Here is a 225,253-nt window from a genome sequence, read left to right as displayed (position 1 = left end):
TTGGGGTTGGCGAATCCGGCATAGAAGCGCAGGGTGTTGAGCCAGTACCCGCGCCGGACCATGTTGCGCAGAACGTCGCCGGCATCGAAGCCCGCTGGTCGGCGCCGCGCGCGTACTCGTAAGGTAGCGGGCTGCGAAGTACTCGCGCAGCGGCTGCACGTCGAACTCGAAGGTTCCCTGCACCTTGCTGGTGAGGGCCCAGACCCGGTCGGTGACGGCGGTGAACAAGTCGGTGAACATCGACTGGTCCTTCTCGACGTCGAACAGGTAGTTCATGATGGCTCTGAGCAGCTCGGGGTGGGCATCTGGCCGTTGCGGTTCTCCGCCTCGGCGCGTGCCTGCAGGTGCCATCCCAAGAACGCCGTGACTTCCTCCAGGTCAGCCCGGTGTTCGTGGACTGTCGGCGTCTTTTCTGCCTCCCTGTCCAGGAAGGTTCCATGTAGGAGGTGTAGAGCGCGGTGCGGTTGGTGGGCACGGAGTTGGCGCGCGTCGTTGCATCAAAAACAGCAGGATCGTCAGCTGCATGGGGTTGTCGGCCAGTTGGGCGATGTGCGGCTCGGCTGAGCGCTGCTTGAACGTAAGTTCCAGCTCCACCAGGCCGGGGCCTGATATGCCCCGGGCGGGCCCATTTGTGCAGGTAGGTGGTGCGCAGTTCGGGGCTGAGGCGGGTGAGTGTGATGGTTTCGAACAGGGTCTCGGACGGTTCGGCCAGCTCTGCCGCGTTGGGCCGGGGTGGTGACGATCAGCTGGGCGTTGAGGGCGGTGCGCAGCCGGGCGGTGAAGCTGTCGATCTCGCTGACGACGCGTTTGCGGGTGGCGGGGCTGGCGACTTCGTCGAGTCCGTCAAGGACCAGCAGGACGGGCAGTCGGGCAAGCAGGTCGTGCCGTCGTGGCGTCGGCGGGCAGGCCTCCGCCGTGGGCGGTGAGGAACGCGGCCAGGAAGTGTTCGAGCTGTCCGTCGCGGCGCAGGCGCTTCTTGGCCGTTGTCATCTCGTCGGCGAAAGGGTCTGGCCTGCCAGCCAGCGCGGTCGTGCAGGTCGATACGCAGTGCGATACGGGGGTCGGCGGTTGCTCCTGCGCGGCCGGGTCGGCAGCGGGCTCTTCGGCTTCGTTGAGGTAGGCCTCGCGGTGGCGCTGGCACAGGTACTGGTCAGGGTGGACTTGCCTTGGCCGGGTTCGCCGCGCACCAGGGTGTACGGGCGGTCGGCTCGCAGTAGGTAGTGTGCGGCACCGGCCAGTTCGGGCGGGGCCCTGGCGAACTCCAGCGCATGGGCAGGGAGCGCCGCAGGTTGCTCGGCTCGGAGACACGGGAGGCTCCGACGTCGATGAACAGGTCGTCGAGGTTGTGGGTGGTCAGTTCGACCTGCTTGAACTTGACCTTGGAGTCTTTTCCCACTGCGTGGCGATCACGTTCATCAGCAGGGCCCGCAGTCCCTGGTCCTGGGCCGTGCCTGGGCGCCGTGGAATGAAGTAGCGGCACCAGGTCGTGGCCGGCCAGCATGTCGGAGTAGGCCCACTTAGCTCGGTGGGCGCGGCGTCGACGCGCGCGGCGTCGACGTCGGAGCGCCACCACACCTGCACGGGTATGTTGAAGTCACGCTGGAGCCGAGCGAGTTCGGGTCCAGACGGTCCATTACTGCCCGGCCCGGGACGGCTGTGCCGGCGACGGAGGTGATGAGCACGTACCGGGTCGCGCCGCCGCTCACCAGCCGGCGGATGTTGTCCGCTTCGCCCGCACCGCTGCGCGTGAGCCAGGACACGGGTTCTGGATCGACTTGCTGGTCCATTTCACTTGATAGACGACGGTTTCGGTGCCGTCGGTACGGGTCATGTCCCGGCCGCCGTCGGAGTGCCCGACCGGGTGCAGCGGGCGTCGGGGTGAGGTGGGCGAGGAGGGCTGCGCACAGACGCTGGAGTTTTTTTCCGTCAACCGCTCGTAGAGGTAGTTGGCCTGTGCCGCGTGAAGTCCGTCACGCTGCTCCCCTGCTCGAATTTCCCGTGCCCGTACCGAAATGACAAGCCTAGACGGGCCTGTGACACCGCCCAGGCCCTACGACCCTGCGAAGCGCTCAGGCGGGCCGCAGCACAAAGCCTCCTGGTGCACCCGCGGGTGTGGAACCCCCTTCTCCGGTATCGAGATCCCGCCGGGCCTCTGCAGGCGGGTCAGGAGCTGCGGTCACACTGCAAGGGAGTCAGCGGTTTTCCTGCGGTGCGTGAAGAGGCGGGCGTCGGGGGGCCCTTGCGCTCTGTGGCCCTGGTACCGGCTGGTCAAGTACCTCAATTTGCTGGGGTGTTCACCCATGAGTGCGGCGGCTTCCTTGATGGGGTGGCCGAGGACGCAGTGGAGGAGGACAGCATCGTATTGGCGTGGGCGACGGCTGTGAGAACGGGGCGGCTGACAATACGGATGCGGGTCGTGAACCAGGACCAAGCGCAGGATGTCGGATTGAGGCGGCTGACGATGTAGGGCCAGTGGGTGGCGAGGTAGCCGAATGCCTCCCGGACCGCTCGCGTCGCTGTCGACTCCGGCAGGTGCGCCTGGGCGTACTCAAGGTAGCGCTCGTAGTGCAGGTGGTGGAATGCCTGAAAGGCGGGAGGCAAAGTCACAGCCGGCGGTTGCGCGCCACTGGGGTCGCGGTGAGTCCCAGGACACGGTCTGCGCGGGGTGTGGCGGCGTTGCGCTATCGGCAGGCATGGTTCCCCCTTGAACAGACAGACGAAGGCGTGGCGGATCACAGGGTTTCGGACGCCGACCCGACGCTCGCCGACGCTGTGGACTCGGTTGGCTGGACGGCCAGTGCGGCGTGACGTGCGGCTTTCCACAGTGGGCGGACGGTCTCGGGCCGGCCTCGCAGGGCACCGACGAAATGGCGGACAACTTGCCAATCCGGTACTTGCTGGCCGTGGAGGAGCATGGTGATCTCGTCTACGGTCAGGGCGTTGTGGCTGAGTCGCCGGATCGTGTCGGGTTCCGGGCACGAAGCGGCTAGGTGCAGCCCCCGCAAGGCAGGGTGGAGGTGTCGGCCTGGACAATAGGGTGGCCGCGGGCGGCATCCCACAGTGGTTTTAATTCGGCAGGGTCTGCACGACAGGAGAGCGCGATCTGCTGGGTGATCTTCCAGGACGGGCAACGGCCCCCGGACAGAATGCGGGAGACGTAGGAGGCAGATACTCCGGATTCCCCGGCCAGTGCGCGCAGGGTTTTATCGCTGGTGCGTTGCAGATGTGTCAGCGCGCGGGCGAGGGTGTCGGCGGGCTTGGCCTCCTCGGCCGGAGTGCTCGCTTCATTGGAGACTGGTGAGGTGGGTGCGGGTGTCGGTGGGAAGCTGCGTCCGGAGGGGAAGCGCGGTGCCGTTGCTTGGGACGGTGCCGGCGGCGGCGTAGTGCGGCTGGGCAGCGGAAGCGCGGTTTCACTGTTGCGGGCTTTGTACCGGTTCTCGATGCGGCGTGTGACAGAAGGGGTCGACATGCCACGGGAGAGCTTGTAAGGGCTGATGCTCATCGCCTCCGCGATTACAAGCGGATTTCATGCCCTGTGCCGGGCCTGCTGGACGAGGGCGTCCTTGAGGTCACGAAGTTCTTCTCCGCTTGGACCACCTGGCGCAGCGCCGTCAGTGGGTCGCACGTGCGTGCGGCACCCAGACAGACCGCGACCTGTCGGGCAACCTCATCGGCGACCTCCCTGGTGTAGGCAGCCTGGTCGCGGCTCACCTGAGCGTTCGTACGTCCCGGTTCTTGCGGTAAGCTTGCCGCATGCCTCGCTGCAGTATGGCGAGGGCGGCCGGACTTCTTCACCTGGGTAACGTGTTCGGACAACTGGGGTTGAAGCAGCGGATGGAGAGCGGATCCTTCGGGGGCATGGTGTGTAGTCCCTTTCGGGGATGAGTGACCGTGGACTTTGACCTCAGAACTTGGCGGTTTGCCAACGAGGAGGGCGGAATCCCCTTCACCGTGCGCTGACACCAGTGGAGTGGGGTCCCGCCCTTCCGGTCCGGCTTGTGGAGGCCAGATGTGCGTCTGACTTCCACAGGCCGTCGGCGTCAGGTGACGCGAAGGTGCCGGTGACGGAAGTACGAACGCCGCAAGGCGGCCGTCAGGGTCACCATGGCAGCCAGTGCCACGTCTTGGCCTCTGGGCGGCAGACCAGCACAATGCCCAGCACGGGAGCGGCGATGAACGCTCCCATCTGCATGTTGACCGTTCTGTCATGCACCTCGTTGGTTTCACCAGGCGCAACTGAGGGATGTTACGGTCGACTCGCTCCGCACGGGCCATTCGCGGCAGTCGGCGGAGCAGGAAACGGTCGGGAGGCATAGCTCTCCTTGATCGAAAGTACAGAAGCGAGTGAGCCCCGGCTACGGCATGCCAACCAGGTCCGGGGCTCCCTCGTGTTCTGGGACGCTACATGGTCACGCGGACAGCGCACCAACATTACGGTCCGTTAATCGAGCCACTCGCCGTTCCCGCCCTATTCCCTTCTCGCAGGGCCTCAGGTTCCGAACGGTGATCGGCCAATTCTGGTCGTGAAACAGAGAAAAAACGTCACACCCCGGCGCGCGGGAGCGCACTCGCGCATTGCATGGAGAGCGCGCTCTCCCATCACCACCGCATATGGCTCACTGACGGCGCGATCGGTTTCATCACGGCCGGGCATATGCGAAATCAGACTCATGTGCCCGTTCATGCGTTGGTGCCACGCTGTCACCCATGTCATCGGCATATGGCTGATGGTCGAGGCGAGGGTCTGAGAGACAGGGCCAGCGTTCAGCTCGGGATGAGCTCCTCCCCTTAGTTTCGAGTCGACCGTCGTATCGGGGGAGGTCCGGGTGGGCGGCCGGCCGTGCGGTGACGTGTCGGTGCGCTTCCTCGGTGCCGTAGGCGTCGTCGGGCAGGCGCAGGTGATGGCGTGCCTGGGCTCGGGGCCGCATGACGACAGGGTCATCAGCCCGACAGGCCGCTCGGGCTGTGGGCTGTGATGAACCGCTTCCTCTTCGGAGAAGCTGGTGTCGGGATTCCGGAGCCTGCGTGCCGGGTGAAGATCGCTTGCCTGGTCTCGGTCAGCGCGGGCACCAGGTACGAATCTCAAGGTCAATGATCTCGGCGTCGGGGCGGATACGGCTGGTCTCCACCAGCCATTGGTGTACGGCCGCGGTGACACCGCCGCTGGCAGCGTCGACGCGGCGGGCGAAGTCGGTTTGCGTCGAAACCGCCGCTGGTGGCGGAGCCATAGGAGCGTTCTTCGGTGTGGTCGGCCCCGAGGATGAGCAAAATCACTCACGTAAGATGCTGACCCTGCAGGCCAGCAAGCGTGCTCCCTACGCATGTGGGGGTCTGTCGGAGGCGTAAACTGCGGCCCCATCATGGGCCGAGTGCTCCCCACGCATGTGGGGGGCTGTCGATGGCCTCGCCGAGCGAGTGCGGCAACTACGCCCTTCCCTATGTTCATGGGAGTCTGCCGCACAGACGCGTGCGGGCAGATGTCCGGAGCCGGGTCCTCCATCGCCGCTGTAGAGGAGTACGGCGGAGCGGGAGCCGGTCAGGGTTCGATGTACGTCAAGATCTGTGCGCCGAGGTCGAGTTCGAGATGGCCGCCGCCGTGTTTACGTAGCTGCCGTCAGGCGGCGTAGCGGGTCATGATGGCCTTCCCCCCAGTCGGCAGCGCGCAGGACACTGACTCGGGCACTTGCTGCCCGTGGCGCCGGTTGGGGTCACGGCCGGTCGGGACGTGTCTGGTCCTCGGTGGGGGTAGCGCGGGTATGAGGGTCAGGTGCGCCGTGCCCGTACAGCAGGTACGGGGCTTCGTCGGGTGGCGTTGTACCCGGGCGCGGCGCCAGGCGGCGTCAAAGGTGGGTAGTGCGGTGTGTTTCGCGGCGGGCTCGGCGCATCAGCCTCAGGGCGTACCAGCTGGTGAGGGGGACAGCAGGCAGCGCAGCAGGGTGGGGGTCATGGCCGGGACAGTGCCGGCGGGGTTCGTTGTGTTCTCGAGAGTTCTTGGATCTTGTCCGCGTGTGCGGGTTGGCGGGCTCCGCGCATGGCGTCGGCGAGGAGTTGCATGAGCATGCGCTTTGCTCTTGGCGGGGGAACTGGTCGAAGAAGTCCCGTACGAGGGCGAGGACTTGGACTTCGAAGGGCTCGCCTTCGGAGCGGGGTAGCGGGCGAGGCGCTCTGCGGTGTCGGCCAGGGCCTTGTCGTCCGGCAGGCCGGCCAGGTCGGTGGTGGAGTTGGAAAGCAGCCAGGCCAGGAGGGCTGCGGGGTGGGCGAGTCGTTCGCGAGCGCCTGGGTGCGCTGGCTTTCCAGGGTGTCTTTGATGCCCTGGGTGCGGGCCGCGGTGAGGAGTTCGTTTACTGCGGCCTGGTCGTCCGGGGCCAGAGTGAGGCGGGCGGCGGCCGTCACCTTGATGCCGTGGCGGTGGTGCGGGGGTGCTCAGGTGACGGTTGCAGGCGTCGCGGGCGGCAGGGAGGTCGGTGGGGTCCTGCTCGCGCAGGGCCTCGGCTGCGGCGGATCGCAGGGCCTGCCGGATGTGGTTGGCGATGAGGTCCGTGTCGTTGGCGCTATCGGGGTCGGTGAGGACCGTGGCGGTGATGAGGGCGTGAAGTGGATGCCGGGCGGAACTGCGCAGGAGAGCGGGGAAGTCGGTGACGCCTCGCCGCAGCGCGCGGTGGCGAGCTCGCCGGGTGGTGTGGGTCATGCGCTCTCCCGTCCGAGCCCGTTGAGCGAGGGGGCAGCATCGGCGAGTGCATGTGGGTGCGTGGCGAGGGGTCCGGCTGGCGGAGAGTCGGCGCCCGCGGCGCCGGTTCGGCGCGGTCGGGGTTTCGGGTGGATCGGCTCGTGCGGCTCCGGGCCGGGTGGTGCCGGCGCGCGGTAGCTGATCATGAGGTGTTTGCGCAGTCGATGACGGCGGCGGGGGTGTGGGCGTGGCCTTCGCGGCCCATGAGGAAGGCTGCCATGGGGCCGGTCATGAGGTGCTGGTCGATGACGCGGTCGAGGATGCGGATGACGGCTTGCCTGTCGAGGGCGGCGTCGGCGACGGCCTGGGCCCAGTCGGTCAGCAGTGTTTCGGCTGGCTCGTCGAAGGCGGGTTCTTCCAGCACGGCGCACCAGCCGGCGGCGAGGTCGTCGGCGGTTGCTGGGTCGGTGAGCGCGTTGGCGAGCAGGAGGGGGGCCGGCGATGGGTCGGCCTGGGGGGTGAGCAGGGCGATGAAGGCCCTGCGTCCGGCCCGGTGGCCTCGCTCGCCTTGTGCGGGGCCGCTTCTCCAGGCGGTGACGGCGTCCCAGACCTTCGGCAGGAGGTGGAGGTTGGAGGCCATGGTGCGCAGGGCTTGGGCTGCTTCGGTGACGGCCTGGTCGTGACGCGGCCGGTCCAGGACCCATCGCAGGCAGGTCAGGGCCTGGCGTGGGTAGAGGGAGGCGAACTCGCCCTGGCAGGCGACGGCTGTGACCGTGGCGGTGCCTTCCGGGGGTTCGATGCCCAGGTCCGCAGCCGGGCGCGGACCTCCGAGCCCAGGGTGGGTGTTGGGCAGCGGTGGCGAGCATGGTGGCGGCGGCCCGTTGCCCTGGTGAGCCGGCTTGGGCCAGGCCTGGGTGATGTCGAGGGGTTTGAGGTCGTGCTCGGCGACGGCGAGGTCGGCCAGCAGCCCAGCGAGGGCGTCGATGCGGGGTGCGGCAGGGCCCTTGGGGGTGGTGAGCTTCTGGATCCAGTTCCAGCAGCGGCTGCTGGCGTCGCTGAGCGACGCCAGACGTAGCGCAGCACTGCGTCGGGGTAGCCGGGCAGGTGGTCGAAGCTGACGCGCTGGCCTCGACTTTGGCCTGCACCTTCTCGAGGCGGGTGGCGAGGGCGGGCGCAGTAAGAATGTCGGTGATGGCGCGGTGCTCATCTTGCTGAAGTAGCGTTCGGGCGGCCTTGAGGACATCGGTTGAGCTGTTCCCGTCCAGGACGATGGCCGCGAGCAGCAGGGCCCGATCGTCGGCGCTGCCCTCGGTGTCGGCGAAGGTTGCCGCGACGAGGTGCTGCCATCCGGTCATCGCATCCCGTGCCCTGCTCAGGGCATCGGGTCGTGTGGCGTCGATGCGGCTGAGTGCGACAGCGCGGCCGGCAGCCTCTCCCGGCGGCATGTCGGGCCGCAGCAGGTCCGTCAGTCCGCCACTGTCCTTGCCGTCATGGCTGGCGAGCCAGCCGATCTTGTCCGGATCCGGGTAGAGGACGTTGAGGTGGCGTTCCAGTACTAGGTCTCCGCGGGGGGCTTCGGCTGTGATGGCGATGCGGCCCATCTGCGGGTCGTGTCCGCTCGGCCAGTTGGCTGCACCGGTGATGACGATGAGGCATGAGCCCCTGTGCCGCAGCGTGTCGGCGTGTCCAAGGATTTGTCGGGCGGCTGCGGGCGGGTCGCTCCAGGTTTCTCCCGCCACGTCGAGGATGTAGCCGCGGCCTGGTTCGCGGGCAGCAGGTCGGAGTCGGGACCGTCCCAGTCGGGCAGGACGTGCCTGAGGTGGAGCCGTCCTCGCGCTGAGTCCGGTGCGGAGCGCTGGAGGCGAAGTCGGTCAGGGCCCGCAGTGCGGCGGCGGTCTTTCCGGTACCGGGCGGGCCGCTGATGACGACGATCGGCTCATCTTCGCGCAGCAGCTTCAGGATCTGGTCGGCCGTTGTCAGCGGGGTGTTGGCGGGCGTGATTTTGACCCAGGCGCGGCGTACGGCCTTGATCTCGCTGTCCGTCACGGGGAATGTCGGCAGTGTCGGGCGTTGGTGCAGGTTGATGTCGCCTGCTGCCTGGTAGATGGTGGAGTAGGAGTTGTCGCTGGCGCTGATCGTGGGCTGGGCGGGTGGGAGGCCGGTGGAGTGTGCGGTGGGAGACGTCACGGCCCGGTCACGCGTCCGCCGCGCGTGGCGAGACGCCGTAGTTGATGCCACCGCTGCCGGCGTCCACGTTGCCGAGTGCTTGCACGACCTGGCTGTGGGTGTTGTGCTGCGCGCTCAGCGGCGGGCCTTGTGCTCCTGACGCGGGCGTGTCATCGGGCAGCAGAGCGCGCAGTTCGTCCGCCATGTCGGGAAAGCGGTCGAGATAGGCAGCCAGTTGAAGGACCAGGCGGTTCTCCAGGCGTCGCCTCTCCTCGCTGTCGGGCGTGTCCGCCCGCTGGCCAGGGTCTGTGCCGCCTCGTCGAACAGGGCCAGCTGCCGGTCGGCTGCTTGTCCGTCGCGGTGCAGGAAGCGGGCGAACGCGCCCCGGACCGCATCCCATCCTCCGCGGACCATCTCTGTCACCAGTGCGGCGACACTCTGAGTTGCCACGGCCATGACATCAATTTCGGCGTCCAACGCGTCCCCCTGCACGTGCTCACGGTTGTGATGACATCTGCTCATCAGCGTGCAAAGAGGTCATCGCGCCCACAACCCCAAAAGCCGCATGTGACGGAAAACCATGCAAGAGAATCAATGAGAGGTCAGTTCGTGACGACATATAAATTAGGCCGCATGGGGAGAGTCGCGTACGCGAAGCGGGCAGCGCAGCCTCGCCTCAGGTCACCCGTTCGAACGGTTCCGGTCCCGGCCTTTCACTGCGATGTCAAGCATGCCTTGACCACCGGGCGTGTCGGGAATGACGCAAAGCCGACGGCGGGGCGGCCGCGCCGTACGCGACGACCTCCCGCCGGGACGCGCCGGCGGCATTCCCCCCGGACTGCCCGGACTCAGCGTCGCCCCAGCGCGCTCCTGCCACGCCGAGCAGCAACGGTCGCCGTCGCGGCGGCGGCCCGGCCGGAGGTCAGGATCAGAGATAGCCTGCCGGGGCGCCCCACCCAGCAACGCCCTCACCGAAACATCCGGCTCCGGTAAAGTGAGCAAAACACGGCCCGCCGAGCCTCGAACCCACAGGTCACTAGGGACTGTCTCCAGTTGTGATCATTGGGCTTTTAGGATGTTGCTGATCCAGATGGTCGCTGCGCGGAGATGAAGTCCGGCGAGGTAGCTCTCGGGCGTCTTGTCGTAGCGGGTCGCGATGCCTCGCCAGTCCTTCATCCTGTTGATGGCCCGCTCGACCGTGTTGCGGTCGCGGTAGAGATCGGTTGTGGGTGACGGGCCTGCCGCCGGCCACCGGCTCGCCTACATACCCACGCCCTACCGCATGGACCCAGACCTCGTCCGTGTCGAACCACTACTGGACGTCGTGAACATCTACGCCGCAGACACCCCCACCAGTATGGTGCTGCACTCGGCCATACGCTTCGACTACGACCCGGCATCCGCCGCTCCGGGACACCCTGCCTCACATCTGACCCTCAACTCCATACAGTGCCGAATCGCCTGTGCCGCACCTATGCACGTGGGACGGTTCATGGACTTCATCTTCCGGCACTTCTACGCCGGCCTGTGGGCAGCCCACCGCAGCTATTTCACCGAGGGCGCCACCCGTCACATAGGCGAGCGCACGCTCACCGACGACGACCGTACAAGCCCCCACCTGATGTGGCGCTAGGTTCTGGTGGCTGACCTGCACGAACTCGGAGCGCCGGTGGTCAAGGGGAGGCGTTCGAGATCCTGGCCGCAGGGTTCAAGGGAGCGCCAGAAGAGTGCTCGCTGGGCAGGCTTAGGGTCCTGTCCGACACATCCGGACAGCAAGCCGGTCTGGGCACCCGCGTCCCTGACAAGATGGGCAGGCCCGTGGCGGCGCATAGCGGCGCGTGGCCGGTCACCCGCTGGCGGCGGTGACCGAAGACGAACAAGCAGAGTCGACGGCGCTCCCTAGCACCCGTCGGCCCCGGTATTCACCGCGGGCCGTCCTCCGCAGTGAGCGGTCCGAGCTTCAGTTTCGGTGACGGCCCCGTTGATGAGGCCGTGGACCAAGCCCACGGCCGTGGCCCCGCGTTCCAGGACGTCGAGTTTGTCGTCAGTCAGCAGCCTCTGGTCGTCCGCGAGGACCTGGGGCTTGCCGCCGTAGCGTATCGACGCGTGGAGAATGACCGTGGGCACCGCGGTGACGAGGAGGTCCGTAGTGTCGTCCAGGAGGCCGTGCTCTCCGGTCGGTGTGGCCTCGGCCGGACGCTCACGGGCGAACTCATCGGCTTCTGGGCGGGTCTTGCGCAGCATGTCCAGGACCTCTGCCGCCTTCTTCGCCTGGGGGGCCTTGCGGCGGCGAGCGTAGGCGTATCCTCCAGCACGAGGTCTACGAGCTTGGCCGCGACAAAGTAGTGCTTGTCGATCACGTACACCGAAGCACGGTCGTGCAAGGGCGCGCCGGGTGCCAGCAGTTCGCCCAAGAGCCGACGGCGCTGACCGGCTTCCCCGCCGGTGAACATCTTCTGGAGCTTCACCTCTGTCGCGGACTTCTGGATTCCCGCCTCTCGTCGCAGCGTGTCCACGATCCGGCTGCTTCCGCGTCGTCGATGGCCACCGAGGCTATGATCACGTAACGGTCGCCGCCGTGGAGTTGATCGCCGTGGTAACCGGACTCGTCGATGGCGATCCACCGGCCTGTGCCAGCGCGGTCGTCGGTGGGAGCCTGGTGGTTGCAGCGACTGAAGTTCGCTCCGACAAGGACTGCTCACCTCCCCTGTCTGCGGGCCCGCTCCGGCGGGTTCAGGAGTGACGGGTGGTGGTGTCGAGCCGACCGAGGATCCAGCGGATGAGTTCTTTGCTCATCGTGAGTTCGGGGTTCTTCTTCAGGGCTTCCTGGGCATGGAAGGTGATCTTGGCCCAGTTACGGAAGTAGCCGTGTGCGCCTGCGTCGTCGGTGAAGGCCAGGAGGTCCTGGTCGGCGTCGTTCCACACGGCGTGGTAGGGAGGGATGTTGTTGAAGACCTCGGCAAGGCTCAGTGGTCTGAACTGCTGGGCCTGGTAGAGGCGGGAGTGCAGGGGTGCGTGGCGCAGGACTCGTTGGCGGGTGTTGCCGCTGCCGACGAGGATGACGGTGAGGGGGTTTGTCTCTTCGTCCCACAGGATCCGGGCGCTCTCCATGAGCGAGGTGTTGATGTTCTGGACTTCGTCGATGAGCAGGACGTGGGGCTGGCTGGCGAGGGCCTGTCGGATGTCGCCTTTGCAGGCGGCGAGGTTGTCGAGGGGCTTGCCCGGCAGGGCGAGGGCGCGCCAGAAGGCGTGGTAGACCTCGGTCTTGGTGGCGCTGGCGTCGAAGCGGAGGCGGACGGTGTTGTGGGGGCGAATTTACGCAGGGCGCGGTGGACGGCGAAGGTCTTGCCGAGGCCGACTTGTCCGTGGATGCAGATGATGGAGTGGTGCTCGATGGCCTCCTTGATGAGTTGTTCCGTTTCGCGGGCTGCCTTGGTGCCTACCGTGTGGGCTCCGGCGAGGCGCTGGTAGTGGTCGTGGATGGGGTCGGGAAGCCGGCAGGCGGGGGCGGGTGGCTGGGTCATGTTCGGAGTCCGGTCTGGTCGTCGGGGTGTTCGTCCTCGGGCTGGTTGGGGCGGTGGTCCAGGGGCATGGTCAGGTCGTCGGAGGGTTCGGGAAGCGGAATGAAGTCCGGGAGCGGTTCGAATGCCTGGCTGGTGGCGTTGAGTTCGCGTAGTTGTTCGGTCGCTTCGTCCTGGGTGAGGGCGTCCAGCCGTCGGGGTGGGCGTGCTTCGGTGACGGCTTCGTAGCGTGCGTTGCGGTTCCTCTCGGCCTTTTTGAGTGCGTTGCGCAGTCGGTCGGCCTCGCTGCGGCGGGCTCGGTCGAGTGCTCTGCGCTGGGCGGGGGTCACCTGATCGGTGAGGAAGGCGGGGCCGAGGTGGCGGAGGGTGCCGGGCTCGTAGAGCTCGACGCGGTGGTCGTGGTGCAGGAGGTGGCGCAGGTGGACCTTTTCGCCGGCGTGGCCGTGCATCCATTCGGCGATGTAGTCGCGTTTGCGCCAGCGGACGCCGCTGTTGTTGATGGTCAGGGGTTTACCGGCGCGCTCAAGGGTGAGGGTGTGCAGGTCTTCGGCAGGGACATCGAAGATGGGGGTGAGGTCGTCCGTCCATGCCTGCTCGGGGGTTTTTCCGTCGAGTTTGTCCATGGTGTGGACGGTGTTGCGTTTGCGGATCCAGTCGAGGACGAGGGCGACGAAGCCTTCGAAGTGCAGGAGGGGCTGGTCGGGTCGACGGGTTTGCCGCCTGACAGGGTGGGGGCTTCGGTGTAGCCGGGGAAGTCGGCGAAGAGGGTTTTTTTGATGGCGCCGTTGGCTGCTTCGACGGTGGCTTTCAGGTCGGGGCGGCGGGGCGGCAGCACGATGTGTTTCAGTGCCGAGCGAGCCGAGTGCCTGGCCGACGGTGCGGGAGAGGAAGTCGCGGCCGCCGTCGACGCGGATGCGGTCGGGGATCCCGCCATAGGGGTTGTGCGGCGCTTCGGTGAGGATGGCGTCGCGCAGGGCGACGAGGATGCTTTCCCTGCTGGGTGTCTGGGGGGTGATGGCGACGCCGCAGATACATTTGGTGGCGCAGTCGATGAACCAGGTGATCCATGGTTTGCGGACGTGGCCGTCGAGGATGACGGGGACGCTGGCTTCGACGTGGTCGGTTTCCCAGGCATAGTTGCGGTGGTGGTGTTCGCGTTCTCCGTGGATGTCGTAGCGGCGGCGGGCGCTTTCTCCTCCGCTCAGGCCGGCGCGCTGTCCTTTGTTCCAGTGGCGTTGGGCTGCCCGGTGGAACGTGGCCGGGGAAGGGAGTTTCTCGTCCTTGAAGGGTTCTTCTTTGAGTTCCTTGTAGGCGGCGGTGACGTTGCCCCGCAATCGTGCGATGACTTCGATGGCGTGGTCGGTGAGCTGGTAGGCGGGGCGGCCCTGTGGGGTGTAGGTGCCGTTGTTGGCCGCGGCGTTTTTCATCCAGCGGCGGACGGTACGGGAGGTGACGCCGAAGGCGTCGCATACGGCGCGGGTGTGCCCGGGGGCGAGGGTGCCGAGTTCGCTGTGGTGTAGCAGGCGGCTGACTGCCAGGGCTCGCAGCCGGGTGTCGTCGGGAGCGGGCAGGGGCGGTTGCATGGCGGGGGGTGCCTTTCGTGCTTCGTGGAGGGCGGGATGGTTCAGCCGGGGGTGAGGGTGAGCAGGCCGGCTCCGTAGGCCTTGCCGCGGCCGATGCCTTCGCGGATCGCGGTGTCGAGGAGGGCCGGTTCGCTGATGGTGGCCGTGCCGTCGAACTGGGTCAGGCGCTCGTAGGGTCCTGGGCGGGGAGAGGGGAAGGGGCAGGGTGTGGCTGCGGGGAGGCTGGTGAGGTGCAGGCCGGCGGCCGGGGCGCGGCGTTGCCACCAGGCGATGGCGTCCGGTCCGGTCAGGGGGGTGAGTTTGCCGCGGAGGCGTCCGGTGACGGGGTGGGGTACGGCGTCGGCGCTGCGGCTGACGACGGGGGCGGCGGTGATGCGGTAGCGCACGGGGAGGTGGGGAGTGAGGCCGGTCAGGATGGGGGTGAGGTCGCGGGTGGTGATGTCTCCGTAGCCGTCGGGGAGGCCGGCGAGGTGTGGGGTGTCGGCGGTTTGGACGAGGAGGACGGGGTCGAGGCCGGGGTCGAGGCGGAAAAGGAGGCCGCCGGCTTTGCGGGGGTGGGGGCCGTCGGGGTGGGGCAGGAGGCGCATCATGGTTTTGTGGAGGCCGGGTCGGTAGGCGAGGTCGTTGCAGGCTCTGCGGTGGTGGCGGTTGAGGATGATGCGGGTCAGGGTTGCCGGCATGGGGTGTCCTTGAGGATGTAGTCGGTGAGGGTGTCGATGGGCCGGGGTCCGGCGTAGAGGGTGGTGGGGAGTGGTTCGGTGGTTCTCCACAGGGGGCGGAGCAGGTGGTGGCGGCGGGTGTGGGTGAAGTCGGCTGGTTCGCTCGGGGTTTCGCGGTCGGGTGGGGTGCCGGGGTGTGGGGGGTGTTCGGCCCAGAAGTCGATGGGCACGTGGGTCTGGCCGGGGCGGGGTGGGTGGGCGAGGCTGAGGGGGACGCGGTCGCGCAGGGCGGTTTCGGGGTCGGGGATGTCGGTGTGGATGAGGAGGGTTCGTCGGGCAGGCAGACGCGTCGGCCGAGGTAGGGGGAGAAGCGCGGGGTGGTGAGTGTGGTGGCGATGTGCGCCAGGAGCGGGCGGGGCCTTGGACGGCGATGGTGAAGACGGCGCCGGTCAGATAGTCCCGTTGGGAGATGTGCGTGGATCTGTTTTGGGTGCGGTATTTCCCGTCGCTGGTGTGCAGGCCTTGGCGGTGGGGGCGTCCGCCGCCGGTGGTGTGCCAGTCGCGGTAGGGGTGCCGGGGCAGTCGACGCGGATGGTGAGGGCAAGGTCGCGGTGGCTGGGGGTGCCCGGCAGTTCGGGGTAAGGGTCCAGGGCGTGTTCGGCGGTGCGTCCCTGGGCGGCGGCGAACATGCCGATCAGTGCGGACCGGGTGGGGAAGGTTGTGGTGTCGCGGTGGTGAAAGGTGCCTGCCTCGCCGTAGGACTGCAGGAGGCCGGCTGCGCGCAGGACCAGTCCGCGGCTCATGCGGCGGCCTGGCTGGGGGTGTCGGGCAGGGCCGTGCGGGCGCAGGTGGCGGCGAGGTCATCGAAACCGGTGTGGTGGGTGCCCAGTTCTCCGATGGGGGTGCCGGCGGTGGTGGCGTGGCCGTGGGTGATGCGGTGGCGGGTGCCGATGAGGCGGTCGATGGTGGTGGCGTACGTGGTGAGGGCCTGGCGGGCGGGCAGGACGTAGCCCTGGCCGTGGGAGCGGACGGGTTGTTCGAAGGCGGCGCCGTAGGAGACGGGTCGGCGGTCACGTACGACGTAGTGGACGAGGTCGGGCACGGTGTGCGCGGCTGCGGAGGTCTGTCCGCCGCGGGGCATGGTCATGATGAATGCCTGGGTGAACAGGTCGATGAGGGTGCGGGCGGTGGTGGTGTCGCCGTTCAGGTTGGCCAGGAGTGTGGTGGTGTTGACGGTCGCGAAGCGGTAGAAGTGTCCGGTGGAGCGGTAGGCGGTGTTGAGGTGGGCGCTGCCTGCTTCGCCAGGGCGGGGCCAGTCATCGACGGCGGTGAAGAAGTCCGGCTGGGGCTCGCTGCGGTGGACGGTGAAGGCCGGGGCCATCTGTACGGCGGCTTGGATGTGGCCGTCGTGGATTTCGGTGAGCATGCGCCCGAAGAGGCTGATGCTGGCGGTGCGGCGGGTGAGCTGGGCGGTGATCTCGTCGGTGGGCAGGAGTGCGGGGGCCGGCTTCTTGGTGGCGGTCTGTTTGGCCAGGCCTTCTTCGAGGGTGGTGCGGTGGGTGCGGCACAGTTGTGTCAGGTGGCGGGCGGTGTCGGCGGGCAGGAAGAACATGGCCTGGGTGCGGTGGTCTTCTTGGGGATTGGTCTTGAGTCCCCCGGTCTTCGCGCTGGCGGCGATCTGGGCCGCGGCGAACGATGCCAGGTCCTCGGTCCAGCCCTCGGCGCGCAGCGCGTCGGTGACGGTCGGAGGGACCATGCGGGTGCGGGCGGCGTGCTCGTCGAGTTCTTCTTCGACGGCCAGTCGGATCGGGCGTTTCCATGCCTGGGAGGAGATCATCGTGCGGATGGCGCCGCCCAGTTCGAGGGTTTTGGGTTCCCCGCTCTCGTCGCTGTTCAGATTGGCGGCCGTGCTCGGGTGGAGGGCGTGGATGTCGAGGAAGCGGGCAGCAGTCACGGGGTTTCCTTGGAGGTCAGGTACAGGGTGCGGTAGAAGGCGTCCTGCCAGCGGGTGGCGACCCGGCCCCGGTCGTGGTCGCGCTGGGCGAGGTCGTCGAGAAGAACCGGCCAGTCGGGGGTGAGGTCTGCGTCGATGAGACGGCCGGTCAGGGAGGGCAGGCGGCGGTGCAGCTGGTTCTCGCTGAGACGGACCAGGACGGCGAGGAGTTCGTCGGTACGGGTCTCGTTGAAGTCGGCGGTGCGCACCGCGTGGGCGAGGGTCGCGCCGAGGTTGGGCCGTTTCCGCCAGGTGGCCGGACTGTAGGGGTCGAGGTCGGGGGCAGGGTCGGGGTTCGTGGCTGCGGGGGTGGTGGGTTGTTCGGTGCTGGTGGCGTGTGCTGCCCGTACGGCATCGAGGGGGTCGACGTGGGCGATCAGGGAGGCGACGGTGTAGTGGACGCGGCGTTGCCCGTAGCCGTGGGTGAGCACGGACAGGAAGCGGTGCATGCCGTTGCAGTCGTCGACCGGGCGGCCGCGGCCCTGGCGCAGGGTCCGCCGCGCTTTGGGGTCGGTGCAGGCTTTCTCGACCTTTGCGGTGAAGCCGGTGTAGTGGCGGCGGTACTCAATCGCAGTGGGCATCAGGGTCCTGGCGTGCGCGGGCGGCGGGGGGCGGGTGTAGAGGGCGTCGACTGCTGTGGCGATGGCGCGGGCGGCGGCGCGGTGGCGGAAGCGGGCGCTGGCAGTCGCGGTGCGCAGGGCGCGGGCTGCGGTGTCGGCGAACGTGATCCGTGCGGGGGTGTCGGTGTCCAGGAGGTGCCAGAACGCTGCTTCGGCTTGCTGCCAGTACAGGCTGCGGGCTGTGGCGGTCCACGAGGGATCTTTTGAGGAGGGGGCTGCGTGGCAGGTGTCCTTCCACGCCTGGTTGGTCAGGAACGTCAGGCGGGAGGCGGTGCTCTCGGCTGCGGTGCAGCATTCGGAGATGCGGTTGGCGCGTGCGGGGTCGTGTTCCTGACTCCAGGCGAGCAGGGGCGGGGTGATGGCCGTGTACCAGCGGCGCTGGATGGTTTTGGTGTCCTGGTCGAAGCCGTGGACCCGTACGCGCAGGCTCTTGCGTACTGGGGGTGGGAGGTCGTTGAGGGTGTCGAAGACTTCCGGGCGGCGTGTCGCATGCTGTTCGTCGGGAGCCAGGACCAGGGAGTCCAGCTCGCGCCACCAGGCGCGGTCGGCGTCCGCGCGGCGGGGACGGGCTTGGGGCGGGCGGCCGGTGCCGGTGCGGACGACGAGGTAGGGGTCGGTCACCGCGAGCCGGGGCTGCTGGGTGGACCAGGTCAGGTAGGCGTTGGTGACGGTGCTCGCGTCGTCGCCGGGCACGAGGAGCACGGAGTGCCGGTTCATGCCTGTCAGGCGCCGTCCCGGCCAGGTGGCGGGCGGTAAGGGGGCTTGCGGGTCGGGGAGTTGGGGCTCTTCCCATGGGCAGTGGTCTGGTTCGCTCTGTTCGTCGGCGGTGAATTTCGGGATGCCTGCCAGGAGCGTTTCGTACAGGGTGCGGCCCAGGGGGTGGAAGGAGACGGTGCCGCGCAGGGGGCCGGCGGCGGCGCGGGGGCATGTGAGTGTGCCGGCTGTGCGGGAGGTGCAGCCGCCGGATGCTCCGTAGTAGTGGTGGATGAGGAGGTGCTGGAGTGCCTCGCCGGTGGGCAGGGGCATCGCTGCTTGGTCGTGGTGGGGGCTGAGCCAGGCCAGGTTGTTGCCTGCGGGGCGTCCGAAGACGAGCGTGTTGATGCCGGAGGGTATCGCGCACTGCTCGCGCAGCCGGGGGTCCTGCATCCAGGGCCGTAACGGGTCGAACACGTCGAAGGAGTACTTCGCGAAGTAGGTGTTGACGGCGTCGGTGTCGAACCCGTCGGTACGGCCGAGGAGTTCACTGCGGTGCCGGTTCCAGGTGTCGGCGTTCAGTTCGGGGTCGTCGAGGCCGGTGATGCGGGCGGCCAGGACGGTCGCGATGCGCAGGATGGCCGATGCGGCCGGGGCGGCGGCCACGGCGAGGTCTTCGATGGTGTGGGCGTCAAGGATCAGGCCGCGCAGGCCGGTGCGGTGGTAGCCGTGCTGGTCACGGACGTCGATCCAGGGGTCGTCGGCCGCGCTGAAGCGGTCGGGCGGTGTCAACGGTGGTGCTCCACAGAGGCAGCAGGAGAAGAAGGGCGAGGGGGATGAGAGTGCGGGGCTTCCCTGTCCCGGGACGGCGGGGAGGGCGGCGGGGCCGCGGCCTGGGCGTCACTCGGCCGGGAACGGGCGGGACATGGTGCATGCGGCCCGTCAGAGTGCTTGTGGCACAGGGGCGTTTGCCTCGGTGGAATCTTCGACCGGGCACACATTCAGATAATCACAGAGTGACCCCGCGTGTACAAACGGCGAGATAAGTCATACGAATACCCGGCGGCGGGGAGGTGTTCTCCTGCCGGTCAGCGGGCTGTGGTGTGGACAAGGCCGAGTTCGTCGTCCATGCGCAGCAGGTAGCGGCCGTACTGTTCGGTGTGTCCGGTGTGGTGGGCCGGTGCGGGCAGCAGGACCAGGTCCGCGAGCAGGGGGTGGGTGCTCCAGGCCTCGGGGGACGGTGCTGGGGGCCGCGGCGGGCGACCCAGGCGGCGGGGACGGGCAGGGTGTGCTGCAGGACGCGGCGGATGCCGGCGGTCTCCAGACGCGGCCCGGTGGGAAGGGGGTGGCGGCCGGCCCGGTCGAGGGCGAGGCCGCCGGAGGCGGTGCGGTAGCAGGGCAGCAGCCGCACGGGCAGCGTGCCCAGCCGGGTGGCGGCCTGCGCGGTGGTCAGGCGCTGGCGGTGGAGGTCGGCCAGGGAGGAGACACGGCCCGGCGGCGGGAGGAGATGCTGGGCGCTGAGGTGCCGTTCGATGGTGTCCTTTGTCCGCAGGCGGGCCGCGTCGTATCTGAGGGCTTCGGTGGCCCCGGCGAAGGGCGAGTGCGGGCCGTGGATCTGCTCGACCAGGTCCTGCACATCGCCGGGCAGGCTGATCAGTGAGCGGGTGCGCAGCAGGTCGGCAGTGGCGCGCAGGACGAAGGGGGATTCCAGGGTGCGCCAGCCGGCCGGGATCGAAGTGGCGCCGGCGGCCGAGACGGGTTCGAGGACGTGGAAGTCCGGGATGTGGCCGTCGCCCCACCACACCGGGCGGCGGGAGGCATCATCGTTCTGCCAGCGTAGGGCGAAGCGTGCGAGGCGTCCCAGACGCTGCAGCAGGCGGGCGACGGAGGCCAGGTCGCTGACCATCAGGTCGACGTCGATGTCCAGGCTCGTGTCGAGCAGGCTCGTGGTGACAACGACGAGCCGCTCCGGGCGCTCGCCGGTGGGTCCCAGCCGGCGGCTCAGGGTGCGCAGGAGACGTTCACGGTGGTGGCCGGGGAAGCGGGCGTGCAGCAGGACGAGGTCGGCCGGGTCGCCGGGCCAGGTGTGCTTCAGGTGCCGGTAGGTGTCCTGGGCGTCCGGGACAGTCGCGCAGGTCACCGCGGCGCATCCGCCGTGGCTGATGACGGGCGTGAGCACGTCACCGATCACCGCGAGGCGCTCTGTGCTCCCGACGGTGCGCGGCTGCGGGCCGAGCCGTGTGCGCCGCACGTCGTGGACGCGGATACGGGCCTGACGGTGCTGGCCTGCGGCGTGACGAAGGCGTGCGGTCTCGTCCATGACGGTGGCGGTCGCGGTCGCGGCATCGGCGAACAGCCAGCCCGGATACGACGGGCTGAAGGCACCCTGCGGCAGAGCGGAGGCCCTGTGGCCGGCACCTGTCAGGTAGGCGCGCACGAATGCGTCGGCAGTGGAGGCGGGCAGAGTCGCCGACAGCAGCACCACGGGGGTGCGCAGGGACCCGAACCAGCCCAGCAGGCGCAGCAGTTGCAGGTGGCTGAAGGCAGACAGGGCGTGCGCCTCGTCGACGACGACCGTCTTGCCGGACAGGCCCAGCAGCCGTACCGCGTTGGAGTGGACGGGCAGGACAGCCATCTGCGCCTGATCGACCGTCGCGGCGCAGAACGGGGCCAGCAAGGCCGCGTCGTGCCCCCGCAGCAGCCTGGGGGGCTCCGTCACCGGATCGTCATCACCCGCGCCAGCGGCGTCCCCCGTCGGCGGCACCCTCTCCCCTGCGGCCACCGGGACCGGGGCGAGTTCCACCGCGGCGAGCCGGCGGTCGCTGTAGGCGGCGTTGAGCCAGCTGTGGCTGTGCGCGAGAGCGACCGGTGCCCGGTAGGGATCGTGCCGGCGCACGTAGTCCTCGAGCAGTTCCCAGGAGGCATCCGCGGTGGCGGTGCTGGGCGACAGCCACGCCACTCCCCTACTCCCGCAGGCCGCGTTGAAGATCCGCGACGCCTGCAGCGCGCCGACACTCTTGCCCGTCCCGGTCGCATCCGCCGCCACCAGGATACCGCTGCCCGACTTCCCGACCAGGGAGGGCAGTTGGGTCATCAGCGACTCCTGGAACCTGTTGGGGCGCCTGGCGCGCGGATGCGCCACCGCGAACGGCACGTCCTGCCACTCCAGCTTCTCCAGCCATGCCGCATCCAGAACGTCCCGCGCCTCCCCGCTTGCCAGAGTGAAGTGTTCGGCCGCCCCGAAGGCCGGCATGTGCGCCTTCGGCAGCCAGTAGGACCGCTGCCTCGCCAGCTGGCCGGCCACCGTCCCCACACCGGCCGCGAGTACCGCCGCGGGGACGGACAGCCGTTCGGGAACGTGTACGGCTCCCGTCAGATGCCGCACCACGGCCGCGTAACGGTGACGCAGCCTGTCCCATGCCTCTCCCCCGGCCGCAACAGACACCCGGCGCGCGGACGCCGCACCCTCGATATCAGCCTGGAGGAAGAATCCCCTGCAGCCACCGACCACCTGGGCCGCCCGCACCGCGGGACTGGCGTTGCCGGCGCACGCGTAGCCGCTCATGGTCAGCACCCCCAGCGCCACATGCATCGAACTGCGCGCGGTCGGTGTCCACCCGGTATCGCCGCCCGCCTGCTCCACCAGCGTGTCATCGAGCCGCGCCCAGGCGGCATGGTGCGCGCGCTGGAATCGGGGAACCATGCGTCCCAGATCCTGAAGCCCGGCCAGGAACGCCACCACCGACCGCGCCTGCGCCGCAGGCAGCCCCATACCCTCGCTCAGCATATCCCGCTGGGAAACGGTCACCACACGTTCCCACACCTCGAACGCCATCACCGCACTGTCGAGCATCCCGAACAACAGCGGATACACCGTATTCGAAGCCGCATCGAACTCCGTCCACGGCCCCAGATCGATACCCCCCAGCCGGGCGTCCTCAACAGCCCCCATCACCGCCACCCCCACCACCGGTCCGCCGAGAAACCACAACCCTCCCACGCACCAGCCCCCCTTACAGCCCACACCACGTCACCCACCCCGGCCGGAAGCAACCGTCCGCCACACGACCACCGATGACACACAAACGCTGCTAAACTCACCCGAGAACATCAGGCCACGAAGAGACAAGCCCCGCGCAAGCAGGAATGAATCGCCCTTACCGCGGTCCACGCGCACCTTCTCGGGACAAGCTCCGCGTCAGCAGGGATGGATCGAGCCGTGGGGTCGCGGTCATGTAGAGGCGACGACAGGTCCTGCGGAAGCGGGACTGGATCGATGCGTGGAGTCGCGGTCATGTAGAGGCGACAGCCAGCCCCGCGCAAGCAGGGATGGCTCGGCATCAGGTCTCGAGCCCAGCAGGCCGCCGACGTGAGCCCCGCGCAAGCAGGGATGGCTCGAAGTACCCGCGCGTCATGGAGGGTGCTCTCGCGTAAGTCCCGCGCAAGCAGGGATGGGCACGAGCTAAGGAACCTCCGCGCCGTAAGCGCCGCGCAAGCAAGATGGATTGCCTGTGTTGATACTGGTCAAGCGGTTGGAGCCATTCGCGGTAGGCGGGGGCGCGGCCGTCGATCCTGCAGGCATGACAGCATCGACCACCGAGAAACCACAGGTCAGACGGGACTCGCTATAGCAATTCTCACGAAAATGTCCTGGCAATTCTCACAACGTGACAGCCATTTTTCTCACCCGCTGTCGTCTCACAAAAGGGATGTACTTGCGGTGACACCAGGTCAGCTACCTGCCTAAGCTCCCGTACCAGTGACATCACAACGAGAAATATGAATGGACATTGAAATGAGACTCAGCAGACGTCGAAACCCGCCGTCCGGTCGACTTGCTCCCGGACCGGGAGGCATCCAGCCTGGCTGCATGGCTCGCCGAGCGGCCCGGCGTCGAGGTCGTCTGCCGGGACCGCGCGCCGTTCTTCGCTGAAGGCGCTGCGGCCGGAGCGCCGCAAGCGGTCCAGGTCGCGGACAGGTGGCATCTCTGGCACAACCTGAGCGAGGCCGCCGAGCGGAGCGTCGCTCAGCACCGCCGATGTCTGCAGGTTCTGACGCCCGCAGCACCTCAGCCCGAACCCGAGGCAGTCCCGGCCGCGGACCCGTCGGCTTCGCCTTGGCCACGAGGACACCGCTTCGCCGACCGGACACGGGCCCGGCACACTGCCGTCCACGCCCTGCTGAACGCAGGGCACAGTCGACGCTCGGTCCAGCGCCAGCTCGGGATGAGCTGGCGAACCGTCAAGCAGTTCGCCGACGTCGCGACGCCGGAGGAGCTGTTCACCGGTCAATGGCAGAACCGGCCTTCGGTCCTCGATGACTACAAGCCCTACCTGGACGACCGCTGGAACGAGGGCTGCACAAACGCGTGGAAGCTGTGGGAGGAATCGTCCCCCTCGGCTACAAGGGCAGCTACCAGCGCGTTCGCGCCTACCTGCACGACAAGCGCACTTCACCAGGTCCGGTGACTGCTCGGCCGCCGTCGCCCCGAGCCGTCGCCGGATGGATCCTCCGGAATCCGGAAACCCTCACCGAATCCGAGCATCTCCAGCTCAAGGTCGTCCGGGCTCACTGCCCCGAACTCGACGCTCTGACCCGGCACGTCCGTGCCTTCGCGGCCATGGTCACCGGCCGCAAGGGCGAGCGTCTGCCGGACTGGCTCGATGCCGTCCGTCAGGACGACCTGCCCAGCCTCCACACGCTCGCCGCCGGCATCGACCGCGACCGCGACGCCGTCATCGCCGGACTCACGCTGCCCTGGAATTCGGGCGTCGTCGAAGGTCATGTCAATCGGATCATTCTATGGAATCTGATTTGTCAACATCATGCCTATTTGCGCAGTTCCATCGTCCACTCTCGCTGCTCGGCGGTGTCTGGGACGGCGAGCCCGCGAGCTCGTTCGATCTGGTTCCAGGCAGTGTCGGGATCGACATTGTTGAGGATGAGGAGTGCGGCCGCGAGGAGGGATGAGCGTCCGATGCCGGCTCGGCAGTGGGCGACTACGTGTGCGCCTTCGTGTAGCTGTTCGGCGAGTCTGTGCAGGGTAGGCCGGATCGTGGTGAGGTCGGGGACGGTGCGGTCGGGGATGGGTATGGCGACGAACTGCAGCCCAGCCGTGACGGCTGTCCGGGGTTCGTCTGCGAGGCCGAGTTCGTCGAGTTCGGGGCCGGGGAGCGCGCAGACCAGGACGTCGACGCCGCAGGTCTTCAGTGCGGCCATCTCGTCTTCGAGCCAGTCATTGCCACGGGGTCTGGCCATGGTGCTCAGTCGTCCCGGGCCGGGGAAGTCGATGGTGAAGAGGTCGCGTCGCATGTCAGCAGCACTTTCGGTCGATGGGGTCAGGTGGTGATCGGACGGTCAGTGGCAGGGGCCGGCCGGGTTCGGCGCGGAGCTCGCTCGGGGTCGGGCCGGCTGGGGTGGCCACCTCTGCGAGGCGCTGGAGAAGGCGGTCGAGGGCGCTCTGGCCGTCGTCGACGGCGGCGCGTTCCTCTTCGGTGAGCGGAATGCTCACGAGCATGCGCTGCAAGTTCGCCTTGGCTTCGACGAGTTGGGATTTCGTCGATTCCTTGGGCGTGTAGAAGTCGCAGCGAGCGCAGGCCATCCGGTGCTGGCACTGTTCGAAGAACGAGTAGGAGCACAACCCGTGACCGAGATCGTAGTACTGCCAGGGTTCACCGGTGGCCGCGGCCCCGGAGGTGATGGCGTCGCGATCGAGCAGGACCTCGACCGTGCGGACGTTGCGCTCGAAGTACCCGGCCTCGGTGTATGCCTTCGTGAGGGTGTTGGGCGTGATCTTCGCGTAGTACTGGGTGGATTGCGGTGAGCGGTGTCCGAGCCATGCTTGCAGCTCGAACAGCGTCATCGGCTCCTTGGCGTTGTAGAGCTGGCTGGCGATGGTGGACCGGGCCCGGTGGCTGGTGATGTTGCCGCGGACGTCGGCGGCCGGGACTCCGGCCTTGCGGCAGAGCATCGGGATGATCGTGTTGTTGATGTAGCTGGTGGAGACGCGGCGGGCCCGGACGGCGAACAGCGGGTCGACCACCTCGCTGGTGCGGCGGTCGGTGAACTTCGGCTGATCCGGGCGGATGCTCTGCCAAGCGTCGATGGCCTGGCCCAGGATCGGATCGACCGGTTTGGTGAACGAGGAGCTGGTTTTATGGGTCGGGACGTCGAGCAGGCAGACGGCGTCGCGGGCCAGGACCTGCTGCGAGTCGCCGACAATCGGTGCCCCGTCGTGCTGCCAGCGGATGCAGCCCACCCTCAACCGGGCGATCTCGTCACTGCGTTGGCCGGAGAACAGCCAGGTCAGCGTGACGGCGCGGACCAGTTCGAAGGGGTAGAAATGCCCGGATCGGGTCTGCGGCAGATCCGCGAGCTCCAGGTTCAGGCCCGCCCACAACAGCTTCGCCCAGATCTCGTCGGCGATCACTCTGGGATCGGGCCCGAGGAGGGCCGTGATGCTGCGGGGGATGGCCAGCGCGCGCAGTTGATCGAAGCGACGGGGCAGCCACTCCCATTCCTGGCAGTCCCGGAAGAACGTCCGCAGCGCGGTGATCTGCCCAGCCTTGCTGGGCGCTTCCAGTGGCTTGCCGAGACGGTCGCCCAGCCCGATCGTGCGCTGGACGTAGTCGCCGACCTTCATCCGGTCCAGCGCGGCGATCCACGAAGCGCAGGTCTGACGCGTCCAGTCGGCCGGATCGGCGGCGTCGGGCTGTTCGGCGGCGATCCACCGGCCGACCTTGAGCAGGTTCGAGCGGACGCTGCCGCGGACACGCGGCGTCAGTGTCGAGGTGGTGTGCCAGCGGTCGGCCCACTGTTCCCAGATCTGCGCGCCACCGGTCGCCCGAGCCGAGTGGCGGCCGGTGCCGGGACGCGGAGGATCACAGAATCCGAGCTCGGCGACCGCCCGCTGCATCGCGTGCAGGGTGTTCAGACGACTGCCCTCCAGCAGCCCGTCGCGGCGAACCCGGTCGAACAGCGCAGTGTCCAGATCCTCAAGATGCGGGCTGCGGTTGAGCAGGAACAGCTGGCAGACCACCATCGGCAGCAGCGTGTCCTCGTCCCGGCCGAGCCGGTAGCCCCAAGCGCCCAGGACCGTACGAAGTCGTGCGATCTCGCCGTTGACGCGGTCGCGTCCGAAGATCCGCCAGGCCAGGGTGAGTCGTTGGAAACTACCGAGTCGGTGGAACTCGTTGAAGCCACCGAGCAGGTAAGCGTGCGCCGCGAGATAAGGGCGGACCTCGTCGCCTGCCCAGCTCGGCGCGTGCTGGCGGAACTCGGCCTGAGTGCGGCCGAGCAGGTGGAACCATTCCTCCTCGCTCCAGCCCCAGAAGGTCCTGCCGGTCTCCGCGCACCGCGTCAGCAGCACAGCGACCACGTCGAGCATGGCCCGCCGACGGTGCGGGGTGAGTGGGGAGTCCAGTGCGGCGTTGACCGCCTCGAGCGGACCCAGCAGCCGACCGATCACCCGCCAGCCCTGCGCGGACGGGTCGTGGTACTGCAGTCGCCGCAGATTACGCACGCCCAGGTCGGCCACGGCCCTGGCTTCAGCAGATCGCACTGCCACCGCGGCGTTGTCGCGGGGCGGGGAGATCGGCCAGGACCAGCGTCCGGCCCCGTCCTCGGCGGCGATGGCCGGTGGTGGTGCGGTCACCTCGACACCTCCGCCGTTGTGCCGTCCGCAGACGTGAGCATCTGTATTCGCCAGGCATGGATGTGCTCCATGCCGCGGGCCAGCTTGTCGGCCAGGTCCCGGCCGGACAGGTGGATGTACTGGAGCGTGGAAATCGGTGTTGCGGTGGCCGGCGAAGGTCGCGATCGCGTGCAACTCCCAGCCCGTCCGGGCCAGATCGGTCAGACACAGGTGCCGGGTGGTGTGGGTCGAGAACCGCGGGACACCGGCCTCCAGGGCGATCCGGCGGACCACCTTCGACCAGGTCCACAGGGTCAGCGGCTGCCCGTGGTTGCGCCGGGACTCCGAAAGGAACAGCGGCCCCCTGGCCCGGCTGACCGTGGCCCGGTGGGCGAGGTAGGCCGACATCAGCACGCCGGTCGACGGCGAGTACGGCACCACCCGCTCCAATCGGTTCTTCGTCGTCTCCGCCCGCACCCTCAGCGTCCGGTGGGCCGGATCGAGGTCATCGGTCCGAAGTGAGCACAGTTCCTCTCGTCGCAGCGCGGCATCGTAGGCCAGGGCCAGCATCACTCGGTTGCGGACCGGCTCCTCCCGCGCGACCTGCAGGATCCCGAGCCACTGCTGTTCACTGGGGATCCACGGCAGCTTCGTCAGCCGCGGCACCAGCCCGCGCTGCTGCCCGCCCCTCTGGCGCCCTGGGGTGAAGCGGCCCCGGCCGACCGGGTTCGACTCCCGCATGCCTTCCTCCATGAGGAAGTCGTAGAACAGGCGGACCGGCACCAGCCGCTGTTGGATCGTGGCATTCGCTAGCCCCGACCCCGAGTCGATCGTGACCACATTGGCTCCTCGACGGTGAGGCCGTGAGGTCAACTCCCTTACGTAGACGGCTGTATGTGCGCGGTTCGCGGTGACCGGGTCGACGTTCTCCCGTTCGCACATCAGCAAGTACTCGGCCAGCCCGCGGGCGTAGGTATCGATCGTGCGGGGCGCACGTCCGAGATCCGTCCAGATCGTCAGCCAGGTCGCCGCCTGCTCATGCCGGCCGAGCACCGGCCACTTCTCCATCAGCACCGTCGTGCCGCTCAACACATTCCCCAAGTCCGTGGTTGCACCGGAGAGACATGATCACCCCGGCAGATTCCACGTAACTTTTAAGATGCTCAAACGGCAGATGTTCGGCCGCGCGGGCTTTCCTCTTCTGCGGAAACGGGTTCTCCTCGCCTGACTTCCGGCGAACTCACTCAGTACGTTTCCTACAGGGTGCGCCGGTAACGAACTTCGGTACGGATACTCCGTCGTAGTCGTAAGCCTGGACAGCGCCGTCAGCGATATAGCCCGCTCGCTCATAGAAGTGACGTGCCCGAGTGTTGTCGGTGAGGACCCACAACAGCATCAGGCTGAAGCCGTCCGCCTGAGCGTGAGCGTGCACGGCGTCGAGGAGCATGCGACCGATTCCGGACCCAATGAGTGAGGGCTGAACGTATAGGGCGTAGAGCTCACCCATAGCCGTACTCGTGCTATTGCCGCGAAAGCGTCCGAGGCACGCCCACCCCACGACTCGTCCAAGTGCGTCGACCGCTACCAGGTTGGTCGTGCCCTCGTTCGACCTTTCGAAGTGCCGGCGGCGCTGCTGGACATCGACCTCAACCGTCATTTCATCGAGGTAGGGCTGGGGCACGATTCCGGCATACGCGGTCTGCCAGCCGGTCACACGTATCGCTGATACAGCCGGGACATCAGCTTCCGTCATAGCTCGTACAGTCAACATCTCGGCACCGCACGAGACCCGCCACCATGACCGCCCGGGAATTACGGCCGAGTAGCCGCAGCAACTACGCAGAGTAGCCGCTGCACGGAAGCTGTGCCAGAACCGGTTCTCGTGGACACGGCGGACCAGGGTGTGCAGGCGCATGTTCCAGTCCTGTGCACCGGTGATGGACAGGCACATGTCCCGTCGCCCGGCGGTGGGCCGGGCGACCAGGAAGAGGTGGGACTGGGCTCCGACGTCGCGCAGCGGGTCTTCGTCCATCTCCTTGCGCAGTAGGGCGAGGGTATCGGCCTCGGTGTTGCGCCGCCGCGCGTGCAGGCTGACGACTTCGGCATCGCCCATCTGGTACTTCGTCTTGTCGCCGCGGCCGAAGTAGCGGTTGTCGACCATGTGCGGTGCGACGGGGCTGGCAGGGATGTGCACGATGAGATAGCCGGTCCCGTCGTCGGCCGCAGCGCTGATCTCCTCGGTGAGGATGGCCAGCGGCGGGTCGGGGATCGTTCGTGCCACCTGCTCGATTTTCTCCGGCAGCCCGTTTAGGGGCTGGGGGGCGAGTTCGAAGGTGAGGCTCTCCTTGTTCTCCTGCACACCGATGATCAGGGTGCCGCCGTCGACGGCGAACGAGGACAGATCTCGCGCCAGTTCCTTGTTGTCGCCCTTGCTGTTCGGGGCCTTCTTCAGGTCCAGGTGATGGCTCTCCTCGAACAGGCCGCCGTCGACAGCGGCCTGGAGGTCGGCCTCGGTCTTCGGTATCCACCTGGGGTTGTCGGAAGAGAGGTAGATCGATGTCACTGTGCGGTCCCGCTTCCCTTGATCCAAGGCCCAGCACGGGCCGTAGCCCAAGCGGCTGAGCGCCAAGAGTACGGAGAGGGACCGACAGTCGAGCGCTCGTCTACTCCGGGCCAGGATCGCGCAGCGGGTTACGGGGCCCGCAGTCCCAGCACCTCACAGTCTTCGGGAGGTTCTCGAATCGCGTGCCGGAGACGGGCCGAGCGCTGCCACACCAGCGCCGCCTCCATATGCACAGCCTGACCAAGCACGACCCCGTGGAGGGAGGGGAATGGTGAACGGTTGCTGAAGCTGTCTATGTGACGGCCGTCACCTTCGCAGACCGTTTTGAGTAGGCAGTTCACGCTGCGGACCATTTACGCCACTTCCCTGATGAAGGCCGCGTTCAACGGCCGCGATCGAGGGGGTGGCGATGGATACGGCGATCAGTTCAAGGGTGGTTTTCACCACCCGCCCAGGTGTACGGCGTCTGGCCTTGGTGGGCCAGTATCTGCGTTTGTTGTGGCGGAAACACCAGGAGTACGCGCAGACGACCAAGCCGCTCGGAGAACGGGGGCTTCGTTGAGCGAGCATAGCAAGCGAGTTCAGTGCGTTCTACCGCAGTTTCATCGCTCGTCTCGTCGGCTTCCTGGCGTGGCAGGGCGCCGGGTGGCGGACGCCTACCGCCGCAAAGGCGTCGGCGCCACGCTCGTAGAGGCACTCGCCGACGACTTCGGGTGCCAGATCGCCGATGTGTCCTGGTCGACCCCGATCAGTGAGGCCGGCCGACGCCTCGCACACCGGATCTCACCCGAGGGCATCTGGATCAGCTGACACACCAGCATGTCCCGTGCCGCCAACCAACCCCCGTCCGCTTCGTCCCCAGCTGTGGCTCTTCGACAGGTCAGTTCAACGGCCACGATCAGACCGTTCCCATCCGCGAGCCCGCCGCGCAGTTGCCGGCCGTGCGCCTGCAGGTAGGCCGCCACGCCGAGGCCGCGCCCCGCGGGCCGCGCGCCGTCGCCAGGACAGCCCGTTCCCGGTTCTCTCTCCACTCCCCCCGCATCCCCATCATCCATCCGCCCAGGGCAATGCGGGGCGACCTGCGGCCGACGCCCAGGTGAACACGGAACCCGGACAAACCCGCCTCCTGCCACAGCCGCGTAACAGCGGCCGCGCAGGGGACAACTCCCGCCCCACCCCACCGGTCGAACCTGGTGCGTCGCACACCCGCGCCGCGGCGGAACCGGTGCCGCCCGGCGCGACTCCTCCAGTCCCGACCGAAGTTGGAGTTGCCCCGTGCCCAGAAAGTCCCTGCCGACGCGGCTCGCCGCCACCGCCGCGCTCCTGCTCGCCGCAGGCGCCCTGTCCGCGCCGGCCGCCTCGGCGAAGCCCTCGGACGCCTCCCCAGGCGACGCCTACGTGCTGACGGTGAGCACCAATCCGCCCAGGACCGACTACGACAACCGCCACGTCGACGTCACCGGCACCGTCACCAAGGCCGACGGCACCCCGGCCCCCAACATCCCCGTCACCGTCCAGGAGGTCGTCCTCTTCACCACCTGGAATCCGTGGGGCGACCCCATCGACCCCACCTACTACGAGCCGCGCGAGCTGGGCACGCCGGTCACCGATACCAACGGGAAGTTCACCATCCCCGACGTCGACATCGACCACGTGACCGGCAGCAGCCTGCTCAACGCCCAGCACGAAGTGCAGATCACGGCCCTCTACGACGAGGACGGCGACCCCAACACCCCACAGGACGGCTACTACGCGGACACCACCGTGGCCGCCAACGCCAAACCCAGCTCCGTCAGTTACCAGGTCAACAAGAAGAAGGTGAAGGCAGGCGACATCCTCACCGTCCAGGGCAAGGTCACCCTCCCCGAAGGGGTCGAGCCCGCGGGCACCGAAGTCTTCCTGCAGACCTACTGGGAGAGCGAGTACCACGTGAAGACCACCGCCGAGGACGACGGTTTCTTCGTGCTGTCCGTACGCGTCTCGCGCGAGGACGACACGTTCCGGCTGCGCACGGCCCCAACCGACCTCTACGTGGCGGGCGCCGACCAGCCGCTCCCGATCACCAACACCTCGCTCCCCCGCACATAGCCCTCCGGACGGCGGGTCGGGACTTCGGGCCCAAAGGGGGCCGTAGCCCCCGGGTGAAGAGGGCCCGCAGGTCCCGGCGACGGGTCACCCACTCGCTCGCACAGCCGCTGCGGCGCACGGTGGCCAGCCCACCGCGTACGGGCTACGCCCCCCGCGGCGACCTGTGGTGTGGCCGTCCGCGACTCTGTCGCGAGACCCTCGCAAGCCGAAGCCGTTCGGGGCTGTAAGTCCGGACTCGCACGGGGGTGCTCGTCCGGTTGGTGTGCATACCGCCGGTGAACCGGCCTGGTGCCGACGCCGTCGCGTAAGGCATGGACAGTATCGACGAGGTGGACGTGTCCGAGCCGGGTCTGGGGTCCTGGTCATCACGGCCCGGGATGAACCAGTGCGGTGGTCGAGCATGGTGCCACGCGGCATCGACCCGTCGCCGTGCGTGGTCCACGGTGCCGGGCCGGCCTCCGTCCAGGGGGACGGTAGGCGCGGGCACCGCAACGCGAACCCCGCCACGCCCGGCCCGGACTGAGGAAATATCACCTGAGCCTGCGCGGATTCCGGCGCAGGCCGGGTGAACACCTTCCGCTCCGTCCGCGAGGGTGCGGCGCAGCGGGATGTGAAAGACGGATTGCGGGCGCGGGTCCGGCTGTCCGCCGACACCAGCCGCCGCATGGGTGCGTGGCATCGCGGCCCGAAGGGTCTCCGGCCCGGACAGGTCATCGCTCAGCTCGCCGACCACGTCGAGACGGGCGAGGACGGGCGCCGTGCTGGGTCGCCCCGGTCACCCCGCGCGACCGCCACGCGTCCGGTCCGTGGCTCCGCAGCCGTCTGCGCGCTCATTCGGGCCGGGCCGCACCGCCGACCGTGTGCATGTGCCGCAGCCCTTGCCGGTAGGAGTCGAGCAGTCCGGTCTCGGCATACGGGAGGCCGAGGCTGCGGCAATGTTCCCGGACCAGAGGCTGCACGAGCTCCAGGTGACACCTGGGCATATTCAGGAACAGGTGGTGCTCGATCTGGTAGTTCAGCCCGCCCAGAAGCCAGTCCGTGACCGGCCCGCCCCGCACGTTACGCGAGGTCAGGACTTGGCGGCGCAGATGGCCCCACCGCTCCCCCGCCGGGCCGGGCATCTCCATGCCCTTGTGGTTGGGCGCGAAGGCACCGCCGGCCCGGGCGCAGGCCTCCGACCAGAGCGGATGAAATTTTCGGCAAGCGCAGGGCTGCCGAGCGGGGTGTGCTGGTCCCTCAGGCGTCGGGCCACAGGTCCGTGGACAGGTACTTGAGGCCGCTATCACAGATCATGATGGCCAAGGTCTTGCCTCGCATCTCGCCGTCCAGCAGGTTCAGGGCCGCGGCGAGGTTGGCGCCGGAGGAGAAGCCGCCGAAGATGCCTTCCGTGGTCGCTAGCCGGCGGGCGGCCTGCTTCGCCTCGTCGCCAGTGACCTGGACGAAGCCGTCGACCGGCACGCCCTTGAGATAGGTCAAGTCGTCCATGGCGTAGCCGCCTCCCTGGATCGGATGATCAGGGTTGGTGAGCGGCTGGCCGGCCACGACCGCGGCGCCCGCGGGTTCGACGGCGAAGCAGCGCACAGCGGGGTTGTGTTCCTTGAGGGCCCTGGTCACGCCTGCGTACGTTCCGCCTGAGCCGATGAAGTCTGCGAATCCGTCGACCGCACCGCCCGTCTGCTGCCACAGCTCCTGGCCTGTGCCGCGATAGTGGGCGAGCCAGTTGCCGTCATGATGAAACTGGTTGGGCCGAAACGCACCGCGGGCTTGGGTGATCTCCTTCGTTCTGGCTTCGACCAGCTCCAGGTCTCCACCGGAAACCTGCCCGGGTACGGAGCCGGGCAGCTGGTCGACCAGCACCACCTCGGCGCCGAGCGCTGCCATCATCCGGGCTCGCTCCAGCGAGTTCCCCTTGGACATGACCGCGATGAACGGATAGCCCTTGACGCCGCATACGATCGCCAGCCCGGTTCCCGTGTTGCCGCTCGTAAGCTCGACTACCGGTTGTCCGGGCTTGAGGTGCCCGGAGCCCTCAGCTTCCTCAATGATCCCTTTTGCCACGCGGTCCTTCTTGGATCCGCCTGGATTCAGGTAGTCCAGCTTGGCCAGGATGGTCCCGTCCAGCCCCCTCGTGATCCGATCGAGCCGAACCAACGGTGTCGCGCCGATGGCTTCCACGGCAGACGGCAAAACAGTGTTCATCTTCAATCCTTCGCTGATCGCCGTGAATCGGGACGGATGTGTTCTCGCTGAGGCCGCGGTTCCCAGCCTCAATCCGGGCACGTGAGCCTCACCTGGAGCCCACATCGTTCGACAGACCGAACGTGACACCTGCAATAATGAACACACCGATTTGTGTTCGTCAATCCGAACGATCAGACTCCTCTACCGAACGGGCTGTGCGTCAGCCACACTGCGCGGCGACCACTCCACCGGACCATCCAGGAGCGACCACATGGCCATGGCCGAACCCTCACGATCCGCCCCGCTGGACATCATCGCCCGAGCCCTGCGCCGGGAGCGGGGCGCCACCGGGCTGTCCCTGACGGACCTGGCCAAACGCGCCGGGATCGCCAAGTCCACGCTGTCCCAGCTGGAATCCGGCAGCGGAAACCCCAGCGTGGAAACCCTCTGGGCGCTCGCCGTCGCCCTCGGCGTCCCGCTGAGCCGCCTGGTCGACCCGCCGAAGCCGAGCGTCACCGTGATCCGGGCCGGCGAGGGCCCGGTGGTCCACTCCGAACGGGCCAACTACAGCGCCACCCTGCTCGCTGCCTGCCCGCCGAACGCCCGCCGGGACATGTACGTAATCCGCGCCGAGCCCGGCTCCGCACGCAACTCCGACCCCCACATGCCCGGCACCATGGAACACGTCTGGCTCGGCACCGGCCGCGCCCTGGTCGGCCACCCCGACGCCCCCGTCACACTCTGCCCTGGCGACTACATCGCCTACCCGGGCGACCACCCGCACACCTTCCAGGCGCTTTCCCCCGGTACCACCGCCGTCTCCCTCATCGAACACGTGTGACCGCCTCCGACGCCCAGCAGCAGCTCTCGTGAGCGGAAGGAAGAAGTTCTATCCAGAAGCCGTGGGTAGGAGGCGGGTTTCTCCAAGTCCGATACACGCCCTGGCCTAAGACCGTGTCCTACATGGTCAGTTGACAGCCCATTCATCTAGCCCGCGGCCAGTGCCACCGGCTGATCGCCGCACCAGGGCGAGTGCCGGGGAAGCTCCGCGCCGGGGTCGGCCCCGGCGCGGAGCAGACGCTCACGCCGCCACTGGCGCGGTTGTGACCGTCAGAGTGCTTCTGGCGGTTCTCCGCGGCCTCGCGGCGCCCGGAACGCGCTCTTGCCACCTCTGTCTCGGTTTCGCGGGGCTCGGGAGGTCACCATTGGACGGCGATGTACTTGGTTTCGCTGAACTCCAGCAGCCCTTCCCTGCTGCCTTCGCGGCCGAGACCGCTCTGCTTGACACCGCCGAACGGCGCGGCCGGGTCGGAGACGAGACCGCGGTTGACGCCGACCATGCCGGCTTCGATCCGTTCGGCCACCTGCATGGCACGGCGCAGGTCGCCGCCGTAGACGTAGGCGGCGAGGCCGTACTGGGTATCGTTGGCCAGCTCGATCGCTTCGGCGTCATTGTCGAACGGGATCAGCGACGCGACGGGGCCGAAGATTTCCTCGGCCACGATGGCCGCGTCCAGGGGGACGTCGACGAGCACGGTCGGCGGGTAGTAGTAGCCGGGGCCTGCGGGGCGGTCCCCCACCGTGCTCGCCTTCGCGCCCTGATGCACCGCGTCGTCGACGAGTTCGGTCACCTTGGCCACAGCCTGCGGGCTGATGAGCGGGCCGAGTTCGATGTCCTCACGGCAGGCGGGGCCGACCCGGAGAGCACTCATCCGGGCGCCGAGTGCGTCGGCGAGCGGCTGCATGAGGTTCCGGTGCACCAGGATGCGGTTGGCCGCGGTGCAAGCCTGGCCGCCGTTGCGCATCTTGGCGATCATCAGCGCGTCCACCGTGCTCTCGATCTCGGCGTCCTCGAGCACGATGAACGGTGCGTTGCCGCCCAGCTCCATCGAGCACTTGAGCACCTGGTCGGCCGATTCGCGCAGCAGTGTCCGGCCGACCTCGGTGGACCCGGTGAACGACATCGCGCGCACGGCCGGATGGTGCAGCATCGCGGAGACGACGGGCCCGGTGCTACGGGTGGTGACGACATTGACGACGCCGTCCGGGACACCGGCGGCACGCAAGATGTCCGCGACCGCGTAGGCGGTCAGCGGGGTGAGGGTGGCGGGCTTGAGCACTACGGTGCAGCCGGCGGCGAGCGCGGGGGCTATCTTGCGGGTCGCCATCGCCGCGGGGAAGTTCCACGGTGTGATGAGTACCGAGACGCCGATCGGCTCGTGCTGGACGACGATGCGGTTGTTACCCGCGGGCGAACGGGAGATCTCTCCGATCACCCGGACCGCTTCCTCCGAATACCAGCGGAAGAACTCGGCGGCATAGGCCACCTCACCCCGCGCGTCGTCCAGGGACTTTCCGTTCTCCAAGGAGATGAGCAGGGCGATATCCTCCGCACGCTCGGTCATCAGCTCCCAGCATCGGCGCAGGATTTCCGCGCGGTCCCGGGGCGAACGAGCGCGCCAGTCCGCAGCCGCGGCCTTCGCCGCCTCCACGGCGGCGAGGGCTTCCTCGACCGAGGCATCGGCGACGGTGGCGAGTGCCTGCTCGGTCGACGGGTCGAGCACCACGATCCGCTCACCGCTACCGGGCAGGCGTGCGGGGCCGACGATCAGATCGGTGGTGAGGTTCGGGAAGGGCAGGACGATTTCGGGTTTCACGGTCATGGAGGTGCTCCGAATCTTCTGGGGCGTGGATGGCGTGGGTGGTCAGAGCAGACGGCCGGTGAAGGCGTTCTCGACGAGCTCGCGGGCTTCCTCCGGACCGAGGTGGACCGGGTTGTTCTCGACCAGCCGCTTCGCGCGCAGGCCCTGTTCGGCCACGGTGTCGAGGTCGTCCCGGCGGACGCCGAGATCCTTCAGGGTCGCCGGAATCTTCACTGCGGCGAGCAGGTCCGCGACCGCGCGCACGGCCGCAGCTGTGGGGTTCGCGCCCGCGTCCACACCCAGCAGCTCCGCGATTCGGGCCATCTCCTGGGGACGTCGAGACCCGTTGAAGGCCATGACGTAGGGCAGCAGGACGCCGACCCCCACACCATGCGGGGTGTGGGTCATCGCACCGACGGGGTACTGAAAGGCGTGAGCGGCCGCGGTTCCCGCCGTGCCGAGGGCGAAACCGCCGCACAGCGCCGCCATCATCATCTCGCTGCGCGCGGTGTCCGCACCGGGGCCGCCGTCGACTGCGGCCCGCAGGCTGCGTCCGATCAGCTCGATCCCGTGAAGGGCGTACTGATCGGTCAGTTCGCCCTTGCCGACGAACACCCGCTCACGGCTGAGCCCTGGAGTGGCGGGGTGCCGAATCGCGGTGAAGGACTCCACGACGTGGGCCAGGGCGTCGGCGCCGACGCTAGCGGTCAGCCCAGGCGGGCAGCTGTGGGTCAGTGCCGGGTCAACGACCGCGGCGTAGGGGATCAGGTGCGGTGACGAAATCCCGACCTTCATGGTGAGGTCCGGGTCGCTCAACACGGCGACGGGCGTCACCTCGGATCCGGTGCCGGCAGTAGTCGGTATCGCGACGACCGGCAGTGTGGGGCCGGGCACCGCGAATTCACCGTAGTAGTCGCGCGTACTGCCTCCGTGGGTCAGCAGTACGGCCACGACCTTCGCGAGATCCATACAGCTTCCGCCGCCCAGCCCGATCAGGACGTCCGGTCGTTGGGCGCGGATCCGACCCACCGCGGCGTCGATCGTACGGAGCGGCAGATCGGGCTCGGTGCGGTCGAAGACGGACACATCGGTGACCCCGGCAGCGACGAGCCCTTCGCGCAGCTCGTGGTAGAACGCGTCCTGCGTCATGCGTTCGTCGGTCACGATCGAGACCCGCTTGCCGAGGGAGGCGACAATCGAGGGGACGGCGGCGCGCTGCCCGGTGCCGAAGAGGACTTCCCGGGGCTGGCGTAGCAGACCGAAGGGCTCTGCCGCCGCCGCTCGACGTGGGCTCTGGCCGGCTGCGCTCGTGGTCATGGGGTCGCCTTTCGGTTCGGGTCAAGTTCGTCGAGCTGGTCGAGCAGCGCCTGTGGAAGCTCGATGCCTTCCCGCAGGGCGGCGTTGCGCCGTGCCCGGGCCCGGTCGCCGGGGACCAGTACGGGCTGGTCGTACCCGCTGGCACGGATTTGGTCGAGGTAGCCCGTCAGCTGATCCGGGGCGGCAACGGGGTCGAGCAGGAGGAAGACGTCGCCCTTGGTCGCGGGCTTCGTCTCGTCGAGCGTGCCGTGGACATCCGTGCCGGTGGCGCTGGCGGTGAGTGCGGCGACGAGCAGCTCGATACCGAGACCGAGCCCGTAGCCCTTCGCTCCTCCGAACGGCGCGATGGCACCGGCCTTCGCCGCTTCGGCGTCGGTGGTGGGATTGCCTGCGGCGTCGAGTGCCCAGCCCGGCTCCAGCGGGGTTCCGGCGAGGGCGTGCGCATGGATCTTGCCCATGGAGATCTCGCTGGTGGCCATGTCGAGTACGAAGGGTTCGGGGACGGCCGGGACACCGATCGCGATCGGGTTCGTGCCCAGCAGCGCGCCGCGCCCGCCATACGGGTGCACGAGCGCCTCGCTGGTGGTCAACGCGACGCAGATCAGGCCCCGTCCGGCGAGGTACTCGGCGTACCAGGCGAGCATGCCCAGATGGTTGGCCGCCGATACGGTCACGCAGACCACGCCGGTGTCCGCGACCCGTGGGATCGCGGCGTCGAGCGCGGTCCGCGCGATGACCGGGCCGAGGCCCTGTCCGCCGTCGACGGCGAGGAAAGCCGACGTGCGCCAGGTGTGGACCCCGGTCGCCGTGGGGTCCGCGACGCCGTTGCGGATCCGGTTGACCAGGCGCGGCAGACGGAGGAGGCCGTGCGAGCGTTGCCCTTTCAGCTCAGCGTCTACGAGCAGTCCGGCCTGCCACATGGCGGCAGCGGGCGGTACTCCCTGTGCGGTCAGGATGCGGCAGGCGAGTGCGGTGAGCTGCGCGGAATCGCGCCGATCGGGCCCGGCGATCATCGAACCCGGGGGGATGTGAATGTCATGGGGTCTCCGTTGACATGCGATAACGGTGGGTGACTCGGATCGTATCCGATCGAATCCCGAATCGGATCCGATCGGATTCCTTGCCACTTACCGTCGCCTGTGCAACAGTTCCGCGTCAAGGGCACCGTCCGGGTGCCCCGCACGGGAGGTATCGATGAGGTCGTCCGAGGCAGGCGCCACCGCAGCCGCCGCCGACGCGTACCAGCTGATCTACGGCCTGCTGCTGTCGGGCGAGATCGAGCCGGGCGGGCGGATCGCCGTCGACCAGTTGGTGCGCAGACTGGGGGTCTCGCAGACGCCCGTCCGGCAGGCGCTGGTCACGCTGGAGGCAGAGGGGCTGGTCAGCAAGACCCACCTCGTCGGGTACCGCGCCAGCGAGTTGTTGAGCCGTAAGGAATTCGACGACCTCTTCGCGGTACGCATCCTGCTGGAGCCGCAGGCCGCGGCATTGGCCGCCGAGCAACGTTCGGACGAGGAGGTCGTCGCGCTGAAGGCGCTGCAGGACGAGATGACCGGCCAGGCGGTCCGGGACGGCGCACTGCCGTACGCGCTCTTCGCCCAGGGCGACGGCCAGCTGCACCATCGCATCGCCGGCGCGACAGGGAATGCGTGGCTGGAGGACTCGATCACCCGCCTGCACCCGCACCTGCACTTGTTCCGGTTGCAGTACCGCACGACCGTGACCACGGACGCTCTCGAAGAACACGCGGAGATCGTCGAGGCGATCGCGGCCGGCGACGCGCGTGCGGCTCGTGCCGCCATGAAGAACCACCTCAGGCGCGGTCAGCGCCGGATCGAGCGATCGTTCCGCTGAATTGCTCCGGACGCCGGGACGCAGCGCAGTCGATCGCCAAAGGCGCGACACATACGGCTACGTCGCGGGAGCCCCGTCCCATGACCGCGTCCCGACGGGCGCGCAAGCACTCGGCGAGTGTCTTCGCCCTGCGGAACACCGTCGGAGACAGTGCCGGACCGCCGGCTGAACCGGCGCCCGACTTCATCGACCATGCGGTTCGCGGCACCGACACCGGACAGCCGGCACGGCCGGCCGAACACCCGCCCCTCCAGACCAGTGACGCCTGCCCCAAGCCCGAGAGGAACGCCTGCATGGACCTCGACACCGACCTGCAAAAGCGCACCACGGCCAAGGTGAGCCGCCGCCTGGTGCCGTTGCTGGTCGCGATCTACTTCGTCAGCTACCTGGACCGGTCCAACATCAGTTTTGCGAAGCTGCAGATGTCCGACGACCTGTCCATGACGGCGACGACCTTCGGTCTGACCTCCGGCATCTTCTTCATCGGCTATGTCGTGGTCGAAGTGCCGAGCAATCTGGCCCTGCACAGATTCGGCGCGCGAAAGTGGATCGCCCGCATCATGATCACTTGGGGCGTGATCTCCTCCCTGATGGGCTTCGTACCCAATGTGACGATATTCTCCATCGGCCGTTTCCTCCTCGGCATCGCCGAGGCGGGCCTCTACCCGGGCATACTCCTCTACCTGACGTATTGGATCCCCCGTGAACAACGCGCACGCGTGACCGCACTGTTCCTGCTGGCCATTCCGCTCGCCTCCGTGCTCGGCTCGCCGCTGTCCACCTGGCTCATGTCGGCCTTCGACGGGCACGGGATCCTTGCGGGCTGGCGGTGGATGTTCGTCATCGAGGGTCTGCCGGCCGTCGTCCTCGCCTTCGTCGTGTGGTTCGCCCTCACCGACCGCCCCGGTCAGGCGAAGTGGCTCTCGGCCGAGGAACGCGAGTGGCTGACGGCCAAGCTTGCCGAGGAGGAGCGGGACACCGCCGACGCCCACGGCCTCAGTTCCCTCAGGACTTCCCTGTTCAACTCCCGGGTGCTGGTGCTGTGCGTGATCTACTTCTGTCTCGTCTTCGGCCAGTACGCCCTCACCTTCTTTCTCCCCACGATCGTCGACTCCCTCGGAGAGCGGGCCGGCACGCACTTCTCCCTCGTCGAGGTCGGGCTGATCTCAGCAGTCCCCTACCTCTTCGCCGCCGCGGCCCTCCTCGTCGTCGGCCGGCACTCGGACCGCACCGGCGAACGCCCGCTGCACGTCGCCATACCCGTGCTCGTCTCAGCGGTCGCCTTCGCGGGCGCCCTGTTCTTCGGATCGCCGATCGCCGCGCTCCTCGCCCTCAGTGTCGGTGCCGCCGGTCTCTTCGGCGCCTATCCGAGCCTGTGGCAGCTGCCCACCGAGTTCCTGACCGGCACCGCGGCAGCGGGTGGCCTCGCCCTGATCAACTCGCTGGGCAACATCGCGGGATTCGCCGCGCCGTACGCGACCGGTGCGATCGCCGACGCCTCGGGCGGCTCCTACCGCCCACCCATGATCGTCATGAGCATTGTGCTGCTGGCGGCCGCCGTGCTCGTGATCGCCATCCGCAACCGGCTGGGCACCTCGTCCAGGCCGGCCTCGGCCGCCCTGACCCCGACCACCACGTCCCATGGAGACATCGCCGCATGAAGATCACCGAACTGCACGTCGACCTGCTCCGGGTCCCCCCGACCATCCAGCTCCAGGACGCGATCCAATCGATCACGACCTGGGAATTCGTCCTCGTCACCCTCAGGACGGACACCGGTGTGACAGCGCGGGGATGGTCCTACTCACTGGGGATGGGAGGGGCCGCCGTGCGCGAGTTGATCGACGTCTACCTCCGACCGCTACTCATCGGAGCGGACCCCCGGAACGCCGAGCGCATCTGGCAACGCTGCGCAGCTGAGTTGCACGCCGTCGGGAACGCGGGGGTCAGTTCGTTGGCGATCGCCGCGGTGGACATCGCGGTCTGGGACGCCGTCGGCAAGTCCCTGGAACTACCGCTCTACCGCCTGTGGGGTGCGTACCAAGAGAGCACGCCGGCGTACGCTTCCGGGCTCAACCTGCACCTGCAGGGGGATGAGCTGGCAGAGCAGCTGACGGGATACCTGGACAAGGGCAACACCGCCGTCAAGGTGAAGATAGGCCGCGACGACCTCGAAGAGGACGTCGAGCGGCTCGCCACCGCGCGGGCCACCGTCGGCAACAAGGTCGCCGTCTTCGTCGACGCCAATCAGAAATGGCGCGCGGGCGAGGCGATCCGCCGGGTGAGCGCCCTTGAGCGCTTCGCACCCGCCTGGATCGAGGAGCCCGTGCTGGCGGAGGACCTGCGCGGCAACGTGCACGTGCGGTCAGCGCTGTCGACCCCCGTCGCGCTCGGCGAAAGCCTCTTCACACGCATGCAGTTCGCCGACTACATCCACGCCGGAGCCGTCGACATCGTGCAAGCGGACGTGGCGCGAGTCGGAGGATTCACCGAATGGCTCAAGATCGCCCACCTCGCGAGCTCGTTCAACCTCCAGATGGCCCCGCACTACATGAGCGAACTCTCCGTGCACCTCCTCTGCGCGATCGAGAACGCGTACATCCTCGAGGACATCGAGGGCGGAACCCTCTTCGAACTCGGCCTGGCAACCGAGCCGGTCCAGATCGTCGACGGCCGCGCAACGCCATCGGGACGGCCCGGTCACGGTGTCGTCTTCGACGAATCGGCGATCGAACGGCACAAGGCCGCAGAGGCGTTCGAGGTCATCCCAACCCGGCACTGACTGCCCCTCCCGGCAGCCGCCGCGCCACGAAGGCCGACCAAGCCTGACAGGTCGCCATGCGCACGGTGAACCGGCCCCAGCGCACCCTTGTTGCCGCCAGGCCGCAAAGTGAGCACCGCACGCATGGCCTCTTCCTGGCGGGTCTGCCACCACCACAGGATGACCAGGACGATGCCGCCGCCGAGCTTTGCGCCGTCCGGGCCCGGTCGCCGCGCGCCGACCGACGTTGAGCGCGACCATCGCCCGCAGGCCGACGGGGAGTTCGACGTCCGCGGCGAGCGCGGTGACGCCGCGGCGTGCCCTCCAAGTCGTCCTGCACCGCCAGGCCCTTGAGGGCGTCGGGCGGCGTGAGAGCCGGCACTCCCCAGGCCCCGGCGATCACCACGCCCAGGAACTCCGCCGAGCGCTCCTACGGGTCGCCCATCACTTCGGCCCGCGGTCACGGACGGCGGTGTGCGCGCGATCACATGACGCCTTTCCGGACACGACCATCCGCTCTGATGGTGGCATCCCAGCAGCTCAGAGCACTGGCAAGCGGACCGGTAAGCCTCGCCATGGCAATGCAGTTCCAATTTGAACATCAGTAAGTCGCCCCAGTAGCTTCGTGGTCCGTTCGCCCACCCCCCTCGCACCCAAGGAGACGGACGCCATGGCGCCCTCCCGTCGTACATCTTCGATCGGCTGCTCGCTGGCCGCCGCCGGACTCACTCTGGTCACCGCGTGCGGCGGCGGCTCGGGCGACGACTCGAAGGGGAAGTCGACGAAGAACGCCGCGGCCGCCTCGGTCCGCGAGGAGACCAGGAGCCTGGACCAGCTCTACAAGGACGCGCGCGCCGAGGGCGGCACGCTGACCGTCTACGCGGGCGGCGACGTGGCGACCCAGCAGGACGAGAACAAGGCCGCGTTCGAGAAGGCGTTCCCCCGCATCAAGGTCAACATGATCGTGGACTACAGCAAGTTCCATGACGCGCGGATCGACCACCAGCTCGCGACGAATACGCTGGTGCCCGACGTCGTCCAGCTGCAGACCGTCCAGGACTTCCCGCGCTGGAAGAAGGCCGGCGCCCTGATGCCGTACAAGCCCGCCGGGTTCGGCAAGGTGCACGACGGGTTCAAGGACCCCGACGGCGCCTGGACCTCGATCTTCGCCGACAGCTTCGGGCTCATCTACAACAAGGACCGCACTGGCTCGGCGGCGCCTGCCTCCGCCAAGGACCTCCTCGACCCTAAGTGGAAGGGGAAGATCATCTCGACGTATCCGAACGACGACGACGCGGTGCTCTTCCTCTACAAGAAGATGGTCGACACCTACGGCTGGGACTGGCTGAAGCGGTTCGCGGCGCAGGACGTGAAGTGGGTACGCGGTGCCCAGGCGCCGTACGACGAGGTCGAGTCGGGCAAGAAGCAGGTCGCGCTCGGCGCGGAGACGCCGATCGCCCTCTTCCCCGGCCAGAAGTCGCGCTTCGTCGTGCCGGAGAAGGAACCGTTCATGTCCTGGGCGCAGCGAGCGGCGATCCTCAAGGACGCGAAGCACCCGGCCACCGCGAAGCTCTACCTGAACTGGTGGTTGTCGAAGAAGACTCAGCAGAACCACTACATGTGGACGGTGCGCGAGGACGTACAGCCGCACAAGGGCTTCAAGCATGTGTGGGAGTACCCGAACACCAGCCTCGACGGCTATGTGCGGTTCATGACCGACCGGGCCGCCGCCGAGCGGTTCCGGACCCAGCTGACTCAGTACGTGGGCGAGCCGAAGGGCAAGCCGTCGCCGGGCTGGCTCGGCGTGCGCCCGACGCACCGCGTGGCGAAGGACGCATAGCGGTGGTTGCGTGGATCCCGGTCGCGGCGTCCCGACCCGACCGGGATCTCGCGTCCGCGGATGGGCGCGCGATCGGCTCCCGGTGACGACCCGCACAGAAAAGCCGATCACGGCCACTGTCAACCATCAGCTGGGACCGAACTGTCAAGCATCACCCGGGACCGGACAGCGCTCGGGTCAGAGGAAGCGTTCACAGTTTCTCTCTTCCGTTGAAAGTCGCACGGTCGCCGTGGGACGGCCCCGATCAGCCGGGAGTTATGCGGCCGGGCGGCCGCACGCCTGGCCGGCGTCCTCGCCGTGCCCGTGTCCCGCAGCACCAGCGTTGCGCCATCTACGGCGCCGCTGCCCCAGCAAACGGTCCCACGGGTGATCGGGGTGGACGATTTCGCTCTGCGCCGCCGCCACCGCTACGCCACGATCATCACGGATGCCGAGACCGGCCGACGCGTCGCGGTCCTGCCCGACCGCGACGCGGCCACCCTGGAGTCCTGGCTGCGCGAACACCCTGGTGTCGAGGTCGTGTGCCGGGACGGCTCGGCCACCTACGCCGAGGCTGTCCGCCGTGTCCTGCCCGACGCGGTGCAGGTCAGCGATCGATGGCACCTCTGGCGAAATCTCTGCGACAAAGTCCTGCTCGAAGTCCGCGCGCACGCCGGATGCTGGGCCACCATCAACCCGCCCCGCCCCGGCGGAGTACGCGAGCAGACCACCCGCGGACGCTGGAACAAGGTCCACGATCTCCTCGGCCAGGGCGTCGGCCTGCTCGACTGTTCCCGCCGCCTCGACGTGGCCCTGAACACGGTCAAACGCTATGCCCGCATGCCCGAACCCAGGCCCTGCGCATCGCCCCCCTCTACCGCCCGACCCTCGTCGACCCCTACCGCGACCATCTGCGCGCCCGTCGCGCGGCTGACCCCCGCAGCCTCTGTCACCCACCTGCTCAGGGAATCCGGGAGTTGGGCTACACCGGCAGCGCGCCAACCTGCTGGTCCGGTACCTCAACCAGGGCCGCGCTGAAGGCGACCGCCCCGTCACAACCCCCCGTCACGCCGGCCGCCTCCTGCTCACCAAGCCCGAAAACCTGCGCCCGAAGGAAACGACCCTGCTGGAAAAGATCGCCGCAGCCTGCCCGGAGATGACCGCATTCGCCGATCTGGTACGCGGCTTCGCCGTCCTGCTGAAACCGGCTGCGGGCAACGACGTGAAACTCACCGAGTGGATCGCAGCGGCCCGCGCAGTCGACCTGCCCCACCTGCGCAGTCTCACCAACGGCCTCGAAATTGACCGGCCCGCCGCGGACGCCGGCCTCACCCTGCCCTACCAGAACGGCCGCACCGAAGGCGTCAACACCCGCCCCAAGAGGATCATGAGACAGATGCACGGGCGCGCCGCATTCGACCTTCTCCGCCACCGCATCCTCCTGCCCTGACAGGTACCCAGCGTCACCAACGACTACGGATCAGAGCCAAGTTCCGTACACGCCCCAGCGAGGTGATCAAGTAGGTGCAGGTGTAGAACCAGATGTGCAGGGTCTCCAGGCAGCTCTTGATGAGCCCATAGGTGTGGTCGCCGCGACGCGTTCTTCTGGCGACTGCTGTCGGCGGCTGGGCGGCTGCTGCGAGGGCTTTCGCGTTGCTCAGGTCGAAGTGGCTATCGACAACACCGATGAGCAGCACGGCGAGGCTGATACTCGCGACGATCGCGGCATAGTCGTCGCTCATGCGTAGCTGGTCGGCGACCGGGTCGCGCTGGTGATCGGCGACGTGATGGGCCACGGCATCGCCGAGGCGGCCACCATGGGCCGGTTGCGCACCGCCGTGCGCACCCTCGGCGATCTGGAGATGCCCCCCGCAGAACTGTTCGGCCGCCTCAACGACCTGGTCAACGACCTCGGCGAAGACTTATACGCCACCTGCCTGTACGCCGTGTTCGACCCGGTCGCCCGAAGCTGCACGTTCTCCCTGGCCGGTCATCCCCCGCCGGTCGTCGTCCATCCCGACGGCGCCGTCCACATGCCCGACCTGGTCGCCGACCCGCCGCTGGGCGCCGCCGAACCACCGTTCAAAACACACGAGCTGCACCTACCCGACGAGAGCCTTCTCGTCCTGTGTACCGACGGGCTGGTCGAATCCGCCACGCAGGACATTGAACAGGGACTGGCCCAGCTCCAGCGGCTCCTGACCGAGGCCGCGACCCGGGCACCGTACTTCCGGGCAGAACACCAGGACGATGACGTCCGGCACCTCGATGACCTGTGTGACGGGATCGTCTCGGCATGGCAACCCGACCGTGGGCAGACCAACGACGACGCGGCCCTGTTGATCGCTCATACCCGGTGCACTGCAGCCGGTGATGTCGTTTCCTGTCCTCTTCCGGAGAATCCCCAGGCCGCCGGACAGGCCCGCCGGCATGTCCGCGAACAACTGGCCGCTTGGGGACTGGACGAGCTCATCACGACCACCGAGCTCCTGGTCAGCGAACTCGTCGGCAACGCCATCCGGCACGCCAGAGGCCCGCTGTGCCTACTCCTGCTGCGGAGCCGCTCTCTGATCTGCGCGGTCTTCGACGGCAGTCTCAGTACCCCGCGCATCCGCCACCCCAGCTACACCGACGAAGGTGGCCGCGGCTTGCTACTGGTCTCCGCCCTTTCCCGGCGCTGGCGTGCGCGCTACCTCGACGATGGCAAATGCATCTGGTCCGAACAGGACCTCCCCCAACGGGATGCGTGCGGGAAATCCCGGGGTGCTCTTGATGCCGCACGGGCAGCGCATGCCACGCTCGACGCATGACCGGTCTGCCCGGCCGCGGCCCGCGTGACGGCGTGCACGGCCAGGACGTCGTTTCCGGCGACCATGTGCGCGTCCAGGCCGACGCCCAGGGCGCGCCGGCGCAGCGGGGCGGTGCTTGAGTCCTCGGACCGAACAAGCGAAGTCCGCGTCCGTAAGAGGGCTGGGGGATCAGCGGTCCGCCAGCGACTCCGAGATCGCCGCCGCCGTCTTCACCGCGCACTCGCCGTAGGCCGCGATCTTGTCGCGTTCGAAACGGCTGGACGGCACCGATACGGCGAGCGCGGCCACCGGACGCCCGGCCGAGTTCATGATGGCGGCGCCGATGGCGCTGACCCCCGGCCGCCACCAGGACTCGTCGTTGGTCGAGAACCCCCGGGTGCGGGTCCGCTCGATCTCCTCCCGGACCCGCTCCAGCGAGGTAGGTGTGGTGTCGGTGTAGCGGTTGAGACCGCAGGCCAGCAGGCCGTTGATCTCGTCGTCGCCGAGCTTCGCGAGCACGGCCAGGCCACACGAGGTGGCGTGCAGCGGGGCCCGGGTCCCGATCTCGACAAACGTCCGCACGGCCTGCCGGCTGTCCTCCCGCATGATGATCGTAAGTGAGTTGCCGTCTCGGATGACGAGGTGGACGGTCTCGTTGATGGAGTCGCGCAGGGCCTCAAGATGGGGGTGCGCGACGTCGCGCAGGCTTTGCTCCCCGGAGCTGCTGAGTCCGATGTCGAGGGGTTTGCTGGTCACTCCCCAGAGCACCCGGTTCGGGTCCACGATCTTCAGCCACCCCGCCTCTCGGAGGGTGACCAGGCACCGGTGGACGCTGCTTTTCGGCATGCCGGTGGCGCGCGCCAATTCGGACACCCCGATCGGCTGGCGCTGCGCGACGACCTCCAGCACCTGCAGGGTGCTCAGGACGCTGCTGATGCCCTTGCTCGTTTCCAGCTGTCCCATCGCCGACTCCCGCTCTCCAACGCAAAGGAACGCCACCATGCATGAACGGGCGTTCCGCACCGTGGGACAGGCTAGCAGGATCTGGGCTCTTCGGTCCTGGCATCAGCCCGCCCCGCGCCGCCCCGCGGTCATTCCCGGTGGTAGGGACGCGGGCCTCAGCCGATCGAGAGCACGACCTTGCCGAAGCGGTCGGGTGCGTCGAGCCGGGCCTGGGCCTCGGGCGCGGCGCCCAGCGGGAAGACCGAGTCGACGACGGGGCTGAGCGAGCCGTCGGCCAGCAGCGGCAGGAACTCGGCGATCTCGGCGCGGTTCGAGGTGTGGCAGCCGATGAAGGTGATCTCGCGCCGGTAGAGGCTCCAGAGGTCCAGTTCGGCGGTCTTGCCGGTGTGCGAGCCCATGCCGACCAGCCGGCCACCGTGTCGCGCGGACAGGACGGACTTCTGCACCGTCGCGCGCCCAACGGTCTCGTGCACCACGTCGACGCCCAGTCCGCCGGTCAGCTTGCGCACCGATTCGTGGAAGTTCGACTCCGCATGGTAGTTGACCACCTCGTCGGCGCCGAGCGCGCGGACCTGCTCCTCCTTGCGCTCGGTGCTGGTCGTGGCGATCACCGTGGCGCCCAGCGCCTTCGCGACCTGCACCGCGGCGCTCGCGACACCGCTGCCCGCGCCGACGACGAGCACGGTCTCGCCGGGCTGGAGCTGACCGCGGGTCTTCAGCATGTGCCAGGCCGTCATGTAGGCGACGATGCCGGCGGCGAGCTGGTCGTACCCCAGCCCGGCGGGGGCCGGGACGACGTTGCGGGCGGGCAGCGCGATGTACTCCGCGTAGGCGCCGTCGAAGTGCTCCCCGACGATCTGCAGGCGGGGGCACTCGCTGTCCCGGCCGCTCCGGCACTTTTCGCACTTGTCGCAGACCTTCATCGGGTTGATCGCGACCCGGTCGCCTGGGGCGAACCCGGTGACCCCGTCGCCGACGACGGCGATCTCTCCGGCCCCCTCGACCCCGAGGATCATCGGTGGTTTCGGTGCCTCTGGAAACCTGCCCTCTCTGACGATGATGTCGGCCCGGTTCAGCCCGGCGGCGTGTAGCCGCACCAGCACTTCGCCCGCGGCCGGCTCGGGGGCGGGTACGTCGGTGACCTCGAAGACCTCCGGTCCGCCGAACGCGGTGATTCGCGCTGCCCTCATCGTTCTCCTTCTTCTTCCGTCGAGCCGGCCCAGCTGAAGGGGCCGGTGTGGGTGAGCCGGTGTCGGAGGCGCTCGTCCTGCGCGGCGTCGGCGGTCGTCCAGGCCAGAGCGAGCCCGCCGTCGTGGATCGCGCGGTCGCCCTCCGGCCCGCGGGCGGCGCGGGCGAACGCGGCGGTGTGGTTGCCCTCCTCGGCCGGGCGGTCGAATGAGAGCACCGGATGGATCGCCGGCATGTGCACCGACACCTCGGACATGTCGGTCGAGCCGAGGGAGCGGTCGGGGTAGTCCGGGAAGGTCCGGCCCAGCGCCTCGGCGTTGTTCTGGAAGAGCTCCGCCAAGTCCGTGTCGTGGCGGAAGCCGTTAAGCCACATCAGCGGCTCCCCGACCGTCAACCGCACCCCGGCGGCGAGCGCGCCGGCCTCGAAGCAGTTCCGCACCCGCGCCCACAGGGCCTCAACCTCGGTGAGTGTGTCGGAGCGGATCATGACCTCGACGACGGCGTGTCCGGGGATGACGTTGACCGCGGTCCCGGCTTCCTTGATCACCGTGTGGACGCGGTCGGAGTCCTTGAGCTGCTGGCGCAGCAGCCCGATCGCGACCTGGGCGACGGTGACCGCGTCGGCCGCGTTGAGCGCGTCGAACGGACGCGAGGCGTGGCCGGTGCGGCCGTGGTACTCCAGCGACCAGTGCCCGAGGGCCCGGATGTGTGGGGTGGCCATGTCCTTGAGCGTCGGGTGCACCATCAAGGCGGCGTGCAGCCCGTCGAAGGCCCCCTTCCGCAGCAGGATCGCCTTGCCGGCCCCGCGCTCCTCGGCGGGTGTGCCGAGGAGCCGCACTGTCAGGCCGAGCTCGTCGGCCACCGGGGCCAGTGCGAGGGCGGCCCCGATCGCGCTCGCCGCGATCACGTTGTGCCCGCAGCCGTGTCCGATGCCGGGGAGCGCGTCGAGTTCGGCGCACAGGCCCACTGCGAGGGAGCCGCTGCCCACCGTGGCGGTGAACGCCGTGTCCAGCCCGGCGACGCCCTCCTCGATCGCGAACCCGCCGTGGGCGCGCAGCAGGTCGATGATCTCCGCGGTGGTCTTGTGCTCCTCGAAGGCGAGCTCTGGATGCTCGCCGATGCGATGCGACAGCGCGACAACCTCGGGCTCGTGGCGCCCAAACTCGGCGGCGATCCGCTCCTTCACCGTGGTCGGCACGGGTTCCTCCTCAAGGTACGGGGTCATGTGCTCGAGAGCACGTCGGAGACGGGCTCGGCGTCGGCGTCGCGGGGCCGGGTCACGGTCACCGCGCGGTTGCGGGTCTCGGGCAGCGCGACGATCACCACGACGAGGGCGAGCGCGGCCAGAACGGTGATGTAGGCACCGGGTGCGAGCCTGCCGAACCGGGCTGTGAACAGCGTGCCGACCAGTGGCGCCGTTCCCCCGAGCACGGCGTAGGCGATGTTGTAGGTCAGTGCGGTGCTGGTCGCGCGGATCTGCGGCGGAACCAGCTCCACCGCCACGACCGTCGCCGTCATGCCGACCAGCGCGGCCGGGATGACCAGCAGGATCTCCGCGACGACTGTAGTGAACAGTGATCCGCCTGCCGCGATCACGTAGGCCGGAACCGAACCCAGCACCGCGACGACGATGCCGGCGATCAGTAGCGGCTTGCGGCCGATCCGGTCGGCGAGCGCGCCCGTCAGGATGGACAGCCCGGCGCACAGCACGAGGGCGATGCCGCTGGCGACGAGCGTCGTCACCGCGGGGAGGCCGCCGGTGGTCGTGAGGTAGGTGGGCAGGTAGCCGAGAAAGTTTTGGGCGACCACGGCGAGCAGCGAGAAGATCGTGAGCAGCAGGAGGAAGACCCGCCAGTCGCGGAAGGAGTCCCGGACCGGGGTCGACGTCGTCTCGCCGCGGTCCTCGATGGCTCGGAAGGTCTTCGTCTCCTCCAGACGCAGGCGCATGTAGAGGCCGATCAGCGCCATCACGCCACCGAGCAGGAAGGGCAGCCGCCAGGTCCAGTCCGCGTACGCCGAGGCGGAGGACAGCCGCAGGGCGAGCAACGTGAACGCCGCGAGGGCCGCGCCGATGAAGGTCGCGCTGCCGACGGCGCTGGTGCAGAGGGCGCGCCGGTCCGGGGGCGCCTGTTCCATCACATAGGAGGCCGCGCTGGTGTACTCGGCGCCCATGGAGAGCCCCTGGGCGAGCCGGCAGAGCAGCAGAAGCAACGGCGCGGCAATGCCCACGACCTCATAAGTGGGCAGCACGCCGATGGCGGCGGTCGAGACCGCCATGATCAGCACGACGGTGGACAGCGCGGTGCGGAGGCCGAGACGGTCGCCCATGCTGCCGAACACGGCCCCGCCGAGTGGCCGCACCACGAACGCGATGCTGTAGACGGCCAGTGTGGACAGGATGGCCAGCGTGGAGTCTCCGGCGGGGAAGAAGTGCTTGGCGATGATCGTCGCCGAGTAGCCGTAGATGACGAAGTCGAAGGACTCGACGATGTGTCCGACCATGGCCGCGCCGAGGATTTTCTTCTGCATGAGAACTCCGATGTGGGCAGGAGTGAGCGCCCCGGGTTTCGCCGCCCCGGATTTCGGTGCCACGGGTTTCGGTGCGGTGCGGGCATGCGGTATTACCAGATCTTCTCGAGCACCCGCAGGGCGTTCCCGCCGATCACGGCAGCGATCTCCGCGTCGGAGTAGCCGTGCTTGACCAGCCAGCGGGTGATGTTGCGGAAGCACTCGCCGGGGTTCTCCAGCCCCGCCACGTGCTCGACCGGCTCGAACCGCGGGCCGGAGGTGATGGCGTCGGCGACGCCGAGCTTCTCGCTCATCGCGTGGTGCAGCCCCATGTGGTCGCCGAAGAAGGTGTCCGGACCGAACCCGACGTGCTCGATTCCGACCAGGTCGACGCAGTACCGGAAGTGGTCCATGACCGACTCGATGGTGTGCCGGCGGTGGTCCGGGCTGACCGTCGTGTGCGGGGCCGCCTCGATCCCGATCATGCCGCCGGACTCGGTACAGGCCCGGATGACCTCGTCGGGCTTCATCCGCGGGGTGTCCCAGAGCCCCCGGGCACCGGCGTGGGTGATCAGGACGGGCTTTTCGCTCGCCTCGATCACGTCGAGCGCGGTGCGGTCCCCGGCGTGCGACAGATCGATCGCGATGCCGAGCTGGTTCATCCGCCGCACCGCGCGCCTGCCAAAGGCGGTCAGGCCGCCGTCGCTCTTCTCGCGCAGGCCGCTGCCGAGGGAGTTCGCGTCGCTGTAGGCGACGCCCATCTGTCGGATGCCAAGGCCGTAGAGCACGTCGAGCCGGTCGACCTCGTTCTCGATCAGGGCCGCCCCCTCCAGCCCCGCGACGACGGCGAGCCTGTCCTCGGCGTGTGCGCGCCGGATGTCGTCGACCGACTCCGCGCGAATCACGTAGTCCTGGTGGGCGAAGTCGCACAGGCGCATGCCGAGGTCGGTGATGACGTCGTCCCACTTCCACCCGTTCCGGGACTCGCAGGCGCCCCAGCCGAGGTTGTCGAACACCGCGTCCAGCCCGGAGCGGCTCAGCCCTTCGTAGCCGTAGGCGAGGCGGGCCTCGCGGGTCCAGGCGAACAGCTCCGCTTCCGCCCTCTCCGGCAGGCGCACCGGGTGGTCGTGCAGCGAGACGGCGATGTTCTCGGCCAGGAGGCGTTCCGCACGGGCCTCCTCGTCCATGGTCAGCCCGAGATCGTGCGGGGGCAGCCGGTCCACCTCCGCCGCCAGTGTGAACTCGGCGTAGTCCCGTCCCGGCTCCAGGTACGAGAAGGACCGGTACCCGGCGTAGCGTGATGTTGCCACCTGTACTCCTCCTTGAGGCGACGTCACTCTGTGCCTCATTTCGGAACGGCGTTCCGCAATGTGGAACGATGCTGTCAATGCTTTATGTCCGTCCGCGCCAAGACCTCCGGGCCGGATCGTTCAGGCTCGGGCGAAGTTGTAGTCGCCCGAGATCAGCGGATGGGTCGCCAGTGCCCGCACCTCGAACCTGGCGTACGGGAAGATCGGCAACGACTGCAGGACGTCGTGCAGCTCGTCGGCGTCCCGGGCGGACCAGATGCCGACGTTGCCCTTCTCACCGGGCAGCCGCCAGATTCCCTTCAACGTGCCGGCCTCGATCAGCGCGAGGCCGGCGGCACGTTCCCGCTCGATCACGTCAACGCGGGTGTCGACCGGCAGCGCCATGACGCCGGTGGTGTCGATGGTGACCAGGAAGTCGGCCATGGGGAGCTCACTTTCTCGGTTCGGGGACTGTGGTGTCGGGTGGAAACGCCCCGGCCAGGATCCGGGCGGCCTCGGCCCAGCCGGCGGTGGCGACCTGCCGGCTGCGCTCCGGGCCCACACAGCCGGTGATCTTCGCAACCAGTTCGTCGGGGGCGAGGGGTGCCGCGGGATGCCCCGGCGGCAAATGCAAAGCGCGGCGGGTGGTGGAACCGTCCGTGAGGCCGATTTCAATCGTGGTGTCCCCCGCGAGCACACCGGACCCTCCCGGCCGCGTGCGTACGGCGGTGCGATCGAGGAGGACGACGATCTCCGGCCGGGCGACGGCCGCGTCAGTGAAGCTCGCTGCCGTGGGGAACCCGTCGACCAGGGTCGCGGCGACGGCGTAGGGCAGCGAGAATTTGCCCTCCGCACCGGCGCGCGGGCGGTGGTGGACCAGCGGCTGCAGGGTGGACTCCTCGACCAGCATCTCGACCGAAGCGACCTGGTCGAGCGGGACCGGGCCGAACAGTCGCGTGGCCCCGATCGGGCGCTGCAGGGCGTAGCAGCACGGGAACGGCTTGACCGCGAGCCCGTCCGGCACCGCGGGCCCGGAGAGGTCGAGCCCGTGCTCGCCTCCGACCAGATCGAACCAGTGGTCGAGGGCGGCGGGATCGGCGCTCGCCCCGCCGGCGGCGAGCCGCGCCGCCCGGACCCCCGCGTCGGTCGCGAAGCCGACCTGCAGCGGTTTGGCCTCAGTGCCGAACGCGCGCTGCAGTCCACCGGCGGCGGGGACGGCCAAGGCCATCGCCCGCAGCACGCCCTCCGCGCCGAGCCCCAGACCCAGCGCGGCCGCGACCGCCGCGGTCGGCGCCCCGGCCGTGCAGGTCGCGTGCCAGCCCCGCTGGTAGTGGCCCCATCCCAGCGCGGTCCCGAGCCGCGCCATCACGCCGGCCGCGGCCAGGAACTCCCGGTCGCCACCACCGACGGTGAGGGTGGCGCTCGCGCAGACCACGCTGATGTGGGAGGTCGAGGGGAGATGGACGTCGTCGAAGTCGAGGGTGTGCCCGATCGCCGTCCAGCGCAGCGCGGCCGGCAGGCCCGCGGTGTGCTCCACGATCGGCTCGTGCTCCGCGGCGAGGGCGACGGCGAGGGTGTCGGTCAGGGCCGTCCGCGCCAGCCGCAGATCCGATTCGGTGGGCGCGAAGGCCACGGCCCAGTCCGCGAGCTCGCGGAACGTGCTGGCCATGCTGCTCCTTTCAGAAGGACCGGGGCATGCCGAGGACGTGCTCCCCGATGTAGGAGAGGATCAGGTTCGACGAGATCGGCGCGATCCGGTACAGCCGGGTCTCCCGGAACTTCCGCTCGATGTCGTACTCCGCCGTCATGCCATAGCCGCCGTGGGTCTGCAGTGCGACGTCGGCGGCCTCCCAGGAGGCGTTCGACGCCAGCAGCTTCGCCATGTTCGCCTCGGCCGCACAGGGCAGCCCGGCGTCGAACAGGTCCGCGGCCTTCCAGCGCATGAGATCGGCTGCCTCGATGTGCACGTGGGCCTGCGCGATCGGGAACTGCACGCCCTGGTTACGGCCGATGGGCCGCTCGAACACCTCGCGTTCGGTCGCGTACCGGGAGGCGCGCTGCACGAACCAGCGCCCGTCGCCGACGCACTCGGAGGCGATGAGGATGCGCTCTGCGTTCATCCCGTCCAGGACGTAGCGAAAGCCCTCGCCCTCCTCGCCGATCAGGGCGTCGGCGGGGATACGCACGCTGTTGAAGAAGACCTCGTTGGTCTCGTGGTTGACCATGGTCCGGATCGGCCGCAGCTCGACGCCTTCAACCTCGCGCAGGTCGATCAGGAACAGCGACATGCCGTCGGACTTGCGCGCCACGTCCTCGCGGCGGGCGGTGCGGGCGAGCAGCAGCATCAGGTCGGAGTGCTGGACGCGGGAGATGAAGACCTTCTGGCCGTCGATCACGTACCCGTCGTCCGTGCGCGTCGCCGTGGTCCGGATCCGGGTGGTGTCGGTCCCCGCAGTCGGCTCTGTCACGCCGAATGCCTGCAGCCGAACCTTCCCCGCCGCGATGTCGGGAAGGTAGCGCCGCTTCTGCTCCTCGCTGCCATGTCGCAGCACCGAGCCCATCGTGTAGAGCTGAGCGTGGACCGGCCCGGCGTTGCCGCCGTTGGCGTTGATCCCCTCCAGCAGTACCGACGCGTCACCGACGCCAAGGCCCAGGCCGCCGTACTCCTCGGGCACCAGGGCGCCGAGGCATCCGGTTCCGGTCAGGGCGTTGACGAACTCCTCCGGGTAGTGGCGCGCTTCGTCGACCTCCCGCCAGTAGGCGTCCGGGTAGTCCGCGCAGATGGTGTCGATGAGCTGCCGCAGGTCACGGCGCAGCTCGGTGCGGTCGCTGCGGGCAGCTGTCGCGGCGGTTGTCATACCACGTCCTCCGATCGCGGGCCGTGCCCGCGCTTGTAAACCAGCAAGGTCCTGCTGAACTCGATCACCGTCTCGCCGGTCTGCTTGACCCCGGCAGTCCGCACAGTGATGACGCCGAGGGTCGGCCGCGATCGCGACTCCCTGACCTCCACCACGGTGGAGCGGGAACGGATCGTGTCGCCCTCGAAGACCGGGGCGGGCAGCACGATGTCGGTCCAGCCGAGGTTGGCGAACACGTTTTGGGACACGTCGGTGACGCTCTGCCCCGCAACGAGGGCAAGCGTGAACGTCGAGTTGACCAGTGGCTCGCCGAACTCGGTGCGCCGGGCGTACTCATGGTCGAAGTGCAGCGGCGCAGTGTTCTGGGTCAGCAGGGTGAACCAGATGTTGTCGGTGGTGGTGATCGTGCGGCCCAAGGGGTGCCGGTAGACGTCGCCGGGCACGAAGTCCTCGAAGAACCGGCCCTGCCAGCCGTCGTGTGTGGTCATGCCGTCTCCTTCCGTCGGGCTGCCAGCTCGGCGAGCACCGACGCGGTGTGCTGGCCCAGCGCCGGGACCGCGCCGCCGCGGGCGACCCGCCCGCCCGGGGCCGCGACCGGGGTCAGCGTGCGGATCGGGCCGGCTGGAGTGCGTGTGTCGAGCCAGCGAGCAGGAACGGCCAGCTCAGGGTGGTGCTCCAGGTCGGCGACATGGTTCAGCCGGGCCCACGCGATCCGGGCCGCCTCCAGCCGCTCGACCAGCACCGCCTCCGGCAGCGTCCGGAACGCCCGCTCGAGCAGCTCATCGAGCTTCGCGCGGTGCGCCACCCGCAGCGCGTTGCTGGACAGCCGAGCGTCGTCGAGCAGCTCCGGGATGTCCAGCACCTCGGTGCAGAGCCGACGCCACTCGCCCTCGTTCTGTACCGCGATCATCACGTGTCGGCCCTCCGCGGTCGGCACCGCGCCGTACGGGGCGATGGTGGGGTGTGCCGTCCCCATCGGCGCCGGGGTCCGCCCGCTGTGCGCCGTGTAGTAAAGCGGGTAGGCCATCCACTCGGTCAGCGCACCGAACAGTGGCACGTGCACCGGGAGCGCCTCGCCGGTCCGGTCGCGGTGCCGAAGCGCGGCCAGCACGCCGCTGTAGGCGAACGAGCCGGCGGCGATGTCGGCGACCGAAATCCCGGTCTTGGCCGGCGAGTCCGGCCATCCCGTCAGCGCCATCAGGCCGACCTCGGCCTGAATCAGCGCGTCATAGGCCTTCTTGCCGGGCTGCGGGCCGTCCGGCGCGTATCCCGAGATCGTGCAGACGATCAGCCCCGGATGCCGGGCGCATAGTGCCTCGGAGTCCAGGCCCAGGTCGACGAGGGCGCGCGGCGACAGGTTCGCGACGAAGACGTCCGCGGCCGCCAGGACCTCCTCGAAGGCCGCCCGGTCGGCGTCGTTCTTCAGATCGAGCTGGACGGACTCCTTGCCCCGGTTGAGCCAGACGAAGACGCTGGACTGCCCGCCCACGACGTCGTCGTACGCACGCGCGAAATCTCCACCATCGGGATGTTCGACCTTGATGATCCGCGCGCCCAGGTCGGCGAGCCGGCGGGTGGCCAACGGCGCGGCCACGGCCTGCTCCAGGCCGACCACTGTGATGTCCTCAAGCGGGAGCGTGCTCACGCGTCACCTCCCCGGTCTCGGCGAGCACCGCACGTGCCCAGGCAATGACCGGCTCGTCGACGAAGGTCCCGTCCGGCAGACGGAGGCTGCCCGCCCCCGCCGCGGCCGCCTCAACGACACGGCGCGCCCGTAGGACCTCGTCCGCAGTCGGGGCATAGGCCCGCTCCACCGCTTCGAGCTGGCGGGGATGCAGCACGACCCGGCCACCGAATCCGAGCGCCCGGGAGGCCAGGCTGCTCCGCCTGAGTCCCTCGTCGTCTTCAAGATCGGGGTGCGGGCCGTCGGCCGGCGCCGGGAGCCGGGCCGCCCGAGCGGCCACCGCGAGGTGCACCCGGACGTGGTCCAGGCCGCCACTGCCGGCCACTGGCGACACACCGAGCTCGGCGGCCAGGTCGAGGACGCCGAGAATCAGCGCGGCGACCCGTGGCGCGGCCGCGATACCTGGCGCGGCGAGCAAGCCCGCGCAGGTCTCGACCACCGGCACGACAAGGAGCGAGCCGGGCTCGATCCCCAGGTCACGCTCGATCTCGTGCAACCGCTCCCCGAGCTGGGCCACCTCTTTACCGGACTCGACCTTGGGGACGACGATCCCGGTGACGTGGCCGAGGACCGGAGCGAGCACGGCGAGGTCGGCGGCCTGCTCAGGACTGCCCGTCCCGTTGACTCGCACGAATAGCCCGGTACGGCGCGTGCTCGACAGTGCGCGGGCGATCGTGGCACGGGCGGCCTCCTTGGCCGCGCCCTCGGCGACGCCGTCCTCCAGATCGAGGACGACGGTGGCCGCCGGCGACGCCAGGGCACGTTCCACCCGCCGTGCGTGGTCGCCAGGCGAGAACAACAGCGTCCGGCCCAAATTCATGAAGTACGCTCCCGTTCGTTCACGTAGTCGGAACGACTGTTCATAAGGATGGGACAGATCCTGAATGGGGTGAGCGGGTTCTGTCAACCGCCGCGGCGCAACGGTGCCGCCCGTCCAAACACGAGCGAAGGAGACGCGATGAAGATCGTGCTCGTAGGCGACACCGCTCTGACCAGGAAGCCCAGACAACGCTCCGGGTACCCACCGACACCGGGCAGCACCTGCGAAAATCGGCATCGACGTCGTCTCGCCGGCGACGGACCATGCACTCGACCACGGCATCGAGGGACTGCTCAGCACGATCTCCGCCCTCGACCAGGCCGGGGGGCGCGACGCCGGGGCGGGCACACGCTCGACGCGGCCGACGCCGGGGCGGGCACACGCTCACCGGGGCCGACGCCGGGGTGTCGTCATCGAGACCGCGGAAGGAACCAGGCCGGCCGTCCAGAGCTTCTGCTCGACCCTCCCGCCCGGGGCCAACGCCACCTCGACGAGACCAGGCATCGCCCCGATCCGGATCGCCCAGAGCCTCGTGCTCGACGGCACGACGCCTGCCCCCATAGGGGCCGGCCGAGCTGCGGCTCGTGCCGATCACCCTCGGCGAGGCCGGCGAGCCGCGGATCGCCGAGCCGAAGGCCGCGGCCCTGGCCCTGGCCCTGGCCTGGCCCTGGCCGAGCGGTACTCCCGGGAAATCGGCCCGTCCTTCCGCATCCAGCCGAACGGCATGACACTTTTCGGCGACGCGTGTCGCGACCGTGGCAGAACTGGGCCACTCCACCTCGTCCTCGTCCTCGGGGCACTGCTGTAGCCCGCCGACTGGCTAGGAGTGCTGTCCGGAGAGGGACCAACTGATCGTGGAAGGCGCCCCTGTCCGCCCGCAGAGCCTCAGCCGACGCGGCCCAGAAGGGGTGGTCCACCCCACGCGGGTCCACGCTCGAAGTGCGCGCCGGAAAAAATGAGATCACTCCTTGAGCGTCGTCGGGTGAAGTACTCGACCAGCAGGCACACGGCCTTCTCGTCGTCCCAGTAGTTCTCCGGGGTCTCCAGTTCGTACGCCAGCTGAGACCATGCGGTGGCTCGGGTGGAAGCCGCCGCCGACACATACGCCTTTGCTACGCCACTTTGAGGCGTGGGGTGTCGGTGCCGTTGCCGACCGAGTCGTGGAAGACCGGGCCGTACCGGTGCCGAACTGACCGGGCAAGGGCCAAAGCGGTGTCAAACGCATGTACTCGCGGTTCGTCGCCCTGCGTATTCGTCCCGCCGGACGCGGCCAGGTCGTCGCCGTAGCGGCGGGTGAGTTCGGCGAACGAGGCCACCCTGACCACGCACTCGCCACCGAGCGTCGTGATCCGCGCAGCGTTGTGGTCGCTGATTACGTGCAGGGCATCGGCCAGCTGCTGGAGGACGACCGTCTTGGCTTCGATGCCGTCGCGTTCCTCCAGGCCGTCGTCGGTCATGGTGACCGGGACGGTTGCGGTAGGGCCGTCGTGCGGCGGCAGCACCGCTTCCAGGACGGCGGTGCCGATCGTGTAGCCACGGCGGGCGACGTCGAGCGGGAACTCGGGAGCGAACTCCTTGACGACGGCCGCGCCGGCCCCCTGCCACTGAGGCCAGACGAGACGCAGGTGGTCGCCTGTGCTGCGGAAGGCGTCGGAGGAAGTGGCGTGACTCATGGATAACTTTTCACGGGTGGCCCGCCGCACGGCCCGTCTGTCACTCCGGGCGGGCTGTGCTGTCGGGCCAGGCGGCGGGTGAGGTGTTGTTGTTGTCCCGCTGGGCGTCGGGGCGCTCCAGCTGGCGAGGAGGGCGAGGGCCTCGGCGGAGGCGGAGCCGGGTTCGGCGGTGTACACGCACACCGCCTGGTCCGGGTCGGCCGGGAACGCCAGGGTCTCGTGGCGCAGGGTGAGCTCGCCGACCACGGGGTGGTGGAGGTGCTGCGTGTCGTGGGCGCACTGGGCCACGCGGTGGCTGTCCCACCAGGCGCTGAACTCCGGCACCTTCACGACGGCCTCGCCGATGAGTTCGTTGAGCAGGGCGTCGTCGGGGTGGCGTCCGGCCTCCAGGCGCAGATTGGCCACGACGATCTCCGCGACCTCGTCCCAGTTCGTGTACAGCTCGCGGGCGGCGGGTGGGACGGGAGCGCCGCCCGGGTCAGGGTGGCCCAGCGCTGACCACGTCGTTGCTTCGCGCTACCACGCACACAGAGAAACCCGATGAACAAGCGCCACACCACCGCCCCGCCCGATCCCGCAGCCGAGGGCAGCCTGGGACGCCAACGGAAGGCCATCGCCGCCCTGGGCCACGAACTGCGCCTGCTCGTCGACGCCACCGTCCGCACCGCGGCCTCCCCGGAGACACTGCACCACCTGGCAGACGGCGTCTGCACCCTCACCCGAGAGCTCACCGGCCGCCGCCACGCGCCGACGGAGATCCCCGAGGTGGACGAGTTCCCGGGCGGCGTACGGATGTACAGCCCAGTCACCGGCGCGGGCAGCGCGCTCGCGCCGCCGATGCGGGTGACTCCTGTCGACGGCGGCGTCGTGGGACGGTGCCTCCTCGGCAGCGCCCATGAAGGACCACCCGGCTACGGCCATGGCGGCGTCAGCGGCACGCTCCTGGACGAACTGATGGGATGGGCATGCGCCGCCGCCGGCAAACCGGGCATGACCATCGCTCTTCAGATGCGCTACCAAGGCCCGGTCCCCCTGGAACCCCCTGCGAGTGACTGCCCGCGTCGCAGGAGCCGACGAGCGCAAGATCTTCGTGCAAGGCGTGATCACCACAGAAGGGGACCCCGCCACCATCCTGGTGGAGGCGGACGGAGTCTTTGTCGCGCCCGATGCCGGGCTCTGCTCTTACCTTCAGATCATGACCGTCACCGCACGGCGGGCGCTGGTGAACCCCCCAACCCGCAACGCCTTCCGTGCCCTGGCCACGGACCTGACCGTCCGGATCGTGGCCGTGGTGCGGCCAGCCCTACATCGGTCAGCACGGCCTTCTTCGACGTGCCGTTGCGGGAGTTGCCCGGCCATGTTCAGCGCCTCGGCGCGAGCCCGGGAGGCCAACCACTCAACCATCTCCCGGTCCAGCTCGGCTTGGCTTGCCGACTGCGTCACTTGCCGCTGTAGACGGGGAACATGCCGTGCTCGCCGTAGTCCACGTCGCGCAGGCCCCGCAGGGCGTCCATGTCCTCGCCGGAGATCTCGAAGTCGACCTCGGCGTTGGAGCGCATGTGTTCCGGGTTCGCCGTCTTGGGCAGCGACACGGTGCCCAGCTGCAGGGTGTAGCGGATGCACAGCTGCGGGACGGACACGCCGTACTTCTCCGCCATCGCCTGGACCTCGGCGTTCTGCAGGATCGCGCCGTGGGCGATCGGCGAGTACGCCTCGACGAGGATCTGCTTGCTCTCGCAATAGGCCAGCAGCTCGGAGGGGGTGTTGCCGGCGTGGACGAGCAGCTGGTTCACATGCGGCACGACGGTCGCGCCCTGCAGGATGTTCTCCACGTCCTGCTGCTGGAAGTTGGACACCCCGATGGAGCGGATCTTGCCGGCCTGATGCGCTTCTTCGAGCGCGCGCCACGCTGCGCGGTTACCCTCGGCGTAGTCGCCACCGCGGAAGTCGTCCCACGGCTGCGGGCTGTGGATGAGCATCAGGTCGATGTACTCGATGCCGAGCTTCCGCATGGAACCGTCGATCGCGTCGACCGCCTGGTCGTAGTCCTTGATCTCCGCAGCGAGTTTGGTCGAGACGAACAGCTCGCCGCGGGGCACACCGGATGTGCGCACCCCCTCGCCGACCCCTCGCTCGTTGCCGTAGGCCTGGGCGGTGTCGATGTTGCGGTAGCCGATCTCCACGGCTGCGCGGACCGCGTCGGCCGCCTTGTCGTCGTCGATGAACCAGGTGCCGAGCCCCAGCTTGGGGATCTCGACGCCGTGGGACAGCGTGTAGGTCTCGTCCAGGATGGTCATGCGGTTGCTCCGTTCTTCGGCAGCTCGCCGTACACCTCGTCGGTGACGGGCTCGAGCCATTCGTTGCTGACGCCTTCGCCCGGGGTGATGAACGCGACGTGGGAGAACCACGAGTCGGCCTTCGCGCCGTGCCAGTGCTTCGTGCCCGCCGGGACGCGGACCACCGTTCCCGGCACCATGCTGACAGGCTCCTCGCCCTCGGCCTGGTACCAGCCACTGCCCGCCGTGCACAGCAGGATCTGGTCACCGCCGCCGCCCGTGCCGTGGTGGATGTGCCAGTAATTGCGGCAGCCCGGCTCGAAGGAGACATTGCTGACGGGAACGCTCCCCGAGGCGAGCGGAGCCAGGTAGCTCTGGCCGATGAAGTACTGCGCGAAGGCGTCGTTCTTCTCCCCGAGCGGGAAGATCTGGTCAAATCCGTTGACAGTCATTTCGTTCTTTCCGTCTGATTCAGTGCGTCCCGCCGGAGAGGCTGCTCAGCGTCCCTAGGGATTGACGTAGGCCATGTGCTCGGCGTTGTAGCGATCGCCGCTGACGCCGACCCGCTGGGCAAGGCCGTCGAGATCGGCCACCTCGTCCGCGGACAGCGCGACAGCCGTCGCGGCGTTGTTCTCCTGGATACGTGCCGTGCGGCGGGTGCCCGGGATCGGCACGATCCACGGCTGCTGCGCGAGCAGCCAGGCCAGGGCGACCTGGCCCGGCGTCGCACCCTTCGCCTCGGCGAGCTGCCGGACATGGGCGACGAGCGCCTGGTTCGCGGCCAGGTTCTCCGCCGTGAAGCGCGGGACCCGGTGGCGGATGTCCCCGTCGCTGAAGGTCGTGGACGTGTCGACGGTGCCGGTGAGGAAGCCCTTGCCGAGGGGGCTGAACGGCACGAAGCCGATGCCGAGCTCGGCGAGCGTGGGCAGCACCTCGGCCTCGGGGTCCCGTGTCCAGAGCGAGTACTCGCTCTGGACCGCGGTCACGGGGTGGACGGCGTGTGCGGCGCGGATGGTGGCGGCCGACGCCTCGGAGAGCCCGAAGTGCCTGACCTTCCCCTCGGCGATCAGCTCACCGACCGTGCCCGCGACGTCCTCGATCGGCACGTCGGGGTCGACGCGGTGCTGGTAGAAGAGGTCGATCGCATCGGTGCGGAGCCGCGTCAGGGACTCCTCCGCGACGCGGCGGATCTGCGCGGGGCGGCTGTCGAGGCCGACGCTTTGGCCGTCTCGGATGTCCCATCCGAACTTGGTGGCGATCACGACCTGGTCGCGGACCGGCTCCAGCGCCTCGCCGACCAGCTCCTCGTTCACGTACGGCCCGTAGACCTCGGCGGTGTCGAAGAAGGTCACGCCCTCGTCAACCGCGGAGCGCAGCACCGCGATCATGTCATCGCGGCTGCCGGGGTTGGGGCCGTAGCTCTGGGACATGCCCATCGCGCCGAGCCCGATCGCGGACACGTCCAGCCCGTGTCCGAGCGTTCTGGTGTGCATGGTCAACTTTCTTGGATCGTGGTCGGGTGCCCGCCGCGAGGCGTTCCCGCGGTGGACGTCGCGGCAAGGCTCGCGAGCAGCTGCAGGCGCTCCTGGCTGGGCGATCCGGGCTCCGCGGTGTAGATGAGGAAGGAAAGGCCGGGCTCGGCGGTCAGCTCCATCCCCTCGTAGGTCAACGTGAGGTCACCGACCTCGTGGTGATGGAACTCCTTGGTGCCCGAGCCGTGGCGGCGCACATTGTGTGCTCCCCACCGGGTGCGGAATGCGTCGCTGCACGTGGACAGCTCGCCGATCAGGTCGTGCAGCTGCTTGTCCCGGGGCTCCCTGCCGGCTTCGGTGCGCAGGATCGACACGGTGATGTCCGCGGCCGCCTCCCAGTGGGGGTAGAACGCCTGGGCCCGTTCGTCGAGGAAGCAGTGGCGCGCCAGGTTTCCCTGCCCGGGGCCGTCGAACACCTCGTCGTAGAAGGCGCGCCCGAGGGCGTTGGTGGCGAGGACGTCCATCCGTCCGTTGCGCACGAACGCGGGCCCGAAGGCGATGGCGTCCAGCGCACGGGTCAGGCTGTCCCTGGGCACCCACGTCTTCGGCCTGCGCCTGCGCACGGGCCGGGCCGCGCCATTGGCCGCCCGGGCGAGGTCGAAGAGGTGCTCGCGCTCGGCGTCGTCCAGCTGCAGCGCCCGGGCGAGCGACTCCAGGACGGCGTCGGAGACACCGGTCAGGTGGCCGCGCTCGATCTTGGCGTAGTACTCCGGGCTCACGTCCGCGAGCATCGCCACCTCGCCGCGGCGCAGGCCCGCCACTCTCCGGTGTCCGGAGACCGGCAGGCCGGCCTGCTCGGGAGTGAGATTCGCTCGACGGGACATGAGGAACTCCCGTGCTTCGTTCCTGGCGTCCATGCGTTCCACGCTACGGCGCGAAGCGCCATTGAGGGATGCCCTACCAGTACGTCCCTCACCGGGGACTCCCTCGCTCGACACGTGCGGCGATGTCATTGGCATTGCACCTTTGGAGATCGATCGACGCACGTCGGCACAGAGATCGACGCACGTCGGCACAGAGAAGGAAAGTTCATGGCTGAGAACGCGAGCACCGGCTGGAGCGGCGGGAAGAATGCCTTCGGCGACTTCGCCCCGGGGATGGTCCATTACACCGACCGGGTCCTCTTCGACGAGGTCTGGGAGCGTGCGGGCCTGTCCAAGCGTGACCGCAGCCTTGTCACCGTTGCCGCGCTGACCGCGCTCGGGAAGATGGACCAGCTGCAGTTCCACCTCGGCTTCGCCCGCCAGAACGGTGTCACCGACGAGGAGCTGCAGGAGGCCCTGCTGCACTTGGCGTTCTACTCCGGCTGGCCCAACGGCATGGGAGCGACGAGCGTGCTGAAGAGCATCGTCGAGCCGCAGGACTGAGCATGCCCCAGGCGCGTGGCCGTCGCGTCGGCCGGTTGGTCGGCGGCGGCGTCCCCCCCGTCACAGCTCGCGGCCTCGGGCGGCGCCCAGCCTTCTGGTGATCAAGGCCGCCAGGAGCGCGATGGCAGCGGCCAGAGCGAGGCTGATACGCAGCCCGTGCTGGAATCCGGACCTGCTTGTGATCAGGGCGCCGAAGACGGCGACGGCGAGCGCGCCGCCGATCTGGCGGCTGGCGTTGAAGACGCCGCCGGCGGTCCCAGTCTGCTCGGTAGGTACGTGGTCCAGCAGCAGGGCGGTGGTCGTGGGCATCACCAGCGGGCCGGCCATGCCCACGGGGATCAGCAGCAGGGCGCTCGCCCACACCGGCGCCGAGGCCGGTACCAGCGCCAGGGCGATCGAGCCGGCCGCGATCAGGACCAGGCCCGCGATCACTGGGACGCGTGGGCCGGTGCGCTCGGCGATTCGCGCGGAGAACGGCGTCAGCAGTGCACTGAGCAGCATCATGGGAAGGAACGCGATCCCGGCGCCCAGGGCGGACAGGCCGTGCTGCTGCTGGAAGTACAGGGAGAAGAGGAACGGCAGCCCGTAGAAGCCGACCATGAACGCGAAGCCGATGCCTGTGGCGACGACCACGGTCGGTGACCTGAACAGGGTGAGCGGCACCATCGGGTGGGCCACTTTGGCCTGCGCCGCGACGAACGCGGCCAGCGCCACCATAGCGAGCGCGAGCGCGGCCAGGACCTGGGGTGCGCTGAATCCGGCGTCCCCGGCCTCGATCGCCCCGAACGTCAGGCCGCCCATCGCGAGGATGGCGGTGATCTGACCGGTCCAGTCGAACGGGGCCGGGCGGGTCGGCGACGGCCGGGTGCGGGACAGCAGGAGCAGGGTCAGGACGCCGACCGGCACATTGATCCAGAAGATCATCCGCCAGTTGACCAGGCTCAGCACACCCCCGAGCACCGGGCCCGCGGCAGCGGCTGCGGCGCCGCCCATCGCCCATACGCCGACCGCGCGTGCCCGGCGGCCCGGGTCGGGGAACGCTTGACGCACCAGTGCCATCGACGTCGGCATGGTGACGGCCGCACCGATGCCCTGCACGACGCGCGCGGCGATGAGCATCGGCAGCGTCGGAGCCAGACCGCAGGCCACCGAGGCGATGACGAACAGGCTCAGACCCCCGGCGAACGCGCGGCGCGCCCCGATCCGGTCCGAGAGAGATCCTGCCGACAGCAGCAGCGCCGCGAACATCAGCGTGTAGGCGTCGACGACCCACTGCAGGCCGGTGATCTGGCCGCCCAGCGCGTCACGGATCGAGGGCAGCGTGACGTTCACGATCGTCGCGTCCAAGGTGATCACGAAGAAGCCGAGGACGGCAGCGGCCAGCGTCGCGGTGGCCTGCCGGTTCGTCTCGGGCACGCCCGCCTTCGGCGACCGGGGTGGCGAAGCGGTGAGAGGCATGACGGTAGGGGGCCCTTCCGAAGAAACGGGGAGGCGCCGGTCCAGAAGGCCCGGCCACACGTCCACGGAACCACTCACCGCCTCTGACCTGGGAGGCCTTGCCCGGAGGGGTCCTGCCGGTACCCCTCCCGACCCCGGCCTGGCCTACGCTGAACGCGTGCCAGCCGACACCGTCCGAGAAGACATCCGCCGCTTCCTCACCAGCCGCCGAGCCCGCATCACACCCCAGCAGGCCGGCCTGCCCGACTTCGGCGGACGACGCCAGGTCAGCGGCCTGCGCCGCGCGGAGGTCGCCCAGCTCGCGTCGATCAGCGTCGAGTACTACACCCGTCTGGAACGCGGCAACGTCGGCGGCGTCTCCGAGGAGATCCTCGACAGCATCGCCCGAGCCCTCCAGCTCGACGACGTCGAACGCGCCCACCTGGCCGCACTCGTCCGCGCGGCCGGCACCCCGCATCACACCGCCGACCGCGACGGCGGCACCTCACACGTGCGCGACAGCCTCCAGCAGATCCTCGACGCCATGACCGGCGCCGCCGCCTTCGTCCGCAACGCCCACCTCGACGTCCTCGCCACCAACCAGCTCGCCCGCGCGCTGTACGCGGACGCTCTCGACACCAGCGAGCGGCCGCCCAACCTGGCACGCTTCGTCTTCCTCGACCCCCGCGCCCGGCACTTCTACCGCGACTGGGACGGCATCGCCCACGATGCCGTCGGCAGCCTGCGCACCGAAGCCGGCCGCACCCCCGGCAACGCCGGCCTCGCCGACCTCGTTGATGAACTCACCGCTCACAGCGACGAGTTCGCTCGGCGCTGGGTCGCACACGACGTCGAGTACTACCGCAGCGGCAGGCAGCTCTTCCACCACTCTGCCGTCGGCGACCTCGACCTCGACTACGACGCTCTGGAAATCCCCGCCGACCCCGGCCTGACCATCGTCACCTACACCCTCGCCGCCGACTCCCCCTATGCCGACGCGTTCCTGCGGCTGCAGAAACACGGAGACGGGGGAACTCAGGACAACACACCTGGAACATGAGCTCGATGCGGCCCTTGAGGCCTCCTGCCTCCAGGAGCCGGTGCAGGGCCTGCCCGGCGGCGTCGGTGTGCACGGCCTTGCGGCACACCTGGAGCAGGGCGGCTGCCCGCGATCGGCCGGGGTCGAGGTTTGAGTGTCAGTGCGGACGTCGCGGCCGCCATCGAGAACCTCCGGCAGCGCCTGGAAGCGTGGTTGAGCGAGCTGGACCACACCACCGAGGCCCCGGCGTGCGGCCTTCCTGAGCGCCGTCGCGCTTGGGCTGCGTGGAAGGCCCCGGAGCCTGCCGCGCGTGCACCTAGATGTCGGGATGCTCGGATTCGTTTGCCGCGCCGAGCAGTTGGGTCAGGTGCCGGTACAGGACGGCCTGAATGGTGTCCGGAGTCAGGCGGTCGGGGTGGAGCGTCGCGCCGAGGGTGAGTCCATCGAGTACTGCGGCGAGATGCTCCGCCGCCACCGGATCGTCCACGCCCAGACGGTGCAGCAGACGCCCGGCGACGGCCCGCAGCCCGTCGTGAAGTTCGGCGGCGATCTCGCCCAGGGCGGGGTCGGTGCGGGCAGCCGCGACGAAGTCCAGCCAGACCGCGGTCTCGTCGGCGCGCGCCGCGTCGAGCGGCAGGAACTGACCCGCCACCTCCTGCGCCACCAGGTACGGGTCGTCCCCGGGGTGCCGCCGCTCCCGCTGGGCCGCCACTCGGACGTCCACCCGGCGCACCATCTCGCGGGCCGCGGCCATCAGGAGCTCACGGTGGCTGGCGAAGTAGTGCCGTACGGACCCGACGGCGAGGCCGGCCTCGGCGGCGACGTTCCGGAGTGTGGCCTGCTGGATGCCGCCGCGGGCCACGACCCGGAAGACGGCGTCCACGACGTCGCGGCGGCGCTGCTCAGGATCCACTATCTTCGGCATCCGACTTTTATAGCACGACCGTGCTACCATTTTTTTAGCACGGAGATGCTAAAAAAGCTGACGCTCAGCCCGCCGTCCCGGTGACCAGGATCAGGAGAAACCATGGACCCGTCGGAGCCGACCTCTTCGCCTTCAGTACCGCGGCCGGCCCGGCCGTCGGCACCCGCGCGCCCGCGCCGCCTCGGCCGCCTGGCCCGATTGGCCCTCGACCTGGGCGTCTCACCCCTTGCGTACTACGGCTGCCTCCTCGCGGGCCTGGCCACACTCCCCGCGCTCCTGACCGCGACCGCAGTGGCGGCCCTCTATCTCGCCGCCACCGTCCTGCACGACCGGCGTGCCGACGGCCTGGCCCTTGCCATGCTCCTGATGTACGGATTTTCGGCCGCCTTCGCCACCGTGACCTCCGAACCCCAGCCGCTGCTCCTGCGTGACCCACTGATCAGCGCCCTCGCCGGATTCGTGTTCCTCACAAGCTGCCTCACCGCCACGCCCGCCACCGTCTATCTGGCCGGCAGGCTGCACGGTCAACCGTTGCACGACCCGATCCTGCTCCGTGCGCACCGCACGGAGACGCTGGTATGCGGTGCCGGACTCATGGCAGAGGCCGTGGCGCGTGTTCTGCTCGTGCTGACGCTGCCGGTGTCCACGGCCGCCTCGCTCACGCCACCGCTGGAATTCGCCGTCCTCATCCCGCTCGTCGTGTGGATGGTGCGCCACCGCAGGAACGCGCGCACCCGTATCACCGCCCACGTGCCTTCGCGGACGCGGGAGGCCGAGCCTGCGCCGCCGTCGGTCGCCTCCGTCCTCGAACGCCACCGAGGGGGTGCGCGATGAGGACCGTGGACAGCACGCCCGCCGCGGACGGCTTCCGCATGCCGGCGGAATGGGAGCCGCACGACGGATGCTGGATGGCGTGGCCGCAGAACGGTTACCTCTGGCGCGAAGGAGCCCGCCCCGCGCAGCGCGCCCTCGCGGCCCTCGCCAACGCCGTCGCGGACACCGGGGAGGAAGTCACCGTCACGGTCACCGGCGACCAGTACGCACACGCCCGCTCCCGCCTCGACTCCCGCGTCCGCGTGGTGGAGATGACCAGTTGGCTGGGCTGGGCCCGGGACATCGCCCCCACCTTCGTGGTCGACGGCACTGGGCGGCGTCGCGGCGTGGACTTCGCCTTCAACGGCTACGGCAACCGCTACCCGTACTGGGCCACCGACGACCAGTACGCCCGAAGGGTGCTCGACCTCACCGCCACCGACCGCTACCCCGCCCCGCTCGTGCTGGAGGGCGGCTCCTTCCACGTCGACGGAGAGGGAACCGCCCTCGTCACGGCCGAGACCCTGCTCGACCCCGCCCGCAACGACGCCCCCTCACGCACCGCCATGCATCACCTCATGGAGGCCTACCTCGGAGTGACCCGCACCGTGTGGATCGAGTGGGGCCTCGCCTACGATGGGACGCGCGGCCACGTGGACAACATGGCGTGCTTCGCCGCCCCCGGGGTGGTCTGTCTGACCTGGACTGACGACACGAGCGACCCCCAGTACGAGCGCAGCGCACGCGCCCTGGAAGAGCTCAGAAACGTCCAGGACGCCAGAGGCCGTACCCTCCAGGTGGAGAAACTGCCGCTGCCCGGCCCGCTGCACGCCACCGAGGCCGAGCTTCGAGGCATCGACCGTCACCAAGTCCCGGCCACCGGCACCGCGCCACGCCCCCGGCTCGCCGCCTCCTACACCAACTTCTACGCCACGGAGGACCACCTCTTCGTCCCCCTGCTCGACCCCGAACACGACGACGAAGCCCTCGCCCGCCTCGCCAGGATCCACCCGCACCACACGGTCGTCGGCCTCCCCACCCGCGAACTCCTCCTCGGCGGCGGCAACATCCACTGCGCCACCCAGCAGATACCGAGCAGCGGTGCGGTGGCGACGGGTCCTGGCAGGGGCAGAGCGGTCCGAGATCAGTGAGGCGACCGCCAAATGGGTTTCGGCGTAGTCCTCGCCGGCCGGTGTAGCGCTGGAGCGGGCGCCACTGCCTCAGTTCGGCATTCGTGTGCTCGACGCAGATCCGGTCCGAGGACTGTCGGCGGCGCATCTCCCGCCATACGTACTGCTCGCCGAGCGGCGCGTCGTCCTTCGGCTTCATCGGCGGGGCGCTGACCTGGTCGGGGAACTCGTTGGCCAGGCCCCGGTAGCCCTCGTCGACCTCGGCTCCCACCTTGGCCTTGGGCCTGCGGACCTGGGTCTCTGCTCCGTCGATCCGCCGTGTGATCGCCTCGGCTTCCGCGTAGGCGAACACATCCGTCAGGGTGCGCAGCGGCAGGATGGACAAGACCGCACGGGCCCACTTCTTGGTCACACTGGACGAACCCGTGCGGCCGCTGTCACGTCACGGCCCGTAGCGGACGGCCTCGCGGACGGAGTCGAGGCCCTCGTGCTGTCGCAGGTCAGGCATTCGCAGCGGTGCTCGCCCCCGGCGGGCGCACCATGAAGACGTCGATCGGGTCCTGGGCTTCCACGACGAATCCGTGGCGCTCGTAGAGTCGACGGGCAGCACTGCCCCGCAAGACGTTCAAACCCACGGTCACGCCCTTCGCGTCCGTCCGCTCCAGCACGGTGCGCAAGACAGCGGATCCGAGCCCTCGGCCCTGACAGTGCTGAGCAAGGTAGAAGTGCTCCAGCCACTGCCTGCCTTCGGTGGGCCGGACAGTGACACATCCTACGAGTTCGCGGTCGATCATGATGATCGACGTGTGCTGCGTGGAGAAGGAATCCCGCAGCCGTTGCCGCACCCGGTGCTCGTCGTAGCGCCCAAGGCGTTCCAAATCCGCACGCATGACCGTGGCCCGCAACTCCGCGATCACCTCGATGTCCGCTACCGCCGCAGAACGCAGCACCCAACCCGCGGCATGCGCCGACGTGGCCCGTGCAGGCACTGCCACGTCCGATTGCGCCCCGGTCCCCGTCACCCCAGCATCCATAGCCGGAGTATCTCAGTCCGCCTGCTCTGAACAGGCACATGGGCATCTCAACTCGTACTAACCAATCCCGCCACGACCTCAATCGCGAGCCATCTCGTTATCTAGATCTCATGCGGATCTGTGATCTGGTCAAGCTGGTGTCCGAGCTGCTGCCGCATGGCGGTCCGGAACTGATCGCGTTCGGCGCGGAGTGTCTTGATCTCCTCGCGGGCCATGGCTAGGTCGGTGTGCAGGCTGACGGTGCTTGCTTTGCGGCCTTCGGCGGCTGCGGTGGCAGGAGCCTGCCCTCTCGCGGTCAGGTCAGCAGAAGATCCGCCCTTCCAGGTGGACCTGGACGCCGGCACGGTGCACATTCGCCGCACTCGTCACGACGGGCAAGAACAGGAGCCTCCGCTTCGATCCCCTTCCGGCCTGTGGATGACTCGGATCCGGGGGCCAGGCGGCGACGACGGGTACATGTACCGCATGGTGCCTGAGCGGGTACGGTGGCCGGCCGTGGTGGACCGGGCACGGGAGATCGTGGAGAGCTACGAGGGCGGCGTCACGCTGCGCCAGGTGATGTACCCGCTGGTCTCCGAGGGCGTGCAGCCGCACACCCCGTCAAATCTCTACACCCGCGTACAGCTGAACTCTGTGCGGGACCCACCATCAGCGACGTCAGCGATATGCACGATGTGCAACGTGCCCTGGGCGTACTTGACCCTCAGCTCATCGTGGGTGTCTGAAGAGCCGCCATCCAAGACCTGCCACTCGAGCCGCAACGACCCAGTGTCGCCGATCTTGCCAGGAACGCCGAATGCGGCCACCCGCCTCACCAGGTCGGGGTCATAGGGTGACGTAGGGCCCTGGAGAGTCAACTTGCTCCCCACGAGTGCCCATTGGCCGCTCCACGAGGCGCCATCCTCCCATGCGCCCCGGTTGTACGGTTCGATGGTCCAGCTGCTCGCCGTGACCATGACGACGAGGTCGATCGACTCGTCCCTCGAAGGGTTGACCTCGACCCGCCACTTACCCCTGACGAAAGCGCTGACCGCCTGACCGACAGGACCGGTACTCGTCCCGGGCGTGGAACCGGAGTCCTTGCTGTTGTCTCGATTCTTGCCACACGCGGCAAGAATCGAGGCTCCCATGCCGACGGCTAAGTATCGCAGCGCGGTGCGTCGGCCCACCATCTGTGCCACGGCCCGCACCTGACGAATACCCGGCATGCTGTTCACCCCTCCCCCAACCTGTCGAGCACGACCGATTTTCAGCGTACGTGTCAATCGAGCCGCGGTCCCGGCCTCAGCACAACCTTCCGCATCTGCGTCGCGCCCGATGGCCTCGAGCCACCGGCGCCATCTGCGACGTATCGGCTTCGTGTCAGTCAGAGCGTGTCAGCCACGGTCGGGCGGGAGGACCGTGTTCTTGCTGATCGTCGGCCCGTGGACGACGGTGGTAGTTCGCGACCTCGCGGCTGTCATGGAGCGGTACATCCCCTACTGCTTCGACCCTCAGCATCCGGTGCAGTAGGAGGTAGAGGCGCTGGAGCCGGACGAACTGCAGCAGGCTGTCCTCGCCGGCGTTGTGAATCAGGTCCAGGGCGGCAGTGTGACTGCTGTTCTTCGCGCCTCATGATCGGCACGCTGGGCCCGAGGGTTGGTCTGCCAGGGAGCAGGTATGGGCGACTTCGGTGAGTTGGCGATGGAGGCGCAGACGTTCGCGGGCGTCGTCGATCCATTCCCGGAGCCGGGGCCAGGCGGCGATGAGGGCTTCGTGGGCGAGGTTCACCGTGCTGCCGTCGAGGGTGACCAATCTGAAGGGTGGCTGTGCCGTACGGGGTGACAGGTGAGACGGAATGCAGCTTGCGCCTGTCTCATCCCAAGACGCCCGTCCTGTTGTGCTGCTTCCGTTGTTTGCTTTCCACGCCTGGACGCACGCGCCCCAACCGGCGGTACGTCCAGGTCATGGCCGAACGTCGTCCGCATCCTAGTGATCTGTCCGATGCCCGCTGGGTCGCATTGGATGCGGAAGATCTTGCGCGACGGGAGATCGGTGAGATCGCACCTGGTGGTGAAGTCGCCCACCTCCGCCGGCAGGCGGATCGCCTCGAGGGCGTCGTGGGGGCCACCCTTGATGAGTCGGGCGATCCGGTCCAGGCTCGTCACCGCTTCCTCGCGGCGCTGCCCGTCCGGTTCGAAGACCTCGATGATGCGGTAGGAGTCCCCTTCGTAGGCGCTGTCTATCCTCAGCTGCCGCTGGATGGCGGCTTCCTCCTCATCGAGGGGGAACACGTCTCCGGGCGGGGGCGCGGGGACCTTGGGGTAGAAGCGCTGCTCACCGGAACCGTCGGTCCCCTCGTAGATGACGCCCGCGGCCACGAGAAGTTCCAGGACATCGCCGTGGGTGCGTGGCGGCGGCCGGCCATAGCGCGCCGCGTAGCGCTCGGCGTCCTCGATCTGCTCCGGCTGCCGGGCCCGTTCGTCCTCGTCGAGTCCTGCAGGGTCCTCCCAGCAGAGGCATCCAGGTCGCCTTCCGGGTTTTCGGCGTTCCGAACCCCCTGCTTCAGGTCCTCCCGGGTGGCTCCGTGTTCCGTGATCCCCACGCCCAGGAGCAGGAACAGGAGGGAGTGCGGGCGCATGCGTGTCCCCCCGCTCCGCACGACCTGTTGGAGGTAGTGGTGCTCGCGATCCTGCTCGGTCCAGCTCGTCGGTGGCTCCGATGCGACCAATGCGATCTCCTTGCCGACGCCCTCGGCGCGCAGCCACCTCTCGTCGCCAAGGCGGTTGTTGTTGTCACCGGCTGTTCACGGATGTCGCGTTCGAGGTGGTGACCGCATCTGGACCGGTGGAACGTTGCGGCGCCGCGGAGCCTTCCGCGGGCTTGGACCTCGCCAGCCATAGGCCGGTGAACACGGCGGTGGCCAAAGTGATGGTGCCGGCAGCGAGGAAGGCGCTGTCGAGGCCGGCCTCGAAGGAGGCGCCGCCGGATTGCCGGGTGCGGACGATGGCTCCGAGTACCGCCACGCCGAGCACCGCGCCGATCTGCCGGGTGGTGCTGCTGATGCCCGATGCGAGGCCGCCTTCCTGCGGGCTGACTGCTTGGATGGCGGCTCCCGTCAGTGGGGACATGGTCAGGGCGAAGCCGATGCCGACGACTCCAAGCCGCCACCACACGTTCCCGTAGCCGGTGTCGGCGTGCACCATCCCGAGCGCCAGCAGTCCCAGGCCGGCCAGGGCCAGACCGGTGGTGACCACGATTCGGAAGCCGTACCGGGCGGCGAGCCGGCCCGCGTACGGGCTGACGATCACCATGGCAAGGGATACCGGCAGGGTCTGCAGGCCGGCGCGCAGGATTGAGCTGCCCTGGACGTACACGAAGAACTGGGAGAAGAAGAACGACGAACCCATGAGCGCGAACCCCACCACGACCATGGCGGTGTTGGACACGGTGAACAGGCGCTGCCGGAACAGCCGCAGCGGCAGCATCGGAGCGGAACGACGCGCTTCGACGGCGACGAAGGCGGCGAGGAGAATCACCGCGGCGGCGAAGCTGCCCAGGATCACCGGCGATGTCCAGCCGCGGGCACCGCCTTCGATCAGCCCGTAGGTCAGCACCCCCACCGCCAGAACGGACAGCACCGTGCCCGGGATGTCGATCGCGGGGGCGCCCGGATTGCGGGTCTCGTCAAGGCTGCGCAGACCGACCAGCAGAAGGACCACGCCGATGGGCAGATTGACCAGGAAGATGGCGGGCCAGCCGAAGGCTTCGGTCAGCACGCCGCCGGCCACGGGGCCTGCGGCCAGACCGAGTCCGCTGAATCCGGCCCACAGCCCGATCGCCTTGATTCGTTCTTGGGGCACGGGATAGGCGGCGGCGAGCAGGGCGAGCGAGGCAGGGCTCAGCGCCGCGGCCCCGATGCCCTGCAGCACCCGGCCGGTGACCAGCCAGCCGACCGAGGGCGCGAGGCTGCACAGCAGCGACGCGGCGGTGAACACCGCCACGCCGGTCAGGTACACCCGCTTGCGGCCGAACCGGTCGGCGAAGACACCGCCGGACAGCAGCAGCATGGCGACCAGCAGTACGTACGCGTCGACGATCCACTGCAGACCGGTCAGCTGAGTGTGCAGCCGGTGCTGCATATCGGGCAGCGCCGCTCCAACGATCGTGTTGTCGAGCAGGACCATGAATTGGCCTAGGCAGGTCACCGTGAGCAGCACGGCCCGGTTTGATCGACTGCCTACGGTCGCATGCGATGCAGCCATGGGATCCCCCTCCATCGTCAGTTGCGCCCGGTCGCGGTCGACGCGCGTTGCGATACACCTGAGCGCCCTAAAGCAGTCAGCGACTGCGTTAGGTGACTATAAAGAGGATCGCCACGCAAACGCAAGAATCGGCTGCGTTAAGGTGGGGGCATGAACGAGCGGCAGCGAGCCCGGCGGCCCGGCGGACGGAGCGCCCGCGTCAGCGCGCAGGTGCACCAGGCCGTCACCGACCTGATCAGTGAGCGCGGCTACGGCAACTTCACCGTCGGCGAGGTCGCAGCCCGCGCAGGCGTAGCCGACAGCAGCATCTACCGCCGGTGGGGCAACCTGGAAACCCTGCTCACCGACGTGGCGCTCACCCGCCTCAACGCGCAGTCGCCGATGCCCGACACCGGGAGCCTCGCCGGCGACCTGCGCACTTACGCGGCCCAAGTGGCCCGCGAGATCACCGGACCCGACGGCCCGGCGGTGCTGCACCTGGCCTTCGCCCTGTCGAGCAGCGGTCAGCAGGGCCTGCAGGCTGGTGCCGACCTCCGCGCCGAACGCACCCGGCAACTGCAGTCCATGCTCGATCGCGCCCGCGACCGCGGCGAGCCCGCACCCGACGCGTTCGACGTGCTGGACCACATCCTGGCCCCGATGTATATCCGCGTCTTGTTCGGCATGGTCCCGCTCACCCCGGACTACATCGACGGGCTGGTCGACCGATTGCTGTGACCTCAACCCGGTTCCCGCCATCAGCTCTCGGACGCGGCGCCAGGGCTCCGCGAGGCGGCACACTCCCAGATACCTCGGTCGACTGGCTCAGGACCAACTTCTTCAAGACCGGGCTCGAACTCGGCCGCTGCCTCCGGCTGCCCGCCGAAGGCCCCTGTGAGTGCGACCTCTACCTGACGTGCGCGAAGTTCGTCACCACACTCGAATACGCACCACGACTGCGAGCACGACGCGAGGTTGAACTCACCCTCGCCCGCGACGCGGCCGAACGCGGCTGGGCCGCGAGGTCGAACAACACCGCTGCACCAGCGAACGCATCGACAAACTCCTGGCTGGCCTCGGCAACCCACCCACGCCGAAGCGGAGGGCGACGAGTCCAGTGCTTGATCACACCGCAGTTGGACTACCTGAGCGGCCCTCGCTCGTCGATGAACACAGTGGGCGTCGACAAGAACACGTCGTCGCTCATTGGACCATAGGCGATGTTGAAAGTGTCCAGCCAGTACGACCAGTCCCGCACCCCTGCCGCACTGCTGAAACGGTAGTTGAGCTGCCATCGAACCCATTGACCGGGGGCAAGGCGCACGGCCGGAGGCCGTCGCGGCCGAGGGGGTATGGCGAACAGGGGCTGCACTCGGGGAAGGACTCGCAACCGGCCATCGGCTTCGCGGAGCTGGACATCGACCTTGCGCACGTCTTCCTGGCTGTCATAGGGGTCGAAGCCGTCAAGATCAACTTGAACTGTCCACCTAAAGCCGCTGCCTGTCTTCACCCTGGCCCACCTGCTGGGCTTCGATCTGATGCCCAGGATCAGGAACTGGAAGGGTCTGGCGCCGACGGGTGACGGCGGCGACGAGCACGGTGGAGTCGTTCACCCGGTTCTCCCAGTGGGTCGGCTTCGGCAACCACGGCGTCAATTGCCCGACCGATGCCCAGTGGTTCGACGAGAGTGCGTGGGAGACGGGGGTCGAGGACGAGCCCGGCTTCAAGCAGACCTGGCACACCTGCCCGAACAGGCACGGCTTCCCCGGCCGTACCCCGTATGCCTTCCGAGACTCCGAGACCAAGGCCCGCACAGCTGATCAGCGTGCGTGCCCGGCCTCGATGCCCGCGATGATGAGGTCGATGCCGACAAGGAATTGCGCGCGGTCGTCGTGATCGAGCCCGTGGTCCGCGACCGCCCGGGTGAAGGGGAACTCCTGCGGGCTGAGCTGCTTCCATATCGCCGCCACGGCGTCCATGTAGGCGTCGCGGTCGGCTTCCGGGCCAAGGCTGCGTGCGAGGGCGAGGTTCGCGGCGTTCTGGCCGGCGGCACCGAGGATGTAGTGCATCAGGGCGGAGGTCGCGGTGAACCAGCTGCTCGCGGGAACGCCCAGCGCATACACCTGTCGGCCGACGGCCTCGAAGGTGCGGGTCGTCACCGGGCCTGCTGGGTTGTGGGAGATCTGGTCTGTGAGCTGGAGGGCCAGCCAAGGGTGACGCCTACGAGAACAGCCCTCTCGCCGATGAACTGCGCGACGAGATCATCGGCCTCCTCGCCGAGCCGCCCATGCGGATCGAGGTCCACCCCTACTCCGCCCTGCCCGCCGACACGGCCTGAGCACGGCGCGAGGTGCCCGGCAGTCCGGCGGACGCCCCGCCGATTCCGCCGCACGCGGCTGCCTGTCGGCAAAGGATGGCGACCCTCAAGTGATCAACGCACCACCCGCGGATGATCATGTGATCGTGGAGGCACAGGTGCGTGACTACGGTTTTTCAGCGGCTCAACAGGACCAGATCTGAAGACGCTCGCGCGAGGGGCAGTCGTTCAGCTTGATCGGGCGGGCACTCGGGGCACCGATGCAGCACGCCCGCCGTTTCCTGTACCAGAGCGGCGGCGTCCGCCTCACCCCGCACAAGCGGTCTGAGCGGCAGCGAGCACGAGAAGATATCCCGCGGTATCGCCGCCGGGGAATCGGCCCGGCAGCTGGCCAAGCGGCTGGGCAGATCCCCTTCGACCGTCTCCCGCGAGGTCGCCCGCAACGGCGGCCGGGACCGCTACCTAGCCGCCTCGGCCGATGCGGACGCCTACACGCGCGGGCGCCGACCCAAGCAGGTCAAGCTCACCCAACGGCCCCTCTGCGCGCCCTGGTGGAAACCAAGCTGGCTCTGTGCTGGTCACCCGAGCAGATCGCAGGATGGCTGCGACGGCAGTTTCCTGGTGACGTCTCCATGCAGATCTCGCATGAAGCGATCTACCTGTCTTGACCCGCAGGGTTGTTGACGCGACTGATAGGCGGCTGACCATCGAGTGCGGTATGGCATCGGTGGTAGTTGTAGGTGTGGAGGAAGTCCGCCAGGGCTTCGGTGCGTTCGGCGTTGCTGGAGTACGGGCGCACATACGCCCACTCGTCGAGCAGGGTGCGGTCAGGCGCTCGACCTTGCCGTTCGTCTGCGGGCGACAGGGGCGCGTGCGCTTATGGATGATGCTGGCGGCGCTGAGAGTCTGGGCAAACAGCCGGGATCGGTAGCAGGAACCGTTGTCGGTGAGGACACGCTCGACGGTGATGCCGTGCTGCGAGAAGAAGGCGTTCGCTCGCCCCCAGAAGGAGGCCGCAGTCTCCTTGCGCTCGTCCGACAGGACCTCGCTGTAGGCGAGCAGGGAGTGATCGTCGACGGCTGTGTGGACGAAGCTGTAGCCGATCACGGGACTGCCGTTCTTGCGCGCGTCGGTTGTGGCCAGCGGATGCCGGCGGCCTGCTGGCGGGGCATGAGCCGATGTCCGCCGCCGTCGGGGATTTGCCGAGCTTCTTGATGTCGACGTGGACCAGTTCGCCAGGACGCTCTCGCTCGTAGCGCCGAATGACTTGCCCGGTAGGCCGGTTTATCCAGCTCAGCCGGTTCAGCTGGTGGCGGGTCAGGACGCGATGGACCGTGGAGGCGGGCATGTCCAAGATCGGTCCGATGCGTGCGGGACCGAGCTTGCGCTCGCGCCGCAACTTGCAGATGTGGCTCTCGATGTCGACCGAGGTGCGGTGCGGTGTCATCAGGGGCCGGCTGGAGCGGTCGTACAACCCTCCGTCGCCTTCAGCTCGCCAGCGCCGGACCCACTTGTGGGCGGTTGTTCGGGAGATGCCCATCTCGTCGGCCACGTGGGCGACGGGCCTTCCGGCTCGGACGCGTTCAACCAGGAGCCGTCTGCCGTGGATAGTCAGTCGCGCGCTGGAGTGGGGCACAGGGACCTCATGGACGTCGTGGGTCGTGGGCGTTCGGTAGCAGACGCCCCAGCCCACCCGGGTGAGGTGGGGCCGGGGCGGTAGTCACGGTCACCGAGGGCGCTTTACTGGCCCGCTGGGCGGCGAGCAGTTCGGCGGTGGGAGCGTCGGCGGACTTCACCATCTGCCCGTCGGGCAGCGTCAGGTGCTGCGGATCGGCGTCGAGGCGTGCGGTGACCGTTCGGCTGCCGCCGGAACGGGGCCTCTGGTGTCCGACGCGCTTATGCCGTGGGGGCGAGGCCCAGGAGGGCGGCTGTCTTGTCGTAGACGATGCGCGCGAGGGCGTCGTCCTGGGCGAGGGGGGAAGGGGTGTCCGGCTGGGACCGGCTGAAGAAGCCGCCGCTGGGCTGCGGGGCCGGGGAGGTGGTGGCGAGCCAGACGGGGGTTTGCACGCCTTCGTCGGGGGTGATGGCGAAGGGGCGGAAGAGCGGGGCTGTCAGCCGCATCAGACCGCCGGCGTTGCTGTTGATCGCGGTGCCCTTCACCATGCCGGGATTGGCGTTGTAGATGCTCATGCCGTCGGGCAGGCGTCGGGCGAGCTCGCGGGTGGCCAGGAGGCTGAGGAGTTTGCTGGTCGCGTAGACATTGATCTGGTTGTAGAAGCGGCTGTTCCACGACGTCCCCGCAACATCGGGGTCCGTGGCGTCGAGCCTGCCGCGCTTCTCCACGAAGGTGGACAGGTTGATGACCCGCGCCTCCGAGGCGAGAGCGCCCTCCGCGAGCAGAGCGTGGGTGAGCAGGAAGGGTGCGTGGTGGTTGATCGCGTAGGTGCGCTCGACCCCGTCAACGGTCTGTTCATAACGGGGAAAGGCCGCGCCCGCGTTGTTGATGAGCACGTTCACCGAGACGGCATCGGCCGCCAGTTTCATCGCGAGGTCGCGCGCCTGCGACCACTGCCCCAGATCGGCCGCGTACGTCCGCAGCGCAGGCGCGTCATCTCCTGCGGGGGCGAGGGTGCGCAAGTGGTTGGCGGCGGCCTGGGTGCGGGCCGCGTCCCGGCCGACGAGGATGACGCTCTGCCCGGCTTTGACCAGGTGACGTGCGGTCACCAGCCCCAGGCCGGACGCACCGCCAGTGACGACTGTGGTCGCGCTGCTCATTGCTGTTGTTCCTTGTCGTGGTTGTTCTTGCCGGGAGTGGGCTCGCCTGCTGGCCGGGCATCGTCGTTCACCTCGCGGAGCAGCGAATGTAGGCGCAGTCTGCTCTCGTGGTCGAGGCGGGCGAAGGGCGAGTGCCGGGTGGTGTGCTCGATGACGCGGTCGCGCAGTGCACATCCCTCTGGGGTGAGCTGGATGACTTTCGCGCGGCGGTCGGTGGGGTGGGGCACTCGGCGGACCAGCCCGCGCTTCTCAAGCCGGTCGATCATCGACGTGGCGGTTGAGGCATCGCACTGCAGGAGGTCGGACAGGCGGCGCGCGGTCATCTCGTCCCCGCGACTCAGCCTCCACAGCACGTCGGTCTGGGTGTCGGTGAGCCCCGCTTCGCGGGCCAGCTCCTTCAGCTCGCTATGGACCTTAGTGCGGATCGCAAACAGGCAGTCGATCAGTTCTTCGTTCAGCTGTGCGTCATCCATGCGCTCAACAATACATGGAACTTCCAATCATTGGAGATTCCATGTAACTGTCGTGGCCTCACTACGACGCCCGAGCCACCACCACTCGTGCCTCCGCGCCCGCGTGGGCCCTGGCCAGCACACTTCGTCGGTGCCCTACGTACCGTCCTCACTGTCAACAAGGCTCGTGGACAATACATCTACCTCCCGCTCTACGACCCTCGCCGACGTCAGGCGATCGACGGCAGCCTCACCCAGCGGCTGCGGCAAGGCAGGCCCATGCGCTATCCGAAGATCGCCCGCCGGCCCACCGGGCGGGGCATCATCCGCGGCATGGTGTCCATCACCGCCCGCCCCACGAGGTCGAGGACCGGAACGTTCCCGGGCCACTGGGAGGGCGACCTCGTGATGGGCACCCGGCCCTCTGCGGTCGCCACGCTCGTCGAGCGCACCAGCCGCTACACGGCCATCGTCGCGCTGCCGGACGGCATCAAGGCTGAGCAGGTCACTCCGCACCTCACCAGGAGTCTCCTCGGCATCCCGCCCCAGCTACGACGAACGCTCACCTGGGACCGGGGCCAGGAGATGGCCGAGCACCAGGCCATCACCGCCGGGACCGGGATGCCGATCTACCTCTGCAAGCCGCGCAGCCCGTGGCAGCGCGGCACCAACGAGAACACCAACCGACTGCTTCGGCAGTACCTGCCCAAGAGCGCGGACCTCCGCACGTACAGCCAGGCCGACCTGGACGCCGCCGCCCACGAGCTCAACCATCGCCCGCGCAAGACCCACGGGTACCGCACTCCGGCAGAGGTCTACGCTGACCTCCTGAACAGCGGTGATGCGCTGACCGCTTGAGCTCGCCATCGTCTGCCGACAGTGGCAGAGTGCGGCAGGGCTGCGCTCGAAGTGCTGTGCGTGCCGGGTGTCCGAGGTGTCGGTTCGCCAGTCGTCGACCGAGGGCAACGGTGCCGGAGGTCCGGTGGAAATCCCCGGACCGCACTCGGCTGCGGTGCGGCCGAGGAGCTACTGCCGCCGCTGATCTACCGGACCTTCGCATGGGTGCGCATCTGTTCGGCCAGCCGTCTGGCTGTGTCGCTTTCGCCGTTTGGGCGGCCGTTCTTCGACGCGGAGCCGCCATCCTGGTGGTATACCGAGGAGCCAGAGCCCAACTCGGGGTGCCGGTGAGAACCGTGACACCAGCCGCAAACGGCGTTGATCAGTCCTCTGGCCTGGCGGGTCGGGGCAGTTCTGCCGTGTTGGTCGACTCGGCGAGCGCGAGACGGCCGCCCTTCAGTTCGGGCAGGTAGTCGTAGATGGTGTTCCTGGAGACGCCGAGGAGCTTCGCGATCGAGCTGACGGTGTTCCCTGGGCGGGCGAGTAGGTCGCGGGCGTGACGTACCTGTTCGGGGTGCCGTTAACGAGCAGCCGACCAACCGACAAGTAACCCGTCAGTAGTTTCGGACGCTCGGAGGGCGGCGCGTGACGGTGTCCTTCGCTGCCTCGTCGAGCTGATATGACGATCCCGGATCTCGGTGTGACCCCGTACGGGGCGGACGGCCGCGCGGAGATCGAGTTGGAGACGTACGAGCGTACGTTGCCGGACGGCACGGTGCGAACGATCCAGCTGAACCCGCGCGACCCGGATGAGTGCTGGTTCACGGCATTATCTGACAACCTGCGATCAGGTCGCCGTAGGCGTCGACATACCTGGTGGGGTGTTCGGGGGGTGCACAGCCGTGTTGAGGTAGGGGCACCGCGTCGGCGCGAACCCCGTCGGGGCACCGGCCGGGACGCGCCGCTGGAGTTGAGCGCGCGGGATCTCCACCGGCTCGGCGGCTGGTGAACGTCATCGGAGCCGCCCTTGAGAGGGCCATGTTCCGACGCTCAGCTGTTGCTGTGCCGACTGCGGTAGGCCGCGACGCTGGCACGGTGCGCGCAGGTTCGGGTGCAGTACTGCTTTGAGCCGTTGCGTGAGAGGTCCACGTAGGTGGCCCGGCACTTGGGCCCGGCACATACGCCGAGACGAGTCGGACCGAGCGTGGCGATCACGCAAGCCAGCGCGCTGAGCGTGGTCGCGGCCAGGTGCGCCGCGCAGCGGTCGGTGTCGGCGGTGACCTCGGTCCACCAGCGGTCGTGATCGTGGCGCAGCACCGGAGTGGCGCGACTGCGGCGCAGACCGTCGTTGATCAGGGCCGCGGCTGCGACCGCGTCGGTGCGGGACCGTTCGAGCACGCCGCGCACCGTCTCGCGCAGTGCGCGGACCTCCGTCAGGTCGGCGCGGGTGAGACGCCGCCAGGGACCGGGCCCCCGGTCCGTGGCCGAGCTCGACGGCTCGCCCGGTCCGGCAGGCGGATGGTCGGCGAAGAAGTCCTGGAGCTGTTCCACAGTCTCCAGCGCGTCCTCGCCCTTGACCGGCCTCCAGGTATTGGCGAGATCGACGGCCGCCTCCACCGCCGATGAGATGTAACACGCATCTAGCATTTGACGTGTCTCCTCACCGTTCGTAGCGTGACACCCGTATTAGCTTTCACGTGTCACAACATACCTGGGTGGAGACGACGATGCCGCAGACGATCCGGTCGGGAGGGCGTCTGGGCGGGGGACCCACCCACGCCCCGGACGGGCGCCGGCTGGGACTGACCCTGGGGATGCTGGTGCTGCCGATGTACGTCGCATTGGGCGCCCCGTCGGTGGCGCTGCCGGCGATCGGCCGCGCGCTCGGAGTGCCGTTCGGGACCACGGCATGGATCCTCGCCGCATGGTCGCTGACCTCGGCACTGGCGATGCCGGTCGCCGGTCGGCTGATGGCCCGGTGGAGCCCCGTGCGGGTCCTCGTCGCCGGGGTTCTAGCACTCACCGCGGGCTCCGCGCTCGCGGCGGCCGGCCCGACGTTGCCGGTCGTGATCATCGGCCGACTGATCGGTGGCGCCGGGGCGGGTGCGACCGTGATCGCCGTCTTCGCTGAGGCCACCGCCCTTCCCGGGCAGCAACGGCTGCGCGCGTTGGGAACGGTCGCAGCCGCCAGCGCGACGGCGTCGGCGTGCGGGACCCTGGTGGGCGGGGCGGTTACCGCGTGGCTGGGGTGGCGTGCCGTGCTCGCGATCCCGGTCCTCGCACTGCCCCTCCTGCTGGCCGCGTTGGCGGACAGGCGTACGTTCACGCGGATCGGCGGCGGTGAGCGGGACGGCTCGGCCGGGCGACTCGACGTCGGCGGCGCGGCCGTGCTCTCGGTACTCGCCGGGTCGCTGATCACGGTGTTGCAGGCGCATTCGGTCGGACTGCCCGCTGCGGTCACGCTCGTCGTGGCCGCCGCCGGGGTACTCGCCGGGGTGGGACTGTGGTGGCGCGTGCGGCGCAGGCCCGACGGGTTCGTGCCTCGGCGGGTGATCGCGGCCCGCGGCGTCCCGGCTGCCGGGCTCGTCGGTGGGGCGGTCTTCGCCGGCTACTACGGGGTGCTGTTCCTCGCCCCGTCCCTGATCGAGCAGGCTACGGGCGGTGGCGCCCTCGAAGCCGGCGCGCTGCTGGTCCCGGCCGCCGCCTGCTCGGTGCTGGCAGGGCGGCTGGCCGGCACCGTGACCGCACGGTTCACCGCGTGGCAGGTGTCGGCCGGGCTTGCGGCACTCACCGTCATCGGCGTGCTCGTGGTCGGGGTGTTCACCGGGCCGACCGCGGTCATCGTCGGTGTGGCGCTGACCGTGAGCGGGTTCGCCGGCGTCCAGACCGTGCTCGTGGGCCTTGCACCGGAACTGGTCACCGCACACGACCGCGACACCGCACAGGGCCTGCTCACCTTCATGATCAACCTGGGTGGCGGGATCGGTCCGGCCGCTGTCGCGGGCCTGTCCGGCATCGTGTCGGTGCCGGTAGCCCTCGCCGTGCTCGCGGTCCTCCCTCTGGCCGGACTCGTCCTCAGCGTGACCCGACGCCCCGGCGCCCGGCATCCACCGGAACCTCACGACACCGTCAACTCTCGACCCGTCACCTTTCACCCCGGCAAACCTGACAGAACAGGAGCCAGCTGTGACCGCCGAGCCATTTGAGGTCAGCATCACCGAAGCCGAGATCGCGGATCTGCGTGAACGGTTGCGACGAACGCGGTGGCCCGAGCTCGAGCCGGTGGACGACTGGTCACAAGGGTTGCCGCTGGCCTATGCACAGGAGCTGTGCCGCAGCTGGGCCGAGGACTACGACTTCGGGTTCGCCGAGCGGCTGAACGTTTTCCCGCAGTACCGCGACACCATCGACGGGCTGGGCATCCACTTCCTGCACGTCCGCTCCCCGGAACCGGACGCGTTCCCGCTGGTGCTCACGCACGGCTGGCCGGGTTCGGTGCTCGAGTTCCTGGGTGTCCTCGGACCACTGACCGACCCACGCGCACACGGCGGGGACCCGGCGGACGCATTCCACGTGGTCGCGCCGTCGTTGCCCGGGTACGGCTGGAGCGACAAGCCGACGAGGACCGGGTGGGGTGTCACGCGCATCGCGCGCGCCTGGGACACGTTGATGGTGTCGCTGGGTTACGAGCGTTACGGCGCGCAGGGCGGTGACTGGGGTTCGGCGGTGTCCGGCGCGCTCGGCGAGGTGGCGCCCGAGCGGGTCGTCGGCGTGCACCTGAACATGGGCTCCGTGGCGCTGGGCACGTTCGACGACCCGACGCCAACTGAACGAGCGAACCTCGAGGCTGAGAAGGAGTTCCAGCGCACCGGCCGGGGGTACTCGGGGCAGCAGGCGACCCGGCCGCAGACGCTCGGCTACGGCCTCACCGACTCCCCGGCCGGCCAGGCTGCCTGGATCGCCGAGAAGTTTCAGGCCTGGACGGACCACGACGGCAACCACGAGGACGCGGTCTCGCGGCAGAAGATCCTCGACGAAATCTCGGTCTACTGGTTCACCGCCTCGGCCACCTCGTCCGCGCGCCTGTACTGGGAAAGCTTCGCCCACTTCCGGGACAAGGTCACCGCGCCGTCCGGGCTGTCGATCTACCCCCGCGACATCACCCGCCCGTCCCGGCGGGAGGCCGAACTGCGGTTCACCGACCTGCGCTGGTTCGAGGAACTACCGCGAGGCGGCCATTTCGCCGCGCTGGAGCAGCCGGAGTCGCTGGTCGAACAGGTGCGTGGGTTCTTCCGCCTTGTCCGCTGGCCAGGCATCGACCAGGAGCCACAGACAGGGGCCGGTCACGACGCACCGTGACTGTACACCTAACCAGCAGTGATCAGCTCGTGGCACGGTTCGGCACGCCTGAACGGTCATCCTGACCGGCCGACAGACGCCTCATCGAGAGTCGGCTCAGAACAGGGTGTCGTGCACCCGCAGGGCCCGTCGGCAGGTCTGGGACTTTGCACCATGAGGTCAAAGACAGGACACCGGAGGCCGGCCAAGGCGAGGGCCCGCAAGCTCTTCACCGCCCCGCTCGGCCACGACTGGTCCGGCCCGTCCCCGCCGTCATCCTCGTCCAGCTCCGGCGCGTCCGGGTCGCGCAGCGGGCGCGGGGCGCCGGCGGCCAGCCGGGAAACTGGCGGTGAAGCTGTAGCGGCCGGGCAGGTTCAGGTTGCGGTGCTTGAGCGGGGAGAGCCGGGCGATGTCCGCTTCCCGGATCTCATGGCCCTCGGCTTGCGGCTGGGCGACGGTGGCATCGATGTACCGCGTCGTCCAGGGCACTATGGCGTTGAGGACCAGGCCGAGCGCGCCGGGCGTCGAGAGCGACGGCCTGGACGTGTTCGGGCACGACCGTGGCCGCGAACTGGGACCACCAGTCGAGCACCGAGACGCCGGCGGCCGGGCGCTCCCAGGGAGCGACGACACGACAGGCAACGGCTCCCACGCAATCACCGGCCCTCTGCCCGGCCAGCGAAAACACGCCCCCCTCAGGTGCGGAAAGACAACCGCTGTCGCGCTGTCGTAGCTTGGGATGGCAGGCGGCGGAACGGCCGCGCGAAGTGTCATGGGGCGGCTCGGTTCAGGAGGTTTTGGCTCCCACCTTCGCCGCCGCCTCCAGATAGGCCAGCACCAAGGGCCGCTCGTCCACCCGGCGCGCGGCTACCGCCAGACGGGAGGGGGAGATGCCCCGCACCGGCACGGCGATCACCCCGTCCCGGACGACCAGCGGGGCGTTGCCGGTGGCCAGCAGTGCCACGCCCTGGCCGTTGGCGACCGCCTCGTGGGTCTCCTCGGCACTGCCCACCACCCCGCCTATCCGCGGCGCGCGATCGCCCCGGGCGTCCAGGGCCAGCCAGTAGTCCCGCAGCGGACCAGCCTCGGAAGGCAGGGCGAGTATCGGCTCGTCCAGGAGATCGGTGAAGTCCACCGCCCCCTCGCCATCGGCCGCGGCCCGCGCCGCCAGGGGGTGCCCCAGCGGCAGTGCCACAAGGCGTGGCTCCCGGGCCACCACCGCATACCGGTAGCGGTCGCCGTCCGGCAGCGGCAGCCAGACGAAAGCGACATCGCTGGACCCGTCCGCCAACCCGGCACTGGGATCAGCCCAGTTGACCTGCCGCAGGACGGGCCGTGCATGCGGAAACCGGGAGACCAGCCGGGTCCGCAAGGCGGGCAGAAGCCCGCGGCCCGGACTAGTGGACATGCCGATCACCAGAGTGTGCAGCTCGGCGGCCTTCGCCTCCCCCACCGCAGCCTCGGCGGCCTCCCAAGCGGCCAGCATCCCGCGGGCGTGCGGCAGCAGGGCTTCCCCCACCACCGTCAGTCGCACCGCCCGCGGGTCCCGGTGGAACAATCGCGCGCCGACCTGCTTCTCCAGCATCCGTATCTGCTTGCTGAGCGCGGGCTGGGAGACGAAGAGCCGCTCGGCGGCCCGTGTGAAGTTCAACTCCTCTGCGACCGCGGCGAAGTAGCGCAGATCGCGCCCATGGACGTCCATAACCCATAGCTATCACGACAGGACTTGGACACGGCCCCGGATCCCGGCGAAGGATGGGAGCTGCCGGCGGGCAGGTCCCGAAGGGCAGTTGACCAAGGAGACGAAGAGATGACCGAGAACGGCAAGGTCTGGCTGATCACCGGCGCGAGCAGCGGTTTCGGGCGGGCCATCGCCGAGGCCGCGGTCGCCGCCGGTGACACGGTGGTCGGCACGGCCCGACGCACCGAAGCGCTGGCCGACCTGGTCGCCGCGCACCCCGACCGGGTGGAGGCGATCGGCCTGGACATGACCGACGGCGGGCGGATCGACGTGGTGGCCGCTGACGTCCTGGCCCGCTATGGCCGGGTGGACGTGCTGGTGAACAACGCCGGGCGCACGCAGGTCGGGGCGTTCGAGGAGACCACCGACCGGGAGCTGCGCGACCTGTTCGAGCTGCACGTGTTCGGCCCGGCGCGGCTGACCCGGGCGCTGCTTTCGCAGATGCGGGAGCGGGGCAGCGGATCGATCGTGAACATCAGCAGTTTCGGCGGACAGCTGTCCTTCGCCGGGTTCTCCGCGTACAGCGCGACCAAGGCGGCGCTGGAGCAGCTGTCGGAGGGCCTGGCCGACGAAGTGGCGCCGTTCGGCATCAAGGTGCTGATCGTGGAGCCCGGCGCGTTCCGCACCAACCTGTTCGGCAAGGGCGCGGCCTATCTCTCCCAGGAGCACCCGGCGTACGCGGAGAAGGTCGGCGCCACCCGGAGGCTGTTGCAGGACGGCGACGGCGCCCAGCCCGGAGATCCGGCGAAAGCAGCGGCCGCGATCCGGCTGGCCCTGGACGCCGAGAACACCCCGCTGCGGCTCGCCCTCGGCAGCGACGCGGTCGACGCCCTCGTCGGACACCTGGACTCGGTACGGGCCGAACTCGCCACCTGGGAGAACATCTCCCGAGGAACGGACTTCGACACGCAGTGAGGTCCTGGGCAACGCGGTGACGAGAATCCCCGGAGACCACCAGGAACACTCCTCACCTCACTCGATCAACCCCTCAAACCAGCCAGGAGGCTCAGCGAACCCCACGCCGGTGAAGGACCGCGGCCACCCGCCCGATCAGTGTCCACGCCGCGCCGGGCACGCTCCTGTCGCTCGACGCCAGGCGCGGTACCGGCCAGGCAGCGCAGTGAGCAGCTGCCGCTCCTCGTAGCGGAAGTGGTTCTCCATGATCGCGGCGATGCCTTCGAGGTGGTGGTCAAGCTCCTCAGGCGGCGCGGCCCGGTCGACCGCGGCACGAAGACTGGAGAGCAGGTGGGCGATCATCGAGTGACCCTGCTCAAGCGAGCGCAGCCGGGCAGCTCGGGGTGCGCAGCCGCGATGGCCGGGAACAAGGTTCGGTCTTCGCCCTGGTGGTGGCCGTCGAGAGTCGTGCGGAAGCCGTGGCAATACAGCAGCAGTTCGCCGGGCACCGCACCCCCGACGGCCTCCAGTGGTTGCTGAGAGGTGATTCCTCGGGTGACGGCGGGGGTGGGGTGGCCGGGGAGGCGCGCTACGAGGACTCGGCGGATCTCGGGAGGGGCGCGGTGAGGCGGGTGAGCGTGGCGGGCAGGAGGGCGGCGCCCCGGGGAGAACACAGGGGGCTGTGGTGTCCGCCGGTGTCATGTCTCGGCAGGGCCCAGCTTCCGTGCCCCTTCGGTCGTACGACGCCATGGCCGTATGGCGGAGCCGGGTCACCCCACGGCCCGATGCGCAGTGACCGTCCCCGCTGCGACCTTCGAGGACGAACGGGCCAGACGGGCCCAACAAGACACGGGACCGCACATGCACCTGCCCCCGCGCACCGGCGAACCCCCCGCCCGCCCCCGACGACTCCGCAACGCCTGGCGAGCCGGCCACACTCCCGTCGCCGGAGTCTCCCGGCGTCTGCACCTCACCGCCTACGCCATAGTGCTGGCCGTCCTGCCATCCAGCCTGTGGAGACTCCCGATCGCCTTCGACCACGGCATCGGAATCGGCGAGCGGCTCTACGTCGTCTCCCTGTCGGTCCTCTCCGAAGCCCTGGCATTCACCGCATTCGGCCTGATCGCCCGGTGGGGCGAGGAATTCCCCCGCTGGGTCCCGCTGGTGCGAGGCCGCACAGTCCCCACGATGGCGGCAGTCATCCCCGCCACGATCGGGGCCGCTCTCCTCACCTTCCTGTGGACCGTCCTCACCCTCATCACCCAGATCATGGGCACGACGATCCGGGGCGACGCCCTTCCCCACGACTTCCCCGGCCAGGCCGGCGGCCGGGAGGAAATCTGGTTCCGCATCTGCTACACACCCCTGGTCTTGTGGGGGCCCCTCCTCGCCATACTCACCATCGCCTATGGAAAACGCCGACGCGCGGCCCAGCACAGACCCCTACAGCCCGGAACCCAGCCCTGCTCCGCGGCACCCAAGCCCCGGAACCACACCGGCACAGACTAAAGCCCTACCGCGCCACACCACGTGCTTACCGGCGGCCAGACAACTCCCCGCCAACCGGCCACCCATATCGGACCCCGGGCTCGTTGGATGCCCACACGCCGGTCGATTCACGTGCGAGCGCGTCGTGGACGTGCGGCGGGCGAGTCCGCTCAGGTGAGGAGTTTCGCGAGCTGGGCCATCTCGGTGGGCGCGTCGATCACCGGCTGGATGAGGAGTTCGTCGACGCCGGCCTGTTCCAGGGCGGTGATGCGGGTGAGGAGGTCGTCGCGGGTGCCGACCAGGGCCAGGGTGTCCATCAACGAGGGCAGGACCAGGTCGCGGTCCTGCGGTGCAATGCGTCCGAGGTAGTTGGGGTAGAGCCTGGTGTACCGGTCCGGTGCGGTGGAGGTGGTGCCGCGCCGGTCAAGGAGCCGCCGTACCGCCTCCCCTTCCTCAGGGCCGAGTTGCTCGGCGAAGGCGGGTGTGTCGGCGGCGAAGGCCAGCAGCGACATGACCAGGTGGCCCGTGGCGTCCCGGGCCGGGTCGCCGTGGGGGTCCTCGTCCTCGTCGAGGAGGTGGAGCGAGGTGACCACGTAGGAGTCCGCCCGGGAGTCCGTGTGGGAGTCGGGGCCATGGAGCGTGGCCCGGGCGGCGTGGCGGTGGGCGTCGTGCAGCGCGTGCCAGGCGGTGGGGTCCAGCAGGCCGAAGGAGATCAGGCCGGTGCCGCGGCGGCCCGCCACGGCGGCGGCCTTCGGTCCGAGCAGCGCGGCCACGACGAACTCGATCGGGTCGGCGGTGTCCACGTGCGCCCCGGTGTGCAGGAACCGGATGTCGCGAACCCGGTCACCTTCCCGATACTCCGTCGACCGTCCGGCGCACAGATCCTGCAGCGCGGCGGTGAAGTCCTCCAGCCCGGCTGCCGTGACCGGCCGCATGCCCAGGGTGCGCCGGGCGGTGTTCCCGGTGCCGACCCCGCAGATGATCCGGCCCGGCGCCAGGGCATTGAGGCTGGCCAGCCCGCTCGCGGCGGCCGGAGCCGAGCGCAGCGCCGGTGAGGTCACGCCGATACCGAGCCTGATACGGCTGGTGGCCCTCGCACACAGGCTCAAGGCGACGAAAGGGTCACCATGGACCATCGGGGAGTCGTAGACCCAGAAGCTGTGCAAGCCCATCTCCTCGGCCCGCACGGCGAGATCCTCCACACCAGGGTGCGCGGCGACAATGACGCCCCTACGCATCAAGACCTCCACAGTGTGCAGATGGAACCGAACGCGCTCAGCATGACAGTTCCCGGCGCAGAGCCGTTGCGAAGTCGCATGATCTCGAACCATCCCAAGCCGGACGGCCGCGCCTGGCGCAACGAAACACGGCTGATGCAGATGACCTTCCCAAAACGCATGACTGCAACGGAGCTTCAATATGCCGTCAGTCCACCACGCCGAGCCCCGTCAAAACCCCTGCCGCCGCACCGGTGGCGAGCATGTCGCTCTGACCGTACGGCAGTGCGGTGCTCAGCAAAGGTCGGATGCGGTCCCACTGCCGGTCGGCCAGTTGGGCGTGACGAGGCATCAGGATCAGACCGCAGAGGTGCTGCGCACCCGGGCCGACAGCCCGGCCGGGCTCAGTCGATCGTCTTGATCACCCGGGCGGGCACTCCCGCGACCACGGTGCCGGCAGGAACATCACGAGTGACTACCGCACCGGCAGCGACCACCGCACCGGCACCGATGGTCACCCCCTGCGTGATCACCGCAGCCGTCCCGATCCAGACGTCGTCCTCGATGAGGATCGGGGCGAAGGAGAGGTACTCGCGACGCTCGGCCAGGGGCAGTGGATGGCCTCCGGTGATGAGGCTGACCTTTGGGGCGATCATGACGCCGTCGCCGATACGGATGCCGCCCTTGTCCATGAAGGTGCATCCCTGGTTGACGAAGACGTTCTCCCCGAACGTCGTGTTCAGCCCGTACTCGGTAAAGAACGGCGGGTAGATCATCACCGACTCCGGCAGCGGGCCACCGAACACAACAGAAAGGAGTTCCGCGCGACCTTCGCTGTCGCTGAACGGAAGCACGTTCAGCCGAGACGTCGCATCGGTCACCTCCACGATCCGCTCCGCATGACGGGCGAACTCAGGCGTCTGGACATACATGACATGGTCTGTGCGGGTAGACATGCGCTGATCCCACCACCGCGCAGAACACTCGATCAAACAACCCTGCACCACACCAGCCACAACCAGCGGTTGTGAAAGTAGGATGGAAGCGTGGATGTTGAAGCGCTGCGGACGTTCGTGGCCGTCGCCGGGACCGGCCAGTTCCAGGCTGCGGCCGACGAGCTGGGGATCAGCCAGCAGGCGGTCTCCAAGCGGATCGCGGCCCTGGAGAGGCACATCGAGGTCAGGCTCCTGGTGCGGACCTCCCGAGGCTCCCGGCTGAGCCTGGACGGGCAGGTCTTCCTGCCGCACGCCAAGAAGGTCCTGGCGGCCATCGAGCACGCCGAGCAGGCCGTGCGCCCCGGCAGCCGTCCCTTGCGCGTCGATGTCCTCAACCGGCGCATCGCCCCGGCCCAGGCCGTCTACCGGTTCTACCGCTCCCACCCCGAGACGGACCTGGACGCGGTCACGCTGAGCGAGGAGAACGCCGCCCAGGCCGCCCAGGCGGTACTCGAAGGGACCGTCGACGCGTCCTTCCGTGCCCTGCCGGCAGACCAGGTCCCAGCCGGGGTCAGCGCCGAACGACTCCTGGACGCACCCCTGGAGCTCCTGGTCGGACCTGGCCACCCGCTGGCTGACGCGCCCTGGGTCAGTCCTGCGGACCTGACCGGCCACCGCATCTGGATCCCCGGGATCAGGCCGGACACGGAGTGGGCGGCGTTCTACCAGGCGCTGTCCGAGGCCTTCGGTCTGAGCATCGACGCGCTCGGCCCCAACTTCGGTGATGAGGCCCTGATGGACGCGCTGGCCGACTCGGCCTCGCTGGCCACCCTCGTCGGCAGCGGGGACCGGTACCTGTGGCCCCAGACCCACGACCTACGGCGGATCCCGGTGCACGACCCGACCCCGGTCTACCCGCACGTGCTGCTGTTCCGCAGCGGAGACCAGCACCCCGTGCTGACCGCGCTACGCGACCATCTGCGCACCGCAGGCCCGCGAACCCCGCATGACGTGTGGGCGCCGGACTGGGCAGACCGGTGACCCCACGACCGAATTGACAGACACGGCCCAGGACACAGCGCAGCTGATACATGGCATCGGACATGGCCGGGGCACGTTGATCCACATGAAGGTAGACCACCTGCCCGGCGGGGGCGACCCGCTCCCGGTCTGGCTGTGGTCGTCCGCCACCGGCCTGACCGGCGAGGACGTCGATGTGCGCCGGCAGGCGTCCCTGAGGGAGCGGGTGAAGCAGCGAAAGGCGTCTCTATCTGCTCGGCTGTGCGCTGGGCGAGGATCTGGGCGCGGAACCCGCGCCCGGCGACGGCGTGTTCGCGTAGCGGCTGATGAACTCGCGGATCTCCCGGGCGACGAGCTCGGGAGACTCGTAAGGGGCGAGATGTCCCGCGTCCGACAGGAAGACCAGCCGGCCTCCGGGCATCGCACGGACATCGGCGATCAACTTGTCCTGCGGGGCGATGGTGTCTCTGCCGCCGATGACGTAGCACGCCGGCACGGCGATCCCGGACAGCTCCTCGAACATGCTCGTGTAAGCACCGCCACCGGTTCCGAGCCAGCTGCGCCAGAACTGCTCTGTGACGGCACTCGTCATCGTGCGCACGACATCGGTCGTCTTGCTCGGCTCCAGCGAGATGGCCCCAATGGCCCGCGTTATGGCTTCGGCGTCACGGAAGGACTTGTGGAACCCTTCGATGACGGGATCGCCCGCCTCGGTACCGCCCGCGTTCCACGGCATGAGCGCCATGACCGCGAACACCTGGCCGGGCCGGTTCAGAGCGATCCGCACACTGAGCGCGCCACCGAAGGAGAGACCGACGAGGGCGAAGCGTTCGAGGCCGAGCTGATCACAAGCATCGATCACCGTTTCGGCGATCCGGGCGAGGCTCGATCCGTCGGCAGGCGCATGGATGGAGCCCGCGTGGCCCGGCAGGTCCATGAGAACGAGACGATAGCCGTCGAGTAGGGGTGCCACCTCGGACCAGCACTTGAGTGAGCACCCGAGTCCGGGCAGCAGAACGATCGTGTCCGGCCCGCTTCCCCGCTCCTCGTAATGGATACCGTTGTTCGTTTTCGGCATGAGATTCCTCCGTGTGTCACATGATCCGGGCTGTCGTCGGTCGCCGCGCGAGCGGGTGTCACGCCGCTACACCAGCGACAGGCTCGCGCGAAGTGAGGCGAGCAGACCCACCACCTCACAGAGCCCGGTAGCAGTGCCGAAGACGTAGAAGTCCGGGCGAACCAGCACGGCCACGACACCGGACTCCTTGAGCCAGTCACTCAGCGCCTCGCCCTCTTCCTGGACCCCCTCGGCGCCGACCACCACGGACCGCAGCCCCATCGCACGCTCGAGTTCCGAGACGGCCGCGGTCGTCGCCGCGTCCGGTTCGACCAAGCTGAACAGGGTGAACCCGCGGCCGAGCACGTCGTCGGACCGCTCGGTCTTCCCGCCGCTCGTACGCAGAAAGGGCTGTACGGCCAAGTGGCCGGCCAGCGGTTGTCCGTCTCGGAAGCCCGCGCCGACAGGCGGCTCGAACGGTGGCGGAAGCTCGGTCGCCGACCGCAGCTCCTCACGACGTTGCGCCGCACGAACGGGGTCGGTCTCGCAGACGACGGTCCCTACCCGCACCGACTCTTCGATGTAGTCGATGACCTGTGGCCTTCTCGAGAGCGTGTACAGGTCCAGCAGTTTCGGGTCCGCGGCGCCGGTCAGCACGAGGTCGAGCATCCAGCCGAGGGTCGCGGCGTCCCGGATGCCAGAGCTCATGCCCTGTCCGAGGAATGGCGGCATGACGTGAGCGGCGTCGCCGGCAAGCAGAACCGACCGGTGGCGGAACGTATCGGCCACGATGGATCGGAACTGGTAGACGGTCTGCCGGATCGCCTCCCCCTCCTGTGGGCCGATCCAGGGCCTGAGCAACTCCCAGACCCGTTCCGGCTTCACCATCTCGGTGGGATCGTCGCCCTCGACGAGCATGAACTCCCAGCGGAAGTACCGCTGGGCCACTCGGCCCATGTGGTTCGGCCTCGCGGGGTCGAGTACCTGGCCGGTGTCCGGGATGTCCAGGGCCGGGGCGCCGGGCCGAGGCCGGACGTCAACGACCAGCCAGTCGCCCCGGAAACCGAGATCTTTCGTCGGAATGCCGCAGAGCGTGCGTACCGCGCTGTTGGCGCCGTCCGCCCCGACCACATAGCGTGCGGTGACGACGCCGCCGTCTGCCAATGTCACCACCACGTGGTCGGCCCCCTGGCGCAGGTCGACCAGCTCCGCACCGAAACGAACGTCCACAGTGGATGCTCCGCGGACTGCCGCGTCCAGGGCATCCTCGAGTTCCGGCTGGTAGAAGTGGTACGACGCATCCCAGCCGGAGGGAGCACTCCATTCCCTTGGCAGACGAGAAATCACGCCTCCGTCGGGATCGAGGAATTCATACACACGAGCTGGTTCGGCAATGCGCCTTACCTCGTCGGCAATGCCCAAAGACTGGAAGACGCGCATGATTTCGTGATCGAAGTGTCCGGCTCGTGGCGTCTCGTAGCGCCCGACCCGCCGTTCGCACACCAGCACGCGGTGCCCCGACGCCCCCAGGAGAGCAGCCAGGGTCTGACCGACCGGGCCGTACCCGATGATGAGGACATCCGCATCCAAGGCATCCGGGGGGATCGTGGATGTGCGGGGTTCATCGGCAAGCTTCATGTGTCCCAACCCTTCGCTTACACCGGAGCGTGTACGTGCCGGAAGACGACCTCAGGCGGCGTCGATGTCCAGTACGATCCGGCCGTGGGCGCGGCTGTCCGCGTGGAGCATCCGCCAGGCGTCGGCGGCCTGCTCCAGCGGGAAGGAGCGATTCACGGGGACGGACAACTTCCCTGACTCGGCGAGCGCAGCCACCTCCGTCAGCTCGTCGGCGTTCGCGCGTGCCCACACCAATTGGCCACCCTGTTCGGGAGCGGTGATGTCGGCCACGGAGGCGACCCGCGCGGGATCCTTCAAGACCTTCCGCGAGACGGCCACCGCGTCCCCGCCGTAGAAGTCGAGCGCCGCGTCGACGCCCTCTGGCGCGAGCTCGCGCACCCGCTCGGCCAGTCCTTCTCCGTAGGTGATCGGTGTGGCGCCGAGTTCACGCAGGTAGTCGTGGTTGCGCTCGCCGGCGGTGCCGATGACGTGCGCGCCCCGGGTGACTGCGATCTGCACGCCGAGCGTGCCGACCCCACCTGCGGCCCCGTGGATCAGGACGGTGTCGCCCTCGCGGATATCGATGCGTTTGATGGCCTGGTAAGCCGTCAGTCCGTTCAGCGGCAGACACGCCGCATGCAGCCAGTCCCAGGACGCCGGCTTGCGTGCCAGCGTGCGGACCGGGGCTGAAACCAGTTCGGCGTAGGCGCCGAACTGCGCCCAGTCCTTGAGGACGAAGCCGATCACTTCGTCGCCGATCTCGAACTCGGTGGCGCCGAAACCGCGAGCCTCGACGACGCCGGCCATCTCGAAGCCCGGGATGAGGGGAAAGTGAGTCACCATGATGCCGTCGAGATTGCCCACGGCGATCTTTTCGTCGGCCGGGTTCACTCCGGCCGCCTTGACCCGGACCAGGAATTCCCCGGGCGCGACCGCCGGTGTCGGCTGGTCCGTGAGCTCGAGGTCGTCCGCGCCGCCGTAACGCGGGAGTGCAATAGCTTTCATGGTCACCTCAATGGTCTTGTCAGTTGTGGGAGTCGGATGTCTGGTCGCCTGGGTCACGCGCGGCCGAGCTGGGCACGGAACCAGTCACAGACAAACTCCGTGCGCTCGGCCGAGTGGTTGTACATGGTGTGGTCGCCGTCGTCCCAAACCCGCAGGGTGGGATGGGCCGACACGTCGAGGAACACCTTCTGCTGATCGAGGCTGACCAGCGGGTCGTTGCCGCCGTGCAGCACGAGCATCGCGGCGCTCGTGCGCTCGACCGCCGGGTCGAGCCACAAAGTGCGGAAGACGGCCGCGGCTTCGTCGTCGGTGTCGACGCCCAGGAGCGCCCGCGATTGTTCGCGTGAGGTCCGGAACGGCAGTGGCTCCGGCTTCGCGTTGGCCCCGTTGACGCAGCACGCGCCGAAACGGCTGTCGTGCACGGCGGCACGGGCGGCGAGCAGTCCACCAAAGCTGTTTCCCCACACCCCGTACCGGCCGTGGTAGCCGGTACGGGCATGCACGGCGTCGAGGACAGCGCTGAAGGCTTGGTCGACGTTCCCGTCGAGGTGGAGTCCGCCGGCCATGCGCGTATCGCCCTGGCCCGGTGCCTCGAGCAGGACAGCGGACAGTCCCCGCCGGGCCAGGGCTTCGGCCTGCTGATGAAAGGCCGGGCCCCAACCGCTCTGCCCGCCGACAATGACCACCGTGGGGCCGGGGCGATCGCCGGAGCGACTGACGAACCAGGCGGTGCAGTGGCTCTGCCGGAACGGGATCGACAGCCGTTCCACACGCAACTCGGTGTCGAGCTCGGCCGCGGCCTGGTAGGCCCGGGTGAGCCGGACGTAGAGCGCGCGTTTGGCCGGGTGGTCGGTGTTGAAGGCCATCTGCGCGAAGACCAGGGAGGCCGTTGCCCGGCGATAGCACGCGACCGCGGTCTCGGCATCACCGCGGTCGGCGGCCGCCTCCGCGCGGGTCAACTGCGCCTCGGCCAGGCGAGTCGCGACGTCGTGCCACGGTTCCGAGACGGCCGCATTGGCCAGGTGGACGGCGTCCCCGTGGTCCATGCCGTAATCGAGCATTCGGGACATCGGCATGGCACGCAGCAACGCGGCCCGATGCTTGGCCCGGTCCTCCGCCGATACGGGAGCGTCCATCAGCGCGCGGCTCCGTCGGTGAATCGCGGTCGTGTTACGTCCTCCTGTCCGGTCGCGCCCCGGGTTCGCAACGGAATGACCGGCGCCGCCTCGGTGACGGTATTGCGCAACTCGCCGAGACCTTCGATCGCCGCGACGACCTCGTCGCCCGGCTGCAACCAGGGGTAGGTCGCCGAGTCGTGAGTGCGGGAGAGCTCCAGGATGCAGCCGGTGCCGCAGGTGCCGGAGCCGATCACATCGCCCGGCCTCACTTCTGCGCCGCGGGAGGCGTAGGCGATCATCTCGCCGAACGACCAGTGGATGTCCGACCACACGGCGCGGGAGTAGGAGGCACCGTTGACCGTGCAGGTCATTTCGAGACGGTATCCGTTGCCCTCGCGGAAGTCGGCGATCTCGTCCGGGGTCACGAAGTACGGGCCGAGGCTCGTCGCGGTGTCCTTGCCCTTCACCGGCCCCATCGACAGCTTCATCTCGCGCTGCTGCACGTCCCGGCCGCTCCAGTCATTGAGCACGCAGTAACCGGCGATGGCGTGTTCGGCGTCCTTGGCGGTCAGGTCGCGGCCGCCGCGCCCCACCACCGCGGCGACCTCCAGCTCGAAGTCGAAACACTCCGTACCCGGCGTCATCGGCACCGGCCCGCAGCCCATCACGGCGTAGGGGCTGGAGAAGTAGAAGACGGGCAGCTCATACCAGTCCGGTTCCATCTCCAGGCCCCGCCAGGCGCGCCCTGCCCGGACATGCTGTTCGAAGGCGTAGAAGTCGCGGACGGTCGGAGGCGTCGCGATCGGCGCCACGGGAACGATGTCCGGCAGCGGCACGGTCGCGCCGCGCCGCAGCGCGGTCCGTCCAGCCGCGAGCAACTCGGCCTCACCGGCCTCGATGAGAGGCAGCAGGTCTGCCAGACCGTCGACGACCCGGACCAGGTCCCCGTTGACCACGCCGACGCGTGAGGACGGCCCGTCCGCGTAGCGAACGAACTTCACTGCCTTACCTCCTTGGCTGTGGCGCCATCGGCCGGCATCGCTTGTTCGCGCGTCCAGGCGCGATAACTCTCCTCGGTGAAACCCGTCGCGCCGTGGCGCTCGACCGAAACCCGGATGGCGTCCAGAAGCTCCTCAGGGTCGGTCTCGATGTCGATGTGCTCGACGAAGGGCTGTCGTGCCACGAACCCGGTCTGCCAGTAGACCTCACACCGGTTGTCCTCCGGATCGTAGAAGTAGACGCCGACCGCGTTGCCATGCGAGACGATCATGTCGAGCCGGACGCCGTGCTCCCGGAAACGCCGATGGAAGCCGAGGACGTCCTCGAAGCGCGCGCACCGGAACGACACCTGCTGGATGAGTTTGATGCCGACCGGCGCGTCCCGCCCCTCGGCCAGGAGCAGTTCGTGATGTTCGGTGTCCGGCCGGGCGGACAGGAACCAGATGCCCAGCCGCTCGTCGTGGTCGGTGACCGTCAGTCCGAGGACTTCGGTGTAGAACGCGAGTTGCCTGCTCACGTCGTGACAGCGCAGGCCGACATGGCCGAGTTCCGCGACCGACGGCATTGGAGTCGTCACGGCGCTCCTCCGAGGCAGTGTTCCGCAGGGCAGATCATGTTCTGCAGAGTAACTCGACGCCAGTACCTGGTCAACGATGATGTTCTTCTGAACGGCAGGCATTCTGTCCAGCAGAACAAGAACAAGGCGGTGCATCGGCGGGATGGCGGCCACGGCGGTGACTCCGACCGGCGGGAAGGACCCGCTCCAACCCGCTCGCGGAAGGTGCTCGAAGGCGGCTCCGGCGCCTCGGCCGGCGCCGTGACGCACCACCAACGCGGCTGCGGACTGACTCGCGAGATCCGCCGGGACGTCGAGGGGGGACGGCGGTTATTCTGGCAGGCGAAATACAATTCCGATCACCAGAACAGCCGCGCCGCAGTGACGACGGCGAGATGGAGGGGTTGTGGCAGTGCCGGCCGCCTACCCGGTGGAATCGATCGACAACGCCGCGCGGATCCTGCTGATGCTGGTGGACAACCCGTCGTTGCGAGTGGCCGACGTGTCCGCCGAGCTCGGAGTGGCCAGGTCGACCGCTCATCGGATGCTGACCACCCTGCAGGCCCGCGACCTGCTCCGCCAGGACGCCCGGACCAAGGGCTATGGACCTGGGCCCGCCCTGGCCAGGCTCGGCATCGCCGTGATGGGGGCAGTCGCCCTCCGCGACGAAGCGCGTCCCCTGCTGGAAAAGCTCGTCGAGGACACCTCCGAAACCGCGCATCTGCTCGTGCTGGAAAGCACAGAGACCGTCTTCGTCGAAGGTGTGGAGAGCCAGCAGGTAATCCGTGCCGGGGTGCGTACCGGGCAGCGAGGCCCGGCGCACGCGTCTGCCGCGGGGAAAGTGCTGCTCGCCGAGCTTTCCCGCGAAGAGTTGCGGCGCCGCTATTCGGGCGCGCGGCTGCGAGGCGGAACCGAGCGCGCGGTGAGCACCCGCCGGGCGCTCGAGGCCGAGCTCGAGAAGGTAAGGGAGACGGGCTACGCCACCAACATGGAGGAAAGCGAATGGGACCTCTGCGCGGTGGCCGCCCCGGTACGGAACCGCCAGGGCGTGGCCTGCGGTGCGCTGTCCGTATCCGGCCCGGCGAGGCGGGCGGAGGCCAAACTCGCCCTCCTCAGCGGCGCTGTCGTCGCCGCCGCCACCGAACTCGGCGCGCGGCTCGGTTAGGGCGCAGACTGAGCTCTCCGTCCTGGCGGTGGGTGAGGCTCGAGGCCTGCGGCATTGGGTGTCGGATCGGCCACCGGCCCTGGCCCTCATGATGGCCAGGCCGGCCCTGGACCCGTCCCGATGACCTGGACGGCCACCGGGCCTGGCCTGATCTTCATCCTTTGGCCTCCGGGTGCAGAGAGCACCACCGGCTCGCCGGGAAGCGCGTCGGCGAACCAGCCGAGCGCCGCCACGCACGCCTCGGCGGCGTACCCGCGTCTCCACGCCTCCACCCGGCGGGCCGTCCAGAAGCCGCCATGGCGCTGAACCTGGATCGTCGGGTCACGCTATGAGCAGGCGGAGGCCGAGATCTGCCGCGTCCAGGTCGGCGAGGTCGCTGTTGCGCCCGGCCCACCGGCCGGAGTCGAGGTCCTCCCTGAGGCTTCGCACCGCCCGCTCCTCGGCCTTGGGCCCGACCCTCGTCCACACCGATACCGCACGGCGCACCCGATCCTCCAGATACGCCCCCGGCCGGCGCCAGTACGCCTCGAACAGGCCGTCGGCGCAGTCCCACGGGATGGGCACCGGCTCAGCGCGGGCCCCGATCGCGTCCGCCATCCCGGCAAGCGCGGGAAACTCCGCGAGGACGGCGGCGAACTCGGGCAGGTAGTCGCGGGTGAGCCAGAACCGGTCCTGCCATCCGGGCTCGTCGGTGTCGAACGTGAGCACCACCACACGCCGGGCCACACGCCGCATCTCGCGCAGCCCCGCAAGCGGATCCCCCCAGTGGTGAACGGTGGAGACGGCCATCGCCACGTCGAAGGACCGGTCCTCGAACGGCAGACTCTCCGCGGCGGCGGCCACACACGGCGCCGAGCCGGCAGGCCGCTGCCCCCGCATGACCGCCGATGGCTCCACCGCGGTCACCTCGCGATCAGCAGGCTCGTAGGAGCCGGTGCCCGCCCCGACATTCAGCACCGTCCGCGCGTCGCCGAGCGCGTCCCAGATCTGCGCGGCGATCCGCGGCTCGGTACACCGCGTCGCGGTGTAAGCGCCGCCGATCGCGTCGTACAACCGCGCACCGAACATCCCCAGTTGCTCCTCCGGTGTCACCGTCAATCCCGCCGCCCGCGCCTCCAGTTCCCTGTCGATGGCCGCCACCATCGCGTCAGCGCGATCACGCCGCTCCAGCAGCAGACCGCGCAGCCGCCGCAGGTGCGCGACCGCGTCGGTGGACGGGTCGCCGACCAGCTCCGCAATCTCCCGCAGCCCGAAGCCCAGCCGCCGATAGGCCAGCACCTCCCGCAGTCGCTCCACGTCGCCCGCCGAATAGGCCCGGTACCCGGCCGCGGTCCGCGCCGACGGCCGAACGAGCCCGATCTGGTCATAGTGATGCAGCGTGCGGACACTCACCCCGGCCAAGTCGGCCACGCGTCCCACAGTCCAGTGATCCTCCACCGCACCGACTATGCAGCCTCACGCCACGTGAGGGTCAACAGCCCCACCCACGGCAGCGAGTGGTGAACGCGAAGCAGCGGTCCGAGGCGCCTCCTCCAAGCCGGTGCGATGTCACTGGAGCCGGCACCACTACCCCTGCCGGCTGCTCATCCACCAGATCCGCGTCGTTGAGGAGACCGACGCCTGGCAGGCCCCCGGAACCGGCGGCGGGGAGGACCTGGACGTCATCGAGCACGAAATCCGATGAGCGGTTCACGCTACCGGTTGCGCTGACGCGGGGAGCCGACAGCATGACATTGGGCGGGAGGGTCGGCACCAGGCCTCGGCCTGCTCTCCATGGCGCTCGCCATCGTGAGGGGTGATGCGGAGGCGGCCGGCTCGATCTCCGTAACATCTCTCCCGGCGTTCATCGGCGCAATCTGCGCCCTGCGCTTTCCCAAGCGGAAGCCCAACTCACGGGGTACGGCGATCTTCCTGGCTTCGCTGATGCTCTTCATCGGGTTCGGCACCATGGGGCAGGGGCGACCCGTCGGGCTGGTCCTGTGCGCGGCTGGTGTCACCATCGTGATCCTGCTGTCCCAGCGGCGGTCCGGTCACTGGTTCCGCCGTCCGGTACGCCCCTGACAGACCGGAACCCGCGGCTGCTCCGGCACGCTTCAGGAGGCTTCGTCGTGGCGTCGGCGGGCGGCCCGGATCTCTTCGCGGTGGGTGTTGGCCCAGGTGTCCAGCGCCCTGAGGGGGCCCAGCAGGGTCCGGCCGAGGTCGGTCAGCTCGTAGTCGACCCGGGGCGGGACGGTCGCGTGCGGGGTGCGGGTGATGAGGCCGTCGCGGGCCAGCGCGCGCAGCGTCAGGGTGAGCATGCGCTGGCTGATCCCTTCGATGGCGCGATGCAGCTCGGAGAAGCGGTGTGTGCGCCGGCCGAGGAGGACGACGATCAGCACGCTCCACTTGTCGCCGACCAGGTCGAGCACCTCACGGACGGCGCAGTCGTCGGTCGGCTCGATGGCCTCGGGCACATTCATGTTCGTGGCTGACATCAAAGTGCCTCCTTCCCGTTCCTCCCATGCTGTCGCAGACTGGGGTTACGCACAATAAGTAACCCAAGGAGGATCCCGTGAGCACCTCACTGGATGAAGCCCCCGAGCCCGGGGCGCAGCCGGGTCCCGCGCCGTCCGGCGAGGAACCGGCCCCTGCCCCTGCCCTGGTCGTCGTCGGGGCCGACGACGCTCCCCTCTGCTCGGACGGGGTGTGCCCGCTGTGAGCGGGCAGCAGCGGTTGCGGATCGAGGTGTGGTCGGACGTCGTGTGCCCGTGGTGCTACATCGGCAAGCGCCGACTGGACAAGGCACTCGACCAGTTCGGGCACGCAGACGAGGTCGAGGTGGTGTGGCGCAGCTTCCAGCTCGACCCCGCTCACCGTGAAGGCGTGCGGGAGCCCGTGTACGACGCCCTTGCCAGGAAGACGGGCGGCTCGCCGGCGCAGGTCCGTGCGATGACCGGGCAGCTTGTGGAGCTGGGAGCGGCGGAAGGGCTCGCCTACGACTTCGACCGGGCCGTCCTCGTCAACACCTTCGCTGCCCACCGCCTGAATCAGCTCGGCCGTGCCCACGGCCTCGGCTCCCAGATGCACGAGCGGCTGATGCGCGCCTACCTGATCGAGGGCGAGGTCGTCGACGACGTCGAGACCCTCGTCCGGCTCGGGAACGAGGTCGGCATCCCGGCCGACGAGGCACGCGAGGTTCTCGCCGGTGACGCCTACGCGGCCGACGTCCTGGAGGACACCCGCGAGGCTCAGGCGCTCGGCGCGAGCGGAGTGCCGTTCTTCGTCCTGAACCGCGCATACGGCCTCTCCGGCGCGCAGCCGGTCGATACGTTCCTGTCCGCGCTGCGCAAGGCCGCTGCCGCGCCCGGCACGGCAGCTCGCTGAGCGTCCACCTGCCCCGGCGGACAGGAATCAGCCGCCCCGGTCCCGCCGGGGCGGCCCCGGTCGCCGCTCATCACTTCCGGCACTCCGTGGCCCAGCACCTCCGGCACCCCGTGTCCGGCCGCTTCCCGGCCGGGCAGCCGGCACCCCGCTCGATCTCCTGAGGCAGTCCCTGGCGCCCCGCACCGACCTCGGGCCCGAGAGCCGCGCGGTCCGCATGCGCGTCGCACCGGGCGCCGACGCGCCCGCCCGTCCGTCCTGCCACCCACCGAAACCGAAAGAGACCACACAGATATGTCGTATCTGCTCCACATCGATTCCTCGGCCACTCCCGGCGACGGATCCTTCTCCCGCAAGGTCGCCCGGTCCTTCCGTGCCTCCTTCACCGGCCCCGTCATCCACCGCGACCTCGGCCTGGCACCCGTCCCGCACCTCACCGCCGAGAGCATCACCGCCCGCAGCACCGACCCCGCCCAGCACACCCCGGCGCAGGCCAAGGAGCAGGCCCTCCAGGACGAACTCATCGAGGAGTTCCTCGGCGCGAGCGCCTACCTGTTCACCATCCCGCTGTACAACCTGACGATGCCCTCGGTGTTCAAGGCATGGCTGGACCAGATCCTGATCTTCGGCCGAACGCTGACCATCGGAGCCACTCCGCCCACCGCCGGCCGCCCCGCCACCGTCATCACCGCCCGGGGCGGCAGCTTCGGACCCGGCACCCCCAACCACGGCATGGACCACCTCGTACCGTCACTCGAAGCCATCCTCAACCGGATGCTCGGCCTCGATCTGCGCATCATCCTCCCCGAACTCACCCACGCCCCCCACGTCCCCGCGATGGCCGACCTCATCCCCCTCCACGAGACCGCCCTGGCCACCGCACACGAACAGGCCGCCCAGCAAGGCGAACTCCTCGCGAAGCGCTTCGCCGCCTGACGCGCGCCCGCCCGCGCGAGGACGCGGGGTCCGCCGCTCCCGTACCCCGGCCCCGGTGGCAGAGGGGGGCCGGGGTGTCGCTCGGTCAGGACGGGTTGTCCGCGTGGGTGAGGGTCGTCCAGGCGTTGAAGTAGTTGTCCGTGCCGGACGGGCGGTGGCCCTCGGTGTACTTCTGAGTGTTGGACATGCTGATGCCGAGGCGGTTGTGAAGGGCGTTGAAGCCGACCTCGGTGACCTGGTCCAGGCCCTTCTTGACGGTGCCTCCGCACAGCCAGGAGGGCACGGTGGTGCCGTTCTCGTAGGCGGTGTGGAAGCCCAGTGCGTAGCGCAGCCGGTCCTGGATCTTCGGGTAGAGGTCCTGGCCCTGGATGCGGCTGGTCTCCGCGATGTCCGCGATGGAGGCGATGCCCCAGCCGGTGTGCCCGAAGTCGCGGCAGGTCTCCTGGGCGAGGCCGTCGGCGAAGGTCTTCTGGCCCTGCCAGTACTTGATGATCTCGGCCTCGGTGTCGATGCTGCTGTCCGCGGGCGGTTTGGGCAGGTCGCCGTCGCTGGTCAGGTATACGTACGCCGGGACGCGGTCGAGGTAGGTGCTGACCGCCTTGTCGTAGGCGGAGCGGTCATCGAGGAAGACCGCGATGCCGATGGCCGCCTCGGTCATCACCAGCTCCCAGTTGCCGTTCTTGGTGGCGGCGCCGTTGATCACCTCGGGGAGGTACACGTTCCGCAGCATGGTGGCGAAGCGTCCGGCGCCCGGCCAGCCGCCGTCGTAGGTGTACTTGATGATCTCGGCGGCGCGCGGCCAGGTGGCGCCGGACCAGCCGGACTGCAGCGGGGCGTTGCTGTTGGTGTGGTCAGTGATCGTGGCGGACCAGGCGTCCATGATCTCGATGGACTTCTTGGCGTACTTGCTGTCCCGGGTGAAGTACCAGGCGAGCGCGTCGGTGTAGGCCGCGATGGCGTCCTGGCGCTCCTCGGTGCACCCGTGGTTGGGGTTGGACGACGAGCCGCACTCCACGACGGCGCGTGGTTTCGGGGTGCGCGACAGCGAGGCGTAGGAGCTGCCCATCATGTCGTCGTAGGCGGCCTTCCAGGGCTGCTGGCCGGCCTGCACCTTCGCACGGGCGTAGTCGAGTTGGGCCCGGCTCACCAGTACCCCGGGGTGGGTGAAGGCGGTCGGCGCGGCCGTGGCCCGCGGGGCCGGTCCGCTGAGCTGAAGGCTCAGCAGACCGGCCAGCAGGGCGAGAACACTGAATAACGCGGTTCTGGTTCGTGCCATCCGATGACCTCTTCCGTTCATGTATAAGAACATAGTTCCCACATACGGACAGGATGGCCTGGACCATAAGGACCGCCCGTAAACATGTCAATGCCTGCGGGCGATGGCCGGGAAGTCCTCTGAGACCGCCTACTTGGATTCGACCCGCCCGAGCGGGTCGGGGCCGGAGGCCAGCGCGTCACGCGCGGTCTGCCAGGCGGAGTCCTCGGGGTAGAGCTCGCTGCGCAGATAGGCCCAGGTGAGGCGCGCGACCGCGGCGACCCGCTCGGGGTTCTCGTCCGTGGTCTCGGCGACGTCGTATCCGGGGATCCCGCCGAGCGCGTGCCCCGCGCCGAACAGGGTGAGCAGGGACTTGGGGCCGGGGCCCAGGGTGTAGGGGTCGGTGTGCCAATCCGGTCCCATGTCGGTGAAGTGCCGGGAGTCGTCCTCGTCTCCGGCGACGACCAGCGCGGGGGTGGCCATCGTGGAGAAGTCGATGGTCGCGAAGACCGGCAGCATGTCGCCCATGGGCCCGTTGAGGACGTCACCCCTGCCGGGCGCGGCGAGCAGCACGCCCGCCTTGATCCGGGGTTCGAGGAGGTTCACTTCCTCGCCGGTGTCGGGGTCGGTGAGCTTGGCTCCGAGCAGGGTGCTGGCGGTGAAGCCACCGAAGGAGTGTCCGGCTACGGCAATCTTGGTGTGGTCGATCCGCCCGGCCAGCAGCGGCACGGCCTTCTCGATCTCGTCGAGCCGGTCAAGGATGTGGGTCATGTCCTCGGAGCGCGAGCGCCAGAAGAAGGGCGCTCCGGGGGCGTCGGCGACCAGGTGGCTCAGGGTCCTGGAGGTGAGGTGGGTGGGCTGGATGACGACGAATCCGTGGGCGGCCCAGAAGTTGACCAGCGGCGCGTAGCCGTTCAGCGAGGAGAGGTTGTTCGAGGGGCCGTGACCGTGGGAGAGCAGGATGACGGGCAGGCCGGTTCCGGTCTCGGGCGCGGAGACGCGTACCTGGAGGTCCACGGGACGTCCGGGTACGGACAGAACCACCGGGCTGTAGGACAGGACCGGGGCGGGCGAGCCCGAGGGGTCGGCGGTGGTGGTGGATGTGCTCATGATGCGTTGGTTGCCCTTCTGTGGACCCTGCCGCCGTGCGGTCTGGTTCGGCCGGCGCATGACGAGGCGGTCAGGAGCGGTCTGCTTCGACCGACCTGAGATGGAACCTTGCTCCATTTAGTATTCGGAACGTCGCTCCGCTTTGTCAAGCTGTGCGGGGAGGACAGGGAAGGCGGCATGCGAGTACGAGAGTGATCTCGTCGTCTCGGTACGGGCCGAAGCCGCCGACGGCGTCGCCTTGCTGACACTCCGTCACCCTGACGACGAGTCGCTTCCGCAGCGGCAGCCCAGTGCCCACATTGACCTGCCGCTCGCCGACGGCCTGGCGCGAAACTGCTCATCGTGCGGCGCGCCCGGCGACCGGACGGCGTGGCGCATCGGTGTGCTGCGCCTACCGGACGGCCGTGGCGGCTCGGCGTACGTCCACGACAAGCTGCACGTCGGCACCCAGGTGCGACTCCGATCAGCAGCGCCGTGCACACCAGCGCGGTGACCGGGACGACGGTCCGGTTCACGACGCCGAGACGGCGTGCCGCGCACCACCTCTCCTCCCCCGCACCGCGCGTCACCAAGGACAGGCGGCACCCGGGGCGGAAAGGTTCACACGATCCTGGGCGGTCCGGGCTGCGCCGCGCCCCTCGGCCCGCAGACGTTTGAGCATGAGAGTGGCCGACCGATCCGCTCCGCCACATCCGGGCTCGCGGACTATCCGCGGAGCTTCCGGTCATGTGGCCAGGTCCAGCCATTCCCCGACGGCCATCACGTGTGCGCGCGGTCCGGCGTGGGTGCGGAACTCGTTCTCCGGGTCGGAGACCTCGACATAGCCCGCCATCTTGTCCGGCTGCTCCGTCTCGTAGTGCATGGGCACTGCGTACCGGGCGTCGAGGATCTCCGCGGCCGCGGCGGCCTGCCTCGGGTCCATCGCGGCGGGCAGCGGGCTCGGCGGCTGCAGGTGCGGCGCGTCGACCACCGCACCGTTGGCGGGCAGGAACACCGCGTCGAGGGGGCTGAACCGACGCGCGATGAGCCACCAGTAGCCGTGGAACATCGTGTCGCCGCCGTGGAAGACTCGCTGCCCGTCGGCCTGCACCACCCAGTTCAGCTGCGGATCGCCCAGCCCGTCGACGGAGGGGACCGCGGTGACGCGGAACGGCCCGACGTCGCGGGTGGACCAGGCATCCACGACCTCGGCGGCCAGCCGGTGCAGGACCAGCTCGCGCTCGGCCGGCAGCGTCGTCACGTTGTCCACGTCGTCGCCGTGACCGGGCGCCGGTCGCAGCACCGGCGCCCGGGGCGTCAGCGCGTTCGCGAGCGCGGACGCGTCGGTGTGGTCCCGGTGCAGGTGGGTGACGAGTGCGGCGGTGACCTTCCCGCTCGGCACCGCCAGCCCCTCGCCGGGCTTCCACCCCGTGAACAGCGGTGAGAGGTCCCGCACATAGTCGATCACCAGTCGCTCGCCACCCGCCTCGATCTCCACTCCGGCCCAGCCCAGTCGTCGCACCCGCATCCCGCACTCCTTCGTCCCGGTGGTTGCCACGGAATTTAGCGTACGGTCGTTCGCCAAAGCAATAGCGAACGGCCGTACGCTATCCTTGTCGCATGTCACCACGACGCTCAGCGGCGGAAGCGCAGGCCACCAGGGGCCGGATCCTCGGCCGTGCCGCCGAGATCGCCTCCGAGGAAGGACTGGACGGCATCACCATCGGCCGGCTCGCCGAGGAGCTGGAGATGAGCAAGTCCGGGGTGCACAAGCACTTCGGCACCAAGGAGACGCTGCAGATCTCCACGCTGGACAAGGCGTTCGTGGACTTCTGGCACCGGGTGGTCGAGCCCGCACTGGCCGAGCCACCGGGTCTGCGGCGGCTGCGCGCGGTGTGCGCCAACTCCGTGGACTACCTGGAAGCGCCGCTGCTGCCCGGCGGCTGCCTGATGACCGCGGCGCTCACCGAGTACGACGGCCGCCCCGGCCCGGTCCGCGACGCGGTGGCCGAGGTGTGGTCGCGCTGGCGGGAACAGCTGCGGGCGGACCTGGCCGCGGCGGTGGACAACGGCGAGCTGCCCGCCGGGTTCGACATCGACCAGGCACTGTTCGAGATCGTCGCCGCCGGACTGGCACTCAACGCCGCCATGCAGCTCCACCACGACCGGGCGGCCGCGGGCCGGGCCCGCCGTGCGATCGAACGGGCCCTGGACCAGTCCTGACCCCACGCCAGACCGGGCACCGGGCACCGGGCACCGGCTGAGCACGCCAGGATCAAGATCCCCGACAGCGGCGGCTTCTCAGCGAACCGGCGCCAGGGCCAGGATCGCCATGTCGTCATGCCGCCGGCCCCCGGTCCAGTGGGTGACATCGGCAACGAGTGTGTCCACCACCTCCGACGCTGTGCGCACATCCCGGCCGGCCAGCCTCGTACAGGGTTCGTAATAGGCACCGTGCCGGTCGCGCGCCTCGGTGACGCCGTCGGTGACCAGCAGCAGGCAGTCCCCCTGGTGGAAGGGGAAGGTGTCAGAGCCGGACACGCCGGCATCCTCCGGCAATCCCAGCCCCAGGGGGAGCCCCGGAACCGCGGGCTCCAGCGACATCACCCGGCCCCCGCGAATCAGGTACGGCGGCGGATGGCCGCGGTGGTGCAACCGCACCCGCCCCTCCTCCTCGCTGACCTCGACCAATACGGCGGTGGCGAACCGCTCCAGTGCGTCCGGCTGGTCGCCGACGTCCGCCACGAACCGGACCAGGGCCCGGTCCATGTGCTCGGCGAGCTCCCGCAACGTCGCCGCCTGCTCCGCCGCCTCACGGAAAGCACTGGTCGCCACGGCCATGGTCGACACGGCCGTCAATCCCTTGCCCCGTACGTCCCCGATCAGCGCCCGCACCCCGAACGGCGTACTGCGCACCGCATAGAAATCCCCACCGACCAACGCCTCCGCGTCCGCACACTCATACCGCGTGGCCACCGACACCGCCCCCACCCGCGCGGGCGGCAGCGGCAGCACCGCCCGCTGCGCCACCTCGGCCACAGCGCGCACCGCCGCGAAACGCTGCCCCTGACGCTGGACCACCCACTTCAGCCACAACGCGATCACACTGATCACCGCCACGTCCAGCAGGTTCACCACCACCGCCGTCAGCGGGCGGTTCACCAGCACGTCCACACACACCGCCAGCACACACGCGACGGCCGCGGTGATCACCGCACCCCGGAACGCCAGCACCATGCAGGCCGCCAGCGGGCTCGCGGACAGCAGAGGCAACCCGGCATACGGCACCGGCCCGAAAACATCCAGCACCACACCCCCGACCAGCAGCAGCACCGGCACTGCGGCGAGCAGCCCGGCCCAACCGCCACGCACCTTCGCCGCCCCGCCCACCACATCCCGGCGCGCACCGGCCCCCCGGCCACCGGCCCTCACCTCATCCGCCATCCATCCTCTCCCGCTCCATGTCCGGCCTACGGCGGCGAGAGAGTGTTCTCCCGCCCATACCGCCATACCCGACGGCACGGACGGAGCGCGGCCTGACGCCATATCACCCCCGATCGATGGCGAGCGGAGGCGACCGGCCCCCAAGGGCCGGCCATGCTCGCAGGCAGCGGCCGGTTGGCCTCGCGGTCGGCGAGGCTGGAGGTGCCCATATCGGCCGCGTAGGACTGGAAGCTGTCAACGATCTCTCGCGGCACCTCGTCACCAAGTGCCGCGCCCTCGGCTCGGGCAACCAGGGGCTGGGGCTGGTGCCGGGCGGCGGGGTCAGGCGGGGTTGGTGCGGCGGGCGTAGGCGCGGGCGGCACGGGCACGGTCGCCGCAACGGGTGGAGCACCAGTGGCGGCGGCCGTGGCGGAGGAGGTAGCGGTTGCAGGGGGTGGAGCCGCAGGCGGTGAGGCGTTGTGTGTCGGGGGAGGTGAGGAGGTCGGCGGCGTCGGCGGCGAGGGTGGCCAGTGCGTGGTCGATGATGGCGGTGGTGGGGTGGGGGGTGGTGCGGTAGGGGCCGGTTGTGGCGTCCCACTGCAGCAGCGGTGCGGTCGGGACGCGGGTCATCGCGTCGTTGATGGCCATGATGGCTGCGGGGAGGGCGGGAAGCCCCGCGGCCTGGGAGGCGAACAGCGACCGGATCTGTTCGCGCAGCGAGCGCAGTTGCGTCGCGCACATCTCGCGCATGCCGGCGTCGGCCGGGGCGAGGCCGCGTTGTGTCAGCCAGTGGTTGGCCTGCGCGGGAGTGCCCAGGAGATCGAGGGTGTGCCCGCCGGGCAGCGCGATCGCGCTGTTGGCGAGGGCGAGGGAGGGGTGCTCCTCCTCGCCTTGCGCGGGTGGCAGACCGGGCGGTTCGATCACGGGCTCTTCCATGTTCCTCATGTTACGGCTCACCCGCATCCGTGAGAAGCGTGCTACGTTCCTCTCACGGTTCGACTGCATCCATCCGTGAGGTGTCTGGTGTCTTCTCTCCCCGCAACGACCAGCCGGTTCCCCGTCCGCGCCTTCGGCGGCCCGACCGCCCTCCTCGAGTACGGCGGTCTGCGGTTCCTGACCGACCCGACCTTCGACGGCCCCGGCGACTACGGCCGGCCCGGCCGCCCGCTCCTGACCAAGACCGCCCCCTCCGCCACCACCCCAGCCGACCTCGGCCGCGTCGACGTGGTGCTGCTCTCCCACGACGAGCACCCCGACAACCTCGACACCTCCGGCCGGGACCTGCTCGCCGACGTTCCCCTCACCCTGACCACGCCCGGCGGCGGTGAACGCCTGGGCGGGCAACTCGGGGAGAAGGTCAGGGGATTGGCCGACTGGGAGTCCATCGAACTGGACCGCCCCGGCGGCGGCACGATCACCGTGACCGGCGTCCCCGCCCTCCACGGCCCCGGCTCCCGCGAGGAGGTCGAGCCGGTCGCCGGCCAGGTCGTCGGCTTCGTCCTGACCGGCGAGGGCCTGCCCACCGTCTACGTCAGCGGCGACAACGCCTCACTCGATGCGGTCCGCGAGATCGCCGGCCGCTTCCCCACCGTCGACACCGCTCTCCTCTTCGCCGGCGCTCCCCGCTTCCCCGTCCTCTTCGACAACCAGCTGATCGTCCTGGACAGCGCCCAGGCCGCCGAGGCGGCCGCGATCCTCGGCGCCCGCCGCGTGGTCCCCGTCCACTACGACAGCTGGGCCCACTTCACCGAGGGCCGCGACGACCTGACGGCCGCCTTCACCGCCGCCGGGCTGGACGACCGCCTGGACTGGGGCCGGCACAACTGACCCGGGGCGGCTGGAACACCGACGCAAACGGCGAGCTCTCTCCCGCGCCGGTCGCCTCACCGAGGCCCGGCGGGCGGGCCCCGACCCGGAGACCGCGTGGCGGTTTGTACGGCCGGGGCCGGTGGCCACGGCCGGTTCCGGCCGACCGGCTGCCGACGTACTCCACCGTCGAGCAACCGCCTGCCGGGCCCTGCGACCGCGCGGGACAGGCATCAGATGACTATGACGCGGCGCCCGCGCGTGTGACCGGCCTGGCTGTCGATGTGCGCCGCAGCGGCCTCCGCGAGCGTGTACGACTTCTCGACCGGGATGTGGAGCCTCCCCCGCGAGATGAGACCGGCCGCCTCGGCCAGCGCCTCCGGCACGCTCCCGGCCACGCCGGAGAACCGGACACCGAACTCCGGCGCACCCAGATCCGCGATGGAGATCACCCGCTGCGGATCCCCGGTCAGCTCGACGAGTTCACGTATCACGCCCGAACCGGCCAGATCGAGCGCCGCGTCGACATGGCCGAGCTCTCGCACCCGCTCGACCCAGCCCTCGCCGTACGTCGTGGCCACGGCACCCAGGCTCCGCAGATAGTCCTGGTTCGCCTCCCCCGCCGTACCGATCACCGCGATGCCACGCTCGCGGGCGATCTGCAGCACCGCCGACCCCACTCCCCCGGAGGCGCCGCTGACCAGCAGCGTCTGCCCGGGCTGCACACCGACCTCGCGGATGATGCGCAGCGCGGTCTCCACCACGGAGGGGTACCCGGCCGCCTCCTCGAATGTCAGCCCCTCGGGCATCCGGGCCCAGGCCGACAGCACGGCGAACTCGGCATAGGTGCTCGCCCCTTCGCCGAACACGTGGTCGCCGACCTCGATCCCTTCGACCCCCTCACCGACCTCGTCCACCACCCCGGCGGCGTCCAGTCCGACCCCGGAGGGCAACTCGACCGGATGGGCCCCCAGGACCTGGCCCTCCCGAATCCTCCAGTCGACGGGGTTCACGCCCGCCGCGCGCACAGCGACACGTACCTGGCCGGGGCCCGCATGGGGCTCCTCGGCATCGATGAGTTGCAGAACATCCGGACCGCCGAACTCGGCGAAGCTCACTCTCTTCATGCCGCCGACCGTAGCACTAACGGTTAGCGTTTAAAAACGGTTACGGGTTCGTATCTGATAGTGTCAGGGCATGACCGTGCCGACCGGACGTCGTGAGCGCAAGAAGGCCGCGACCCGCCAGAAGATCGCCGACACCGCCCTGCGGCTCTTCCTGGAACACGGATACGACGCGGTGGGCATCCGCGACGTGGCCACCGAGGCCGACGTCGCCGTCACCACGCTCTTCTCCCACTTCGCCTCGAAAGAGGCCCTGGTGTTCGAGCAGGACGAAAACTTCGAGCAACGCCTCACGCAGGCGGTCACCGGCCGGGCGCCGCATGAGCCCCTCATCCCCGCACTGCGCCGCGAGATCCAGGCTCTGGTGCGCCATTGCACGGCGGACGGCGCCGCCCCCATCTGGCAGATGATCGACGCATCGCCCGCCCTGCGGGAGTACGAGGAATCGATGAGGCTGCGCCACGCGGAGGCGCTGGCAACGGCCATCGCCGCCGACCCCGACCTCGCACAGACCACAACGGCCTGCCGCGCGATCGCGAGGTTCGCGATCGACGCCTTCTCACTGGCCCGCGAAGCCGCCGACCCACAGGCCGCAGTCGACGAGATCTTCCACATGATCGAAGCCGCCTGGAAGGCCACCAGTCCTGCCCCGGGTGCGCCAGGAGCCGCTTCCTCCACGTAGCACGACGGCCCGTCAGGCGGGCTGGACGGTCATCGTGCAGAGCCGCTTGGTGGCCCGGGTCAGGGCCACATACAGGTCCCTCTCCCCACTGGGACGGGCCGCGACGATCTCCTCAGGACTCACCACGACGACGCCGTCGAACTCCAGTCCGCGGGCTTCGGATGCCGGCACAACCCGTGCGTGCTGGGCGATCCCCGCAGCCATCAGATCGTCCAGCCTGGTGTCCGCGCAGATCACCCCGAGGAGCTCGCCGGGGTACGCGGCGGTCTGCGCCTCGAGCTCCCGGGTGACAGTGGCGGCCAGCGCATGCGGCGGCGTGGCCACGGTGCGCGGAGTCTCGCCACGGCGGAGTGACCGTGTCGGTGTCTGCTCCGGAGCGATCCGCGCGAGAAGGTCTCGGGTGGCGTCCAGGATCTCCTGGGTCGTGCGGTAACTGACGCTCAGGGTATGGAGGTTGAACCGCGGGCCGAGATGTGGGCGCAGCGCCTCCTTCCAGTCGCCTGCCGTCGCGACCGGGCCCGCCTGGGCGAAGTCGCCCACCAGTGTCATCGCCCGTGCTGGGCAGCGGCGTACGATCATCCGCCACTGCATGGCGGTGAGTTCCTGTGCCTCATCGACGACGACGTGCCCGTATGTCCGCTCGGGCGGGCCGTCGATCAGGCTCGCCGCCTCGTCCAGCACTGGTACATCGGCATCGGTCCACGGGTCGCCCGGATCGCGCAGCAGGCGGGACCGCTCGTCATCGGTCAGCCGGGGCAGATGCTCCGTGAGGGCGTCGGCGTCGGTCAGGAGCGCCCGCACGAGATCGCCCGGCACCAGGCGCGGCCACAACATCTCCACGGCGCGGTCGACGTGGTCGTCGTCCAGGAGACCGGCCCGGACGGCGTCCGCGTCGAACTCGTCGGCCGGTCCCGTGGCGGGGGCGTCATCGTAGCCGAGCTGGTGCAAGTCGGCCGCCACCATCTGGTCGAGGTTCTCGCTCGTCAGCTCGGTGACCTCGGCGTCGAACCGCTCCAGGATGTCGCCCGTGGTGCGTTGCAGCGCATCGGTGACGGCGTCGGCCAGGAGCTCCTTGAACACCTGGCGCGCGCGGTTGTGTCCCAGCCCGGTCGCCACGGCGGCGTCGCGTGCCGTGGCCACCACGTCATCCGGGAGGCGCACCCATTCCCGTCCGACCCGCACGGCGAAGCCGCCGTGCGGGGCCTGCCGGAAGCGCATCAGGCCGGCCAGCGCACCGGCCAGCGCGGAACCGCCCTTGAGCCGCGCCACGTCGAAGGGCTCCAGGGTGTCCGGCAACACTCCGGCCAGTTCCTGGCAGGTCGCCAGAACGACCTGGCTCTCGCCGAGCGAGGGCAGGACCTGGGAGATGTAGTCGAGGAACCGCGCGTTCGGCCCGACCACGAGGACACCGTGCTCAGCGGCGCGCGGGAACGCGTACAGGACATAGGCCGCCCGGTGCAGGGCGACCACCGTCTTGCCGGTGCCGGGGCCGCCCTGGACCACCGTCACTCCACGGTGCGCGGAGCGGATGATCTCGTCCTGCTCGGCCTGCAGCGTCGCGACGGCCGCCTGCATCCGGCCCGTCCGCCGCATCGAAAGGGCCTCCGCCAACGGGCCGTCGCCCACGACGTCTTCGGCACTCGGGGCGGAGCCGTCCAGCAGTTCGTCGCTCACCGCGACCACCGTGCGCTCCTCCAGGCGAAGGTGCCCGCGGCGCCGCAGACCCATCGGATGGACCGGTGTCGCCTCGTAGAAGGGCCGCGCCGCGTTCGCGCGCCAGTCCACCAGCAGGGGCAGGTCGTCGTCCTCCGTCTGCAGCCCGATCCGTCCGATGTGCAGGGTGGTGCCGTCCGCCCCGTCGACACGGCCGAAGGCCAGCCCGTCCTCCGCCCCCCGCAGTCGGCCGATCTCCCTGGCCAGACGTTCCGCGGCGACCTCTCGCTCGTACGCCTCACCGGCGCTCTCGGCCGGGGCCCTGAGCACATCCGCCCGGTGTGCCCGCGCCTGTGAGAGCCGCTCGGTGAGGAGCTCGTACAGCGTGGACACATGGGCTCGTTCCAGATCGACCTGACGCACAGCGGGGTCGTTCACCTGCGACAACAAGGGGCTCCTCCCGGTTCGGGCCACCACTATGCGGCCGGAGTCCCTGGAAGGTAAGTCTTGACTTACCTGAGTTGATCATCGCGCGAGGAGTGAGAGTGGGCCTGCCTCGGGTAACGCGGATCCGCGCTTTTCTGCTGGGCGGGGATCAGGCATAGATCCGGTGGTAGAGGTCCTGGATGCCGCCGGTGGTGGGTACCACGGGGTTGTTGGCGGGCAGAGGCCGCTGAGGCAGTCGACCAGCTTGTCGGCGGCGGCGATGTCGCTGTCCGCGGTGGTCGCGGCTCCCAGGGCGCGGGCGCAGTCGGCGCATCGGCTGGGCACCGCGTGCGCGGAGAAGGCGGTCACCGCGGGGAAGAGGCCGCGCTCGCCCGGGTCGCCGACGCGGTCTCCGGCCAAGGCGTACGGTCCTCCGCGGCACCGTGAATCCGCCCCGTGATGCCCGGCGCGTCCTGGCGGGCCGAATCGAGCGAGCGGGCCGGACCGGCGCTTGACCTTACCCCTGAGGGCAAGGTCTAGCGTTGATTGAGGTGAACGGCATGAAGATCAGTGAACTCGCACGTCGGGCCGGCGTGACGACCAAGGCAGTGCGCTACTACGAATCGCTGGAGTTGATCACACCCGAGCGCCTTTCCAACGGCTACCGGAACTACACCGAGGACGATGTGCGCCTTGTGCGTGAGATCAGGACTCTCCAGCGGCTGGGGATCCCCGTCGAGCGCACCCGGCCGTTCCTGGAGTGCCTGGCCGCCGGACGCCCGTACGCCGACGACTGCCCGGCCTCGCTGGCGAGCTATCGGGAGGCCATCGATGAGCTCACCGAGCGCATCGAGGCGCTGACCGCCCGCCGCGCGACACTGATCGGCAACCTCAACGCTGCCGCCCACCGGGGCAGCGGCGTCGGCTCACCCGAGGAGACCGGGAGGGGAAGCGGGGAGTATCTGACCCTGCCCGCGGACCTGCCCGTCCCCGAGGACGACGGCGCCGCGGATCAGCTGCCCGGCGCCAAGGTGCCGCCGATCGTCCTGCGGAACACGGCGGACAAGGCGATCCGGCTGGACGCGCTCGGCCCCCGCCGTGCGGTGATCTACATCTATCCGCTCACCGGCCGCCCCGGCACCGACCTGCCCGAGGGCTGGAACTCCATTCCCGGGGCCCGCGGCTGCACCCCCGAGACCTGCGGTTTCCGCGACCACTTCCAGGACCTGCTCGAAGCCGGCGCCGGCCGGGTATTCGGGTTGTCCAGCCAGGACACCGACTACCAGAACGAGGTCGTGGAACGGCTGAGGCTGCCGTTCGACATGCTCTCCGACCCGGCTCTCAGCCTGGCCGACGGCCTCGGTCTGCCCACGTTCGAGGCCGACGGGAGACGGCTGTTCAAGCGGCTCACCCTCATCGTCCGCGACGGGGCGGTCGAGCACGCCTTCTATCCGATCTTCCCGCCGAACGAACACGCCCAACAGGTACTGACCTGGCTGCGCGAGCATCCCCTGTAGGACCGGGCACCAGCGCCCGAGCCGTATCCGATACCCGCGTTCGATCCCCGCATCACCACACCCACGACCACCCCATGTATCACCATGCGCACGAAAGGCCGACCATGTACGTCCCCCAACACTTCGCTCCCGACGAGGACGCGGTCCGTGACCTGCTGACCAACCACGGCGCGTCCGACCTGATCACCCTGACCCCGCAGGGCCTGATGGCCACACTGCTGCCCTTCGAGTACGACCCGGACGCCGGGGAGAAGGGGGCTCTCATCGGGCACATGGCGCGCGCCAACGGCCAGTGGCGGGAGCCGGTCCAGGGCGAGGCCATGGTGATCGTCCGCGGGCCGGAGGCGTACGTGACGCCGTCGTGGTATCCGACCAAGGCCGAGCACCACCGTGTGGTGCCGACCTGGAACTACATGATCGCCCACGTGTACGGGAAGTTCGTCGTGCACGACGACCCGGTCTGGATCGAGGCGCAGATCCGCCGTCTGACCGACCGGCATGAAGCCGACTTGGCCGAGCCCTGGTCCGTCGATCAGGCCCCGGCGAAGTTCGTCGAGCGGCAGTTGCGCGCCGTCGTCGGTGTCGAGGTGGTCATCAGCCGTATCGAGGCCAAGTTCAAGCTCAGCCAGAACCAGCCGCGGGAGAACGTCGAGGGCGTCATCTCGGGCCTCGAAGCTCGCGGCCGGGCCGACGACGGCGCGGTCGCGGCGGCGGTGCGTGCCCACAACCCGCACTCCCCCACCGCCACCTCCTGACCACCGCCGCACGGCGGCTGCCGCCGCGCCGGCATCGTGTGCCGGCGTGGACCCCGGGTCCGGTCAGCGTCCCCGGCCCTGGGGGAACTGCCCGAGGTGAACCGCACGATGGACGACCACCGCCAGGGCCCGGAGGTCCTCGGTGAAGGAATCGACGCGGATCCGGCGTCCGCTGTGCAGCCGGATCTCGCACGTAGAGCCCATGCCCCGGGCGTCGGCGAGCGGCCGGCCGTCACCACCGCTGGTACTTACCTGTGCGACGTCCTCCCAGGGGATCACGGTGGCGGTGCCCGCCACCCGGTGGGTGAACCCCCGCTCATGGATGTCGAAGCTCTGCTCCCGGGTACGGAACGCCTGCACCAGGCGCCAGATGCCCAGACCCCACCCCACCAGGCCGACCCCGAGCAGCAACCCCGCCAGCCCCGGGGCCCCATCGGTGGTGCCCACCGACGCGATCGCCACCGGCACCCCGAAGGCGGTGCCCACAGCTCCGACCACCAGCCAGATACCAACCTGCCGCAGGCGCCGCGCGCCGTGGGTGCGGTGCTCCCGCACGAATCTCCCCAACTGCTTGGCCGCATCCGTACGCCTCATCGGGCCCCCTCCCAGGTCGTGGACACCTCAAACTATCCCTCCCCACGACGCCTCGGGCAGGGCGGCGACCGTCTGGATGAACTCGTCGGCCGGCGCATCGGCCGGGCGGCCAACGGACGCGAGGAGTGTTTCCGGCGCCGACCGACCGGCTCACCCGCCCTCGCTGCCCGACCGGGGCCCGGCGCAGGAGCCGATGAGCTTCCCGGGCCCCGGTCGGACGGGCGGATCAGCGCAGTCCGGCGAAGAGATCGTTCTCCGGCAGGGCCGCGCCGGTGGAGTCCTGGACACGTACGAAGGTCTCCATGCCCATCAACTCGCCGAATCTCTCCTTGCCCATCTTGAGGAAGACGATGTTCTCGCCCTGGCTGGCGTGTGCGGCCAGCGCGTCGAACTTCTGACCGCTGAATGCGGTGGTGTCCACCCACGTGGCGATCTCATCGTCGGGGAGGCCGATCTCGGCCATCGCGGCGGCCTCGGCAGGATCCGGCTCCGGCATGTCCTCATGGAACTCGCGCATGATCTCCCCGAACCGCCGCATCATCGAGTGGGGCATCGTCGTCCAGTACACCTTCGGTGTCAGGTCGGTCATCTCCAGCGCCGCCATCGTGATGCGGTGGGCCTGGATGTGGTCGGGGTGGCCGTAGAAGCCGTTCTCGTCATAGGTGACGACCACATCGGGGCGGTAGTGCCGCATGAGTTCCGCGAGTCGGGCGGCGCCTTCCTCCACGGGAGTCTGCCAGAAGGATCCGGGGGCGTCGTTGCTCGGCCAGCCGATCATTCCGGAGTCGGCGTAGTCCAGCATCTCCAGATCGCTGATCTTCAGGACCTCACAACTCGCCTCGAGTTCTTGACGGCGCATCGAGGCAACGGTGGCTGGATCGTGGCCGGGATCGCCCGGCTTGACACCTCCCGGTCCATCACCGCACCCGCCGTCGGTACACGTCACCAGAACCGTGCGGATGCCTTCCGCCGCGTACCGCGCGAGGATCCCTCCGGTCCCGGTGGCCTCGTCATCGGGGTGGGCATGCACTGCCATGAGCGTCAAGGGCCGGTCAGTCATCACAACAGTCCTCCTGCGGAAATACGTCTTGGTCCGAGTGCGCGGCGGGTGTTCCGCGATCCCCGGGGCCGGGGTCCAGTCGGGGCGGATGACCTTGTTCCCACCCGTGTGAGGCCGGTCCCCCGGTCGATGCAACGGTGCCGGCCGTGCCGGCTGTTCCCGGCACGGCCGCTTGACCTTCCCGGACGTCGGCGTCCCGCTGCGGGGATGCCACCGGGCATCGGGTCCTGCCCACGCGTCCGCGTCGAGGGTGGGGACCACCTGGCCGATGTGGGCAGGCTGCGGGCCGAGGCAGAAAGGGCCCGTCAGCAAGCTGACGGGCCTTCATGCGAGATCGAGGCCAACGGAACGATCTCCGAGGTGGTTGGATCACCGTTGGATCACTCCGGGCCGGCGATCCGGAGGTGCGGGCTTCCCGCGGCCGACGCCGCGGGAAGCCCCGAACGGTGGGACAAGCTCAGACGCGGACCACGATCTTCCCCCGCGTGTGTCCGCGCTCGGCGTATGCGTGCGCTTCCGCGATCCGTTCGAGCGCGTAGGTCCGCTCGATGCGCGGTGTGTAGCGGCCTTGCCGACCGAGTTCGCCCGCTGCGGCGAGGAGCGTGGGGTCGTTCTCGGCGTTGGCCAGGTGCACACCCAGCCGATGGGCGTTGGCGTAGTCGGCGACCGTCGACACACGAGCGGGGTCGCCCACGATCGCGACGAGATCGGCCAGGGACCCGGAGCCCGCGGTGTCGAGCGCGATGTCGACACCGTTCGGAGCCAGGACGGCAAGGCGCTCCGCGAGGCCGGTGCCGTAGGTGGTGGGAACGGCTCCGAGCGAGGTGAGGAACGCGTGGTTGCGCTCTCCGGCCGTCCCGATCACGGTGGCGCCCTGAGCCACCGCGATCTCGACCGCGGCACTGCCCACGCCTCCGGCGGCCCCCTCGACGAGCAGGGTGCGCCCCCGCAGGGGGCCGAGCGCCTTCAGCCCGCCCATCGCGGTCACGGATGCCAGACCGGCGCCGGCGGCCTCCTCGTCGGTCCATGTGGTGGGCGCGGGGGCCCAGGCCGAGAACACGGCCAGCTCCGCCGTCGCGCCGGTGACGCCGCCCAGCCCGAAGACACGGTCGCCGATGCGCACCCCCTGCACGCCCTCACCGATCTCGTCGACCGTGCCGACGGCATCACGCCCGGGCATCGCGGGCAGGTCCACGGGGAGCACCTCGCGCACCGCACCGGAACGCACCTTCCAGTCGACGGGATTGACACCGGCCGCCGCGACACGGACGCGGATCTCGCCGGGCCCGGGATGCGGGTCCGGCACCTGCTCGACCACAAGGGTCTCCACACCGCCGTACTCGTGATAGCGGACTGCGCGCATGACGTTCTGCCCTTCCACACGGCCTGAACCGGCCGTTCGTGAGGTCAGTGGGGTGAATGCTCGGCGGGCGCCGACATCCACCACGCTAAAAGCTCACGTTGGCGTCAGGGGCAAGTCGGGCGGCCCGCCCGGACAGAGTGGTCCGCCAGGTGCCGGCGAGGCTATTCCGGGGCGCTCCGGGCGGGGACGGGGAGGCGGCCGCCGAGGAGGCTGCCGGCGCCCGGCACCTGCGGGGGCAGGCCGAGTTCGGCGAGGATGCGGTACGCCGTGGCGGTGGCCGCGGACAGGACGGGCAGGCCGATCGCGTCCTCGGCCGGCTGGATCGACGGCAGTGACGGCATCTGGACGCATGCCGACAGTACGAGCGCGTCGGCACGTGACAGGTCCAGGCGCCGCCAGTGGTCGAGGAGATCCGCCGGGTCCAGCCGGGCGACGGCGAGATTGTCCGGTACCTCCAGGCTCAGCGCGTCCACGACCTCGATGTCCGCGTCCTCGATGTAGTTCGCGACCAACCCGGTGAGCGGCTTCATATACGGCGTGATGATCGCGACCCGCTTGGCCCCGAGTGCCTTGATGCCGTCGAGAAGGGCACCGGCGCTGGACACCACGGGTGCCTGGGCGCCCTGGGCTCGCAGCACGGTGGTGATCTCGTCCTCCGCCGTGCAGTGGTACCCCGCGCCCTGGGCCATGATCGCGACGAGACAGGCCGTGGCGACGACGTCCGGGCGTGCGTCGGCGAGTTCCAGCGCGGCTCGCTCGGTCTGCGCGTTCATGGCGCGCAGCTGCTCGGGGGTCACCTGCCGCATGCGCATCCGGCTGCTGTGGAACACGAACCGGTCCTCGGGGACCGCCGACTCGCGCAGCCGCAGGATCCGGGGCAACTCCGTTTCCATGGTGAGGTTCGAGCTGGGCACGATCAGGCCGACGTGGTGATCGGTCACGGAATCCTCCGGTTGTCCGGTGTACGGGACTCGCCGACGACCCGCGGGCCCGTTCCCGTGGCCTGCCGTGCCACGGCGGTTCACCCGTCCTCGGTCAGTTGCTCCCAGTGGTCGGCGAGGGATGCGAGCAGATGTGTGATGTCGTCGCGCTGCTGTGGTCCGTACGGCTCCAGGAGTTGTTCGTCGAGCAGTCGGGCGCGGCGGTTCGCGTCGTCGAGGGTGTGTTTGCCTTCCTCGGTCAGATAGAGCAGTTTGCGCCGGCCGTCGTCGGCGGCCGTTCTGCGGACGATCAGGCCGCGCTTCTCCAGCCGGCGGGCGACGTCCGTCATGGTCGACGTATCGAGGGCGACCGCTGACGCCAGCGATCGCTGGTCGTGCCCCGGGCTCGCGTCCACAACCTGGAGTACCGCGAACTGCGGCCCGGTCAGGAGCGGGTCGACCGCCCTGATCCAGACGGCGAGGTATGCCTGGTACAGGCGCCGGACCTGGTATCCGGGCGCGGTCGTCAGCGCGGCGGGTGGCCGGGGCGTCGCGGACGTCGAGGGTGCGGTTTCGTCAGCCATGGCGCCTACTTAAGCACGCCACGTCATCGCCCCCGCGCGGGGATGGAACGGCCGGGGAATCGGGGAGAGCCACCGGTCAGGCGAGCATCGGGCGCAGTTCTTCCCGCAGGCTCGCGAGGGCGGCGGGAGGGTTGTCCCAGAACAGCATGTGGCCGGCGTCCGGTATCCGGCTCAGTGAGGCCGTGGGGTTGTTCCGGGCCGCCTCCGCCGCGCCCATCTCGGTGACCACGGGGCTGTCCGCGCCGTACAGCAACGCCGTGGGGCCGGGGACGGAGGGCCACCAGTCGAAGAAGTCCTCGCTCTCGAAGCCGCGGTGGGTGGCCTTGATGGCCTCCTCGCCGCAACTGGCCAGCCAGCGGGCCCTCAACTCCAGCTCCCGGTGCGGCCACCGAGGCCACGCCCCGGCCACTTCCGCGGCGGTGGTGCCGCGTACGGCCTGTGCCAGCTGGTCCAGGAAGGCGTCCACGGGTGTCGGATAGGGACCGCGCCCCGGGCCGCTCATCGGCGGGTCGCCCAGGACCGTGCCCCGGAGCGGGACCTTGTTCCGCGCCGCGGTGGCCGCGGCGATGCGCGCGCCCATGGAATGCCCGAACAGCACCGGCCGGTCGAGCCCGAGCCGCATGACGACGGCCTCCGTGTCCTCGGCGTACTCCTCCAGGCTGTAGCCGCCGCCGTCGTCGGACAGCCCGCGCCCCCGGACGTCGACGACCACCGGACGTACGAGGTCGGTCAGCTCACGCACGACGAAGTCCATCGTGATCGCGGGACTGGTGATGCCGGGCAGGACGAGGAGCGGGACACCGGGGCCGCCGTAGTCGAGGACATGCAGGCGAGTGGCGCCCGAGCGCACCCAGCGGCTCGTGGCGGGCACCTCGGCGAGATCGGCGAGCGCGCTCTGCGACAGGCTACGGGCAGCCGGGTACGGGTGCGGGGTCATGCGGCCTCCAACGGCGGGTGGTGCGGATGGGGCAAGTGGCGGGTGGTGCGGAGGGGGCAAGGTCATGGCGCTGCGGCCGGGAGCGCCGAGAGGTAGGCGATGGCCTCCTCGAGGCCGATCACGTCGCCGTACTTGGCCTGGATGTCGAACAGGTTGGCCTCATGAGGACCCGGCGCGCGGTCGCCGACGCATTCACGCGGCACCAGCACCGAGAATCCGGACTGCACGGCGTCGACCGCGGTGGCCCGCACGCAGCCGCTGGTCGTCGCACCGCAGACGAGCACGGTGTCGCGGCCGAGCCCGGTCAGCAAGGAGGCCAGCGCCGTGCCGAAGAACGCGGAGGCGCCCTTCTTGGCGATCATGTGGTCCCGTGCCGCGCGCGGCAGCCGTGGATCGATCGTGACTTCCTCACTGTTCTCGACCAGGGCTCGCATGCCGCGCGCCTTGTGCAGCCAGGTCACCGCGTCTCCGGTCGCCTCGGCCGAGGTGTAGGCAATGGTCGTGAAGACGACCGGCACTGAGGCGGGACGGCCTGCCTCGATGAGCGCGGACGTCGCACCGACCACCTCGGTCAGATCGGCCCCCGACGGGAACCGGTCCTCGGTGAATCCGCGCGTCAGATCGACCACGACGATCGCCGGCCGGTCGCCGCGCCGGACCGGCGCGCCGAAGCCCGCCCGTTCGTAGGTGTGTTCCGTGTCCGGTCCGTACGGCGCCTGGCTCACAACGCCCCCCGCAGGGTGCGCAGTTCGCGTGACTGGGCGCGCATCCGGCCGACGAGCCAGCCCTGGACGAGACCGAGCGCGAACGCCCCGGCGAGCATCCCGTACTTGGCGGCGGCGGGGCCGAACACCATGGACACGCCGTCGAGTTCGGATTGCGCAGCGGGAGCGGCCGGCGTGCGGGCGGGGTGTGCGGCGGCGGGTGCGGCGGCTGACGGGGCGGCGGGCACCGCGGACAGCGGTCCGGGGTGCCCGGCGGCATGGTCCTGGTCGAGCAGACCGGCCAGGTTCTGCGCGAACTGCCGCAGGATTCGCTCCGACACGGCGCCGATCGCCCCCTTGCCGAACTGAGCGATCTTGCCCCGGATCACCAGATCCGTGGCGAGCTGGAGCAGCGCGCCCTCGGGTGCGCCCAGCACATCGAGGACGACTTCGGCCTCCGCGTCGCCGCTTCCGTGCGTGTCGGCGCCGCGGGCGTGGACGCGCAGCCGCCGGTGCTCGGAGTCGACTTCAAGGAAGCGGACCGTGCCGGCGTACGAGGCCGTGATCGGCCCGACTTTGACCTTTACGCTGCCCTTCCAGGTGTCCCCGTCCTGTCCTTCGAGCGCGGCGCCCGGCATGCACGAGGCGACCCGTTCGACGTCGTTCATCAAGGTGAAGACGGCATCGGGTGAGGCTTTGACCGGAATGGAGTTGGTGAGCTGCACGGGTCAGTCCTCCTTGCTGGGGCACGCCCGTGCGCAGGCCCGGCGGCGGGCCGTCGCACAGGCGTCGATCGCCTCGACGATGGTCTGGTAGCCGGTGCACCGGCACATGTTGGCGGCGACGACCTCCCGGATCTCCTCCTTGGTCGCCTCGGGCCGCTCGGCGAGGAAGCCCTCGGCGAGCATGAGGAACCCCGGTGTGCAGAATCCGCACTGCAGGGCGTGGTGCTCGCCGAACGCCCGCTGGAGGTCGCTCAGCCGGTTGCCGTCGGCGAGGGATTCCACCGTACGGATGCGGGCACCTTCGGCCTGTGCCGCGAACATCAGGCAGGCACGCACCGGCCGGTCGTCGACGAGTACGGTGCAGGCGCCGCAGATGCCGTGCTCGCACCCGACGTGGGTTCCGGTCAGGCGCAGCTCGTGGCGGAGCACATCGACGAGGGTGCGGCGGGCTTCGGTGATCACCTCGTGCTGCTCGCCGTTGACGTTCAACGCGATGAGCTGTGGCTCCCGCGGCGTCATCAGGGTGTCATCGGTCATGGAACGGGCTCCGGGTTCAGGGCGCGGTGCACGGTCTGTGGCGTGATGGGCGTGTGGTCGAGTTCGGTGCCGGTGGGGCGCAGGGCGTCGTTGACGGCGTTGAGGACGGCGGCGGGCGCCCCGATGGTGCCGCCCTCTCCGGCGCCCTTCGCTCCCGTGGCGGTGAACGCGCACGGGGTTTCGAGGTGGTGGACCGACACCTCGGGGATCTCCTGGGCCGTGGGCACCTTGTAGTCCATGAAGCTCGTCGCCGACGGCTCGCCGGCCGCGTCGTAGGTCACCTCCTCGTACAGGGCACCGGCGATGCCCTGCGCGATCCCGCCCCGGCACTGTCCCTCCACGACCTGCGGGTGGATCGCGACGCCGCAGTCCTCGACGCACACGTATCGCAGGATCTCCACCTGCCCCGTGTCCTGGTGGAGCTCGACGACCACACCGTGGGTGGCGTTGGAGAACGTGCCGTCGTTGAACACGTCGAAGGTGGCGGTCGCGGTCAGCCCCGGTTCGATGTCCTTGGGCAGCAGGTCCGCCCGCAGGTAGGCGACCTCGGCGATCTCCTGGTGGGTGAGCACGTCACGGGCACCGTCGCCGCCTCGGCGGCACACCTGGCCGCCCGCCAGCTCCACCTGTTCCGGCTCGGTGTCCCACAGGGCGGCGGCGATGGCGCGCAGCTTGTCGCCGAGTCGCTCGGCGGCCAGGCGCACCGCACTGCCGCCGACGGTGATGGACCGGCTCGCGAAGGTGCCCCAGCCGTAGGTGACCCGGTCGGTGTCGCCCTGGTGGAGCCTGACCCGGGCGATGTCGAGGCCGAGTGCGTCGGCGACGATCTGCGCCATGGTCGTCTCGTGGCTCTGCCCATGGCTCATCGTGCCGGTGGTGACCGTCACCGCGCCGCTGGTGTCCATCCGTACCTCGGAGATGTCGAAGCCCGGCACCACCTGCATCTTGCGCTGCGCGAAGGCCGAGGAACCGTATCCGGTGCGCTCGCTGAAGCAGGCGTAGCCGATGCCGATGTGCCGTCCTTCGGCCGCCGCCGCGGTCCGCGTGTCGTACCAGCCCTCGTCCCTGACGACCCGCTCGCACAGGTTCAGGGACTCCAGGTACGAGCCGGGGTCGTAGGTGATGTCGTTGACGCCCGTGTAGGGGAAGTCGGTGATGACATTGCGGCGGCGGATCTCCACCGGGTCCAGGCCGAGTTCGCGGGCGGCGCGCTCGAAGAGCCGCTCCACGACCATCACGTACTGCGGGCGGCTCACACCCCGGTACGGTGCGGTCGGCGCCTTGTTGGTGGTGATGGCCCGGCCGCGGACCCGGTAGGCGGGCACCTTGTACACCCCGGGCATCTCGGCGGACGCCATCAGCGGCTCGATGCCCGCGGTGAACGGGTAGCAGGAGTAGGCGCCCATGTCGCACACCACGTCCGCGTCGAGAGCGAGGATCCGGCCGTCGGTGTCGAAGGCGGCGCGCGCCCGGTAGTGCTGCTCGCGGGCGAGAAAGGACGCGGACAGGGCGTCCTTGCGGTCCTCGATCCACTTCACCGGCCGCCCGAGTCTCAGCGCGGCCGCGGCGGCCGCGATCTCCTCGCGTCCGACCACGCACTTCTGGCCGAAGCCGCCGCCCATGTCGGGGACCACGACCCGCACGGCTCGCTCGTCGAGGCGCAGGCAGCGCGAGGCGACCGTTCTCACCTGGTGCGGGACCTGGGTGCAGGTCTGGAGGAGGAGTTGCTCCTCGCGGTCGTCCCAGTGCGCCACGGCGCCGCGGGTCTCCAGCGGCAGCGCGTTCTGCCGGCCGGTCGTGACGTCCACCTCGACGACGCGATGCGCCGCGTCGAAGATGTCGTCGATCCCGTCGGTCGCGAAGAGCGAGACGTCCACGAGGGTGTTGCGGGCGGCCTCGTCGTGGACGAGCACCGCGTCGTCGGCGAGCGCCGTCTCCTCGCCGAGGACAGGTGGCAGCGGGGCGTACTCCACCCGCGCCGCCTCCAGGCCGTCCTCCGCGGCGTAGGCGTCGAGGCCCACGACGATCGCGAGCGGCTCCCCGACGTAGCGGACCTTGTCACGGGCCAGGACCGGCATGGCGGTCGGCACGAACTGCGACCGGGGACGTGCCAGCTGAGCGGTGATGTCTCCGATGGCCAGGTCGTCCGCGCTGAACGCCGCCACGACGCCCGGGACGCGGCGTACCGCCGACAGGTCCAGGGACATGATCTCGCCGTGCGCGACCGTGCTGCGCACGAACTGCGCGTGCAGCATGCCGGGCAGGGCGATGTCGTCCACGAACCGGCCGCGCCCGGACACCAGCCGCCGGTCCTCCCGGCGCGGGACCGACCGGCCCACCAGCGGCCGCCCGCTTTCCTGAGGTGTCATCGGGACATCGCCTCCTCACAGGCGCGCCGGACCAGGGTCCGGACGAGTTCCTTGCGGTAGTGCGAGTCGCGGGGCGCGTCGCCCGCGGAATCGGCGGCCGCCGCCGCGGCGGCGGCGCAGGCGTCGAAGGAGCCGCCGCCGGCCAGCACCGCCTCCGCCTCCGGGACGCGGATCGCCGCCGCCGCCACACCGCCGAGCGCCACCCGGCCGCCGCGTACGGCGCCGTCCACGACGTCGAGGTCCACGGCCGCCGCCACGATCGCGAAGTCGCCACGTCGCTCGGCGAACTCGGTGAGCGCCGCGTGCGGCGCCGTCCGTGGAAAGACGATCTCCACCAGGAGTTCGTCCGGGGCGAGGGCGGTCGTGTAGTAGCCGAGGAAGAAGTCCCCGGCCGCGATCGAGCGCTCGCCCAGGGGGCCGCGTACGACGAACTCGGCGTCCAGCAGCACCGCGAGCAGACACCATTCTGCGGTGGCGTCCGCGTGTGCCATGCTGCCCCCGACCGTGCCGCGGGTACGGATCGGCAGATGCCCGATCCAGCCCATGGCCCGGCGCAGCACCTCGAAGCCCTGCGCGAGGGTGCCCGCCGGGTCCCTCTCCACGGTGTGGTGGGTGGTGAGTGCCCCGATCCGCAGCGCCCCGGCGGTATCCCGGTGCATGCGGTCGAGCTCCCGGAGGCCGCCGATGTCGACGAGGTGGTGCGGACGGGCCAGCCGGAAGTTCATCATTCCGACCAGGCTCTGTCCGCCCGCGATGGGCTTGGCGTCGTCACCCAGCTCGGCCAGCAGCCGGACGGCGCCGGCCACGTCACGGGCTCGGTGATACTGAAAGGGCGCGGGCTTCATGGGTTTCCTGTCCTCCCTTGCGTGGGTCGCCCCGTGTGCGGTGCCGTGCGGGTCCCGGCGGCCTAGACCACCGTCTGTTCGCGGACCGCGCGAGGGTCCTGAGCCCGGACGTCCGCGGTGTCCCCGTCCAGGGCCCGGCCCTTCGTCTCCGGCGCCGCGATGGCCATCCACACGACGGCGACCAGCACCGCGAGTCCGAGCACGGCGAACGTCACGGCGAGCCCGAGCACCGGCCACATCACCGACCCGAACAGCAGCGGCGCGAACCCGGTGAGTGCCCGGCTGACCGAGGAGGCCCAGCCGAACCCGCTGGCCCGCAGCGGGGTGGGGTACAGCTCGGAGACGTAGGCGTACATGGCGGGGATGGCGAGCTGCATCACGAAGCCGAACACCGCGATCGCCACGACGGACCCGGTCGGCGCCCTCATCACCAGCGCGAACACCACCAGCGCGAGGGCGGCGACCGGAGCCGAGACCCCGATGAGCCACTTGCGGCCGACCACGTCGACCAGGGCGGTGGAGACGAGGACGCCGAGGATGCCGACGCCGCTCATCACGGTGGTGTTCATGAAGCTGGCGGTGTCCCCCAGGCCCTCCTCCTTGAGGATGGAGGGCATCCAGCTGAGGGCCGCGTAGTACACGAGCATCACGGTGGCGAACAGCGCCCAGGCCACGGAGGTGACGCGCGGGCTGTGCGCCCAGATGTCGCGCAACTGCTCCACGGCGGCGGTCACCCCGCGCCGGCCGGTCCCGGCGACGGGCTCCGGGATGACGTACGGCTCGGCCGGCGCGCCGGTACGGGCGACGAGATCGTCGATGACGGCCCTGGCCTCGGCCTCGCGTCCCTTCTTCGTCAGGTAGACCGGTGACTCGGGGATGCCCCGGCGCACCCAGAACAGCAGGAGCGCGGGCAGCACCATGGTCGCCAGCATCCAGCGCCAGTTGCCGTCGAGGGGGACCATCACCGTCGAGACGAGACCGCACAGCGTCACACCCACCGGCCACCACAGGTCGAGCGCGGTGAGCACCCGGCCGCGGTACGCCCGCGGCGAGAACTCGCCCACCAGGGCGTAGTCGACGGGGATGCAGCCGCCGAGCCCCACACCCGCGAGGAAGCGCAGGGCCAGGAAGAGCGGGTAGGTGGGTGCGAGGGCGCCCAGCACCGAGAACAGGGCGAAGATCAGCAGGGTGACGCTGAACGCCTTCGTGCGTCCGATGCGGTCCGCGACCGCGCCCCAGGCGATGGCCCCCACGGCCATGCCGACGAGGTTGGCGGTCGCCACGAGCCCGCGCCCGCCGAGCGAGAGGCCGAAGTGCGAACCCAGGAGCGGCATGAGGAAACCGTTCAGGGCGATGTCGTAGGCGTCGAAGAGGTAGCCGAGACCTCCGATGATGAAAATGCGTCCCTGGACGCCCCATCTCCACGGAAGTTCCTGAACGATCTGATCACCGGTTTTCATGTTCGCTCCACGGTGGTCGCGTATCGGGTGCATGCCGCGCCATTGCCGGTGTGGTACGCACAGCTCGGGCGTGCGGGTCGTCAGTGCGCGGTGCTCCCGCCACTGGCGGTGGGCTCAGCGGGCGAACTGGTAGGAGAACGCCCCCAGATCCGGGTCGTTGAGCGGGGTTCCGCTCCACAGCCAGTCGTAGGACACGTCCGACTCGCCGTCGAAGTGGGTGAGCTTCTCGTCCCTGGCCCGCTGCTCCGGGCCGTCGGCCAGGTGGTAGAAGGTCTTGTTCGCGAGCGACGCGTCCTGGACCATCCCGGCGTGCTTGGCACGCCGGTCGACGTAGCGGCGCAGCGCCCCCTCTATGCCGGAGGTGGTGACAGCGCCCAGTTCCTCGGCGAGTACGGCCGCGTCCTCCATGGCCTGCGAGGCGCCCTGCGCCTGGTACGGGAGCATCGCGTGGCAGGCGTCGCCCAGGAGGGCGACGCGGCCGTCGAGCCATACGGGGTCGCGGCGCCGGTAGTAGAGGGCGAAGGCCAGGACGTCCTCCTTCGCCTTGGACAGCATCGCCGGGACCCGGTCGTCCCAGCCGGGGAACGCCTCGACGAGGTCCTGCGCGGTGGCGGGAAGCGTCCAGTTCTCGCGGACCGCGTCCGTGCAGGGGACGCACGCCACGACGTTCAGGTAGTCGCCGCCCCGGATCATGTAGTGGACCAGGTGCCGGTCGGGCCCGTACCAGATGGTGCTCTGATAGCGGTCCACGAGCCAGCGGGTGGCCGGGTCGGCCGCGATGAGGTCACCGGGGATCAGGGCCCGGTAGGCCATCTCGCCGGAGAACAGCAGCGTGTCGGGGGCGCCCATGAGGTCGCGCACCCGGGATCGGACGCCGTCGGCGCCGATGATCACATCGGCGCCGTGGCGCCGTCCGTCCTCGGTGACCGCCACGGGCCGCACGGGGTCGGTGCGGTCCATGTCGACGACCTTGGTGGAGGTGTGGACCGCCACGACGGGCCCGGGGCCCGCGGGGTCCACACAGGCGTCCAGCAGCATGCGGTGCAGATCGGCCCGGTGGTAGTGCCAGTACGGGGCGTTGAACTGGTCCTTGCAGCGCTGTCCGAGCGAGGTCAGGCCGACGATGCGGCCGTCCGTCCACCGGCGCCGCACCTGGTCGAGCGGTTCCGTGCGGATGGCCTCCATCTGCCGGCGCAGCCCGAGGCCCATCAGGACACGGCTGGCGTTGGGCGCGGTCTGGATACCCGCGCCGACCTCGCCGAGTGCGGCGGCCTGTTCCAGGACGGTGACCCGCAGGCCGCGGTGGCGCAGCGCCAGAGCGGCGGTCAGACCGCCGAGTCCTCCCCCGACGACGGTGACTTCGAACGACTGACTGGACGCCACTCTTCCTCCAAAGTGCGGGCGCGTCATGGTCTGGTGTGCGGCGCGGCGGTACGGCGGCTCGCCCCGAAGGCGCTCAGCGGTCGGTGAGCGTCCCGGCGGTGACGACCTCGGTGCCGTCCACGGAGACGGTGCAGCCCCGCATGGCGATGTCGAGGTGGGCGTACGACTCGCGGCCCAGGACCGGGTGGGGACCGGTCGACCACAGGAAGTTCCCGGCGAACGCGCGGGCGTCCATGCCCATCAGCTCGTCCTTGCCGTACATCGCCGTGGCGAACCAGTCGGCCGTGCGCATCAGCCCCCAGCCCATGTGGGACAGGCTGCGTGCCCAACGGTCCTGTGCGTCGTCGAAGAACGTCGACAGCATCCGGGCCTGGGCTCCGCCGGAGACCTTCTCGATGTGGCCGTCGGCTACCTCAAGCGTGACGGGGCTGCTGACGTACTCCTTGAAGGGCAGCAGGATGTCGCCCTCGTCCAGCACGAGCTGTCCGTTGGAGATCTCGGGCCAGCACAGCACCATGGTGCTCGGCCAGTGGTCCCAGCGGCCCGGATCGTCGGCGAAGCCGCACTGGAACTCCGGCTTGGACCCCGCGAGCTGCACGGTCAGGTCGGTGCCCGCGTCCGAGGTGACGTGCATGACGGACGACCTCGTCAGCAGGTCGACGCCCTCCTGCACCTCCGCCTTGTCGTTGGCGTTGGGCAGATTGCGAATGAGCACGTCGGGCGCGTCGCAGATGAAGATGATGCGGGTGCCGGCCCGCCGGATCTCCTGCTGGACCGGCGCGTGGATGAAGCCCTCGCGGGTCAGGTCGACGACCAGGTCCGCGGATTTCAGCAGGTCCTGGGCGGCGCTGTCGTTCAGGACGGACAGCAGTCCGGGGCCCGCGCCGGTGTGTGTGCTCGGCATCGGTGCGGGGCTGCCCCCGGGAACGGTTGCCGCGATGACGTGTGCACCACATGCTTTGGCCGCGCCGAAGGCCGCCGCCACGTAGTCGCCCCGGCTGCCGGGCTCCGACAGTACGACCACGTGCTCGCCCTCGCGGACCTTGCACAGTCGCAACTCGCGGGTGAAGGCGTCGAGCAGATCGGCGGAAGAGAGATCGAACACGTTTTCCTCCCAGGTCGCTTGCGGTATCGACCGCGGCCTTGTGGTGGCGGCGGGCATGCCGCGGCCAGGCTCTGAGGGCGGCGGTCGAGGGAAATGGCGAAGAGCGGACGGGGCGCGGGGCCCCTCGCCGCCCATGGCGAACAGCGGGCTCGGGCCGGTTTGTGTCGTCCGGCCGACGGAGATAATCCGAACACGTACTATCTCCGCTTGGCAAGGGGTGTTCCCGGAGTTAACACGGATCTTCTCCGGCGATGCCGGCCAGGGCCGTCGCCGTCACGGCGCTGACCTGCGGTGGAACGTTCGCAGCCGATCCCGGGCCACCTCGGCCCGCGTGGTATACGGCTTCTCTGTCAGCCGGGCGGGCGGGCGATGGCCGTCTCGTCAATCGGTGCGCGGCCCTGGCGAGGCACTTCCTCAACGGCGGAGTGGACCCGCCACATCGACCGCCGGGCCGAAGGCCCCGGGGCCCCGGTCAGCCGCTGGAACCGCGGACCACGAGCTCGGGTTTCAGGACGACATCACCGCTGCCGCCATCGAGGAGGGCGAGTGATGCCTCGACCATGCGCTCGGCGGTCGAGGCCAGGGTGGTGAGCCCCGGCGCGGCGGTGCCGGAGATATACGTGCCGTCGAAACTCGTGATCGCGTACTCGGCGGGCACCCTTTTACCGGCGTGCTGAAGCGCGGTCAGCAGGCCGAGCGCGACCGTGTCGGCGGTGCAGATGATCGCGTCTGTGGCGCCCGGGTTCGCGAGCAGGAGCTTGGCCGCCTCGATGCCGCTCGCCACGGTGAAGTTCGGCATTTCCAGGACCTGGTCGTCCGGCCCGGCGAGCGCGCGGAACGCGGTGGTGCGCTCGATGCTCGACGAGGAGTCCTCCTGGGCGTCGACCATCAGGATGCCGCGGCGGCCCCGCGCCCGCAGGTGATCCGCGAGCAGGCGGACCCCCGCCGCGTTGTCGAGCCGCACCGACGGCGCCTCGACGCCTCGCGCACGGCGGTCGACCTGCACGACCCGGTTGGACCGCGCGAGCTCCGTGATCGCCGCGCCGCTCCGCTCGAACGCCGCGGGCACCACGAGCACCGCGTCCACCAGCACCCGGTCCATGGCGCCGAGCTGGCGCTGCTCGGTCTCCGGGCTCTCGCCGGTGTCGATCGTCACCAGCCGCTTGCCCTGAAGATCCAGGCGGCGCGAATACGCCGACACCAGCTCAGCGAAGTACGCGTTGGCGATCGCGGGAACGACCAGCGCCAATGAATCCGTCGACTGAATCCGCAGCGCCCGCGCCGCCGCGTTCACCCGGTAGCCCAGTTCCTCGCAGGCGTTCCGCACCCGCAGCGCCAGCTCCGGATCGACATTGCGCTGAACACCGGAGAGCACACGACTCGCCGTCGGCACCGACACCCCCGCGCGCAACGCCACGTCCTTCAAGCCGATGCGCGCGCCCATCCTGAACTCCCCTGGCTGCTGCCCGTCGATGCTATCAGGGCGGTTTCGGCGACCCGTTGACGCGGCAGGGGCCAGCGTGCTTAGGTTCGGAAATGGTTTTCCGACGGGGAGATTACCGCATGACGACCCGCCGCAGGCCCCGGGAGGCGGCGGGCGAGTGCTTGCCGTCGGATCGGTGAACCTCCGCCCCAGCCACACACTGCCGCGCCTGCCGCACGGTACTGAGCGGATGCGCACCACCGGGCACGCGCAGGCGGGCGGAGACAAAGGCGCACCCCAGTCCCTCGCCGGTCTTCTGCCCACCCCGGTCCCGGCCGCCCCCGGCGCCGACGACGCGTCCACCGACGCGCCCGCCGCCCCTGCCACCAGCGGATTAGCGGTCCACCCCACCGCCTAGCGGTCCGCCTCACCGCCGCATACGGGTCCGCCGCGCCCGCGATGGCCGTCACCCCGCACGCCGCACGCGGAGCCGCGTCGACCCCGGACGCGGTCGACGCACCCCTCGAAACGCGCACCCACGACTTCCCCGAACTCAAACCGCCCCTCCCCCATCGCCATACGTCGAAAGGCGCCCTTCCATGAGCAATGAGGCTCAGCAAGGTCGTAGAGGCACGACCGTCGAATCGAACGGCGTCAATCCCGTTCCCGATGCCGAACGGCGCGGGAAGCCGCAGGGGCTGTTCGCCGTATGGTTCGCCTGGAACATCTCGATCCTCGGCATCAGTTACGGCATCTTCGTCTACGGCCTCGGCCTGAACGTCTGGCAGACGATCGTCGCCGGGACCGCCGGCTACCTCGCCTCGGCCACCCTCGTCGGCATCCTCGCGGTCGGCGGGCCCCGCACCGGACTGCCGACCCTCGCCCAGACGCGCTTCGCGTTCGGCATGAAGGGCAACAGGATCCCCGCGTTCTTCGCCTACCTGTCCAATATGGGCTGGAAGGTGACGATCATCACCCTTGCCTCGACCACCGGTGCGAACCTGTTCGCGAAGCTGTGGCCCTCGGTGTTCGCCGACGCGGACGGGTCGAGCGCCACGTCCACGATCGTGCTGTGGTTCGTGCTCGTGCTCGCCGTGACGATGGCGGTCTCCGTCCTCGGCCACGAGCTCATCATGAAGGTCGAGGTCTGGATCTCGTGGGTGACCGGCATCATGACGGTCGCCTTCCTCGGATTCATGGTGCCCGAGATCGAGTGGGCACACCTCGGTGTCACCCCCGCGGGCGGACCGCTGGTGTTCATCGGCGGCATCATCATGGCGATGACCCTCGTCGGCCTCGGCTTCCTCAACTACGGCGGAGACTTCGCCCGTTACCTCCCGCGGGAGACCCCGGCGCGCGGCGTGATCGGCTGGACGGTCGCCGGGCTCAGCCTGCCGGTTGTCATCCTCCTCGCCGTCGGCGCGCTGCTCGTCGGCGGGGATTCGAAGCTCGGTGCCGCCACGGCGTCCGACCCGATCGGGGCGCTCACCGCGCTCCTGCCGATGTGGTTCTTCGTTCCGTTCTCCATCGTGATCGTCATCTCGCTCGTTTCGGCCGCCATCACCGGCATGTACAGCTCCGGCCTCGCGCTCATGGCGGTCGGCGTACCGCTGCGCCGCTCCGTGACGACCGCGATCAACGCGGTCATCATCGCGGCGGGCGCCTTCTATCTGCTGTTCATCTCCACCTCGTTCCTCGCGACGTTCCAGTCGTTCCTGTCGCTCATCGCCGTGATGATGGGCACCATGGGCGGCATCCAGCTCGTCGACTTCATCCGGCAGCGCCGCATGGGCTGGAACACCGATATGGCGAACCCGCGCGGCTACGGCGGCCGCGACGGGCGCTGGACGGCGATCGTGAGTCTGATCACCGGAACGGTCATCGGTCTCGGCCTCGTGACGAGCTCCGACCCGAACTTCGGGAAGATCACGGGATTCCTCCTCACCGAGCAGGGCCGCACCGGCGTGTTCGGTTCGAGCGGGCTCGGCATCGTCATCGCCCTGGCGCTCGGCGCCGCGCTCTACGCGATCCTCACGTTCGGACTCCGGCTGGATCCGAAGCCCGACTACTCGCTCGTGACCGCGGGCGAGACCGCTCGCGGGGAGGGCGGGCTCCCGGTACCGACTCCCGGCGCGGACGGCAGGCACGTTGCCGACCGCACGGAGCGCTGACCAACCCGTGGCGGCGAGGCCCGCGCGGGACTCGCCGCCGCCCGAGGAGCTGTTCGAGGAGCTGACACCCTTGTCCGCACATGAGACCGCGCTGCGGCGATTCCGGAACCCGGACCCGTGGCATGCGCCCGCCGCCTACTGGTTCTGGCATCGACTCCCCGACAAGGACACGATCCGTGCCCAGGTGCGGCAGATGCACGACGCCGGGATCCGGAGCTTCCAGGTGCAGGCACGGTTGTCGTACCCGATCGAGGACTACCTGGACGACGACTACCTCGCCGCGTGCCGTGCGGCGGTCGGGACGGCCGCCGAGCTCGGCATGGTCGTCGGCATCTATGACGACTACAACTGGCAGACCGGTCACGCCGCGGGCCGGGCCGTGACCGGGCACGACGAACTGCGCGAACGGCATCTGTTCTGGGTACGGATCCCCGCCGGCGCGGCCGACGGCTCGCTGAGCGGGATCCGCTCGGCGACGGAGAACCTCGGCCCGGCCGCGATGGACTGGCATTACGAGGGCGGCGTCGTCGCCTGGGCCGACTGGCGGGTGGAGTACGCGCTCGTCGTGGATGGGGAGCAGGGCGCGGCCGCCGAGCGACCCGGACTCGTCGACCGCGTGGACGGCGCCGCCGACGGGTGCCGTGTCCGCCTCGCCGAGCCCGTGCCCGCCGGCGCGGAGGCGATCGTGTTCGTCTCCGCCCGCTGCGCGACCTCCCGGCTGGTGAATCCCGTCGACCCGGTCGCCGTCGATCGCTTCATCGAGGCCGGCTACCAGCCTTTCGCCGATGCCCTGGGCGACTTCTTCGGCTCCACCGTCGCCTACATGTTCTTCGACCAGCCGCACGCCGTGTACTACGACTGGGCACAGCGCACCGGAGACCTGCGTTCGGCGATGCCGTTCCACGAGAGCCTGGCCGTCTCGATCCGGGAGCGCTGGGGCGGGCGGACCCCGCAGGTGCTCGCCGCCGTGCTCGACGGGGACGACCCGGAGCGGCTGAGCCTCCGCGCCCAGTTCTACGAGCACTTCAGCGGCTACGCGATGGAAACCTTCCTCGGCAAGCTGCGCGCCTGGAGCCACGCCCACGGCCTGCGTCAGTCCGGCCATGAAGTCCTCGGGCACGTGGGCGGCTGGGCTCTGGACACCGCGTTCGCGAACTGGGACCTGCGCGTGAACTTCGGACTCGACCACTTCGGTGTGGACGGCTACCGCGACCTCACCGCGGTGGACGCGCAGGACGCCCTGGTGCAGCTCAGCCCCGTGTTCGGCGACTCGGTCGCCCGCCACCACGGCCGCGGCGGGACGATGGTCGAGCAGTACTTCGTCACCCCGCCCGACGGCGGGACCCCGTGGTCCGGCCACTGGGGGCTGACCCTGCAGGAGTTGCGCACCACGGCGATCAACCACCATCTGCAGGGCATGCGACAGATGATCTTCCATGGCTTCTACCAGACCCACGGCCATGGAGACGATCACGAGTCGCTGCGGAATCCGCGCTTCGACTTCCCCCCGGGCATCAATTTCGAGCCGTGGTTCACCGATCATCACCCGCGGTTCGCGCTCGAGAGCGCGCGGCTGAGCGAATTCCTCGAACCGGTGTCACCACAGAGCGACGTGGCGGTCCTGTACCCGTTGCGCACGGTGTGGACCGCGGGTCAGCTCGGCGAGCAGGCGTCGGCGATGGGCGAGTGGGCCCGCGCGCTCACCGAAGCCCGGGTGGGCTTCCACCTCGTGGACGAACGCGATCTCGACGCGGCCGCCGTGGAGGAGGGCGCGGTGTGCTTCGGGGACCGCCGGTACCGGGCGCTCGTGCTTCCCGCCGTGACCACGCTGCGCTCGGCCGCCTCGCTGCGCCGGCTTCGCCGCCTGGCCGAATCGGGCGTACGGCTGCTGGCCGGCGGCGCGACGCCCACCGTCTACCAGGAGGGCCCGCAGACCGCCGCCGAGGACTGGGCAGAGATCGCCCCCGCCGCCGAGGTGTTCGCCGCCGTCCCCGAGGAGGCGGTCCTGCGCGGGCTCGTCGCGCGGCGTGGGCGGGCCGAACCGACACTGCGCGTCCCCACCGGCTCGGCGGTGCGCTGGCGCGGCGGCCCGGACGCGGCCGACGGCTTCCGTTTCGCGTGCTTCACCGAGACCGAGGGCACCGTGGAGCTCGTGCTGCCCGACGGGCCCTGGCATATCGAGGAGTGGGAGGCCGCCGACGGTAGCGTGCGCGCCCTCGAAGCAGCCGGGGACCCCATCACGCTGCGGCTGGAGCAGAACGCGTTGCGCCTGTTGCGTGTGTACCGGGGCGCGGAGCCCGCTCCGGGCCGGGCGGATGTCACGGAAGACGCCGGGGCGGCGGCCGGTCACGGCACCCCGGAATGGTCGGCGCCGGAGGCGCTCGAGTCCGGCTGGCTGCTCGAGGTCCCCGAGGACGCGTACGAGGAGGCGGGCACCCGCCGTGACATCGCGGTGACGTGCGGCTGGGAACGCCAGGGCCTCCCGGCGTTCGCGGGCACCGCCGACTATGTGCGGCGGATCGAGCTCGACACGCCGGTCCCCCTGGAGCTGACGCTCCCGGCTGTCGCCGGAGCTGTGATCGTGTCCGTGAACGGCGTGCGCGCGGGGGCGCGCGCCTGGGCGCCGTACCGCGTCACGATTCCCGCCGACGCCCTGCGCCCCGGGGGGAACGAACTCCGCGTCCGGGTCGCGCCGTCGGCGGCCAACCGCTACTACGCCGGGACCGGGCTCCGCGCCGCCCCCGAGCCGTGCGGGCTGCTCGCGCCACCGCTGCTGCGCCACGCGCGCGCGGCCGCGGCCGCGAACCCCGGTGCGCCCCCGGGCGGTTTCGGCTCCGGTCCCCGCTCGTCCTCGACCCCGGAAGGCTGATCCACCTTGCTCAAAGGACTCGACCCGCTCCTGACCCCGGACCTGCTGTACGCGCTCGCGCGGATGGGGCACGGAGACACGATCGCCATGGTCGACCGGAACTTCCCCGCGCACTCCGTGAACGACCGTGTGATCCGGCTGGACGGCACCGACGTCGTCTCGGCGGGCCGGGCAGTGCTCGGACTGCTGCCACTCGACACGTTCGTCCCCGAACCCATCGCGAGGATGGAGGTCGTCGGCGACGCCGCCGCCGAGCCGCCGGTACAGATGGACTTCATCGCCGCCGCCGAGGAGGCATCAGGCCGCCCCGTCGCGGTGGAGACAGTCGGGCGCCACGCGTTCTACGCACGTGCCCGCTCCGCGTTCGCGGTGGTCATCACCGGCGAGGACAGACCGTACGGATGCTTCCTGCTCACCAAGGGCGTGCTGCCGGAGTTCTCTCCCGAGCGGTGAACCTGCCGCAGAGCCGCCGCGACCAGCGTCCTGGCCGGGTTCGGTCATCGCCGCCGACACCTCTGCCGCGCGATATCCCGGGCCGTGTGGGCAGTTCTCCTCCGTGTCGGCGAGAGCCCCGCCGCCCATGCCGAACGGGCCCTGACGGAGGAACACGGCATGCCCGTGGGCGGCGGCGGCCACGCGGAGCGGCAAGTCGGACGCGTCGTCCTCGTCGGGGGCAAGGCTGCGGTACGCGTGCGTCAGCGACCCGGAAGGCGACCTCCTCGAGCTGATCGAAACGACTCAGAGCTGACTCGGCATCAAGAAACCTCAGGTTCGGCCGAGTTGAGGGCCGCTGCACGCAAGGCCGCCGCCACGCGAGTCACCGGCTCGGTCGGCGTCCCGGGAGGGTGGGCGAGAAGCAGCCGCCGCTGTTCCTGGGGGCCGCCGCGGACGGGCAGGATGCGGACGCCTTGTGGTGCGGCGGAAGCCAGCGCCGCGGGGACCGTGGTCAATCCGCATCCCGCGGCGACGAGTTGGAGTTTGGCGAGCCAGTCGCGGGCGGTGTGGGCGATCTCCGGCCGTTCGTCCAGTCCCGGCCACACGCCCATCAGCCGGTCCTCGCCCGAGGCGGAGCCCGCGATCCAGCGCTGCCCGCGCAGGTCGGCCACGTCGATGAAGTCGCCGCGGGCCAGCGGATGCGCCTCGGGCACGGCCAGACACAGGGCGCGTTCGGTGAGGGTCTGCAGGGCGAGCGGGGGCGACTCGGTGTCCGGCGGCCGGAAGGGCGGAGCCGAGGCGAGCAGGGCCAGGTCGAGACTGCCGGCGCGCAGGGCGCGCACAAGCGCCGGCGTGCCGCCCTCCCGGCCGACGACCTGAATGCCGGGGTCCGTATGGCGCAGGGCGGCCACGGCGCGGGGAACCAGGACGGCACCGGCGCTGGGCAGCCAGCCGAGGCGCACCGTCGCGGCCTGCTCGGGCAGGCCGGACAGCTCGCGTGCGGTGGCGTCGATCTCGTCGAGCACGACCGTCGCGCGGCGCATGACGAGGCGCCCGGCCGTGGTGAGCCGTACGCCCTCGCGGCGCCGCTCGAGCAGCTCCGCGCCGGCGGCCCGCTCGATCGCGGCGATCTGCCGGGACACCGCCGACTGCGTGTAGCCGAGGGACGCGGCGGCCGCGGTGAAGGTTCCCTGCTCGGCGACGGCGCGGAAGACACGCAGCGCGGTGAGTGACACATCCGTGAAGTCCATGATGTTTTCGCATACTAGCCGTGCCGAACTTTCGTTGGACTCATGGACGCGGCGTTCTTAGCGTGGAATGCGTGAACACTTCTCGTATCGCCCTCGTGACGGGCGCCAACCAAGGACTCGGCCGCGCCTTCGTCGAAGGGCTCGCGGCCCGCATGCAACCGGACGACCTGGTCCTGCTCACCGGACGCAATGACCAGCGGGTGACGGACGCCGCCCGCGAGGTCGGCCTGCTGGCCGGCACCCGCGCCCGCGTCGAGGGCCGCGTCCTGGACGTCACCGACTCCGAGGCCGTCGCCCGTCTCGCCGATGACCTGCGCGCCCGGCACGGAGGGGTCGACATCGTCGTCTCCAACGCGGTCGCCCGGCTGCTGCCCGAGGAGTCGCAGGCCGAGCGCGCCGACGAGTTCATAGACGTCTCCAACACCGCCACGCACTCGATCCTGCGCGCCTTCGGCCCCGTCCTGCGCCCGGGCGGCCGGATGCTCGTCGTGGCCAGCAGCCTGGGCACCCTCGGTCACCTCGACGCGCGCCTGCACCATCTCTTCGACGGCGCGAACCTCGACCAGGTCGAGTACGCCGTCGAATCGTGGCGCAGCGCCGTCCACCACCGGACCGCGCAGGAGGCGGGCTGGCCCATCTGGCTCAACGTGCCCTCGAAGGTGGCCCAGGTCGCCGCCGTCCGAGCGGTCGCCGCCGAACGCCGCGAACATGACCTCGCCACCGACACGCTGATCGCGGCCGTGTGCCCCGGCATGGTCGACACCGCCACCTCGCGCCCCTGGTTCAGCGACTACAGCCAGGCACAGTCGCCGGCCCAGGCCGCCGAAGCCGTACTCGACCTGGTCTTCTCCGACCACGTCGATCCCGCCCTCTACGGCGAACTCGTCCGATCCGGCAAAGCCCTGGACTGGCACGACGGCACGCCCCCGGTGGAGCAGGACCGCCTGGTCACCCCGTGAACGCACAGAGCCCGCCGCCACATCCACCTCAGCGCGCGACGCAGTACACGGCAAGGAGTTCACTGATGAGCACCATCACCACCCCCTTCGGCTTCTCCAGCACGGCCGCCGAGGTGGCCGAAGGGATCGACCTCGCCGGCCGCCGGGCGGTGGTCACCGGCGCCTCGTCGGGCCTCGGCGCCGAGACCGCCCGCGCCCTGGCCGGGACCGGCGCAAGCGTCACCCTCGCCGTCCGTGACATGGCCGCGGGCGAGGACATCGCCAAGAGCATCACCGCATCGACCGGTAACCAGGACGTGCGGGTCGCACAGCTCGACCTCGCCGATCCGGGATCCGTCGCCGCCTTCACCGCCTCCTGGCAGGGTCCGCTGCACGTCCTGGTGAACAACGCGGGCGTCATGGCCTGCCCCGAGCAGTACACCGAGCAGGGCTGGGAGCGGCAGTTCGCCACCAACCACCTGGGCCACTTCGCCCTCGCCACCGGACTGCACGACGCGCTGGCCGCCGACGGCAACGCCCGTGTCGTCGTGCTGAGTTCCACCGGCCACCAGCGGTCACCCGTCGTGTGGGACGACGTCAACTTCGCCTTCCGTCCCTACGACCCGTGGCTGGCCTACGGCCAGTCCAAGACCGCGAACGTCCTCTTCGCGGTCGAGGCGACCCGCCGCTGGGCCGACGACAACGTCACCGCCAACGCCCTGATGCCCGGGGCCATTTACACGAATCTGCAGCGCCACACCGGCGGCCGGGGCAGTGGCCAGGTGCCCGCCGAGCTGATCAAGACCGTCGAGCAGGGCGCCGCGACCTCCGTCCTTCTCGCCACCTCGCCCCACCTCGAAGGCATCGGCGGCCGGTATTTCGTGGACTGCAAAGAGACCGAGGTCCTCGACCGGCGCTCCGGCACGCTGCACGGCGTGGCCCGCTACGCCGTCGACGCGGACAACGCCCGGCGCCTGTGGGACCTGTCGCAGGACCTGCTCGCCCGCGCGAAGTCCTGGTAGGCCGCCGGAGTGAAGGGTGTGTCTCGTCTGGGTCCGTGCTTGGCTCGCCGAGGAACGCCCGAGGTGAGGCGCCATGCACCTGACCACACCGCTGCACTCGCCGGTATAGGCGCCGCCCGAGCGCGTCAGCCGCGCACGGCGGCCGCTGTGGTCAGCGCGCGTCTGCGGCTGACCACAGCGGCCGCCGTGCGCGAGTTTCCCCTCCCTGCGGCAGGCGCGGACACCACGGCCCCGGCGTAAGCCCGATCAGTTGGCCACCTCGGTGGTCGTCTCGAAGGGCGTGCCGGAGCCGGTGGCCGGGGCGTCGGGGCCGATCAGGATCAGGAGGGAGGGGCCGGAACGTCGGCGCGCTTCAGGGCCTTCACGGCCTTGGCGGCGCCCTTGGCCTTGAGGTTGACGAATGTCGGGGTGACGCCGAGCGGCGCCGCGTAGCCCTTGAGGTTCTTGGGGCCGTGGACCACCGTGCCGCGGTTGACGTCGTACCAGGTGCCTTGTGGCAGATGGACGGTGCGGGTGGCGCCGGTGCTCAGCTTGGGTGCGGCGAGTACGGCGGGGCCGAGCATCCACTCGTCGGTGACGGTGTAACTCTCCTTGTCCTTCGGGAAGTCGAAGAACAAGGGACGCATGATCGGGTCGCCCGTCCTCAGGGTGCTCCGGACCTGATCCCAGATGTAGGGGGCGAGCTTCTGGTGCGTCTGGATCGCCTGCCGGTACAGGTCGACCGTCTCCTGGTCGTAGTCCACCTTCTGGCCGGTGGTGGAGTCATTGGTGTCCACCGGTGATGTCGAGGCGTACATCAGTGGCATCAGCGAGGCGGACTGCGCCCATCGCACCAGCACCTCCTTGGTCGGCGGGGGCTGGCTGCTCGAGCCGCCGATCATGTCCGACTCGACGAACGGGTAGCCGATCGTGGAGATCGCCAGGTTCTGGGTGGTGGCCGCCCGCAGGGAGTCCCAGCCGGTGCCCTTGTCGACCTGCCGGGTGACGAAGCCGGCCTCGTGGGCCGTCCGGTCCCAGTGCACCCGGATGCCCGCGCCCTGGAGGTCGAACTCGTCGGCGAGCCGCGTGCCGAGCTTCTGGTAGTCGGTGGCCTGGTGTCCCTCGTGCGGTGCGCACTTCTCGTCGAAGAAGCGGGTGTCGAACTTCAGCCCGTCGACATCGTAGGTGTCCATGAGCTTCTTGAGGTTGCCCTCGTACCAGGCCTTGGCGTCGGGGTTCGCCAGGTCGATGATCCCGGCCCGGCCGTTCCACCAGGTCACTTCGCACGGCTTGCTCGTGTCCTCGGCGTCCATGAGCAGATAGTCGTGGTCGGCCGCGTACTGGTAGTTGGTGGAGTCCAGATTGATCCAGAGGGTGACCCACAGGCCGAAGTCGAACCCCATGTCGTGGATCTTGTCGGACATGGCCTTGGGATCGGGGAAGGTCGTGGGGTCCCAGGTCAGATTGCCGTAGTTCGACTCCCACTTGTCGTCGAGCTGGATGGTGTGCCCGTCAAGGCCGTTGTCGTGGAGATCGGTGGCGTAATCGAGCAGTTTCTCCTGGTCGACCTTGGTGTAGAACTGCGCCCACGAGTTCCACAGCGGCTTGGCGTACTGCTCGTACGTGGCATCGCTCTTGCTCGGCTTGCCGACGATGCCGATGTAGTCGCGGTAGACCTCCAGCGGGGTCGACTCGACGAACACGGTGGCCTTGTAGGTGTCGGGCGATTCGACGGTGAAGGTGCCGAGGCCGTCCCCGCCCTTGTTGAGCGCCACGTCCATGACGTTCCCGGTGTCGACGCGGAGACCGGTCGACTTGGAGGTGTACCAGAACGGGTCGATCATGTTGTACGAGGCCGGGCCGAAGGTGTTGTGGTCGACCTCGCCGGTGTCGAGCGGCCAGGGCTGGTCGACACCGGGGCCGCCCTGCGGGGTCTCCGCCTCGCCGTGGCCGTACCAGTGGCCGGCCGATGACAGGTCGTAGGCGAGGCCGAGTTGGTCGGGGCTGCCGCCCTCGACATCCCAGTCGAGCTGGTAGCGGTCCATGGTGGGCGTCAGCCGCGCCGTGACCGTGGCGCCGTCGAGTGTGGTGTCCGCGGTGAGGGTGAGGACGCCGTCCTTCCACCTCGAGTCGGTGACCTCGGTCGCGTGCTGCCAGTGGCCTCCGGACCGGAAGCGCAGGCCGCCCGTGTCACCGCGCGCGGTGCTCAGCGCGGTTTCACCGGCGCGCCGGGTGGTGAGGGCGAGCTCATCGGTGGCGATGTCGACGGCGTAGCCCGGGGTCTTCCTGGTGGCCGGCACGGACACGGCGAGGACACCTGGGTCATGGGTCACCTCGACCTGGACCGCGGGGTCCGCCTGCGCCGGTGTGGCGAGGGGGCCGCCCACGGACGGCATGAGCGTCAGGGCGAGAGCGGCGGCCGGGAACATGACACGTTTGCGGGTGTTGCGCGGTCTGCGCGGGCGGGTGCGCACTCACGTCCTCCTGCGGGCGGGCATGATGTCGTGGGGCTACACTGCAAAATCTTGATGATTTCCGCTCATGTTCGAGCGGTAACCATCATCTGTCAACACTCGCTGCCATGATTTCCCAGGTTCGCGATCGACCCCCGTAGCCCCTGGTAGTAGGGAATTCCCCGAAGTCACGGGCCCCTTCACCCGGCCGCGAGCCGGGACGAGTCCATGGTTAATTCTGCATGAATCACGCCTGTTTCAAGCGATTTCACTCCACACACGATCCCGTATGCCCGGCGGGTGTGGCGTTGCCGCATAGCCCTCATCCGCCCCCGCATGCGGCGTCGGCCTTGGCGGAAGGGGCTTGGCGAGCACGGTGTCGAGCGTGGTCCGCGGCCGCGGGAGCGTCCGCGAGGAGACCCGGCAGCGGGTGCGGGACGCGATCGACGAGCTCGGCTACCGCCCCAACCCCCTGGCCCGCGGCCTCGATTCGAGGGCGACGGACACGGTGACGCTCGCCCTGCCGGACCTCGGGCAACGGCTACTGCGCGCCGCTGGCCGCCGCGGTCTTCGATCTAGCGGAGGCCGAGGGCATCAGCGTCGTGCTGGAGCCCCACCGAGGGTGACCGCGAGCGGGAGCTGGAGGTGCTGCGCCATCGCGGGGGCCTCTCGGACGGTGTGCTGCTGATGCCGACCGCGATCACCGCGCGGGAGCTGACGGGTTTGCCGTACCCCGGGCCCGCGGTGCTGCTCGGACCGCGCCGGGTGGGGGCACACGGTCGAGACCAGGCTGCACTTCCCGCTCACCGACGCCCCCGACGGGCGCAGCCAGGCCCGGGCTGATCGCCTTCCGGAGCCCGGAGGACTCGATCCGTCTGGCTCCGACCCGCGCATCGGCCTCGTCTCCCCGGCCGGTGAGGGAGTGACCGCACGCTTCGACTACGTGCACTTCTCCTCCTGACATCCTCCACCCGCCTGCAAGGGCTCGTGCTCCCCATCGATTGTCAGTGGTGGGTGAGAAGGTAGGAACATCGAGAAGGAAAAAGGGGGAGCGTCCATGTCCGGAACCCAGAACTACATCAATCACGTTGCTCTTGTGCTGGATGCCAGTTCGTCCATGTCACATTTGAGCGGCAAGGTCGTCGAAGTCGCCGACCAGCAGATTGCGTATCTGGCCCGACGCTCGAAGGAACTCGACCAGGAAACCCGCGTCACGGTCTATGTGTTCGCGGACAAGGTGGAGTGCGTCATCTACGACAAGGACGTGCTGCGTATGCCGTCCCTGAAGCAGCTTTACCGGGTCGGTGGAATGACGGCTCTGCTGGCGGCCACACTGAAGTCGCAGCGGGAGCTTGCCCAGACCGCTCAACTGTACGGCGACCACAGCTTCCTGACGTTCGTCCTGACGGACGGCCAGGAGAACGCGAGTCATCGCTGCCCGGATGCCCCGACCAGGAATCCGCGCGAGCTCGTGCAGGCCGTGGCCCAGCTGATGCAGACGCAGGAGGACAACTGGACACTGGCCGTCCTTGTGCCGGACCAGATGGGCAAGCGCGAGGCCATGCAGTGCGGTTTCCCGAAGGACAACATCGCCATCTGGGACGCCACGAGCACACAGGGCCTGGAAGAGGCCGGGCAGGTTATCCAGCAGGCCACTGAGAACTTTATGATGGGCCGGGCCCAGGGCATCCGGGGATCGCGGGCGGTGTTCTCCACCGGTGCGGAGGCGGTCAACAAGGACACCATCAAGGCAGCCGGCCTCACCCCGGTGAATCCATCGGAATACCAGCTGATTCCGGTGGCCCGCGAAGCGGCGATCCGCGAATGGGTCATCGAATGCGGGCACACCTACCGTACCGGTGGTGCGTTCTATCAGCTGAGTAAATCGGAGAAGATCCAGGCGCGGAAGCAGATCGCGGTTCTGGAGAAGAAGACGGACCGGGTGTACACCGGGCCGGAGGCCCGATCCCTGCTCGGCCTGCCGGACACGGAAGTTCGCGTGAAGCCGGACCACAACGACGACTTCACGATATTCGTGCAGAGCACCAGTGTGAACCGGAAGCTGGTACCGCACACGCGGCTGCTGCTCATGATCTGAGGCGAGACAAGCCGAGGGGCCGCGACCCGGTTGTCCGGGGGCGCGGCCCCTCCGGGCGACTACCGCCGTGCGGCGGCCTGGTGCGCATGGCGACTCACATCGCCGATCAGGTTGATGCGGACCCGTCGCTCCGCGAAGCGCCACCGCCCCTCACGGCGCTCGAAGCGGTCGTGGTACCGACCGGCGGCGATGGGTTGCAGCGGCAGATCGGGCAGCGCCTGGAACACGGTGACATAGGAACGCGAGACCGCCGTGCCCGCCGGTTCGTCGACGTCGATGGCAACGTTGGTGGTGACATGCTGGGTGCGCGGCGTGCCGTCGGCGTAGACGATGAGAGTGTCGTGGAACATCTTCTCGATGGCGTCGCGCCCGCTCACCGGCTCGCCCGTGCCCGTGAAGGTGGCGTCGGCGAGGAGTATTCCGAGCCCCGCGAAATCACCGTCGTCCACGAGTTCCGCGTAGCGTGCGATCAAGTTCTCGATAGCCCGATAGCTCAACGTCGGATCGGCGGGCACACCGATGGATGTGGACATGGTCCCCTCCAAGCGAAACAGCGGATGGCGGACAGAAGTTGACAGGAATCAACCTCAGGTAGCCTGATCACACGAGATCAACTTCGCCCCTCCCAGCGGGACAGACCCGTTGCCGTCAATGTGTGAAGGTGACACCGATGTTGGACTACGGCCTTGACATGTCCAGCGTAGAGCACGATCTTGCGCTGCCCGACTTGGTGGCCGAAGGAGATGAACTCGACGCCCTGGTATCGGCGCAGACCGACTGGACCAGGCCCACCCCGGCAGCGGGGTGGACGATCGCCCACCAGATCGCTCATCTCGCCTCAGCCGATGCGAACGTTCTCATCGCCATACGGACTCCGGATGCGTTCGACGCCGTACTGAAGCAGGCAGAGGCCGCGGGCAGCCAATACGCCGATCTTGACGCTGCCGCCGGAGCGGCCACACCGCGATCAGCACTGCTGGAACAATGGCGCGCCGGCCGAACCGAGGTGGCGGCGGCGCTGCGTGACATTCCACTGGACCATGGCTTTCCATGGTACGGCTCGCAGCTCACCCCGGCACTTATGGTCCCGCTTCGACTCATGGAAACGTGGGCTCATGGGCAGGACATTTTCGATGCACTGGGTGTCTCACACCGCCCCACGACTCGGCTCCACCATGTGGCCGCATTGGGAGTGATTGGGCGAACGCTGTCCTTCCACGCTGCCCAGTTGCCTGTTCCGGAAGAGCCGTTCCGTGTCGAGCTGACCGGTCCCGACGGCCAGACCTGGGCATGGGGCCCGGAAGAGGCCATGCAGCGGATTCAGGGCTGTGCCCTCGACTTCTGCCTTCGCGTCACCCGGCGCAGGACCCGAGCCGAGACCGACCTCACGGCGGTCGGCGAGGATGCGCAGAAGTGGCTTGATATCGCTCGCGTTTTCCTCTGAGGTCAGACGCAGGCCGAAGAAGCCAGTACCTCTTTGGCGGATGCCGCGGGACGGGCACCGGCGCGGGTGGCACCGACGCTGGCCACGACCACGAGCACCAGGCCCAGTGTCGCCGCCGCCCCGGGGCGCTGGCCGAGAACGAGCAGACCGACCATGAGGGCGATGGCGGGTTCAAGGCTCATCAGAGTGCCGAACGCGGACGCGGTCAGACGGCGCAGGGCGAGAAACTCCAGAGCGAAGGGGATGACGGGGCTGAGCACCGCCAGGGCCAGCATGGTCCACAGCGGTGACCACGTGAGGCGTCCGGCGAGGTCCGGGGCGGCGAGGGTCAGCCCCAGCACCGCCGCGACCGGCATGGAGACAGCCAGTCCCTTCAGCCCGGTGACGCGATCACCGACCCGTTGGGTCAGCAGGATGTAGGCGGCCCAGCACGCCGCGGCGAGCAGCGCGCTCCCCACTCCTACCAGGTCGGCGCCGCCATGCCAGGGTTCGGTCAGCAGCACGACGCCCGTCGCCGCCGCGGCCGCCCACAGGAGGCGTCCCTTCCTCGGGCCGAAGAGGGAGACGGTGAGCGGTCCCAGGAATTCCAGTGCGCTTGCGGTCCCCAGCGGGAGACGGGCGATCGCCTGCATGAACAAGACCATCATTCCGGCGGTCACGAGACCGAGCACCATGCAGGCATGAAGATCCCGGGAGCCGAAGTCACGGGGCCGGGGGCGGATGGCGACCAGCAGAATCAGCCCCGCCCAGCCCAGGCGCAGCCCCGCGGTGCCCAGCGCGCCGAGCTGTCCGAACAGCGGAACGGTCAGCGCCGATCCGAGCTGCACGGTGGACATCGAGGTGGCGGCCATGAGCAGACCGGCCGCGGCGCCGGCATGGCGCGAGCGGTGGGCAGGAAGGGCCTCGGGCGATTGGGGAGCGTTCATGGGCCCAGTACAGATCCTCGACACCGTTCACGTCCACGTGTCGATCCTGAATGATTCGTTCGGGATTCATGGACAATGGAGGGATGGAAACACGCCGCCTGCAGATGCTGGCCGAGCTGGCCCGGCGAGGCTCGATGCGCGCCGTGGCCGAGGCCACCGGCACCACCACCTCGACGGTTTCTCAGCAGGTCGCCGCTTTGGCTCAGGACATGGGCACGGCACTGATCGAGCCGCATGGACGCAAGGTCAGGCTCACCCCGGCGGGCCGCCGCCTGGCGGAACACGCCGTCACGATCCTCGCGGCGGTCGAGGCCGCGCAGCGGGACTTGAGCCCCGACGCCCCGCCGACCGGCACCGTGCGCGTGGCCGGCTTCGCCACCGCCATCCGAGCCCAACTGCTGCCCATCATCAACGGTTTGTCCGCCAGCCATCCTGAGCTCAGCATCCTGGTCCGTGAGCACGAACCCGCCGAAGCCCTGAAATTGCTGGCCAACGACGAGGCCGATCTCGCGCTCACCTACGACTACAACCTGGCACCGGCCGAGCCGGACCCCGCGGTCACGATCACCCCCCTGTGGACCGCTCCCTGGGGTCTGGGCATTCCTGACCACGTCGCCCGCCCCTCGGCACCGGGCGCCCCGGAGGTCTTCCGCTGGTTCCGCACGGCGGATTGGATCGGCAACTCGCGCAACACCGGTGACGAGACCGTCATCCGGACACTCGCCTCCATGGCCGGCTTCACCCCCCATCTCACCCACCAGGCGGACAACCTCGACCTCGTACAGGGCATGATCGCGGCAGGGATGGGCGTGGGACTGCTGCCGATGGGCACCGCCACATTGCCCGGTGTCCATCTGGTGCCGCTCACCGGGCCGGACGTTGTCCTGCGTGCCTTCGCCGTCGCCCGCCGGGGTCGCGACGGCTGGCCGCCGCTGGCCCTGCTGACCGACCTGATCATTCGGCAGTCAGCGCGGAGCGCATAGCCTCGGATACATGCGCGGCGCTACGCGGCGGCACTCCCCCGCGCGAACACCTTGGCGGTCTCGGTCACCCGGCGGCCCAGGTGTCCGGCCGTGGCCACATCGGCCTTGTGAACGGCCTCCGGGCCCTCGTCGCTGTTGGTCTGGGCGGCCGCGCCCGCGAAGACGCCGAGGCGGTTGAGGTCGTTCTCGGATGCCGTGCTGCTGTTCCAGCCGGGGTGCAGGCCGAGGTTGACCCAGTGCATGCCGTGCTGGCCGGCGAGGATCTGGAAGAACTGCAGGGTGTGCAGCTTGTCGCCACTCTTCGAGGCGGAGTTGGTGAAGCCCGCCGCCAGCTTGTCCCTCCAGGCCAGCTGGAACCAGCGCTTGGAGGACGCCTCGGCGAACACGTGGAAGGCGCCGGACGCGGTGCCCATGTACGTCGGCGAACCGAAGACGATCGCGTCGGAGCGGTCCAGCGTCTCCCACTGCTCGTCGGTGATCTCGTCCACCTTGATCAGGTGCACCTCGGCGCCGGCCTCGGCGGCGCCGGCGCGGACGGCCTCGGCGATCACGGCGGTGTGGCCGTAGCCGGAGTGGTACGCGATGGACACTACAGGGGTGGTCACGGTGAATTACTCCTCTGGGGACACTCGCATAGTCCGAACGGGCAGCTCGGAAGCAGTGACCAAAGGAAAGCACTAACTCTTGGTTAGCGCAACCTGATCGGCAGCGCTTCATTCGGGCGACGATCCGAGATTACTTAAGCAACTGCTTGACTTTATGCCCCGACGAGCCTTCACTTAAGAATGTGCTTAACCATGAAGAGCGACTGGACCTGGTCTTCCGGGCTCTGGGTGATCGGACCCGACGTGCGCTGGTCGAGCGGCTGATTCGCGGACCCGCCTCGGTGAGCGAGCTCGCCGCGCCGCTGACCATGTCGCTCGCCGCGGTCGTCCAGCACCTTCAGGTGCTGGAAACCGCCGGGATCGTCCGGTCGGAGAAGGTCGGCCGGGTCCGCACCTGCCGGATCGAACCGGAGGCCCTGCGGGCCGGCGAAAGCTGGCTCGGGCGGCAGCGCACCACCTGGGAGACCAGGCTCGACGACCTCGGCGACTTCCTCGCCGAGCCGGGCCCATCAGAAGGGACCACATCATGACCGTCACGCACACCACGTTCGACCTGGAACGCGTCTACCCCGCAAAACCTCCGCGAGTGTTCGCCGCCTGGGCCGATCCGGCCGCGAAGGCCCGCTGGTTCGGGTCCGGGGGCAGTCATGAACTGGACTTCCGTGCGGGTGGGCGGGAGTTGATCCGTGGCCGGACGCCGGACGGCAAGGAGCTGGCGTTCACCTCGGTGTACCACGACATCGTCCCGGATCAGCGGATCGTCTACTCCTCGACACTGACTGCCGACGACACCCTTGCCACGGTGTCGACGACCACGATCGAGCTCACCGCCGAGGGCGAGGGCACCCGGCTCACCCTGACCGAGCAGGCGACCTTCCTCGACGGCAGGGAGGAACCGAGCTGGCGGAAGCAGGGCACCAGCGACTGGCTGGCCACACTGGGCGAAGAACTCCGGGCATGAGCTGTCCGCGAGGAGCAGGCCGCCCGTCATCACACGGTGACACCCGGCCCCGAGACGAGACCGCGCGCCCCGGACGTCAGTGAAGTCCGTAGGCCCGGGCGAGTACGCCCACGGTGGCGGCCATGGCCTGGCGCAGCTCGGCCGGCGCGACGACCTCGACGTCGATACCGAGCCGCAGCAGCTCACCGCAGGCGTGGTCGATGCTCTCGGTCGGGATCACGGCCTCGACCCATCCGTCGTGGCCGACGGCGGTCGCGGTGGAGTCGACCGCCCGCACCACCTCCGCGGGGACGTTGTCGGGCAGACGCCGGCGTCCCCTCGGGGACAGGCGGATGGTGGCGGTGCCGGTGTGGCGGCGTGCCTGGAAATCGTCGAGGTAGGACGCCCAGTACGCGCCCAGGTCGAACCCCCGCGGCCGCTCGAACCGCTCGTCGCTCAGCACCGCGTCGAGGACTTGGGCGACCCGGTAGGTCGCGATCCGGCTCTCCCCCGCGGCCACGAGGTACCAGTTTCCGGATTTGAGCACCAGGCCGTAGGGACGTAGGCGGCGGCTCACCTCCTGCGGCGCGCGCCAGCGGCGATAGCGCACCTCCACCGCACGCCCGGTGAGCAGCGCGTCGACGAACAGGGCCAGCTGCGGCGCCGGTTCGGGGTCCCGGTACCAGCCGGGAGCGTCCAGGTGGAACACCGCCGCGGTCCGCGCCGCCTCCTCGCGCAGCTGCGTCGGCAGCGCGGCCAGGAGCTTCAGCCGTGCCGCCGTCACCTCCGCCGCGAGGCCCAGGTCGGCGGCGGGCCCGGGCAGTCCGGCGAAGAACAGCGCCCGTGCCTCGCCCTCGGTCATCCCGGTGAGCCGGGTGCGATAGCCATCGAGCAGCTGATAGCCGCCCCCGCGACCGGGCTCCGCGTAGACCGGGACCCCGGCGGCCTGCAGACGCGCCAGGTCACGGTAGGCGGTCCGTACGGATACCCCCAGTTCACCGGCGATCCCGGGGGCCGAGATGCGGCCACGGGATTGCAACAACAACAGCAGCGACAGCAATCGGCCTGCGGACATGGGCGCAATTCTCCTCGGAAACCCTGACAGCAGGTGGCACACGGCTCCCCTAGCGTCGATCCACGTCCGGCTCGGACCCCACCAGCCGGGGAGTCCGCGCCCGGAGAAGAGCGCCGAAGAGGAGTTGTCGCGCCATGTCCCCCACCGACCTTGCCTGCCGCCCTGCCGTGATCGAGCTTCGGCAGTACACACTGCGTCCCGGCCGACGCGATGAGCTCATCGAACTGTTCGACCGGGAGTTCGTCGAAACGCAGGAGGAGACGGGGATGGTCGTGCTCGCCCAGTTTCGGGACCTCGACGATCCGGACCGCTTCGTCTGGTTGCGCGGGTTCGAGGACATGGCGGCACGGCACCGTGCGCTGACGGCCTTCTACGGCGGACCGGTGTGGGCCGAGCACGGCCCCCAGGCCAACGCCACCATGGTCGACTCCGACGACGTCCTGCTGATGCGGCCCCTGTCAGCCGGGAGCGGCTTCGCCGTCCGCCCGTCCCAGCGGCCCGGGACCGGTGCTCCGGCACCGGATCGGTTCGTGTCCGCCACCGTGTGGTCCTTCCCTCCCGGACGGCCCGAGGGCATCGCGCTCATCCAGGACGGCCTCCTCCCCGTGCTCCACACGACGGGACCCGCACCACTCGCCGTCCTGACCACCGAGACGGCGCACAACACCTTCACCAGGCTGCCGGTCCGCACCGGAGAGAACGTGGCCGCCGTCTTCACGTCCTACCCCGACGAAGATGCGTGCCGCCGGCACCGTGCCGAGGTACGGGCCCACCCCCGCGGCCGGGAGATCCTGTCGGGCATCGACAGAGAACAGACAGCGGCCCCCCGGACACTGAGACTGGCACCCACAGGCCGCTCGCTCATCTCCTGACTCCTCGACGCGGGCGTCGGCGTGATGCGGCTGCCCGCCAGGTCTATGCCAGCGCGACATGGGTGCCGAAGGCCCGGGCGTGGTAGGTGAGCGGGGCACCCTCGGCGGCTCGGGTCGCCAGGACGTTGCCCAGGGCGATCACGTGGTCTCCTCCCTCGACCACATCCGCCATCTCGCAGGCCAGCCAGCCGGGGGCGGCGGACAGCCGGGGGACGCCCCAATCCACCTCCCAGGACACGCCGGTGAACCTTCCGGCGCCTCCCTTGCGGGCAAAGGCCAGCGCCAGCGCGGATTGCCCGTGCCCCAGGACATTGACTCCGAACCGCAGTGACGACGTGATCAGCGCCAGGAGTTCGGAACGACGGTCGAGGGCGATCAGGACCATGGGAGGTCGCATCGACAACGACGCGAAAGCGCTGACCGTGGTGCCGTGCGGCCGTCGTCCGTCCATCGCGGTGACGACGGTCACCGGTGTGGCCACACCGGCCATCACCTCGCGGAAGGCAGAGGTCAGCGGCTCATTCTCGGATTCGGCCATCGCAGCTCCCCGGATGGAAAATGGCGGTGTGCACAGAGGTGCCGGGCGACATGTTCTGTCCGCCGGCAGACAGGAATCCTCGGTGTTCCGCCGGCCCTACAGCTGAAGGATCAGCTTTCCGGTGTTGACCCCGGTGAACAGGCCCCGAAGCAGGCCCGGGAAGTCCTTGAGGCCGCCTTCCACCACGTGCTCGGCCGAGGTCAGCTTGGCTTCCGCAAGCCACTGGGCGAGTTGCCGGGTCGCCTCGGGATAGCGGTCCTCGTAGTCGAATACGACCATGCCGGTCATCGACGCCCGGTTCACGAGCAGCGACATGTAGTTCGCCGGGCCCTTCGGGCGCTGGTCGTTGTATTGGGACATCGCGCCGCAGATGACGACGCGTGCCCCGCGTGCGAGCCTGGTCAGCACCGCGTCCAGGATCGGGCCGCCGACGTTGTCGAAGTACACATCCACGCCGCCGGGGGCGTACTCGCGCAAGGCCTTCCGCACGTCGTCGCTCTTGTAGTCGATGGCCGCGTCGAAGCCGATCGTTTCGACCAGGGTCCGGCACTTCTCCGGGCCACCCGCGATACCGATGGCGCGGCAGCCGGTGATCTTGGCGATCTGACCCACCATGCTGCCGACGGCACCCCCCGCGCCCGAGACCACGACGGTGTCGCCCTGCCGTATGCGGGCGACGTCGAAGAGGCCGAAGTAGGCGGTGAGGCCGGTGATGCCAAGCGCACCGAGGTACGTCGTCCTCGGTGCGATCGAGGTGTCGATCTTGTGCAGGCCCGTGCCGTCGGACAGTGCGTACTCCTGAACGCCGAAGGCTCCGTAGAGCTCGTCGCCGACCGCGTATGCGGGGTGCCGGGACGCGATGACCGTGCCGATCCCGCCGGCCCTCATGACGGCGCCGAGCTCCACGGGGGGCACGTAGGACGCGCCCGGGTTCATCCAGCTCCGCATCGCCGGGTCGATGGAGATGAGGTCGACCTTGACGACGACCTGCCCCTCGCCCGGTGCGGGTATCTCAGCGGTGGTGAGGGTGAAGTCGGTGTCCTTCACCTCGCCTTCGGGGCGTGCGGCGAGCACCATCCGGTGATTGATGTCCATGGTTTCCCTTCGGTGATGGTCTGTCACGTCCGCCGACCGCATGCTGCCGTCTTCGACTTGACTGCCGCGGCGCGGAGCGAAAGTATAACGACTGAACTAGTAAAGCAAATGAACTACTTGCCACCGAAGCACCTGCGCCGAGGAGAGGTCTCCCATGCCCCACACGCTTCACGAGGCGGACGCGAATCAGGAAAGCCTCAGGGAGGCGGCGGAGCGCATCCGTCTCCAGGCGCAGGCGGCGGCCGCCGACAGCGAACGGGAGCGCCGGCTGAGCCCGGAGCTGGTCGACGCGCTCCGTGACTCCGGACTGATGCGTTGCGGAGCTCCCGGGACCCTCGGAGCCGCGCAGGCCCCGCCCGCCGTCTCACTCGCATGCGCCGAGACGATCGCGCGCGGCGACGCCGCCACCGGCTGGTGCGTCTCGATCGCTCTCACCAGCAGCCTGCTCGCGGCGTACCTTCCGGAGAAGGGTGCCGCCGAGACCTTCGGTGACCCGCGCGCGATCGCGGCGGGCGTGTGGGCGCCGCGGGCGAAGGCCCGCCCTGTCGAGGGAGGTGTGGTCGTCTCCGGCCGTTGGTCGTTCTGCAGCGGGATCACGCACGCGGACCACTTCTTCGGCGGCTGCGTCCTGGACGACGGCCGTGGCGACAAGGACGGTGTGCCGACGCTGCGCGCGGTCGGGATCCCGGCCGAAGAGCTACGGATACTCGACACCTGGCAGACCTCCGGCCTGCGCGCGACGGGCAGTCATGACGCCGTGGCCGAGGAGGTGTTCGTCCCCGACCACCGCGTACTGGCCCTGGACGACGGTCCGCTGATCGACGCTCCGCTCTACCGGTTCCCGATCTACGGGTACTTCGCGCTGTCCATCGCCGCGGCCGCGCTGGGCAACGCACGCGGGGCGATCGATGACCTGATGGACCTCGCGGGCCGCAAGGTGGCCACCGGCTCGCGGCGCACCCTGGCGGAGAAGGCGACCACGCAGGCCGCCGTGGGACAGGCGGAGGCCGCCCTGCGCGCCGCACGCGCCTTCTTCTACTCCGCCATCGACGACGCCTGGCAGGCGGCGTGCACCGCCGACACCGTGGGGCTCGGCCTTCGCACCGGGTTGCGGCTGGCAGCGGCCCACGCCGCGCGCACATCGGCCGAGGTCGTCCGCGCCATGTACGACCTCGGCGGCGGATCGGCGGTGTACGAGAGCTCGCCGCTCCAGCGCCGTTTCCGGGACGCGACCACCGCCACCGCCCACCTCCAGGTGAGCCCGGCCACGTGGGAGACCACCGGCCGCATCCTGCTCGGCCTCCCGACGCACGTGGCGCAGCTGTGAGGCGGCGATCGCTCGGCGTGGTGCTTCCGTACTGGCTGGACCGGCCCGACCTGGAAGCGCTCGGGATCGCCCACCAGGCGAGTGCATGCGGCTTCGAGCGGCTGTGGCTCGGCGAGATGGCCACCTTCGACGTGTTCGCCCTCGCCACCGCCGTCGCCACCAGCACCTCGATCCCCCGGCTGACGGCCGGCCCCCTCGCCGTCGGCGTGCGCTCCCCCGTCGCCATCGCCATGGGGGCCGCCAGCGTCGCCACGCTGACGGGCACACCCGTGGATGTGGCACTGGGAGCGTCCAGCCCGCACATCGTCTCCGACTGGCACGACCGCAGCTGGAGCGGCAACCCGCAGCGCACCAGGGAATCGGTCGCGGTGCTGCGCGAACTCCTCGATGGAGGACGGGCCGCCTTCTCCGGCCGGCACATCCGCACACGGGGCTTCCGGCTGCGCCGGCCACAACCGGACGCCACGATCAGCGTCGCGGCGTTCGGGCCACGTATGACACGTGTCGCGGCGGAGACCGCGGACGAGGTCGTGCTGAACCTGGTGGCGCCGGAACACATCGCCCGGGTCCGCGCGTCGATCGACGCCATCGCCGACGCCCGCGGGCTGCCCGCACCACGGCTCGCGGTGTGGGTCACCTGTTCCGTCGAACCGCATCCGGCCACCTACCACCAGCTCGCCTCGCAGCTGGCCGTGTACCTCCGCCCACCGGGATACGGCGAGATGTTCACCGCACTGGGCTTCGGCGGCCTCGTCCGCAAGGCCCGTTCCGCCGCCGACCGCCATGCGCTCGTCGCGGAGATTCCCCCCGAGCTTCCGGCGGCCGTCGGCGCGATCGGCTCAGGCCCTGAAGTACTGCGACGCATCGAGAGCTACTTCAACGCCGGCGCCGACCACATCGGGCTGGTGCCCACGACGGCGGACGACCCCGACGGTGCCAAGACCCTGGCTTTCATCAGGGAACATGCCGCGGACCTCGTCTCGGGGCCGATCGGGGCGAAGCGGTCGGCCGACGGAGACGGGATACGATCACCCGGTGACGGACACCCCTGAGGCGCAGCCCCCGGATTCGCGCGGCGACGACTCGGTCACGCGGACCCTCAATCTGGTCGGCGAGCGCTGGACGATGCTGATCCTCCGCGAAGCGTTCTTCGGTGTCCACCGTTACGGACAGTTCGCCCAGAACCTGGGCATTCCGCGCCCCACTCTGTCGAACCGGCTCGGCAAGCTCGTGGACGTCGGCCTGCTGACCCGGGAGCGCTACGCGGGCGGTCCGATCCGCAGCGACTACGAATACCGCCTCACCCAGGCCGGCCTCGATCTCTTCCCGGCGATCCAGATCTTGATGGAATGGGGCAATACCTACCTCCCGGACGAGCCGGCGGGCAGCGGATCCAAGGTGGCCTGGACACACGACGTATGCGGATCGCCCACGCATCCGAGGCTGACCTGCGACCAGTGCGGGGAACCGGTCACCGCGCACAATGTGCACCTCACGGGCGATACGCCCTGAGGTGACCCCGCCGCGGCGGCAGTCTGTGGAGGGTGAACCCCCTCAGCGCAGCGCCTGCGCTCCTATGACCGACAGCAGCTGCAACTTCTCGTAGCTCTCACTGCCGGGAATGGCGGTGTAGACGAGCAGGAAGTGCGACTGGTCCGGATCGAGCAGCGTCTGGCAGGTCAGCTCCAATGCGCCGAGCTCGGGGTGGACGAAGTGTTTCACCTCGTGGGGCCGGATGCCGACCTCGTGGTCGTTCCACACCCGGCGGAACTCTTCGCTCCGGGCGAGTAGCAGGTCGGCGTAGTGGGCCGCGCGGGACACGGGACCGTGCAGTGTGGCCACCCCGCGCAGGCCCGAGACGAACATGCGGGTCAGGAACGGATGGTCGTCGGGGGCGTAGAGCTGTCGCGCGGCGGGGTCGGTGAACCATCGGTAGCCGAGGCTGCGGGCCGGGCCGCGGTAGACGGTCTGGTCGCCGGTGAGCGCGATGCCGAGCGGGGTCTGCCGCAGCGTCTCGCCGAGCTCGGTGACGATCTCCGCGGGAGTGTCGTGCAGCCGGTCGAGGATGCGCAGCAGACCGGGACTGATGTGCTCGCTGTCCGCGCCCCGCGGGGGCGGGGTCTGTCCGGCGAGCCGGAACAGATGGTCGCGCTCGTCGAGGGAGAGGTGGAGTCCCTGCGCGATGGAGGCGATCATCTGCCCGGACGGCTGGGGTCCGCGCTCCCGCTCGAGCCGCGCGTAGTAGTCGGTCGACATGTGGCACAGCGCGGCCACTTCCTCCCGTCGCAGCCCGCTTGTCCTGCGGCGTGGTCCGCGCGGGAGGCCGACGTCTTCGGGCTGCAGCGACTCCCGGCGGCGCCGGAGGAACTCCGCCAGTCCGGTCCGATCGATCACCATGCGCGCCTCCGTCACCCTGCGTGCCTCCTTCGGGCTCATTTCTACCGCCCGCGCATCTCGGCATCCACGGACTGTCAATCCCCCCTTCACGCGTTACGGCCGCCACGGATCCTGCCGGAGCCCGGACTTCCTGATCAGTGGATCGAGGGGCCCTGAATGGCGCCGCCGTCTTCCACGACGGTGGGGGCAACGCCACACAACCCAGGAGTGGGCCCATGCCACGCGAGACCATCGACATCACCGTTCCCGACCTGTCCGGCAGGCGCGCCGTCGTCACCGGAGCGAGCGACGGCATCGGGATCGGCATCGCCACGAGGCTCGCCGCGGCCGGGGCCGATGTGCTCCTGCCCGTTCGCAACCCGCGCAAGGGGGAGGCCGCGCTCACCACGATCCGTCGGACGATTCCCCACGCGAACGTGTCGCTCCGCGAGCTCGACCTGTCCTCGCTCGCCTCCGTCGCAGCCCTCGGCAAGACCCTGCGAGAGGAGGACCGGCCGATCCACCTCCTCGTCAACAACGCCGGCGTCATGACCCCGCCCGACCGGCAGACGACCGCCGACGGGTTCGAGCTTCACTTCGGCACCAACCACCTCGGCCACTTCGCCCTGGTGGCCCATCTGCTGCCGCTGCTGCGCGCCGGCCGCGCGCGCGTGACCTCACAGATCAGCGTCGCGGCGAATCAGGGCGCCATCAACTGGGACGACCTGAACTGGGAACGCTCCTACGACGGCATGAAGGCCTACAGCCAGTCGAAGATCGCGTTCGGGCTCTTCGGCCTCGAACTCGACCGGCGCAGTCGGGCCCATGGCTGGGGCATCACGAGCAACCTCTCCCATCCGGGGGTCGCCCCGACGAACCTGCTCGCCGCCCGCCCCGAGGTGGGACGCGACCAGGACACCCGGAACGTGCGCATGATCCGGGCGCTGTCCGCCCGAGACCTCCTCGTCGGGACGGTCCACACCGCGCAACTTCCCGCCCTCTATGCCGCCACCTCCCCCGACGCCGTGCGTGGCGGGTTCTATGGGCCGCGCGGACTCGGGCACCTGGGCGGCCCTCCCGGAGAGCAGAGGCTCTACTCGCGTCTTCGCGGCACCGAGGAGGCCCAGCGCGTCTGGCAGGTCTCCGAAGAGCTTACGAAGGCTCCCTTCCCCAGCGGCTGAGCGTTCGGGGCCGCGGCCGCCGGGCCCGGCGGCCGGGGGCCCGCGCGGTAGCCGCCGCCCTGCGGGCCCTTCACGCGTTCCCCGCCGCCCGATCGGGTGTTGACCACCTCCGCCATGTCGCTTAGCTTAACCCCACCGCATTCCATCTGACGGAACGGAGGTGTTGTTCAATGGAACGAATTCATCAGGGGCGCACGGTGGACCGCGGCCGTCCCACCCGACGCGGCGTCCTGCGGACCGGTGGTCTGCTGCTCGGGGCCCTCAGCGCTCCGGCGCTCCTGAGCGCGTGCGGCACGAACGCCGCCGCGGACGGGGCCGGCAACGTCCTGCGGGTCTCCCAGCCCGGCGACCCCAAGACGCTGGACCCGCAGAAGCAGGGCGACATGGTGTCCATGAACGTCCTGATCAACATGTTCGACACGCTCACCACCCGCGGCCGCGACAACCAGCTGCACCCCAGGCTCGCCCTCTCCTGGAAGGCCACCGACGCCCGCACCTGGCGCTTCGCCCTCCGCCCCGGGGTGACCTTCCACAACGGTGAGGCGTGCGACGCGCGGGCCGTCGCGTTCAGCATCGAGCGGCTGCTCGACCCCGCCACCAAGTCACCGATCGTCGAGCTGCGCTACGTCAAGGGCGTCACCGTGGTCGACCGGCTCACCGTGGACGTGCACACCACCGTGCACGACCCGATCCTGCCCGCCAAGCTCTCCCTGTTCGGCGGCGTGATCCTGCCGCCCCGCCACCTCGCGGAGGCGGGCGACGCCGCGTTCGCCGAACACCCCGTCGGCACCGGCCCGTTCACCTTCGTCAGCTGGCGGCGCGACCACGAACTGCGCATGCGGGCCTACGCCGACCACTGGAACGGACGGCCGAGCGTCGACGGCCTCGTCTTCAGCCCCGCACCCAACGCCTCGTCCTCCCTCGCCGCCCTCCAGAGCGGAGGCGTCGACCTCGTCGCCGGACTCACCCCGGACGCAGCCCAGCAGCTCGACGGCTACTCCGGTGTCACGCTGGACGGCTATACGGGGATCCGCACCTCCTATCTGTCCCTGAACACCCTGGAGCGGGGCCCGCTCCAGGACCGTCGTGTGCGCCAGGCGCTCAACCACGCGATCGACGTCCCCCTGCTGATCAAGGCCGTGCTCGGCGGCAAGGCCACCGAGACACCCGCCCTCGTGCCGCGCGGCGCCTTCGGCTTCGACCCCACGGTGAAGCCCTTCACCCGCTCCCTGGAGACCGCGCGCACCCTCCTCGCCGAGGCCGGCCACCCACACGGCTTCTCCACGACGCTCACCGCCTCCAACGTCGACTCCAACGTGGCCGAGGCCCTGTCGGGGCTGCTGGCCCGAGCAGGGGTGCGGGCCCGGGTCAACCTGCTCGACCCCGGTACGTACGCCGCCCGGCTCACCTCCGACAACCGGGGCGCGCTCGGCCCCATCTACCTGGCGGCCAGCACCGTCTGGACGATGGACGGCCAGAGCATCGTGCAGTCCAACGTACGCAGCGACCGGCGCCAGAGCCGCTGGCACTCCAAGGAAGCCGACCGCCTCATCGACATCGAAGAGCTCTCCGAAAGCCCCACGAAACGCAAAGAGGCCTTCTCGGATCTGCAGCGGCTGATGCGCGAGGAAGCACCCTTCGTCTTCCTCTACCAGCTGGACAACATCTTCGCTCGCAACGACCGCCCCCGCTGGACGCCGGGATCCGCAGGCGTCCTCGCCATGGAGAGCGCGGAGGTCTCCTGATGAGCGCCCTCACCCTCGACAAGCCGCCCGCCCCGGCGGAGGCCCCGTCGCGCCACCGGGACACGGCACGGCTGCTGCGCATCGTCCTCCGGCGCCTGGGCATCGCGCTGTTCGTCCTGCTGTGCACGGCGACCGTCTCGTTCTTCCTCGTACGGCTCTCCGGCGACCCCGTGAAGATCCTGCTGCCGCCCGACGCCACGGCCCACCAGGAGAGCGTGCTCCGCGCGTCCCTCGGACTCGACCGGCCGCTGCTCACGCAGTACCTCGACTACCTCTGGGGACTGCCCCGCCTCGACCTCGGCGACTCCCTGGTCTACGGCCAGCCCGTCAGCAAAATCCTCGCCGACCGGCTGCCCGCCACGATCGAACTGGCCGCCGCCGCCCTCGCGGTGACCCTCGTCATCGCCATCCCGGCGGGCATCTTCGCCGCGATGCGCCGCGGCCGCCGCTCCGACCACACCGTGATGACCGGTGTCCTGCTCGGCCAGTCCACCCCGCCGTTCTGGGTCGGCATCCTCCTCATCCTGGTCTTCGCCGTGTGGCTGCAGGCCCTGCCCGCCTCCGGCTACGGCACCTTCGCCAACCTGGTGCTGCCAGCCGTCACCCTCGCCGTCTACTCCGTGGCCGTCGTCGCGCGGCTGCTGCGCTCCTCGCTGATCGACGTGCTGTCCTCCGACCACATCCGCAGCGCCCGCGCCAAGGGATTCGGTCCGCTGAAGGTGGTGCTCCGGCACGGGCTGCGCAATGCCTCACTGCCGGTGGTGACCGTCATCGGTCTGGAGGTCGGCAATCTGCTCGGCGGGGCGATCCTCACCGAACGGGTCTTCTCCTGGCCCGGAGTCGGACAGCTGACCGTCGAGGCGATCTCCAATCGCGACTTCCCGCTCGTCCAGGCCACCGTCCTGTTCTTCGCCGCCACCTTCGTCGTGGTGAACCTGCTCGTCGACCTCTCCTACAGCTTCCTCGACCCGAGGGTGAGGACGTCCCGATGACCCTCATGTCACCTGCCGCGACCGGCCATGCCCCGGCGGCGGCACCGGCCGGCGGCTCCCGGTCCGTCGTGCTGCGCGCGCTGCTGCGCAACAAGCTCGCCGTCCTGGCGCTCGCCGTACTCGCCGTCCTGCTGATCGCCGCCCTGTTCGCACCGCTCGTCGCCCCCTACGACCCCAACGCGCAGAACCTCCTCCTGCGGCTGCGGCCCCCCGCCTGGCAGGACGGCGGCAGCGGCGCCCACCTCCTCGGCACCGACCAGCTGGGCCGCGACATGCTCTCGCGGGTCATCTACGGCGCCCGGGTCTCGCTGCTCGTCGGCGCGGGGGCCGCCCTGCTCGCCGGTGTCATCGGCACCGTCGTGGGACTGGCCTCCGGCTACTTCGGCGGCTGGGCGGACCGGGTGCTGATGCGGCTGGCCGACGTCCAGCTCGCCTTCCCCTCGCTGCTCCTGGCCCTGGCCATCGTCGGCTTCCTCGGCTCGGGTCTGTGGTACGTGATCCTGGTGCTCGGCTTCACCGGCTGGGTCTCCTACGCCCGCGTCGTGCGGTCCGAGGTGATGTCGCTGCGCACCCGCGACTTCATCACCGAGGCCCGGGCGATCGGCGTCACCGACGTCACCATCATGCGCCGCCATCTGCTGCCCAATGTGATGGCGCCGCTGGCCACCATCGGAACCCTGCACGTCGCCGCCGCGATCGTGGCCGAGGCGTCCCTGAGCTATCTGGGCCTGGGCGTGCCCAAGGAGACGGTCACCTGGGGCGCCATGCTCTCCGACGGCCAGCTCTATCTGGGCACCTCCTGGTGGGTCGCCGTGTTCCCCGGCATCGCGCTGATGCTGACCTCTCTCGCCATCAACATCACCGGCGACGCCCTGCGGGACGTCGCGGACCCGAAGGCCTACCGCCGATGACCATCGACCGACCGACAACCGACCCGTCGAAGCGGCCGGCCGACGAGCAGCCGCTGCTGGAAATCAACGGCCTCAGCGTCGACTTCAGGCTCGAGACCTCCGTCGTGCACGCGGTGAGGGACGTCTCCCTCCACGTCCGGGCCGGTGAGACGCTCGCCATCGTCGGCGAGTCGGGCAGCGGGAAGACCGCCACCGCACTGTCCGTGCCGCGCCTGAACCCGAGCCCTCCGTGTGTCTACGCCGGCGGTGAGATCCTCTTCGACGGACGTGACCTGCTGACGCTCTCGGAGAAGGAACTCGGCCGGATCCGGGGCCGCGACATCGCCATGGTGTTCCAGGACCCGATGACCTGCCTCGATCCGCTGCAGCGCGTCGGGGCGCAGGTGGCCGAGGTGCTCAGGCACCACACCGGCATCTCCCGCGCCGAGGCCAGGGACGCCGCGCTGGACACGCTGGAGGAGGTCGGCATACCCGACCCGGCCCTGCGCTACCGGCAGTACCCGCACGAACTCTCCGGCGGCCTGCGCCAGCGCGTGATGATCGCGACCGCGCTGGTGGGCCGGCCCCGCCTGCTCATCGCCGACGAGCCGACCACCGCCCTGGACGTCACCGTGCAGAGCCAGATCCTCGACCTGCTCGTCTCCCTCCAGGACAAGCACGGCATGGCGGTCGTGCTGATCACCCACGACCTCGCGGTCGTGGCGGAGACCGCCGACCGTGTCGTGGTCATGAACCGGGGCAAGGTCGTCGAGACCGGCAACGTGCTCGACGTCTTCGACCGTCCGGCCGACGACTACACCCGCGAACTGCTCGCCGCCACCCCGCGATTGGAGGCGGCATGACCACCGAAGCCGCTGCGCCCGCGCCCCCGGGCGGAAAGGTCCTCCTGGAACTCGTCGGCCTGCGCAAGGAGTTCGGCACCAGGACGGTGAACGTGGCCGTCGACGACGTCTCGCTCGAGGTCCACGAAGGGGAGACCCTCGCCCTGGTCGGCGAGTCCGGCTGTGGCAAGACCACCCTGACCCGGCTGCTGCTCAAGCTCGTCGAGCCCACCGCCGGAAGCGTGCGCTTCGACGGACAGGACCTCGCCGCCCTCTCCCCCGCCGGGCTGCGTGCCGTACGCCGCCAGATGCAGGTGGTCCTCCAGGACCCGTACTCCAGCATGAACCCGCGGATGCGCATCACCGACATCGTCGCCGAACCGCTGGTCACCCACGATCCCGAGGCCCGCGGGCGGCGCGCCCGGGCCCGCACCAGGGAACGGGTCGGGGAACTCCTGGAGGCCGTGGGCCTGGACGCCGGCATCCAGGACCGCTATCCGCACGAGTTCTCCGGCGGTCAGCGCCAACGCGTCTCGATCGCACGGGCCCTGGCGCTCCGGCCCCGTCTGCTGGTGCTCGACGAGCCCACCAGCGCACTGGATGTCTCGGTGCAGGCCACCGTCCTCGACCTGCTGGCGGATCTGCAGAGCCGGCTGGGCCTCACCTATGTGTTCGTCTCGCACAACCTGGCCGTCGTACGGCAGGTGGCCGACCGGGTCGCGGTGATGCGCCGGGGGCGCCTGGTCGAGGTGGGCGAGACGGCCGCGGTGCTGCGCACCCCTCGGCACCCCTACACGCGGCAACTGCTCGACGCGGTGCCGGTCCTCGACCCGCGCAGGGGCCGCCGTGCCGCGGACCGGCTGTCCCTGACGGGCGAAGAGAGCCGATGACCGCCCGCGCGCTACAGATGCGAGACGACGAGACCGGCGCCGCCGAGCAGCGCGACATCGTCGACGGCGGCCGTGCCGACCAGCACCCGCGGCTGCTCGGCGCCCGAGAAGGCGACGGCGTCCCGCAGCCGCTCCTCCACCACCGTGCGGAAGGGCTCACCGCCCTCGCGCGCCTCGCCGTGCAGGATGAAGAGGCCGGGTGCGAAGAGCTGCTGCACGTTCACCAGCCCCAGAGCGAGGTTGTGCGCGTACTCCTCCACCACCTGCCCGGCGAGCGCGTCCCCGCGGTTGACCAGTGCCTCCAGGGACGTCTGGCCGCCGAGCCCCACGGCGCGGGCCCGGGCCCGCAGCCAGCCGGTGGTGGCCACGGTCTTCCAGCAGCCGCGGTTCCCGCAGGTGCACCGCTCGCCGCTGGCCGACACGGTCATATGGGCACCGCTGCGCCCGCCGGGCGGGGCCATCACCTCGCCGTCGTAGAGGAGCCCCACGCCGAGCACCTCGCCCGTGGAGACCGAGGCGAAGGTGCGCCGTCCGCGCCCGGCGCCGAACCAGCGGTCGCCGAGCACCTGCAGTCGCGCCCGGTGCTCCACCCGCACGCTCGCCCCGGTGAGCGCGCCGAGCCGTTCCGTGACCGGATAGCCGTGCAGTCCGGGCGCGTCGTTCACCTCCATGATCAGGCCCGTGACGGGGTCCACGAGCCCTGCGGCGGCCACCCCGATCCCCTGGAGTTCATGGCCGGCGAAGACTCCGGCGGCCGCGGCCAGCGCCGTGTCGATGTCCGCGGGGGTGGCGGTGGCCGCGTCGTACGACGACTCGGTGCGGTCCAGGATCCGGCCCGCCATGGACAGTACGGCCGCCCCGACCCGGCCGGGGACCAGCTCGACGGCGCCCAGCCGCCGGGGCGCCCGGGGGGCGGCCGGTTGCGGCGCGGCCTCGGGGACCAGTCGCAACGGAGAACGTTTGTGGGCCATGCGCCGACTCTGCCATGGCCCCGTTTCGGAGAGGTAGCACCGTGAGCCAATCGAGACTGACCGAACTCACCTGGCGCGAGGTGCGCCGGGCCGGTGAGGAGGGCATCGCTCTGCTGCCCATCGGTTCGCAGGAACAGCACGCCTCACACCTTCCGATGGGCACCGACACCCTCCTGGTCGAGGAGGTGGTGGACCGCGCGCTGGACATGCTCGCCCGGGAGGCCGGGCCGGGCGTGGTGCGGTTGCCGGCGCTGCCCTTCGGGCACAGCCCGCACCACTTGTTCGCGGCCGCCGTCTCGCTCTCCGCGGCGACCTTGGGCGCGGTCCTGGACGACATCCTCGACTCGCTGGTGACCAGCGGATACCGCCGCATCATGGTCGTGAACGGCCATGGCGGCAACGACGAGATCATGCGGCTCGCCGTGAAGCGGTTCGCGCTGCGTTCCCCGGTGACGGTCGCCGCCTGCTCGTACTGGACCCTCACCGCGGGTGAGGACGGAGCGGGGCGGCCGGAAGTCACCCCGGGGCATGCCGGATGGTTCGAGACGTCACTCATGCTGGCGGCCCACCCGGACCTGGTGCGGACGCCCGTGCCGGCCCGCGCTCCGGTCGAACCGCCGCCCCTGTTCGACGCCCCGCCCTACCCGGGCCTGACCGTGGAACGCCACGGGGAGTGGGAGCGGGTCGGCGGCTCCACGGACGACGCCTCCGATGCCGACGCCACCCGGGGCGATGGGCTGCTGGAGGACCGGGCGCGAGGACTGGCCCGGGCGATCCAGGCCTTCGACGCGGCGAGCCGGTCACCCCGATGATGCGAGGAGCAGCAATGAAGATCACTGATGTCGACGTATGGGTGGTCAACCTCCCCCTCGTCAATCCCTTCACCAGCTCGTTCGAGACCAAGACGGGCGAGACCCGCACCGTGGTGCGCATTCGCACCGACGAGGGTGTCGAGGGCTGGGGCGAGACTATGTGGGGCGCACCGGTCGCCGCCATCGTCCGGTCGATGGCCCCGGACCTGATCGGGACCAGCCCGTTCGCGCTGGAGAGCTTTCACCGCAAGCAGCACATGGTGCCGTTCTTCTACGGCTACCTCGGCTACGCGGCGATCGCCGCCCTCGATGTCGCCTGCTGGGACGCGATGGGCAAGGCCACCGATCAGTCCGTCACCGATCTGCTGGGCGGCGCGGTCCGCGAGGAGGTCCCCATCACCGCGCTCATCACCCGCGCCGACGCGCCGGGCACGGACGGCCCGGGCCTGCCGAAGGCGATGGCGGAGCACGCGGTGCGCGTCGTGGCGGAGGGCGGCTTCGAGGCCGTCAAGCTCAAGGGCACGAAGGACTGCGCGGGCGATGTCGCCATCCTGCGCGCGGTGCGCGAGGCGCTGCCCGAGGTGAACCTGCGTGTCGACCCGAACGCGGCCTGGTCGGTCCCCGATTCGATACGCGCCGGTATCGCCCTGGAGGAACTCGATCTGGAGTATCTGGAGGACCCCTGCGTCGGCATCGAGGGGATGAGCCAGGTGAAGGCGAAGGTGCGCATCCCGCTGTGCACCAACATGTGCGTCGTGCGCTTCGAGGAGTTCGCCCCCGCCATGCGGCTGAACGCCGTCGACGTCATCCACGGTGACGTCTACAAGTGGGGCGGGATCGCGGCGACCAAGGCGCTCGCCGCGCACTGCGAGACCTTCGGTCTGGGCATGAACCTGCACAGCGGTGGCGAGCTCGGCATCGCCACGGCAGCGCATCTGGCCGTCGTCTCCAGCACCCCGGTGCTCTCGCGCGCCATCGACAGCATGTACTACCTGCACGCCGGCGACATCATCGAGCCGCTGCACCTGGAGAACGGCCGGCTGAGGGTGCCGACGGGACCGGGGCTGGGGGTGAGCGTGGACGAGGAGAAGCTCCGGTACTACGCCGCGGCCAACGAGCGGGACGGGGACCTGACGGGATGAGCGAGCGGATAAGCATGCGGGCCGTGCACACGGCCGGGGCCCCTCGCCCCGCGGGTGCCTACTCCCAGGGCGTGGTGGCGGGCGGGTTCCTCTACACGGCGGGCTTCGGCCCGCAGGACCCGGTGACGGGCGGGATTCCGGAAGGCGTCGGGGCACAGACCGCACAGGTGCTGCGCAATGTCGCCGCCGTGCTGGCCGAACAGGGGCTGACCCTGCGGGACGTGGTGAAGGTGACGACGCATCTGCAGCACCTGAAGCGGGACTTCGCCGCCTACGATGCCGCCTACCGCGCGTTCTTCAGCGAGCCGTGCCCGGTGCGCACCACCGTCGGCTCGGATCTGATGGACATCCTGGTGGAGATCGACGTGGTGGCCGTCGTACCGGGCACGGAGGAGGCGTTCCGATGAATCGTCTCTCCGTTCCGGATGACGGAACGGCGATGGGTTAGGGTGAGAGACATGCCGAACTCGGTCAATACCCCCGCGAGCCACCGCGAAGAGCCGCGTGCCGCCGCAAAGGGCCCGGTGGACAAGGCACTCGAGGTGCTGGACGCACTGGTCCAGCCCGATGCCCCGCACCGCCTGGCCGATCTCGCCGCCCGCACGGGGCTGCCGAAGCCGACCGTCCACCGTCTGCTGCAGACCTTCGCCGACGCCGGATACGCGGTCCCGGGCCCCGGCGGCAACTACCAAGCCGGACCGCGTCTGCTCGGGCTCGCCGCCACGACGATGGCGTCCAGCCGCGAGCTGCGGCTGGCCCGCCCGGTCCTGGACGACCTGCGGCAGCGCACCGGCCACCTGGCCCACTTCTCGGTACGGGACGGCGCCGTGGCGGTGCATGTGACCCACTCGGAGCCGTCGTCCGCGTACCACATGGCGCCGGCCGCGGGTGGCGAAGTCCCGCTGTACTGCTCGGCGGTGGGCTGGGCGATGCTGTCGGCCCTTCCGTCGCCGATGGCGGCGGAGCTGCTGGGCAGCGCGCCCCTCCCGGCCCGTACGCCGCGGACGGTGACGGACCCGGCGGCCGTGCTCGCGGCCCTGCCCACCGTGCGCGAACAGGGCTACGCGGTGGACGACGAGTACGCGGAGCAGGACGTCCGCGCCATCGCGGCCCCGGTGCTGGGGCCCGGCGGCCAGGTCGCCGGCGCGGTCGGCATCGTCGGGCTGACGTTCACGCTGGACGAGGCGAGCGTGGCGATGCTGGGGCCGATGGTGCGCGCCGCCGCCGGTACGGTGTCGGCGGCGCTGCGCGGCGGCGCGGGGACGCTGGGGATCGTGCGGGGGCAGGAGTGAGCGGGGCCGCGGGCGGTCGGACCACACAGGCAGCGGAACGGACGGGAAGAGCCGGACCGCACGAGGCGGCCGAACCGGCGCCGCTCGAAGGACTCCTGGCAGCCGGCCGCCGGACCGGGATCTACTCCGCGGCCGCCTGGTCGGTCGGCACCGCGGCCGGGCGGACGGTCCACGGGCATCTGGGCACCCGCAGTCGGGGCGGGGCGGAGCTGAACGGCACCGAACTGTGGGACCTGGCCTCGGTGACGAAGCCGATCGTGGGCCTGGCCGCACTGCGGCTGGCGGAGGCGGGAGCGCTGCGCCTCGACGACACGGTCGGCGCGTATCTGCCGGAGTACCGCCGCGTGCCGGGCAAGGCGGACATCACCCTCGCCCAGTTGCTCGCCCACACCTCAGGACTGCCCGGCGGCACCCCCCTGTGGCGGGCCCACTCCGACCGGGACGGACTGCTGGCCGCCCTGCGCGAGCTGCCGCTGCGCGGGGCGCCGGGCACGGTGGTGGAGTACTCCTCCGCGGGCTTCATCCTGCTCGGCCTGATGCTCGAACGCGCCACCGCCACCGGCCTGGACGAGCTGGTCGCACAGCAGGTGTGCGCGCCGCTCGGCATGCGCGAGACGGTGTTCGCGCCCGGTCCGGCGGCCCGCGAGCGAGCGGTCTCCACGGAGCTGTGCACCTGGCGCGGCCGGCTGGTGACCGGCCAGGTGCACGACGAGAACGCGGTGGTGCTGGGCGGGGTCTGCGGACACGCCGGTCTGTTCGCGTCGCTGGCCGATGTGGACCGGCTGGGCCGGGCGCTCGCGGCGGGCGGCGAGGGTCTGCTGAGCGCGGCCGGCTTCGCCCGGATGACCGCCTGCCATACGGAGGGCCTCCCGCTGCGCCGCTGCCTCGGCTGGCAGGGGCAGGACGCGGTGGGCTCGCCGGTCGGTACGGCGATGGGTCCATCCTCGTACGGCCATACGGGCTTCACGGGGACGAGCCTGTGGGTGGAGCCGGGGGTGAACGGGGCGGGAGGCCGCTACTACGTCCTGCTCACCAACCGCGTCCACCCCAGCCGCGAGCCCCGCCGCTTCCCGGCGGTCCGCCGCGCCTTCCACCACCACGCGGCAGCGCTCGCCCGCGCGACGGACGCGCCCTGACGCCAGCTCAGCTGTGTTGGATTTTGATGAGTGACAAGGGTGCCATGTTCCCTTGTGGTTCGTTGTGTTGACACATGTCGTGATGAGTGTGACGGTTGCGGAGCTTGGTCCTGGCCTGGATGTGCACTGTTCGTTCTGCAACGGAAGTGGGACGCATGAGCTCAGGAATACGGCGCCGCAGCCTTCTGTCCGCGGCCGCTCTGGGAAGCACAGCCGCATCGCTCGGCCTCTCCGCCCCCGCGTCGGCGCAGCCGGTCCCCGGCGCCGGACCATCCACGGCCGCGTTGCCCGCCGAGGACGGGTACGACCTGTGGCTGCGCTACCGGCGGGTGGAGGATCCCGGTCAACTGGGGCGGTACCGGGCCGCGTTGGGGACGCTCGTCCGGCAAGGGGGCGGCCCGCTCCAGCGGTCGGCGGAGCAGGAGCTGGTCCGCGCGCTCACCGGGCTGCTCGGTATCCGGGTGGCGCCACGCACCAGCACCCCCTCACACGCGGCACTCGTGGTGGGCACCCCGACGAGTTCCGCCCTGATCCGCGAGCTCGTCCCCGCGGCCGACCTGGCCGAACTCGGCGACGAGGGCTACGTCGTCCGCCGGGTCACCCGGCGCGGCACACACTTCACCGTGGTGGCGGCACTGGGCGACCGCGGTGTGCTCTACGGCGCCTTCCACCTGCTGCGGCTCGTCCAGACCCGACGGCCGCTGGAACACGTCGACCTCACCGAGCGCCCGGCGACCCCGCTGCGCATGGCCAACCACTGGGACAACGACGACGGTTCGATCGAGCGCGGCTATGCGGGCCGGTCCTTCTTCGACTGGGAGAAGCTGCCGCAACTCGACACCCGGTACACGGACTACGCACGGGCCCTGGCCTCGCTCGGCATCAACGGCGCCGTGATCAACAATGTCAACACCCCGGCGGACTACCTCGCCGAGCCGTTCCTGACCAAGCTGGCCGCGCTGGCCGGGGTACTGCGCCGCTACGGCGTGGCGCTGTACGTCACGGCGAACTTCGCCGCCCCCATCGACCTGGGCGGACTGGACACCGCCGACCCCTTCGACCCGGGGGTGCGCGACTGGTGGACGAGGAAGGCCGGGGAGATCTACGGCAAGATCGAGGACTTCGGCGGCTTCCTGGTGAAGGCCAACTCCGAGGGCCGCCCCGGGCCGCTGGACTACGGACGCACCCACGCCGACGGGGCCAATCTGCTGGCGGGCGCGCTGAGACCGTACGGCGGGATCGTGATGTGGCGGGCGTTCGTGCACGACAGTGACGAGAAGTGGGACCGGCAGGCCTACCTCGACTTCACACCGCTGGACGGGAAGTTCGCGGACAACGCCGTGGTGCAGATCAAGAACGGGCCGATCGACTTCCAGGTCCGCGAGCCCGCCCACCCGCTCTTCGGCTCGCTGCCGCATACCAACTCGATGATCGAACTCCAGGTGACACAGGAGTACACGGGACACGCCACCCATCTGTGCTATCTGGTCCCGCAGTGGAAGGAGGTCCTGGACTTCGACACGCTCAAGGCCGGCGAGGGCAGCACCGTGGCCCGTGTCGTGACCGGCCGGGTGCACTCCTACACCCACTTCGGATTCGCCGGGGTGATGAACTTCGGCGACTCCAGGAACTGGACCGGTTCACATCTGGCCGCCGCCAACACCCATGGCTACGGACGGCTGGCCTGGAACCCGGACCTGTCGGCGCAGGACCTGGCCGACGAGTGGACCCGGATGACCTTCGGCAACGACCCGCATGTCATCGAGACGGTCTCCACGCTGCTCCTGGACTCCTGGCACACCTACGAGGACTACACCTCGCCGCTGGGCACGGGATACCTCACCCATCCGCCGGACGGCTCGGTGACCGGGCACTTCGACCCCAGCCCGACGACGACCACCCAGTTCCACAAGTCGGACCGCGCGGGCATCGGCTACGACCGCACCGCCGCCACCGGCGACGGCTTCACCGGGCTGTACGCGCGGGCGACACGGGACGCCTACGAGTCGCCTGCGAACTGCCCCGAGGAGCTGCTCCTCTTCCTCCACCATGTCCCGTACACCCACCGGCTGGACAGCGGCACGACGGTGATCCAGCACATCTACGACACCCACTTCTCCGGCGCGGCGCGGGTGGCGGACATGCGCACGGAGTGGGAGAGGCTGCGGCGCCGTGTCGACCACCGGCGGTTCGCCGATGTGCACCGCCAGTTCGGGGAGCAGCTCACCGAGGCCGCCAAGTGGCGGGACACCCTGGTCGCCTACTGGTTCGACCTGAGCCGGATCCGCGACGAGCGCCGCGCCTGGCTCCAGGCGATCGTCGCCCCGGCCGACACCGTGCTGCTGGGCGGGGAGCGCAACGAGCTGCCGGTGCAGGTCCTCAACGCGACGGGCTCCGGGCTGCGCACGGTGACGGCGCTGGAGGTACCCGAGGGCTGGCGGTCCGAGGAGGCGACCGCCTACGTGGCCTCGCGGGAGGGCGAGACGGTGAAGATGTCCGTCGTGCCGCCGCCGGCGCCCGCACTCGCCACCCTGCACGCGCGCCCGAGGTCGGGCGCGGTGCCGGTGCTCGACGCCTCGCTGCGCAGCCTGGCCAAGGCCGTCGTCGTGCCACCCGCCGCCCGCTGCGTACACGCACTGGACGCCGGGCCCGACTCGGCGCCGGTGCTGAAGGACTACACCCGGCTCTCACCGTCGAGCGGCTGGCACGAGGGCGCCGGCTTCGGCTGGGTCGGCAACACACCGGACGCCACGGACACCGGACTGTTCGATGTCGTCCGCCGGGACTACGTACGCGACAGCGCCCCGGCCGTACTGCGGCTGAGGCTGCCCGCCGGACGCTGCACCGCGCATCTGCTCACCGGCGACCCCAACACCCTGTGCAGGTCGCTGATCGTCCGGGTGGACGGGATCGTCAGGGCCCGGAGCGAGCAGCTCGACGGCCGGGAGTTCACCTGGCTCAGGATCCCGCTGGACGGCGGATCCTCCGGACGCGAGGTGGACCTGGAGCTGTCCGCGAAGGAGGACGAGACCTGGCATCTCGGCGCCTGCGTGGTCGTGGCGGACGGGCCGTCCTAAGGTCTGTCGTTTGAACCGGGCCGGGCTCGCGGGGTCCGGTCCCCACGACAGACCCTAGCCCGCGGTGGTGGCCACCTTCTTCGCGATGGCCCGCAGGAGGTCATGACGGATCATGCCGCTGCCCGCCCGCATGAAGCCCCAGTACAGGGCGAAGGCGCGGCGGGTGGCGGCGTCGGTGTTCAGCACCCGGGTCTCGGTGGACAGCAGGGTGCCCTCGCCCTCGGGGGTGAGGCGGAAGTTCATCACCACCTTGGACCAGCCCGCCTCGTCGAAGTGTGCGAACGCCTCGGGATCGCCGCGCTCGAGGTCCGGGCGCGCGGGGCGCATCGCGGTGTAGCGGGCGATGTCGCCGAGCACCACTTCATGCGGCGGGTCGGCGGCCATCTCCCGGGGTGCCATCGAGTCCAGGACCCGCAGGTCCATGCCTTCGTGGGCGCCGGTGTCGACACCGTTCACCCAGGTCTTGGGGCCGCCGCGCACCCTCATCAGACCGAGGGTGATGGCGAGTTCGCCGACCCGCAGGTCCATGAGTTCGCGCCAGACCCGCTCCGGCGGGGCGTCGATCCGGCGGCTGTGGTGTTCACGCTTGTCGAAGGTCGGCAGCAGTCGTTCCAGCGTCCAGTGCATCGCTTGTCCTCGTGTCCTGGCTCCGCAGGGCCAGCAGATCGTGTGTGCGTTCCACGTACGACAGCGCCGACAGCAACTCCGAGCTGCCGACGGTGTGTTCGCGTGTCCCGCCGGTGATGCCCCGGATGGGCATCGAGCCGACGGATGCCCATCGCAGCCGCCCCGCCTCGTCGATATAGCCACGGGAGCGTCCGTGGTTGTCGGAGTGCAGACAGTACGGCACATCGAGATAGCCCTTGGCGAAGGCGCGCACCAGGGCCTGTCCGACGTCCGGGTGGAGGTCGAGCACGGCCTCGATGAGCTGCCGGGCCTCGGCGGCGATACCGGTGTCCGGGGCCCGGGCGGGGTCCGGGGGTGTTCTGGCGGCTTCGGCCGCCGCGGCGGCGCCCGCGAACTCCAGCGCCTCGACGTTCTCCCCGATGGTGGGGATGCGGTACGACTCGGCCGGTGTCTTGACGATGAGCCGGGTGGCGCCCGTGCGGACGGCGAGTTCGGCGGCCGCGCGCAGCACGAGGAGGGCACCGCCGTGGGTACGCGGGTACTTGCCCATGTAGGTGTACACCACGATGTGCCAGTCGGTGTCGTCCGGCAGGAACGCGGTGGCCAGCGACCGCAGCGCGGCCACCGCCTCCTCGTCCTGCCGGGCGTCGGTCTGCTGGGCGTAGCTGAGCGAGATGCTGCGCAGCCCGTGCCGGTGGAAGAAGAGCCCTTCGAGCACGGTGATGGCGATGAGCAGTCCGGGCGGGCACATCTGGCCCATCATGCACCCGCCGAAGCTCTCCAGATGGGGCTCGACGCCCCGGTCCCGCAGCTCCGCGAACCGCTCGCAGGAGCGGGCCCAGCTCGCGGTGGCCTCCCGCAGCGGGACCCGGCTGTAGGGCAGGCAGTACGAGACGGGCCCGCCCTCGGTGGCGTCCAGCCCGGCCGTGACGAGCGCGGCGATGATGTCGTCCGGCAGCGCCGAGCCGTGTCTGACCTGGACCGGGAAGCCGGGGCCCTGGATGCCGTCGAGGACGGCACGGGTGGTGTCCGGGCCGTGGGTGACGAGCGGATAGCCGTTGAGCGGAAAGCCATCGGCCAGGGCGCGCTCGGCCGTGGTGTAGTCCTTCACCCGCGTATAGCTGTCCAGGGTGAGGGTGCCGACGGTGGCCGCCCGCGCCCGCCGGACGGCCGCCAGCCCCGCGCGCATCCATCGTGGGTCGCTGAAGCCCATCCGGGGCTGGACCAGCGGCCCCGTGGCGCGCGGGCGGGCGGCCAGCCCGGCGAAGGAGCCGGATGTGCTCATGAGGCGGCGACGGGGTGGCGGGGGGCGGAGTGGTCCAGGGAGGCCAGGAACCGGCCGATCTCGGCCGGTTCGGCGTCGTCCTGGAACACGGCGCTGAAGCCCGCCGAGACGAGCCGCCGCGCCATGCCGTCCGCCTCGGCGCCCCCGGTGATGCCCAGCTTTCCGCCGATCACCACCGGGGTGTCCCGGGTCCGCGGGTCGGAGCGGAGCGTGCCGATCAGCCGCGCGCCGTCCACCTGCCCATGGCCGTTGACCGTGCTGATCACCACCAGGTCGGGACGGATCGCGGAGCATTCCCGGACCAGCAGTTCGTCCGGGACGCACGCACCGAGGTTGATGACGCGGTGGCCCATCTCCTCCAGCAGCAGCTGAAGGAAGACGAGGTTCCAGGTGTGGGAATCCGAGGACACGCTGCTGAGCAGTACGGTGCGGCCGCTCGGGACGACGGCCGCGTTGACGGGGTTCATGAGCATGGGATCTCTCCTGGCCTCAGCCGCAGCCGCCGGCGGAGTCGGAGTCGTAGGCGCCGACCCGCTCCAGCAGTGCGGCCGGCACCTGGTCGTCGGTGGCTTCGGGCAGCGGCTCGGCCACGTCCACACCGGCCTTCCGCAGAGCCGGGATCAGCTCGTCGAGGAAGCCGTCGACCCGGTCCAGGCCCCAGAAGCGGTGGCGTCCGACCTTGAAGTACGGGATGCCGAACACATCGTCGTCGTAGGCGGCGGCGAGGGCGTCCACGCCTTCGGCGCGCAGGTCGGGGTCATGGGCGGCGGCCACCATCTCGTCGCCGTCGAACCCGGCCGCCTCGGCCACCCGGTGCAGCACCTCGGCGTCACAGATGTTCTCGCCGCGCTCCCAGCGGGCCGCGGACACCGCCGCGTAGAAGTCGCGCTCACGGCCGAGCCGGCGGGCCTTCAGCCAGGCCAGATGCGGCAGCTCCCACCACGGGTCGATGTCCACCGGCCAGGACATGGTGTACCCGAAGCGGGTGGAGAGCCGCTTGGTGTCCTGGAGGATGTACAGGTGCTTGGCCTTGCTCATCTGGGTGTAGTGGAAGCCGGAGTCGCGCTCCTCCAGCGCGGCCCGGGTCTTCTCGTCCGGGTCCCAGTACGGGTAGTACTCGATGACCTCGGGGGCCTGCGGAAAGCGCTCCTCCAGCCGCTTGAGCCCCATCCAGCTGAACGGGGAGCGCAGGTTGAAATAGAGGCGGGGCCGTCGCTTCATCGGGCATCCCCCAGCAGCGCGGCGCGGGTGGTGTCGTCGAACTCGGCGAGGCTGCCGGCCAGTTCGCCGCGGCTGACGGCGTAGCCGTGCATGATGCTCCCGGTGGCGGTGTGCACCAGCCGTCCGTCGCGGTGGACATAGGTGTCGAAGGTGGCGGTGTACATCACGTCCTTGAGGATCTCCTGGACGGTGAACACGGTGTGCAGGGTCTCTTCCATGAAGGCGTCGGCGAGCATGTGCACCCGGGCACGGGACACCACGGGGATCCAGCCGCGCTCGACGAGCATGGTGCGGATGGAGATGCCGCGGTCCTCCAGGAAGCGGTCCACGACCTCCTCCATGGCCCGGACGTAGCCGGAGTGCTGGAGCCGGTCGGAGAAGTGGCAGTAGAAGTACGGGATCCGCCAGGACCACAGGAAGGCGTTGGAGCCGACCGGGGTGAGAACGGCGGACAGCTCGCTGTCGGCGACGGTCCGGGGCTCGTGGTCCGCGGCGTCGGCGAGGGCGGCCACCTCGGGGACGGTGTAGGGCTCCAGATGGGCGGGGACGGGCTGGATGTCGGCCGGGGCGTCCTTCAGCGTGACCAGGGCGACCCGGATCTTGCCGGTGAGGACGGTGACGGTCTCGCCGTCCCGCTCGACGGTCAGCCGGAGTTTGAACGGGGCGCCGTGGCCGGGCTTGGGCTTGCCCGGCTCCACGACGGCCGTGACCTCGTCGTCGATGCCGAGCGTGGCGGGCAGGCTGACCGAGTGGTCGACGATCTCCAGCCCGAGGCCGTAGGTGTGGTACAGCGTCTCCGCCCCGACCCCGCGCTCGCGGAAGTACTGGAGGACCGCCTCCTCCGTCAGATACATGAAGTGCTTGAAGCCGATCCAGGTGCGGATGTTGGCGCCCTCGTAGCGGGGCCTGCCCACGGGGGTGGTGAGGGTGCCGTCCAGCAGCTCCGTCATGGTCATTCCTTTGTGGTGAGAAGGGTGGTGGCGAGGTGGGTGGCCGCCGGGAGGGCGGTGAGGTCGTCCAGGAAGCCGGTGATGTCCGCGCCGACGTCCCCGGGCTGCTCCGCATGGCAGAAGTGGGTGTAGCCGGGGCGTCTGCGGACCGTCGCCGCGGGCATGGCGGCGGCCAGGGCCGCCGCGCGGTCCTCGGACAGCGAGGCGTCGCCGTGTCCCGCCAGGACGAGGGTGGGGACGGTGATGGCGCCCAGGTCGAGTTCGGTGGTGCCGGTGAACTGCAGGAACAGGGTGAGGAATCCGACCGGGCCGATCCGCTCGAGGGTGGTGTCGGCCATGGCGGCGAGCACCTCGGGGTCCAGGTCCGCGGCTCGCCTCCCCAGTCCGACGCGTACGCCGTCGGCGATGATCTGCCGGAAGCCCGCCAGCGCGGCGTCGTGCAGGGGCCAGTCCACCCGGAGGGATTCGGGGCGGAAGAACGGGGCGAGGAGCACCGCGGCGCGCGGCTGGGGCGCGCCGTCCCGGTCGGCCAGGTGTTCCAGGACGGCGTTGGCTCCGAAGGAGTGGCCGATCAGGATGTCCACGGGCTCGGGGACCAGGGCGAGCGCCTCGCGCAGCCAGTGCGCGGGAGTGCCGTGGTGCCGCCAGCGGTAGCGGTTGCCCGCGCGCCACGGCAGGTCGAGCGCGTAGGTACGGCAGCGGCCCGCCAGCTCTCCGGCCAGCGGCCGCCATCCGGCCCACCCGCCTTCGAGACCGTGGACCACGGCCACCACGGGAGGGCCGGGGTGCCGTGCCGGGGATGGTGTCCCCAGCACGGCCAGCCGCTCCCGCGCCCCGCGGGCCTCGGCCACCGCCGTCCACCAGCCGGGCGGGGGCGCCGGGCGCGCCCCGTTCGGCTCCGCCATGTCAGCCGCCTCCCGCTCGGGCGGGGACGACCGCCGGGTCGAGCCGCACCGAGGCGTAGCCGTCCTCGCCGTCACCGCAGGTGATCAGCGCGCCGCCCGGCCCGGACGGCTGCCCGGAGCCCAGCCAGGCGGCGGCCACGGCCAGTTGGACCACGCCGAGCGCTCCGTAGACCTCGCCCAGATGGGCGGTGAGGTCGATGCCGCCGGCGGCTCCCGGGGCCCCGGGAGCGGTGAGCCGGAGCGCGGCGGGCGGCGCGAGGGCGTCGGCGATGTCGTCCGGCCGGGTGTGCCGGTGCACATCGCCCAGGTGCGGTCCCCTCCCGCCGGGCTCCAGGACGACGCAGGCGGCGGCCGCCCGGAGCGGGACCGGCACGGTGGTGCCGGGTGCGGCGGGGCGGAGGGCGGCCAGTCCGCGGGCCACCTCGTCGTCGGGTTCGACCCCGACCACCACGACCCGGCGGGCGCGTTCGCCGCGCAGCAGCAGGGCGCCCAGCCGGACGGCGTCCAGTCCGGAGGTGGCGCCGGAGCACACCATCAGATTGGGCCCGGTGAAGCCGTAGCGGATGGCGAGGGTGCTGGCGATCACATTGCTGGAGGCGTTGGGACCGTTCAGCGGGCTGACGTCGTGGGCGGAGCCGGCCCGCATCTCGGCCACGATGTCGCGGACGGTGCGGGCGTTGCCGACGTTGGAGCTGACGACGACGGCGGTGTGTTCCGCTCCGGGGAGCGGTTCGGTGAGCTTGCCCGGCGGCAGTCCGAACGCACGGTGGACCGCGCACAGCGCCAGCCGGGTCGCGTCCTCCTTGTACAGCAGCCCCTTACGGCCCAGTACGGTGTGCGCCTGCTCGGGGCCGCAGGCCGGTTCCGGGGCCACGGAGGAGAAGAGCTCCCCCGCCGCGGTCGCCGCGAAGCCACCGATCGGATCGGGCACATGGAGGGCGTGTGCGGTGACGGTCACCGGGTCGGGGTTCATGGTCATCGGGTCGGGGTTCATGGTCATCGGTCCACCCCGATCACGCTGACGGCGTTGACTCCGCCGAATCCGAAGGCGTTGACCTGGGCCACCCGGGCGTCGCAGGGCGCGGGTTCGCCGACGACCAGCCGCAGTCCCGCGGCCGCCTCGATCGGCTCGGCCAGCCCCACGGTCGCGGGCACCGAACCGGAGCGCATCGCCTCGGCGGCGACGAGCAGGCTCATCAGCGCCGCGCTGCCGGAGGTGTGCCCGATGGCGCCCTTGATGCCGGTCACCAGCGGGCCGGGGGCGGCACCGGCGAAGACCGTGTCCAGGGCGGCGGCCTCGGTCGGGTCGTTGAGCGCGGTGCCGGTGCCGTGGGCGAGGACCAGGCCGATGTCGTGCGGGCTGACCCCGGCGCGGCGGTGGGCGTCCCGCATGGCCGCGACGATGCCGCCCACGTCCGGGGCGGTCTCGTGGTGGGCGTCGCAGGAGAGCCCGGTGGCGAGGACGGTGGCCAGTGCGCCGGGCCCGGCGTCGGCGGCCCGGCGCAGGACGACCGCCACCGCGCCCTCGCCCAGCAGCACACCGGCGCGGCCCTCCTGGAAGGGCCGGAGTGCGGGCGTGGGGGCGTCGGCCACCCGGCCGATCATGGTGAGCATGGATTCGCTCATCGCGTCGCAGCCCGCCGCGACGACCGCGTCCGCCTCGCCCGCCGCGAGCAGGTCCTGGGCGAGCGCGAGGGCGTGGCCCGACGCGGAGCAGGCGTTGGACACCGTGATCACCTCGGTGACCTCGGGCAGCACTTCCCGGATCGCGGTGGTGAAGTGCAGATCCCGGCGGCGCACCGGGACGCCGTCCACGGCCCAGCGCTCCATGGCCCGCAGTTCGCGCAGTCCGGTGCCGACGATGACGGACACCCGCTCGGCGGCCGGGTCGACCCCGGCCTGGCGGACCGCGCCGAGGACACAGCGGGCGAGCCAACGCCCGGCCCGCAGCGGCGGTTCGGACTCGGCGTCGGCGGAGTCGTCGACGTGGTAGCCGCGGGTGACGTTGATGCGGTCGGTGTCGTAGAACCGCAGGCCCTGGCTGCCGTCGACGCCCTTGGTCAGGGCGGCGAAGGTGGTGTCGGTGCCGCCGTGGCAGGTGAGCAGCTCAGCCCCGGTGATCGCCACGTGCACGGTGCCACCCCCTCAGTACGGCCGCGCCGACACCGCCGTCGGGAGAGACCGAGGTGACCACGGACACCGCACCGTCCAGCTCCGGGTGGCCGCGGTGGCCGGCCAGCAGGGCGGCGAGCTGCAGCGAGCCGGAGGCGCTCTGGCACTCGCCGACCCACTCGCTGGCCCGCACCCGCCACACCTCGGCGCCGAGCGCGCTCTCGATGCCACGGCGCTCGATGTCGTCCAGGCGGGCGATTCCGCTCTCGCCGGTGGCGACCGCCCGCACCTGGGAGGGTTCCACCGCGGCGCGGCGCAGGGCGCGGCCGATGCAGTCGGCGAGCCCGGCTCCGGCGTCGGGCTCGCGGCCGGGGGCGCCGTAGGTGCCGACCTCGACGGCCAGGACCTCGGCGTCGGGGGTGCGTCCCTGGGCGCGTACCTCCTCGGCGTTCTCCACGACGAAGACGGCGGAGCCTTCGCCGACCTTGACCCGGCCCTCCTCGGCCGCGTGCTGGCGGTGGCTGAACCAGGCGGTGTGCGGGCTGAACTCCTCGGCGGAACCGACGAGCAGGGCGTCCGCGTAGCCGCGCCGGATCTGGTTGCGGGCGTAGCGCAGGGCGCTGAGCCCGGCGAGCCGGCCGCCGGCGACGGTGGCGTTGACGCCCTTGAGCCCCAGCCAGATCGCGGACTGGCCGGCGGCGCAGTTCATCACGGTGTTGGGGAACAGCACCGGGTTGACCCGGAACGGCTTGTCGCCCTCCAGGGTTTCGCGGCTGTAGTCGCTGGTGGCCTTGATGCTGCCGGCGGTGGTGCCCAGGACGATGCCGAACCGGTCGCGGTTGTCGTCGGTGACGGTCAGGTCGGTGTCGTCGAGGGCGAGGGTGCAGCCCAGCAGCCCGAGGGAGGTGCTGCGGTCGAAGAAGCTGGTGCCCTTGCGGCCGAGGTGGTCGCGCACCTTGAAGTCGGGCATGGCGAACGCCTCGTGCTCGGGCAGCTCTTCGTCGAACATGCCGGTGACGTCGCGCAGCCCGCTGCGGCCCTCGCCGATGGCGGTGGTGAACTCCTCCGCGCCGATGGCCAGGGAGGTGACGACGCCCCAGCCGGTGATGGCCAGGGTGTTCTCGCGAACGTCCCGGTGGCCGGTGGTGTCCGGGGTGATGGCGGTGGCGTTCATGCGACCCGTCCGAGGATGGTGATGGCGTTGTTGCCGCCGAAGGCGAAGCCGTTGTTCTGCACGACCTTGGGCTGTGCCGGGCGGCTCTCGTTCGGCACGGGGTCGATGGCGGGCAGTTCGGGGTCGGGGGTGCGGTAGTTGGTGGTCGGGGGCAGGAAGCCCTCGTCGAGGGCGAGTGCGGAGGCGATGGCGCCGAATCCGCTGGCCGCGCCCATGGTGTGGCCGAGCATGGACTTGATGGAGCTGATCGGCGGGGGCCGGGTGCCGAAGACCTCGACCACGGCCTGGGCCTCCATCGCGTCGTTGGCCGGGGTGCCGGTGCCGTGGGCGCAGATGTAGTCGACGTCGGCGGGGGCGATACCGGCGTTGTGGTGGGCCCGGCGCATGCATGCGGCGATGCTCACCGGGTCGGGGGCGACCATGTGGTTGGCGTCGCAGTTGAGGCCGTAGCCGAGCACCTCGGCGTAGATGTGGGCGCCGCGTTCGGTGGCGGACTCCAGGGATTCCAGGAAGAGGGCGGCCCCGCCCTCGCCGGTGAGGATGCCGGAGCGGTCCTTGTCGAACGGTGAGCAGACCTTCTCGGTGAGCGCGCCGAGCCGGTAGAAACCGGCGTGCGCCCAGCGGCACACCGAGTCCGCGCCACCGGCGATCATGTAGTCGGCGTCGCCGGTGACGATCTGGTCGTACGCGTAGCCGAGTGCGTAGTTGCTGGCCGAGCAGGCGGTGGACAGGGTCACCGCCTCGCCGGTGAGACCGAGTTCCTGGTTGACGGCGGTGGCCAGCCGGGAGGCCGGGACCTGGGCCGCGTACGCCGGGGTGATCCGGTCCAGCCCGCTGTGCACCCACTCGGCGGTGAGCGCCTCGATGACCTGGGACTCTCCGCTGGTGGTGCCGATGCTGGAGCCTGCGGCGGCGCCCGCGAGCACCTTCTCGTCGATTCCGGCATCCTCGACGGCCAGCCGCGCGGCCGCGGCCGCGAACAGGCTGGTGCGGCCCCATTCGGAGGTGGAGAGGGTGCGCAGCAGCGCCTTGGGGTCGAAGTCGGGGACCTCACCGGCCATGTAGTGCGGGAAGCCGGAGGAGTCGAAGCTGGAGATGGCGGAGATGCCACTGGTGCCGGCCCGCAGGGCCCGGCCGAACGCCGTGACACCGGTGCCGATGCTGGAGACCGGACCGAGCCCGGTGATGACCACTCGTCGGTTCATCGGTGATCAGTCCTGCCAGCCGGACTGCGCGGCCACGACGTCGTAGACCGCCTTGAGGTTCTCCATCTGCGGCAGCTCGGACTGCGGAATGTCGATCTTGTACTTCTTCTCGATGCGGGCGAGGATCTCGATCGCCCGGAGCGAGTCCGCCTCGTGCTCCTCCACGAAGGAACCGGTCTCGGTGATCTCCTCCGGCTCGACCTCGAGCACCTCGGCGACGATCTCGCGCAGCTCGTCCAGATGCTTCTCACGCGCTTCGGACATGGGAATTCTCCTGAATTCGGCAGGGGGACGGGGGTGGCCGGCAAAAGCCGGGGACGGGATTTGGGGCGTGCGGAGGGTCATGAGCCGGTGCCGGCGGCGATCCCCTCGCGGACGACGGCGAGGACCGAGCCGAGGGTGGCGATGCGGCGCTCGCCCACCCAGGTCTCGCCGCGCATGAACGCGTTGTCGCCGATGAGCTGGTCGATCTCGACGGTGTGGCGCAGCACATCGCCGGGGTAGGCGCTGCCGGTGATCGTCACCTCGCGGGCGGAGCCGAAGATGAGGGTGCCCTCGCGCCGCTCCCCCGCGGTGGCGGCGGAGTACAGCCACAGCACGGCGCCGGTCTGGCCGAACGACTCGACGAGCAGGGAGGCCGGATAGGCGTAGGCGGACGTGGGGAGGTCCTCGTCCAGCCCGGCGTAGCAGGGTTCGCTGCCGGACACGGTCTTGGTGGCGGTGATGCGCGAGCCCGGTTCGAGGTCCAGGACGCGGTCCACGAGCAGGACGGGGTGGCGGTGCGGCAGGATGCGCCGGATGTCGGCGTGTTCAAGCGTGATCATCGCCGTCCCTCCGGTCGATGCGCAGTTCGAGGGTCATCCGGGCGGACAGGGCGCCGTCGCCGCGGTGGCAGCGGACCTTGGCCCGCACCGTCGCGGGGGTGTCGTCGTGTTCGGTCAGATCGCAGCCGATGCGCAGGGTGTCCCCGGGCACGAGCGGGGCCGCGAAGCTGATCGAGGTGATGGTGGCCAGTTCGGCGACGGCCCCCGGGCCGTGCCGTTCGGTGGCCCAGTGGCGGATGGCCTGGTGGACGGATTCGAGGGTGAACACGCCCGGGTAGATGGTGAAGTCCGGGTAGTGGCCGACGAGATACGGGTCCTCGCCGGCGATCCGCTTGACCGCCTCCACGCGTGCGCCGCCCGGGGTGTCCGCGATGTCCACCGTGTCGACCGCGGTGAGCGGGGCGGCGAACCGGCGGCTCACAGGACGATGCCCCCGTCGACCTGGAGGATCTGCCCGGTGATGTAGCCGGCCCGGTCGGACACCAGGAACGACACCAGTTCGGCCACGTCCTCGGGGGTGCCGAAGCGGCGCATGGGGACCAGCTCCATCGCCTGGGCGCGCACCTTGTCGGTGAGGTCCGCGGTCATGTCGGTCTCGATGAAGCCGGGGGCGACGACGTTGACCCGCAGGCCGTAGGGGGCGAGCTCCTTGGCCAGCGCCTTGCTCATGCCGTTGATACCGGCCTTGGCGGCGGAGTAGTTCGTCTGCGCCTTGTTGCCGTAGACCCCGGCCACCGAGGAGACGTTGACGATGACGCCCCGCTTGCGCTTCATGAAGCCGAACGCCATCGACCGGCAGAAGTTGAAGACACCGGTCAGGCTGGCGTCGATGACGGCGTTCCAGTCCTCCACCGGCATCAGCACGAGGGGGTTGTCGCGGACGATGCCGGCCGAGTTGACGAGGGTGTCGATGGGGCCGAGGTCGGCCTCCGCCTCCTTGATGAAGGACTGCACGGCCTCCAGGTCCGCGACGTCACAGGGCGCGTGGAAGCAGCGCACCCCCAGCTCACGGATCCGCTCGGCGGTCTCCTCGGCGCGCTCCTTCTCGCTGCGGTAGCAGAACGCGACGTCCATTCCGTCCTGGGCGAGGCGGAGGGCGACGCTCGCGCCGATACCGCGCGATCCCCCGGTGACAAGGGCACGGCGTTGTGTGGACATGGGAATTACCTCATGCTTCGGGCCCGGACAGGGGCCGGTGGGTGGTGAGAGAAGGGCGGGTCACGAGCCGGTGGTGCTCACCGGCCGGTGGCGATCACCAGCGGGTGGTCTCGCCGAAGAATCCTTCGATGGCGGTGGCCTCGTTCGCCTCGAGGGCGGCCCGGTGCACGAACGCGCCGACGGCGAGGTCGAGCACGCCGAGGCCGAAGGGCGAGAAGATGACGGGCCGGTCGGCAGCCACCTTCCGGCGGCCACGGATCACATCCGCGAGGGTGCCGTTGATGAAATCCCGGTGGCCGAACTTCTGCTCGGCCAGATGCGGCGAGGTGTTGGCCGTGAGGCAGTGGTCGATGTCGTCCAGGATGTTGCAGGCGCCCACCACGATCTCCGGGCCGATGTCCCGCAGGGAGATGTTGAGGACGATCTGACCGGGGGCGAAGGTGCCCGGCCGGGTGATGTAGGGCTCTCCTGCCGTGGTGGCGAGCACCACCAGATCGGCCTCGGCGATGGCCTTGTCCCGGTCGGGGGCGACGCTCGCACGGTGGCCGAGGACGCCGGAGACATGCTCGGTGAGCGATTCGGCGTAGCGCGGGTCCCGGTCGTGCACCAGCACCTCGTCGAGCTGCCAGTCGCGGTCGGTGAAGAACTCCAGGATGTTGCGGGCGATGATGCCCGCGCCGATCACCAGGAGCCGCCGGGCGGTCCGGGATCCGTGCAGCGTCTCGGCGGCGAGCACGGCGGAGGCCGCGGTGCGGGCGGCGCTGATCTGGGCGGCTTCGAGGCAGGCGAACGGATAGCCGGTCTCGTAGTCGTTGAGCAGCAGGACCGCCGAGGCGCGCGGCACCGAGCGCTCGATATTGGCGGGGAAGCTGGCGATCCACTTGATGCCGGCGACCGAGTGCCCACCGCCCAGATAGGCGGGCAGGGCGATGATGCGGCTGTCGGGCTTGTCGGGGAAGCGCAGGAAGTAGCTGTTGGGATTGACCGAGTCACCCAGGTCATGGGTGAGGTAGGTGTCCCGTACCTGGTCAACGATCTTCGACCGGGAGCGGCCGATCACACGGCGGGCGGTTTTGCCGCTGACGACATGGAAGTCGAACATGTCAGCCTTTCAGGAGCAGTGAGCCGTCGGCGTCCGGATGGTCGTCCGCGCCCGCCGGGGCCAGGGCCTGGTGTCCGAAGCGTTCCTCGACCCAGGCGTCGTTGTAGATGGTGTTGAGATAGCGGTCCCCGGTGTCGGGAGCGATGGCCACGACGGTGGATCCGGGCGGCAGCGATGGGCCCCTGCGCGCCACGGCCGCCAGGACCGAGCCGGTGGAGCCGCCGATGGCGATGCCCCGGCTTCTGGCGATGGTGCGGCACATGCGGATCGCCTCGGCCTCGGGGACGATGACGATGTCGTCGACGAGCCGGGGGTCGCACAGTTCGGGCTTGCGGCTGGTGCCCAGCCCGGGGAGATGCCGCTTGCCGGGCGGGAAGCCGAAGGTGACGGATCCCGCGGTGTCCACCGCGACGATCCGGGTGTGCGGGGAGCGTTCGTGGAAGTAGGCCGCGCAGCCCATCAGGGTGCCGGTGGTGCCGGCGCCGATGAACAGGTGGTCGACCTCGGGGACCTCCTCGAGGATGGCGGCGGCGGTGCGCTCCCGGTGGATCCGGGGGTTGGCCTCGTTCGCGTACTGGTTCGGCCAGAACAGGGAGGGGTCCTCCCGCAGCCGGTCGTGGATGTGGTCGATCCTCGACTGGAGATAGCCGCCGTTGGCGTCCTTCTTGTCGACCACCACCAGCGTCGCCCCGAAGGCCCGGATCAGGGCCGCGTTCTGGGGTGAGGTGTTGGGGTCGGTGACGCAGGTGAAGCGGTATCCCCTGGCGGCGCACACGGAGGCGAGCGCCACTCCCAGGTTGCCCGAGGACGATTCGATGATGTGGCCGCCGGGTCTGAGCAGATTCCACCGCTCGGCGTCCTCGACGAGTCCGATGGCGGTCTTCAGTTTGATCGAACCGGCCGGATTGAAACCCTCGATCTTGAGCAGGAGCCGGATATCGGGGACGAGTCCATCGATCCGCAGGAAGACATGGTCGAAGACCAGGTCCTGCGCGCTGTCGTACATCAATTTCCTCCGCGCCTTTCCGGGCGCCGCGGATGGTTCATGACATAGGTCCGGGTGGCGAGGAAGAGCAGGATTCCCCACACCAGGAACGACATGTCCCAGACGAACAGGCGCCACAGCAGCGGCTTCCACTCGACGGGGTCGGACGGGGTGAGCACGCCGAACGCCACCAGCAGCAGGCTGCCGACCTGCAGGGCGCCGTAGACGGTCAGCAGTGCCGCGCCGCCCCAGCCCGCGAGAAGCATCAGCGGGCGGGGGACGACGCGGCCCCACGGCCGGACGAGCGACAACGAGAAGAGACCGCCCGCGACCTTGAGCGCGCCGGTGATCCAGACGACCGCGAGGAAGCCGGAGTCCCGGCGTTCCGCCATCCGCTGGATCGCGCCGCCCAGGGTGTCGATGCCGAAGGTGCCTCCGGCGGCCCAGTAGAAGCTGAACAGGCCGAAGACGATGGCCAGTACCGCGGCCGTGTATCCGGCCCAGGCCATCTGCCGTCCCCCGGTGTCCCGGGCTGCTGGAGCATTCATGTCGGTGATCCGCTCTCTTCCCTCGTGACGTCGTCGTCGCCGTGGTGTGCGAAGGGGTCAGTCCTGCCAGCCGGCCTGGTTGGCCACGACGTCGTAGACCGCCTTGAGGTTCTCCATCTGCGGCAGCTCGGACTGCGGGATGTCGATCTTGTACTTCTTCTCGATCCGGGCGAGGATCTCGATCGCCCGCAGCGAGTCCGCCTCGTGCTCCTCCACGAAAGAACCGGTCTCGGTGATCTCCTCGGGCTCGACCTCGAGCACCTCGGCGACGATCTCGCGCAGCTCGTCCAGGTGCTGCTCACGCGCTTCGGACATGGTGTGCTCCTTCGTGTGTATTTCTCGGTGTGTTTCTTGGGTGTGTTTCTCGGGTGGGTGTTCTTGTGGTGCGAGGGGGCGGTTCGTGGGCCGTGCCGTCAGGAGGCGGCCGCGTCCATGGCCTCGACGAGGCTCTTGGGACGCATGTCGGTCCAGTTCTCGTTGATGTGATCCAGGCAGGCCTGGCGCCCGTCGGGGCCGTGGACGCCGGTCCAGCCGGCCGGGACCTCGGCGAAGACCGGCCACAGGGAGTACTGGCCCTCGTCGTTGACCAGCACCAGATACATGGCGTCCGCGTCGTCGAAGGGGTTGCTCATCTCGCGTCTCGTCTCTCTTCCGTGGACAGGTCCGTGGAGGGGGCTGTGGAGGGGGCTCAGGTGAAGTCGCGGAGCCGGGTGGCGAGGATCCGGCCGATCCCGGCGAGCGGTTCCGGCTGGGTCATGTCGTCGTGGGTGGACTCGACGGGGTGGCGTTCGATGGAGCCCTCCAGGAAGGGCGTCCACACCTCGGGCCCGGGGGCGTCCCCCGGTTTGCCGAGCGTCGCCTCGAAGAAGAGAAGGTCACCCACGTAGGTACCGGGTACATGACCCCGTGCGAGCCGTGAATTGTTCTCGAACACCTCGTACAGGGCCGCCACGTGCCGCTCCTCCAGGCTGCCGAGGATGCCGCCCTGGCCGCGGAGGATCTCCGCGACCCGGCCGTACTCCAGCGGCTCCCCGTCCCAGTCGGCCCGTTCGTAGCCGGCCAGGTCGAGCATTCCGCCGAGGAACTCCCGCTGGGACAGGACGGCGTCCTCCTCCCCGGCCCGCGCGGTGCCGCCGTGGCTCGCGGGGAGCCGGGGGAAGGAGTCGAGCATGGCCAGCAGGGCGACCCGCTCACCGGCGCGCTGGAGCTGTTCGGCCATGGCGTGCGCCACGAGTCCGCCGAAGGACCAGCCGAGCAGCAGATAGGGGCCGGTGGGCTGGACGGTGCGCACCTGCTTCAGGTAGTCGGCGGCGATCTCCTGGACGCCGGTGGGCAGTTCACCGGGTTCGGCGATGCCACGCGACTGCACGCCGTAGATCGGGTAGTCGGGGCCGAGGTGGCGCATCAGCCCGGCGTAGGACCAGCTGAAGCCACTGGCCGGGTGGACGCAGAACAGCGGCGGGCGGCCGCCCTTGCGGCGCAGCGGCAGCAGGACGTCAAAGGCGCCCTGGCCGTCGTCCTCCCCGGTGCCGAGCCGCTCGGTCAGCTCCGCCACGGTGGGTGCCTCGAAGAGGGTGCGGATGGCGATGTCCACCCCGAAGGTGGCGCGCACCCGGCCGATGAGCCGGGTGGCGAGCAGGGAGTGGCCGCCGAGGTCGAAGAAGCCGTCGTCGACGGAGACCCGGTCCATCCCGAGGACCTCGGCGAACAGCTCGCACAGCAGCCGCTCCTGGCGGGTGCGGGGCGCCCGGCCGCCGGACACCGCTGAGGACTCGGGCGCGGGCAGGGCCCGGCGGTCCAGTTTGCGGTTGGGGGTCAGCGGCAGTACGTCCAGCGGGACGAAGGCGTTCGGGACCATGTACTCGGGGAGGTCCGCGGCGGCGTGGCGGCGCAGTTCGGCCGGGGCCGGGAGCGCGGCGCCGGGCTCGGGCACCACATAGGCGACCAGGCGCTGGTCGCCGGGGCGGTCCTCGCGCACGATCACCGCGGACCTGGCGACGGCGGGATGGCGGTCGACCACGGCCTCGACCTCGCCGAGCTCGATCCGGAAGCCGCGCAGCTTGACCTGGTCGTCCACCCGGCGCAGGAAGGACAGCGTGCCGTCCGGGTTCCAGCGCACCACGTCCCCGGTGCGGTACATCCGGGAGCCGGGGGCGCCGAACGGGTCGGGGACGAACCGGGCGGCCGTCATATCGGGGCGGCCCAGATAGCCGCGGGCCAGGCAGTCGCCCGCCACGTACAGTTCTCCGGCCGCGCCCGGCGGCACCAGCTCGATGTGGTCGTCGAGCACGTGGAACCGGGTGTTGGGCATCGGACCGCCGATGGGCAGCGGTCCCGGCGGGATCGGTGTGTCCGGAGCGATGCGGTACTGGCTGCAGTTGACCGTGGTCTCGGTGGGCCCGTACATGTTGAGGACGGTGGTGCCGGGGTGGTCCGCGCGCCAGGCGCCGACCCGCTCGCCCGGCAGCAGCTCCCCGCCGAGGAGCAGTTCGGCGGTGGGCGCGAATTCCTCGGGCAGTGTGCTGAGGACCGGCAGATGGCTGGGCGTGGCCTTGAGGAAGGTGCACGGGCGGGCGCGCAGCGCCTCGGCGGTCCCGGGGTCCGGGTCCTGGAGGTCGCTGACGACCTGGACGGTGCCGCCCACGGTGAGCGGCACATGGGTGGCGGTCACCGACAGGTCGAAGGAGATCGAGGAGTGCAGCAGCGCGGTGCCGCGCACCCCGTCGTAGTCGCCCCCGGCGAAGACCAGGTAGTCGGTGAGCGAGGTGTGCTGGATGACGACGCCCTTGGGCCGTCCGGTCGAGCCCGAGGTGTAGATGACATAGGCGGGGTTGGCCAGCCGCAGCGGCGCGAGCCGGTCGCCGTCGCCGGGGTCGGTGGTGTCGAAGCGGGCGAGGTGTGCGCCGGTCGCGGGGTCGTCCAGGAGGAGGCGCGGGATGTTCTCGCTGTCCCGCGGCAGCGTGGCGGCGGTGTCGGCGTCGGTGAGCAGCAGCGCCGGGGCGGTGTCGGAGAGCATGAACCCGATCCGCTCGGCGGGGTAGGCCGGGTCCACCGGCACATAGGCGCCGCCGGCCTTGAGCACCGCGAGCAGGGCCACCACCAGATGTGCCGAGCGGGGAAGGGCGACGGCGACGAACCGCTCCGGGCCCACACCGCGGTCGATGAGCAGGCGGGCCAGCCGGTTGGCGCGGGCGTTGAGCTCGGCGTACGACAGCTCCTCGGTTCCGAAGACCAGCGCCGGGGCGTCCGGGGTGCGGGCCACCTGGGCCTGGAACAACTCGGGCTGGGTCACCTCGGGGACGTCGGTGGCGGTGTCGTTCCAGGTGACCACCATCCGGGTCCGCTCGACCGGGTCGAGCAGCGCGATCCGGCCGATTCTCTGGTCCGGGTCGGCGACGGCCGCCTCCAGCAGCCGGATCAGCCGGGCCACGAGGGCGGTGACGGTGTCCGCGTCGAACAGGTCCGCACTGTAGACGACATGGCCCTCGATGCCCTGGTGGCCACCGTCGTCGTCGCGCCGGTCGCCGAGGCTGATCGACAGGTCGAATTTGGCACCGGCGTTGCCGAGCGGTTCCGCGGCCACGGTGAGGCCGGTGACCTCCTGGCCGACCACGGTGGGGTTCTGGAAGGCCAGGGCGATCTGGAAGAGCGGGTGGCGGGAGAGCGAGCGGGCCGGGTTGAGCACCTCCACCAGCCGTTCGAACGGCATGTCCTGGTGGGCGTAGGCGGCCAGGTCGGTGTCCCGTACGCGGGCCAGCAGCTCCCGGAAGGTCGGGTTGCCCGAGGTGTCCGTGCGCAGCACCAGGGTGTTGACGAAGAACCCGACCAGATCGTCCAGCGCCTCGTCGGTGCGGCCCGCGATCGGGCTGCCCAGCGGGATGTCGGTGCCCGCCCCCAGCCGGGTCAGCAGGGCGGCCAGCCCGGCCTGGACCACCATGAAGGCGCTGGCCCGGTTCTCGCGGGCGAGTCCGGCCAGCCGCCGGTGCAGCTCGGGGCCGATCCGTACGGGGACGGTGCCGCCCGCTCCGGTGGCGACCGCGGGGCGGGGGCGGTCGGTGGGCAGCTCGAGCTGGTCGGGGAGTCCGGCCAGGGCGTCGGTCCAGAAGGCGAGCTGCCGGGAGATGGGGGTCTCGGGGTCGCTCTCGTCGCCGAGCACCTCGCGCTGCCAGAGGCTGTAGTCGGCATAGCCCACCCGCAGCGGTGTCCATCGGGGCGCCTCGCCGGCCAGCCGGGCCTCGTAGGCGGCGGCCAGGTCGCGGGCGAGCGGCGCCGCGGAGGCCCCGTCGCTGGCGATGTGGTGCATCACCAGCAGCAGCACATGGCTGTTGGGGGTAAGCGCGAACAGCCGTGTGCGCAGCGGGAGTTCGCGGGTGAGGTCGAATCCGGTGGCGGCCTCGGCGGCCAGCCGGCCGGGCAGGGACGCCTCGTCGGTGTCGGTGACCGGGAGCGCGGGCCGGGCCGTCTCGGCGTCCACTATTCGCTGGTGGGCGGCGCCGTCCGCGTCCGGCCCGGTGGTCTCGGGGAAGACGGTGCGCAGGCTCTCGTGCCGGGCCACCACATCGCCGAGGGCCGCGCGCAGCGCCTCGCGGTCCAGGTCACCGGTCAGGCGCAGCGCCAGCGGCACGTTGTAGGCGCCGCTGTCGCCGTCGAACCGGTTGAGGAACCACAGCCGGCGCTGGGCGTACGACAGCGGGATCCGCCCGGTCCGCTCGGCCGGGACCAGCGGTGCCCTGCCTCCTGTGCCCAGCGTCAGGGACGTGGCGAGCCGGGCCACGGTGGGCATCTCGAACACCGTCCTGACCTGGAGCTCGACCCCGAAGGCGGACCGGATCCGGTTCACCAGGCGGGTGGCGAGCAGCGAGTGGCCGCCCAGGTCGAAGAAGTCGTCGTCGGGGCCGACCCGGGGCAGGCCGAGCACCTCGGCGAACACCTCGCACAGCAGCTCTTCCTGCGGGGTGCGCGGGGGCCGCCCGGATCCGGTGGCCGACGCCCCGAAGTCGGGGGCGGGCAGTGCCTTGCGGTCCACCTTGCCGTTGGGGGTGAGCGGCAGGGCGTCCATGGCCATCAGCACCGCGGGCACCATCGCCTCCGGCAGCGCCCCGGCGAGCTCGGAGCGCACCTGCCGGGGGTCGACCGCGCCGACGATATGGCCGACGAGGCGGCTCTGCCCCGCGGGATCGGTGCCGACCGTGACGACCGCGTCGGTCACCGCGGGGATCGCGCGCAGCGCGGCCTCCACCTCGCCCAGTTCGATGCGCTGTCCGCGGATCTTGACCTGGTGGTCGAGCCTGCCGAGGAACTCCAGCTGGCCGTCGGGCAGCCGTCGCACCCGGTCGCCGGTGCGGTACAACCGGCTGCCGGGCTCGTCCGCGAACGGGTCGGCCACGAAGGTGACCGCGGTGCGCCGGGGGTCGCCGACGTAGCCGTATCCGACGCCGGTGCCGCCCACGTACAGCTCGCCGGGGACGCCGACCGGGACCGGCTGGAGCCGGGTGTCCAGGACGTAGAGCCGGGTGTTGCGGATGGTGGCGCCGATCGGCACCCGGACGCCGCCGAGCGGGGTGGTGGCGTCGATGACGGCGTGGGTCACATCGTCCGAACACTCGGTCGGGCCGTAGGCGTTGACCAGCGGAATGTGCGGATGGCGGGCGAACCAGCGCTCGCACAGGTCCGGCGGGAGGGCCTCACCGGTCACCATCAGCCAGCGCAGCTCCGGCAGTTCGACGGGGTCGGCGCCGGACTCCCAGGCGTCCAGGGCGGTGCGCAGCAGGGAGGGGACGACCTCGAGGACGGTGATCCGCTCCTCGGCGACCCGGGTGAACAGCGCCTGCGGGTCCAGCGCGGTGTCCTCGCCGACCAGCCGCACCCGGCCGCCGGTGACGAGGCCGGACAGCATCTGCCACACCGAGATGTCGAACGTCAGCGGGGCGTTGGCCACCACGCTGTCGGTGTCCGTCATCCCCAGGTCCTCGATCTTGGCGAGGAGGTGGTTGACCATGCCGCGCCGGTGCACCATCGCGCCCTTGGGGCGGCCGGTGGAACCGGAGGTGAAGATCACGTAGGCGAGGTGGCCGGGGCCACCGGCGACGGGCAGCAGCGCGTCGGCGTCATCGGCCGCGTCGTCCAGCGTCAGCACCTCGACGGGGATCTCGGCCGAATCGGCCAACTCCTTTGCCCGCTGCAGGTGTTCGGGCGCGGCCAGCAGCCGGCGGGCGCCGCTGTCGGCGAGCATTCCGGCGCTGCGCCGGTGCGGGGCGCGCGGGTCGAGCGGCACATAGGCGGCGCCGATGCCGAGGACGGCGAGGACGGCCGTGGGCACCTGGACGGTGCGGTCGGAGAGGATCGCGACGACCGAACCGGCGTCCGCGCCGCTCGCCAGCAGCCTGCGGGAGAGGGCGCTCGCGCGGGCCACCAGGGTGGCGTAGTCGACGCTTCGGTGGTCGTCGGTGAGGGCCGTGGCCTCCGGGCGGCGGACGGCGATCTCCCGGACCCGTTCCACGACCCCCGTGATACCGGTGTCGCGCTCGGTGCGGTTCCAGTCGAGCAGCAGTTGCCGCCGCTCCCCCGGTTCGATGATGTCCAGGTCGCCCACCGGGCGGTCGGGCTCGGCGACGGCGGCCTGGAGGAACCGTACGAAGCAGCCGAGCAGCCGCTGTGCGGTGGGGTGGTCGAACAGGTCGGTGCTGTAGTCGAACCGGCCGTCCAGCCCCCGCGGCGCGCCGTCCTCGGCGTAGCGCTCGGTGAGGTCGAAGGACAGGTCGAACTGGGCGGCGTGGGCGCCCGCGGTCTCCACGGTGACGTCCAGTCCGGGCAGCCGCAGCTCGGCCTGGACGTTGTTCTGGAGCACCAGCATCACCTGGAACAGCGGGTTGCGCGCCATCGAGCGGGCCGGGTTGAGCACCTCGACCAGCCGCTCGAAGGGGGTGTCCTGGTGGGCGTAGGCGGCCAGATCGGTGTCCCGGACACGGGCCAGCAGCTCCCGGAAGGTCGGGTTGCCCGAGGTGTCCGTGCGCAGCACCAGGGTGTTGACGAAGAAGCCCACGAGCTCGTCCAGCGCCTCGTCGGTGCGGCCCGCGATCGGGCTGCCCAGCGGGATGTCGGTGCCCGCCCCCAGCCGGGTCAGCAGCGCCGCGAGCCCGGCCTGGACCACCATGAACAGGCTCGCCTCGTTGTCGCGTACGAGGCCGAGCAGCCCGTGGTGGAGCTCCGGTTCCAGCCGGAACATCAGGGTTCCGCCCCGGTAGGTGGCGACGGCGGGCCGGGAGCGGTCGGCCGGCAGCTCCAGTTCGTCGGGGAGCCCGGCCAGGGCGTCGGTCCAGAAGGCGAGCTGCCGGGAGATGGGGCTGTCCGGGTCGTCCTCGCCGCCCATGACCTGCCGCTGCCAGATGCTGTAGTCGGCGTAGCTCACGGGCAGCGGGTCCTGCTGGGGCGCCTCGCCGCCCAGCCGGGCGGTGTAGGCCAGGGAGAAGTCGCGGGCGAGCGGGCCCATCGACCAGCCGTCACCGGCGATGTGGTGCAGGACCAGCAGCAGGACGTGGCGGTCGGGGGCGAGTGTGTACAGGGTAGCCCGCAGGGGCGGGTCGACGGCGAGGTCGAAGCCGGGCGCGACCGCCCGGAGCAGCGCCTCGGGCAGCTCCTCCTCGGTGACGGTTTCCGTGGTGAGGACGGGGGTGGCGGCGCGGGTGCCGAGCACCACCTGGTGCGGGGTGCCGCCGGTCTCGCGGAAGACGGTGCGCAGCGCCTCGTGCCGGTCCACCACATCGCCCAGCGCCGCTCGCAGGGCCTCACGGTCGAGGTGTCCGCTCAGCCGCAGCGCGATCGGGATCTTGTACGGGGAGGCGGCGCCTTCCAGCCGGTTGAGGAACCACAGCCGGTGCTGGCCGTACGACATGGGGATGAGCTCGGGCCGCTCGGCGGGCCGCAGCGGGGTGCGGGCGCGGGCGGCTCCGGCGACGGCCGCCATGAGCCGGGCCGGGGTGGGGGCCTCGAACAGGCTGCGCACCGCCAGCTCCACGCCGAATCCGGAGCGCACCCGGCTGACCAGGCGGGTGGCCAGCAGGGAGTGGCCGCCGAGGTCGAAGAAGCTGTCGTCGATGCCGACTTCGGCCAGCCCCAGCACCTCGGCGAAGATCTCGCAGAGGGTGCGCTCCTCGGGGGTGCGCGGGGCCCGGCGGGTGGCGGCGGCGCCGTAGTCGGGGGCGGGCAGGGCCCGGCGGTCGACCTTGCCGTTGGTGGTGACGGGCAGGGTCTCCAGGGCGACGAAGGCGGCCGGGACCATGTAGGCGGGCAGGGCGGCCGCGGTGTGGTGGCGCAGTGCGGCCAGGTCCGGGGCGGGGTGTCCGCCGGCCGGGACGGCGTAGGCGACCAGGCGCTTGTCACCGGGCCGGTCCTCGCGGACGATCACCGCGACCTGGGCGAGGCCGGGGAAGCGGGCCACGACGGCCTCGATCTCGCCGAGTTCGATGCGGAAGCCGCGCACCTTGACCTGTTCGTCGGCGCGGCCCACGAATTCCAGCAGGCCGCCGTCGGTCCAGCGGACCAGGTCGCCGCTGCGGTACATCCGCGCCCCGGCGGGGCCGAAGGGGTCGGCGACGAAGCGCTCGGCGGTGAGGCCGGGGCGGTCCAGGTAGCCGCGGGCGAGTCCGGCGCCGGCGATGTACAGCTCGCCGGCGACTCCGTGCGGGGTGAGGGCCAGGTTGTCGTCGAGGACGTAGAGCCGCATCCGGTCCAGCGGCCCGCCGATGGGCACGGTGTCGGGGACGGTGTCCCGCGCCCGCATCCGGTGGTAGGCGGCGAACGTGGTGGTCTCGGTCGGGCCGTAGCCGTCGCCGACGACCAGCTCGGGGCAGGTGGCCAGCACTCTGCGCACCATGGGCGCCGGGACGACGTCGCCACCGGACCACACCTCGGATACGTCCGCGAAGCATGCGGGCCGCTCCTCGGCGAGGATCCGGAAGAGACCGGCGGTCAGCCACACTCCGGTGACCTTGCGCTCCGCGATGACCCGGGCCAGGTCCTGGACGTCGAGTTCCCCGGGGGGCGCCACCACGATGTGGCCGCCGCGCAGCAGCGGCACCCACAGTTCGTAGGTGGAGGCGTCGAACGCCTGGGGCGAGTGCAGCAGCACCCGGGTGTGGTGGCCGCTGTCCCAGGCGCCGTCGAAGGCGAGGGCGAGCACATCGTGGTGGGTGACGGCGACGCCCTTGGGGGTGCCGGTCGAGCCCGAGGTGTACATCACATAGGCGAGCTGCTCATGGTGTCCGTCGATACCGGGGTCGGTGTCCGGCTCGCCGTCCAGCGGCGCCGCACCGTCGAGGGCGGGGTCGTCGACGACCAGCGGCCGGGCCCGGTGCGGGAAGGCGCGGGCGGCCTCGCTCAGGTCGCGGTCGGTGAGCAGCACACCGGCGGCGGTCTGTTCGACGATCAGGCTCAGCCGGGCCCGCGGATAGCGCGAGTCCAGGGGCACATACGCGCCACCGGCCTTCAGCACCGCGAGGATCGAGACCACCAACTCGACGGAACGTTTCTGCATCACCGCGACCGGGCTCTCCGGGCGCACCCCCATGGCGATCAGCCGGTGCGCCAGCCGGTTGGCGCGGGCGTCGAGCTCCCGGTAGGTGACCTCCTGCCCGTCGGCGTCGCTCACCGCGACCGCGTCCGGGGTACGGGCCAGCTGGTCGGCGAACCGCCGCTGGATGGACCCGTACGCGGCGGGCCGGGGGCCGGTGTCCCCGGTCCCCAGCGCCAGCAGCCGGGCGCGCTCGTCGGGGCCGAGCACATCGATCCGCCCGACCGGGCGCTCCGGGTCCGCGGCGATGAGCTCCAGCAGCCGGAGCAGCCGGTCGGCCAGCTCCGCCACGGCCGCCGGGTCCAGCACGTCCGGCCGGTGGTTGAGCCGCAACTGGAGCCCCTGGCCGGGGAGTCCGGGGATGGCGACGAGGGTCAGCGGATAGTGGGTGGCGTCCCGGCCGTCGATGCCCAGGACGCCGAGCCCGGTGCCGGGCAGCTCCAGCGCCGCCGGGTCGAGCGGGTAGTTCTCGAACACGGTGAGCGTGTCGAAGAGTTCACCGGTGCCGGCGATGTTCTGGATGTCCGTGAGCCCGAGGTACTGGTGGTCGGTCAGCAGCGACTGCTGCTCCTGTACCCGGGCCAGCAGCCCGGACAGCGGCTCGTCGGGCCGCAGGGCCACCCGCACCGGCAGGGTGTTGATGAACAGGCCCACCATCGTCTCGATACCGGCGATCTCCGGCGGACGGCCGGAGACCGTGGCGCCGAAGACCACGTCCCCGCGCCCGGTGAGCCGGCCGAGCAGCACCGCCCAGGCGCCCTGCACCAGCGTGTTCAGCGTGAGCCCGAGACCCCGCGCCCGCTCGGTGAGGGCGGCGGTCAGCTCGGCGGACAGCTCTACGGCGACCGTCCGCGGTACCGCCGCCTCGCGGCCGGGGTCCACGGGGGCGAGGAGGGTCGGCTCGGCGCCCTCCAGAGCCTGCTGCCATGCCTTCTCGGCGGCGCCGCCGTCCTGGCCGGCGAGCCAGGCCAGATAGTCGCGGTAGGGGGTGACCCGGGGCAGCGTGGCATCGCTTCCCCCGGAGGCGTAGAGCGTGAACAGCTCCTGGGCGAGCAGCGGGGTGGACCAGCCGTCCAGCAGGATGTGGTGGTTGGTCAGCACCAGCCGGTGGCGATCGCCGTCGAGCCGGATCACGGTGATGCGCAGCAGCGGCGGCGCGGTCAGGTCGAAGCGGCGGGCCCGGTCCTCGGCGAGCAGGCGCTCCAGTTCGCCGTCTTGCCCGTCGGCCGGGACACCGGAGAGGTCGAACTCGTACCAGGGCAGCTCGGTCTCGTCCGCCCGGGGCACGAACTGCACCGGGGTGCGCAGCCCCTCGTGCCAGAAACCGGCGCGCAGGTTGGCGTGGCGCTCCAGCAGTGCGTGGGCGGCGCGGCGCAGCCCCCGGGCGTCCAGCGGCCCGGTCACATCCAGCAGCAGTTGCACGGTGTAGACGTCGCGCGCCCGCTCGTCGTAGACGGCGTGGAAGAGCAGCCCCTTCTGCAGGGCGGACAGCGGCAGCAGTTCCGCCACGCCGGGCCGGGCCCGCTCCACAGTGTCGATCTCGTCCTGGCTCAGGGGAACCAGGGGCAGATCGGAGGGGGTGTGCCCGCCGGCTCCCGCCCGCTCGGTGTGGGCCGTGAGGACGTCCAGCGCGCGGAACCAGGTCTCCGCCAGATCGCGGGCGTCCTCCTCGGCCAGCAGATCGCCGGGCCAGGACAGGGTCGCGGTCAGCCGCGGCCCATCCGCGTGGTCCCGGGTGAGGGCGCCCACCTCGAGCGTGTGCGGGACGGGCATGGCCGGGTCGACGCCGCCGCCGAGGCCGTCGGCCTCCGGGGCCGCGGACCAGTCGGCGCCCTCGTCATCGGCGGAGGCGGCGGGGAAGCGGCCGAGGTAGTTGAAGCCGATCTGCGGGGTGCGCAGCCGGGCCAGGGCCGGGCTGGTCTGCGGGTTGAGGTGGCGCAGCAGACCGTAGCCCATGCCGTTGTCGGGCAGGGCGCGCAGCTGCTCCTTGACGGTCTTCAGCGCCCGTCCGGCCTGCGGGCCGGCGGCCCACAGCTCGGCCCAGTCCGCCACCGCCGGGTCCAGCCGCACCGGGTGCAGATCGGTGAACCAGCCGACGGTACGGGAGAGATCGGCGCCCTCGACGACGCCCTCGCGGCCATGGCCTTCGAGGTCGACCAGGAGCGGGGCCGCCGCGTCGTCGTGCCGGCGCCGGCGCCAGTCCGCGACGGCCAGGGCGAGGCCGGTCAGCAGGACGTCGTTGACCCCGGCGTGGAAGGCGGCGGGCACCCGGGTGAGCAGGGGATCGGTGCGCTCGGGCGGCAGGGTGAGGCTGATGTGCCGGACGGTGGCCACGGTGTCCCGCGCCGCGTCCAGGGCGCGGCTGCCCAGCAGCGGGTCCGGGGCCTCCAGCATGGCGGTCCACAGCGGAAGTTCGTCCAGCAGGGCCGGGTGCTGGGCGAGCGCGGTGAGCTGCTCGGCCCAGCGCCGCAGCGAGGTGCCCACCGGTTCCAGCCTCGGTACGTCGCCCGCCATGACGGCCTCGGCCGCGGCGGCCAGATCGGGCAGCAGGATCCGCCACGAGACGCCGTCCACCACCAGGTGGTGCAGGACGAGCAGCAGTCTGCCGCTCTCGTGCGGTCCGCCGTCGAACCACACCGCCCGCACCATGGCGCCCCGCTCCGGCTCCAGCCGCGCCTGCGCGGTGCCCTGGTGTCCGGCCACCACACAGCGCAGCGCCTCACCGCGCAGCCCGGCCGCGTCCACACGGGTCAGAGCGCCGGTGGCGTCGACCGCCCCGCGCGGCGCCACCTCCAGGCTCCACACGATGCCACCGGCCCGGGTCAGCCGCAGCCGCAGGGCGTCGTGGTGGTCGAGGAGGGCCTGCAGCGCCGCGGTCAGCTTCGCCTGGTCCAGGCCGGCGGGAGTGCGGATCAGCATCGACTGGTGGAAGCCGTCGACGGGCCCGCCGCGCTCCCGCAGCCAGTGGGCGATCGGGGTGAGCGGCACCACCCCGATGCCGGAGTCGTCCGGTTCGGCGGTGGCCGCCGCCTCCTCCCGCGGCGTGGCCATGGCGGCGAGCGCGGCCACGGTCCGCAGCCGGAACACATCGCGCGGGGTGAAGGTCAGCCCCGCCTTGCGGGCCCGGCTGACCAGCTGGATGGAGACGATGCTGTCGCCGCCCAGGTCGAAGAAGCTGTCGTCCACGCCGACCCGCTCCACCCCGAGCACATCGGCGAACACCGCGCACAGCGCCGCTTCCTCCGGGGTGGCAGGAGCCCGCCCGGTGGTCACGGAGCCGAAGTCCGGGGCGGGCAGCGCCTTGCGGTCCAGTTTGCCGTGGGGCGTCAGCGGCAGCGCGTCCAGGCGCACGAACGCCGCCGGGACCATATGGGCGGGCAGCACCCCGGCCACGTGGTCGCGCAGTTCGGCCACCTCTGCCTCGCCGACCGCATAGGCCACCAGCTGCCGGAGGCCGGGGCGCTCCTCGCGGGCGACCACGGCGACCTGGGCGACCTTCGGATGGCGGACGAGGACGGTCTCGATCTCGCCCAGCTCGACCCGGAAGCCCCGGATCTTCACCTGCTCGTCGGCGCGCCCGAGGTAGTCCAGGGTGCCGTCGGCCCGCCACCGCACCACATCGCCGGTGCGGTACATCCGGGAGCCCGGGGCGTCGAAGGGGTTGGCGACGAACCGCTCCGCCGTCAGCCCGGGGCGGCGCAGATAGCCGCGGGCCAGTCCCTCGCCCGCGAGATAGAGCTCTCCCGGGGCGCCGACGGGCACCGGCCGCAGCCCCGCGTCCAGCACATACACCCGGGTGTTGACGACGGGGCCGCCGATCGCGGGCGTCCGCCCCCCGCTCAGCGGCCCGCTCATGGTGGCGGCCACGGTCGACTCGGTCGGACCGTAGGCATTGACCATCCGGCGGCCGGACGACCAGCGCGCCACCAGCTCGGCGGAGCACGCGTCACCGCCGACGACCAGGGAGCGGAAACCGGGCAGCGGCGTGGTCGTGGGCACAGACGCCAGCGCGGCCGGGGGGATCAGGGCGTGGCTGACCCGCCGGCCGGCCAGCACCTCGGCGAGGGCCTCCCCGGCCAGCGGGCCGGGCGGCGGTACGACGAGCGCGGCGCCGGAGGTCAACGCCATGCACAGCTCCAGCACGGCGGCGTCGAAGCTGGGCGAGGCGAACTGCAGGACCCGCGCCCCGGCGTCGACGTCGAAGTTCTCCACGGCAGCCGTGGCGAAGGAGGCCAGACCGGTGTGGGAGACCACGACCCCCTTGGGGGTGCCCGTCGAACCGGAGGTGTAGATGACATAGGCCGGATGGGCCGTACGCAAGGGGGCCGTACGGTCCGCGTCCACGATGCCGGTGGCCGGGAGCGCGGCGAGCCGGGCGGGCAGCGCGGGATCGTCGAGGTCCAGCCGCTCCCCCTTATGCGCGACGGCGCCACCACCACCGATGAGGAGTTCGGGCCGGGCGTCCTCGAGCAGGAAACGGATGCGTTCGGCCGGGTAGTCGGGGTCGACCGGAAGATAGGCGGCCCCCGCCTTCACCACGGCGAGCTGCGCCACCACCATGTCCACGGACCGGGGCAGGGCGAGGGCGACGATGCTCTCCGGGCCGATCCCGCGCCCGATCAGCAGCCGGGCGAGCCGGTTGGCGCGGGCGTCCAGTTCGGCGTAGCTCAGCGCCCCGCCGTCGAAGACCACCGCGTCGTTCCCGGGCGTCGCCGCGGCCTGGGCCTCGAACAGCTCGCCGAGCCCGGCCCGCGGCAGGTCGCGGGCGGTGGTGTTCCACTCGACGAGCACCCGCTCGCGCTCGGCGGTGTCCAGGATGTCCACCGCCGCCACCGGCCGGTCGGGGTCGGCGACGACCGTCTCCAGCAGCCGCACCAGACGGTCGGCCAGCCGCTGGGCGGCGTCGTGGTCGAGCAGGTCGGAGCGGTGGTCCAGGCGGAGAGTGAGCCGGTCGCCGGGGATCACGGCGAGGGTGAGGGGGTAGTGCGTGGCGTCGTTGACGTCGACGCCCGCGATGCGCACCCCGGTGCCGGGCAGCTCCAGGCCGCCGGGGTCCAGGGGGTAGTTCTCGAAGACGGTCAGGGTGTCGAACAGCTCACCGGTCCCGGCCAGCCGCTGTACCTCGTGCAGCCCCAGATGCTGGTGCTCCATCAGCGCCGACTGCTGCTCCTGTACCCGGGCGAGCAGTCCGGACAGCGGCTCGTCGGGCCGCAGTACGACGCGCACCGGCAGGGTGTTGATGAACAGCCCCACCATGGATTCCACGCCGGGGATCTCCGGCGGGCGACCGGCGACCGTGGCACCGAAGACCACGTCCCCGCGCCCGGTGAGCCGGCCGAGCAGCACCGCCCAGGCGCCCTGCACCAGCGTGTTCAGCGTCAGCTTGCGGGTGCGGACGAACTGCCCCAGGGTGGAGGTCAGTTCGGCGGACAGCTCCAGCATCACCCGCTCCGGCTGGGCCGCCGCGCGCCGTTCGCCCGCGGTCGGGGCGAGCAGCGTGGGCCCCTCGACCCCGTCCAGCGCCCGCCGCCACGCCTCCTCGGCGGCGCCCCGCTCCCGCTTGGCCAGCCAGGCCAGATAGTCGCGGTAGGGGGTGACCCGGGGCAGCCCGGAGTCGTCACCGCCGCGCGCGTACAGCGTGAACAGCTCCCGGGCGAGCAGCGGCATCGACCAGCCGTCGAGCAGGATGTGATGGTTGGTCAGGATGAGCCGGAACCGCTCGGCGCTCTGCGTCACGACGACGAAGCGCACCAGCGGCGGGCTCGCGAGGTCGAACCTGCGACCTTTCTCCTCCGCCAGGATCCGGGCGATCTCGGCGGTCTGCGCCGCCTCGCCCAGACCGCTCACATCCCGCTCGTCCCAGGGCAGCTCCACCTCGCGGTGGATGATCTGGACGGCCTCACCCGTCTTGCGTCTGCGGAACCCGGCGCGCAGATTGGCGTGGCGGCGCAGCAGGGCGGCCGCGGCGGCGCGCAGGGCGGCCACGTCCACCCGGCCGACCAGGTCGAACGCGAACTGCATGGTGTACACATCGGGAGCCTCGGTGTCGTACACCGCGTGGAAGAGAAGCCCTTCCTGCAGGGGCGACAGAGGCAGGATGTCTTCGACCCTCGACTGGCTGCTCACTTCGGCATCTCCCACTCGGTTCCCGGTTCCAGTTCGTCTTCGAATGCGTCGATCTCGTCCTGGGTGAGGGAGACCAGCGTCAGGTCGGAGGGGGTGTGCCCGCCGGCTCCCGGCCCTTCGGCGTGGGCGGCGAGCGCGTCCAGGGCGCGGAACCAGGTCTCGGCCAGGTCCCGTACGTCGTCCTCGGAGAGCAGCCCGTCCGGCCAGCTCCATACGACGCCGAGGCGGGCGCCTCCCGGACCGTCCTCGGTCAGTGCGTTGATCTCCAGTGCGTGCGGAAGCGGCATCGCGTCGTCCGCCCCGCCGCCGAGCCCGTCGGCCTCCGGTGCCACCGCCCAGTCGGTGTCGGTGCCGGAGGTGAGGCGGCCGAGGTAGTTGAAGCCGATCTGCGGGGTCGGCAGGGCGGCCAGCTCGCGCGCGGTGTCCGGGTTGAGGTGGCGCAGCAGACCGTAGCCGATGCCGTTGTCGGGCAGGGCGCGCAACTGCTCCTTGACCCGTTTCAGGGCCTGTCCGGCCTCGCGGCCACCGCCCCAGAGATCGGCCCAGTCCTCGATCCCGGGCTTCAGACGCACCGGGTAGAGGCTGGTGAACCAGCCGACGGTACGGGACAGATCGGCGCCCTCGACGATGTCCTCCCGGCCATGTCCCTCCAGGTCCACCAGCACACCGGTGGCCTCCGCGTGACCCCTGCGGCACCGCCAGTCGGCCACCGCCAGACCCAGGGCCGTCAGCAGGACGTCGTTCACACCGCCGTGGAACGCGGCGGGCACCCGCGTCAGCAGCGGCTCCGTCCTCTCCGGTGGCAGCGTCAGCCGAAGGTGGCGGACGGTGGCGGCGGTGTCCCGGACCGGATCCAGCGCCCGTGCGCCCACCAAGGTGTCGGGCCCCTCGAACTGCCGCTTCCAGAGCGCGAGTTCTTCGACTCGGGAGGGGTGCCGGGCGAGGGTGGTGAGGTGTTCGGCCCAGCCCCGCAACGAGGTGCCGACCGGCTCCAGCTCCCGGCCCTCGACCGCCGCGGCCAGGTCCGGCAGCAGAATCCGCCAGGAGACCCCGTCGACCACCAGATGATGCGCCACCAACAGCAACCGACCGGGGGCGTCCGCGCCATTGTCGAGCCATACGGCCCGGACCATCTCACCGGCCTCGGGGCTCAGCGGCCTGTCCTCCAGCGGGTCCCGGCGCAGCTCCTCCGGGTCGGTCACCCGTGTGATCACATCGGCTGCGTCGACCGCGCCCCGCGGCCCCGTCTCCAGCTCCCAGGCGCCATCGCCCTCACGTCCCAGCCGCATCCGCAGCGCGTCATGGTGATCGAGCACCGCCTGCAACCCGGCGGTGAGCCGCTCCAGGGTCAGCCCGGCGGGCGTACGGACCAGCATCGACTGATGGAAACCGTCCACCGGCCCGCCGCGCTCCCGCAGCCAGTGCACGATCGGGGTCAGCGGCACCACACCGATGCCATGGTCCGGTGGCTCCACCGCCGTCGCCCGGGCCTCCCCGGCCATCGCGGCGAGTGCGGCCACCGTGCGGTGCTGGAAGACATCGCGCGGGGTGAAGACCAGTCCGGCGGCGCGGGCGCGGCTGACGAGCTGGATGGAGACGATGCTGTCCCCGCCCAGATCGAAGAAGTTGTCATCCGCCCCGACACCCGACAGCCCCAGCACATCCGCGAACACCGCACACAGCGCCTCCTCGCGCGCGGTGGCGGGAGCCCGCCCCTCCGCCACAGGCCCGAAGTCGGGCGCCGGAAGGGCCCGGCGGTCCAGCTTGCCGTTGGGCGTCAGCGGCAGCCGCTCCAGCGTGACGAAAGCGGCCGGGACCATGTACTCGGGCAGTTCGGTGCCCAGGTATTTCCTCAGCTCACCGGCATCCGGGTCGCCCTCGGCGACGACATACGCCACGAGCTGCTTCACACCCGCGCGGTCCTCACGAGCGATCACCGCCGTCTGCCCGACCTGCGGATGCCGGACGAGAACCGCCTCGATCTCCCCCAGCTCGATCCGGAAGCCACGCACCTTCACCTGCTCATCGGCGCGCCCGACGTACTCCACATTCCCATCCACCCGCCACCGCACCACATCACCCGTGCGATACATCCGCGCACCCGCCCCGCGAAACGGGTCCGCCACAAACCGCTCCGCCGTCAACCCCGGACGCCGCACATACCCCCGGGCGAGCTGCACACCGGCGAGATACAGCTCACCGGGGACTCCGGCGGGCACCGGCCGCAGCCGTGAATCCAGCACATACAGCCGGGTGTTCCACACCGGGGCGCCGATCGGCACCGGCCCGGAGGGATCCTGGGCGGAGCACTCCCACGAGGTGACATCCACGGATGCCTCGGTGGGCCCGTACAGATTGTGCAGCGGCACGTCCAGCGTCTCGTAGAACCGTGCGCGCAGCTCACCGGGGAGTGCCTCGCCACTGCACAGGACGCGGCGCAGACCGGTGCAGTGGGCGACGGTGGGCTCGGTGAGGAAGACCTGGAGCATGGACGGGACGAAGTGCACCGTGGTGACGCTCTCGTCCCGGATCAGCCGGGCGAGATACGCGGGGTCCTTGTGGCCCTCCGGCCGGGCGACCACGAGCCGGGCGCCGGTGATGAGCGGCCAGAAGAACTCCCACACCGAGACGTCGAAACCGGACGGTGTCTTCTGCAGCACCCCGTCGGAGGCGTCGAGCCCGTACCGCGCCTGGGTCCACAGCAGCCGGTTGACGATCCCCTCGTGCGGGACGAGCACGCCCTTGGGCTTGCCCGTGGAACCCGAGGTGTAGATGACATAGGCGGTGTTGCGGCCGGTCAGCGGGGCGAGCCGTTCGGTGTCGGTGAGATCGCGGTCGGAGTGGCCCGCCAGCTCCGCCCGGGTGTCCGCGGTGTCCAGCAGCAGCCGAGGGGTGTCGTCGTCGGGCGGCAGCGCCTCGGTGATGTCCGCGGTGGTGAGCAGCAGCGCGGGGTGGGCGTTCCCCAGGATGTAGCGGATGCGCTCGGCCGGGTAGTCGGGGTCGACCGGCACATAGGCGGCCCCCGACTTCAGCACGGCCACCAGAGCGACGATGAGGTCCAGGGAGCGCGGCAGGGCGAGGGCCACGAACCGCTCCGGGCCCGCTCCCCGCTCGACCAGCAGCCGCGCCAGCCGGTTGGCGCGGGCGCCCAGCTCCGCGTACGTCAGCGTCCGGCCCTCGAAGACCACGGCGGTGGTGTGCGGGGCACGGGCCGCCTGGGCCTCGATCAGCTCGGTGAGCGTGACGGAGGGGATGTGGCGCTCGGTGGCGTTCCAGGTGACCAGCGTCCGCTCGCGCTCCGCGGCGTCCAGGATGTCCGCGTCGGCGACCGCCCGATCGGGGTCGGTGGCGATGGCTTCCAGCAGCCGGTTGAGGCGGGCGCCGATGGCGCGCACGCTGTCGGCGGCGAACAGCTCCGGCCGGTATCCGAGGCGCAGGGCGAGCCGCGGGCCGGGAACCGCCACGAGGGTCAGCGGATAGTGCGTGGCGTCTTCCGCACCGGCTTCGGTGACCCGCAGCCCGCTGCCGGCGCTGTCCAGCATGTCCGGGTCCAGGGGGTAGTTCTCGAAGACGGTGAGGGTGTCGAACAGCTCCCCCACCCCGGCCAGTCGCTGGGTGTCGTGCAGCCCGATGTACTGGTGCTCCATCAGCGCCGCCTGCTGCTCCTGGAGGCGGGTCAGCAGCTGGGCCCAGCTCTCCTCCGGACCCGGCGCCACCCGCACGGGCAGCGTGTTGATGAACAGGCCGACCATCGACTCGACGCCGCCGATCTCGCCCGGCCGTCCGGAGACGGTGGCGCCGAAGACCACGTCCTCGGCTCCGGTGAGCCGGCTGAGCAGCACCGCCCAGGCGCCCTGGACCAGGGTGTTCATGGTCAGCCCGAGCCCCCGGGCCCGGTCGGTCAGCGCGGTGGTGAGCTCCGGCGACAGGTCGAGGGTGACCCGCTCCGGGGGCAGGGCGGGAGTGTCGTTGCCCGTCGTCGGGGCGAGCAGTGTGGGCTCCTCGATGCCCGCGAGCGCCTGCCGCCACGCTTCCTCGGCCGTCTCCCGGTCCTGGTCCGCGAGCCACGCCAGATAGTCGCGGTAGGGGGTGGCGGGGGGCAGTCCCGTGTCGTCACCGCCGCGTGCGTACAGCGCGAACAGCTCCTGGGCCAGCAGCGCCATCGACCAGCCGTCGAGCAGGATGTGGTGGTACGTGAGGAGCAGACGGCAGCGGTCGTCGGCGAGCCGGAGCAGGACGAAGCGCAGCAGCGGTGGCGCCGCCGGATCGAAGCCGCGGCCCAGTTGCTCCTCCGCGATCCGCGTGAGCTCGGCCGTCTGCTCGTCCGGGGCGAGACCGCGCAGATCCCTGGTCTCCCAGGGCAGTTCCACCTCGTGGTGGACGACCATGACGGGGGTGCCGAGCTGTTCGTGGCGGAAGCCCGAGCGGAGGTTGGGGTGCCGGTTCAGCAGGGTCCGCGCGGCGGCGCGCAGGGCCCGTTCGTCCAGTGTTCCCGCCATGGCGAGGAAGAGCTGCACGGTGTAGACGTCCGCGGCGCCCTCGTCGAACAGGGCGTGGAACAGCAGCCCTTCCTGCATGGGCGAGGGCGGCAGCACGTCCTCCAGATCGGGGCAGGTGCGCTCCAGGGTGTCGATCTCGTCCTGGGTGAGGGTGACCAGCGGGAGGTCGGAGGGGGTGCGCCCGCCTGCTCCCGGTGGCTCGGCGTGGGTGGCGAGGGTGTCCAGGGCGCGGAACCAGGTCTCGGCCAGGTCGCGTACGTCGTCCTCGGAGAGCAGCCCGTCCGGCCAGCTCCAGGTGGCGTGCAGCTGTGCACCGTCGTGGGTGTCCAGGGTGAGCGCGTCGACGTCGACGGTGTGGACGAGCGGCATGTCCTCGTCGCCGCCGCCGGACGCGCTCTCCACCGCCCAGTCGGTGTCGGTGCCGGTCGCGAGGCGGCCGAGGTAGTTGAAGCCGATCTGCGGGGTCGGCAGGGCGGCCAGCTCACGCGCGGTGTCGGGGTTGAGGTGGCGCAGCAGACCGTAGCCGATGCCGTTGTCGGGCAGGCCGCGCAGCTGCTCCTTGACCCGCTTGAGGGCCCGTCCGGCCTGCGGTCCGCCCTCCCAGACCTCGCCCCAGTCCGCCACTCCGGGCTCCAGGCGCACCGGGTGAAGGCTGGTGAACCAGCCGACGGTACGGGACAGATCGGCGCCCTCGACGATGTCCTCCCGGCCATGGCCCTCCAGGTCCACCAGCACACCGGTGGCCTCCGTGTGGCCGCGTCGGCGCCGCCAGTCGGCCACCGCCAGCGCCAGGGCCGTCAGCAGGACGTCGTTCACACCGCCGTGGAACGCGGCGGGCACCCGCGTCAGCAGGGGCTCCGTCCGCTCCGCCGGCAAGGTCAGCCGAAGGTGGCGGACGGTGGCGGCGGTGTCCCGCGCCGGATCCAGCGCCCGTCGGCCCAGCAGCGGGTCCGGACCCTCGGACATGGCTGTCCACAGCGGCAGTTCGGCCCGTCGGGAGGGGTGCCGGGCGAGGGCGGTGAGGTGTTCGGCCCAGCCCCGCAGCGAGGTGCCGACCGGCTCCAGCTCCCGGCCCTCGACCGCCGCGGCCAGATCCGGCAGCAGAATCCGCCAGGAGACCCCGTCGACCACCAGATGATGCGCCACCAACAGCAACCGACCGGGGGCGTCCGCGCCATTGTCGAGCCATACGGCCCGGACCATCTCACCGGCCTCGGGGCTCAGCGGCCTGTCCTCCAGCGGGTCCCGGCGCAGCTCCTCCGGGTCGGTCACCCGTGTGATCACATCGGCCGCGTCGACCGCGCCCCGCGGCCCCGTCTCCAGCTCCCAGGCGCCATCGCCCTCACGTCCCAGCCGCATCCGCAGCGCGTCATGATGGTCCAGTACGGCCTGCAACCCAGCCGTCAGCCGCTCCAGGGTCAGCCCGGCGGGCGTGCGCACCAGCATCGACTGATGGAAACCGTCCACCGGCCCGCCACGCTCCCGCAGCCAGTGCACGATGGGAGTCGGCGGCAGCACGCCGATGCCCTGGTCGGGGGTCGGCGTCCAGGTGGCGTCCGCGTCCGTGGCGGCCGCGGCGAGCGCGGCCACGGTGGGGCGTTGGAAGACATCGCGCGGGGTGAAGACCAGTCCGGCGGCGCGGGCGCGGCTGACGAGCTGGATGGAGACGATGCTGTCCCCGCCCAGATCGAAGAAGTTGTCATCCGCCCCGACACCCGACAGCCCCAGCACATCCGCGAACACCGCACACAGCGCCTCCTCGCGCGCGGTGGCGGGAGCCCGCCCCTCCGCCACAGGCCCGAAGTCGGGCGCCGGAAGGGCCCGGCGGTCCAGCTTGCCGTTGGGCGTCAGCGGCAGCCGCTCCAGCGTGACGAAAGCGGCCGGAACCATGTACTCGGGCAGCTCCGCGGCCACATGCTCGCGCCACTCCCCCGCATCGGGTTCGCCCTCGGCCACCACATACGCCACGAGCTGCTTCACACCGGCGCGATCCTCGCGAACGATCACCGCCGTCTGCCGCACCTGCGGATGCCGGACGAGAACCGCCTCGATCTCCCCCAGCTCGATCCGGAAGCCACGCACCTTCACCTGCTCATCGGCGCGCCCGACGTACTCCACATTCCCATCCGCCCGCCACCGCACCACATCACCCGTGCGATACATCCGCGCACCCGCCCCGCGATACGGGTCCGCCACAAACCGCTCCGCCGTCAACCCCGGACGCCGCACATACCCCCGGGCAAGGCCCTTGCCCGCGATGTAGAGCTCTCCGGTGACACCGACGGGCACCGGCTGGAGCGCCGCATCCAGCACATACACCCGGGTGTTGGAGATCGGGCGGCCGATGGGCGGGGCCTGGTCGCCGGGGTCCGCCTCACGATCGCCGTACCAGGCGGTCGCATAGACGGTGGCCTCGGTCGGGCCGTAGATGTTGGCGATACGACAGCCCGGGATGGCGTGCCGGATGGCGGCGACGGCGTGTGCCGACAGGGCCTCCCCGGCCAGGACGACGGTCTCCGCCGAGGCGTTCACCTCGCCGTGTGCCAGCACCTGGGCGAACGCCGAGGGGACGGCGCTGATCAGGCTGCCCGACCAGCCGTCCGCCGTGCGCTCGGTGAGTGCGAGCAGGTCGCGCACCACTTCGATGCTCCCGCCGCAGCACAGCGGCCCGAACATCTCGAAGACGGAGACGTCGAAGTTGAGCGAGGTCGATGCGAGCACCTGTCTCAGCTGCCGGGGTCCGATGTCGGTGGCCGCCCAGGTGGCGAGGTCGACGGCGGCGGCCTGGGCCACCATGACGCCCTTGGGGCGGCCGGTGGAGCCCGAGGTGTAGATCACATAGGCGGGGTGCTGTGGCCGGAGCGGGGTGGTGCGGTCGGCGTCGACGGGGTTGCGGTCCGGGTGGCCGGCGAGCAGTGCGGCCGTCTCGGGGGCGTCCAGGCGCAGTGCGCGGCGGCCGTCGCCGACCGCGGTGTCCCCGTTGGCCGTGAGCACGATCGCCGGTCGGGCGTCGTCGAGCATGTAGGCGATCCGCTCGGCCGGGTAGCCGGGGTCCACCGGAAGGTAGGCGGCACCGGCCTTGAGGATGGCGAGCAGCGCCACCATCATCTCGTCGGAGCGGGGCATGGCGAGGGCCACGAGACTCTCCGGACCGGCGCCGTGTGCGATCAGCAGATGGGCGAGCCGGTTGGCGCGCCCGTTGAGCTCGGCGTAGGTCAGCGTACGGCCCTCGAAGACCACCGCGGGGGCCTGTGGGGTGCGGGCCGCCTGGGCCTCGAACAGTTCGGGGAGTGTGGCGTCCGGCACCTTCCGCGCGGTGGCGTTCCACTCGCCCAGGACGCGCTCGCGCTCCTGAGGGGCCAGCAGATCGATCCGGCCGATGGGGGTGTCGGGTGCGGCGTGGGCGAAGTGGCCGAGGAGGTCGAGGAAGCGCCGCTGGTGGTCGGCGAGCCGCTCGGGGTCGTACAGCTCCGGATTGCCGTCCAGGTCGATGCGCAGCCCGCCGGCCGCGCTCTCGCCGCTTCCGGTCCGGCCCGGCTCCGTGGCGACCCGTCCGTCCACCACGAGCGACAGATCGTCGACGGGGCCGCCGCCGAGGTTGTGCACGCTGCCGCGGTGGCCGGCGAAGCTCAGGTCGTAGTCGACCATGACGATGTTGATGTGCGGGCCGATGAGACGGTGCTCGTCGCCGGAGAGTTCGAGGTCCCGGCGCAGGTCCTCGGCGCGGTACCGCTGGTGCTTCAGCGCGCCGCGCAGTTCCCTGGAGGCCAGCCGGGCGGCCTCCGCCACCGTGGTACCGGGGTGCAGGTCCAGCCGGAACGGCAGGACGTTGGACATCATCCCGGGGATGGTGCGGGCGCGTCCGGCGGACCGGGCCATCACGGGCAGGCCGAGGACGACCTGACGGTTGCCGGTCATCCGGTGCAGATAGACGCCGAGCGCGGCGACGAGGACGGCCGGCCAGGCGACCTCCGCCTCGCGTGCGGTGGCGCGCAACCCGGCCAGCGTCGTCTCGTCGAGGAAGGCGGTCCGGCGCGCCAGCCGTTCGGGGAGCGCCGGGGTGTGGTCGGCCAGGCTGCTGGCGGTGGGCCGATCGGCGAAGCGTGCCATCCAGTACGTGCGGTCGCGCGCGAACCGGTCGGAGTCCCGGTACGCGGCCTCGTCGCCGAGGAGTTCGGCCAGTGATCCGAACGGCGTCTGCGGACAGGGCAGTCCGGTCGCGAGCGCGGTGTAGAGCTCGGCGACGCGGCGGCCGACCAGGGAGAGGCCGAGGCCGTCCATGACGATGTGGTGGTAGCGCTGGTACCAGAAGTACCGGTCGTCCGCCGCCTTGAACAGCGCGAAGGCGAACAGCGGACCGGTGGTGGGGTCCACCGGCCGGCGCATCTCGGCGCGCATATGGCTCTCGGCGCTCGCGCGGGGATCGTCCTCGTGGCTGACGTCGATGAAGGGCAGGGTCCAGTCGAGGTGCTCCTCGACCACCTGCGCCGCCCTGCCGTCCTCCTCCAGGAGCCGGATCCGCAGTGTCTCGGCCTCGGCCACGGTGCGGCGCAGCGCGCTTTCGAAGAGCGCGGGGTCGATCTTGCCGTGAATATCGATGTATTCGGCGATGTTGAAAAGGGAATTCGTCGGCTGAAGGCGCTGGGCGAGCCAGATACCGGACTGCGCGGCCGTGAGCGGCAGGCTGGCAATCTGATAACCGGTCATGGTTCATCCGTCCTGATCGGGCGATGGCGCATCGATGATGAATCGATTGGGGCGCAAGATTCATCCGAAGCGACAAATTCGGAAGTCAACAACATCTCGGCAGGCTCATGGAAGTGAGATGACTTCCGCTGCGAGATGTCGATCCGCAAGCGATATACCAAGCGGGGAACGCCTGAATTCTCAGCGCCGGCAGCGGGAATGGCGGTGGGGACGGAGAACCCGGCGCGAGGGCTCCACGCGCATTCCGGGCGGGCCCGCGCGGGCCCGCGGTGCCTCAGCGGGCGGCGGCCTTGCGATAGGCGCCGACGGCGGCGGGGACGACGATGGCGAGCAGCAGCGCGATCAGCGCGAGGGACAGCGGAATGGGGTACTGGACGGGAAGGGCGCTCTTACCGGTGCCGGTCGAGGTGTTGCCGAAGAGTTCACGGCAGGCGGCCACCACGGCGCTCACCGGGTTCCACTCGCACAGCAGCCGCAGCCAGCCCGGCAGGCCGTTCAGCGGAATGAACGCGTTGGAGAGGAAGGTGAGCGGCATGACCAGCATGAACGCGATGGAATTGACCGCTTCGGCGCTGCGCGCCAGCAGTCCGATGAGGGCGCCCAGCCAGGACATGGCGTAGCCGAGCAGCAGCAGGATGCCGAATCCGGCGATGGCCTTGGGGATGCCCTGGTGCACCCGCCAGCCGATGAGGTATCCGACGACGGCCATCGTGATACAGGCGATGACGGCGAGCGCCACATCGGAGAGGGTGCGCCCGATCAGTACGGCCGACCGGGACATGGGAAGGGAACGGAAGCGGTCGACCACGCCGTTGTCGAGGTCTCCGGCGACACCCAGCGCGGTGTTGCCCACATTGGTGAGCATCATCTGGGTGAAGATGCCGGCCATCAGATACGAGCGGTAGTCGCTGCCCGGAACGGAGATCGCGCTGCCGAACAGCACACCGAAGACGATCACGTACGCGACCGGCATCAGTGTCACGCTGAGGAGCTTCTCCGGAATGCGGGCCAGATGCCGCATATGGCGGCCGAACAGTGCGGAGACGTCGCCGACGAGTTCCATGGTGCCCACGCCCTACCCTTCCTTGCTGGTGGTGCCGCCGGTAAGGGCGAGGAACACATCGTCGAGCGAGGGCCGCCGTACGGCGAACCCGATGGGCCGCACCTGGGCGGCGTCCAGGGCGGAGGCGGCCTCGGACACCGTCTTGAGCTGGTCACGAAGGGATACCGAAACCATCCGTCCGTGCCGTTCGACGACCGGCTCCATGGCGGTGACCTCCCGCAGGGCGGTGACGGCCGCGGGGATCGCGGCGTCGTCCTGCAGGGTCACCTCGAGGCGTTCGCCACCCACCTTGGCCTTGAGTTCGTCCGACGTGCCGTCGGCGATCACACGGCCGCCGTCGATCACCGCGATCCGGTGGGCGAGCTGATCGGCCTCTTCGAGGTACTGGGTGGTCATCAGGACCGTGACCCCGTCGGCCAGTTGTTCGCGGATCATGTCCCAGAGGATGAGTCTGCTGGTCGGGTCGAGGCCGGTGGTCGGTTCGTCGAGGAAGAGCACCTTGGGGTCGGCGATGAGGCTGGCGGCCAGGTCCAGCCGCCTCCGGGTGCCACCGGAGTACGTCTTGACCGTGCGCTCGGCGAACCGGCCCAGGTCGAGCCGGTCGAGCAGCACCTCGGCGCGAGCCTTCGCCCCGCGGCGGCCCAGACGGTGGAGCACCCCGACGAGCTGGAGGTTCTCCCGGCCGGTGAGCCTTTCGTCGAGGGCCGCGTACTGACCGGTGAGGCCGATCCTGCGGCGCACCTCGCGCGGCTGCGTGCGTACGTCGAACCCGGCGACGCTCGCGCGGCCCTCGTCGGCTTCCAGCAGCGTGGCCAGCACCCGCACCGTCGTCGTCTTGCCCGCTCCGTTGGGGCCGAGCAGACCGAGGAGGGTTCCCGCCGGAACGGACAGGTCCACGCCGCGCAGCGCCTCGTGGTCCCCGTATCTCTTGCGGATCCCCTCGGCCTCTATGGCTATGTCCACGAATTCACACCTCACGCACTTGGCACATACATTGCATTGCATCGCCCGCTCATGCGCAATGGGCGCATGGCGGCGACGAGTGGCGTACGCCAACAGCAATTGAAAAGCACGTGGCCCCCGTTCATTAAAGCGATAGGCCGTCACCAGAGAATTCCTTGGCGGACGGCAGCGTCACTTAAGCAGTCGGCACACGCACCTGGCAAGGCCCGTCCGGATCACGACCCAATACCGGTCGGTAATTTATTGATCAACGGCAAGTGATGAGGGAGCGAGACCCCGGGACGATATCCGATTTACCCTAATTCCGCCGTACCGCTTCCCGCCGCCAACACCCGATCCGGCCCGTGGACATGACGGTCGGCCATCTGTCGTTCCGGTGACCCACCGGCTTTATCCACTCGGGGAACATCGCGTAAATTCTGACGATCTTCTCAGGCGAGGCAGCCGCCAGTGCGTCATCTCACAACCCGCCGAGGCGTCACGAGGCCCCCAACGCACGCCGCTTCGCAACGGCGTGGACGGTGCGTTGGGGGCGCGGATGCGTCATGCAATGACCCATTCGGACTCCGCGCGCCCTGCCGGTGACCACGGGCCGCGGCAATGATGAGCCGACCGCAGGTGATCCACGACTCCGCACACCTGCCCTGTGGCGGGTGGACATGCGGTGGAAGGAATGTACGTTGTTGCTTCTCATCTCCCCGGACAGCGTCGATGAGGCCCTCGACTGCGCGAAGGCGGCGGAGCACCTCGACATCGTCGATGTCAAAAAGCCCGACGAGGGCTCGCTCGGTGCGAACTTCCCGTGGATCATCAGAGAGATCCGCGACGCGGTCCCGGCGGACAAGCCGGTGTCCGCCACCGTGGGAGACGTGCCGTACAAGCCCGGCACGGTGGCCCAGGCGGCGCTCGGCGCGGCCGTATCCGGAGCCACGTACATCAAGGTCGGCCTCTATGGATGCACCACGCCCGACCAGGCCGTCGATGTCATGCGCGGGGTCGTCCGGGCGGTGAAGGACTACCGGCCGGACGCGTTCGTCGTCGCCTCGGGCTATGCCGACGCCCACCGGATCGGCTGCGTCAACCCGCTCGCCCTGCCCGACATCGCCCGCCGCTCCGGCTCCGACGCGGCCATGCTCGACACCGCGATCAAGGACGGGACACGGCTGTTCGACCACGTTCCGCCCGATGTCTGCGCGGAGTTCGTCCGGCTGGCCCACGCAGCGGATCTGCTCGCCGCCCTCGCGGGCAGCGTCAAGGCGGGAGACCTCGGCGAGCTGACTCGCATCGGCACGGACATCGTGGGAGTGCGCGGGGCGGTCTGCGAGGGAGGCGACCGCAACGCCGGAAGGATTCAGCCGCAGTTGGTGGCCGCCTTCCGGGCGGAGATGGACCGGCATGCCCGGGAGTACGCGGCCACCGTCGCCACCGCGAGCTGACCGCGGGCATGCCGACACACCCGCCCCGTCGCACGCCGGGGCCCCGCGGCGAGCGCTTCGCCGTCCTCGATCCGGCGACGGGCGAGGCCTTCGACGAGGCTCCCGACCAGCGGCCCGACGAGTTGGACGCCATCGTCGACCGGGCCCACGACGCCTGGCGCGACTGGCGGGCCGACCCCGTCGCCCGCACCACCGCGCTGTTCGCGGCGGCCGACGCCGTGGAGGCGGCCGGGGCCGACCTCGCGCCGCTGCTCACCCGGGAACAGGGCAAGCCCCTGGCCGAGTCGTACGCGGAGGTCGCCCGCGCGGCGGCCCGCCTGCGCTACTTCGCCGAACTGGACCCGGTGCCCGAGCCGATCGCGGACGGCCGGCCCGTACGCACCGAGCTACGCTGGCGACCGCTCGGGCCCGTCGCCGCGATCGTCCCGTGGAACTTTCCGCTCCAGCTCGCGTCGGCGAAGTTCGCGCCCGCGCTCGCCGCGGGCAACACGATGGTGCTCAAGCCCTCCCCGTTCACGCCCCTCGCCACCCGGCTGCTGGGGTCCGTCCTCTCCGCCGCCCTCCCCCAGGACGTACTGACGATCGTCACCGGTCGCGAGCCCCTCGGTGCCCGCCTCGCGTCCCATCCGGGGATCCGCCATGTGACCTTCACCGGTTCGATCGCCACCGGACGGGCCGTCGCCGAGAGCGCGGCGGCCTCGCTCGCCCGGGTCACCCTGGAGCTGGGCGGCAACGACGCCGCCATCCTGCTGGAGGACGTGGAGGTGGAGCGGATCGCGGACCGGTTGTTCTGGGCGGCGTTCCGCAACTGCGGGCAGGTCTGCATGGCGGTCAAGCGCGTCTACGCCCCGGCCCGGCTCCACTCCCAGGTGGTCGAGGCCCTCGCGGAGCGCGCGAAGACCGTCGTGGTCGGACCCGGTCTCGACCCGGGCTCACAGCTGGGGCCGGTCGGCAACGCCCCCCAGCTGGCCCGGGTCGAGCGCCGCACGGCCCAGGCCCTGGCGGACGGCGCCAGAGCCGCGGCCGGTGGCCACCGGCTGGAGGGACCGGGCTACTTCTTCGCGCCGACGGTCCTGGCCGACGTCCCCTCCGGCAGCCCGGTGGTGACGGAGGAGCAGTTCGGCCCGGTCCTGCCGGTGCTGCCGTACGGGCACCTGGACGAAGCCGTCGAGGCGGCCAACGACACCGGCTTCGGGCTGGGCGGCTCGGTATGGGGCACCGACCTCGACCGGGCCGAGGCGGTGGCCGACCGGCTGGAGTGCGGGACGGCATGGATCAACCACCACGCCGAACTGTCCCTCGCCCAGCCCTTCGCCGGCATCAAGGACAGCGGTGTCGGCGTCGCGGGCGGGCCGTGGGGGCTCTACGGAAACCTCAGGCCCTTTGTCGTGCACCGCCCGGAGGAGGCGTGACGAAGAGGTTCGGCGCGGCGGTACTGCGCTCGTACGAGAGCCGATTCGCCGTCGAGGAGGTGGCCCTGAACACGGGGCCGGCCGACGGCGAGATCCTGGTCAGGATCGCGGGCTGCGGGATGTGCCGGACCGATCTCGCGGTCCGGCGCTCCGCGGGCCGCTCACCACTGCCGGCGGTGCTCGGCCACGAGGGGGCCGGGGTCGTGGTGGAGACGGGCGGCCCGGACACCGGCCTCGGCGTCGGCGACCATGTCGTGCTGAGCTTCGACTCCTGCGGACACTGCCGGAGCTGTCTGGGCGCGGCCCCCGCCTACTGTGACTCCTTCGCCTCGCTCAACCTCTTCGGAGGGCGTAAGGAGAACGCGGCACGGTTCACCGACGCGGCCGGGATCGCCCTGGCTCCCCGGTGGTTCGGCCAGTCCTCGTTCGCCGAGTACGCGATGGTCCCGGCCCGCAATGCCGTCCGGGTCGATTCCTCGCTGCCCGTCGAACTGCTCGGGCCGCTCGGCTGTGGCTTCCTCACCGGCGCCGGAGCGGTCTTCACCTCCTTCGGCGCCGGCCCCGGCGACACCGTCGCGGTCCTCGGCGCGGGAGCGGTGGGCCTGGCCGCGGTGATGGCGGCCACCGCCGCCGGGGCGGTGACCGTGGCCGTCGACCGGCACCCCGAACGGCTGGCGCTGGCCGAGCGGCTCGGCGCGAGTCCGCTGCAGGCCGCCTCGGCCGGCCTGCCCGAGCGCATTCGGCAACTGACCGACGGCGGCGCGCGGTACGCGCTGGACACCACGGGCTCCGCCCCGTTGATCAACGACGCGCTCCGGGCGCTGCGCCCGACCGGCCACCTCGGCCTGGTGGCACGGCTCCACACCGCGCTGCCACTCGAACCGGGCACGCTGGACCGGGGCCGGAGGATCTCCCACATCTGTGAGGGGGACGCGGTGCCGGGACTGCTGATTCCGCGGCTGACCGCGCTGTGGCAGGCCGGGCGCTTCCCCTTCGACCAGCTGATCCGTACGTACCCGCTCGCCGACATCAACGAGGCCGAACGCGACTGCGACGCGGGCCGCGTGGTCAAACCCGTCCTGATTCCGGCGGGAGCGGGTCGATGAGCGTGGCGTTCGACGCCACTGCCCATCCGGTCGACCGCCACGTCATTCGTACTTCGTATTTCTCGCTGTTCGTAGTCTCTGCTCGCCTCAAGGGAGGACACATGGTCGGCACAGCGCATCGGAGCGCCGGTGTGGAAGGCGTGGAAGGGGGTGTGGGTCTGACCGCTCTCATGGTCGCCGCGGCACGGGCGATCGAGACCCACCGCCACGACAGCCTGGCCCGGGACGTCTTCGCGGAGCACTTCGTGCGCGCCGCACCGGCGTCCGCGGGCTGGCCGGTGCGCATGCAACAGGTTCCGGCCGGAGACGCGGATCCGCTGTGGGGGCGGTTCGCGCGCTACTTCGGTCTGCGGACGAGGGTCCTCGACGACTTTCTCCTCCGGTCGGTGCGGGCGGAGGCCGGTGGCGCCCGCCAAGTGGTCCTGCTCGGGGCGGGGTTGGACACCCGGGCGTTCCGGCTCGATTGGCCTTCCGGCTGTGTCGTCTTCGAGATCGACAGGGAAGGCGTGCTGGCCTTCAAGCACCGGGTGCTCGACGGGCTGTCGGCCACCCCGAAGGCGGCGCGCGTACCGATCCCGATCGATCTGCGCGCCGACTGGGTCGGAGCCCTGTCCGACGCGGGCTTCGACAGGGCCGCACCGAGCGTCTGGCTGGCCGAGGGACTGCTGTTCTACCTGCCAGGCGCCTCCGAGAGGTACCTCATCGACACGGTGGACCTGCTGAGCACGGGTGGCAGCGCCCTGGCGTTCGAGGTCAAGCTCGAGAAGGACTTGCTGGCCTACCGCGACAGCCCGCTCTACACCTCCACAAGGGACCAGATCGGCATCGACCTGCTCAACCTGTTCGACGGCGAGCCGCGGCCCGACTCCGCGGGTGATCTGGCGGACAGGGGCTGGTCGACATCGGTCCACACCCCCTTCGACTTCACCCGCCGGCACGGGCGCGGCCCGCTGCCCGAGCAGAATGACGCGCTGGAGGGCAATAGGTGGGTGTTCGCGAACAAACCCCGGCGGTAACGCCGCCGTCAGACGGCCCCGGCCCGCCCGCGGTCACTCCACCAGGCGCAGCCAGGCCGCCGCGAGCGCGGCGTGACCGGCCGGCGTCGGGTGGACACCGTCCGCGGACCAGTACTCCGGCTCGGTCGTCGCGGCGAGCTCGGCGAACATGACGTCGGCGTCGAGCAGCTGGGCGTCGTACTTGACGGCGAGCTTGCGCACGACCTGGATCTTCGGGTCCAGGTCGGTGCGCCATTCCTTGCGCTCTTCCTCTCCGATGCGCACACCGGGACCGGCCTCGACGATGCCGTGGATCGGCAGGAGGAACGGCTCGATGAGGATCAGCTCCGTGCCCGCCTCGGCGAGGGGCGCGAGCAGGCGGTCGTAGCCCGCTTCGAACTCCTCCGCGGTGATCACGTAACCCTCCGGGTCCAGCGTGTGCCAGCCCATGTCGTTGACCCCGGCGAGGATGGACACCACGTCCGGGCGCGCGTCGAGTACGTCCGTCTGCCAGCGGGCTTCGAGGTCCATCACCTTGTTGCCCCCGATCCCGGTGTTCAGCCAGGTCACGGGCCGGTCCGGGTGCCGCAGTCCCCACTCGCCCGCGATGCGCAGCGGGTAGCCGAACCCGAGACCGTCCTCGCTCTCCAGCCGTTGGCAGTCGGTGATCGAATCGCCGGTGAACATCACGGTGCTTCCCGGCCGGACAGTGATCGTCATGTGCGCTCCTTGAAATCGGGCGAGGATCGGGTGAAGGGAGGACACCGAATGAGAACGGTGATATCCCGTCGAAACGATCATCCGGCGGGACCTCTCGAAAGATGTCGGACCTCACCGACATCGAACCGACAGTCCCCGATATGCCACCGACACCACGGCTCCGTCGCCCGAACCTGAGCCGGGTGAACTCGAAGCAGCGCTTGACAACTACCCCACCAGGGGCGTGGCGCTGGGCGCCCGTCAGGCGCCGAAGCGACGGCGCGCGTCCTCGATGTGACCGAGGTAGGTGTGGGTCCAGCCGCACATGCTGTCCACCGTCGCGCGCAGGGCCCGGCCCGGCTCGGTGAGGGTGTACTCGACCCGGGGCGGCACGGTGGGATGCACCTTCCGCTCGACCAGGCCGTTGCGCTCCAGCATGCGCAGGTTCTGGGTGAGCATCTTATGGCTGACGCCCTCGACGTCCGTGCGCAACTCGCTGAAGCGCAGGGTGCGCTCACCGAGCGCCTCGATGATCAGGAACGCCCATTTGTTGGCCACGTCCGAGAAGATCTCCCGCGCCAGAGAGTCCGCGCGCCTCAGGTCCGCGTCCTCCGGCAGGCCCTTGAGTAGCTGCTTGGTCACCATATGGTTCCCCCGTCACCGAAAAGTGCGTTCTTCCAGGTCGACCGCCACTCTCCTACAGTTCCCCAGTAACCACAAGAGAGTAAGGAAGAAAGGGCGAGCACCAATGGCCACCATCGATGTCTTCCACCACAACGTGCCGGCCGAGAGCGACTTCGGCTACTCGCAGGCGATCAGGTCCGGCGATCTCATCCACGTCTCCGGCCAGCTCTCGCTCGACGAGGCGGGCGACTTTCTCCACGCGGACGACTTCGCCGCCCAGCTCCAGCGGACCTACGTCAACATGGACAAGGTCCTGGGCCACTACGGCGTCACCCGCAACCAGGTCGTCTCGCAGACCCTGTACGTGGTGAACCTGCGGCAGCACGCCGCGGCGACAGCGGAGGGCAACCTGGCGTACTTCGGCGACCACCGCCCGGCCAGCACGGTCCTCGGCGTCACCGAACTGACCTTCCCCGGCCAGGTCATCGAGATCAGCTGCGTCGTCGACACGAAGCTGCCCGCCTGAGCCCGTCCATCAGGCCGCACATCGCGCACCGGTGCGCGATGTGCGGCCGTGCCCACCGGACGCGGAGCCGGCCGGTGGCATCCGATCCGCGCCACCGCCCGCCGAATGCCCGTCAGGCGCTGACGGCCTTCCGGAGCTTGCGTATGAGCTTGACGACGGCCCAGACGATGAGGCCGCCCAGGAGGAGCAGGAACAGGATGGCCTGCCACAGGGGCATCTTCTTCTTTCCGCTGGACGAGCCGCCGCTGTGGTTGCGGTAGGAGTAGCCGCTGCCCTTCGACTTCTTGTTGCCCCCGACCTTGCTGACGCCACCGCCACCGCTGCTGCCACCACCTCGCTTCGACGAGAGCGCGACGTACGAGACGGAGTCACGCGTCGGCGCCGCGTGGGCCGCGGCGGGCGCCACCCCGAGCAGGGCGCCGAGCAGGAGGAGTGTGGTTGCCAAACGCATGAGGATCCCCGTGATGGTGAGTCGGAAGGTTAATCGCGCCAGGGCGCAGCGTTGCACCCTAGGGCATGGATCCGTGCTGCCGGAACTCGCGCACGGTTCGACTGGGCCGCGACGGCCCGCTGCCTCCCGAACCGCTGTCGCATCGAGTCAGCCGAGACTCACGAGCCTCTTTCCGGCGGAGGGCATCCATTTACCTCACGAACGGGCCCTCAACCCGTCCAGCGTGAGGTCCAGCAGGCGTTCGGCCCGTTCCCGGTGTTCGGGCATGGCCGAGGTGACGGCGATGCCTTCGAGGGCGGCGCCCATGTCGGTGGGGCTGATGTCGGTGCGGATCGTCCCGGCGGCCGCGCACGCGTCCATCAGGGTGGTGATGGCGGCCTGGATCATGTCCCGACTGTGGCCATAGGGGTTGCCTCCCGTGGCGGCGATGGCGCGCAAGGCGTCGGCCATGCCGAATTTCGCGGTGACGTAGTCCAGGAAGAGGCGTGTCCAAGCGCGCAGGGCTTCGTGGGGCGGCTGCTGCGCCAGGACGACTGGGACGCGATGGTCGCGACGCACATCACCGGCCTGCTGAACGGCATCGGGGCGGCGCTTCCCCTCTTCAGGCGGCAGCGCTCCGGCCAGTTCGTCAACATCGCCTCGACCGCGGCCTACGTCGTGAAATCCCCGCAGGCCGTCTACGCGGCCACCAAGACGGCGGTGAAGGTACTGACCGAGGGACTGCGCCAGGAGTCGGGCCCCGACCTGCGGGTCACCCTGGTCTCGCCCGGGTTCACCAACACCGAGGGCGTGGGCAAGGGGGCGAGTCCCGAGGCAGCGGCGGCGGCAGCCCGACAGCGCGACGAGATGGCCATCCCGCCGTCCGCCATCGCGTCCGCGATCGGTTACGCGATCGAGCAGCCCGCCGGCGTCGACGTCAGCGAGGTCGTCGTCCGGCCCACCGCGCAGGCCTGACGACCCGTTGCGGGCGGTTGGTGTACGCGCAGCCTCACGCGGCGAGCGTCTGTGCCGCCGCCACCGCGGGCAGGGGCGCCACCGGGATGCGCACCGGCGCGACCGGGTCATTGGCGGGCCGGACGCGGTAGGTGGTCTTGCCCGGGTCCACGAGGGGGTCACCGAGGGTGATCCGCCCCTGGGAGTACAGCCTGTCGCATACGGGGGTGGGCAGAGCCACGTAGCAGCCTCCCCGGTCGGCGATGTGGTCGTACGGCTGCCAGTAGCCGTACCGGCGCCGTCCACGCGCATGCACGGTGAGAAACACCGGAGTACGGGAGTCGGACATGACGCGGAGAACGCCGGCGTCGGCAGCGGCCTCGAACGGGTCATCGGAACGGGAGCGGGACTGGTAGAGGACGGGGGACACCATGGCTGCCTTCCGAGGGCCGGGACTCACGATCAGCTACCCCAATTAAAGCAGCTATTCGATCTTGATTACAGAACTTCCGCCGGAGCGACGGGACTTGAGATGAGAAGGGGTGCGAGGGGGCCGAGAGGGAACGTGAGCACCCCCGCGATGCTCGCTCCCGCCCTGCCCCCGGATCGCCGCCGCCTCACCGGCCGACTGGTGTCAGCTGCCCGTGGACCGGACGGTGCCCATGACCTTCTCGATCTCGGCGGCCGTCAGCGCGTTGGGAACCCCTTGGTCCGCGTAGATCACCCAGCCGTGCATGGTGCCGTCGGGGAGCTTCTGCGCGATGCTGCGCACGATCGCCTTCGCCGGGACGCATGAGCTCGGCCGGTTGG

At 70.1% G+C, this 225,253-nt stretch carries 188 protein-coding genes and 11 pseudogenes (1 of these 199 cut by a window edge); 69 read left to right on the top strand and 130 right to left on the bottom strand.

All coding sequences use genetic code 11. From position 1 onward, the window contains the following. The 6 genes and pseudogenes from J8403_RS43240 to J8403_RS43215 form a co-directional block, all read right to left on the bottom strand. The coding region (locus J8403_RS43240) for a hypothetical protein (RefSeq protein WP_211127998.1) at positions 1–276 on the bottom strand (276 nt) is incomplete at its 3' end. An 874-nt stretch (positions 277–1,150) separates the two neighbouring features. Next, on the bottom strand, positions 1,151–1,396 hold the full coding sequence (locus J8403_RS43235; RefSeq protein WP_211127997.1) for a hypothetical protein: 246 nt from the start codon (positions 1,394–1,396) through the stop codon (positions 1,151–1,153). Positions 1,397–2,986: 1,590 nt separating this feature from the next. Beyond that, positions 2,987–3,502: a helix-turn-helix domain-containing protein gene (locus J8403_RS43230; RefSeq protein WP_211127996.1), complete on the bottom strand. Its 516-nt coding sequence runs from the start codon at positions 3,500–3,502 to the stop codon at positions 2,987–2,989. A gap of 3,367 nt (positions 3,503–6,869) precedes the next feature. Then, positions 6,870–7,307, bottom strand: coding sequence for a hypothetical protein (locus tag J8403_RS43225; protein WP_211127995.1), 438 nt, complete (start codon positions 7,305–7,307; stop codon positions 6,870–6,872). Positions 7,308–8,861: 1,554 nt separating this feature from the next. After that, complete coding sequence (locus J8403_RS43220) at positions 8,862–9,038, bottom strand: hypothetical protein (RefSeq protein WP_211127994.1); 177 nt, start codon at positions 9,036–9,038, stop codon at positions 8,862–8,864. Positions 9,039–9,892: 854 nt separating this feature from the next. Further along, positions 9,893–10,079: pseudogene (locus J8403_RS43215) on the bottom strand (hypothetical protein); the annotation flags it as partial. A gap of 36 nt (positions 10,080–10,115) precedes the next feature. Here J8403_RS43215 and J8403_RS43210 point away from each other — a divergent pair. Further along, a complete protein-coding gene (locus J8403_RS43210) occupies positions 10,116–10,466 on the top strand; it encodes a DUF2290 domain-containing protein (RefSeq protein ID WP_211121279.1) in 351 nt (116 codons plus the stop codon). A gap of 266 nt (positions 10,467–10,732) precedes the next feature. On the opposite strand, the gene J8403_RS43205 is transcribed toward J8403_RS43210, so the two are convergent. The 9 genes from J8403_RS43205 to cas3 form a co-directional block, all read right to left on the bottom strand. Then, on the bottom strand, positions 10,733–11,077 hold the full coding sequence (locus tag J8403_RS43205) for a hypothetical protein (protein ID WP_211121280.1): 345 nt from the start codon (positions 11,075–11,077) through the stop codon (positions 10,733–10,735). Between the two features lie 489 nt (positions 11,078–11,566). Further along, positions 11,567–12,148 (bottom strand): AAA family ATPase, encoded by a 582-nt coding sequence (locus J8403_RS43200; RefSeq protein WP_211128716.1) that lies wholly within the window; start codon positions 12,146–12,148, stop codon positions 11,567–11,569. A 205-nt stretch (positions 12,149–12,353) separates the two neighbouring features. Continuing rightward, positions 12,354–13,937, bottom strand: a complete 1,584-nt coding sequence (locus J8403_RS43195; RefSeq protein WP_246586279.1) for a Mu transposase C-terminal domain-containing protein — start codon at positions 13,935–13,937, stop codon at positions 12,354–12,356. Between the two features lie 41 nt (positions 13,938–13,978). Further along, positions 13,979–14,617, bottom strand: a complete 639-nt coding sequence (locus J8403_RS43190; protein WP_211121283.1) for a type I-E CRISPR-associated protein Cas6/Cse3/CasE — start codon at positions 14,615–14,617, stop codon at positions 13,979–13,981. After that, positions 14,602–14,826 (bottom strand): hypothetical protein, encoded by a 225-nt coding sequence (locus tag J8403_RS44215; RefSeq protein WP_246586278.1) that lies wholly within the window; start codon positions 14,824–14,826, stop codon positions 14,602–14,604. The genes J8403_RS43190 and J8403_RS44215 overlap by 16 nt, the downstream gene beginning before the upstream one ends. A 219-nt stretch (positions 14,827–15,045) precedes the next feature. Further along, on the bottom strand, positions 15,046–15,399 hold the full coding sequence (gene cas5 / locus J8403_RS44210) for a CRISPR-associated protein Cas5 (RefSeq protein WP_246586277.1): 354 nt from the start codon (positions 15,397–15,399) through the stop codon (positions 15,046–15,048). Beyond that, positions 15,396–16,550 carry a type I-E CRISPR-associated protein Cas7/Cse4/CasC gene (gene cas7e / locus J8403_RS43180; RefSeq protein WP_211121285.1) on the bottom strand — a complete coding sequence of 385 codons (1,155 nt, stop codon included), beginning with the start codon at positions 16,548–16,550 and terminating at the stop codon, positions 15,396–15,398. The genes cas5 and cas7e overlap by 4 nt, the downstream gene beginning before the upstream one ends. After that, complete coding sequence (gene casA, locus J8403_RS43175; protein ID WP_211127993.1) at positions 16,547–18,694, bottom strand: type I-E CRISPR-associated protein Cse1/CasA; 2,148 nt, start codon at positions 18,692–18,694, stop codon at positions 16,547–16,549. Before casA ends, cas7e begins: the two co-directional genes overlap by 4 nt. A 217-nt stretch (positions 18,695–18,911) precedes the next feature. Then, on the bottom strand, positions 18,912–21,854 hold the full coding sequence (cas3, locus tag J8403_RS43170) for a CRISPR-associated helicase Cas3' (RefSeq protein WP_246586276.1): 2,943 nt from the start codon (positions 21,852–21,854) through the stop codon (positions 18,912–18,914). Positions 21,855–22,737: 883 nt separating this feature from the next. Between cas3 and J8403_RS43165 the strand changes: the two genes are divergently transcribed. Beyond that, positions 22,738–23,370, top strand: a complete 633-nt coding sequence (locus J8403_RS43165) for a transposase (RefSeq protein WP_211127992.1) — start codon at positions 22,738–22,740, stop codon at positions 23,368–23,370. Here J8403_RS43165 and J8403_RS43160 read toward each other — a convergent pair. The 4 genes from J8403_RS43160 to J8403_RS44200 form a co-directional block, all read right to left on the bottom strand. After that, positions 23,355–23,687 carry a hypothetical protein gene (locus J8403_RS43160; RefSeq protein ID WP_211127991.1) on the bottom strand — a complete coding sequence of 111 codons (333 nt, stop codon included), beginning with the start codon at positions 23,685–23,687 and terminating at the stop codon, positions 23,355–23,357. The genes J8403_RS43165 and J8403_RS43160 overlap by 16 nt on opposite strands. A gap of 44 nt (positions 23,688–23,731) precedes the next feature. Further along, positions 23,732–24,214: a protein-tyrosine phosphatase family protein gene (locus J8403_RS43155; protein ID WP_211127990.1), complete on the bottom strand. Its 483-nt coding sequence runs from the start codon at positions 24,212–24,214 to the stop codon at positions 23,732–23,734. Between the two features lies 1 nt (position 24,215). Next, positions 24,216–27,623: a tyrosine-type recombinase/integrase gene (locus J8403_RS44205; RefSeq protein WP_246586275.1), complete on the bottom strand. Its 3,408-nt coding sequence runs from the start codon at positions 27,621–27,623 to the stop codon at positions 24,216–24,218. A 151-nt stretch (positions 27,624–27,774) separates the two neighbouring features. Continuing rightward, positions 27,775–29,097, bottom strand: a complete 1,323-nt coding sequence (locus J8403_RS44200) for a GNAT family N-acetyltransferase (RefSeq protein ID WP_246586274.1) — start codon at positions 29,095–29,097, stop codon at positions 27,775–27,777. Between the two features lie 630 nt (positions 29,098–29,727). On the opposite strand from J8403_RS44200, the gene J8403_RS43135 reads away from it, so the two are divergent. Continuing rightward, positions 29,728–29,907: a hypothetical protein gene (locus J8403_RS43135; protein ID WP_211127989.1), complete on the top strand. Its 180-nt coding sequence runs from the start codon at positions 29,728–29,730 to the stop codon at positions 29,905–29,907. Positions 29,908–30,372: 465 nt separating this feature from the next. After that, positions 30,373–31,185, top strand: coding sequence for an acyl carrier protein (locus J8403_RS43130; RefSeq protein ID WP_211127988.1), 813 nt, complete (start codon positions 30,373–30,375; stop codon positions 31,183–31,185). An 830-nt stretch (positions 31,186–32,015) separates the two neighbouring features. Here J8403_RS43130 and J8403_RS43125 read toward each other — a convergent pair. Continuing rightward, positions 32,016–32,342: pseudogene (locus J8403_RS43125) on the bottom strand (fatty acid desaturase); the annotation flags it as partial. 79 nt (positions 32,343–32,421) lie between these two features. Beyond that, on the bottom strand, positions 32,422–33,384 hold the full coding sequence (locus J8403_RS43120; RefSeq protein ID WP_211127987.1) for a PLP-dependent cysteine synthase family protein: 963 nt from the start codon (positions 33,382–33,384) through the stop codon (positions 32,422–32,424). 259 nt (positions 33,385–33,643) lie between these two features. On the opposite strand from J8403_RS43120, the gene J8403_RS43115 reads away from it, so the two are divergent. After that, a complete protein-coding gene (locus tag J8403_RS43115; RefSeq protein WP_211128713.1) occupies positions 33,644–34,207 on the top strand; it encodes a helix-turn-helix domain-containing protein in 564 nt (187 codons plus the stop codon). A gap of 358 nt (positions 34,208–34,565) precedes the next feature. Here J8403_RS43115 and J8403_RS43110 read toward each other — a convergent pair whose 3' ends face one another. Genes J8403_RS43110 through J8403_RS43100 form a run of 3 tightly spaced genes read right to left on the bottom strand, consistent with a single transcriptional unit; the run spans position 34,566 to position 38,338 of the window. Next, positions 34,566–36,029 carry an NAD-dependent succinate-semialdehyde dehydrogenase gene (locus tag J8403_RS43110; RefSeq protein WP_211127986.1) on the bottom strand — a complete coding sequence of 488 codons (1,464 nt, stop codon included), beginning with the start codon at positions 36,027–36,029 and terminating at the stop codon, positions 34,566–34,568. A 42-nt stretch (positions 36,030–36,071) separates the two neighbouring features. After that, on the bottom strand, positions 36,072–37,325 hold the full coding sequence (locus tag J8403_RS43105) for an iron-containing alcohol dehydrogenase (protein ID WP_211127985.1): 1,254 nt from the start codon (positions 37,323–37,325) through the stop codon (positions 36,072–36,074). Further along, positions 37,322–38,338, bottom strand: coding sequence for an Ldh family oxidoreductase (locus tag J8403_RS43100; protein ID WP_211127984.1), 1,017 nt, complete (start codon positions 38,336–38,338; stop codon positions 37,322–37,324). Before J8403_RS43100 ends, J8403_RS43105 begins: the two co-directional genes overlap by 4 nt. A gap of 181 nt (positions 38,339–38,519) precedes the next feature. Here J8403_RS43100 and J8403_RS43095 point away from each other — a divergent pair, with 181 nt between their 5' ends. The 5 genes and pseudogenes from J8403_RS43095 to J8403_RS43075 form a co-directional block, all read left to right on the top strand. Then, positions 38,520–39,179, top strand: a complete 660-nt coding sequence (locus tag J8403_RS43095) for a GntR family transcriptional regulator (RefSeq protein ID WP_211127983.1) — start codon at positions 38,520–38,522, stop codon at positions 39,177–39,179. Positions 39,180–39,259: 80 nt separating this feature from the next. After that, positions 39,260–40,840, top strand: a complete 1,581-nt coding sequence (locus tag J8403_RS43090) for an MFS transporter (RefSeq protein ID WP_246586272.1) — start codon at positions 39,260–39,262, stop codon at positions 40,838–40,840. Beyond that, on the top strand, positions 40,837–41,961 hold the full coding sequence (locus tag J8403_RS43085) for a mandelate racemase/muconate lactonizing enzyme family protein (protein ID WP_211127982.1): 1,125 nt from the start codon (positions 40,837–40,839) through the stop codon (positions 41,959–41,961). The genes J8403_RS43090 and J8403_RS43085 overlap by 4 nt, the downstream gene beginning before the upstream one ends. Positions 41,962–42,610: 649 nt before the next feature. Beyond that, positions 42,611–43,780: an ABC transporter substrate-binding protein gene (locus J8403_RS43080; protein ID WP_211127981.1), complete on the top strand. Its 1,170-nt coding sequence runs from the start codon at positions 42,611–42,613 to the stop codon at positions 43,778–43,780. A gap of 243 nt (positions 43,781–44,023) precedes the next feature. Continuing rightward, a pseudogene (locus J8403_RS43075) lies at positions 44,024–45,209 on the top strand (ISL3 family transposase); the annotation flags it as partial. Positions 45,210–45,222: 13 nt separating this feature from the next. Here J8403_RS43075 and J8403_RS43070 read toward each other — a convergent pair. Further along, complete coding sequence (locus J8403_RS43070; RefSeq protein ID WP_211127980.1) at positions 45,223–45,501, bottom strand: hypothetical protein; 279 nt, start codon at positions 45,499–45,501, stop codon at positions 45,223–45,225. A 6-nt stretch (positions 45,502–45,507) separates the two neighbouring features. Here J8403_RS43070 and J8403_RS43065 point away from each other — a divergent pair, with 6 nt between their 5' ends. Continuing rightward, positions 45,508–46,569: a SpoIIE family protein phosphatase gene (locus J8403_RS43065; protein ID WP_343245377.1), complete on the top strand. Its 1,062-nt coding sequence runs from the start codon at positions 45,508–45,510 to the stop codon at positions 46,567–46,569. After that, a complete protein-coding gene (locus J8403_RS44515; protein WP_281427982.1) occupies positions 46,566–46,688 on the top strand; it encodes a hypothetical protein in 123 nt (40 codons plus the stop codon). Before J8403_RS43065 ends, J8403_RS44515 begins: the two co-directional genes overlap by 4 nt. 49 nt (positions 46,689–46,737) lie before the next feature. On the opposite strand, the gene J8403_RS43060 is transcribed toward J8403_RS44515, so the two are convergent. The 11 genes from J8403_RS43060 to J8403_RS43010 form a co-directional block, all read right to left on the bottom strand. Then, on the bottom strand, positions 46,738–47,511 hold the full coding sequence (locus tag J8403_RS43060) for an IclR family transcriptional regulator (RefSeq protein ID WP_211127979.1): 774 nt from the start codon (positions 47,509–47,511) through the stop codon (positions 46,738–46,740). 155 nt (positions 47,512–47,666) lie between these two features. Then, positions 47,667–48,701 (bottom strand): alcohol dehydrogenase catalytic domain-containing protein, encoded by a 1,035-nt coding sequence (locus tag J8403_RS43055; protein ID WP_211127978.1) that lies wholly within the window; start codon positions 48,699–48,701, stop codon positions 47,667–47,669. Then, on the bottom strand, positions 48,698–49,924 hold the full coding sequence (locus tag J8403_RS43050) for an amidohydrolase (RefSeq protein WP_211127977.1): 1,227 nt from the start codon (positions 49,922–49,924) through the stop codon (positions 48,698–48,700). The genes J8403_RS43055 and J8403_RS43050 overlap by 4 nt, the downstream gene beginning before the upstream one ends. After that, a complete protein-coding gene (locus tag J8403_RS43045) occupies positions 49,921–51,228 on the bottom strand; it encodes an MFS transporter (RefSeq protein WP_211127976.1) in 1,308 nt (435 codons plus the stop codon). Before J8403_RS43045 ends, J8403_RS43050 begins: the two co-directional genes overlap by 4 nt. Positions 51,229–51,320: 92 nt before the next feature. Further along, positions 51,321–52,517 carry a dipeptidase gene (locus J8403_RS43040; RefSeq protein WP_246586271.1) on the bottom strand — a complete coding sequence of 399 codons (1,197 nt, stop codon included), beginning with the start codon at positions 52,515–52,517 and terminating at the stop codon, positions 51,321–51,323. Positions 52,518–52,637: 120 nt separating this feature from the next. Further along, on the bottom strand, positions 52,638–52,940 hold the full coding sequence (locus J8403_RS43035; RefSeq protein ID WP_211127974.1) for a muconolactone Delta-isomerase: 303 nt from the start codon (positions 52,938–52,940) through the stop codon (positions 52,638–52,640). Between the two features lie 7 nt (positions 52,941–52,947). Then, positions 52,948–54,165, bottom strand: a complete 1,218-nt coding sequence (locus J8403_RS43030; RefSeq protein WP_211127973.1) for an MmgE/PrpD family protein — start codon at positions 54,163–54,165, stop codon at positions 52,948–52,950. 10 nt (positions 54,166–54,175) lie between these two features. Further along, complete coding sequence (locus tag J8403_RS43025; RefSeq protein WP_211127972.1) at positions 54,176–55,354, bottom strand: acyl-CoA dehydrogenase family protein; 1,179 nt, start codon at positions 55,352–55,354, stop codon at positions 54,176–54,178. Beyond that, a complete protein-coding gene (locus J8403_RS43020; RefSeq protein WP_211127971.1) occupies positions 55,351–55,842 on the bottom strand; it encodes a MaoC family dehydratase in 492 nt (163 codons plus the stop codon). Before J8403_RS43020 ends, J8403_RS43025 begins: the two co-directional genes overlap by 4 nt. Further along, complete coding sequence (locus tag J8403_RS43015; protein WP_211127970.1) at positions 55,839–56,999, bottom strand: CaiB/BaiF CoA transferase family protein; 1,161 nt, start codon at positions 56,997–56,999, stop codon at positions 55,839–55,841. Before J8403_RS43015 ends, J8403_RS43020 begins: the two co-directional genes overlap by 4 nt. Next, positions 56,980–57,858, bottom strand: a complete 879-nt coding sequence (locus J8403_RS43010) for an HpcH/HpaI aldolase/citrate lyase family protein (protein WP_281427981.1) — start codon at positions 57,856–57,858, stop codon at positions 56,980–56,982. The genes J8403_RS43015 and J8403_RS43010 overlap by 20 nt, the downstream gene beginning before the upstream one ends. A gap of 229 nt (positions 57,859–58,087) precedes the next feature. On the opposite strand from J8403_RS43010, the gene J8403_RS44905 reads away from it, so the two are divergent. After that, entirely contained in the window at positions 58,088–58,666 is a 579-nt protein-coding gene (locus J8403_RS44905; RefSeq protein WP_211128710.1) for a CapA family protein, read from the top strand. Positions 58,667–59,669: 1,003 nt separating this feature from the next. Here the strand turns inward: J8403_RS44905 and J8403_RS44900 are convergent. From J8403_RS44900 to J8403_RS42980, 5 genes and pseudogenes are all read right to left on the bottom strand, one after another. Beyond that, a pseudogene (locus tag J8403_RS44900) lies at positions 59,670–60,023 on the bottom strand (MmyB family transcriptional regulator); the annotation flags it as partial. Positions 60,024–60,970: 947 nt separating this feature from the next. After that, positions 60,971–61,828, bottom strand: a complete 858-nt coding sequence (locus J8403_RS42995; protein WP_211127968.1) for an aldo/keto reductase — start codon at positions 61,826–61,828, stop codon at positions 60,971–60,973. After that, a complete protein-coding gene (locus tag J8403_RS42990) occupies positions 61,825–62,259 on the bottom strand; it encodes a cupin domain-containing protein (RefSeq protein ID WP_211127967.1) in 435 nt (144 codons plus the stop codon). Before J8403_RS42990 ends, J8403_RS42995 begins: the two co-directional genes overlap by 4 nt. A 54-nt stretch (positions 62,260–62,313) precedes the next feature. Further along, positions 62,314–63,300: an aldo/keto reductase gene (locus J8403_RS42985; protein ID WP_211127966.1), complete on the bottom strand. Its 987-nt coding sequence runs from the start codon at positions 63,298–63,300 to the stop codon at positions 62,314–62,316. A 2-nt stretch (positions 63,301–63,302) separates the two neighbouring features. Further along, the gene (locus J8403_RS42980) at positions 63,303–64,196 is read right to left on the bottom strand and encodes a helix-turn-helix transcriptional regulator (protein WP_211127965.1); all 894 of its coding nucleotides are present in this window, start codon (positions 64,194–64,196) and stop codon (positions 63,303–63,305) included. A 174-nt stretch (positions 64,197–64,370) separates the two neighbouring features. On the opposite strand from J8403_RS42980, the gene J8403_RS42975 reads away from it, so the two are divergent. Continuing rightward, entirely contained in the window at positions 64,371–64,706 is a 336-nt protein-coding gene (locus tag J8403_RS42975) for a carboxymuconolactone decarboxylase family protein (protein ID WP_211127964.1), read from the top strand. Positions 64,707–64,766: 60 nt separating this feature from the next. On the opposite strand, the gene J8403_RS42970 is transcribed toward J8403_RS42975, so the two are convergent. Beyond that, on the bottom strand, positions 64,767–66,164 hold the full coding sequence (locus J8403_RS42970) for an MFS transporter (protein ID WP_211127963.1): 1,398 nt from the start codon (positions 66,162–66,164) through the stop codon (positions 64,767–64,769). A gap of 157 nt (positions 66,165–66,321) precedes the next feature. On the opposite strand from J8403_RS42970, the gene J8403_RS42965 reads away from it, so the two are divergent. Then, positions 66,322–67,203, top strand: a complete 882-nt coding sequence (locus J8403_RS42965; RefSeq protein WP_211127962.1) for a helix-turn-helix transcriptional regulator — start codon at positions 66,322–66,324, stop codon at positions 67,201–67,203. Between the two features lie 295 nt (positions 67,204–67,498). Here J8403_RS42965 and J8403_RS44510 read toward each other — a convergent pair whose 3' ends face one another. Further along, positions 67,499–68,107, bottom strand: coding sequence for a TetR/AcrR family transcriptional regulator (locus J8403_RS44510; RefSeq protein WP_211127961.1), 609 nt, complete (start codon positions 68,105–68,107; stop codon positions 67,499–67,501). Positions 68,108–68,209: 102 nt separating this feature from the next. Between J8403_RS44510 and J8403_RS42955 the strand changes: the two genes are divergently transcribed. Together J8403_RS42955 and aguA are read left to right on the top strand one after the other, a co-directional pair. After that, a complete protein-coding gene (locus tag J8403_RS42955) occupies positions 68,210–68,941 on the top strand; it encodes a VC0807 family protein (protein ID WP_211127960.1) in 732 nt (243 codons plus the stop codon). Further along, entirely contained in the window at positions 68,938–70,071 is a 1,134-nt protein-coding gene (aguA, locus tag J8403_RS42950; RefSeq protein ID WP_211127959.1) for an agmatine deiminase, read from the top strand. The genes J8403_RS42955 and aguA overlap by 4 nt, the downstream gene beginning before the upstream one ends. Before the next feature lie 479 nt (positions 70,072–70,550). On the opposite strand, the gene J8403_RS42945 is transcribed toward aguA, so the two are convergent. The 5 genes from J8403_RS42945 to J8403_RS42930 form a co-directional block, all read right to left on the bottom strand. After that, on the bottom strand, positions 70,551–71,084 hold the full coding sequence (locus J8403_RS42945; protein WP_211127958.1) for a GNAT family N-acetyltransferase: 534 nt from the start codon (positions 71,082–71,084) through the stop codon (positions 70,551–70,553). A gap of 608 nt (positions 71,085–71,692) precedes the next feature. After that, positions 71,693–72,301 carry a hypothetical protein gene (locus J8403_RS42940; RefSeq protein WP_211127957.1) on the bottom strand — a complete coding sequence of 203 codons (609 nt, stop codon included), beginning with the start codon at positions 72,299–72,301 and terminating at the stop codon, positions 71,693–71,695. A gap of 394 nt (positions 72,302–72,695) precedes the next feature. Beyond that, a complete protein-coding gene (locus J8403_RS44655) occupies positions 72,696–72,854 on the bottom strand; it encodes an nSTAND1 domain-containing NTPase (RefSeq protein WP_343245356.1) in 159 nt (52 codons plus the stop codon). Next, positions 72,851–73,831 carry a DUF6042 family protein gene (locus J8403_RS44180; protein WP_246586268.1) on the bottom strand — a complete coding sequence of 327 codons (981 nt, stop codon included), beginning with the start codon at positions 73,829–73,831 and terminating at the stop codon, positions 72,851–72,853. Before J8403_RS44180 ends, J8403_RS44655 begins: the two co-directional genes overlap by 4 nt. A gap of 27 nt (positions 73,832–73,858) precedes the next feature. Further along, positions 73,859–75,328, bottom strand: coding sequence for an MFS transporter (locus J8403_RS42930; protein WP_211128709.1), 1,470 nt, complete (start codon positions 75,326–75,328; stop codon positions 73,859–73,861). A 150-nt stretch (positions 75,329–75,478) separates the two neighbouring features. Between J8403_RS42930 and J8403_RS42925 the strand changes: the two genes are divergently transcribed. Beyond that, positions 75,479–76,045, top strand: a complete 567-nt coding sequence (locus J8403_RS42925; RefSeq protein WP_211127955.1) for a TetR/AcrR family transcriptional regulator — start codon at positions 75,479–75,481, stop codon at positions 76,043–76,045. A 403-nt stretch (positions 76,046–76,448) separates the two neighbouring features. On the opposite strand, the gene J8403_RS42920 is transcribed toward J8403_RS42925, so the two are convergent. Together J8403_RS42920 and J8403_RS42915 are read right to left on the bottom strand one after the other, a co-directional pair. Continuing rightward, complete coding sequence (locus J8403_RS42920) at positions 76,449–76,817, bottom strand: hypothetical protein (protein WP_211127954.1); 369 nt, start codon at positions 76,815–76,817, stop codon at positions 76,449–76,451. A gap of 310 nt (positions 76,818–77,127) precedes the next feature. Further along, positions 77,128–77,466, bottom strand: coding sequence for a TetR/AcrR family transcriptional regulator C-terminal domain-containing protein (locus J8403_RS42915; protein WP_246586267.1), 339 nt, complete (start codon positions 77,464–77,466; stop codon positions 77,128–77,130). Positions 77,467–77,782: 316 nt separating this feature from the next. Between J8403_RS42915 and J8403_RS44175 the strand changes: the two are divergent. Then, positions 77,783–78,289: pseudogene (locus J8403_RS44175) on the top strand (transposase); the annotation flags it as partial. Here J8403_RS44175 and J8403_RS42905 read toward each other — a convergent pair. The 3 genes and pseudogenes from J8403_RS42905 to J8403_RS42895 all read right to left on the bottom strand — a co-directional run bounded on the left by J8403_RS42905 (position 78,280) and on the right by J8403_RS42895 (position 80,872). Beyond that, positions 78,280–79,260, bottom strand: a pseudogene (locus J8403_RS42905) (IS481 family transposase). The pseudogenes J8403_RS44175 and J8403_RS42905 sit on opposite strands and share 10 nt — an antisense overlap. A 260-nt stretch (positions 79,261–79,520) precedes the next feature. Then, positions 79,521–80,399 carry an SDR family NAD(P)-dependent oxidoreductase gene (locus J8403_RS42900; protein ID WP_211127953.1) on the bottom strand — a complete coding sequence of 293 codons (879 nt, stop codon included), beginning with the start codon at positions 80,397–80,399 and terminating at the stop codon, positions 79,521–79,523. Then, positions 80,396–80,872, bottom strand: a complete 477-nt coding sequence (locus tag J8403_RS42895) for a MarR family winged helix-turn-helix transcriptional regulator (protein ID WP_211127952.1) — start codon at positions 80,870–80,872, stop codon at positions 80,396–80,398. Before J8403_RS42895 ends, J8403_RS42900 begins: the two co-directional genes overlap by 4 nt. Positions 80,873–81,049: 177 nt before the next feature. On the opposite strand from J8403_RS42895, the pseudogene J8403_RS42890 reads away from it, so the two are divergent. Next, a pseudogene (locus tag J8403_RS42890) lies at positions 81,050–81,709 on the top strand (IS30 family transposase); the annotation flags it as partial. A gap of 361 nt (positions 81,710–82,070) precedes the next feature. On the opposite strand, the pseudogene J8403_RS42885 reads toward J8403_RS42890, so the two are convergent. Together J8403_RS42885 and J8403_RS42880 are read right to left on the bottom strand one after the other, a co-directional pair. After that, positions 82,071–82,247, bottom strand: a pseudogene (locus J8403_RS42885) (helix-turn-helix domain-containing protein); the annotation flags it as partial. A gap of 491 nt (positions 82,248–82,738) precedes the next feature. After that, positions 82,739–83,335 (bottom strand): CGNR zinc finger domain-containing protein, encoded by a 597-nt coding sequence (locus tag J8403_RS42880; RefSeq protein WP_211127951.1) that lies wholly within the window; start codon positions 83,333–83,335, stop codon positions 82,739–82,741. An 80-nt stretch (positions 83,336–83,415) separates the two neighbouring features. Between J8403_RS42880 and J8403_RS42875 the strand changes: the two genes are divergently transcribed. Both J8403_RS42875 and J8403_RS42870 read left to right on the top strand, forming a co-directional pair. Beyond that, a complete protein-coding gene (locus J8403_RS42875; RefSeq protein WP_211127950.1) occupies positions 83,416–84,894 on the top strand; it encodes an MFS transporter in 1,479 nt (492 codons plus the stop codon). Next, a complete protein-coding gene (locus tag J8403_RS42870; RefSeq protein ID WP_211127949.1) occupies positions 84,875–86,047 on the top strand; it encodes an epoxide hydrolase family protein in 1,173 nt (390 codons plus the stop codon). Before J8403_RS42875 ends, J8403_RS42870 begins: the two co-directional genes overlap by 20 nt. Before the next feature lie 239 nt (positions 86,048–86,286). Here the strand turns inward: J8403_RS42870 and J8403_RS44650 are convergent. Beyond that, a pseudogene (locus J8403_RS44650) lies at positions 86,287–86,545 on the bottom strand (Tn3 family transposase); the annotation flags it as partial. A gap of 268 nt (positions 86,546–86,813) precedes the next feature. Then, on the bottom strand, positions 86,814–87,728 hold the full coding sequence (locus tag J8403_RS42860) for a LysR family transcriptional regulator (protein ID WP_211127948.1): 915 nt from the start codon (positions 87,726–87,728) through the stop codon (positions 86,814–86,816). Positions 87,729–87,836: 108 nt separating this feature from the next. On the opposite strand from J8403_RS42860, the gene J8403_RS42855 reads away from it, so the two are divergent. After that, the gene (locus J8403_RS42855) at positions 87,837–88,682 is read left to right on the top strand and encodes an oxidoreductase (RefSeq protein ID WP_211127947.1); all 846 of its coding nucleotides are present in this window, start codon (positions 87,837–87,839) and stop codon (positions 88,680–88,682) included. Between the two features lie 135 nt (positions 88,683–88,817). On the opposite strand, the gene J8403_RS44165 is transcribed toward J8403_RS42855, so the two are convergent. Beyond that, positions 88,818–89,024 carry a hypothetical protein gene (locus tag J8403_RS44165; RefSeq protein ID WP_246586264.1) on the bottom strand — a complete coding sequence of 69 codons (207 nt, stop codon included), beginning with the start codon at positions 89,022–89,024 and terminating at the stop codon, positions 88,818–88,820. Between the two features lie 498 nt (positions 89,025–89,522). Between J8403_RS44165 and J8403_RS42845 the strand changes: the two genes are divergently transcribed. Then, a complete protein-coding gene (locus J8403_RS42845; RefSeq protein ID WP_246586263.1) occupies positions 89,523–90,170 on the top strand; it encodes a hypothetical protein in 648 nt (215 codons plus the stop codon). A gap of 149 nt (positions 90,171–90,319) precedes the next feature. Here J8403_RS42845 and J8403_RS42840 read toward each other — a convergent pair whose 3' ends face one another. The 3 genes from J8403_RS42840 to J8403_RS42830 form a co-directional block, all read right to left on the bottom strand. Then, on the bottom strand, positions 90,320–91,387 hold the full coding sequence (locus J8403_RS42840; RefSeq protein WP_211127946.1) for an LLM class flavin-dependent oxidoreductase: 1,068 nt from the start codon (positions 91,385–91,387) through the stop codon (positions 90,320–90,322). Positions 91,388–91,574: 187 nt separating this feature from the next. Next, positions 91,575–91,718 carry a hypothetical protein gene (locus tag J8403_RS42835; RefSeq protein ID WP_211127945.1) on the bottom strand — a complete coding sequence of 48 codons (144 nt, stop codon included), beginning with the start codon at positions 91,716–91,718 and terminating at the stop codon, positions 91,575–91,577. Between the two features lie 52 nt (positions 91,719–91,770). After that, a complete protein-coding gene (locus tag J8403_RS42830) occupies positions 91,771–92,298 on the bottom strand; it encodes a sugar O-acetyltransferase (RefSeq protein ID WP_211127944.1) in 528 nt (175 codons plus the stop codon). Positions 92,299–92,412: 114 nt separating this feature from the next. Here J8403_RS42830 and J8403_RS42825 point away from each other — a divergent pair, with 114 nt between their 5' ends. Next, complete coding sequence (locus tag J8403_RS42825; RefSeq protein ID WP_211127943.1) at positions 92,413–93,342, top strand: LysR family transcriptional regulator; 930 nt, start codon at positions 92,413–92,415, stop codon at positions 93,340–93,342. A gap of 226 nt (positions 93,343–93,568) precedes the next feature. Here the strand turns inward: J8403_RS42825 and J8403_RS42820 are convergent, their stop codons facing one another. The 6 genes from J8403_RS42820 to J8403_RS42795 form a co-directional block, all read right to left on the bottom strand. After that, complete coding sequence (locus J8403_RS42820) at positions 93,569–94,399, bottom strand: alpha/beta fold hydrolase (RefSeq protein ID WP_211127942.1); 831 nt, start codon at positions 94,397–94,399, stop codon at positions 93,569–93,571. A gap of 66 nt (positions 94,400–94,465) precedes the next feature. Continuing rightward, complete coding sequence (gene mhpA, locus J8403_RS42815; RefSeq protein WP_211127941.1) at positions 94,466–96,016, bottom strand: bifunctional 3-(3-hydroxy-phenyl)propionate/3-hydroxycinnamic acid hydroxylase MhpA; 1,551 nt, start codon at positions 96,014–96,016, stop codon at positions 94,466–94,468. A 51-nt stretch (positions 96,017–96,067) separates the two neighbouring features. Further along, positions 96,068–97,000, bottom strand: a complete 933-nt coding sequence (locus tag J8403_RS42810) for an NADP-dependent oxidoreductase (protein ID WP_211128707.1) — start codon at positions 96,998–97,000, stop codon at positions 96,068–96,070. 53 nt (positions 97,001–97,053) lie between these two features. Further along, positions 97,054–98,136, bottom strand: coding sequence for an alpha/beta hydrolase (locus J8403_RS42805; RefSeq protein WP_211127940.1), 1,083 nt, complete (start codon positions 98,134–98,136; stop codon positions 97,054–97,056). Then, complete coding sequence (locus J8403_RS42800) at positions 98,136–99,119, bottom strand: fumarylacetoacetate hydrolase family protein (protein ID WP_211127939.1); 984 nt, start codon at positions 99,117–99,119, stop codon at positions 98,136–98,138. The genes J8403_RS42805 and J8403_RS42800 overlap by 1 nt, the downstream gene beginning before the upstream one ends. Continuing rightward, entirely contained in the window at positions 99,116–99,847 is a 732-nt protein-coding gene (locus tag J8403_RS42795) for a VOC family protein (RefSeq protein WP_246586262.1), read from the bottom strand. Before J8403_RS42795 ends, J8403_RS42800 begins: the two co-directional genes overlap by 4 nt. Positions 99,848–100,079: 232 nt before the next feature. Here J8403_RS42795 and J8403_RS42790 point away from each other — a divergent pair, with 232 nt between their 5' ends. Further along, positions 100,080–100,838: an IclR family transcriptional regulator gene (locus J8403_RS42790; protein ID WP_211127938.1), complete on the top strand. Its 759-nt coding sequence runs from the start codon at positions 100,080–100,082 to the stop codon at positions 100,836–100,838. Positions 100,839–101,159: 321 nt separating this feature from the next. Here the strand turns inward: J8403_RS42790 and J8403_RS42785 are convergent, their stop codons facing one another. Then, positions 101,160–102,257 carry a MerR family transcriptional regulator gene (locus J8403_RS42785; RefSeq protein WP_211127937.1) on the bottom strand — a complete coding sequence of 366 codons (1,098 nt, stop codon included), beginning with the start codon at positions 102,255–102,257 and terminating at the stop codon, positions 101,160–101,162. A gap of 121 nt (positions 102,258–102,378) precedes the next feature. Here J8403_RS42785 and J8403_RS42780 point away from each other — a divergent pair, with 121 nt between their 5' ends. Both J8403_RS42780 and J8403_RS42775 read left to right on the top strand, forming a co-directional pair. Beyond that, the gene (locus J8403_RS42780; RefSeq protein WP_211127936.1) at positions 102,379–102,522 is read left to right on the top strand and encodes a hypothetical protein; all 144 of its coding nucleotides are present in this window, start codon (positions 102,379–102,381) and stop codon (positions 102,520–102,522) included. Between the two features lie 89 nt (positions 102,523–102,611). Beyond that, positions 102,612–102,899 (top strand): hypothetical protein, encoded by a 288-nt coding sequence (locus tag J8403_RS42775; protein WP_211127935.1) that lies wholly within the window; start codon positions 102,612–102,614, stop codon positions 102,897–102,899. 32 nt (positions 102,900–102,931) lie between these two features. Here the strand turns inward: J8403_RS42775 and J8403_RS42770 are convergent, their stop codons facing one another. Beyond that, positions 102,932–103,312: a winged helix-turn-helix transcriptional regulator gene (locus tag J8403_RS42770; protein WP_211127934.1), complete on the bottom strand. Its 381-nt coding sequence runs from the start codon at positions 103,310–103,312 to the stop codon at positions 102,932–102,934. A gap of 77 nt (positions 103,313–103,389) precedes the next feature. Here J8403_RS42770 and J8403_RS42765 point away from each other — a divergent pair, with 77 nt between their 5' ends. From J8403_RS42765 to J8403_RS42755, 3 genes are all read left to right on the top strand, one after another. After that, entirely contained in the window at positions 103,390–103,536 is a 147-nt protein-coding gene (locus J8403_RS42765) for a hypothetical protein (RefSeq protein WP_211127933.1), read from the top strand. Beyond that, positions 103,533–104,201: a DsbA family oxidoreductase gene (locus J8403_RS42760; protein WP_211127932.1), complete on the top strand. Its 669-nt coding sequence runs from the start codon at positions 103,533–103,535 to the stop codon at positions 104,199–104,201. The genes J8403_RS42765 and J8403_RS42760 overlap by 4 nt, the downstream gene beginning before the upstream one ends. A 291-nt stretch (positions 104,202–104,492) precedes the next feature. Then, positions 104,493–105,134 (top strand): FMN-dependent NADH-azoreductase, encoded by a 642-nt coding sequence (locus tag J8403_RS42755; RefSeq protein ID WP_211127931.1) that lies wholly within the window; start codon positions 104,493–104,495, stop codon positions 105,132–105,134. Positions 105,135–105,219: 85 nt separating this feature from the next. On the opposite strand, the gene J8403_RS42750 is transcribed toward J8403_RS42755, so the two are convergent. The 3 genes from J8403_RS42750 to J8403_RS42740 all read right to left on the bottom strand — a co-directional run bounded on the left by J8403_RS42750 (position 105,220) and on the right by J8403_RS42740 (position 109,006). After that, the gene (locus tag J8403_RS42750) at positions 105,220–106,410 is read right to left on the bottom strand and encodes an alginate lyase family protein (protein WP_211127930.1); all 1,191 of its coding nucleotides are present in this window, start codon (positions 106,408–106,410) and stop codon (positions 105,220–105,222) included. 129 nt (positions 106,411–106,539) lie between these two features. Next, a complete protein-coding gene (locus J8403_RS42745) occupies positions 106,540–107,499 on the bottom strand; it encodes an alpha/beta hydrolase family protein (RefSeq protein ID WP_211127929.1) in 960 nt (319 codons plus the stop codon). A gap of 724 nt (positions 107,500–108,223) precedes the next feature. Continuing rightward, on the bottom strand, positions 108,224–109,006 hold the full coding sequence (locus tag J8403_RS42740) for an MBL fold metallo-hydrolase (protein WP_211128705.1): 783 nt from the start codon (positions 109,004–109,006) through the stop codon (positions 108,224–108,226). Positions 109,007–109,098: 92 nt separating this feature from the next. Here J8403_RS42740 and J8403_RS42735 point away from each other — a divergent pair, with 92 nt between their 5' ends. Then, positions 109,099–109,701, top strand: a complete 603-nt coding sequence (locus J8403_RS42735; protein WP_211127928.1) for a TetR/AcrR family transcriptional regulator — start codon at positions 109,099–109,101, stop codon at positions 109,699–109,701. Positions 109,702–109,779: 78 nt separating this feature from the next. Here J8403_RS42735 and J8403_RS42730 read toward each other — a convergent pair whose 3' ends face one another. Both J8403_RS42730 and J8403_RS42725 read right to left on the bottom strand, forming a co-directional pair. Beyond that, entirely contained in the window at positions 109,780–110,922 is a 1,143-nt protein-coding gene (locus J8403_RS42730; RefSeq protein ID WP_211127927.1) for a PP2C family protein-serine/threonine phosphatase, read from the bottom strand. 321 nt (positions 110,923–111,243) lie between these two features. Then, a complete protein-coding gene (locus J8403_RS42725; RefSeq protein WP_211127926.1) occupies positions 111,244–111,837 on the bottom strand; it encodes an ABATE domain-containing protein in 594 nt (197 codons plus the stop codon). A gap of 87 nt (positions 111,838–111,924) precedes the next feature. On the opposite strand from J8403_RS42725, the gene J8403_RS42720 reads away from it, so the two are divergent. Beyond that, entirely contained in the window at positions 111,925–112,728 is an 804-nt protein-coding gene (locus tag J8403_RS42720; protein ID WP_211127925.1) for an MBL fold metallo-hydrolase, read from the top strand. 212 nt (positions 112,729–112,940) lie between these two features. Here J8403_RS42720 and J8403_RS42715 read toward each other — a convergent pair whose 3' ends face one another. Beyond that, entirely contained in the window at positions 112,941–113,834 is an 894-nt protein-coding gene (locus J8403_RS42715; RefSeq protein WP_211127924.1) for an NADP-dependent oxidoreductase, read from the bottom strand. Positions 113,835–113,904: 70 nt separating this feature from the next. Between J8403_RS42715 and J8403_RS42710 the strand changes: the two genes are divergently transcribed. Next, the gene (locus tag J8403_RS42710) at positions 113,905–114,513 is read left to right on the top strand and encodes a TetR/AcrR family transcriptional regulator (protein WP_211127923.1); all 609 of its coding nucleotides are present in this window, start codon (positions 113,905–113,907) and stop codon (positions 114,511–114,513) included. Between the two features lie 12 nt (positions 114,514–114,525). On the opposite strand, the gene J8403_RS42705 is transcribed toward J8403_RS42710, so the two are convergent. Further along, complete coding sequence (locus J8403_RS42705) at positions 114,526–116,613, bottom strand: HelD family protein (RefSeq protein WP_246586260.1); 2,088 nt, start codon at positions 116,611–116,613, stop codon at positions 114,526–114,528. A gap of 539 nt (positions 116,614–117,152) precedes the next feature. Between J8403_RS42705 and J8403_RS42700 the strand changes: the two genes are divergently transcribed. Beyond that, the gene (locus tag J8403_RS42700) at positions 117,153–118,109 is read left to right on the top strand and encodes a MerR family transcriptional regulator (RefSeq protein WP_211127922.1); all 957 of its coding nucleotides are present in this window, start codon (positions 117,153–117,155) and stop codon (positions 118,107–118,109) included. Positions 118,110–118,213: 104 nt separating this feature from the next. Next, complete coding sequence (locus tag J8403_RS42695) at positions 118,214–118,864, top strand: FMN-binding negative transcriptional regulator (protein WP_211127921.1); 651 nt, start codon at positions 118,214–118,216, stop codon at positions 118,862–118,864. 63 nt (positions 118,865–118,927) lie between these two features. Here J8403_RS42695 and J8403_RS42690 read toward each other — a convergent pair whose 3' ends face one another. The 15 genes from J8403_RS42690 to J8403_RS42620 all read right to left on the bottom strand — a co-directional run bounded on the left by J8403_RS42690 (position 118,928) and on the right by J8403_RS42620 (position 134,894). Then, positions 118,928–119,458: a hypothetical protein gene (locus tag J8403_RS42690; RefSeq protein WP_211127920.1), complete on the bottom strand. Its 531-nt coding sequence runs from the start codon at positions 119,456–119,458 to the stop codon at positions 118,928–118,930. 226 nt (positions 119,459–119,684) lie between these two features. Beyond that, positions 119,685–120,518 (bottom strand): PIG-L family deacetylase, encoded by an 834-nt coding sequence (locus tag J8403_RS42685; RefSeq protein WP_211127919.1) that lies wholly within the window; start codon positions 120,516–120,518, stop codon positions 119,685–119,687. A 457-nt stretch (positions 120,519–120,975) separates the two neighbouring features. Further along, positions 120,976–121,881: an NADP-dependent oxidoreductase gene (locus tag J8403_RS42680; protein ID WP_211127918.1), complete on the bottom strand. Its 906-nt coding sequence runs from the start codon at positions 121,879–121,881 to the stop codon at positions 120,976–120,978. A 161-nt stretch (positions 121,882–122,042) separates the two neighbouring features. Further along, positions 122,043–122,822 (bottom strand): maleate cis-trans isomerase family protein, encoded by a 780-nt coding sequence (locus J8403_RS42675; protein WP_211127917.1) that lies wholly within the window; start codon positions 122,820–122,822, stop codon positions 122,043–122,045. 80 nt (positions 122,823–122,902) lie between these two features. Continuing rightward, positions 122,903–123,385, bottom strand: a complete 483-nt coding sequence (locus J8403_RS42670; protein ID WP_211127916.1) for a MarR family winged helix-turn-helix transcriptional regulator — start codon at positions 123,383–123,385, stop codon at positions 122,903–122,905. A 76-nt stretch (positions 123,386–123,461) separates the two neighbouring features. Beyond that, positions 123,462–124,322 carry an alpha/beta fold hydrolase gene (locus J8403_RS42665; RefSeq protein WP_211127915.1) on the bottom strand — a complete coding sequence of 287 codons (861 nt, stop codon included), beginning with the start codon at positions 124,320–124,322 and terminating at the stop codon, positions 123,462–123,464. Between the two features lie 62 nt (positions 124,323–124,384). Next, positions 124,385–125,047, bottom strand: coding sequence for an isochorismatase family protein (locus tag J8403_RS42660; RefSeq protein WP_211127914.1), 663 nt, complete (start codon positions 125,045–125,047; stop codon positions 124,385–124,387). Further along, positions 125,044–125,751 (bottom strand): SRPBCC family protein, encoded by a 708-nt coding sequence (locus tag J8403_RS42655; protein ID WP_211127913.1) that lies wholly within the window; start codon positions 125,749–125,751, stop codon positions 125,044–125,046. Before J8403_RS42655 ends, J8403_RS42660 begins: the two co-directional genes overlap by 4 nt. Before the next feature lie 3 nt (positions 125,752–125,754). Further along, complete coding sequence (locus J8403_RS42650) at positions 125,755–126,288, bottom strand: (2Fe-2S)-binding protein (RefSeq protein WP_211127912.1); 534 nt, start codon at positions 126,286–126,288, stop codon at positions 125,755–125,757. Further along, positions 126,285–128,657 carry a xanthine dehydrogenase family protein molybdopterin-binding subunit gene (locus J8403_RS42645; protein ID WP_211127911.1) on the bottom strand — a complete coding sequence of 791 codons (2,373 nt, stop codon included), beginning with the start codon at positions 128,655–128,657 and terminating at the stop codon, positions 126,285–126,287. Before J8403_RS42645 ends, J8403_RS42650 begins: the two co-directional genes overlap by 4 nt. Continuing rightward, entirely contained in the window at positions 128,654–129,502 is an 849-nt protein-coding gene (locus tag J8403_RS42640; RefSeq protein WP_211127910.1) for an FAD binding domain-containing protein, read from the bottom strand. The genes J8403_RS42645 and J8403_RS42640 overlap by 4 nt, the downstream gene beginning before the upstream one ends. A gap of 62 nt (positions 129,503–129,564) precedes the next feature. Further along, a complete protein-coding gene (locus tag J8403_RS42635; RefSeq protein ID WP_211127909.1) occupies positions 129,565–130,962 on the bottom strand; it encodes an MFS transporter in 1,398 nt (465 codons plus the stop codon). Between the two features lie 114 nt (positions 130,963–131,076). Then, positions 131,077–132,345 carry an FAD-dependent monooxygenase gene (locus J8403_RS42630; RefSeq protein ID WP_211127908.1) on the bottom strand — a complete coding sequence of 423 codons (1,269 nt, stop codon included), beginning with the start codon at positions 132,343–132,345 and terminating at the stop codon, positions 131,077–131,079. A gap of 73 nt (positions 132,346–132,418) precedes the next feature. Then, complete coding sequence (locus J8403_RS42625) at positions 132,419–133,450, bottom strand: 2,5-dihydroxypyridine 5,6-dioxygenase NicX family protein (protein ID WP_211127907.1); 1,032 nt, start codon at positions 133,448–133,450, stop codon at positions 132,419–132,421. A 472-nt stretch (positions 133,451–133,922) separates the two neighbouring features. After that, a complete protein-coding gene (locus J8403_RS42620) occupies positions 133,923–134,894 on the bottom strand; it encodes a LacI family DNA-binding transcriptional regulator (RefSeq protein WP_211127906.1) in 972 nt (323 codons plus the stop codon). Between the two features lie 578 nt (positions 134,895–135,472). On the opposite strand from J8403_RS42620, the gene J8403_RS42615 reads away from it, so the two are divergent. The 3 genes from J8403_RS42615 (at position 135,473) to J8403_RS42605 (ending at position 140,366) form a co-directional block, all read left to right on the top strand. Further along, complete coding sequence (locus J8403_RS42615) at positions 135,473–137,044, top strand: purine-cytosine permease family protein (protein ID WP_211127905.1); 1,572 nt, start codon at positions 135,473–135,475, stop codon at positions 137,042–137,044. A 70-nt stretch (positions 137,045–137,114) separates the two neighbouring features. Beyond that, positions 137,115–139,913, top strand: a complete 2,799-nt coding sequence (locus tag J8403_RS42610; RefSeq protein ID WP_211127904.1) for a hypothetical protein — start codon at positions 137,115–137,117, stop codon at positions 139,911–139,913. Positions 139,914–139,919: 6 nt separating this feature from the next. Further along, positions 139,920–140,366 carry an RbsD/FucU family protein gene (locus J8403_RS42605; RefSeq protein ID WP_211127903.1) on the top strand — a complete coding sequence of 149 codons (447 nt, stop codon included), beginning with the start codon at positions 139,920–139,922 and terminating at the stop codon, positions 140,364–140,366. 302 nt (positions 140,367–140,668) lie between these two features. On the opposite strand, the gene J8403_RS42600 is transcribed toward J8403_RS42605, so the two are convergent. Next, positions 140,669–141,598, bottom strand: a complete 930-nt coding sequence (locus J8403_RS42600) for a LysR family transcriptional regulator (RefSeq protein ID WP_211127902.1) — start codon at positions 141,596–141,598, stop codon at positions 140,669–140,671. A 71-nt stretch (positions 141,599–141,669) separates the two neighbouring features. Between J8403_RS42600 and J8403_RS42595 the strand changes: the two genes are divergently transcribed. Both J8403_RS42595 and J8403_RS42590 read left to right on the top strand, forming a co-directional pair. Next, positions 141,670–142,557, top strand: coding sequence for an SDR family NAD(P)-dependent oxidoreductase (locus J8403_RS42595; RefSeq protein WP_211127901.1), 888 nt, complete (start codon positions 141,670–141,672; stop codon positions 142,555–142,557). Between the two features lie 65 nt (positions 142,558–142,622). Next, a complete protein-coding gene (locus J8403_RS42590) occupies positions 142,623–143,558 on the top strand; it encodes an SDR family NAD(P)-dependent oxidoreductase (RefSeq protein ID WP_211127900.1) in 936 nt (311 codons plus the stop codon). A 320-nt stretch (positions 143,559–143,878) separates the two neighbouring features. Here J8403_RS42590 and J8403_RS42585 read toward each other — a convergent pair whose 3' ends face one another. After that, on the bottom strand, positions 143,879–146,011 hold the full coding sequence (locus J8403_RS42585) for a glycoside hydrolase family 31 protein (RefSeq protein WP_211127899.1): 2,133 nt from the start codon (positions 146,009–146,011) through the stop codon (positions 143,879–143,881). A 355-nt stretch (positions 146,012–146,366) separates the two neighbouring features. Between J8403_RS42585 and J8403_RS44505 the strand changes: the two genes are divergently transcribed. Both J8403_RS44505 and J8403_RS42575 read left to right on the top strand, forming a co-directional pair. After that, positions 146,367–146,678, top strand: a complete 312-nt coding sequence (locus J8403_RS44505; protein WP_281428002.1) for a LacI family DNA-binding transcriptional regulator — start codon at positions 146,367–146,369, stop codon at positions 146,676–146,678. 369 nt (positions 146,679–147,047) lie between these two features. Beyond that, positions 147,048–148,088, top strand: coding sequence for a vWA domain-containing protein (locus tag J8403_RS42575; RefSeq protein WP_211127897.1), 1,041 nt, complete (start codon positions 147,048–147,050; stop codon positions 148,086–148,088). A 59-nt stretch (positions 148,089–148,147) separates the two neighbouring features. Here J8403_RS42575 and J8403_RS42570 read toward each other — a convergent pair whose 3' ends face one another. Beyond that, a complete protein-coding gene (locus tag J8403_RS42570; RefSeq protein WP_211127896.1) occupies positions 148,148–148,621 on the bottom strand; it encodes a nuclear transport factor 2 family protein in 474 nt (157 codons plus the stop codon). A 137-nt stretch (positions 148,622–148,758) separates the two neighbouring features. On the opposite strand from J8403_RS42570, the gene J8403_RS42565 reads away from it, so the two are divergent. After that, positions 148,759–149,532, top strand: a complete 774-nt coding sequence (locus J8403_RS42565) for a TIGR03084 family metal-binding protein (protein WP_211127895.1) — start codon at positions 148,759–148,761, stop codon at positions 149,530–149,532. A 2-nt stretch (positions 149,533–149,534) separates the two neighbouring features. Here the strand turns inward: J8403_RS42565 and J8403_RS42560 are convergent, their stop codons facing one another. Next, positions 149,535–150,458, bottom strand: a complete 924-nt coding sequence (locus J8403_RS42560; protein WP_246586259.1) for an EamA family transporter — start codon at positions 150,456–150,458, stop codon at positions 149,535–149,537. An 83-nt stretch (positions 150,459–150,541) separates the two neighbouring features. Here J8403_RS42560 and J8403_RS42555 point away from each other — a divergent pair, with 83 nt between their 5' ends. After that, positions 150,542–151,441, top strand: a complete 900-nt coding sequence (locus tag J8403_RS42555) for a LysR family transcriptional regulator (RefSeq protein ID WP_211127894.1) — start codon at positions 150,542–150,544, stop codon at positions 151,439–151,441. A gap of 20 nt (positions 151,442–151,461) precedes the next feature. Here J8403_RS42555 and J8403_RS42550 read toward each other — a convergent pair whose 3' ends face one another. Next, positions 151,462–152,046, bottom strand: a complete 585-nt coding sequence (locus J8403_RS42550) for a flavodoxin family protein (protein WP_211127893.1) — start codon at positions 152,044–152,046, stop codon at positions 151,462–151,464. Positions 152,047–152,228: 182 nt separating this feature from the next. Between J8403_RS42550 and J8403_RS42545 the strand changes: the two genes are divergently transcribed. Next, a complete protein-coding gene (locus tag J8403_RS42545; RefSeq protein WP_246586258.1) occupies positions 152,229–152,576 on the top strand; it encodes an ArsR/SmtB family transcription factor in 348 nt (115 codons plus the stop codon). Beyond that, positions 152,573–153,007: an SRPBCC domain-containing protein gene (locus tag J8403_RS42540; protein ID WP_211127892.1), complete on the top strand. Its 435-nt coding sequence runs from the start codon at positions 152,573–152,575 to the stop codon at positions 153,005–153,007. Before J8403_RS42545 ends, J8403_RS42540 begins: the two co-directional genes overlap by 4 nt. Before the next feature lie 76 nt (positions 153,008–153,083). Here J8403_RS42540 and J8403_RS42535 read toward each other — a convergent pair whose 3' ends face one another. Then, positions 153,084–154,061, bottom strand: a complete 978-nt coding sequence (locus J8403_RS42535) for a helix-turn-helix transcriptional regulator (protein ID WP_211127891.1) — start codon at positions 154,059–154,061, stop codon at positions 153,084–153,086. A 134-nt stretch (positions 154,062–154,195) separates the two neighbouring features. On the opposite strand from J8403_RS42535, the gene J8403_RS42530 reads away from it, so the two are divergent. Beyond that, positions 154,196–154,933, top strand: coding sequence for an NIPSNAP family protein (locus J8403_RS42530; RefSeq protein ID WP_211127890.1), 738 nt, complete (start codon positions 154,196–154,198; stop codon positions 154,931–154,933). Between the two features lie 43 nt (positions 154,934–154,976). Here J8403_RS42530 and J8403_RS42525 read toward each other — a convergent pair whose 3' ends face one another. Further along, positions 154,977–155,471, bottom strand: coding sequence for a flavin reductase family protein (locus J8403_RS42525; RefSeq protein WP_211127889.1), 495 nt, complete (start codon positions 155,469–155,471; stop codon positions 154,977–154,979). Positions 155,472–155,567: 96 nt separating this feature from the next. Continuing rightward, a complete protein-coding gene (locus tag J8403_RS42520; protein ID WP_211127888.1) occupies positions 155,568–156,566 on the bottom strand; it encodes an NADP-dependent oxidoreductase in 999 nt (332 codons plus the stop codon). A gap of 154 nt (positions 156,567–156,720) precedes the next feature. Between J8403_RS42520 and J8403_RS42515 the strand changes: the two genes are divergently transcribed. From J8403_RS42515 to J8403_RS42505, 3 genes are read left to right on the top strand one after another with little or no spacing between them, the layout of a single operon-like run. Next, positions 156,721–157,893, top strand: a complete 1,173-nt coding sequence (locus J8403_RS42515) for an acyl-CoA dehydrogenase family protein (protein WP_211127887.1) — start codon at positions 156,721–156,723, stop codon at positions 157,891–157,893. After that, positions 157,890–158,945 (top strand): LLM class F420-dependent oxidoreductase, encoded by a 1,056-nt coding sequence (locus J8403_RS42510; protein ID WP_211127886.1) that lies wholly within the window; start codon positions 157,890–157,892, stop codon positions 158,943–158,945. The genes J8403_RS42515 and J8403_RS42510 overlap by 4 nt, the downstream gene beginning before the upstream one ends. Beyond that, positions 158,929–159,405, top strand: a complete 477-nt coding sequence (locus tag J8403_RS42505; RefSeq protein ID WP_211127885.1) for a winged helix-turn-helix transcriptional regulator — start codon at positions 158,929–158,931, stop codon at positions 159,403–159,405. The genes J8403_RS42510 and J8403_RS42505 overlap by 17 nt, the downstream gene beginning before the upstream one ends. A 42-nt stretch (positions 159,406–159,447) precedes the next feature. On the opposite strand, the gene J8403_RS42500 is transcribed toward J8403_RS42505, so the two are convergent. Further along, a complete protein-coding gene (locus tag J8403_RS42500; RefSeq protein ID WP_211127884.1) occupies positions 159,448–160,290 on the bottom strand; it encodes a helix-turn-helix transcriptional regulator in 843 nt (280 codons plus the stop codon). Between the two features lie 215 nt (positions 160,291–160,505). Here J8403_RS42500 and J8403_RS42495 point away from each other — a divergent pair, with 215 nt between their 5' ends. The 6 genes from J8403_RS42495 (at position 160,506) to J8403_RS42470 (ending at position 166,809) form a co-directional block, all read left to right on the top strand. Beyond that, positions 160,506–161,450 (top strand): SDR family oxidoreductase, encoded by a 945-nt coding sequence (locus J8403_RS42495; protein WP_211127883.1) that lies wholly within the window; start codon positions 160,506–160,508, stop codon positions 161,448–161,450. Between the two features lie 170 nt (positions 161,451–161,620). Further along, positions 161,621–163,195, top strand: coding sequence for an ABC transporter substrate-binding protein (locus tag J8403_RS42490; RefSeq protein ID WP_211127882.1), 1,575 nt, complete (start codon positions 161,621–161,623; stop codon positions 163,193–163,195). Then, positions 163,195–164,187, top strand: coding sequence for an ABC transporter permease (locus J8403_RS42485; RefSeq protein ID WP_211127881.1), 993 nt, complete (start codon positions 163,195–163,197; stop codon positions 164,185–164,187). Before J8403_RS42490 ends, J8403_RS42485 begins: the two co-directional genes overlap by 1 nt. Next, the gene (locus tag J8403_RS42480) at positions 164,184–165,098 is read left to right on the top strand and encodes an ABC transporter permease (protein WP_161563055.1); all 915 of its coding nucleotides are present in this window, start codon (positions 164,184–164,186) and stop codon (positions 165,096–165,098) included. The genes J8403_RS42485 and J8403_RS42480 overlap by 4 nt, the downstream gene beginning before the upstream one ends. After that, positions 165,095–165,940 (top strand): ATP-binding cassette domain-containing protein, encoded by an 846-nt coding sequence (locus J8403_RS42475; protein WP_211127880.1) that lies wholly within the window; start codon positions 165,095–165,097, stop codon positions 165,938–165,940. Before J8403_RS42480 ends, J8403_RS42475 begins: the two co-directional genes overlap by 4 nt. Beyond that, positions 165,937–166,809, top strand: a complete 873-nt coding sequence (locus J8403_RS42470; protein WP_211127879.1) for an ATP-binding cassette domain-containing protein — start codon at positions 165,937–165,939, stop codon at positions 166,807–166,809. Before J8403_RS42475 ends, J8403_RS42470 begins: the two co-directional genes overlap by 4 nt. An 11-nt stretch (positions 166,810–166,820) precedes the next feature. Here the strand turns inward: J8403_RS42470 and J8403_RS42465 are convergent, their stop codons facing one another. Beyond that, a complete protein-coding gene (locus J8403_RS42465; protein ID WP_211127878.1) occupies positions 166,821–167,780 on the bottom strand; it encodes an ROK family protein in 960 nt (319 codons plus the stop codon). 41 nt (positions 167,781–167,821) lie between these two features. Between J8403_RS42465 and J8403_RS42460 the strand changes: the two genes are divergently transcribed. From J8403_RS42460 to J8403_RS42435, 6 genes are all read left to right on the top strand, one after another. Next, positions 167,822–168,592, top strand: coding sequence for a creatininase family protein (locus tag J8403_RS42460; RefSeq protein WP_211127877.1), 771 nt, complete (start codon positions 167,822–167,824; stop codon positions 168,590–168,592). Positions 168,593–168,606: 14 nt separating this feature from the next. Then, the gene (locus J8403_RS42455; RefSeq protein WP_211127876.1) at positions 168,607–169,734 is read left to right on the top strand and encodes a mandelate racemase/muconate lactonizing enzyme family protein; all 1,128 of its coding nucleotides are present in this window, start codon (positions 168,607–168,609) and stop codon (positions 169,732–169,734) included. Continuing rightward, positions 169,731–170,141 (top strand): RidA family protein, encoded by a 411-nt coding sequence (locus J8403_RS42450; protein ID WP_211127875.1) that lies wholly within the window; start codon positions 169,731–169,733, stop codon positions 170,139–170,141. The genes J8403_RS42455 and J8403_RS42450 overlap by 4 nt, the downstream gene beginning before the upstream one ends. Positions 170,142–170,192: 51 nt before the next feature. After that, on the top strand, positions 170,193–171,026 hold the full coding sequence (locus tag J8403_RS42445) for an IclR family transcriptional regulator (protein WP_211127874.1): 834 nt from the start codon (positions 170,193–170,195) through the stop codon (positions 171,024–171,026). Further along, the gene (locus J8403_RS42440; protein ID WP_425519876.1) at positions 171,023–172,162 is read left to right on the top strand and encodes a serine hydrolase domain-containing protein; all 1,140 of its coding nucleotides are present in this window, start codon (positions 171,023–171,025) and stop codon (positions 172,160–172,162) included. The genes J8403_RS42445 and J8403_RS42440 overlap by 4 nt, the downstream gene beginning before the upstream one ends. Before the next feature lie 155 nt (positions 172,163–172,317). Next, positions 172,318–175,239, top strand: coding sequence for an alpha-glucuronidase family glycosyl hydrolase (locus J8403_RS42435; RefSeq protein WP_211127873.1), 2,922 nt, complete (start codon positions 172,318–172,320; stop codon positions 175,237–175,239). Between the two features lie 54 nt (positions 175,240–175,293). Here J8403_RS42435 and J8403_RS42430 read toward each other — a convergent pair whose 3' ends face one another. From J8403_RS42430 to J8403_RS42320, 23 genes are all read right to left on the bottom strand, one after another. Further along, entirely contained in the window at positions 175,294–175,866 is a 573-nt protein-coding gene (locus J8403_RS42430) for a hypothetical protein (protein ID WP_211127872.1), read from the bottom strand. Further along, positions 175,820–177,151: a methylaspartate mutase gene (locus J8403_RS42425; RefSeq protein WP_211127871.1), complete on the bottom strand. Its 1,332-nt coding sequence runs from the start codon at positions 177,149–177,151 to the stop codon at positions 175,820–175,822. The genes J8403_RS42430 and J8403_RS42425 overlap by 47 nt, the downstream gene beginning before the upstream one ends. Continuing rightward, a complete protein-coding gene (locus tag J8403_RS42420) occupies positions 177,148–177,624 on the bottom strand; it encodes a cobalamin B12-binding domain-containing protein (RefSeq protein WP_211127870.1) in 477 nt (158 codons plus the stop codon). The genes J8403_RS42425 and J8403_RS42420 overlap by 4 nt, the downstream gene beginning before the upstream one ends. 16 nt (positions 177,625–177,640) lie before the next feature. Next, positions 177,641–178,372 (bottom strand): 2-hydroxychromene-2-carboxylate isomerase, encoded by a 732-nt coding sequence (locus J8403_RS42415; RefSeq protein ID WP_211127869.1) that lies wholly within the window; start codon positions 178,370–178,372, stop codon positions 177,641–177,643. After that, positions 178,369–179,322, bottom strand: a complete 954-nt coding sequence (locus J8403_RS42410) for a thioesterase family protein (RefSeq protein WP_211127868.1) — start codon at positions 179,320–179,322, stop codon at positions 178,369–178,371. Before J8403_RS42410 ends, J8403_RS42415 begins: the two co-directional genes overlap by 4 nt. A gap of 2 nt (positions 179,323–179,324) precedes the next feature. Further along, entirely contained in the window at positions 179,325–180,227 is a 903-nt protein-coding gene (locus J8403_RS42405) for an alpha/beta fold hydrolase (RefSeq protein WP_211127867.1), read from the bottom strand. Position 180,228: 1 nt separating this feature from the next. Next, positions 180,229–181,227 (bottom strand): beta-ketoacyl synthase N-terminal-like domain-containing protein, encoded by a 999-nt coding sequence (locus tag J8403_RS42400; RefSeq protein WP_211127866.1) that lies wholly within the window; start codon positions 181,225–181,227, stop codon positions 180,229–180,231. Next, positions 181,224–182,360 (bottom strand): beta-ketoacyl synthase N-terminal-like domain-containing protein, encoded by a 1,137-nt coding sequence (locus J8403_RS42395; RefSeq protein WP_211127865.1) that lies wholly within the window; start codon positions 182,358–182,360, stop codon positions 181,224–181,226. The genes J8403_RS42400 and J8403_RS42395 overlap by 4 nt, the downstream gene beginning before the upstream one ends. Next, positions 182,335–183,513: a beta-ketoacyl synthase N-terminal-like domain-containing protein gene (locus tag J8403_RS42390; protein ID WP_211127864.1), complete on the bottom strand. Its 1,179-nt coding sequence runs from the start codon at positions 183,511–183,513 to the stop codon at positions 182,335–182,337. The genes J8403_RS42395 and J8403_RS42390 overlap by 26 nt, the downstream gene beginning before the upstream one ends. Beyond that, positions 183,510–184,718 carry a beta-ketoacyl-[acyl-carrier-protein] synthase family protein gene (locus tag J8403_RS42385; RefSeq protein ID WP_211127863.1) on the bottom strand — a complete coding sequence of 403 codons (1,209 nt, stop codon included), beginning with the start codon at positions 184,716–184,718 and terminating at the stop codon, positions 183,510–183,512. Before J8403_RS42385 ends, J8403_RS42390 begins: the two co-directional genes overlap by 4 nt. 6 nt (positions 184,719–184,724) lie before the next feature. Continuing rightward, a complete protein-coding gene (locus J8403_RS42380; protein WP_211127862.1) occupies positions 184,725–184,982 on the bottom strand; it encodes an acyl carrier protein in 258 nt (85 codons plus the stop codon). Between the two features lie 77 nt (positions 184,983–185,059). Next, positions 185,060–185,542, bottom strand: coding sequence for a 3-hydroxyacyl-ACP dehydratase FabZ family protein (locus J8403_RS42375; RefSeq protein WP_211127861.1), 483 nt, complete (start codon positions 185,540–185,542; stop codon positions 185,060–185,062). Next, positions 185,529–185,963, bottom strand: coding sequence for a 3-hydroxyacyl-ACP dehydratase FabZ family protein (locus J8403_RS42370; RefSeq protein ID WP_211127860.1), 435 nt, complete (start codon positions 185,961–185,963; stop codon positions 185,529–185,531). The genes J8403_RS42375 and J8403_RS42370 overlap by 14 nt, the downstream gene beginning before the upstream one ends. Further along, positions 185,960–186,700: a 3-oxoacyl-[acyl-carrier-protein] reductase gene (fabG, locus tag J8403_RS42365; protein ID WP_211127859.1), complete on the bottom strand. Its 741-nt coding sequence runs from the start codon at positions 186,698–186,700 to the stop codon at positions 185,960–185,962. The genes J8403_RS42370 and fabG overlap by 4 nt, the downstream gene beginning before the upstream one ends. Before the next feature lie 94 nt (positions 186,701–186,794). Continuing rightward, positions 186,795–187,802 carry a 2,3-diaminopropionate biosynthesis protein SbnB gene (gene sbnB, locus J8403_RS42360; RefSeq protein ID WP_211127858.1) on the bottom strand — a complete coding sequence of 336 codons (1,008 nt, stop codon included), beginning with the start codon at positions 187,800–187,802 and terminating at the stop codon, positions 186,795–186,797. Position 187,803: 1 nt separating this feature from the next. Continuing rightward, positions 187,804–188,808 carry a 2,3-diaminopropionate biosynthesis protein SbnA gene (gene sbnA / locus J8403_RS42355; protein WP_211127857.1) on the bottom strand — a complete coding sequence of 335 codons (1,005 nt, stop codon included), beginning with the start codon at positions 188,806–188,808 and terminating at the stop codon, positions 187,804–187,806. Next, positions 188,808–189,335 carry a DUF3995 domain-containing protein gene (locus tag J8403_RS42350; RefSeq protein WP_211127856.1) on the bottom strand — a complete coding sequence of 176 codons (528 nt, stop codon included), beginning with the start codon at positions 189,333–189,335 and terminating at the stop codon, positions 188,808–188,810. Before J8403_RS42350 ends, sbnA begins: the two co-directional genes overlap by 1 nt. 57 nt (positions 189,336–189,392) lie before the next feature. After that, entirely contained in the window at positions 189,393–189,650 is a 258-nt protein-coding gene (locus J8403_RS42345; RefSeq protein WP_078638234.1) for an acyl carrier protein, read from the bottom strand. 98 nt (positions 189,651–189,748) lie between these two features. Next, complete coding sequence (locus J8403_RS42340; protein WP_211127855.1) at positions 189,749–189,967, bottom strand: MbtH family protein; 219 nt, start codon at positions 189,965–189,967, stop codon at positions 189,749–189,751. Positions 189,968–190,023: 56 nt separating this feature from the next. After that, positions 190,024–205,029, bottom strand: coding sequence for a non-ribosomal peptide synthetase (locus J8403_RS42335; protein ID WP_211127854.1), 15,006 nt, complete (start codon positions 205,027–205,029; stop codon positions 190,024–190,026). Then, the gene (locus tag J8403_RS42330; protein WP_211127853.1) at positions 205,026–214,235 is read right to left on the bottom strand and encodes a non-ribosomal peptide synthetase; all 9,210 of its coding nucleotides are present in this window, start codon (positions 214,233–214,235) and stop codon (positions 205,026–205,028) included. Before J8403_RS42330 ends, J8403_RS42335 begins: the two co-directional genes overlap by 4 nt. A gap of 274 nt (positions 214,236–214,509) precedes the next feature. After that, positions 214,510–215,298 carry an ABC transporter permease gene (locus J8403_RS42325; protein ID WP_211128700.1) on the bottom strand — a complete coding sequence of 263 codons (789 nt, stop codon included), beginning with the start codon at positions 215,296–215,298 and terminating at the stop codon, positions 214,510–214,512. Between the two features lie 12 nt (positions 215,299–215,310). Then, positions 215,311–216,261, bottom strand: a complete 951-nt coding sequence (locus J8403_RS42320; protein ID WP_211127852.1) for an ATP-binding cassette domain-containing protein — start codon at positions 216,259–216,261, stop codon at positions 215,311–215,313. A 659-nt stretch (positions 216,262–216,920) separates the two neighbouring features. Between J8403_RS42320 and J8403_RS42315 the strand changes: the two genes are divergently transcribed. The 4 genes from J8403_RS42315 (at position 216,921) to J8403_RS42300 (ending at position 221,231) form a co-directional block, all read left to right on the top strand. Continuing rightward, a complete protein-coding gene (locus tag J8403_RS42315) occupies positions 216,921–217,697 on the top strand; it encodes a (5-formylfuran-3-yl)methyl phosphate synthase (RefSeq protein WP_211127851.1) in 777 nt (258 codons plus the stop codon). Between the two features lie 8 nt (positions 217,698–217,705). Further along, complete coding sequence (locus J8403_RS42310; RefSeq protein WP_211127850.1) at positions 217,706–219,109, top strand: aldehyde dehydrogenase family protein; 1,404 nt, start codon at positions 217,706–217,708, stop codon at positions 219,107–219,109. Next, a complete protein-coding gene (locus J8403_RS42305) occupies positions 219,106–220,215 on the top strand; it encodes an NAD(P)-dependent alcohol dehydrogenase (protein WP_211127849.1) in 1,110 nt (369 codons plus the stop codon). The genes J8403_RS42310 and J8403_RS42305 overlap by 4 nt, the downstream gene beginning before the upstream one ends. A gap of 101 nt (positions 220,216–220,316) precedes the next feature. Continuing rightward, entirely contained in the window at positions 220,317–221,231 is a 915-nt protein-coding gene (locus J8403_RS42300) for a class I SAM-dependent methyltransferase (RefSeq protein ID WP_211127848.1), read from the top strand. A gap of 33 nt (positions 221,232–221,264) precedes the next feature. Here J8403_RS42300 and J8403_RS42295 read toward each other — a convergent pair whose 3' ends face one another. Both J8403_RS42295 and J8403_RS42290 read right to left on the bottom strand, forming a co-directional pair. Beyond that, a complete protein-coding gene (locus J8403_RS42295; protein ID WP_211127847.1) occupies positions 221,265–221,930 on the bottom strand; it encodes an SGNH/GDSL hydrolase family protein in 666 nt (221 codons plus the stop codon). A 240-nt stretch (positions 221,931–222,170) separates the two neighbouring features. Continuing rightward, positions 222,171–222,554: a winged helix-turn-helix transcriptional regulator gene (locus J8403_RS42290; protein ID WP_211127846.1), complete on the bottom strand. Its 384-nt coding sequence runs from the start codon at positions 222,552–222,554 to the stop codon at positions 222,171–222,173. Between the two features lie 103 nt (positions 222,555–222,657). On the opposite strand from J8403_RS42290, the gene J8403_RS42285 reads away from it, so the two are divergent. Continuing rightward, positions 222,658–223,059, top strand: coding sequence for a RidA family protein (locus J8403_RS42285; protein ID WP_211127845.1), 402 nt, complete (start codon positions 222,658–222,660; stop codon positions 223,057–223,059). A gap of 112 nt (positions 223,060–223,171) precedes the next feature. On the opposite strand, the gene J8403_RS42280 is transcribed toward J8403_RS42285, so the two are convergent. Both J8403_RS42280 and J8403_RS42275 read right to left on the bottom strand, forming a co-directional pair. Next, positions 223,172–223,504, bottom strand: coding sequence for a hypothetical protein (locus tag J8403_RS42280; protein WP_211127844.1), 333 nt, complete (start codon positions 223,502–223,504; stop codon positions 223,172–223,174). Positions 223,505–223,705: 201 nt separating this feature from the next. Continuing rightward, positions 223,706–224,047 (bottom strand): annotated as a pseudogene (locus J8403_RS42275) (SbtR family transcriptional regulator); the annotation flags it as partial. Between J8403_RS42275 and J8403_RS42270 the strand changes: the two are divergent. After that, positions 224,030–224,464, top strand: a pseudogene (locus J8403_RS42270) (SDR family oxidoreductase); the annotation flags it as partial. The pseudogenes J8403_RS42275 and J8403_RS42270 overlap by 18 nt on opposite strands. Before the next feature lie 34 nt (positions 224,465–224,498). Here J8403_RS42270 and J8403_RS42265 read toward each other — a convergent pair. Next, the gene (locus J8403_RS42265) at positions 224,499–224,876 is read right to left on the bottom strand and encodes a hypothetical protein (RefSeq protein WP_211127843.1); all 378 of its coding nucleotides are present in this window, start codon (positions 224,874–224,876) and stop codon (positions 224,499–224,501) included. 201 nt (positions 224,877–225,077) lie between these two features. Continuing rightward, a protein-coding gene (locus J8403_RS42260) for a DUF8017 domain-containing protein (RefSeq protein WP_246586256.1) crosses the window boundary here: on the bottom strand, positions 225,078–225,253 show its final stretch. 661 nt of this gene lie beyond the right edge of the window; only the last 176 of its 837 coding nucleotides appear in the window; the start codon falls outside the window, past its right edge; the stop codon is at positions 225,078–225,080.

Source organism: Streptomyces yatensis, assembly GCF_018069625.1.
Taxonomy (GTDB): Bacteria; Actinomycetota; Actinomycetes; order Streptomycetales; family Streptomycetaceae; genus Streptomyces; species Streptomyces yatensis.
This window is presented reverse-complemented; position numbering and strand designations above follow the sequence as displayed.

Coding starts and splice junctions, on each gene's coding strand:
- J8403_RS43085 (WP_211127982.1), top strand. CDS start 40,837: ATGAAGATCACCGAACTGCACGTCGACCTGCTCCGGGTCCCCCCGACC.
- J8403_RS42695 (WP_211127921.1), top strand. CDS start 118,214: ATGTACGTCCCCCAACACTTCGCTCCCGACGAGGACGCGGTCCGTGAC.
- J8403_RS43230 (WP_211127996.1), bottom strand. CDS start 3,502: ATGAGCATCAGCCCTTACAAGCTCTCCCGTGGCATGTCGACCCCTTCT.
- J8403_RS43110 (WP_211127986.1), bottom strand. CDS start 36,029: ATGACCGTGAAACCCGAAATCGTCCTGCCCTTCCCGAACCTCACCACC.
- J8403_RS42900 (WP_211127953.1), bottom strand. CDS start 80,399: ATGAGCAGCGCGACCACAGTCGTCACTGGCGGTGCGTCCGGCCTGGGG.
- J8403_RS42840 (WP_211127946.1), bottom strand. CDS start 91,387: ATGCGTAGGGGCGTCATTGTCGCCGCGCACCCTGGTGTGGAGGATCTC.
- J8403_RS42730 (WP_211127927.1), bottom strand. CDS start 110,922: ATGGCGGATGAGGTGAGGGCCGGTGGCCGGGGGGCCGGTGCGCGCCGG.
- fabG (WP_211127859.1), bottom strand. CDS start 186,700: ATGTCCACACAACGCCGTGCCCTTGTCACCGGGGGATCGCGCGGTATC.
- J8403_RS42310 (WP_211127850.1), top strand. CDS start 217,706: ATGCCGACACACCCGCCCCGTCGCACGCCGGGGCCCCGCGGCGAGCGC.
- J8403_RS42945 (WP_211127958.1), bottom strand. CDS start 71,084: ATGGATGCTGGGGTGACGGGGACCGGGGCGCAATCGGACGTGGCAGTG.
- J8403_RS42420 (WP_211127870.1), bottom strand. CDS start 177,624: ATGCTCATGAACCCCGTCAACGCGGCCGTCGTCCCGAGCGGCCGCACC.
- J8403_RS42640 (WP_211127910.1), bottom strand. CDS start 129,502: ATGAAGCCCGCGCCCTTTCAGTATCACCGAGCCCGTGACGTGGCCGGC.
- J8403_RS43030 (WP_211127973.1), bottom strand. CDS start 54,165: ATGGCCAGCACGTTCCGCGAGCTCGCGGACTGGGCCGTGGCCTTCGCG.
- J8403_RS43095 (WP_211127983.1), top strand. CDS start 38,520: ATGAGGTCGTCCGAGGCAGGCGCCACCGCAGCCGCCGCCGACGCGTAC.
- J8403_RS42860 (WP_211127948.1), bottom strand. CDS start 87,728: ATGGACGTCCATGGGCGCGATCTGCGCTACTTCGCCGCGGTCGCAGAG.
- J8403_RS42350 (WP_211127856.1), bottom strand. CDS start 189,335: ATGAATGCTCCAGCAGCCCGGGACACCGGGGGACGGCAGATGGCCTGG.
- J8403_RS43115 (WP_211128713.1), top strand. CDS start 33,644: ATGGCCGAACCCTCACGATCCGCCCCGCTGGACATCATCGCCCGAGCC.
- J8403_RS43195 (WP_246586279.1), bottom strand. CDS start 13,937: ATGCAACCGCCCCTGCCCGCTCCCGACGACACCCGGCTGCGAGCCCTG.
- J8403_RS42710 (WP_211127923.1), top strand. CDS start 113,905: ATGACCGTGCCGACCGGACGTCGTGAGCGCAAGAAGGCCGCGACCCGC.
- J8403_RS43090 (WP_246586272.1), top strand. CDS start 39,260: ATGACCGCGTCCCGACGGGCGCGCAAGCACTCGGCGAGTGTCTTCGCC.
- J8403_RS43225 (WP_211127995.1), bottom strand. CDS start 7,307: ATGGCCTCCAACCTCCACCTCCTGCCGAAGGTCTGGGACGCCGTCACC.
- J8403_RS42520 (WP_211127888.1), bottom strand. CDS start 156,566: ATGGACATCAATCACCGGATGGTGCTCGCCGCACGCCCCGAAGGCGAG.
- J8403_RS42560 (WP_246586259.1), bottom strand. CDS start 150,458: ATGAACGCTCCCCAATCGCCCGAGGCCCTTCCTGCCCACCGCTCGCGC.
- cas3 (WP_246586276.1), bottom strand. CDS start 21,854: ATGGGGGCTGTTGAGGACGCCCGGCTGGGGGGTATCGATCTGGGGCCG.
- J8403_RS42820 (WP_211127942.1), bottom strand. CDS start 94,399: ATGCCGAAAACGAACAACGGTATCCATTACGAGGAGCGGGGAAGCGGG.
- J8403_RS42380 (WP_211127862.1), bottom strand. CDS start 184,982: ATGTCCGAAGCGCGTGAGAAGCATCTGGACGAGCTGCGCGAGATCGTC.
- J8403_RS42620 (WP_211127906.1), bottom strand. CDS start 134,894: ATGGGCGCGCGCATCGGCTTGAAGGACGTGGCGTTGCGCGCGGGGGTG.
- J8403_RS42975 (WP_211127964.1), top strand. CDS start 64,371: ATGGCTGAGAACGCGAGCACCGGCTGGAGCGGCGGGAAGAATGCCTTC.
- sbnB (WP_211127858.1), bottom strand. CDS start 187,802: ATGTTCGACTTCCATGTCGTCAGCGGCAAAACCGCCCGCCGTGTGATC.
- J8403_RS42665 (WP_211127915.1), bottom strand. CDS start 124,322: ATGACCCCGCACCCGTACCCGGCTGCCCGTAGCCTGTCGCAGAGCGCG.
- J8403_RS42685 (WP_211127919.1), bottom strand. CDS start 120,518: ATGACTGACCGGCCCTTGACGCTCATGGCAGTGCATGCCCACCCCGAT.
- J8403_RS42990 (WP_211127967.1), bottom strand. CDS start 62,259: ATGACTGTCAACGGATTTGACCAGATCTTCCCGCTCGGGGAGAAGAAC.
- J8403_RS42600 (WP_211127902.1), bottom strand. CDS start 141,598: ATGGACTTCACGGATGTGTCACTCACCGCGCTGCGTGTCTTCCGCGCC.
- J8403_RS42435 (WP_211127873.1), top strand. CDS start 172,318: ATGAGCTCAGGAATACGGCGCCGCAGCCTTCTGTCCGCGGCCGCTCTG.
- J8403_RS42725 (WP_211127926.1), bottom strand. CDS start 111,837: ATGGAAGAGCCCGTGATCGAACCGCCCGGTCTGCCACCCGCGCAAGGC.
- J8403_RS42265 (WP_211127843.1), bottom strand. CDS start 224,876: ATGGTGTCCCCCGTCCTCTACCAGTCCCGCTCCCGTTCCGATGACCCG.
- J8403_RS42490 (WP_211127882.1), top strand. CDS start 161,621: ATGGAACGAATTCATCAGGGGCGCACGGTGGACCGCGGCCGTCCCACC.
- J8403_RS42980 (WP_211127965.1), bottom strand. CDS start 64,196: ATGGACGCCAGGAACGAAGCACGGGAGTTCCTCATGTCCCGTCGAGCG.
- J8403_RS43160 (WP_211127991.1), bottom strand. CDS start 23,687: ATGACCTTCGACGACGCCCGAATTCCAGGGCAGCGTGAGTCCGGCGAT.
- J8403_RS42300 (WP_211127848.1), top strand. CDS start 220,317: ATGGTCGGCACAGCGCATCGGAGCGCCGGTGTGGAAGGCGTGGAAGGG.
- J8403_RS43120 (WP_211127987.1), bottom strand. CDS start 33,384: ATGAACACTGTTTTGCCGTCTGCCGTGGAAGCCATCGGCGCGACACCG.
- J8403_RS43050 (WP_211127977.1), bottom strand. CDS start 49,924: ATGACCCCGTACCTTGAGGAGGAACCCGTGCCGACCACGGTGAAGGAG.
- J8403_RS42500 (WP_211127884.1), bottom strand. CDS start 160,290: ATGGTGATCGATCGGACCGGACTGGCGGAGTTCCTCCGGCGCCGCCGG.
- J8403_RS43105 (WP_211127985.1), bottom strand. CDS start 37,325: ATGACCACGAGCGCAGCCGGCCAGAGCCCACGTCGAGCGGCGGCGGCA.
- J8403_RS42295 (WP_211127847.1), bottom strand. CDS start 221,930: ATGACGATCACTGTCCGGCCGGGAAGCACCGTGATGTTCACCGGCGAT.
- J8403_RS42810 (WP_211128707.1), bottom strand. CDS start 97,000: ATGAAAGCTATTGCACTCCCGCGTTACGGCGGCGCGGACGACCTCGAG.
- J8403_RS42745 (WP_211127929.1), bottom strand. CDS start 107,499: ATGAGCACATCCACCACCACCGCCGACCCCTCGGGCTCGCCCGCCCCG.
- J8403_RS42715 (WP_211127924.1), bottom strand. CDS start 113,834: ATGAAGAGAGTGAGCTTCGCCGAGTTCGGCGGTCCGGATGTTCTGCAA.
- J8403_RS42680 (WP_211127918.1), bottom strand. CDS start 121,881: ATGCGCGCAGTCCGCTATCACGAGTACGGCGGTGTGGAGACCCTTGTG.
- J8403_RS42830 (WP_211127944.1), bottom strand. CDS start 92,298: ATGTATGTCCAGACGCCTGAGTTCGCCCGTCATGCGGAGCGGATCGTG.
- J8403_RS42645 (WP_211127911.1), bottom strand. CDS start 128,657: ATGACACCTCAGGAAAGCGGGCGGCCGCTGGTGGGCCGGTCGGTCCCG.
- J8403_RS43055 (WP_211127978.1), bottom strand. CDS start 48,701: ATGAGGGCAGCGCGAATCACCGCGTTCGGCGGACCGGAGGTCTTCGAG.
- J8403_RS42285 (WP_211127845.1), top strand. CDS start 222,658: ATGGCCACCATCGATGTCTTCCACCACAACGTGCCGGCCGAGAGCGAC.
- J8403_RS42390 (WP_211127864.1), bottom strand. CDS start 183,513: ATGAACGCCACCGCCATCACCCCGGACACCACCGGCCACCGGGACGTT.
- J8403_RS42770 (WP_211127934.1), bottom strand. CDS start 103,312: ATGTCAGCCACGAACATGAATGTGCCCGAGGCCATCGAGCCGACCGAC.
- J8403_RS42375 (WP_211127861.1), bottom strand. CDS start 185,542: ATGATCACGCTTGAACACGCCGACATCCGGCGCATCCTGCCGCACCGC.
- J8403_RS42325 (WP_211128700.1), bottom strand. CDS start 215,298: ATGGAACTCGTCGGCGACGTCTCCGCACTGTTCGGCCGCCATATGCGG.
- J8403_RS43025 (WP_211127972.1), bottom strand. CDS start 55,354: ATGACAACCGCCGCGACAGCTGCCCGCAGCGACCGCACCGAGCTGCGC.
- J8403_RS42430 (WP_211127872.1), bottom strand. CDS start 175,866: ATGCACTGGACGCTGGAACGACTGCTGCCGACCTTCGACAAGCGTGAA.
- J8403_RS42880 (WP_211127951.1), bottom strand. CDS start 83,335: ATGCTAGATGCGTGTTACATCTCATCGGCGGTGGAGGCGGCCGTCGAT.
- J8403_RS43220 (WP_211127994.1), bottom strand. CDS start 9,038: ATGGCGGACGAACTGCGCGCTCTGCTGCCCGATGACACGCCCGCGTCA.
- J8403_RS42735 (WP_211127928.1), top strand. CDS start 109,099: ATGTCACCACGACGCTCAGCGGCGGAAGCGCAGGCCACCAGGGGCCGG.
- J8403_RS43155 (WP_211127990.1), bottom strand. CDS start 24,214: ATGCGACGCGACCTCTTCACCATCGACTTCCCCGGCCCGGGACGACTG.
- J8403_RS42570 (WP_211127896.1), bottom strand. CDS start 148,621: ATGTCCACATCCATCGGTGTGCCCGCCGATCCGACGTTGAGCTATCGG.
- J8403_RS42895 (WP_211127952.1), bottom strand. CDS start 80,872: ATGGATGACGCACAGCTGAACGAAGAACTGATCGACTGCCTGTTTGCG.
- J8403_RS43190 (WP_211121283.1), bottom strand. CDS start 14,617: ATGCCGGCAACCCTGACCCGCATCATCCTCAACCGCCACCACCGCAGA.
- J8403_RS42855 (WP_211127947.1), top strand. CDS start 87,837: ATGACCGAGAACGGCAAGGTCTGGCTGATCACCGGCGCGAGCAGCGGT.
- J8403_RS42805 (WP_211127940.1), bottom strand. CDS start 98,136: ATGGACGCTCCCGTATCGGCGGAGGACCGGGCCAAGCATCGGGCCGCG.
- J8403_RS42485 (WP_211127881.1), top strand. CDS start 163,195: ATGAGCGCCCTCACCCTCGACAAGCCGCCCGCCCCGGCGGAGGCCCCG.
- sbnA (WP_211127857.1), bottom strand. CDS start 188,808: ATGTACGACAGCGCGCAGGACCTGGTCTTCGACCATGTCTTCCTGCGG.
- J8403_RS42615 (WP_211127905.1), top strand. CDS start 135,473: ATGAGCAATGAGGCTCAGCAAGGTCGTAGAGGCACGACCGTCGAATCG.
- J8403_RS42345 (WP_078638234.1), bottom strand. CDS start 189,650: ATGTCCGAAGCGCGTGAGCAGCACCTGGACGAGCTGCGCGAGATCGTC.
- J8403_RS42465 (WP_211127878.1), bottom strand. CDS start 167,780: ATGGCCCACAAACGTTCTCCGTTGCGACTGGTCCCCGAGGCCGCGCCG.
- J8403_RS44165 (WP_246586264.1), bottom strand. CDS start 89,024: ATGATCGCCCACCTGCTCTCCAGTCTTCGTGCCGCGGTCGACCGGGCC.
- J8403_RS42400 (WP_211127866.1), bottom strand. CDS start 181,227: ATGACCATGAACCCCGACCCGATGACCATGAACCCCGACCCGGTGACC.
- J8403_RS42405 (WP_211127867.1), bottom strand. CDS start 180,227: ATGGCGGAGCCGAACGGGGCGCGCCCGGCGCCCCCGCCCGGCTGGTGG.
- J8403_RS42650 (WP_211127912.1), bottom strand. CDS start 126,288: ATGACCGATGACACCCTGATGACGCCGCGGGAGCCACAGCTCATCGCG.
- J8403_RS42475 (WP_211127880.1), top strand. CDS start 165,095: ATGACCATCGACCGACCGACAACCGACCCGTCGAAGCGGCCGGCCGAC.
- J8403_RS42410 (WP_211127868.1), bottom strand. CDS start 179,322: ATGACGGAGCTGCTGGACGGCACCCTCACCACCCCCGTGGGCAGGCCC.
- J8403_RS42875 (WP_211127950.1), top strand. CDS start 83,416: ATGCCGCAGACGATCCGGTCGGGAGGGCGTCTGGGCGGGGGACCCACC.
- J8403_RS42755 (WP_211127931.1), top strand. CDS start 104,493: ATGTCGTATCTGCTCCACATCGATTCCTCGGCCACTCCCGGCGACGGA.
- aguA (WP_211127959.1), top strand. CDS start 68,938: ATGAGGACCGTGGACAGCACGCCCGCCGCGGACGGCTTCCGCATGCCG.
- J8403_RS42930 (WP_211128709.1), bottom strand. CDS start 75,328: ATGGCTGCATCGCATGCGACCGTAGGCAGTCGATCAAACCGGGCCGTG.
- J8403_RS42480 (WP_161563055.1), top strand. CDS start 164,184: ATGACCCTCATGTCACCTGCCGCGACCGGCCATGCCCCGGCGGCGGCA.
- J8403_RS42690 (WP_211127920.1), bottom strand. CDS start 119,458: ATGAGGCGTACGGATGCGGCCAAGCAGTTGGGGAGATTCGTGCGGGAG.
- J8403_RS43020 (WP_211127971.1), bottom strand. CDS start 55,842: ATGACCACACACGACGGCTGGCAGGGCCGGTTCTTCGAGGACTTCGTG.
- J8403_RS42540 (WP_211127892.1), top strand. CDS start 152,573: ATGACCGTCACGCACACCACGTTCGACCTGGAACGCGTCTACCCCGCA.
- J8403_RS42450 (WP_211127875.1), top strand. CDS start 169,731: ATGAGCGAGCGGATAAGCATGCGGGCCGTGCACACGGCCGGGGCCCCT.
- J8403_RS42845 (WP_246586263.1), top strand. CDS start 89,523: ATGCACCTGCCCCCGCGCACCGGCGAACCCCCCGCCCGCCCCCGACGA.
- J8403_RS42575 (WP_211127897.1), top strand. CDS start 147,048: ATGTCCGGAACCCAGAACTACATCAATCACGTTGCTCTTGTGCTGGAT.
- J8403_RS42670 (WP_211127916.1), bottom strand. CDS start 123,385: ATGGCTGACGAAACCGCACCCTCGACGTCCGCGACGCCCCGGCCACCC.
- J8403_RS42315 (WP_211127851.1), top strand. CDS start 216,921: ATGCGGTGGAAGGAATGTACGTTGTTGCTTCTCATCTCCCCGGACAGC.
- J8403_RS42635 (WP_211127909.1), bottom strand. CDS start 130,962: ATGAAAACCGGTGATCAGATCGTTCAGGAACTTCCGTGGAGATGGGGC.
- J8403_RS42925 (WP_211127955.1), top strand. CDS start 75,479: ATGAACGAGCGGCAGCGAGCCCGGCGGCCCGGCGGACGGAGCGCCCGC.
- J8403_RS42340 (WP_211127855.1), bottom strand. CDS start 189,967: ATGAGCAACCCCTTCGACGACGCGGACGCCATGTATCTGGTGCTGGTC.
- J8403_RS42290 (WP_211127846.1), bottom strand. CDS start 222,554: ATGGTGACCAAGCAGCTACTCAAGGGCCTGCCGGAGGACGCGGACCTG.
- J8403_RS43010 (WP_281427981.1), bottom strand. CDS start 57,858: ATGAATTTGGGCCGGACGCTGTTGTTCTCGCCTGGCGACCACGCACGG.
- J8403_RS42455 (WP_211127876.1), top strand. CDS start 168,607: ATGAAGATCACTGATGTCGACGTATGGGTGGTCAACCTCCCCCTCGTC.
- J8403_RS43080 (WP_211127981.1), top strand. CDS start 42,611: ATGGCGCCCTCCCGTCGTACATCTTCGATCGGCTGCTCGCTGGCCGCC.
- J8403_RS42525 (WP_211127889.1), bottom strand. CDS start 155,471: ATGGCCGAATCCGAGAATGAGCCGCTGACCTCTGCCTTCCGCGAGGTG.
- J8403_RS43100 (WP_211127984.1), bottom strand. CDS start 38,338: ATGATCGCCGGGCCCGATCGGCGCGATTCCGCGCAGCTCACCGCACTC.
- cas5 (WP_246586277.1), bottom strand. CDS start 15,399: ATGAGCCGCGGACTGGTCCTGCGCGCAGCCGGCCTCCTGCAGTCCTAC.
- J8403_RS42985 (WP_211127966.1), bottom strand. CDS start 63,300: ATGCACACCAGAACGCTCGGACACGGGCTGGACGTGTCCGCGATCGGG.
- J8403_RS42530 (WP_211127890.1), top strand. CDS start 154,196: ATGTCCCCCACCGACCTTGCCTGCCGCCCTGCCGTGATCGAGCTTCGG.
- J8403_RS42330 (WP_211127853.1), bottom strand. CDS start 214,235: ATGACCGGTTATCAGATTGCCAGCCTGCCGCTCACGGCCGCGCAGTCC.
- J8403_RS42385 (WP_211127863.1), bottom strand. CDS start 184,718: ATGAACCGACGAGTGGTCATCACCGGGCTCGGTCCGGTCTCCAGCATC.
- J8403_RS43035 (WP_211127974.1), bottom strand. CDS start 52,940: ATGGCCGACTTCCTGGTCACCATCGACACCACCGGCGTCATGGCGCTG.
- J8403_RS42470 (WP_211127879.1), top strand. CDS start 165,937: ATGACCACCGAAGCCGCTGCGCCCGCGCCCCCGGGCGGAAAGGTCCTC.
- J8403_RS44510 (WP_211127961.1), bottom strand. CDS start 68,107: ATGCCGAAGATAGTGGATCCTGAGCAGCGCCGCCGCGACGTCGTGGAC.
- J8403_RS44515 (WP_281427982.1), top strand. CDS start 46,566: ATGACCGGTCTGCCCGGCCGCGGCCCGCGTGACGGCGTGCACGGCCAG.
- J8403_RS42535 (WP_211127891.1), bottom strand. CDS start 154,061: ATGTCCGCAGGCCGATTGCTGTCGCTGCTGTTGTTGTTGCAATCCCGT.
- J8403_RS42590 (WP_211127900.1), top strand. CDS start 142,623: ATGAGCACCATCACCACCCCCTTCGGCTTCTCCAGCACGGCCGCCGAG.
- J8403_RS42495 (WP_211127883.1), top strand. CDS start 160,506: ATGCCACGCGAGACCATCGACATCACCGTTCCCGACCTGTCCGGCAGG.
- J8403_RS42955 (WP_211127960.1), top strand. CDS start 68,210: ATGGACCCGTCGGAGCCGACCTCTTCGCCTTCAGTACCGCGGCCGGCC.
- J8403_RS43060 (WP_211127979.1), bottom strand. CDS start 47,511: ATGGGACAGCTGGAAACGAGCAAGGGCATCAGCAGCGTCCTGAGCACC.
- J8403_RS42555 (WP_211127894.1), top strand. CDS start 150,542: ATGGAAACACGCCGCCTGCAGATGCTGGCCGAGCTGGCCCGGCGAGGC.
- J8403_RS42565 (WP_211127895.1), top strand. CDS start 148,759: ATGTTGGACTACGGCCTTGACATGTCCAGCGTAGAGCACGATCTTGCG.
- J8403_RS42835 (WP_211127945.1), bottom strand. CDS start 91,718: ATGCCTCGTCACGCCCAACTGGCCGACCGGCAGTGGGACCGCATCCGA.
- J8403_RS42700 (WP_211127922.1), top strand. CDS start 117,153: ATGAAGATCAGTGAACTCGCACGTCGGGCCGGCGTGACGACCAAGGCA.
- J8403_RS42775 (WP_211127935.1), top strand. CDS start 102,612: ATGGCGCTCGCCATCGTGAGGGGTGATGCGGAGGCGGCCGGCTCGATC.
- J8403_RS42750 (WP_211127930.1), bottom strand. CDS start 106,410: ATGGCACGAACCAGAACCGCGTTATTCAGTGTTCTCGCCCTGCTGGCC.
- J8403_RS42425 (WP_211127871.1), bottom strand. CDS start 177,151: ATGAGCACATCCGGCTCCTTCGCCGGGCTGGCCGCCCGCCCGCGCGCC.
- J8403_RS42970 (WP_211127963.1), bottom strand. CDS start 66,164: ATGCCTCTCACCGCTTCGCCACCCCGGTCGCCGAAGGCGGGCGTGCCC.
- J8403_RS42515 (WP_211127887.1), top strand. CDS start 156,721: ATGCCCCACACGCTTCACGAGGCGGACGCGAATCAGGAAAGCCTCAGG.
- J8403_RS42995 (WP_211127968.1), bottom strand. CDS start 61,828: ATGACCATCCTGGACGAGACCTACACGCTGTCCCACGGCGTCGAGATC.
- J8403_RS43045 (WP_211127976.1), bottom strand. CDS start 51,228: ATGCAGAAGAAAATCCTCGGCGCGGCCATGGTCGGACACATCGTCGAG.
- J8403_RS43210 (WP_211121279.1), top strand. CDS start 10,116: ATGGACCCAGACCTCGTCCGTGTCGAACCACTACTGGACGTCGTGAAC.
- J8403_RS43070 (WP_211127980.1), bottom strand. CDS start 45,501: ATGAGCGACGACTATGCCGCGATCGTCGCGAGTATCAGCCTCGCCGTG.
- mhpA (WP_211127941.1), bottom strand. CDS start 96,016: ATGAAGCTTGCCGATGAACCCCGCACATCCACGATCCCCCCGGATGCC.
- J8403_RS42740 (WP_211128705.1), bottom strand. CDS start 109,006: ATGCGGGTGCGACGACTGGGCTGGGCCGGAGTGGAGATCGAGGCGGGT.
- J8403_RS42415 (WP_211127869.1), bottom strand. CDS start 178,372: ATGAAGCGACGGCCCCGCCTCTATTTCAACCTGCGCTCCCCGTTCAGC.
- J8403_RS43205 (WP_211121280.1), bottom strand. CDS start 11,077: ATGCTGCGCAAGACCCGCCCAGAAGCCGATGAGTTCGCCCGTGAGCGT.
- J8403_RS42445 (WP_211127874.1), top strand. CDS start 170,193: ATGCCGAACTCGGTCAATACCCCCGCGAGCCACCGCGAAGAGCCGCGT.